This is a genomic window from Paracoccus shanxieyensis (assembly GCF_009711265.1).
GTDB classification, from domain to species: Bacteria; Pseudomonadota; Alphaproteobacteria; order Rhodobacterales; family Rhodobacteraceae; genus Paracoccus; species Paracoccus shanxieyensis.
On record NZ_WMII01000003.1, the window covers coordinates 111,347 to 293,683 of the forward strand.

Here is a 182,337-nt window from a genome sequence, read left to right on the forward strand (position 1 = left end):
ACGGAAAGCTATGTCCGCCGCGCCATGCAGCCCGAGCGTGAGGAAGATGTCTGGGCGATCGACGGCTCGACGAACAAGCTGGCCGAGCTTCTGGGCGTGGTCTCGCTGACCCGGCTGGAGCGTGACCAGTCCGAACTGGGCTTCTGGGTCGGTGCGGGTTTCTGGAATACCGGCTTTGCGACCGAGGCGGTGGCGGCTTTGGCTGCGGCCAATCCGCATGGCTCGCGCACATTGTTTGCCGAGGCGTTTCAGGACAATCCCGGCTCGGCCCGTGTGCTGACGAATTGCGGCTTTGAATATCTGGGCGATGCGGAAAGCTGGTCCGTTGCCCGCAATTCGCGCGTGCCGACCTGGACCTATCTGCGCAAGATGGGCTGAGACGAAGACGCTGGCTGGCGGGGAGGCTGGCCTGAAAAATGCCAAAGGGCGCCGCAGTGGCGCCCTTTTTCGTCATGATCCCGGCGCGTCAGGGGCGCAGGGTCACCGAATTTCCCGCGCCGGTGATGACCACCTGCGTCAGGCCCGCCATCGCCTCATGCGACAGGGTCAGCGCGGTCGTGATGGTGTCGCTGGCGGGATTGACCGCGCTGCGCGCCGCGGCGCTTTGCGGGGCAGGCGGGTTGCCGACAAGGCGCAGGCGCAGGACGCCATTCTGATCGGGACGGATGCGCCCGCTGGGCATCGCCATTTCGGTTACAAGCGCCACATCCCACCAGCCCTTGCTGTTGCCAAGCCCGGTTACGACCAGCATCCGGCCCTCGTAAAGCGGCTCCCACCGGGCGCCGGTGATCTGGGCCAGCGGCTGGCGCAGATCCTGCGTGACGGTGACATAGCCGCCTTCCGGCTCCAGCGTCTGGGGTTGCGAATTGCCACCGAACCAGCCCAGCGGGTTCAGGCCGCTGTCGCTGCCGAACCGACCGCACCCGGTCAGCACCAGCCCCGCGACGCACAGATAGCCCAATGTTCTGAAGCGCATGTCCGCAATTCCCGTCCCAGTCGTCCGGGCCCGTTGATGTCCCAGAGGTTCTGCGCCCGTTGATAAGGCAAAGCGGGCAGGGACGAAAGCCTCTTTGACCTTGCAGCGGCTGCGCGCTATGCCAAAGCGCCCGCACGCGAAAGGATGCCAGATGGCCACGCCCGCCTTTGAAGAAATCGCCGAGACCTTCGATTTTCTGGAGGATTGGGAAGAGCGTTATCGCCACGTCATCGAACTGGGTAAGGCCATGCCGCCGATGGATCCCGCCTTGCAGGTGCCCGCCACCAAGGTCGAAGGCTGTGCCAGTCAGGTCTGGATCATGCCCCGGATCGAGGCCGGGACATTCGATTTTCAGGGCGACAGCGACGCGCTGATCGTGCGCGGACTGATCGCCATCCTGCACGCGATGTATTCCGGCGTTCCGGTCGGGCAGGTCGCCGCCATCGACGCCCCCGCCGAATTGCGGCGGCTGGGGCTGGAGGAACATCTGTCGGCGCAACGCTCGAACGGGCTGCGCGCAATGGTCGAGCGGGTGCGCCTGCTAGCCGCCGCGGCGGTGTGAGATCCAGCCGCCGCCCAGCACGCGCGTGCCTTCGGTGGCATAAAACACGCAGGCCTGCCCGGGGCTGACGCCTTCCTCGGGGGCCAGCAGCTCGATCTCGGCGCGGTTCGGGCCGGTCGGGCGAAGGATGGCCGGGCGCGGCGGCCGGGTCGAACGAATGCGGGCATTGATGGCGATTTCGCCCTGAAACGGGACATCGCCCAGCCAGTTCACCTCGGTCACCGGCACGACTTTCGTGGCCAGCGCCTGTTTTGGGCCGACAACGACGCGGCGGCTGTCAGGCTCCAGCCGGACGACGTAAAGCGGATCGCCCAGCCCGCCGATGCCAAGGCCGCGGCGCTGACCGATGGTATAGTGGATCACGCCGCGATGCTGGCCCAGTACATTGCCGTCCAGATCGACAATCTCGCCGGGATCGGCTGCACCGGGGCGCAGCTTTTCGATCACGCTGGCATAATTGCCATCCGGCACGAAGCAGATGTCCTGACTGTCGGGCTTGTCGGCGACCGCCAGCCCGAATTTCGAAGCCAGCGCCCGGGTCTCGGCCTTGCTTTGCAGCCCGCCCAGCGGAAAGCGCAGGAATTCCAGCTGGTCATCCGTGGTCGAGAACAGGAAATAGCTCTGGTCGCGATTGGAATCGGCGGCCATGTGCAGCTCGGCCCCCTGCGCGCCATCGAAACGGCGGATATAGTGGCCCGTCGCCATGCAATCGGCGTCCAGCTCGCGCGCGGTCTGCAGAAGGTCGCGGAATTTCACCCGTTCATTGCAGCGGATGCAGGGAACCGGGGTCGCGCCGGCCAGATAGGCATCGGCAAATTCCTCGATCACCGATTCGCGAAACTTGTTTTCGTAATCAAGCACATAATGCGGAAAGCCGATGCGTTCCGCGACGCGCCGCGCATCATGAATATCCTGCCCGGCACAGCAGGCGCCCTTTTTCGCCAGCGCCGCGCCATGATCGTAAAGCTGCAGGGTCACGCCGATCACGTCATAGCCTTCCTCGGCCAGCATCGCCGCCACGACCGAGCTGTCGACGCCGCCCGACATGGCCACGACCACGCGTGTCTGCGCCGGAGGCTTCGCAAAACCCAGCGAGTTCAATGGCATGTCGCGCGCGTCATCGCGCAGGGTGGCATTCGGGGCTGTCATGATCGTCCTTATGCGGCAGGCCTTGGGCAGGCGCGCGGCGTGTTTCGTTACATTTATAGGAAAATTCTGCGGATTCTCAAGGTCGGGCGCCTTGGAAATCCTGTCACATTTCACGGCGGCTTAAGAAGTTTCTGCCAGAACAGGGGCAAGACAGACAGGATCAAGCCAATGTTTCTGAAGAAGACACCGGGGCCGCGCACGGCGGTGCTGCCCGACGGAACCATTCTTACCCTTGCCGATCTTCCTCCGGCCGAAACACGCTGGGTTGCACGCCGCAAGGCCATCGTCGTTGCAGCGGTGCAACATGGGCTTTTGATGCGCGAAGATGCGATCGAACGCTACGGCCTGACCGGCGAGGAATTCGACGCCTGGACGCGCGCTTTCGCCCGTCATGGCCGCAATGCGTTGAAAATCACGCAACTGCAAAAGTTCAGACAGCTTTAGATTGTTTTGTTCAAGGCGAATGCACGGTAACGTGATATTAACCATTTCATGCAAGGAATGATGAGTAACCGGTATTAACCAGGGGCAATGACATGCGAATCCTTCTGGTCGAGGATGACCCGACCACGGCGCGCAGCATCGAATTGATGCTGACCCACGCGAATTACAACGTCTATCGCACCGATATGGGCGAAGAGGGCATCGACCTCGCCAAGCTCTATGATTACGACCTGATCCTGCTGGATCTGGACTTGCCCGACATGCACGGGATGGAGGTTCTGCGCCAGATCCGCATGTCGCGTGTCGACACGCCCATCCTGATCCTGACCGGCTCGGACGATACGGAAAGCAAGCTGAAGGGCTTCGGCTTCGGGGCCGATGACTATATGACCAAACCCTTCAACCGGGACGAGCTGGTGGCGCGCATTCAGGCGATCATCCGCCGCTCGAAAGGGCACAGCCAGTCGGTGATCCGCACCGGCGAAATGGTGGTGAACCTTGACGCCCGCTCGGTCGAGGTGGCGGGGCGCACGATCAATCTGACGGGCAAGGAATATCAGATCCTTGAACTGCTCAGCCTGCGCAAGGGCACGACGCTGACCAAAGAGATGTTCCTGAACCATCTTTACGGCGGCATGGACGAACCGGAACTGAAGATCATCGACGTGTTCGTCTGCAAGCTGCGCAAGAAGCTGGCGGCGGCGCTTGGCGGGGAAAGCCATATCGAAACGGTCTGGGGGCGCGGCTATGTGCTGCGTGATCCGGTCATCGACGGCCAGACCGCCGAACGTATGGCACTGCGCGCATAGGATGCCTCTGTGCCGATGCCGTCCGGCCATCTTGCGCTGAACGGCATCGGCGATCTGCCTGCTCGCGACTGGACAAGACCCCGCCCGGCCCGCTATCAATCCGGCCCGAAAGATCGACCCGCCCGGGTCCAGTTGGCGGAGGGGATGATGGCCCGCGAAGACATGGATCAATCCACCACCGGCCCCGCCGATCTGCGCCCCCCGGTCGAGGATCTGGATACCTCGGCCGCCGCAGATGAGATCGCGGCGCTTTCCGATGAGCTTGCCCGCGCCAATAGGTCCTATCACGGCGATGATGCGCCGTTCCTGTCGGATGCGAATTATGACGCCAAGAAGCAGCGCCTTGCCGCGATCGAGACGCGTTTTCCCGATCTTGCGCTTCAGGACAGCCCGACGACGCAGGTCGGCGCCGCGCCCGATGGACGCTTCGCCAAGGTGGCCCATCGCCTGCCCATGCTGTCGCTGGAAAACGCCTTTGACGATGCGGATATCGCGGCGTTCCTTCAGCGCATCCGCAGTTTCCTCAGCCTTGGATCCGCGCCGCTGGAAATTACGGCGGAACCCAAGATCGACGGGCTGTCGCTGTCGCTGCGCTATGAAGAGGGCAAGCTGGTTCTGGCATCGACGCGCGGCGACGGGGCGGTCGGCGAAAATGTCACCGCGAATGCCCGCACCATCGCGGATGTGCCGCATGAACTGCAGGGCAAGGACATTCCCCGGATCGTCGAGATTCGCGGCGAATGCTACATGTCGCACGAAGATTTCAAGACGCTGAACCAGTCCGACAGCGGACGGGTCTTTGCCAATCCCCGAAACGCCGCCGCCGGTTCGTTGCGCCAGCTGGATGCGGCGGTGACGGCCGCGCGGCCCTTGCGCTTTTTTGCCTATGCCTGGGGTGAGGTCAGCGAACCGCTGGCCACCACGCAGATGCAGGCCGTGGCCCGCATGGCCCAGATGGGGTTTCGCACCAATCCGCTGATGCGGCTTTGCTCCTCGGCCGATGAGATGATCGCGACATGGACCGGGATCGAACAGCAGCGCGCGACCTTGGGCTATGACATCGACGGCGTCGTCTACAAGGTCAACGATCTGGGCTATCAGGCGCGTCTTGGCATGCGCTCGACCACGCCGCGATGGGCGCTGGCGCATAAGTTTCCGGCCGAACGCGCCTGGACCCGGCTTGAGGCAATCGACATTCAGGTCGGACGCACCGGCGCGCTGAGCCCCGTCGCGCGGCTGACGCCGGTGACGGTGGGTGGGGTCGTGGTCTCGAACGCGACGCTGCACAATGAAGATTATATCGCCGGGCGTGGCGCCGATGGGCGTCAGATCCGGGGCGGCAAGGACATCCGTGTCGGCGACTGGGTCGAGGTCTATCGCGCGGGCGATGTGATCCCCAAGGTCGCGGATGTCGACCTTGCGCGCCGCCCGCAAGGCAGCGCGCGTTGGGAATTTCCGCAGGTCTGCCCGGAATGCGGCTCGCCCGCGATCCGGGAAGAGGGCGACTCGGTCCGGCGCTGCACGGGGGGGCTGATCTGTCCGGCGCAGGCGGTGGAGAAGCTGCGCCATTTCGTGTCCCGCGCTGCCTTTGACATCGAGGGTCTGGGCGCCAAACAGGTCGAGCTGTTCTATCGTCTGGGCTGGATTGCCGAGCCTGCGGATATCTTCAGCCTCAATGACCGCGATGCGAAAAAGATCCTGCCCGGCGGCGCGCCGGTCCTGAACCGCGACGACGATACCGAGGCGCGCGATCTGATGACATCTTTGGGCATGGACGCGCTGCATCTTGCCTCGGGCGGCATGGCGGGCGCGCTGGACCGGCTGTCGGCCACGCCGCTGGCCCAGATCAAGGGCTGGGGAGAGACCAGCGCCCGCAACCTGTTTCAGGCCATCGACGACAAGCGCCGCATCGACCTGTCGCGCCTGATCTTTGCGCTTGGCATCCGCCATGTCGGCGAGGTGGCGGCCAGCGATCTGGCGCGCCACTATGGCGACTGGGACGCCATGGCGCAGGCGCTGGATCTGTCGCGCCCCGCCGCACTGGCCCATCGCGAGGCCGATCTGGCCGCGCTGGCCGAACGAGAGGCCGCGACGCAGCAAGGCCGCCGCGCCCGCATCAGCGAGGCGCGCAATGCGGCGATCGCCCGTGCCGAGGTTGCGCCGGATGCCGATGCGGCGTGGTCGGGGCTGACCTCGGCCAATGGCATCGGCCCGGTTCTGGCCATGTCGCTGTCGGATGCCTTTGCAAACGAACGCGAACGCGCGGCCATCGACCGGCTGCGCGCTTCGCTTCGGACCATCGTGCTGCCGGAGCAGCGCGCGACCGACAGCGCGATCACCGGCAAGACGCTGGTCTTTACCGGCACGCTGGAAAAGATGACCCGCGCCGAGGCGAAAGCACGGGCCGAGGCGCTTGGCGCGCATGTGGCGGGCTCGGTCTCGGCCAAGACGGATCTGCTGATCGCGGGGCCGGGGGCGGGGTCCAAGGCGAAGAAAGCGGCCGATCTGGGCATTAAGGTGATTTCCGAGGACGAATGGCTGGCGATCGCGCAATAGGCCGGCCTCCGGCGCTGTTTCCGCTGTTCGCGGGGCTGGAGACGCTGCCCGGCGTCGGTCCGAAAGTGGCCGAGGCCTTTGCCCAGATGGGCGTCACCCGCCCGCGCGATCTGATCCTGACCCTGCCGCATTCGGGGATCCGCCGTCGCCCGATTGCCCGCCTGTCCGACGCGCATCCGCCGGAAATGGTCACGCTGACGGTCACGGTCGAACGGCACAGCCCGCCTTCGGGGAAGGGGCGGCCATGGCGGGTCCTGTGCTGCGATGGCGCATCCGACCTGCAACTGGTGTTCTTTCACGCCCGCAAGGACTGGATCGATGCACAGCTTCCTGTCGGCGCGCGGCGTGTGATCTCGGGCAAGATCGAGCTGTTCGACGGCATCGCCCAGATGGTGCATCCCGACCATATCGGCACCGAAACCGCGCCGCCTTTGCCCGAGTTCGAGCCGGTCTATCCGCTGTCCGGCCGGCTGACGCAGGGCGTCGTGCAGAAGGCCGCGCGCGCGGCGATGATGCGGCTGCCCGAGGTGGCCGAATGGATTGATCCCGGCGTCATGCAGCGCGAAGGCTGGCCCGGCTGGTCCGAGGCGATCGCGCGCGCCCATGCGCCGCGCGGGATGCAGGATCTGTCGCCGACCGACCCGGCGCGGGCGCGGCTGGCCTATGACGAGTTGTTTGCGCATCAGATGACGCTGGCGCTGCTGCGCCGCGACCGGCGCCGGCAGTCGGGCATCGCGACACGCGGCGACGCAGGGCTGCGCGACAGGGTGCTGGCCGGTCTGCCATGGCCGCCGACCGGCGCGCAGACCCGCGCCGTCGCCGAGATCGCCGAGGATATGGCCGCGCCGCGCCGGATGAACCGGCTGCTGCAGGGCGATGTGGGGGCGGGCAAGACGCTGGTCGCGTTTCTGGCGCTGCTGGTCGCGGTCGAGGCGGGCGGGCAGGGCGTGCTGATGGCCCCGACCGAGATCCTTGCGCGCCAGCATTTCCGCGCCTTGCAGCCCTTGGCGGCGCTGGCGGGCATCCGGCTGGAGGCTTTGACCGGGCGCGACAAGGGCGATGCGCGGGCCAACATCCTGACCGATCTGGCCGAAGGCCGCATCGACATTCTGGTGGGCACCCATGCCGTCATCCAGAAGGCGGTCAATTTTCACGATCTGCGTCTGGCGATCATTGACGAACAACACCGCTTCGGCGTCAATCAACGCATGGAGCTGGGCACCAAGGGCGCGCATCTGCCGCCGGACATGCTGGTGATGACCGCGACGCCGATCCCGCGCTCATTGGCGCTGGCGCAGTTCGGGGATATGGATCTGTCGGTGCTGGACGAAAAGCCGCCGGGGCGGCAGCCGATCCGCACGACGGTGATGTCGGACCAGCGCATGTCCGAGGTGATCGACGGGCTGGCGCGTGCGCTGGACGGGGGGGCGCGGGCCTATTGGGTCTGCCCGCTGGTCGAGGAAAGCGAAGCAGTCGATCTGATCGCCGCCGAGGAGCGGTTCAAGGCCCTGCGTGCGCGGTTCGGGGCGCGGGTCCGCATGGTGCATGGCCAGATGTCCGCCGAGGAACGCGATGCCGCCATGGCGGCCTTTGTCAGCGGCGAAGCGGCGTTGCTGGTGGCGACCACGGTGATCGAGGTCGGGGTCGATGTGCCCGAGGCCACGATCATGGTGATCGAGCGTGCCGAAAGCTTCGGGCTTGCGCAGCTGCATCAGTTGCGCGGTCGCGTGGGTCGCGGCAGCGGCGCGTCAAGCTGTCTGCTGCTGTATCAGGAGCCTTTGTCGGAAACCGGGCGGCGCCGCCTTGGTATCCTGCGCGAGACCGAGGACGGTTTCCGCATCGCGCAGGAGGATCTGGAGATGCGCGGTGCGGGCGATGTGATCGGTACCGCGCAATCGGGCCTGCCACGCTTTCGCATTGCCGATCTGGAACGTCAGGCGGGCCTGATGGCGCTGGCACGCAAGGATGCGCAGGCCTTTCTGGAGCGGGACGCGGCGATGGAGACCGAGCGGGGCCGCGCCATCCGCACGCTGCTATGGCTGATGGAACAGGACCGGGCCATTCGTCTGATCTCGGCCGGGTAGCTGCGCCGCTGAGGGTCTGAAGTTTTCCACAGATGTTCTTAAAAAGTTCTTTACTTTGTTCCGCTGCAATGAGAACAAAGTATAAACAAACCGTGGAGAGACTGATATGACTCGCGAAACTCTGGCCGATCTGGTGGGCGTCGTTGCGATTTCGGTGACGGCCATCATCCTGTTTTCCATGCCCTCGGTCACGCCGATCCTGACTGCGGCCTGACCTGCGGCCTGACCTGCGATTTTTTCCTGCCCCGCGCTTTTCGGCTGTCCCGTTGCCTGTGGACAAGCCGCGACCGTCCCCCGGTCAAGACATGCGCGCACCTGCCGGTCCCGTCACGGGGCCGGCTTTTTCATGGGCGGATGTCGTTCATGGGGGGAACGTCGGATGTTCCGGCTGCGCCGGGAGTATTTGGGGAACAGAGAAACCTCAGGACGCGTCGATGGCGGCCAGAGTTGCCTCCCATGCCAGCAGGATCGAGGCGTGGCGGTTGGGGAATTCGCGCGCGGGCAGCAGGGTTTCCAGCGCGGCAAAGGGGGGCTGCGGGGCCGCGCCGCCGGATTTCAGCATGGCGGTCAGTTCGTCGCGGGCGGTCAGGATGTCGTCGCGGGTGCGTCCGATGACGGCGCCACCCAGCACGCCCGCCGAGGCCTGGCCCAAGGCGCAGGCGCGCACCTCTTGCGCGAAATCGGCGATGCGGCCCTGATCCATCCGCACATGCGCCGTGACCGACGAGCCGCATTGCGGCGACCGGCGATGCGCGCTGCCCGTGGCATCGTCCAGCTTGCCCAGATGCGGGATATCGGTCGCCAGCGCCAGGATCCGGCGGGAATAAAGCTGCATCAGATCGCTGTCGGACATGGGCCTTGGGCTTCCCCTGGGAGTGCGTCCCGATTAGATAGGTGCCGCATTGCCGAAAGGAAAGCCGATGTTCGATCCCGCCAGCCTGAAATATGATGCCCATGGTCTTGTGCCTGTCGTGGCGCAGGATCATGCCAGCCATGAGGTACTGATGGTGGCTTGGATGAATGCCGAGGCTGTGGCGCGGACCGTGGCGACGGGCAAGGTGACCTATTGGTCGCGCTCGCGGCAGGCATTCTGGGTCAAGGGCGAAAGCTCGGGTCATGTGCAGAAGCTGGTCGAGTTGCGGGTGGATTGCGACCGCGACTGTCTGCTGGTGCTGGTCGATCAGACCGGACCGGCCTGCCACACCAACCGGCGCAGTTGTTTTTACACCGCCGTGCGTGATGGGGCCGAGGTTGTGATCATGGAGCCGTCAGAGTAGGCCGAGCATCGCCCGGATCTGGCCGGGCGTCATGCTCTGTTCGCGGTAAAGGCACAGCGCGCGGGCATCGTCACGCTTGGCCAGCCGCTTGCCCGCATCGTCGCGGATCAGCCGGTGATGGTGATATCGCGGCGTGGGCAGGTCCAGCAACTGTTGCAGCAGGATGTGGATATGGGTGCTGTCCAGCAGATCGCGCCCCCGCGTGACCAGCGTGATGCCTTGGGCGGCGTCATCGACCACCACCGACAGGTGATAGCTGGTCCCCATGCCGCGCCGGGCCAGTACGACATCGCCGATCTGTGTCAGGAAACCCGCGGGCGACAGCGGCATGTCCTGCGCCAGACCCTCATCGTGAAAGCCCAGCGTGCCGAGGCGCAGGTGCTGAACCGCGCGGGCTGCGTTCAGACGGATCGCGTCGCCTTCGTCCGCGTCATCCATGCTGCGATGGCGGCAGGTGCCGGGATAGACTGGACCGTCCGGACCGATGCGCGGCGCCCCTTCCTGAGGGGCCGACAGGGCCGCGCGGATATCGGCGCGGTTGCAGCGGCAGGGATAGGTCAGGCCCAGTTCCGCCAGCCGGTCCAGCGCTGCGCGATAGGCGGGCAGGCGGTCCGACTGCCGCAGGACGGGCTGCGGCCATGTCAGGCCCAGCCAATGCAGATCCTCGGCGATCAGCGCCTCGTATTCCGGGCAGCAGCGGGATCGGTCGATATCCTCGATCCGCAGCAGGAACCGGCCCGCATCCGCCAGCCGGTCGGCGGTCAGGGCCGCGAAGGCGTGGCCCAGATGCAGCGGGCCGGTGGGCGAGGGCGCAAAGCGCGTTACTGTGCCGCCAGCCATGCCCGGAAATCCGCCTTGGCACGGTCGGTATAGGCCGGATAGCGGTCCTTGCGCCCCTTGCGACCGCCGCGCATCTCATCCAGCGGCGGATAAAGCCCGAAATTCACGTTCATCGGCTGAAAGGTCTTCGCATCCGCGCCGCCGGTGATGTGGTTGACCAGCGCGCCCATGGAGGTCGCGGGCGAGGGCGGCGGCAGGTCGCGTCCCAGCGCCTCGGCGGCGGCCATGCGGCCCGCCAGCAGGCCCATGGCGGCGGATTCGACATAGCCCTCGACCCCGGTCACCTGACCGGCGAAGCGCAGGTTCGGGCGCGTGCGCAGGCGCAGCCGGTCGTCGATCAGCAAGGGCGAATTCAGGAAGGTGTTGCGATGGATACCGCCCAGACGCGCGAAACTGGCATGTTGCAGACCGGGGATGCGGCGGAACACCTCGGTCTGGGCGCCGTATTTCATCTTGGTCTGGAAGCCCACGATATTGTAAAGCGTTCCCAATGCGTTATCGCGGCGCAACTGCACCACGGCATAGGCTTTTTCCGTGGGATTATGGGCGTTGGTCAGACCCACGGGCTTCATCGGGCCATGGCGCAGGGTCTCGCGTCCGCGTTCGGCCATCACCTCGATCGGCAGGCAGCCGTCGAAATACCCCGCCGTTTCGCCTTCGTAAAACTCGGTCTTGTCGGCGGCCAGCAGCGCGTCGATGAAGGCCTCGTAATCAGCCTTGGTCATCGGGCAGTTGATATAGGCGGTGCGCTCGGCCTCGGTCTCGCCCTTGTCATAGCGGCTTTGCAGCCAGCATATCGACATATCGATGCTGTCGGCATGGACGATGGGGGCGATGGCGTCGAAAAAGGCCAGCGCGCCTTCGCCGGTCGCCTGCAGGATCGACTGCCCCAGCGCCGCCGAGGTCAGCGGGCCGGTCGCGACGATCCAGCGGCCTTCGGTCGGCAGTTCGGTGATTTCACCCGGCGCGAAGCTGACCAGCGGGTGATCGGTCAGCGCCGCGGTGACCGCCGCCGAAAACGCATCGCGGTCCACGGCCAGCGCCCCGCCCGCGGGCAGGCGATGTTTGTCTGCCATCGCCATGATCAGCCCGCCCGCCGCGCGCATTTCCCAATGCAACTGACCGACGGCGTTCATCTGGTCATCGTCCGAGCGGAAGCTGTTCGAGCAGACGATCTCGGCGCAATCGCCGGTGCGGTGGGCAAAGGTTTCGACCTTGGGGCGCATCTCATGCAGCACCACCTGCACGCCCGCCTGCGCGATCTGCCACGCGGCTTCGGATCCGGCCAGACCTGCGCCGATGATATGGACCTGTTCCATCGCAATTCCCTTCACGTCAGGCGCGGGTCATAGCATCCCGGCGCGGCATGAGAAAGGGCGGCATCCGCAAGGATACCGCCCGATACTGTCAGCGCGAGGCCTGAAATCAGGCTTCGGCAGCCTCGTCCTCGGCCGCTTCGGCATTGTCTTCCGAACGCAGGCCCGAGGGCGCCGCGATGTTGGCGATGACGAAGTTGCGGTCGATGGTCGGCTTCACGCCTTTCGGCAGAACCACGTCTTCGATGTGGATCGTGTCGCCGATCTGCTTGCCGGTCAGGTCCACGGTGATGTGGTCCGGAATGTCCGAGGCGGTGACCATCAGTTCGACTTCGTTGCGCACCACGACCAGCGTGCCGCCACGCTTCAGGCCGGGGGCCTCGTCGTGATTGATGAAGTCGACATGGATGAACAGGTTCACGCGGGTGTTGCGGTGCAGGCGCATGAAGTCGATATGCGTCGGCAGGTCTTTCACCACGTCCCGCTGAACGCCGCGGCAGACGACGCGCACGTCATCCTGGCCGTCCACTTTCAGGTTCCACAGCGTGGACAGGAAGCGGCCAGCACGCAGCTTGGTCAGCAGATAGTTGAAGTCGAGGGCGATGGGGGACGGGTCTTTGCCGTCGCCATAAACGATGCCGGGCACCTTGCCTTCGCGGCGAGCTTGGCGGGCGGCCCCCTTGCCTGTCCCCGCGCGTGCCTCGGCCACCAGATCCGGGATCTCTTTGGCCATGATGGTATTCCTTTTCATAGGTTGCTCGGCCATCCTCCAAGGGTGCGTGGCCGAAGGCGCGCCTATAGCGTGTTGCGGGAAGGTTGTGAAGTTAAAATTACGTGTTTTCGGCGATAAATCGCTTGCCAGAATCTTCTGATCGGCGCAAATCCGTCTAAATGGTCGGAGTTAAAGATTTGCGCCGTATTCATTCCCTTGATTATCTGAAGACCTTTCTGGCGCTGTTTGTTGTTCTGGCGCATACGAACTGGCTGCAAAACAACATGTCGGTCGGCGTGTTCGTGTTCGGCAACGGGCTGCTGCGGATGCTTGTGCCGCTGTTCTGCATCATTGCGGGCTATTTCCTGCAGGTTTCGATCGCGCGGGGCAAGGCCGGAAAATGGCTGACCCGCGTCATGGGGCTGTATCTGTTCTGGATGCTGGCCTATCTGCCGATCTGGCACGGGCAGGTCACCGGCTTTCGGTCGCTGGCAACGACCCTGCTGTGGGGCTTTTTCCACCTGTGGTTCCTGATCGGTATGTTCTTCGGCGGGCTGGCGGTGATTGCGCTGCATTGGCTGGGGGCCCGCATCGCGCCGAAACATGCGCTTTGGTTTGTCGTTTTTCCGGCGGCGGTCTGCGGCATCATCGGGGTGTTGCTGCAATATGCCGACTTGACTGGCATCGCAGATATCCCGGTGCAGCGCTATCGCAACGGGATCTTCATGTGCTTCCCCTTCATGGCGCTTGGTTTCCTGCTGCGCAGCCGGATCGAGACCGAGGGGCTGGCCGCCGTGCCGCCGCGGCCTCAGGCTCTGGCGCTGTCGGCATTGGGCATCTTTCTGATGGCGGCCGAGGCGTGGTTCGTGCAGGCCCATCTTGGCACCGGCGTGATGATCGAGGTGCCGTTGGCCAGCTATCTTGCGGTTCCGGCGATCTTTCTGCTGGCCTTGCAGGTGCAGATGCCGCCGCAGCCGGTCGATCTGGGGCTGGTTTCGGCCTCGATCTATTTCCTGCACATCTGGGCGTTCCGTCTGGCCGAGTTTCTGGACGTGCATCACATGCTGGGGCTGATGGCCTTTGGCATCGGTCTGCCGACGCTGATCGCGATGATTTACGGGGTTACCGTGACGCGGCGGTCCCGGCGTGACGGCCTTGCCATGCCCGCGCCGGGCGGCATGGGGCAGGCCGCGCCGGTCGCGGCCGCCGTTGCCGCCGCCGTCACCATGGTCGAGCCCTGATCCTGCGGCCCGAAAGGCCGCAGGCCGGATGGTCCGTCACAGGTAGGGTTCAAGAAAGTCCTTTGGGATCATCAGATTGTGGCGGCCCAGATTTTTCACATCGCGTTCGCCGCACAGCGCCATGGTGATGTCCAGTTCCTTGCGGATCACCTCCAGCGCCTTGGTCACGCCCGCCTCGCCCATGGCGCCAAGGCCATAGATGAAGGCGCGGCCGATATAGGTCGCATGTGCGCCCATCGCCAGCGCTTTCAGCACGTCCTGACCCGAGCGGATGCCGCTGTCCAGATGCACCTCGATCCGGTCGCCCACCGCCTCGACAATATCGGGCAGCATCCGGATCGAGCTTGCCGCGCCATCCAGCTGCCTGCCGCCGTGATTGCTGACGACGATGGCATCCGCGCCGAAATCGGCGGCGATGCGGGCGTCTTCGGGATCGTTGATGCCTTTCAGGATCAGCTTGCCGCCCCACAGATCGCGGATGCGGGCGATCTTGGTCCAGTCAAGCTGCGGGTCGAACTGCTCGGCGGTCCAGCTCATCAGCGACGAGGTGTCGCCGACGCCCTTGGCATGGCCCACGATATTGCCGAAGAACCGCCGCTTGGTCTGCAGCATCTCCAGCCCCCAGCGCCATTTCGTCGCCAGATCCAGCATCACCGGCAGCGTCATCTTGGGCGGGGCCGACAGGCCGTTTTTCAGATCCTTGTGGCGCTGGCCCAGAATCTGCAGATCCAGCGTCAGCACAAGCGCCGAGCAATTGGCCCGCTTGGCGCGTTCGATGATCGCCTCAAGGAAATCCTGATCGCGCATGACGTAAAGCTGGAACCAGAACGGCGCCTGCGTCGCCGCCGCCACATCCTCGATCGAGCAGATGGACATGGTCGACAGCGTGAAGGGCACGCCGAATTTCTTTGCGGCCAGCGCGGCCTTGATCTCGCCATCGGCGGATTGCATCCCGGTCAGCCCGACGGGGGCCAGTCCCACGGGCATCGCGACCTTTTCGCCGACCATGGTGGTTTCGGTGGTGCGGCCCGTCATGTCCACCGCGACCTTCTGGCGCAGCTTCAGCCGGGCGAAATCGGTGGTGTTCTCGCGGAAGGTGCTTTCGGTGTAGCTGCCGCTTTCGGCATAGTCATAAAACATCTTCGGCACCCGGCGGCGATAGATGGCTTTCAGGTCTTCGATGTTGGTAATCACGGGCATATGCGGTCCCTCTCCCTTGGTCGTCTCGGTCATTCGTCGGCGGGTTGCGGCATGGCGCAGGCCGGGTCGTCTGCCGGGCAGGCATCCAGACTTTGGCGCGACAGCGCGTCGGCGCGCGCGCGCAGGGCATCGGCCCGCCGCGCCAGATCGCCAGCACCCGCAGCCGTGCCCGCCGCACCGCCTGCCACACCGCCCGCCAGCCCCGCGGCGCGGCCCTGCAGGGCCGCATCGGTCGCTGCGGGATCGTTGGCCGCGTCGCGTGCATGGGCAGGCAGCGCCGGATCGGCCAGCAGCTGATCGGTCGGCATCAGGCTGGGGTAATCGCCCATCGGGTCACCGCAGGCAGCAAGGGCCAGAACTGCCGCGCATCCGATCCAACCTGCCTTCATGCCGTCCGCCTTCCCGTGAAATCGCGGGAACAATAGGCCCTTGGTCAAGGCCGGGGCAAGATGCGGTCTTTCCCTGAGCGGGCGCGCGGCCTAGAAAAACCGGATGGCGCGAACACATGGCTCCAAGGCAGAGATCACCGGCCCGCTGATCCGCGATGCGGCGCGGCGGCTTTTTGCGCGCCATGGCTATGCGGCGGTGTCAATGCGCCAGATCTCGGCCGAGGTCGGCCTGCAGGTCGGCGCGCTTTACGCCTATACTCCCGACAAGCAGACGCTGCTGGCCGATCTGCTGCGCGGGCATATGCAGGATCTGCTGGCCGAATGGCCCGACGATCCCGGCCAACCGGCGCTGGCGCGGCTGGACGGGTTCTTGCGCTTTCACATCGCCACCAGCCTGGAACGCCCCGAAGCGGTGTTTCTGGCCTATATGGAGTTGCGCAGCCTGACGCCCGAAAACCGGCGCGAGATCGCGGCCCTGCGCCGCCGCTATGAGGACGGGCTTGAAGCCATCCTGACCGCGGGCGAGGCCGAAGGCAGCATGACCGTGCCCGACCGCCGCCTGACCGCGATGGCGCTGATCGCCATGCTGACCGGCGTGACCAACTGGTATCGCGAAGGCGGGCGGCTGGACCGCGATCATGTGACCGCGATCTATCGCGATCTGGTTTTCGGCGCGGTGGGCGCGTAAATCCGTTTTCCTTGCCCCGCCGGACCGCGATATAAGACAGCATGAGCCTGCCACCCCAGTTCCTTGATGAGATCCGCGCCCGCGTGCCTTTGTCGCGCGTCATCGGGCGCAAGGTGGTGTGGGATCAGCGCCGCTCGAATCAGGCCAAGGGGGATTGGTGGGCGCCATGCCCGTTTCATGGCGAAAAGACCGCCTCGTTCCATGTCGATGACCAGAAGGGATTTTATTACTGCTTCGGCTGTCATGCCAAAGGCGACGCGCTGACCTTCCTGCGCGAGGCCGAGGGCATGAGCTTCATGGAAGCGGTGGAACTGATGGCCTCGGAAGCCGGGCTGCAGATGCCCGAGCGCGACCCCCGCGCCGCCGAACGCGCCGACCGCCGCACCGAACTGGTCGAGGTGATGGAGCAGGCGGTGCGCTGGTTCCGGATGCAGCTTGGCATGGGCGTGGCCGAGGAGGCGCGCGCCTATCTGAAACGGCGTGGGCTTGACGGCGCGGCGGCCGAGCAATTCGGCATCGGCTATGCGCCCGACCAGCGGCAGGGCCTATATAACGCGCTGCGCAGCAAGGGCATCGCCGAGGCGCTGATCGTCGAGGCGGGGCTGTGCGCCAAGCCCGATGACGGCGGCGCGCCCTTTGACCGCTTCCGGGGGCGCATCATCTTTCCGATCCGGGACGCGCGCGGGCGCTGCATCGCCTTTGGTGGCCGGGCGATGGATCCCAATGCGCGGGCGAAATACCTGAACTCTCCCGAGACGCCTTTGTTCGACAAGGGGCGCAATCTGTACAATGTCGGCCCGGCGCGGGCGGCGGTGGCCAAGGGCAAGCCGCTGATCGTCGCCGAGGGCTATATGGACGTGATCGCGCTGGTGCGTGCGGGCTTTGAAGGCGCGGTCGCGCCTTTGGGCACGGCGATCACCGAGGATCAGCTGCGCCTGATGTGGCGCATCTCGCCCGAGCCGGTGATCGCGCTGGATGGCGATACGGCGGGTCTGCGGGCGGCGATGCGGCTGATCGATCTGGGCCTGCCTTTGACCGCGCCGGGGCAGGCGCTGCGCTTTGCCTTTCTGCCCGAGGGGCAGGACCCCGATGACCTGATCCGCGCCAAGGGCGCTCCGGCCATGTCCGAGGTGTTGGAGCAGTCGCGGCCTCTGGTCGATCTGCTGTGGAAGCGCGAAACCGAAGGCCGGGTCTTCGACAGCCCCGAACGCAAGGCGGCGCTGGACAAGGCGCTGGGGGACGCGATTGCCAAGATCGCCGACAAGGACACGCGGGACCACTATTTCCAGACGCTGAAAAACCTGAAATGGGAACTGTTCAGCCCGCGCAGGCGCGATCCGCAGCCCCGCGCCGCGCAACCGTCGCAGCAGGCATGGCAGCCCAAGGGGATGCGCGGCGTGGTGCTGCCAGTGGCGCCGGTGGCCTCGACCCGCGCCTCGCGGCTGTCGTCGCCGGGGGCGGATGAGTATTCCGCCGAGGATATGATCGAGGCGATGATCCTTGCGATCTGCGCCACGCATCCCCATCTGATCGGTCCGGTCGAACCGCGTCTGGAACGGCTTGAACCGCAGGACAGCGACCGCGCGCAGCTGGTCCATGACTTGCTGGCGGGCACGCAGTCGCAGGCCGGGCAGCGCGCCCTTGAAAGCATTATGGCCGAGCCCCATGTGAAAGCGGCTCCGGCAATCCTGCGGCCGCAGGACGAAAATTCCGCAGGCGGCATCCTGATGAATGCGCTGGACCGCATCGAGGCCCGCCGCATCGCGCGTGAGGAAATCGCCCGCGCCGAGGCCGAGATCGAAGGGCTGGCCGATGAGGGGCTGACATGGCGCATCGCGCAATCCGCCCGCGCCCGGCAGCAGGCCGACAGCCCGTCCTTGTCCGATATCTCGGATCTGGGCGAGAATCGCGAAGCCCTGTCGCGTGGTCTGAAAGCCGCGCTGGAGAACGAGATCTGGCGCAAGCCGCGCCGTTAAATCAGGGCTGTGCCGCGCGACAAGGCATCCCAGCCCGAATCACTTGGGCCATTCCCGGCGTGGGCTTTGAAACTGCCCGCGATCTCGGATAGAAACGCCCGATAGCCGATCCCGATTCGCTGATTCGCGAATCACCGCTTCAAGGGAGCCAGCATGGCCAACGACGACGACCAGAAGCCCGACACCAAGGACGACGATCATTCGCTGGACATGAGCCAGGCCGCCGTGAAACGCATGATCGCCGAAGGGCGTGAACGCGGCTTCATCACCTATGACCAGCTGAATGCCGTTCTGCCCCCCGAACAGGTCAGTTCCGACCAGATCGAGGATGTGATGTCGATGCTGTCCGAAATGGACATCCGCGTCGTCGAGACCGATGAAGAATCCGATGAGGGCGAAAGCGTGGGCGAGGTCGCGACGACCAGCTCGGGCTCGCGCGAGGTGGCCGTGGCCACCACCGAAACCGAAAAGCTGGACCGCACCGACGACCCCGTGCGCATGTATCTGCGCGAGATGGGTTCGGTCGAACTGCTGTCGCGCGAGGGTGAGATCGCCATCGCCAAGCGGATCGAGGCGGGCCGCAACACGATGATCGCGGGGCTGTGCGAAAGCCCGCTGACCTTCAAGGCCATCACCATGTGGCGGCAGGAGCTTCTGGACGAAGACATTCTGCTGCGCGACGTGATCGATCTGGAAACCACCTTCGGCCGCTCGATGGAGGATGACAGCGAGGACGAAGAAGTCCTGCCCGACGATTCCGCGCGTCCCGCCTCGGCCGGGTCTTCGGAACAGCAAGAGGAACTGGATGCCGACGGCAACCCGATGGGCCGGGGCGACGATGAGGATGAGGACGATGACGGGCAGAACCTGTCGCTGTCGGCCATGGAAGCCTCGTTGAAGCCGCAGGTTCTGGAAACGCTGGAATCCATCGCGCAGGGCTATGAAGAACTGTCGCACATGCAGGACAACCGCATGTCGGCCACGCTGAACGAGGATGGCACCTTCTCGGCGGCGCAGGAAATCGCCTATCAGCATCTGCGCTCGCGCATTGTGGCGCTGGTCAACGAATTGCACCTGCACAACAACCGGATCGAGGCGCTGGTCGACCAGATCTATGGCATCAACCGCCGCATCGTGACCATCGATTCCGGCATGGTGAAGCTGGCCGATGCCGCCCGCATCAATCGCCGCGAATTCATCGACGCCTATCGCGGCGCCGAACTGGACCCGACCTGGGTTGACCGCATGTCGGCCAACAAGGGCCGTGGCTGGCAGAGCCTGTTCGAGAAGTCGCGCCCGCAGGTCGAAAACCTGCGCAGCGACATGGCGATGATCTCGCAGCGCGTCGGCGTCGATATCGAGGAATTCCGCCGCATCGTGAACCAGGTTCAGCGCGGCGAAAAGGAAGCGCGTCAGGCCAAGAAGGAAATGGTCGAGGCGAACCTGCGTCTGGTGATCTCGATTGCTAAAAAATACACGAACAGGGGCCTGCAATTCCTTGATCTTATTCAGGAAGGCAATATCGGCCTGATGAAGGCCGTCGACAAGTTCGAGTATCGGCGCGGCTACAAGTTCTCGACCTATGCGACCTGGTGGATCCGGCAGGCGATCACGCGTTCGATCGCCGATCAGGCCCGCACGATCCGTATCCCGGTCCATATGATCGAGACGATCAACAAGCTGGTGCGCACTGGCCGCCAGATGCTGCACGAGATCGGCCGCGAGCCCACGCCCGAGGAACTGGCCGAAAAGCTGCAGATGCCGCTGGAAAAGGTCCGCAAGGTGATGAAGATCGCCAAGGAGCCGATTTCGCTGGAAACCCCGATCGGGGACGAGGAAGACAGCCAGCTTGGCGATTTCATCGAGGACAAGAATGCCGTGCTGCCTCTGGACAGCGCCATTCAGGAAAACCTCAAGGAAACCACGACGCGGGTGCTGGCCAGCCTGACCCCGCGCGAGGAACGTGTGCTACGGATGCGGTTTGGTATCGGCATGAACACCGACCACACGCTTGAGGAAGTCGGCCAGCAGTTCAGCGTCACCCGCGAACGCATCCGCCAGATCGAGGCGAAGGCGCTGCGCAAGCTGAAGCACCCGTCGCGGTCGCGCAAGCTGCGGTCGTTCCTTGATCAATGAGCGTCGATCTGACACCTGCTGCGGGCGTCAAGGATGGCGCCCGCGCTGCTTGGGATTGGCTGGGGACTGTGAGCTTGCCGCCGGAGTGGCGGCGCGAGTTGACGGAAAACGGCTTCATCCAGCAGGATCTGCGGTTCTATCGCGGCGATGACTGGATGTTCTCGGCGGTGCTGAATCAGGGCTGGGTGCTGTGGTATGCCCGCCGTCCCGCGATCCGGGCCGGGCTGGTCGAGGCGCAGGACATTCTGTCGGCATTCCCGACCGCGCGCGAGGATCGGGGCGAGGTCAAGCTGCGCCTTCACGACGAAGACGCTGCCCGCGCGCTGTGGAACTGGACGATGGGCGCGTAGCCCACCGTCCCGCCGGCATCAGCCGTGCTTTTCGATGAAAGCGGCAAAGGCATCGACATAGGCTTGCAGGAATTTGCGGATGCCCTCGTCGGTGATGCTGCCGTCATCGGCAAAGGCATCGGCCTTCCAGTGGATATAGGCCTCGGGCTGGTGCATCACGACCATGTTCTGGTTCAGCATTTCGGCCTTCAGATGGCCTTGGGCCACCGCCGCGCCGATTACGCCGGGCGAGGTGCCGGTGACGGCCGCCGGTTTGCCCGACCATGAATTCTTGCCATAGGGACGGCTGGCCCAGTCCAGCGCGTTCTTGATGACGCCGGGGAAGCTGCGGTTGTATTCCGGGGTCACAGCCAGCACGGCATCGGCGGCTTCGACCTTGGCTTTCAGATCGGACACCTCGGCGGGCACGGTTTCCCACAGATCCTCGTTGTAATGCGGCAGGGCGCCGATGTTCAGCTCGACGAAGCTCAGCTTGCCCTCGGCCAGCTTTTCCAGCGCGCGGGTCAGCTTGCGGTTGATCGAATCTTCCCGCAACGAGCCGATGATGACGGCGACGGTCTTGGTCATGGTGGTCTCCTGATTGGCAATTCCTGTTGAAAGTTAGTCAGACAAAGCGAGGCTTCAAAGGGGGCTTTTCCTTGCAATTCCAGATCAAAAGGTGAACAGTCTTGCGCAATATCGAAACACCCGCAGATCGGAAGACAGCCTGATGCAGCAAGGTCTTGGCCAGAAAATCCAGATATGGCTTGCAGATACGGGTAATCTGCAGCTTGTGGCCGGGCTGCTGGCGTTGGCTTTGCTGATGCTGGCCGTTTCGCTGTGGCGAACACGGCGTTCGCAAAAGGCGGCGGCGGCGGATTTTCTGGGCCGCGAAACCGAACTGCGCGCGCGGCTGGACAGCGAATCGCAGAACCTGCGCGACCAGCTTCTGGCCGTCAGCCGGCTGGAGACGCGGGCCGAGTCGATTTCGCAGCGGATGCAGGAACTGCTGGAAGAGCGTGACGGCCTGACCGATGTGCTGCACCGCGAACGCCAGTCCCTGTCCACCGCCCATCGCCAGCTTGCCGAAACCCGGCTTGCCGCCGAAAAGGACCGCGAGTCGGCGGAACGCGACATCGCCACCCTGCGCGAACTGCGCGAGGAGATGACCGGCCATTTCCGCCTGATGGCGAATGAGACGCTGAAATCGCAGGGCGCGGAAATGCAAAAGGCGCATGGCGAACAGTTGCACGCGCTGCTGAACCCGTTTCGCGAACAGGTGAACCGGTTCCAGACCGAGCTGCAGACCCGCAACAAGGCCACCGACGAAGAACGCGCGCGGCTGAAGGAACAGATCGAATATCTGCACAAACGTTCGGAGCAGATCTCGCAGGAGGCTGTGGCGCTGACCCGCGCGCTGAAAGGCGACAGCCAGAAGCGTGGCGCATGGGGCGAGATGATTCTTGAGCGCATTCTTGAGGATTCCGGCCTGATCGCGGGCACGCATTACGATGTGCAGACCAGCCATACCGATGCCGATGGCAAGCGCTGGCGGCCCGATGTCATCGTGCGCATGCCGCAGAAAAAGCTGCTGGTGATCGACAGCAAGGTGTCGCTGAACGCCTATGAAGAGGCGGTGAACACCGAAGACCCCGCCTTGCGCGACGCGGCCCTGCGCCGCCATGTCGCGGCCGTGCGCACCCATGTCCAGCAACTTGCCGCCAAGGGCTATCAGGCGCTGGACGACCGGAGCGAGACCGGCGGCTCGGTCGATTATGTGCTGATGTTCATTCCCGTCGAAGGCGCGTTTTCCGAGGCGCTGCGCGTCGATCCCGATCTGGCGCGCTTTGCCATGGAAAACCGCGTCGGCCTGTCCACGCCGACCACGCTGATGCTGACGCTGCGCACCGTCGATCACATCTGGACCGTCGAGCGGCGCGAGACGAACGCCATGCAAATCGCCGCGCGGGCAGGCGCGCTTTACGACAAGCTGCACGGCTTCGTGTCCTCGATCGAGGATGTCGGACAGCATCTGGAGCGGGCGCAGAAAAGCCATGCGACCGCGATGGACCGGCTGACGCGCGGCTCGGGCAATGTCATCCGTCAAGCCGAGATGCTGCGCGAACTGGGCGCGCGCACGCAAAAGGCCATCGCGCTGGACCATGACGGCGACGCCCTGCCACCCGCGGGCGAGGCGGCGGAATAGCGCAGCCGCGCCTTTGGGCAGAATTGGCGGCAATGCAGGCGGCGCGCGGAAAACCGCTTCCCCTTCGCGGGTGTTTGTGGAAACTAAGATAGGGACAGACAGGGGCTTACGGCCCTGAACGCAACGCGGCAAGGAGTGCGGCATGGCATCAGGGGACCGATCGCAGGCAAGGCAGGGCTTGGGTCTGATCGCGCCGCCGCTTGGCTATGCCGTGCTGGTGATGGCCGCGCCGCTGCTGACAATCGTCGCCTATTCCTTTCTGACCGACGGCTATCTGACGGTGATCCGCGAATTCACGCTGGAGAACTATCGCGCCGTCTGGTCCGACCCGATCTTTCACAAGATCATGCTGCGCTCGCTGGGGGTGGCGGCGCTGGTGACGCTGGTCACGGTGGCGCTGGCCTTCCCGATTGCCTATTTCCTAAGCTTCGTGGTGGATCCGCGCAAGAAATCCATGTGGCTGTTTCTGATCACCATCCCGTTCTGGACCAGCTATCTGATCCGGGTTTTCCTGTGGAAGGTGATCCTTGGCTATAATGGCGTGGTGAATTCGGGGCTGAAATCCATCGGCATCATCGACCAGCCGCTGTCCTTTCTGCTGTATAACGTGAATTCGATGGTGATGACGCTGGCCCATGCCTATGCGCCCTTTGCGATCCTGCCGATCTTCATCGCGCTGGAAAAGATCGACCGCTCGCTGCTGGAGGCCGGACGGGATCTTGGCGAAAGCCGCCTGATGACCTTCTGGCGGGTGACGCTGCCCTTGGCGATGCCCGGTGTCGTCGCGGCCTCGCTGATCGTCTTTATCCCGACCATCGGCGATTACGTCACCCCGGCCCTGATCGGCGGCGGCAAGATCCCGATGATCGCCAACATGATCCAGGCACAGATGCTGGATCTGGACAACCGCCCCATGGGCTCGGCGCTGGCGGTGACGGCGATGCTGATCGTGGCGATCCTGTCGCTGATCTTCGTGGCGCTGAACCGCCGTTTCCTGAAGGTGAAGCAATGAGGGGCGGCGGTCTGCGCGTCTACGCGATCTTCTATCTGCTGTTTCTGTATGCGCCGATCCTGCTGCTGCCGATCTTTGCCTTCAATTCCGGGACGATCATCGCCTTCCCGCTGCAAGGCTTCACGACTGACTGGTTCGGGCAGATGTGGGGCAATGCCTCGTTGCGGCGGGCGCTGTTCAATTCGCTGACGATTGCCGTGTCCTCGGCGGTGTTTGCGACCTGCCTTGGCATCTTTGCCGCCCGCGCCTCGACCCGGTTTCAGTTTCCCGGCAAGGGGCCGATCATGGGGCTGATCATGCTGCCCTTGGTGCTGCCCGAGATCATCGTCTCGATCTCGCTTCTGGTGGTGCTGCTGTCGATCGGGGTGCAGCTGAACATCCTGACGGTGATCGTCGGCCACACGCTGATCTGCATGCCCTATGCCACGGTGATCCTGTCGACGGCGTTCAATTCACTGGACCGCTCGCTTGAGGAAGCCGCCTATGATCTGGGCGAGACAAAGCTCAGCGCGTTCCGGCTGGTGATCCTGCCGCTGGTGATGCCGGGGATCATCTCGTCGCTGCTGATGAGCTTCACGATCAGTCTGGACGAATTCATCATCGCCTTCTTTCTGGCCGGGAACGAGCCGACGCTGCCGACCTATATCTTCAGCCAGCTGCGATTCCCCAAGCAGATCCCGATGATCATGGCGCTGGGGACGGTGCTGGTGGTCATGTCGATCATTCTGCTGACCATTGCCGAATATTTCCGCCGTCGCGGCATCGCGAAGACCGGCGCCAAGGATACCGGAGGCTTCCTGTGACGACGACCAGCACCGCAGAACATCGCGCCCGCACGGCCGCCGCAAAGCCCATGATCGAATGCCGGGCGGTGCAGAAATATTACGGCGACTATCACGCGCTGCGCGGCATCGACCTGACCATTCGCGAAGGAGAGTTCTTTTCGCTGCTGGGACCGTCTGGCTGTGGCAAGACCACGCTTCTGCGCACCATTGCCGGGTTCGAAGACATCACCGATGGCGTGGTGCTGATCGACGGGCAGAACATGGAGAACGTGCCGGCGAACCGCCGCCCCACGAATATGGTGTTTCAGTCCTATGCGATCTTTCCGCATCTGACCGTGGCCGAAAACGTGGCTTTCGGCCTGCGCCGCGATCCGCGATCCAAGGCCGAAAAGGCCGCGGCCGTCGAGGAAGCCTTGGCCATGGTCGGGCTGAAAGGCTATGGCACGCGCGCCAGCCACGCCCTGTCCGGCGGTCAGCGCCAGCGCGTCGCGCTGGCCCGCGCGCTGATCCTGAAGCCCAAGGTGCTGCTGCTGGATGAGCCGCTATCGGCGCTGGACCGCAAGATGCGCGAACAGATGCAGGTGGAACTGATCAAGCTGCAACGTCAGGTCGGCATCACCTTCGTTCTGGTCACCCACGATCAGGAAGAGGCGCTGGTCATGTCCGACCGCATCGCCGTCATGTTCGAGGGCAAGATCGCCCAGCTTGACGGCCCCGAGGCGCTTTATGCCCGTCCCGCCAGCCGCCGCGTGGCGAATTTCATCGGCGTGATGAACTTCCTGCCCGCGCGCATCCTTGGCGAAACCGCCACCGGGGTCGAGGTCGACGTGCCCGGTCTGGGCCGCGTCGAGGTGCCGCTGGCCAATGTCAGCAAATCCGACGCGGGCGACGAAGGCCCGATGGTCGGCTTCCGCCCCGAAGCCGTCACGCTGATCGGGCCGAACCAGCCCGCGCAAAGCCGCGAGACGCCGGGCGTCATCGACGAGGTCGTGTATTATGGCGACATGACCTATTACGACGTGCGGCTGGATGGCTCGGCCAGCGGCGACGGTCGCGCCCGCCCGGTGCGGATCGCCATGCGCAATGTCTTTGGCCGCGATGTGCAGGATGTCGGCACGCGCACGAATGTGAGTTGGTCGCCCGGCTCGTTGGTACTTTTCCGCTGATTTTAGGGTCTGCCAGCAAATTCCTGCCGGGGGTGGATTTGCAGGCCCCGCATTGACGTGCCAGATTCACCGCACATGAAACAGACGGAGATCTAAGATGATCGCACGTTCCGCCATTCTTCCCGCGCTTTGCGTGGCAGCCTCGACCCTGACCGCAGGCGTGGCCTTCGCGCAGGAAGCAGCCCCCGCCGCACCGGCGGCGACCGAGGCGCCTGCCGAGGCCGCGCCCGCCGTTCAGGACAGCGGTGCCGCCTATGAAAGCGCGCGCAACCAGCTGGGCGTTCTGGCCTATTGCCAGGACAAGGGCTTCATCGACGGCAAGGCGGTCGAAACCCAGACCCGGCTTCTGACCATGATCCCGGCAGGCGACACCGCCAAGGGCGATGCGGCCGAAGCCAAGGGCAAGGAAGGCACCGTTTCGGCCATGGGCGTCGAACGCTCGCTGGCCGATGCCGCGACCGAACAGCAGACCAGCGAAGACGCGCTGTGCAAGCAGATGGACGCGCTGCTGCAGCAGCTGGCGACGCAGGTTCCTGCCTGATTTCAGGTTCCATGGGGCAGGGTGGCGTGATGCCACCCTTTTCCGGAAACCGGCTCCGCCTGACACGGGGCCGGTTTTTTCGTGGCGGGTCTGCGGATGGGCGACGGCGCTTGGCCAAGCCGCGCTAAAGCGGTGGCAGCGCGGCCTGAGCCTTGCGCGTCAGGCCCGCGCGGACCAGCCGATAGCTGTGGCGGATGCGATGGGCGATTTCATCAGGCGCGGCATCCAGCGGCAGCGCCACCCAGCTGCGATGCAGATAGCGCGCGCGCTCTGCCACGCCGGTTTCTATCAGCAGCGTGGCCATCTCGATGCTGTCGGTCTTGACGGACAGATGCGTGCCGACCGTGCCCACCATCGCAAAGATCTTGCCGCCGACTTTCCAGCAATCATGCCCGCCGCCCCACGGGTCAGACCATTCGGCCCCCGGCTGCGCGGCACAGATTTCATTGACCAGTTCGCGGCTCATGTCAGCACTGTTGCAGCGTCTCTTGGCAGAGGCAAGGCGATGGTTTATGGCAATGCCATGAAGTTCGCCGCCGCCACCATCCGCTGCATCATTACCGGCTGAAAAAGTCAGGCGGGCGTTCCTTCGTGACCAATGCGCCCGCGTCAGGGGCATAGTCCGAGGGAAGTTATGGTCGAGATCAGACTGACAAATACCAAGACGCGCGGGAAGCAGGCCTTCCAGCCCATCGACCCCCGGAACATCCGCATCTATCTGTGCGGCCCGACGGTCTATGACCGCGCGCATCTGGGCAACGCGCGGCCCGTGGTGGTGATCGACATGCTGGTGCGCCTGCTGCATCACGTCTTTGGCGCGGATCATGTGACCTATGTGCGCAACTTCACCGATGTCGATGACAAGATCAACGCGACCGCCCTGCAACGTCAGCAGATGGGCGCGCCCGGCTCGCTTGAAGAGCTGATCCGCGAACGCACCGCCGAGACGATCGAATGGTATCACGCCGATATGGACGCGCTGGCAGCCCTGCGCCCCGACCATGAGCCGCGCGCCACCGATTTCATCCCGCAGATGATCGCAATGATCCAGCAATTGATCGAGGGCGGCCATGCCTATGCCCGCGACGGCCACGCGCTGTTCCGCGTGCGCAGCTACAAGGATTATGGCCAGCTTTCGGGCCGGTCGGTCGATGACATGATCGCGGGCGCGCGGGTCGAGGTGGCACCCTTCAAGGAAGACCCGATGGATTTCGTGCTGTGGAAGCCCTCGGATGACGGGCTGCCCGGCTGGGACAGCCCCTGGGGCCGCGGGCGTCCGGGCTGGCATATCGAATGCTCGGCCATGGCGCATGAATTGCTGGGCGAAAGCTTCGACATCCATGCAGGCGGCATCGACCTGCAATTCCCGCATCATGAGAATGAGATCGCGCAAAGCTGCTGCGCCCATCCGCATGGCGAATTTGCCCGCATCTGGCTGCACAATGAGATGCTGCAGGTCGAAGGCAAGAAGATGTCCAAGTCGCTGGGCAATTTCTTCACCGTCCGCGATCTGTTGGAAAAGCGCGTTCCGGGCGAGGTGATCCGCTTCGTGCTGCTGTCGACGCATTACCGCAAGCCGATGGACTGGACCGCTGAAAAGGCGCAGGCGGCCGAGGATACGCTGTGGCAATGGCGCGTGCTGACCAAGGGCGTGACGCCCTCGGCCCCCGATCCGCGCGTGATCGAGGCGCTGGCCGATGACCTGAACACGGCGGGGGCGATTTCGGTGCTGTATACGCTGAAGGACGACCCGGCGGCGCTGCTGGCCTCGGCCCGGTTCATGGGGCTGCTGCAGGAAGATATGGGCGACTGGATGCAGCATGACCTTGCCAGCATTGCCAATGTCACCTTTTCGGTTCCCGAAGCGCTGGCGAAGCTGACGCAGAAGCTGGGCGATCTGCGCAGCGCGGCGATGGACAGCAAGGACTTTTCCGGCGTGGACGCGCTGAAAGCCGCACTGACCGGCGCCGGGGTCGAGGTGCGCATGTCCAAGGCCGGGGTCGAGCTGATCGCGGGTCCGCGTCTGGACGTGGTGGCGCTTGGGGCGCTGCTGTGACCCAGCGGCTGTATCTTTACGACACCACCCTGCGCGACGGGCAGCAGACGCAGGGCGTGCAGTTCTCGGCCGATGAAAAGGCCGAGATCGCGCAGATGCTGGATGCGCTTGGCGTCGATTACATCGAAGGCGGCTGGCCAGGGGCGAACCCGACGGACAGTGATTTCTTCGCCTCGGCGCCCGCCACCCGCGCCATGATGACCGCCTTTGGCATGACCAAGCGGGCAGGCCGCTCGGCGCAGAATGACGATGTGCTGGCGGCGGTGCTGGATGCCGGGACGGGCGCGGTCTGTCTGGTCGGCAAGACGCATCCGTTCCATGTCCATGAGGCGCTGGGGATTTCGCTGCAGGATAATCTGGAGAATATCCGCGCCTCGGTCGCGCATGTGGTGGCGGCGGGCCGCGAGGCGATCTTTGATGCCGAGCATTTCTTCGATGGCTATGCCGATGATGCCGATTATGCGCTGTCCTGTCTGCACGCGGCGCTGGATGCGGGCGCGCGCTGGGTGGTGCTGTGCGACACCAATGGCGGCACGCTGCCGGGGCAGGTGGGCCAGATCACGCAGCAGGTCATCGCGGCGGGCGTGCCCGGCGACCGTCTGGGGATCCATTGCCATGACGATACCGGCAATGCCGTTGCCTGCACGCTGGCCGCCATCGATGCGCGCGCGCGCCAGATCCAAGGCACGCTGAACGGTCTGGGCGAACGCTGCGGCAATGCCAGCCTGACGACGCTGATCCCGACGCTGCTGTTGAAACAGCCCTATGCCTCGGCCTTCACCACCGGCTTGCAGGGGCTGGCCGGGCTGACCCGAATCTCTCGCAGGCTGGATGAGATCCTGAACCGCGCGCCCAGCCGCGCCGCGCCCTATGCCGGAACCTCGGCCTTTGCGCACAAGGCCGGGCTGCATGCCAGCGCGATCGTCAAAAACCCCGCGACCTATGAACATATCGACCCAAGCCTTGTCGGCAATGAGCGCGTCATTCCGATGTCCAATCAGGCGGGCCAGTCGAACCTGCGCGCCCGTCTGGCCGAGGCGGGCATCATCGTCAGCCGCGACGATCCGGCCCTGCCGCGCATCCTTGATCTGGTCAAGACGCGCGAGGATGCCGGCTATGCCTATGACGGCGCGCAGGCCAGTTTCGAGCTGCTGGCTTTGACCGAGCTGGGCCGGATGCAGCATTTCTTCGATGTCGAGCGTTACCGCGTCACCATCGAACGACGCAAGAATGCCTTGGGCAAACGCATCTCGGTATCGGAAGCCGTGGTCGTGGTGCAGATCGGCGGGCAGCGGATGCTGTCGGTCAGCGAAAGCATCGGCCCCGAAGGCGACGATCTGGGCCCGGTCAACGCGCTGTGGCGGGCGCTGGCCAAGGATCTTGGTCCCTATCAGGCGGCGATCAGCGACATGCACCTGACCGATTTCCGCGTCCGCATCACCGGCGCGGGGGTCGAGGCGACGACGCGCGTCAATATCGAAAGCGCCGATCATCAGGGCCGCCGCTGGTCCACCGTGGGCGTGTCGCCCAACATCGTCGATGCCAGTTTCGAGGCGCTGGTCGAGGCGATCCGCTGGAAGCTGATCCGCGACGGGATCGGCGCGGCATGAGCCTTGATCTGTGCGCCGACACGCTGCGCGAGCATGACCCGGACCGCTTCGGCATCTGTCTGCTGGCCCCCGCCGAGGCGCGGGCGAAGCTGCTGACGTTGTTTGCGCTGAATCTGGAACTGGCCCGCGCGCCCCTTGCCTCGAATGAGCCGCTGATCGCCGAGATGCGCCTGCAATGGTGGGTCGAACGGCTTGAGGATATCGGCGCGGGCAAGTCGCAATCGCATGAATTACTGACGCCCCTGGCCGAAGCCTGGGGGCCGCGCGCCGCCGGTTTTGCCGTGCTTGCCGACCCCCGCCGCCGCGACACCCTGCGCGAGCCGCATGACGGGCCGCAGGCGGTCGGCGATTATGTCCGCGCGACTGCCGTGCCGCTGGCCGAATTCGCCGCCGAGGCCCTTGATGGGCCGAAGGCGGCGATGCCCGTCCTTGCCGCGCAGGCCGAAGGGGTGGGCATCGCCAACTGGCTGGCCGCCTTGCCCGCCTTGCAGGGCATCGGGCTTGGCCTTTGGGATCCCGCGCCGGAGGTGCTGGCGGATCTGGCCGCCCGCGCCACCGCGCGGCTGGATCATGCGCGCGGGCAGCGCCGTCTTGTGCCGCGCCGTCTGGCGCCGGTGCTGTTTGCCGGGGCGGGCGTCCGGCCGGTGCTGCGCGCCGCGCCGCAGGGGATCGAGGCCCTGGCCCAGACCAGCCCGTCGGAATTCCGCAAGCGGCTGGCCTTGGGGGCCTTTGCGCTGACCCATCGCTGGTGGATATGACAAAGGGCGGCCCGAAGGCCGCCCTTTTCAACATGTCCCGAAAGATCAGCCGCGCAGGATCGAACGGCCCGCATATTCGGCCGAGGCACCCAGCGCCTCTTCGATGCGGATCAGCTGGTTGTATTTCGCCAGCCGGTCCGACCGCGCCAGCGAACCGGTCTTGATCTGGCCGCAATTGGTCGCCACCGCCAGATCGGCGATGGTCGCGTCCTCGGTTTCGCCCGAACGGTGCGACATGACCGAGGTATAACCGGCACGGTCGGCCATGCGCACGGCGTCCAGCGTCTCGGTCAGGGTGCCGATCTGGTTGACCTTGACCAGCAGCGAGTTGCCGCAGCCCTTGGCGATGCCTTCGGCCAGACGGGCGGGGTTCGTCACGAACAGATCGTCGCCCACCAGTTGCACGCGGTCGCCCAGCGTGTCGGTCAGAAGCTTCCAGCCTTCCCAGTCGTCTTCCGAACAGCCGTCCTCGATCGACAGGATCGGATAGGCATCGCACAGCGCCTTCAGATAATCGACGTTTTCGGCGGGGGTCAGGGATTTCCCTTCGCCCTTCATCTCATACTTGCCGCCCTTGAAATATTCGGTCGAGGCGCAGTCAAGCGCCAGCATGATATCGTCGCCGGGGCGGTAGCCGGCCTTTTCGATGGCCTTCAGCACGAAATCCAGCGCGTCGCGGGTGCTGGAAAGGTTCGGCGCAAAGCCGCCCTCATCGCCGATGCCGGTGGACAGGCCCGCCGCCGACAGTTCCTTTTTCAGCGTGTGGAACACTTCCGAACCCATGCGCACGGCGTCGCGGATGTTTTCCGCCGAAACCGGCATGATCATGAATTCCTGAATGTCGATCGGGTTGTCGGCATGTTCGCCGCCATTGATGATGTTCATCATCGGCACCGGCAGGATGCGCGCGCCCGTGCCGCCGACATAGCGGTAAAGCGGCTGCGCGCTGGCTTCGGCTGCGGCTTTCGCCACGGCCAGCGACACACCTAGAATGGCGTTCGCGCCCAGACGGCCCTTGTTGTGGGTGCCGTCCAGATCGATCATGGCGCGGTCGATGCCGATCTGGTCGGTCACATCTTCGCCGATCAGGTTCTCGGCGATTTCACCGTTCACGGCGCTGACGGCTTCCAGCACGCCCTTGCCCATATAGCGCGATTTGTCGCCGTCGCGCTTTTCCACCGCTTCATGCGCGCCGGTCGAGGCGCCCGAGGGCACGGCGGCGCGGCCCATGGTGCCGTCTTCCAGCGTGACATCGACCTCGACGGTCGGGTTGCCGCGGCTGTCCAGGATCTCGCGTGCGAAAATGTCGATGATGGCGGTCATGTCCGTCCCTCTCGTGACAATGGTTGAGGGTTGTTTAGCGACCTTCGCAGGTGCGGAAAAGCGTCATTCCGGGCCGTTATCGCTGACAGGCCGCAAATTTCCGGCGCCGCTGGCCGCGCTGCGCGGCTGAAGCCGGATATCGGCCCAGATCGGCAGGTGATCCGAGGCAAGGCGCGCGATCTGGCTGTTCCAGACGCCATGGCCGGTGACTTCGATGCCATGCGACACCGCGATGCGGTCATAGCGCAGGCGGGGGAAGGGCGCGGGCCAGCTGGGGCCGGGGGCGATGACCTGCATCGGCTCTAGCGCCTCGAGCCCGCGATTGTCGTGCCATTCGTTGAAATCGCCGGTCAGCACCAGCCGGTCGTCGCGGCCCATGCGGCGGGCCTGTTCGATGATCCGCTTCAACTGCGCCCGCCGCGACGACCGCACCAGTCCCAGATGCACCGCAACGATGGTGATGCCGGGCAGATGCAGCGCCAGCGCGCCGCGCGGCTCGATCCCCGGCAGGGGCAGGCGGCGGACCTGCGCGCCCTGCATCAGTTCGGGACGCATCAGGATGGTCTGCCCGTGCCAGCCCAGCGAATTTTCGCCCGTGCCATAGAAGGCGGCGGGGACCATGCCCGTCGCCTCCTGGATCTGGGCGCGGGGCAGGGCTTCGGGGCGGGTGCCCATGCGGAAATCGACCTCTTGCAGGGCGATCACATCGGCGCCCAGATCGGCGATGACCTTGAAGTTGCGTTCAGGCGCATAGGGCCCGGTCATGCCGCGGCATTTGTGCAGGTTATAGCTGGCCAGTCGCAGGCTGTCGTGTCGCATAAGCCCTCAGGTGCCACAGAAGGTGCGCTGGACGATTTCATCGGCCAATGGCGCCTGCGCCAGATCATCCCATTCTGCGCGGTCGGTAAAGGGGTCGCGCAAGGCGGCATCCAGCCGGTGAAACAGCGTGAAATCCCCATCGTCGCGGGCGGCGGCAATCGCCTGCTCGATCCGGTGATTGCGCGGAATGCGGCGCGGATTGGCCCGCGCCATGACGGCAGGTGCATCGGCCAGACCCTGAATGCGGGCCTGCCAGTCGCGCGCCCACAGATCATAGCCGTCACGGTCGGTGAATTCGTCGCGCGCCGTGCCGTCCGACAGCCCGGCAAAGACGCGGGTGAAATCCGCCCGCCCGGCCGCCATCAGGTCCAGAAGCCGGTCGATCAGCGCCTGATCCTCGGGGCGCGGTGTGCTGATGCCCAGCTTGGCGGCAAAGCGGCGATGCCCCTCGGCCTTGTAGATCTCGGGGAAACTGTGAACGATGCGCGTGGCCTCGGCCACCGCCGCGTCGTCATTGCCCATCAGCGGCACAAGGCAACTGGCAAGCTGCGCCAGATTCCACACCGCGATATTGGGCTGTTCGTTCCACGCATAGCGCCCGCCCGCGTCGATCGAGGAAAACACCTGCGCGGGCTTGTAGCCGTCCATGAAGGCGCAGGGGCCATAATCGATCGTCTCGCCCGAGACGGACATGTTGTCGGTGTTCATGACGCCATGAATGAACCCCAGCCCCATCCACCCGGCAATCGTCGCGGCCTGCGCATCGACCACGGCCTGCAAAAGCTGGGCCGGGGTCTTGGCGTCGGGATAATGCCGCGCCATCACATGCTGGGCCAGAAGCCGCAGCCGGTCCAGATCGCCCCGCGCGGCATAGAATTCAAACGTGCCCACCCGGATATGGCTGGAGGCCACGCGGGTCAGCACCGCGCCGGGCAGCAACTGTTCGCGGATGACCTGTTCGCCCGTGCTCACGGCGGCCAGAGCGCGGGTGGTCGGGATGCCGAAGGCGGCCATGAATTCGCTGACCAGATATTCGCGCAGAACCGGCCCAAGCCATGCCCGGCCATCGCCGCGCCGCGAAAACGGCGTAGGCCCCGCACCCTTCAACTGGATGTCGAACCGTATGCCATCCGGCGCCACGATTTCGCCCAGCAGAACCGCGCGCCCGTCCCCAAGTTGCGGGGAAAACCCGCCGAACTGATGGCCGGCATAGGCCTGCGCTATCGGCTCGGCCCCGTCGGGCAGGGCGTTTCCGGCCAGCATCTGCAAGCCCTCGGGCCCGGCCAGCCAGTCCGCATCCAGCCCAAGCCGTTCGGCCAGGGGCCGGTTCAGCGCCACCAGCCTGGCATCGCGCACCGGCGTCGGCGCGGTGCGGGTGAAGAAGCCTTCGGGAAGCCGGGCATAACTGTTGTCGAACTGGATCATCGCGCCTCTCCTTTCGACCTTATCTAGCCTTGATTGCCGAAAAGTTAAGGGCAGGGCCTAATGCGTGACGCTGTCGGACAGCAGGTTGATGACCACGACCCCCGCGACGATCAGGCCGATCCCGACGATGGCGGCCAGATCCAGCTTCTGCCCGAAAGCGACGAATCCGATCATCGACACCAGAACGATGCCCAGCCCGCTCCAGATCGCATAAGCCACGCCCAGCGGCATGGTGCGCAAGACCAGCGACAGGAAATAGAACGAGGCCGCATAGCACAGCCCCATCGCCAGCGTCGGCGCCAGCTTGGTGAATTGCTGGCTGCGCTGCAGGAAATTGGTGCCGATGACCTCCAGCGTGATGGCGATCAGCAAGGTGGCATAGGTGATGGCAGGCATGGCGGCTCCTTGGGATTCCGGGCCATCTAAATTGCCTCTCACGTGAAAGTCACGTTAGACTTGAAAGTGACGGGCGGGGCGCGTATCCCACGGCTTTGCTTTCAGGGCCCAAGGATAGCGCACGTGAAGTTTCTCGATCTCGCAAAAGTCTATGTCCGCTCGGGCGGCGGAGGCGCGGGATGCGTGTCGTTCCGTCGCGAAAAATTCATCGAATATGGCGGTCCCGATGGCGGTGACGGCGGGCGCGGCGGCGATGTCTGGGCCGAGGCCGTGGGCGGGCTGAACACGCTGATCGACTTCCGCTTTCAGCAGCATTTCTTTGCGAAATCCGGCCAGCACGGCATGGGCTCGCAGCGCACCGGCGCCTCGGGCGACGATATCGTTCTCAGCATCCCGGTCGGGACCGAGATCCTGGACGAGGATCAGGAAACCGTCATCGCCGATGTGACGCAGCCGGGCCAGCGCGTGCTGCTGGCCAAGGGCGGCAATGGCGGCTTTGGCAACCTGCATTTCAAAAGCTCGACCAACCGCTCGCCGCGCAATGCCAATCCGGGGCTGCCGGGGGTGGAACGCACGCTGTGGCTGCGCCTGAAACTGATCGCCGATGCCGGGCTGTTGGGGCTGCCCAATGCCGGGAAATCGACCTTCCTGTCCGCGGTGTCGAATGCGCGGCCGAAGATCGCGGATTACCCCTTCACCACGCTGCATCCCAATCTGGGCGTGGTGGGTGTCGATACCTATGAATTCGTCATGGCCGACATTCCCGGCCTGATCGAAGGCGCGTCCGAAGGGCGTGGCCTTGGCGATCAGTTTCTGGGCCATGTCGAGCGCTCGCGCGTGCTTCTGCATCTGATCGACGGCACCTCGGACGATGTGGCGGGCGATGCGCGCACCATCCTGAACGAACTTGCGGCCTATTCCCCGGCCTTGGCAGAAAAGCCGCGCATTACCGCGCTGAACAAGATCGACGCGATGGAGCCCGATGAGATCGCCGAAAAGCAGGCCGCGCTGCAGGCCGAACTGGGCGGCAAGATCCATCTGATGTCCGGCGTCTCGCGCGAGGGGGTGACCGATGTGCTGCGTGCGCTGTGGTCGGAAATCGCGCCGTCGCGCCAGCCGGTCGAGGAAAAGGACAGCGGATCGTGGCAACCGTGACGCCCGATCTGGCGCGCGCCCAGCGGCTTGTTGTCAAGATCGGCTCGGCCCTGCTGGTCGATGCGCAGGGGCTGCGGGCCGAATGGCTGCGCGCGCTGTGTGACGACGTGGCGGCGGCGCGGGCGCGGGGGACGGATGTGGTGCTCGTCTCCTCGGGCGCGATCGCGCTGGGGCGCAAGGTGCTGGATCTGCCCGCCGGTCCGCTGCGCGTCGAGCAATCGCAGGCCGCAGCGGCGGTGGGCCAGATCCGTCTGGCCCGCGCCTATGAAGAGGCGCTGGCTCCGCACGGCGTCAAGACCGCGCAGCTTCTGCTGACACTGGATGACAGCACCGACCGCCGCCGCTATCTGAACAGCCGCGCCACCATGCAAACGCTGCTGGCCTTGGGCACGGTGCCCATCGTCAACGAAAACGACACCGTGGCCACGGATGAAATCCGCTTTGGCGACAATGACCGGCTGGCAGCGCAGATCGCGGTGACCTGCGGGGCCGATCAGCTTTTGCTGCTGTCGGATGTGGACGGGCTTTATACCGCCAATCCCAAGACCGATCCGGCCGCCCGCCACCTGCCGGTAATCCAGCAGATCACCCCGGATATCGAGGCCATGGGCGGCGATCCCATCTCGGGTCTCAGCAAGGGCGGCATGAAGACCAAACTGATGGCCGCGCGCACCGCGGTCGCAGGCGGCTGCGCCATGGCCATCGCCGAAGGCTCGGTCCTCAACCCTCTGACAGCGGTGGCGAGCGGGTCGCGCGTCAGCTGGTTCCTGCCCGATACAGACCCGCAGGCCGCCCGCAAACGCTGGATCGCGGCGATGAAACCCAAGGGCGAAATCAGCGTCGATGCCGGCGCCGCCGATGCCCTGCGTCACGGAAAATCGCTGCTGCCCGCCGGGATCACATCCGTGGCTGGCCGTTTCGGACGTGGCGATCCGGTCGCCGTTCTTGACGCGAAAGGTGCGCGCCTGGCCGCAGGTCTGGTCCGCTATTCCGCGACCGAGGCTCGGGCCATAGCCGGGCATCGCAGCGATGAGATCGAGACCATCCTTGGCTATCCCGGCCGTGCGGCGTTGATTCACCGCGACGATATGGTGATGTGATCTCTGGCGGCGGATGCTGTGATTTGGGTATTTGAAAAACAAGGAATGCCCGAGCGTGGCGCTTCTGATCTTCCTTGTTTTTCAAATACCCATGTTGCGAGATGTCCACCGGGCGCGGCGGTCGCGCATCATTCGATGGTGCTGGGTTTCGCCAAGGCTCTGCGGCCCTGAGAAAGGCGGCGGATCTGGGACAATTTCACGGCGTTTTCGCCCGGTGCGGGCAGGGAAAGCGCGGTGTCGCGCATCATGTTGATGCCGTCTTCGCTGCGCGCGGGCAGGGTGGCGGGCAGGATGGCGGGGCCTACGGTGACGCGGAAGGGTTGTGAGGATTTGTTCAGGACTTCGTTGAACAATGTCACGTCGCGCACCGTGGGATGGATTGCGTCCAGCAAATAGAACAGGGATGAATTGCGGGCGCGGATGTTCAGCGGGATCACTGGCACGTCGAATTTCTTGGCGATCATTGCGGCACTTGCCATCCAGGGACGTTCATGCAGCGTCAGGCCATGGCGTTTCGCCAGCCGTCCCGAGGGGAAGATCAGACCGATGCGTCCGCGTTCCATCGCTTCGCGGGTATAGTCCATCGTGGCGCGTGTCTTGGCGTGGCTGCGCTTTTCGGCGCGCCATTCGACTGGCGCGATCAAATTGGCGAATTGCGGCAGCACCCGCATGATATCGTGATTGGCATAGATGAACATGTCATCGCGCACCGCCGACACGACGGCATTCAGTACGATGCCGTCGGCGATGCCGGTCGGGTGGTTCGACACGATCAGCGCCGGGCCGGTTGCCGGGATATGTTCCAGCCCCTCGACCGTCAGATCGCGCACGATCAGCTGGCTCATGCGGCGCATGATTTCATCGCTGGGCAAGTCGCGGAATTCCGCGCCAAGTTCGACCGTGCGGGGATAGCGCAGCAACCACATCAGCGCGCGGCGTGCCAGATTATGATGCCAGCGTCCGGAAAAGAGCCACGGCGCCCGCTCATGTATCAGCGGATCAAGACGGTGTTGCATGTCTTCGCGGGCTTCCATGCCGGCAGTATTGCCGCGCATGGAAGCGGGCTGCAAGGGCGCTTCGTGCAGGCTCATGCAGGACCGGCAAGGATGCGCGTAACCATTTCCGCGGTGTTGCGCGAAAGTCCCGGCAGATCGGCGATGCGTTGCAAGGCGGCCCGCGCCTTGGCCTGACGGGCTGTGTCATAGCGGGCGAAGGTCTCGAATGCCGAGGACATGCGCGCGGTCGTCTGCGCATTCACCGGATCCAGCTTCATCAGCCATTCCGCAACAAAATCGTAGCCCGAGCCATCTGCGGCGTGGAACGCTGCGTGATTCGCCGTCAGGCCCGCAATCAGCGCGCGGAAGCGGTTGGGGTTCTTCCAGTCGAAATCAGGCCGTGCCGCCAGCTCGCGTGCCCGCGCCACGGCATCGCCCGGCGCGGCGCGCAGGGGTTGGACCATGAACCATTTGTCCATCACCAGTCGGTTGTCGCGGAACTGCGCCTCGAATTCCGCCAGCGGCTGCGCGGCCCGGCCGGTGGCGATCAGTTGCTCAAGCGCGCCCTGACGTTCGGTCATATTGTCCGCGCTGGCAAAGAGGTGCTGAGCCCGGTCGCCGCCATCAAGGCGCGACAGATAGGCAAGGCAGGCCAGCCGCAGGCTGCGGCGGCCCGCGCCCTTTGCATCGGGGTGATAGGTCTCTGTGGCCATCGCATCGTACAGCCCCGCGAACTGCGCCTCATAGGCGGTCGCGATCTCTGTCATCATCGCGCGGCGCGCGGCGTGGATGGCATCGGGGTCGGGGACCGCGCCACGGGTGGCGATGGTGGTGGCGATTTCCTCATCGCCGGGCAGGGCAAGGCACAGCGCGGCGAAAGCCGGATCGGCCGGGGCATCGTCCAGCACGCCCGCCAGCGCGCGGATGAATTCCGCACCGCCCGTCGCGCCGGTCGCCCGTGCGATCAGCCCGTCCAGCGCCAGATCGTGGCCCGCCTGCCAGCGGGCAAAAGGATCGGTGTCATGGGCCAGCAGCAGCGCCTGATCGGCCGGGCTCATCTGGCGCGTCACCGTCACCGGGGCCGAGAAGCCGCGCAGCAGCGACACGACCGGACGTGCGCCAAGACCGTCGAAGCGGAAGCTTTGCGTGGCGTCGGTCATTTCCAGAACCGTGGTGTCCAGCACCTGATCGCCATTCGGGCCGATCAGGCCAAGCGCGATGGGAATGACGCGGGCGGGTTTTTCCGGCTGCCCGGGCGTGGGCGCTGTGGTCTGGGCAAAGTCCAGAACCAGCGTGCCATCGGTAAAGGTCTCGGTCATGGTCAGGCGCGGCGTGCCGGCATCGGTATACCAGAGCTTGAACTGCGTCAGGTCGCGCCCGGTCGCGTCCTGGAACACGGCGATCCAGTCCTCGATCGTGCAGGCCTGACCGTCGTGGCGGCTGAAATACAGATCCAGCGCGGCGCGATAGGCGTCGTCGCCCACCAGCCGCTTCAGCATTCCAATGACCTCGGCGCCCTTTTCATAGACGGTCGCGGTATAGAAATTGTTGATTTCCTGATAGTGATCGGGGCGCGGCGGATGGGCCAGCGGGCCTGCGTCCTCGCGGAACTGGCGGGCGCGCAGGGTCTGGACATCGGCGATGCGCTTGACCGCGGCCGAGCGCATGTCGGAGGTGAACTGCTGGTCGCGAAAGACCGTCAGCCCCTCTTTCAGGCAAAGCTGGAACCAGTCGCGGCAGGTGATGCGGTTGCCGGTCCAGTTGTGGAAATATTCGTGCCCGATCACGCCTTCGATGCGTTCATAATCGCCATCGGTGGCGGTTTCCGCCGTGGCCAGCACCAGCTTCGAGTTGAAGATGTTCAGCCCCTTGTTCTCCATCGCGCCCATGTTGAAGTCATCGACGGCGACGATGTTGAAGACCGACAGATCGTATTCCCGGCCATAGGCCCGTTCGTCCCACTGCATCGAGCGGATCAGGCTTTCCAGCGCATAGCCCGCGCGGGGTTCATCGCCCGGGCGCACCCAGACATTCAGCGCGACATCCGCGCCCGACATGGTGGTGAAGCTGTCCGACACCGCCCGCAGATCGCCCGCCACCAGCGCGAACAGATAGGCCGGTTTCGGCCAGGGATCGTGCCATTCTGCCATGCCCGCCGACTGGCTGACCGGGTTGCCGTTCGACAGCAGCACCGGCATGTCGGAATGGATGGTGACGTGAAACGGCGCCATCACATCGGGGCGGTCGGGATACCATGTGATGTGGCGAAAGCCCTGCGCCTCGCATTGGGTGCAGAACATGCCGCCCGAGAGATACAGCCCCTCCAGCGCGGTATTGGCCTGCGGGTCGATCTGCACCTCGGCCTGAAAGGTGAAGGCGTCGGGCAGATCGCGGATGACCAGCCGTTCGCCTTCCGGCGTAGCCGTGACGGGCTTGCCGTCGATGGCCAGATGCAAGGTCGTCAGGCCCACGCCGTCCAGGACCAGATCACCCGGCGCGATGCGGCGGAATTCGATCTGCGACAGCACGCGGGTCGCGCGCGGATCCAGATGAAAGGTCAGCCGGGTCTGGTCGATCTGGAAGGGATAGGCTTGCCAGTCGGCAAGATATTGGGTGGCGGCCATGGCGACTGCTCCAATCTGAAAAAAAACTTGCAAGGCGCGGAACTCACGCGGAAACTCGATTGTTAACTGCCGGATAGCCGGGTCGCAAGTCGTGCTGTAGGATGGGCTGCGGATCATCCGGCTTCACGACTTTCCCGCGCTGAACATGAGCCTGAGGAGAGCCGTGATGGCCAATTACGACCCGAACGACCCGAACCGGACTGATCCCGTCGATCCCAATCGTCCCGGTCAGGTCAACCAGACCTATGTTGAACCCGTTGAACGGCGCGCTTCGCCGCTGCCGCTGATCATCGGCATTCTGCTGGCACTGGCGATCGCCTATTTCGTGCTGCAATACTTCATGAGCCGCAACGAAGTGACGACCGGCGACGAACCCGCCGTCACCACGACCGAGCCTGCTGCGGATGCGACCACGACCGCCCCGGCCGCGACGACCACCGCCCCGGTGGAACCGGCCACGCCTGCTGCCGATGCGGCTGACAGCGCGGCGGATGCGGCCAATGACGCGGCAACCGCGGCCGGTAACGCTGCCGACGCGGCAGGCGAAGCCGCCAGCGACGCCGCGAGTGCCGCCGGTGAAGCGGCCAGCGACGCGGGCAATGCCGCCGCCGATGCGGCCAGCGATGCCGCCACTGCCGCGGGTGACGCTGCCAACAACGCCGCCGATGCGGCGGGCGAAGCTGCCGGTGCCGCGCAAGACGCAGCCAGCGACGCAGCGAACGCTGCGGGCGAGGCGATGGACAATGCAGCCGACGCGGCGGATGACGCGATCTCGGTCGAACCGGCCGCTCCGGCGACCACGACGCCCGCACCCACGACCCCCGCACCCGAGGCTGGCACGACCACCCCGGCTCCAACCAGCAACTGATCGGCTGAGCCTTCGACATCGCCGCCATCCGGTCTGACCGGGTGGCGGTTTTTTCGTTTTTGTAAACTGTCATTATCCGCTGGCTATAAAGTTGCCACGGTTGAAACACCCCCGGGTTTGGCATACCACCGTGTACAAACCGGGATTTGGGAAGGAGATAACGGCAGATGGCACGGGTCGAGAAGGCAGGTCTGCGCGTCGATGAGACGCTGGCGAATTTCATCAATCAGCGTGCCTTGCCCGGCAGCGGCATCCAGCCCGAACGCTTCTGGGACGGGCTGTCGCGCTTGCTGCATGAATTCGGCCCGCGCAACAAGGCGCTGCTGGCGCGCCGCGATGAGCTGCAATCGGCCATCGACGCATGGCATCTGGGCCAGCGCGGCGCGTCATGGGATGCGGGCGCATACCGCGATTTCCTGTCCGAGATCGGCTATCTGGTCCCCGAGGGCGAGGCGTTTCAGATTGAAACCCCGGCCACCGATCCCGAATTCGCCGATCTTGCCGGGCCGCAGCTTGTCGTGCCGATCACCAATGCACGCTATGCGCTGAACGCCGCGAATGCCCGCTGGGGCAGCCTTTACGATGCGCTTTACGGCACCGATGCCATGGGCGATCTGCCGCAGGGCAAGGGCTATGACGCCCAGCGTGGCGCGCGGGTCATCGCGTGGGGCCGCGATTTTCTGGATGGCGCGGTGGCTTTGGCCTCGGGCAGCTGGGCGGAGATCGACGCGGTATCGGTCGCGGATGGCGCGCTGGTCCCGGCGCTGCGCGACGGCGCGAAATTCGCGGGCCATATCGGGGCAGCCGAGGCGCCGACCGACATTTTCCTGCGCAACAACGGGCTGCTGATCCGTCTGGTCATCGACCGCTCGACCCCGGTGGGCGGGCAGGACAAGGCGGGCATTTCCGATATCGTGCTGGAATCGGCGCTGTCGGCCATCATCGACTGCGAGGATTCGGTGGCCTGCGTCGATGGCGAGGACAAGGCGCTGGCCTATTCCAACTGGCTGGGCCTGATGGATGGCACGCTGTCGGAAAGCGTCGAAAAGGGCGGCAAGACCTTTACCCGCCGCCTGAACCCGGACGTGACTTTTACCGGGCCGGACGGGGGTCAGGTGACGGTCAAGGGCCGCTCGCTGATGCTGGTGCGCAATGTGGGCCACCTGATGACCACGCCCGCCATTCTGGATCGCGACGGTGCCGAGGTCTATGAAGGGCTGATGGACGCGATGGTGACCACGCTGTGTTCGCTGCGCGATCTGGCCAGGGGCGACAGCGGCAACTCGGTTACCGGCTCGATCTATGTGGTCAAGCCCAAGATGCACGGCCCGGAAGAGGTGGCCTTCGCCAGCGAGATCTTCGATTTCGTCGAGGAGGTGCTGGGCCTGCCGCGCAACACCGTCAAGCTGGGCATCATGGACGAAGAGCGCCGCACCAGCGCCAATCTGGCCGAATGCATCCGTGCCGCGAAACATCGCGTGGCCTTCATCAACACGGGCTTTCTGGACCGCACCGGGGATGAATACCACACCTCGATGGAGGCGGGCGCGATGCTGGCCAAGGGCGAGATGAAGGCGCAGCCGTGGATTTCCGCCTATGAGGATCGCAACGTCGATATCGGACTGGCCTGCGGGCTGGCGGGCCGCGCGCAGATCGGCAAGGGCATGTGGGCGATGCCCGACCGCATGGCCGACATGCTGGCGCAAAAGATCGGCCATCCGCAATCGGGCGCGAATACCGCATGGGTGCCCAGCCCGACCGCCGCGACCCTGCATGCGACGCATTATCACAAGGTCGATGTGCATGCCCGTCAGGCCGAAATCGAGGCGCTGAAACGTCCCGCCCGTCTGGACGATCTGCTGACCATCCCGGTCACCGCCGGGCGCAACTACTCGGACGCGGAAATCACGCGCGAGTTGGAAAACAACTGTCAGGGCATCCTTGGCTATGTGGTGCGCTGGATCGATCAGGGCGTCGGCTGCTCGAAAGTGCCCGATATCAATGATGTCGGCCTGATGGAGGACCGGGCCACGCTGCGCATCTCGGCGCAGTCGCTGGCGAACTGGCTGCACCACGGTGTCGTCAGCCAGCAGCAGGTCATGGATGCGATGCGCAAGATGGCCGATGTGGTGGACCGCCAGAATGCGGGCGATGCCGCCTATCGTCCGATGGCGCCGGGCTTTGACGGCGTGGCATTTCAGGCCGCCTGCGATCTGGTGTTTCTGGGCCGCGTGCAGCCCTCGGGCTATACCGAGCCGGTGCTGCATGCCCGCCGCCTTCAGGCCAAGGCCGAAGCGCGCGGCTGATCCGCCGGTCTGCATGGAAAACGAACCCGGTCGGCCATCGCGCCGACCGGGTTTTTCGTTCGGCGGACCGCTTGCGTCGATCCGTCGCATGACGCGGCGTCGCATTTACGGATGATGTTACGCCGTCACGGTCTTGTGAAAGATTGTTGCGCAATGCTATGCAGCCCCTGTTAAGACGCTAACAGGGGAGGTGCCTTCGTGAAGATCGGCGCTTTGAAAGAGAGTTTCGAGGGTGAGGCGCGGGTCGCCATCACTCCGTCCTCGGCAGCCCATCTGAAGAAGCTGGGTCACGAGGTTTTCGTGCAATCCGGCGCCGGCATCCGTGCCGGCTTTTCGGACGGCGCTTATCAGGCGGCAGGCATCACGGTCGAACCGACTGCCAGCGCCCTGATCAATGACGTGGATGTCGTGGTCAAGGTGCGCCCGCCCGAAAGCGATGAGATCGGCCAGATGCGCCGGGGTCAGACGCTGATTTCGCATTTCTGGCCCGCCCAGAATGCCGATCTGCTGGAGGCCGCGCGCGAACAGGGCGTCACCGCCATCGCCATGGACATGGTGCCGCGCATCTCGCGCGCGCAAAAGATGGACGCGCTGTCCTCGATGGCGAATATCGCGGGCTATCGCGCGGTGATCGAGGCTGCGAACAATTTTGGCCGCTTCTTCACGGGTCAGGTGACGGCTGCGGGCAAGGTGCCGCCGGCCAAGGTGCTGATCGTCGGTGCGGGCGTGGCAGGCCTTGCCGCCATCGGTGCGGCGACCAGTCTGGGCGCGCAGGTCTATGCCTTCGACGTGCGGCCGGAAGTGGCCGAGCAGATCGAGTCGATGGGCGCGGAATTCGTCTATCTGGACTTTTCCGAAGCCCAGACCGACGGCGCGACCACGGGCGGCTATGCGGCGCCGTCCTCGCCCGAGTTCCGCGAAGCGCAGCTGAAGAAATTCCGCGAACTCGCGCCCCAGATGGATATCGTCATCACCACGGCGCTGATCCCCGGCCGCCCGGCACCGAAGCTGTGGACCGAGGACATGGTTCAGGCGATGAAGACCGGCAGCGTCATCGTGGACCTTGCCGCAGAACGCGGCGGCAACTGCGATCTGACCATCCCGGATGAGCGTTTCGTCACCGAAAACGGCGTCGTCATCATCGGCTATACCGATTTCCCTTCGCGGATGGGCGCACAGGCCTCCGAGCTTTATGGCAACAACATCCGCCATATGCTGGCCGACCTGACCCCCGCCAAGGATGGCGTCATCGTCCAGAACATGGAAGATGACGTGATCCGCGGCGCGACCGTTACCCATGACGGCGATGTGACATGGCCGCCGCCGCCGCCCAAGGTCGCGGCTATCGCGGCACAGAAGCCCAAGGAAAAGGCCCGCGAACTGACGCCCGAGGAAAAGCGGGCGAATGAAGTCGCGGCCTTCAAGGCGCAGACCAAGTCGCAGGTGACGCTGCTTGCGGCAGGCGCGCTGGTGATGCTGCTGGTGGGCTGGGTTGCACCGCCCAGCTTTCTTGCGCATTTCATCGTTTTCGTTCTGGCCTGTTTCGTGGGCTTTCAGGTCATCTGGAATGTCAGCCATTCGCTGCACACGCCGCTGATGGCGATCACCAACGCCATTTCCTCGATCATCATCGTCGGCGCGCTGCTGCAGATCGGTTCGGGGTCGTGGCTGGTCGTGGTGCTGGGCGCGCTGTCGGTGCTGATGGCCGGGGTCAATATCTTTGGCGGCTTCCTGGTCACGCGCCGGATGCTGGCCATGTTCCAGAAGTCGTAAGGAGGGCATGATGGAATTCGGAGTAAGCACCGCCGCCTATGTGGTCGCGGCCGTCCTGTTCATCCTGTCGCTGGGTGGACTTTCGGGGCAGGAAAGCGCCAAGCGCGCGGTCTGGTACGGCATTGCCGCCATGGCGCTGGCCGTGGTCGCCACGCTCTTCGGGCCGGGCGCGGGCAACTGGTTCTTGTCGCTGGTCATGCTGGCCATTGGCGGCGGCATTGGCTGGATCGTCGCCAAACGCGTGCAGATGACGGAAATGCCGCAGCTTGTCGCGGCGATGCACAGCCTTGTCGGCCTTGCCGCCGTGCTGATCGGCTTCAACGCGCAGTTTGAACTGGGCCGCGTGCTGCGGGCCAAGGCCGCTGATGCCACCGCGCATTTCGAGGGCTTCGCCGCCGTTCTGGCCCACAAAACCCCTGCCGAGATCGCCATGCTGAAGGTCGAGGTCGCGCTGGGGATCTTCATCGGTGCGGTGACCTTCACCGGCTCGATCGTGGCCTTCGGGAAACTGGCGGGCAAGATCGACGGCAAGCCGAAGAAGCTGCCCGGCGGTCACGCGCTGAATGCGGGCGCGGCGATCCTGTCGCTGCTGGCGGTGATCCTGTATTGCTCGGTCGGTGCGCCCGTGCTGTGGCTGCTGGTCATCACGCTGCTGGCGATGTTCATCGGCTATCACCTGATCATGGGCATCGGCGGCGCGGACATGCCGGTCGTGGTGTCGATGCTGAACAGCTATTCCGGCTGGGCGGCCGCGGCCATCGGCTTTACGCTGGGCAATGACCTCTTGATCGTGGTCGGGGCGCTGGTCGGCTCGTCCGGGGCGATCCTGTCCTATATCATGTGCAAGGCGATGAACCGCAATTTCGTCAGCGTCATCCTTGGCGGCTTCGGCGGCGAAGCGGGACCGGCCATGGAGATCGAGGGAGAGCAGATCGCCATCGACGCGGATGGCGTGGCCTCGGCGCTGAACGATGCCGATGAGATCATCATCGTGCCGGGCTATGGCATGGCGGTGGCACAGGCGCAGCAATCGGTCAGCGAACTGACCCGCAAGCTGCGCGCGCGCGGCAAGAATGTGCGTTTCGCCATTCACCCCGTCGCGGGCCGTCTGCCGGGCCACATGAACGTGCTCTTGGCCGAGGCAAAGGTGCCTTACGACATCGTGCTGGAAATGGATGAGATCAACGACGATTTCCCCAATACCGACGTGGTGATCGTCATCGGCTCGAACGACATCGTGAACCCGGCCGCTCAGGAAGACCCGAACAGCCCCATCGCCGGCATGCCGGTGCTGGAGGTCTGGAAGGCCAAGCAGGTCTTTGTCAGCAAACGCGGGCAGGGCACGGGCTATTCGGGCATCGAAAATCCGCTGTTCTACAAGGAGAATACGCGGATGTTCTATGGCGATGCCAAGAAGTCCATCGACCAGCTTCTGCCGATGATCGAGTGATCAGGGGGGCGGGGCTGACAAAGCCCCGCCCGTTCCGTCCCGGCATGAGCCATGAAAAAGGCGGGCATCGAGCCCGCCTTTTTCATATGCGCCCAACCGATGCGCCCAACCGATGCGCCCAACCGATGCGCCCAACCGATGCGCCCAACCGATGCGCCCAACCGATGCGCCCAACCGATGCGCCCAACCGATGCGCCCAACCGATGCGCCCAACCGATGCGCCCGGCGTATTTATTCCGACCCACACGCCTCGACCGGCATACCCCAAACCCATATCCACATGTTAGCGCAGATCAGAAAATGATTAAGGCGGGCCTTCAGCGGGCCCGCCTTCGTCGTTTCGCCGATCCGTGTGGTGGTGGGATCAAAGAGCCTTAAGCATGGATTTGATGACATCGGCGGGCAACGCAGGGTGCAGCGCCAGCTTGCGCGTGCGCTTTCCCCTGCGCGGGATCAGCAGGGCGCAGCGGGTGGCTACGGCCTGCGAACGCTCGGACGAGCTTTCGACGATGGCGCCGGCACGCCATCTCGATTTGGGTCCGAAGCGCATGACGGATTCGATCTGGCCGGGGACATAGCCCTCGGTTTCGATCGAATCGATCAGTTCTTCATTGATGACTGGAGGCAGGTACATGGGGCTCAGTCGGTGGTGGTGCATTTACCACGTTGTTAATCCGACCGGCCCGCAATTTCTATCTGACCTTTTGAACAGGTCTGCCATACTGGAAAACCCAGCAGGATCAGCATACTTTGCTACTTATGGTTGCAAAACGCCCGATTCAGGGGGCGATGATGATCGGGGTTCCGTCGCGCAGCATGGCGTAGATGTCCTCGACCTCGTCATCGGTCACCGCAATGCAGCCGACGGTCCAGTCGCGGCGCTGCTTTGAAAGCACCTTCCCCTCGGGGCCCTGGCCATGGATGAAGATGTCGCCGCCGGGACTTTGCCCCTGCGACAGCGCGAAGGCGGTATCCTGCGGATTGGGATAGGACACGCCGACGGACAGGTGATAGCGGCTGTTCGGGTTGCGGCGGTCGATGTAATAGACGCCCTCGGGGGTCTTGCCATCGCCTTCAAAATTCTTGTGGCCGATGGGCTGCGTGCCCAGCCCGATGTCATAGACCTTCACGGCGCGGTTGCCGCTGACCATGTACATCTTGCGTTCGCCCTTTTTGACGATGACCTGCGTGATCGGCGGTCCGTCATAGGTCTTGAACTTGCTGGGCGCACAGGCGGCCAGTCCCAGGATCAGTCCCAATGCCAGAACCCTGACAACCCAGTTTTTCATTTGCCTGCCCCTCAGCATATGTTTTGCGCGGTATTTTGCCTGCATCCACGCCATGCGGCAATGCGCGGGCGATCACGAAAACCTGATCCTGCGGCATTTTGCCGTGCGGCGCTGCGGCGCCCGCTTTCCGGCTTGCCGCAATACGGCCTGCTGATATTCATGCGATCATGATGGACGATGCCGATCACCCGCTGCGCTATGAACTGGTCAATGAGCTGCATGCCCGGCCCTCGCCGCGGCTCGAAGCGCCATGCACGGCGGTGTTTCTGGCCATCAAGGAACCGCTGGACGCCGCCAATCGTGACCGGGGCCGCGATGTCGAACATCTGGCACAGCTTTGCGCCCGGCACGGTGCGCCGCGTCCTGACCCGCAGGCGGGGCATTACAAGGCCAATCTGGGCCGCTACAAGCTGCGCTGGGAAAGCCATACCGAATTCGTGACCTATGCAGCCTTCGCGCGCGGCTTGCCGCCCCGGCCCTTCGATCCGGTGGCGGGCGAGGTGTTTCCCGCCGATTGGCAGGCCGCCGCACCGGGCAAACGCGCCGCAGCCGTCATGGTGCATGTCGATGTTCTGCCCGAAGATCCCCGCGATCTTCTGCCCCGGCTCGAGGACTGGTTCGCCGCGGACAGTCTTGCCTCGGTCTGGGTGCTGGACCAATCGGCGGTGGTGGCGGGCGATTTCCGCATCGACCCGGCGGGCTGGATGCGCTTTGCGGTCTTCGTGCGCCCCGATACCGGCAGCGGACGGATCGGGCGGCTGGTCCAGCGCCTGCTGGATCTGGAGACCTATCGCGCCATGTCGATGCTGGGCCTTGGCCGGGCGCGGCAATTGACCCAGCGCATGAACGCGCTGGACCCGCAGCTCAGCGCCATCGTGCAGGGCATGGCCGATGATGCGCGCCCGGCCGATCTGGTCTTGCAGGATCTGCTGTCGGTCTCGACGCAACTGGAAAGCGCCGCGACCCAGAACAGCTTCCGCTTCGGCGCGACCTCTGCCTATGAAGCGATCGTCATGGACCGGGTCGAGGCGTTGCGCGAAACCCGGTTCATGGGCGGGCAGATGCTGACCGAATTCATGCAGCGCCGCTATCAGCCCGCGATGCGCACGGTGAAATCCGCCGAACGCCGGCTGACGGCGATGCTGGAACGGGCCGAGCGCGCCGGCGAATTGCTGCGCACCCGCGTCGATGTCTGGCGCAGCGCCCAGAACCAGGAAATCATGGAGCGGATGGACCGCCGCGCCGATCTGCAACTGCGGCTGCAGCATACGGTCGAAGGGCTGTCCGTCGTCGCCATCAGCTATTACGCGGTCGGACTTCTGGGCTATGCGCTGTATCCGCTGGCCCATGCGCTGCATATCGACAAGGCGGTGCTGATCGCCGGGCTGACGCCTCTGGTCGTGTTCGGCGTCTGGTGGTCCTTGCGCCGCATCAAGGCCCGGCTGCATGACGGGCATTGAGCCCGGCCGCGTTCCCGGCAATACTGACACCATGGCATGACGGAGACCTTCATGCGCCTGATCCTGACCCTTGCCGCGACGCTGGCCCTTTCGGGCTGCGGCCGCATCCCCCTTATCCCGTTCGTGTGACCATGAAAAAGCTTCAAATGTTCGGCCTAGGCCATTGTTCCACCTGCCAGAAAGCCCGCGCCGATCTGGAAACCGAAGGCTGGAGCGTCGATTTCCGCGATGTGAAAGACGCGCCGCTTTCCAAAGACGAATGGCAGCCGATGATCGCGGCTTTCGGCGACAAGCTGGTCAATCGCGCCAGCCTGACATGGCGTGGCATGTCCGAAGACGAACGGGCGCAGACCCCGCTGGCCATGCTGAAAGCCAAGCCCTCGCTGATGAAACGCCCGGCGATCATTCAGGGCGATCAGCATCTGCTGGGCTGGACGGCGAATGTCAAACGCGCGCTGGGTGTTCCGGCCTAGGCGATGTAACGGTCGCGCCGGTGATTGATGGCGATGACCAGGTTCAGCACCAGCGCGCCAAGGGCAGACCATGCCACGGTCTGCCAGTCGCGCAGCGCCAAGGCCACGGCAAACAGGCAGGCGTCAAAGATCAGCTGCGTCCAGCCAGCCCGGAACCCCGTCGCATCCTGCAGATACAGCGCCACGATCCCGATCCCGCCCAGCGACGCGCCATGCCGGAACAGCGCCAGCAGCGCCGATCCGGTGATGCAGCCAAACAGCAGCGCGCCGACCAGCGGATGCACCGCGCCGAATTGCAGCAGGCCCGGCAGCACTGTCACCAGCACCGACAGCAAGGTGACGGCGGCCAGACTTTTCAGCACGAAGCGCAGCCCCAGTCGGCGGTAACCCAGCCAGTAAAACGGCAGGTTCACCACGAAGAACACCAGCCCGAAGCTCCAGCCCGTCGCATAGCTGATCAGGATGGCCAGCCCCGCCGTCTGCCCGGTCACAAAGCCCAGATGCGTCAGCAGCACCACCCCGACCGAGGCCATGAACCCGCCATAGGCAATGCCCTGCGCGTCATCCAGCAGCCCGTGACGGTTCGATTTCTGCGGCGTGGTTTCCATGCTGCCTGATGCCCCGTCACCACGCCCCATGCAAGGGCGCGAACGCCCCCGCTTCTTCGTTCCCGAAATACTCCCGCCGGAGGCGTCCTGCCGTCAGTCGAAAGCGCGATCGGTGATCATAGTGACATAGGCCCCCTCAGGCGCCTTGGTGATCACCGGATCCGAGCCGCCCGACAGCAGCGTGTCCACCGTGCGCTGATAATCCGCCGGATCCAGAACCCCGGTCGAGCCCTCGGTCAGCTTCGCCACTTCCTCGGCCATGCGCAGCTGATGCGCTTCGGTCTGGGCGCCGGTCTCGTCGTTTTCCAGCACGATATCGGCGGCTTCCTTGGGGTTCGCCGCGGCATATTCAAAGCCCTTCATCGTGGCGCGCACGAAGCGCACCAGCGCGGTGACCTTGTCCTTGTCCTGCAAGGTCGGCTCCAGCACATAAAGCCCGTCCTCCAGCGTCGAAACACCTTGTTCGTCATATTTGAACGTCACCAGATCCTCGGGCGACAGGCCGGCATCCAGAACCTGCCCATATTCGTTATAGGTCATGGTGCTGATGCAATCGGCCTGTTTCTGCAGCAAGGGATCGACGTTGAAGCCCTGTTTCAGCACCGTCACACCCTCGGGACCGCCATCGGTCTTCAGCCCCAGCGTGTTCATCCAGGACAGGAACGGATATTCATTGCCGGAAAACCAGACGCCCAGCGTCTTGCCCTTGAAATCGGCGGGCGAGGTGATGCCGGTTTCCTTGCGGCAGGTCAGCATCATGCCGGATTTCTTGAAGGGCTGGGCGATATTGACGATGGCCAAACCCTTTTCGCGGGCGGCCAGCGCGGCGGGCATCCATTCGACGACGACATCCGCGCCGCCGCCCGCCAGAACCTGCACCGGCGCAATATCGGGACCGCCGGGCTTGATGGTGACATTCAGCCCTTCCTCTTCGTAAAAGCCCTTGTCCTGCGCGACGTAATAGCCGTCGAACTGGGCCTGCGTGACCCATTTAAGCTGCACGGTCAAAGGCAGCGCATCCTGCGCCTGCGCCATGCCCGACATCAGCGCCAAAGCGCCCGCGAACCCCAGAATGGCCTTCATCTCTCTCTCCACTGTTGCCGGGGTCTTTGCCCCTTACCTGCGCGCCGAGGGGTGCCAGAATGTCACCCGCCGTTCGATCAGCGCCACGATGCCATAGAATGCCGTTCCGGCCAAAGCCGCCACCAGAATCTCGGCCCAGACCAGCGCCATGTTCAGCTGTCCCACCGCGGTCGAGATGCGAAACCCCATGCCCCGTGTCGGGCTGCCGAAGAACTCGGCCACGATGGCGCCGATCAGCGCCAGCGTCGTGGTAATCTTCAAGCCGTTGAACAGGAACGGCATCGCATGCGGCAGGCGCAGCTTGACCAAAGCCTGCCCATAGCTTGCCCCCCATGCGGCGATCTGGTCGCGAGCCAGCGCATCGGTGGCCTTCAGCCCCTCGACCATGTTCACAAGGATCGGAAAGAACACCATGACCACGACGACTGCGGCCTTGGATTGCCAGTCGAACCCGAACCACATGACCAGAATGGGCGCGATGCCGACGATGGGCAAAGCCGCGACGAAATTGCCGATGGGCAGCAAGCCACGTTGCAGAAATGGGCTGCGATCGATCAGCACCGCCACCGCCACCGCCAGCGTGGCCCCGATCAGCCAGCCCGAGAGTGCGCCCTTCAAGATGGTCTGCACGAAATCGCCCCACAGCAGCGGAATATTCGCGGCAAAGCTTGCGCCGATGGCGCTGGGGGCGGGCAGGATCACGGCAGGGATGCCGAAGGCCCCCACCGCATATTCCCACACTGCCAGAAGCGTCGCGCCAAAGATCACCGGGATCAGCACCCGCGCCACAGGTGACGGGCTGCGCGCCAGCCAGATATTCAAGGCCAGGGGCGGCAGCAGGATCATGGCCAGGGGCAACAGCATCATCGCGCCAGCCCCATGCGGTGCAGGGTCAGGCGCTCGATTGCGCCGATCGCCGCCACCAGCACCGCGGCCAGCCCCGCGGCGGCAAACAGCGCCGCCCAGATCTGCACCGTCTGCCCGTAATAGCTGCCCGACAGCAACCGCGCGCCAAGCCCCGCCGTCGCGCCTGCAGGCAGTTCGCCGACGATGGTGCCGACCAGCGCGGCAGCAACGGCGACCTTCAGGCTGGCGAACAGATAGGGCAGGGCCGAGGGCAGCCGCAGCCGCCAGAATGTCTGCGCGCGGGACGCGCTCCAGGACCGCATCAGGTCCATCTGCATTGCATCGGGCGTGCGCAGCCCCTTGACCATGCCGACCAGCACCGGAAAGAACGACAGCCATGCCGAAATCATCGCCTTTGGGATCAGCCCGGTCACACCCGCGCTGGCAAAGACCACGATGACCATGGGCGCGATGGCAAGGATCGGCACGGTCTGGCTGGCAATCGCCCATGGCATCATCGACAGCTCCATCACCCGGCTGTGCACGATGGCGGTGGCCAGCGCGATCCCGGCCAGCGCGCCGATGGCAAAGCCCGCCAGCGTCGCCGACAGCGTGACCCAGCCATGCCAGACCAGCGACCGTTTCGAGGTGATCTTCTGCCCGGCGATCCCGTCCCACAGGCCTTTTGCCACCTGATGCGGCGCGGGCAGGACGGGGCGGTCCTGCACCATGGTTGCGGCGATCAGCGCGGGCAGCGGCAGATCCTGCCCGGCCCGCGCCGCCTGATCGCGCGCCCATGGCGCATTCATCAGCACCGCCGCCGCATACCAGACCAGCACGATGGCCAAAAGCACGCTGAGGACCGGCAGAACGCGCCTCATGTCGGGATCCTTTGGGGCAGGGCCTCAGTCATCGCCGTGCCCCTCGCGCAGGGCATCGCGGACCTCATGGCTCAGCCGGATGAAATCTTCGCTGTCGCGGATGTCCAGCGGCCTTTCGCGCGGCAGGCTGCTGTCGATGACCCGGGTGATCCGGCCCGGACGCGGGCTCATCACCACGATCTTGGTCGACAGATACACCGCCTCGGGGATCGAATGGGTGACAAAGGCGATCGTCTTGCCGGTCTTCTGCCACAGCTCCAGCAGCGCCTCGTTCAGACGGTCGCGCACGATTTCATCCAGCGCACCGAAAGGTTCGTCCATCAGCAGGATATCGGCATCGAAGGCCAGCGCGCGGGCGATGCTGGCGCGCTGCTGCATCCCGCCCGACAATTGCCAGGGAAACTTGCCGCCAAAGGCCGAAAGCTCGACCAGATCCAGAACGCGGGCCACGCGCTGCTGACGGTCGGCCTTGGAAAACCCCATGATTTCCAAGGGAAGCGCGATGTTTCTGGAAATCGTGCGCCACGGGTAAAGCCCCGGCGCCTGAAAGACATAGCCATAGGCCCGCCGCTGCCGCGCCTGATCGGGTGTCATGCCATTGACGCTCAGCACGCCGGAACTGGGGGTTTCCAGCGCCGCCATCGTCCGCAGGAAGGTGGTCTTGCCACAGCCGGAGGGGCCGATGAAACTGACGAAATCGCCCTTTTCGATGCTGAGATTGACATCTTTCAGCGCATGAACCGGACCATCGCGGGTCTGAAAGGTCAGGTTGACGCCCTTGGCCTCGATCACGCTCAATTCAGACCCCGCTGACCGGAATGCCGCTGCGCTGGACGGGGCGGGGCGCGGTCAGATCCTTCCATGATGACAGCGCGCGATTGACCGCCGGACGCGGCGCGCGGGCGACGAATTCGCCATGCCCCTCGCGGCTGTCCACGCGGCCTTCGGTGACGGCGACCACGCCGCGCGTCAGGGTAAAGCGCGGCAGACCCTTGACCTTGATGCCCTCAAAGACATTGTAATCAATGGCCGATTGCTGGTCCGACGCGTGAATGGTCTTTTCCGCCTCGGGATCCCAGACCACCAGATCGGCATCGCTGCCGACCAGAACCGCGCCCTTCTTGGGATACATGTTCAGGATCTTCGCGATATTGGTCGAGGTGACGGCGACAAACTCGTTCGGCGTCAGACGGCCCGTGCCGACGCCCTGCGTCCAAAGCACGGGCATGCGGTCCTCAAGCCCGCCGGTGCCGTTCGGGATCTTGGTGAAATCGCCGATGCCGGTGCGTTTCTGCGCCGTGGTGAAGGCGCAGTGATCGGTCGCCACGCAGGACAGGCTGCCCGATTGCAGCCCGGCCCACAGGCTGTCCTGATGCAGCTTGTTGCGGAACGGAGGAGACATGACGCGCCGCGCGGCATGATCCCAATCGGCATTGAAGTACTCGCTCTCGTCCAGCACCAGATGCTGGATCAGCGGCTCGCCCCAGACGCGCTTGCCCTGCTGGCGGGCGCGGCGGATCGCCTCGTGGCTGTCCTCGCACGAGGTATGGACGACATATAGCGGCACGCCCGCCATATCGGCGATCATGATGGCACGGTTGGTGGCCTCGCCCTCGACCTGCGGCGGGCGGGAATAGGCGTGACCCTCGGGGCCGGTATTGCCCTCGGCCAGAAGACGGGCGGAAAGCTCGGCCACGACATCGCCGTTTTCGGCATGAACCAGGGCGACGCCGCCCAGATCGCCAACCCTGCGGAATGACGAAAACATCTCGTCGTCATTGACCATCAGGGCGCCCTTATAGGCCATGAAATGCTTGAAGCTGGTAATGCCGCGATCGACCACCTCGGCCATCTCGTCCCAGACCTGCTGCCCCCACCAGGTCACGGCCATATGATAGGAAAAATCGCAATGCGCCCGCGCGACCTTGTTGTCCCAGACTTTCAGCGCATCCAGCAGACCCTGACCCGGTGCAGGCAAGGCAAAATCCACCACCATCGTCGTGCCGCCCGCCAGCGCCGCCCGCGTGCCGCTTTCGAAATCATCGGCGGAATGCGTGCCCATGAAGGGCATCTCCAGATGCGTATGCGGGTCGATGCCGCCGGGCATGATCACACAGCCCGAGGCATCAAGAACCGTGTCGCCCGAAAGCCCCGGCCCGATGGCTGCGATGCGCCCATCCTCGATCAGCACATCCGCTTCATAGCTCAGATCCGCCGTGACGATGGTGCCGCCCTTGATGACCGTGCTCATCGCGTAATCCTTCTCTGTTCCGAAAATACTCCGGGGGACGCCATGGCTGCCCCCATCAAGGGGGCGGCCATGGCGCGGGGGCAGCGCCCCCGGCCAAGGCCAGCCGTCATGCCTGAACCCCGGCGGTCTCAAGCACCGCGTTCAGCAGCACATCCGCCCCGGCGGCCGCCCATTCCGGGCTGATCTCCTCGGCCTCGTTATGCGACAGCCCGTCGACACAGGGGCACATGATCATCACCGTCGGCGCGACCTTGTTGATCCAGCAGGCATCATGCCCCGCCCCCGAAACGATATCCATATGCCGGTATCCCAGCCGTTCGGCCGCCGCGCGCACGGTCTTGACCAACGCGGGATCGAAGGCGGGCGGGTCGAACTGACCAACGATCTGACTGTCGAATTCGCAGCCCAGATCGGCGCAGATCGCAGGCGCGCGCGCCATGAATTCCTCGGTCATCGCCAACAGAACCGGCAGCAGATGGCTGCGGAAATCGACGGTGAACACCGCTTTTTCGACGATGATGTTGCGGCTGTTGGGGAAGATGTCGATATGGCCGATGGCCCCCACCGCATTGGGCTGATGCCTCATCGCGATCTCATGCGCCAGCTCGGTCAGCTGCGCCAGCCCGCGCCCGGCATTCCGGCGCATCCGCATCGGGGTCGAGCCGGTATGCTGCCCCTTGCCCGTCACCGTGCATTCGATCCAGCGCAGTCCCTGCCCATGTGTTACCACGCCGATCTGCTGGCCCTCGGCCTCAAGGATCGGACCCTGTTCGATGTGATATTCGAACATGGCATGGATGCGGCGATCCCCCGGCACCTCATCGCCGCGCCAGCCGGTCCGGGCCAGCTCGTCGCCAAAGCTTGCCCCCTTCGCATCCTTGCGCGCATAGGCGAAGTCCTGATCGATCACCCCGGCAAACACGCCCGAGGCCAGCATGGCAGGCGCAAACCGCGTGCCTTCCTCATTGGTCCAGTTGGTCACCACGATCGGGCGGCGGGTGCGTAGCCCCATGTCGCGGATGGCGCGGATCACCTCCAGCCCGGCCAGCACGCCCAGAACGCCGTCATAGCGCCCTCCGGTCGGCTGAGTATCCAGATGGCTGCCGATATAGACCGGATCCAGATCCGGCTCGGTGCCCTCGTGGCGAAAAAACATGTTCCCCATCTGATCGACGCGCATCGTCATGCCCGCGTCCTCGCACCAGCCCTGAAACAGGCGCCGCCCCTCGGTATCCGCATCGGTCAGCGCCTGCCGGTTGTTGCCGCCCGCAATGCCGGGGCCAATCTGGGCCATCTGTTCCAGGCTGTCCCACAGACGGTCGCTGTCGATCCGCATATTGGCTGCTGGCATACCGGAAATGTCCGGCGCACCGGGGGCTGTGGTCATCGGGTCGTCCTTCCTGTCTTGCCGCCAGCTTCTGCGAGCGGTCGGCGGAATCGGTGAGCTGGCCTTGCCAATCCACGAATATTGACCAGTTGGTCAGGATCAGGCTAGCACGGGTCCAGTGCCAGTCAAGCGCCTGAACGCGCGCATCGCTCAGACCGCAGGAATTCCGATGACCGAAAAGCCGCGCCGCGAAAGCCGCATCCAAAGAAAGAACCGCGAGCTGATCCTTTCCGCAGCATTGCAGGAATTTTCGGCACGCGGCTTTGCCGGAACCACCATCGACCAGATCGCCGATGCAGCGGGGCTCTCAAAGCCGAACGTGCTGTATTATTTCGCCTCGAAAGACACGATCCATGTCGCATTGCTGCAAGCGGCGCTTGAAATGTGGCTGGCACCTCTGCGCGAAATTCAGGCAGAGGGCGACGCGGCCGACCAGCTTCTTGCCTATGCACGCCGCAAGCTGGAAATGTCGCGCGACTATCCGCAGGAAAGCCGGCTTTTCGCCAATGAGATCCTGCAAGGCGCCCCCCGCCTTGCCCCGATCCTGGGCGGAGAACTGCGCGCATTGGTCGAGGAAAAATCCGCCCTCATCGCGCAATGGTCGGCCCAAGGCCGCATCGCCCCGGTCGAGCCACGCCACCTGCTGTTCTCGATCTGGGCGCTGACCCAGCATTATGCCGATTTCGAGGTGCAGGTCCGCGCCGTCCTTGGCGAAGGGCACGACCCCTTTGCCGAGGCGCAGGTGTTTCTGGATCAGCTCTACCGCCGCCTGCTCGCACCATAAGCGCTGCACCATAAGCGCCTCACAGTCAGTCCTTCACCGCAAGCGTTTCTCTGTTCTGCAAATACTCCGGGGGGAACGCCGCAGGCGTGGGGGGCAGCGCCCCCCGCCATGCCCTCAGCTGCGCGAATAGACATCCTCATAGCGCACGATGTCATCTTCCCCCAGATACACCCCGGTCTGCACCTCGATCAGCACCATCGGCACCTTGCCGGGATTTTCCATGCGATGCACCGCGCCCAGCGGCACATAGATCGACTGATTCTCGGTCACCAGCGTGACGGTATCGTCCACCGTGACCCGCGCCGTGCCCGACACCACGATCCAGTGTTCCGAGCGGTGGAAATGCGATTGCAGCGACAAGGCCGCACCCGGATTGACGACGATCCGTTTGACCTGAAAGCGGTCGGCCAGCGCCAGCGTCTCATACCAGCCCCATGGGCGGTTGTCGCGCAGGAAGCTTTCGGCCTGCCGCGCGCCCTTGGATTTCAGCGCAGCGACCGCTTTCTTTACGTCCTGCGCCCGGTTCATGTCGGCGACCAGCACGGCATCCTTGGTCGACACGACCATGATGTCCTGCAAGCCGATGCCCACGACCTCGATGCCCTCATCCTGCGACCGCAGCAGCACATTGTCGCAGTCGATGGCGGTCGAGCGGTCGTCGGTGACCGCGCCGCGCTCGGCGGGGTGATCGTCCTGCACCTCGCGCCAGATCGCGTCCCAGCCGCCCAGATCCGACCAATGCCCGGAAAAACGCACCACCGACAGGTTGTCGGCCTTTTCCAGCACGGCATAATCGATCGACAGGTCGGGCAGCCGATCCCATGGCTCGGGCGCAAGGCGCAGGAAACCAAGATCGCGCTTGGCCTCGGTCAGCGCCGCGCGCACGGGCGCCATGAATTCCGGTGCATGGGTTTCAAACGCGGCAATCAGCGTGCGGGCCGAGAACAGGAAGATCCCGGCATTCCACAGGAAATTGCCCTGCGCCAGCATCGCCTCGGCATTGGCCAGATCCGGCTTTTCCACGAAACGCTTCAGCACCAGCGGCCCTTCGCCCGCGCCCTCGGCCTCCATATAGCCATAGCCGGTCTCGGGCCGGGTGGGGGCGATGCCGAAGGTCACGATGCGCCCGGCCTGCGCCGCAGGCACGCCCAGATCGACCCCATGGCCAAAGGCCTCGGTATCGGGGACGACGTGATCCGAGGGCGCGACCAGCAGCAGCCCGTCGGGATCGGTCTGCGCCACGGTCAGCGCGGCTGCAAGAATGGCGGGGGCGGTATTGCGGCCCGCAGGCTCGATCAGGATCCCCGAGGGGATGATGCCGATCTTGCCCAGTTGTTCGCCGACGATGAAGCGGAAATCGGCATTGGTCATCACCAGCGGCGCGCCATAGCGGTCGCCCGACAGCCGCTTGGCCGAGGCCTGAAACAGCGTGTCTTCGCCCACCAGCGGCACGAATTGCTTGGGAAAGCTTTTGCGCGACACGGGCCACAGCCGCGTGCCCGAGCCGCCAGCCAGAAGAACCGGGGTTATCACCATGCCATCACTCCATCGGCGCGGGGCCGTTTCGATACGCTTTGCGGTGTCGCAACCATGGATTGCACGACCGCCTTGATCCGCCCGATACCATGCTGCCGCATCAAGCGTAAACAAGCGGTTTCAATAGCCGCGATTTCTGTCGACCAGATGCAGAAGCGGCGCACCCGTCATGGCGCGGCGCAGGTTTTCGGCGGCAATCGGCGCTGCGGTTTCGGGCCGGGTGTCGGCGGCGACATGCGGCGTCACCGTGACATGCGGATTGGCCCAGAAGGGATGCGTCGCGGGCAGCGGCTCGGTGCGAAAGACATCCAGCACGGCATGGCCCAGATGGCCGCTGTCCAGCGCGGCCAGAAGTGCGGCCTCGTCGATCAGCGTGCCGCGCCCGGCATTGATTATCGTGGCCCCCTTGGGCAGCATGGCCAGCCGCGCGGCATCCAGCAGATCGCGGGTGCCTGCGGTGTCGGGCAACAGGCAGATCAGGATCTGCGCCGAAGCCAGCGCCTGCGGCAGTTCATCGCCGCCCAGCACCCGCACGCCCGGCACGGGCTGCCCGGATTGCGACCAGCCGGTGACCGGAAAGCCCAGACCCAGCAGCGATTTCGCCACGGCGCGGCCAAGTTCGCCCATGCCCAGAATGGTGATGTCGCGCGCGCCGGCCAGCGGCGGCACGATGCCGTTGCGCCATTCGCCGTCCTGCCGGTAATGATGCATCCCCAGATGCGCGCGCATGGCCCAGCCGGTGCAATATTCCGCCATGCCGCGCGCCAGCCCCGGATCGACCATGCGGCACAAAGGCTGGGTCAGCGTGGCATTGGTCACGATCCGCTCGACCCCGGCCCACAGGCTTTGCACGACCCGCGCGCGGGTGAAGGGGGTGAAATCCAGGACCGAGCCATCCTCGGGATAGCCGGGGGCATAGATCAGCGCATCGAAGCTGGCCGGATCGCCGTCGCGGCACAGCGTCATTTCGGGACAGGCGGCGCGCAGGGCCGGGGCCCATTCGTCCCATTGACGCGCGGGGGCGGCAAACAGCACCCGCATCAGCGCGGCCTGTGGACATGTGCGGATTGCACGATGCCGAATCCCATCAGCAGGATCATCAGCGAAGTCCCTCCATAGCTGACCAGCGGCAGGGGTGAGCCCTTGGCGGGCAGCATCCCCATCACCGTGGCCATATTGATGGCGAAATACAGAAAGAACGTCCCCGCGATGCCGATGGTCATCAGGCTGGCGAAGCGGTCCCGGTTGGTCAGGGCGGAATGCAGGCAAAAGCCAAGGATCAGCACATAAAGCGCCAACAGCGACATGGCGCCGATAAAGCCGAACTCCTCGGCCAGCGAGGTGAAGATGAAGTCGGTATGTTTCTCGGGCAGAAAGTTCAGCCGCGACTGCGTGCCCTGCATGAAGCCGCGCCCCGACCAGCCGCCCGATCCCAGCGCGATCTGCGCCTGCATGATGTTATAGCCTGCGCCAAGCGGGTCCGAGCCGGGATCCAGAAATGTGTCGATGCGGCGGAACTGATAATCGTGCAGCAACTGCCAGTCCGTGCCGCGGCTTTCCATCACCGCCGTGACCAGCCCGACGACGATGGCGATGACCGCGCCGAAATACCAAAGGCTGACCCCCGCCGCGAACATGACGATGCCGCCCCCGGCGATCAGCATGACCGAAGTGCCAAGGTCGGGCTGCATCAGCACCAGCGCCGTCGGCGTCAGGATCAGCAGCACCGGGATCAGCACCCAAAGCGGGCGCGAGACCTTTTCCACCGGCAGCCAGTCGTAATAGGCCGCCAGCGTCATCACGAAGGCGATTTTCGTCAGCTCCGATGGCTGGATGCGGATCGGCCCCAGCACCAGCCAGCGCTGCGCGCCCATGCCGACATGGCCCATCAGCTCGACCAGCACCAGCAGCAGCAGGCAGGCGGCATAGGCAAAGACCGAAATCGAGCGCCAGAACCAGATCGGCACGAAGGCCAGCGCGATCATGATGACCATGCCCGCGACGAACCGCTCCATCTGCGGGCCGGCCCATTGGTCGATATCGCCGCCCGAGACAGAGTACAGCATCAGAAAACCGATGCAACTGACGGCGGTGACAAGGAAAATCAGCGGAAAGTTCAGGTGCAGCACCTTGCGCCAGCCGGTCGGCACCCGTTCGACGGTGTAATCCAGATAGCTCATGTCAGGCTCTTGCGCGCACGGTCTTGGTCGTGGGCTGGGGCATCAGGTTCATGCGCGACCAGATTTCCTGCACCTTCTCGCGTTCGCCGTCCGGATAGGCGGTGATGGGCGGCAGCCCGCCCGCCAGCGCGAACAGCAGGATGTCGCGGGCAATGGGTGCCGCAACCGCCGAGCCGCCGCCGCCATGTTCCACCACGCAGGACACCGCATAGCGCGGCGCGTCAAAGGGCGCGTAGCAGACGAACAGCGCGTGGTCGCGGCGGTTCCACGGCAGTTGTTCGTTGCGGATCACGCCGCGCGCGCGTTCGGCGGCGGTGATGTTGCGCACCTGACTTGTGCCGGTCTTGCCCGCCATCAGCCATTCCGGCGCGACGGTGCGCGACCGCCGCGCCGTGCCGCGTTCGGCATTCATCACCGCATCCATGCCGCCGCGCGCCGTGCGCAGGTTCAGCGGGTTCAGCCCCAGATCGGCAAATTCCGGCACCGGCTCGGGCACGCCGTCGATCGAGCGCACCAGCCGCGGGATGACCTCGCGCCCGGTCGCCACGCGCGCCGTCATCACCGCCAGTTGCAGCGGCGAGGCCAGCACATAGCCCTGACCGATCGAGGCGTTGACGGAATCGCCGACCTGCCATTCCTGATTATAGCGCGCGCGTTTCCACGCCCGGTCGGGCGCGATGCCTTCGGTGATGGCCGACATCGGCAGATCGTGACGCACGCCGATGCCCAGCTTGCGGGCCATGGCGGCGATGCGGTCGATGCCGACGCGCTGTGCCAGTTCGTAATAATAGACATCGCAGGAATGTTCCAAACTGCCGATCGCATCGACCGAGCCATGCCCGCCCCGGCTCCAGCAATGGAAGCGCCGCCCGGCCAGTTGTAGATAGCCGGGGCAGTAAAACCGCGTGCCTGCGTTGATGACGCCCGCCTCGAGGCCCGCCAGAAGCGTCACCATCTTGAAGGTCGATCCGGGCGGATAGGCGCCCTGCACCGTCTTGTCGGCCAGCGGGCGGTGGTCGTGGTTCATCAACTCGCGGTAATCCGGCCCCGAGATGCCACGCACGAATTTGTTCGGATCGAACACGGGCGAGGACGAAATGGCCACGATATCGCCATTCGTCACGTCGATGACCACAGCGGCGGCGCTTTCGCTGCCCAGCCTTTGCGTGGCGAAATTCTGCAACCGTGCATCCAGCGTCGTCTGCACGGTCGCGCCCTGCTGGCCTTCGACGCGCGACAGCTCGCGCATCTCGCGGCCTGCGCTGTTCACCTCAACCCGGCGGTTTCCGGCCTTGCCGCGCAGCGGGGCCTCCAGCCGCGCCTCCATGCCGACCTTGCCCAGCTGAAACTCGGGCAGGCGCAGCACGGGATCGGGGTTGTCGATCTTGGACAGGTCGTAATCCGACACCGGCCCGACATAGCCCAGCACATGTGAGAAATCGCCCGCGCGCGGATAGCTGCGCGACAGGCCCGATTCCGGGGTGACGCCGGGCAGGGTGGGCGCGTTCAGCGCGACCGAGGAAAACTCCTGCCATGTCAGCCGGTCGGCCACCATGATGGGCGTGACGGCGCTGCGGCGCCGGATCTCGGCCATCAGGTCCGAAACCTGCCGGTCGCTCATCGGGATGATCTTGCGCAGCCGGGCAATGACCGTCGACACGTCGCCCGCATCGGCGCGGGTCAGCGTCACGCGGTAATTCTGTTCGTTGCCCGCGATGATCGTGCCGTTGCGGTCAAGGATCAGCCCGCGCGCGGGCGGCAGCAGGCGGATCTTGATCGAGTTGCCATCCGACAGCAGCCGGAATTCCTCGGCATGTTCCAGCTGCATCGAGCGCAGGCGCAAGCCCAGCACGCTGATGACCGAGGCCTGAATGACCCCCAGCATCAGCACCCGACGCGAGATGCCCCGGCTGCTTTCCGCGATTTCCTTTTGCGACTTGCGCATGTGTCAGCGATGCCTCGTGTCAGGGTCGCCGGGAATGCGGCGCAGCCCAAATGGCCAGTGAAGCAGCCCCGCCACCAGCGGATAGGCCGCAGCCGTGGCGATGAATTGCAAGATCACCTGTCCCAAGGGTGGCAGGGGCAGGAAGAACAGCGCAAGGGCAAAGCGATTGGCCAGCATCATCAGGGCAAGCAGGATTGCAACACGCAGCCATTCAACCATGAATGGCAGCTCGCGCCAATGCTGCTCGCGCCTGCGGGCGGCTTCGGTGCCGATGATGACGATGGCGGCCCACAATCCCAGCGGGCGCAACAGCAGGATGTCCTCCAGAAGAAACAGCGCCGCGATCAGCAGGACGGGCAGGGTGTCGGGGCGGCGCAGGATCCAGACCAGCGCCAGACAGATGCTGAGATCGGGGCCCGGCCAGCCGATCCTGCCGGGGTTCAGGGGCAAAAGCCGCGCCGCCAGAATGGCGATGAACAGCACCACGAACAGGGCCTGCCCGGCCAGCCGCCCGCGCCGGGCCGCCTCAATCATTGCCATCCTCGGGCGCGGCGGGGGGCAGGGCTGCGGGATCTGTGTTGATCTGCAAGGGCATCGGCGGGCCGATGAATTCGGCGGGCGGCGGCGGGATCAGCAGCCCGGTATCGGCCAGCCGTTCCGAGGGGTGGCTGCGCAGCACGCGCAGGAATTCCAGCCGCCCGTAATCGGCGGCCAGCCGCACGCGCAACCGCCCGTCGCTGGCCTGCGCCAACTGTCCGACCAGCAGGCCCGGAGGGAACACGCCGCCATCGCCGGAACTGACAACGCGGTCGCCGGGACGCAGATCCTCGGGGCTTTCGATGAAATCCAGCGCCGGCACGGCGGTATTGTCGCCCGAAAGCAGCGCATGATGCCCCGAGGGCAGGATCGTCACCGGGATCCGGCTGCTGGGATCGGTCAGCAGCATCACCCGGCTGGTGGTCTGGCCCACGCCCGAGATGCGCCCGACCAGTCCCAGACCGTCCATGGTGGCCCAGCCGTCCAGAATGCCGTCCCGCGCGCCGACATTCAGCAGCACCGACTGCCGAAAGGCGCTGCCGCTATCGGTCAGCACCACGCCCGACACGCTGGTCAGCGCCGGGTCGATGCGGACATTGTTTTGCGACAAGAGCTTGGCGTTTTCCTGCTCCAGCTGGACGGCGGCCTCTTTCCAGGCCGACATCTTCTGCAACTCGCGCCGCAATTCCTGGTTCTGCTCATAGAGCCGGGCATAGGATTCGAACCCCGCCACCATGCGGCTGAGCCGGGTGACGGGGGCCAGCACCCATTCAAAGCTGGGCACGAAACGGTCGATGACGGCCGAACGCATCCGTTCGGCGCGCGGGCTGTCGATCTGCCAGAACAGAAAGACGCCCAGCAGCAACAGGACCAGCAGCGACACCAGAATGCGCCGGACCGGAGCCGCATAGTCAGGGCCCTTGCGTGCCACGGCCTGAACCTTAGCTGTCGTAGTCGATGACGTGGCGCAGCTGCTTTTCGTATTCCAGCGCCTTGCCGGTTCCCAGCGCCACGCAGCTCATCGGCTGGTCAGCCAGACTGATCGACAGGCCGGTCTGCTCGCGCAGCGCCAGATCCAGCTCGCCCAGCATGGCCCCGCCGCCGGTCAGCATGACGCCCCGGTCGACGATATCGGCGGCCAGATCGGGCGGCGTGGCTTCCAGCGCCACCATGACGGCCTCGCAGATCTGCTGCACGGGTTCGGCCAGCGCCTCGGCGACCATGGCCTGCGTGATCTCCATTTCCTTGGGAATGCCGTTCAGCAGATCGCGGCCGCGCACCATGATCGTGGCGCCGCGCCCGTCATCGGGCATCCGCGCGGTGCCGATCTGGGTCTTGACCCGCTCGGCCGTCGATTCGCCGACCAGCAGGTTGTGATTGCGGCGCAGATAATTGATCAGCGCATCGTCCATCCGGTCGCCCCCGATCCGGACCGAGCGGGCATAGACCACATCGCCCAAGGACAGCACGGCGACTTCCGTGGTGCCGCCGCCGATATCGACGACCATGCTGCCGGTCGGCTCGGTGATGGGCATGCCCGCACCGATGGCCGCGGCGATCGGTTCCGCGATCAGCCCCGCCTTGCGCGCGCCTGCCGACAGCACCGACTGGCGGATCGCCCGCTTTTCCACCGGCGTCGCGCCATGCGGCACGCAGACGATGATCTTGGGCTTGGAAAAGGTCGTGCGGCGGAACACCTTCTTGATGAAATGCTTGATCATTTCTTCGGCGCTGTCGAAATCGGCGATGACGCCTTCGCGCATCGGGCGGATGGCCTCGATGCTGCCGGGCGTGCGGCCCAGCATCAGCTTGGCGTCCTCGCCCACGGCCAGAACCTGTTTCTTGCCGTCCTTGACGTGATAGGCCACGACCGAGGGCTCATTCAGGATGATGCCCTTGCCCTTGACATAGATCAGCGTGTTCGCAGTCCCGAGGTCGATTGCGATGTCGGTGGAAAACAATCCGCCAAATGCCATGTCATTGTCCCTTCTGCCACCCCTGCCAAGGCGGCGGTTTCGCCATCGTTCATCGACGGCTATTGCCCGATTGCCCCGGCCCGAGTCGCGCTCTGTCAGGGTGCTGGACATATAGGACGCGATTTGCGTGCCGGGAACCCGAAATTTTCAGCCTCTGCGCGTTCCGGCGCACGCTGACATCGTCGTGAACGCGACAGGGGCGGCCTTGCGACCGCCCCCGTTTTGTCTGAAAGGCAAGGCCGTCAGTGCGAATACATACTGACCTGTTTGGTGTCCGAGCCTTCGCCCACCATCTCGCGCCGCACTTTCAGCCGGTTCAGCGCGCCGACATAGGCGCGAACACTCGCCAGGATTGTATCGGTATCGGCGGCCTGACCCGTGGCGATGCGGCCTTCTTCCTCCATGCGCACGGAAACAGTGGCCTGCGCGTCGGTGCCTTCGGTCACGGCATGGACCTGATACAGTTGCAGCACGGCCTGATGCGGCCAGATCGCCTTGACGGCGTTGAAGCAGGCATCGACCGGGCCATCGCCCGTGGCATGGACGGTCTTTTCCTCGCCGCCGACCACCATGGTCAGATCGGCCGATTGTCCGTCGCTGCCGCAGATCACGCGCAAATGCTTGACCTGCAGATAATCGGCCTCGGTATTGGCGGCGCTGTCCTGCATCAGCGCGACCAGATCGTCGTCATAGATTTCCTTCTTGCGATCGGCCAGCGCCTTGAACCGCACGAAGACATCCTTCAACTGGTTGTCGCCGACCTCATAGCCCAGATCGCGCAGCTTGCTGCGCAGCGCGGCCCGGCCCGAATGCTTGCCCATGGCGATATTGGCCTCGTTCAGCCCGATATCAGCGGGGCGCATGATCTCGAAGGTCTCGACGTTTTTCAGCACGCCGTCCTGATGGATGCCGGATTCGTGCAGGAAGGCGTTCTTGCCGACGATGGCCTTGTTCGGCTGCACCGCAAAGCCCGAGGCCTGCGCCACGCGCCGCGACAGGCCCATGATCTTGGTGGTGTCGATGCCGGTGGTAAAGGGCATGATGTCATGGCGCACCTTCAGCGCCATCACGACCTCCTCCAGCGCGGTATTGCCCGCGCGTTCGCCCAGACCGTTGATGGTGCATTCGATCTGGCGCGCGCCCGCCTCGACCGCGGCCAGACTGTTCGCGGTCGCCATGCCCAGATCGTTGTGGCAATGCGTGGCGAAGATGATCCCGTCGGCGCCCGGCACGCGCTCCAGCAGCATGGCGATCAGCGCGGCGCTTTCGCGCGGGGCGGTATAGCCCACGGTGTCGGGAATGTTGATCGTGGTGGCGCCCGCCTTGATGGCGATCTCGACCACGCGGCACAGATAGTCATGCTCGGTCCGGGTGGCGTCCATCGGCGACCATTGCACATTGTCGCACAGGTTGCGGGCATGGGTCACGGTCTGGTGGATACGCTCGGCCATCTGATCCATGTCCAGATTGGGAATGGCCCGGTGCAGCGGCGAGGTGCCGATGAAGGTATGGATGCGCGGGCGACGCGCATGTTTCACCGCCTCCCAGCAGCGGTCGATATCGGGCAGCTGCGCGCGGGCCAGCCCGCAGATCACGCTGTTCTGCGCACGCTTGGCAATCTCGCTCACGGCTGCGAAATCGCCCTCCGAGGCGATGGGGAAACCGGCCTCGATCACATCGACGCCCATCTCGTCCAGCATCCCGGCGATTTCCAGCTTTTCGGCATGGGTCATGGTCGCGCCGGGCGATTGCTCGCCATCGCGCAGCGTGGTGTCAAAGATCAGAACGTGGTTCTTGTCGGTCATTTTCGGAAAGTCCTTCTTACGCTTTTTGCAGGGTCCGGGCTCGAACCAAGCTGAGCGGCGGCCCGGAAGACCCGCTCAGCGCAGCGTAAGAAGCAGCAGACCGCGGAGGCTCACGGCGAAACGCGCGCCGACAGGCGCGTTCCGGGCAGTGGCGATGTGTCGCATCCGAGTCATGGCCGGACTATAGGCCCGCCCCGTGCAGCTTGAAAAGACCGAAAAATCCGCCACCGGCATTTCGCGGCCGCAAAGGCAAAGGACGGTGCAATCCCTCGCGCCGCCCTGCTGGTTTCTCTGTTCCCCAAATACTCATGCGGCGCTGCCGCCGGGCCAAAGGCCTCAGAATGCGCGCCAGCCGATATCGCGGCGGTAAAACCCCTCGGGCCAGTCGATGGCATCGGCCAGAGCATAGGCGCGGGCATGGGCCTCGGTCAGCAGCGCGCCACGCCCGGTCGCGGTCAGAACCCGTCCCCCGACCGCGACGATCCTGCCATCCTTTTCCGCGGTGCCGGCGTGAAACACCATATGGGCCGAATCTGCCGGCAAGCCCTCAAGACCACGGATCTCGGAGCCTTTCACATAGCTGCCCGGATAGCCGTCGGCGGCCAGCACCACGGTCAGCGCATGGTCATCGGCCCAGATGACCTCTGCATCGGCCAGCCGCCCTTCGGCACAGGCCAGGATCAGATCCAGCGCCTGCGCGCCCAGACGCATCATCAGAACCTGACATTCCGGGTCGCCGAAGCGGACATTGTATTCGACCAGCCGCGCCTCGCCGTTCTGGATCATCAGACCGGCATAAAGCACCCCCTGAAACGGCGTGCCACGCGCGGCCATTTCGGCGACGGTCGGGCGCACGATGCGGGCCATCACCTGTTCCTGAATGGCCTCCGTCAGCACCGGCGCGGGGGAATAGGCCCCCATGCCGCCGGTATTCGGCCCGGTATCGCCTTCGCCGACGCGCTTGTGGTCCTGCGCCGTGCCGATGGGCAGGCAGTCCACACCGTCGCACAGGATGAAGAAGCTGGCTTCCTCGCCGGACATGAATTCCTCGATGACCACCTCGGCCCCGGCATCGCCGAACGCGCCGCCAAAGGCCTCGTCGATGGCGGCGATCGCCTCCTCTTCGGTCATCGCAACGGTCACGCCCTTGCCGGCGGCCAGCCCGTCGGCCTTGATGACGATCGGCGCGCCGGTTTTGCCGATATGCGCCCGCGCGGGCTCGGCGGCATCGAAGCGCGCCCATGCGGCGGTGGGGGCCCCGCAGGCATCGCAGATCTCTTTGGTAAAGCTTTTCGATGCCTCCAGCCGCGCCGCCGCAGCCGAGGGGCCAAAGACCAGAATCCCCGCCTCGCGCAGATCGTCGGCGACACCGGCGGCCAGCGGCGCCTCGGGTCCGATCACCACCAGATCGATGGCATTCTCGGCGCAGAATTCGACGACGGCAGCGCCCGACAGGATGTCCAGCGCGGCAAGCTCGGCCAGGGGGGCCATGCCGATATTGCCCGGCGCCACGAACAGCCGGTCGCATTTCGGGTTCTGGCGAATGGCCCATGCCAGCGCATGTTCGCGCCCGCCACTGCCAAGGATCAGGATGTTCATTGCAATGGCTCCCTTCGCGCTGCCTGAGGCCTTCTAGGAAAGCACCCGGCCCGGATCAATCCCCTTGATCCCGGCGCCCCGTCGCGCCAGAACCGCAGGCATGGACCTTTTTGAAGACAGCGCCCCCGGCAACAACGCCCCGGAATTCACCGTCTCGGAAATCTCGGGCGCGGTCAAACGCGTGCTGGAAGGCGAATTCGGCCGCGTCCGCGTGCGGGGCGAAATCGGCCGCGTGTCGCGCCCCTCGTCGGGGCATCTCTATTTCGACCTCAAGGACGACCGCTCGATCATCGCGGCCGTGACGTGGAAAGGGCAGGCCGCGAAACTCTCGACCCGCCCCGAGGAAGGCATCGAGGTCATCGCCACCGGCCGGCTGACCACCTTCCCCGGCCAGTCGAAATACCAGCTGATCGTCGATGAGATCGAACCGGCAGGCGCGGGCGCGCTGATGATGATGCTGGAGAAACGCCGCAAGGCGCTGGCCGCCGAAGGGTTGTTCGACGATGCCCGCAAACGCCCGCTGCCCTATCTGCCGCGCGTGATCGGCGTCGTGACCTCGCCCTCGGGCGCGGTGATCCGCGACATCCTGCACCGGCTGCGCGACCGCTTTCCGACCCGCGTGCTGATCTGGCCCGTCGCCGTTCAGGGCGAGGCCTGCGCCCCGCAGGTCTGCGCCGCCATTCGCGGCTTCAACGCGCTGACCCCCGATGGCCCGGTGCCGCGCCCCGATCTGATCATCGTCGCCCGCGGTGGCGGCAGCCTCGAGGATCTGTGGGGCTTTAACGAAGAAGCGGTGGTGCGCGCCGCAGCCGACAGCGCCATCCCGCTGATCTCGGCGGTGGGGCATGAAACCGACACGACGCTGATCGACTTCGCCTCCGACCGCCGCGCGCCCACGCCCACCGCCGCCGCCGAAATCGCCGTGCCGGTGCGCGCCGAACTGGCCGCGCGGCTGACGGAAAACGCCGCACGGATGATCCGCGCCAGCCAGATCCGGCACCAGCGCCAGCGCCAGCGGCTGACCGATCTGGGCCGGGCGCTGGGACGTCCGCAGGCGCTGACCGATCCGGCAAGACAGCGGTTCGACCTGTTCTCGGACCGGCTGGAACCGGCGCTGAAAACCTTCATGCGCGGGCGCCGCGACCGGCTGGCGGCATTGCCGCTGTCGCTGTCGGTGCTGCGCGCCAATCTGCGCAACCGCCGCGAAAGACTGGCCGATCTGACCCATCGCCTGCCGCAGGGTGCCACACGCGGACACGCCCGCCAGCGCGAGCGGCTGACCCAGATGGCCCAGCGGCTGACCCGCGCGCGCATGCGCACGCTGACGGATGCCGCCCGCCAGATCGCGCGCGACCGCGACCGGATCACAGGGCTGACGCACAGGCTTCTGGCGACGGCCAGCCGGATGCTGCCGCCGCGCCGCGACCAGTTGGACCGCATCGACCGCCTGCGCCAGACCTTGGGCTACCGCGAGACCCTGCGCCGGGGCTATGCCGTGGTCCACGGCCCCGAAGGTCTGCTGACGACCGCAGAAAAGGCCGCGCAGATCCCGCGCTTCGATCTGGAATTCCTCGACGGTCGCCTGACGGTGCGCCCGGACACGGCCCCGGCCAAGCCCGCGCGCAAATCGAAAAGCCCCAAGGATCAGAAATCGCTGTTCTGACGTCTCTGTTCCGAAAATACTCCGGGGGACGCCGCTGCGGCCCCCGTTAAGGGGGCGGCAGCGGCGGGGGGCAGAGCCCCCGGCAGCGCCTCAGCCTTGCGCGGTGCCGCGACGCATCAGCCACAACAAGGCAACTGCCGCCAGCGCCAGAAATGGCAGCATGGCGATATTGACCGCATCCCACCCGGCTTCCGCCGATCCGCCCATACAGTTCATCAGCCCACCCGAGGACAGCGAGGCCACGAACACGCCGCCAAAGACGATGGCATCGTTCAGGCCTTGCACCCGCTCACGCTCCTCGGGGCGATAGGCGCGGGTCAGCATGGCCGTCGCGCCGATGAAGCCGAAATTCCAGCCCAGCCCCAGCAGCAGCAGCGCCACATAAAACTGCCCCAGCGCCACGCCCGACAATGCGACTCCCCCTGCGGCGGCAAGGATCACCAGCCCCAGCATGACGATCCGCGTGGCCCCGAAACGCGCGATCAGATGGCCGGTAAAGAACGAGGGCGCAAACATCGCCAGCACATGCAGCGACACGATGCTGGCCGCGTCCGAGGTCTGAAAGCCACAGCCCACCACCGCCAGCGGCGTCGAGGTCATGACCAGGTTCATCAGCGCATAGCTGACCATGGCGCAGATCACCGACACGGCAATCGCAGGCGTGCGCATCAATTCCCGCAAAGGCCGCCCGGTGCCCGCCGTGCTGCTGACCGGCGCGGGTTTCGGGATGTCCAGAAAGGCAAAGATCAGCGGCCCCAGCAGGTTCAGCCCGATGATCGCGCCATAGGTGGCCAGAAACGGCACCGCCGTCATCTCGGCGGTCAGGCGGACCAGAAACGGTCCGGTCAGCGCCGATAACAGCCCGCCCGCCAGCACCCATGAAATCGCCCGCGACTGAAACTCGGGCGGGGCGCAATCGGTCGCGGCAAAGCGGTAAAACGCCTGCGCCGCCTGATAGATGCCGGTCAGGAACCCGGCCAGTGTGAACAGCCAGAAATTCCCGATCACCAGCGCATATGAGGCAATCATCGCGCCGATCGCGGCCAGCGCGCAGGCCAGCGTAAAGCCCGCGCGCCGCCCGTGCCGCCGCATGAAACCCGCCAGCGGACGCGCCGACAACGCCGTGCCCAAGACCAGCATGGACAGGGGCAGGGTGGCGATGCAGGGGTTCGGGCTCAGCATCTTGCCCGCCAGCCCGCCGACGATGAAGATCATCGACAGCTGCGCGCCCAGCAGACCCTGCGCCACCAGCAGCACCACGACATTCCGCCGCGCCCGGCGCATATCGCCATCGCGCCCCGCCGGGCGCATATCACCGTCGCGCCCCGCCGGGCGCAGGTCGGCGCGCATCAGCCGTGTTTCAGAGAGGCGGCCTCGCGCGCGCGGGCCTCGATCTGGTCCCAGTTGCCCGACAGCACATCGGTATCGGGCGCAACCCAGCTGCCGCCGACGCAGATGACATTGGGCAGCGCCAGATATTCGGGCGCGTTCGTCGGGGTCACGCCGCCTGTCGGGCAGAAACTGACCTGCGGCAGCGGACCTGCCAAGGATTTCAGAGACTTGACACCGCCTGCGGCCTCGGCGGGAAAGAATTTCAGCATGGAATAGCCGAACTCCATCGCCCGCATCACCTCGGAGGCGGTGACGGCACCGGGCAGCAGCGGCAGGCCGATCTCCTGACAGGCGCGCACCAGACGTTCGGTCGCGCCGGGGGCCACGGCAAAGCTTGCGCCCGCATCCTTGGCGCGGCGCGCATCATCGGGGCTAAGCACCGTGCCCGCACCGACATGACCGCCTTCGACCTTGGACATCTCGCGGATGACATCCAGTGCTGCGGGGGTGCGCAGCGTCACCTCAAGGACCGGCAGGCCACCGGCAACCAGCGCGGTGGCCAGCCCCTCGGCCCGGGCGGCGTCGCCGACGACCAGAACCGGGATCACCGGGGCAAGCGCGCACAGGGCGCGGCTGTTCTGGGACTGGATCTCGGGCGTCATGGCGTTTCCTCCGGCAATGGGTCGGGGGCAAGTTGCGCCTTTCGCGCGGGATGCGCAAGGTCAGCCGCGTTAGCGATAACTCAGCCGCCGTAAGACCGCGTCCCCGACGATCCGCTGCCCACCGCCCGCGCGGTGTTCGACGCACCGAAGCCGCCGCGCTGGTTCACCTGACTGGCGGTCATCGGTGGCTTGCCCACGGTCGAGGGGGCGCGCTGGAAGGCATTGGGTGACACCTGACCCGCGCCGCGATTGGTCGCGAAGCTCTGGTTTCCGGCGGGGGTCGAATAGCGCCCGTCCGCCGTGCGCACCAGCGGCTGCGAATTGACCCCGCGCCCGCCCGACAGCATCGAGCCCATCATATAGCCCATCAGCAGCGGCATGAACATCGACCCCATGCCGCCCCCCGACTGCTGCGCCTGATCGCCGCCGCAATTGCCGACGCCATGTTCCTGTTCGCACAATTCCTTGGATTCGTAGCGCGGCGCGGTTTCGGCATAATCGGCCTGCGCCGCGGCGAAATTCGTGCGGCAGTCCTCCTCGGTGAACCACAGGCTGTTTTCCCTGGCGGCGGCGACGCAGCTTTCCAGATCGGGAAAGGATTGCGCATCGACCTGTTCATCGCGGCAGCCGGCAAGGGCCAGTGTGGCGGTGCCAGCCAGAACCAGCGCGACGTGACGGGATCTTTTCCGGGGTTTCATGTCTCAGCCCTCGATGAAATGCGGCTTGAAGCGCGACAGGTTATGGGTGATGCGGGCGCGATCCTCGCGCAGGCCGATGCCCGCGCAGGTCTCGCCGACGATCCACGCGCCGATGACCGGGTGGAAGCCCTGAAAATCGGGCAGGGCCGCCAGCGCCTGCACGATCATCGGGTGATGGGAATAGCTGGCATCGCCGGTTTCGGCCACGGCCGCGCCGTTCTCATAGATGGTGACGCCCGCCCCCTCGCGCGAGAAGATGGGCTTCGTGACATGGCCCGCCCGCAGCATATCGCCTGCCGCCGCAAAGGCATCGGCAATGGCCGGCGCGGGGCTGCCGCCTGACAGCGCATCCTGCATATCGGCATGGAAAAACGCTGGCAGCAGGTTCGGGTGATCGGGGAACATCTGCCACAGCACCGGCAGGATGGCCTTGTTCGACAGCAGCGCCTTCCACGGCGGCTCGATGAAGCGCGTCCCCGAGGATTGCAGATGCGCGGCGAATTCATCGCGCAGCATGTCCTCCCACGGGTAAAGCTTGAACAGCGTGCCGATGACGCGGGACTGGTCGTCGGCGAACTGGCCTTCCTCGGTCAGGCCGATCTGCGCCAGATCGGTGAAATGCGCGCCCAGACCCGCCTCGCGCGCGGCCCATGCCAGCGCCTCGACGGTGGCGTAATCTTCGGGGTTCTGCGCGTCGGCCGCAAAATGCACCTCTTCGGCAGGGGTGCAGATCTGGCCGAAGCGGTCCACCAGCGCCTCGTGCAGGCCGTTGAACTGGTCGCAATCCGCACCCAGCACGCCCGCCGCCTGCTGCTGTTCAAACCACAGCCACTGGAACGAGGCGGATTCGTAAAGCGAGGTCGGGGTGTCGGCGTTGTATTCCAGCAGCTTGGCCGGACCCTTGCCGTCATAGGACAGGTCCATGCGGCCATAAAGCTCGGGCTCGCCCCGGCTCCAGCTTGCGGCGACGAAATCCCAATGCGTGCGGGGGATGTCCATCCGCTGCATCAGCTCTTCGTCGCGGGTGATGCGGTCCACGGCCTCGCGGCACATGGCATGCAGCTCGGCGGCCGGGTCTTCCAGATCCTCCTCGATCTGGCGCAGGGTGAAGGCATAGGCGCTGGTTTCGTCCCAATAGGGTTCTCCGCCCATGTCCGCGAAGGTGAAGCCCAGTTCCTCGGCCTCGGCGCGCCAGTTGGGGCGTTCGGGCAGGGTGCGTTTTTCCATGATCTCTCCTTGCCCCCCGAGATGGACGACCGGGCGGCCCGGTGCAAGTCCGAAGCGCGCTTTTTGCCGTCCGACGGTCCCGGAAGGGTCAGGTGCGGATCACGACAGCGGGGGGCAAGGCGCCGTCAGACCGCGATGCCGAACAGGCTGCCGATGCCCGCCGTGATCGCCAGCGCGACGCTGCCGCCGCCCACGACACGCAGCACGGCGCGCGCGGGATGCGCGCCACCCGCCCATGCCCCCAGCGCCCCCAGCAGCGCCAGCGCGATCAGCACGGCGACCAGCACCGTGGCGATGACCGCGTTTTCCGGGGCCAGCACGGCGGCGGTCAAGGGCACGGCGGCGGCGATGCTGAAGGTCGCGGCCGAGGCCAGCGCCGCCTGCACCGGATTGGCGCTCGAGGCGTCCGACAGGCCAAGTTCGTCGCGGATATGCGCGCCAAGAGCGTCGCGTTCGCTGACCTCGCGCGCCGCCTGCAAGGCCGTGCCGGGCGACATGCCGCGCGATTCATAGATCGCGGCCAGCTCGTGCAGTTCCTGATCCGGCATGTCCTGCAGGGCCGCACGTTCGCGGGCAATGTCGGCGCGTTCGGTATCGGATTGCGAACTGACCGAGACATATTCGCCCATGGCCATGGACAGCGCGCCCGCCACAAGGCCCGCCGCGCCCGCGATCAGGATCGGGTCCGGTCCGGGATTGGCGGCGGCGACGCCGACGATCAGCGCGCCGACCGAAACGATGCCGTCATTCGCGCCCAGCACCGAGGCGCGCAGCCAGCCCATCCGATTGACATAATGCGGGTCATCGGGATGGGCAGTTGGATCGTGACTAATGCTCTGGCTCATGCGACCGCCTTTGCAAACTCTGAACAATAATGAAAAGTTTACAGTGCACCTTTCATATTTGGCCAGTCGCAGGGCGTCGTTCAACCGGCGACATTCCGCCGCGTGGCAATGTTTCGCCACAAGAAGGCCAGAATGAACTGCGCCGTCAGCACCAGAACGATGGTCGGGGCCGGGGCGCTGTCCAGCCAGAAGGCGGACCAGACGCCGATCAGCGTGCTGACCGCCGCCACAGCGACCGCGACCGCCAGCATTGCCGACAGCCGACGCGTCATCAGAAACGCGACCGCCCCCGGCGCGATCAGCAGCGCCACCGCCAGAATGATCCCGACCGAACTGAGCATGGCCACCACCGTGGCCGAGATCATCGCCAGCATGCCGTAATCCAGCCAGCGCGTCCGCAGGCCGGACACCCGGGCCTGCACCGGATCAAAGGCCACCAGCGCAAGATCGCGCCATTTCAGCAGCACCAGCGCACCCACCACGGCCGAGATCAGACCGGCCAGCCGCAGATCCTCGGGTCCGATGCCCAGCATGTTGCCAAACAGGATGTGGTCCAGATGCAGGTCGGAAGGAATGGCCGTGTAAAGCACGACCCCCAGCCCGAACATGCCCGACATCACCACGCCCAGCACCGTGTCGCGCTTGACGCGGCTGTTTTCCTGCAACCATCCCGCCATCAGCGCCGAGCCAAGCCCCGCCGCAAAAGCGCCGATGATCAGCGGCAGCCCCGCGACATAGGCCAGCACGACGCCCGGCAGGATGGCATGGCTGATGGCATCGCCCATCAGCGACCAGCCGCGCAGCACCAGAAAGCAGGACAACAACCCCGCCGGGACCGAGATCGCCAAGCCGATCAGCGCCGCATCACGCATGAAGGGAAAGCTGAAGGGCAGGGTCAGCCATTCCATCATTGCGCCTCCTGCAAGACCGCGCGGCTGCGGCGGCGGGCGGCCAGCAGCCCATGCTTGGGGGCAAAGACAAAGGCGCTCAGAAAGATCAGCGTTTGCAGGCAGACGATCACGCCGCCCGTCGCCCCGTCCAGAAAGAACGAGATATAGGCCCCCAGCGCCGATGTCCCCGCGCCGATCGCCACGGACAGCACGATCAGTCGCGGAAAGCGGTCGGTCAGCAGATAGGCCGTGGCCCCCGGTGTCACCACCAGCGCCACGACCAGAAACGCGCCCACCGTCTGCATCGCCGCCACCGTCGAGGCCGACAGCAGCGTGAAGAACAAGACCCGCAGCGCCTGCGGACGCAGACCGATGGTGCGGGCGTGGTTTTCGTCAAAGAACACCACCATCAGGTCACGCCATTTCAGCGACAGGATCAGCAGCGAGACGCCGCCGATCAGCGCCAGTTGCAGCGTGTCTGCGGGCGTGATGGCAAGGATGTTGCCCATGGTGATCGTCTGCACGCTGACAGCCATCGGGTTCAGCGACACCATGAACAGACCCAGCCCGAAAAAGCCGGTGAAGATCAGCCCGATGATCGCATCTTCCTTGAGACCGCTGCGCTGGTTCAGAAACAGCATGGTCAGCGCCGCCAGGCCGCCCGACAGAAACGCCCCCAGCGCGAAGGGCAGCCCCAGCATATAGGCTCCGGCCACCCCCGGCACGATGGAATGCGACAGCGCATCGCCGATCAGCGACCAGCCCTTCAGCATCAGATAGGCCGACAGAAAGGCGCAGACCGCGCCGACCAGCGCCGAGACCCAGATCGCATTGAACATGTAGCTGTATTGAAAAGGCACAAGCAGCGCGTCGATCATTTGGGCGAAACTTCCGTATTGCGCTGCTTGCCGTCGTAAAAGACCAGCGGCCGTTCATCATCAGACAGCACCGTCAGCCCGCGCGGGTCGTCATCGTCATGCAGGTTCGGTCCGCCCAGCGTGAAATGGCGCAAGACGCCGCCAAAGGCCTCGCGCAGGTTTTCGGGGGTAAAGACTTCGGGCGTGGGGCCCGACGCCAGCACCGTGCCCTTGACCAGCACCACCCGGTCGCAAAATTCCGGGACCGAGCCCAGGTCGTGGGTCGAAACCAGCATCACCCGGCCCTCGGCCCGCATCTGGCGCAGCAATTCGATGATCGCGGCCTCGGTCTTTACATCGACGCCGGTAAAGGGTTCGTCCAGCAGGATGACCGAGGCGCCCTGCGCCAGCGCGCGCGCCAGAAAGACGCGCTTTTTCTGGCCGCCCGACAACTCGCCGATCTGGCGGTGGCGAAACTCCTGCATGTTGACGCGGGCCAGGGCCTCATCGACGGCGCGGCGGTCGGCATCGCGGGCGCGGCGCAGAAAGCCCATATGGCCGTAACGGCCCATCATCACCACATCCTGCACCAGCACCGGAAAGGTCCAGTCCACCTCCTCGGATTGCGGCACATAGGCGATCAGGTTCTGCCGCAGCGCCTGCGCGACCGACATGCCCAGAACCTGAACCGTCCCGCGCGAGGCCGGGACAAAGCCCATCAGCGCCTTGAACAATGTGGATTTCCCGGCCCCGTTCACGCCGACAAGCGCGGTGACGCTGCCTTGCGGCACGGTGAAGCTGGCATCGCGCAAGGCGGTGAAGCCGTTGCGATAGGTGACGGTCAGGCCCTGTGCCGCGATGCCCTCAGCCATTCGACAGCCCGTCGACGATGGTTTCGGATGTCACCCGCAGCAGGTCCAGATAGGTCGGCACCGGCCCATCCGTTTCCGACAGGCTGTCGACATACAGCACGCCCCCATAGGCCGCGCCGGTTTCTGCAGCGATCTGCCGGGCCGGGCGGTCCGAGACGGTGCTTTCGGAAAACACCACCGGGATCTGATGCTGCTTGATGGCATCGACCACGCGGCGCACCTGCTGCGGCGTGCCCTGCGCATCGGCATTAATCGGCCACAGATAAAGCTCATTCAGGCCGAAATCCCGCGCGAGATAGGAAAACGCCCCCTCGGATGTCACCAGCCAGCGCCGCGCTTCGGGCAGGGCGCGGGCGCGGTCGCGGATGGGCGCGATGGTCTGGGCGATCTGGCCCTTGTAGCGTCCGGCATTGGCCCGGTAATCGCCGCTGCCCGCCGGATCAAGCTGCGACAGCGCGGCGGCGATATTGTCGACATAGATCATCGCCGAATCCAGCGACATCCATGCATGGGGATTGGGCTTGCCCTGATAGCTGCCCCCCGAAATCGGCATCGGCTGGATGCCTTCGGCCAGCGTGGCCGAGGGGATGTCGCCCAGATTGCGCAGGAATTGTTCGAACCACAGTTCAAGGTTCAGACCATTGCGCAGGATCAGCTGCGCATCGCGCACGCCGATCAGGTCGCTGGGGGTGGGTTCGTAATTGTGGATCTCGGCCCCCGGCTTGGTGATCGACACCACCTCGGCGCGGTCGCCTGCGACATTGCGGGCCATATCGGCCAGAATGGTGAAGGTCGTGGCGATCTTCGGGCGGCTGCCCTGTGCCAGCGCGGGGGTGGCCAAGCTGGCAACTGCGGCGGCTAGAAAACTTCTGCGATCCATCATGCTCTCCTGCTTGCCTCTATTATCTGCGAGTGGTTCGCAACTGTCAAGCCAGTTGTAAATCATTCGCAACTGACCGGCGTTGTGTTTTTCGCAAAACCGCGCCAAACAGAGGCATGGAACGTGCGGAAGAATTCGAGCAGGCGCTGCGCCGTGCAGGCGTCAGGATCACCCGGCAACGGGCGGCCCTGCTGCGCGTGCTGGCGGCGGCCGACGATCATCCCGATGCGAACCAGCTTTATCAGCGCGCCACGGAGGCCGGGGCGGGCGTGTCGCTGGCGACCGTCTATCGCACGCTGTCGGCGCTTGAGGCGCAGGGCGTGATCCTGAAGCTGGAATTTGAAGGCGAGGCCGCGCGGTTCGAGCCTGCGGACGGCACGCATCACGATCACATGATCGACGTGGAAACCGGCGAGGTCACCGAATTCGTCAACGAGCGGATCGAGAAGCTGCAAGCCGAGATCGCCGCCGAACTGGGCTATGAAATCGTCCGCCACCGGCTGGAGCTTTACGTCCGCCGCAAGACATGAGCCTGACCGTCTTTGACAAGATCATTTCAGATCGCGGGTCGAAATACGCGGTCTCGGGCGGTCCCGCCACCACCCGCGCCGAGGCCGGGGCGCTGCTGGATGACCTGAAGCGCAGCAAACGCTTCGCCAAGGCCACCCATAACACATGGGCCGGGATCCTGTCGGGCGAGCCGGTCAAGGAGGATGACGGCGAAAGCGGGGCCGCGCAGATCATCCTGCAAATGCTGGAGCGTGCCGGGCTGACCGATCATGTGGTGATCGTGACGCGCTGGTATGGCGGCAAGCATCTGGGCGGCGACCGCTTTCGCCATGTCGTCGATGCGGTGCGTCACTATCTGGCCGAAACCGGGCGCTAGCCCGGCACGGCATGGCTGCGCAGCAGTTCCATCGGCACGATGTCCAGCGTGCGTTGATGCGTGGCCTCCAGCACCACCTGCGGCGCGGCGAATTCCTGCGCGGCCTGCAGAAAACGCGCGGCGCACAGGCACCAGCGGTCGCCGGGCTTCAATCCGGCAAAGCGGTATTCCGGCCGCGGCGTGCTGAGATCGTTGCCCAGATATTTCGACAGCGCCAGAAACTCTGCCGTCACCACGACGCAGACGGTATGTCGCCCGCTGTCCTCGGGGCCGGTATTGCAGCAGCCGTCGCGGAAAAACCCTGTCAGCGGCTGGTTGGAACAGGGGGCAAGCGTCCCGCCCAGCACGTTCAAAGATGCGTCCATGATCGGATCTCCTTTCGCTGACCTTTCGTCACCGGAAACGCTCGCTGAGCGCGCGCAGGCGGTCTGTCAGGGTCTGCGGGGCGTCAGATTCGGGCGGGCGTTCCGGGGCTGGCCGGGTGGCGGGCTGGGCTGTGGCGCGCGGCTCATTGCGCGCAGGGCTGGACTTTGCGGCTGCGGCTGCGGTTTGCGGCGCGGTGCCGCTGTTTCGTGGGGGCGACATGCGCATTGCGACCGCATTCAGAAACCGCGCATCCTCGCCCGCAGCCAAAGCCCCGGCCCCGTCCGAGATGCCGCGCAGCAGGTCGTCCAGCATTCCCGCCTCAGTCTTGGCGAAATCGTCCAGCACATATCCCGCCACGCGATCCTTGTGGCCGGGATGCCCGATGCCGATGCGCATGCGCCCGTAAGCCTCGCCGATATGCTGGTGGATCGAGCGCAACCCGTTATGCCCGGCATGGCCGCCGCCCAGTTTCAGCCGCACCTTGCCCGGCGCCAGATCCAGCTCGTCATGCAGGACGATGACATCGCCGGGCTCAAGCTTCAGATAGCGCATCGCCTCACCGACCGACTGGCCCGACAGGTTCATGAAGGTGGCGGGTTTCAGCAGCGTGACGCGTTCGCCGCCCAGCCGGCCTTCGGAAATCTCGCCCTGAAACCGCGCGCGCCAGGGCGAGAAACCGTGATCGGCGGCAATCCGGTCCAAGGCCATGAAGCCGATATTGTGGCGGTTGCCTTGGTATTTCGCGCCGGGATTGCCCAGCCCCACGATCAGTTTCATCGCATTCTCCGTCATTCGCGCGCAGGTTAGACGGCGGGGCGGAAAGGGGCAAATTTTATCGCTCTCTTGTCCTCGCCGCCCGGCGTTACTAAGACTCTGTCAAGGTTTCGTCTTTATGGGTTTGCCGACGCGGTCTGTCCGTGCGGGCGAATCAAGATGTAGGCCAAAGCAGGCAGGGACAAAGGCAAGGAAGCACATGCAAGATCCGGCAGAATTCTATATGAACACCCTTGTCCCGATGGTCGTGGAACAGACCAGCCGGGGTGAACGGGCCTATGACATTTTCTCGCGCCTGCTGAAGGAACGCATCATTTTCCTGTCGGGGCCGGTGCATGACGGCATGGCCACGCTGATTTCGGCGCAATTGCTGTTTCTTGAGGCGGAAAACCCGACCAAGGACATCAGCATGTATATCAACAGCCCCGGCGGTGTCGTGACCGCGGGCCTGTCGATCTATGACACGATGCAATATATCAAGCCGCGCATCTCGACGCTGGTGGTGGGGCAGGCGGCCTCGATGGGCTCGCTGCTGCTCTGTGCAGGCCAGCCCGGCTCGCGGTTCTCGCTGCCCAATTCGCGCGTCATGGTCCACCAGCCCTCGGGCGGGTTCCAGGGCCAGGCCACCGACATCCTGATCCACGCGCGCGAAACCGAAAAGCTGAAGCGCCGCCTGAATGAGATCTATGTCAAACATACCGGCCGCACGCTGGATGAGGTCGAGCAGGCGCTGGAGCGCGACCGGTTCATGTCCCCGCAAGAAGCCAAGGACTGGGGCCTGATCGACGAGATTCTGGAAGCCCGCGGCAAGGCCGAACCGGGAAGCTGACCCGTTCGGCGGTCCCTGCGAAACAGGGGCGTTTTGGGGATTGTGACGGGCCGGGGTGGCCCGTAACATGTCCGGTAATCCTGCGCGGCGGACGCCGTGCGTGATGACAGGCGGTCGTCCGGCGATTTTGCCGGACCTCCGACAAAGACAGGGAACGATCAGATGGCCAATTCGACCGGCGGCGACAGCAAGAACACGCTTTACTGCAGCTTCTGCGGCAAGAGCCAGCATGAGGTGCGCAAGCTGATTGCCGGTCCCACCGTATTCATCTGCGATGAATGCGTCGAACTGTGCATGGACATCATCCGCGAAGAGACGAAGACCTCGGCGCTGAAATCCGGCGATGGCGTGCCGTCCCCGCGCGAGATCTGCAATGTGCTGGACGATTATGTCATCGGTCAGGAACATGCCAAGCGCGTGCTGTCCGTCGCCGTGCACAACCACTACAAGCGGCTGAACCACAGCTCGAAGACCGATATCGAGCTGGCGAAGTCGAACATCCTGCTGATCGGCCCCACCGGCTGCGGCAAGACGCTGCTGGCGCAGACGCTGGCGCGCATTCTGGACGTGCCCTTCACCATGGCCGATGCGACCACGCTGACCGAAGCCGGCTATGTCGGCGAGGATGTGGAAAACATCATCCTGAAGTTGTTGCAGGCGTCGGAATACAATGTCGAACGTGCGCAGCGCGGCATCGTCTATATCGACGAGGTCGACAAGATCACCCGCAAATCCGACAACCCCTCGATCACCCGCGACGTGTCGGGCGAAGGCGTGCAGCAGGCACTGCTGAAGATCATGGAGGGCACGGTTGCCTCGGTGCCGCCGCAGGGCGGGCGCAAGCATCCGCAGCAGGAATTCCTGCAGGTGGACACCACGAACATCCTGTTCATCTGCGGCGGCGCGTTCGCCGGTCTGGACCGCATCATCGCGCAGCGCAACAAGGGCACCGCGATGGGCTTCGGCGCGGCGGTCAAGGAAAACGACGACAAGGGCGTGGGCGAGTTGTTCAAGCAGCTCGAGCCCGAGGATCTGCTGAAATTCGGTCTGATCCCGGAATTCGTCGGCCGTCTGCCGGTCATTGCGACGCTGGGCGATCTGGACGAAGGCGCGCTGATCTCGATTCTGACCGCGCCGAAGAATGCGCTGGTCAAGCAGTATCAGCGGCTGTTCGATCTGGAAGACGTGAAGCTGACCTTTACCGATGACGCCTTGGTCGCGATCGCGCGTCGCGCGATCAAACGCAAGACCGGCGCGCGCGGTCTGCGCTCGATCATGGAAGACATCCTGCTGGACAGCATGTTCGATCTGCCGGGCATGGACAGCGTGTCCGAGGTGGTCGTGAACGAAGAGTCGGTCGACAATCCGCAGGCCAAGCCCTTGCTGATCCATGCGGATGCGAAAAAGGAAACCGCCTCTGCCGGCTGAGCCTTTGATGCGATGACATCGAAAAGCCGGGCCTTGCGCCCGGCTTTTTTGATCCCGATGCAATGCGATCAGCCGCAATGTCGCCGGGGACCCGACTGATTGCCAATGGCGGGGCGCGCAGCATCTGGACCTTTGCCCGGCTTTGCGCCATATCTTCCTGAACTCCGATCGAAGAGGTTCTGACCCATGTCGTTTCTCCTGCGCGCGCTGACCTGGTGGAACAGCCAGACCATCAACACTCAGGTCTGGACCCGTCTTTACGGCGAAAAGGTCGGGCAGGACGATCAGGGCAACGTCTATTACCAATCGGGCGGCGGCAAGCGGCGCTGGGTCATCTATAACGGCGAATCCGAGGCAAGCCGGGTGTCGCCGGAATGGCATGGCTGGCTGCATCACACCTATAAGCAGCCCCCCACGACCGAACCGCTGGCGCATCAGACCTGGGAAAAGCCGCATCAGGCCAACCAGACCGGCACCGCGGGCGCCTATCGTCCGGCAGGTTCGCTGTATCAGGCCGAGCCTGCCGCGCGGCGCGATTACGACGCATGGCAGCCCGAGTAAGCGATGCAAACTCCGGCTGAACGCGCCGAATTCTGGGTGGGCGCTGCTGTGCTGACCGTGGCGGCCGGGTTTCTGGTCTGGTCCACGCAGGGCGGCGCGGCGCGGCATCTGGGCAGCGGAACCTATGAGCTGCGGGCCGCCTTTCCGAATGTCGACGGGATCGAGACCGGCACCGATATCCGGGTCGCGGGCGTCAAGGTCGGGCGGGTCAGCGGCATCGATCTGGATCCGCAGACCTATCTGGCCGAGGCACGGCTGCGCATCCCCAATGACATTCAGCTGCCGACCGACAGCGCCGCGCTGATCCAGTCGGACGGTCTGCTGGGCGGCGCCTATATCGAATTGCAGCCGGGCGGCGCTCCGGATCTGCTGCAGGCCGGGGATGAGATCGAGGATGTTCAGGGCGCGGTCAGCCTGATTTCCCTGATGATGAAATTCGTGGATTCGCAAGCTTCGGGAGGGGGCGAATGATCCGCACCTTGCGCTATTGCCTTGTCTGCGCCGCCTTGACGGCGACTTCGCTTCACGCGCAAGAGATGCTGTCGGACGAAGATCTGCTGGTCGATCCGGCGCTGGATCCGGACGCGCAGGCCCCCGCCGAGCCCTCGGCGGCCGAGCGTGAGGCGGCGGTCGCCGCCGCCCGTGGTCCTGAAACCGCGCGCGGCATGGGTGCCGAATTGCGCGGTCTGGACAAGGTGACCGGCCAGACCCAGACCTTCACGCTGGCGGCGGGGCAGGCCATGGAATTCGGCCGTCTTCAGGTCAGTCTGGCCGAGTGTCGCTATCCGGCCTCGGACCCGGCCTCGGATGCGTTTGCCGAACTCACCGTGCAGGACCGCCGCCTGAACAAGACCATCTTTGCCGGCTGGATGATCGCCTCATCCCCGGCGCTGTCGGCAATGGACGATCCGCGTTACGATGTCTGGGTGGTGTCCTGCAGCAGAAGCTGAGCGTCGGGCAGGGCGGCTGCGGTGAAATCCGCCGCCCGCTGCAAGGCCGCGTCCAGCCTGCGCCGGTAATCGCCCCGGCTGATTGTCAGCCCGCCCATGCTGGCAAGATGCGGCGTCGGATATTGCGTATCCCACAGCGTGAAGCCGCAGCGCTGCAAATGCGCCGACATCCAGATCAGCGCCGCTTTCGAGGCATTGGGCTGGCGTGAGAACATGCTTTCCGCGAAAAACGCGCCGCCCAGCGACAGCCCATAGATCCCGCCGATCAGGCGGCGGTCGTCCCAGATTTCCAGCGAATGCGCTTGGCCCATCGCGAACAGCCGGTCATACAGCGCCACAAGCCTGCCGTTGATCCAGGTCTCGGGGCGGTCGGCACAACCGGCGATCACCCCGGAAAAATCGCGGTCGATGCTGACCTGCCACGGGCAATCCCGCAAAAAGCGCCGCATCGAGCGCGAGACATGCACCCCGCCGACCGGCAGGATGCCGCGTTCCGGCGGATCGAACCAGTAAAGCTGGTCGTCATCCGCCGCCTCGGCCATGGGAAAGATGCCCTGCGCATAAGCCAGCAGCATCTTTTCCGCAGTCAGGCCAGGGGACATGGCGCCTCAGTTGCCCGCCGCCATCTGCGCCAGCCATTTTTCCAGCCAATGGATGGAATAGTCGCCGCTTTGGATGTCGGGATTTTCCAGCAGGGCACGGAACAGCGGCACGGTGGTGTCCACACCGTCCACGATCAGTTCGCCCAGGGCACGGTCCAGACGGGCCAGCGCCTCGGGCCGGTCGCGGCCATGCACGATCAGCTTGCCGATCAGGCTGTCGTAATAGGGCGGGATCTTGTAGCCGTCATAGATCGCCGAATCCATCCGAACGCCAAGGCCGCCGGGGGCGTGATACTGGGTGATCTTGCCCGGCGAGGGTGTGAAGTTCGGCAGCTTTTCCGCGTTGATCCGCACCTCGATAGCGTGGCCACGGATCTTCAGGTCTTCCTGCCGGAACTCCATGTCCTGACCTGCCGCGACAAGGATCTGCTGGCGCACCAGATCGACATCGAAGATCGCCTCGGTCACCGGATGTTCCACCTGCAGGCGGGTGTTCATCTCGATGAAGTAGAACTCGCCATCCTCGAACAGGAATTCGATCGTGCCCGCCCCGCGATAGCCCAGATTGGCCATGGCATCGGCGCAGATCTTGCCGATATGCGCACGTTGCTCGGCGGTGATGACGGGGCCGGGGGCCTCTTCCAGCACTTTCTGGTGGCGACGTTGCAGCGAACAGTCGCGCTCGCCCAGATGCACGGCGCGGCCACGTCCGTCGCCAAAGACCTGGATTTCGATATGCCGCGGACGTTGCAGATATTTCTCGATATAGACTTCGTCATTGCCGAAGGCTGCTTTCGATTCCGAACGCGCGGTGCGGAAGGCGGTCTCCAGCGAGGCCTCGTCCAGCGCCACCTTCATGCCGCGACCGCCGCCGCCCGCCGTGGCTTTGATGATGACCGGATAGCCGATTTCGGCCGCCACGCGACGGGCGGCCTCGACATCCGGCACGCCCCCGTCCGAGCCGGGCACGACCGGGATGCCCAGCGATTTGGCGGTGTCCTTGGCGGTGATCTTGTCGCCCATGATGCGGATATGTTCCGCCGAGGGGCCGATGAAGGCGATGCCGTGGTCTTCGACCATCTGCACGAAGCCCGCATTTTCCGACAGGAACCCATAGCCCGGATGGATCGCCTGCGCGCCGGTGATTTCGCAGGCCGAGATGATGGCGGGTTGCGACAGATAGCTGTCCATGGACGAAGGCGGGCCGATGCAGACCGATTCGTCGGCCATGCGCACATGCATGGCATCGGTGTCGGCGGTGGAATGCACCGCGACCGAGGCGATGCCCATCTCGCGGCAGGCGCGGATCACGCGAAGCGCAATCTCGCCGCGATTGGCAATCAGGATCTTGTCGAACATGCCCGCCTCACTCGACGACCATCAGGGGGGCGCCGAATTCGACCGGGTTGCCGTCATCGACCAGAATGCGCTTGACGGTGCCGCTGCGGGGCGAGGGGATGTGGTTCATCGTCTTCATCGCCTCGACGATCATCAGCGTCTCGCCTTCCTTGACCTGTTTGCCGACGGTCACGAAGGGCGCAGCACCCGGCTCGGCGGCAAGATAGGCGGTGCCGACCATGGGCGAGGTCACGATGCCCGGCAGGCTGGCCGGATCGTCGCTGACCGCAGCGGCGGCTGCAGGGGCCGCTGCCGCCGAGGCCGCGGCCTGAGCCGGGGCCGCAGCAGGCGCTGCCGCGACGGTCTGGATGATCTGTTTGCCCTGCTTGGACAGCGCCACAGTCAGGCGGTCATTTTCGCCGTATTCGCGCTTGACCGAAATTTCGGTCAGCTCGTTTCGGTTCAAAAGCTCGGCCAGCGCCTGAATGAAAGCCACGTCACCTTCGTGCTGACGCTCGTGCCCGTCGTGTTTGTTGTCGTCGCTCATGCCGTCCTCTGGCTGTTTTCGTTGCTGCCGGGCCTGATGGCCTGCGGTTGTTTGCGCCGCTTATAGCCTGTCATACAACCCGAGGAAAAGGGTTTCGGACCCGATCATCTGCCGCTAGTCGGTGTTTCCGCGCTGCTTCCAGCGCCGATGCACCCAGAACCACTGATCCATATGGTCGCGGACCTGCGCCTCGAGGTGGTCGTTCAGCGCCTGCATCATCTGCGCAGGCTCGCCATGCGGGATCGGCGCGCCCACCTCGACACGGAAGCTCAGCCCGTCGGGCTGGCGGATGCCCGCGATGGGCAGGATCAGGGCCTCATAGCGGATCGCAAGCTCTGCCGGGGTCAGCACGGTGCGGGTGGGCAGTCCGAAGAACCGCAACAGCGCGCCGTGATCGTCGAACTGGTCATAGCCCAAAGACAGCCAGCCGCCGCCTTTCAGAAAGCGCAGCATCGCCGCCAGACCGGACCGGCCGCGCGGAAACATCGGCTCGGCGATGGCCTGCATGGCGGGGATGTAATGGCGGTTGAAGGCTTCGTTGTTCATCGGCCGATACAGCGCGCCGACCGGCCAGCCGCGCCCGGTCAGCGCCGCGCGCATGGCGTCGTAATTGCCGAAATGCGCCACCGCCAGAATCACCGGGCGGTGCGCGGCGAATGCCTGTTCCAGCGCCGGAAGTCCCGGCCCGCACAGCGGATCGGCATCATGGATGCGGCCGGTGAATTCCTCGCCCGAATAGATCTCGGCCAGGGATCGCCCGGCATTGTTGGGCACGGCGCGCGTCAGATGCGCCACCTGCGCCGGGGTCAGATCTGGCCGGGCCTTGGCCAGATTGTCCCGGATGCGCGCCCGCCAGCCCGCCAGCGGCCCCAGCACATGCGCAAAGAACCAGCCCATCACCGTCACGCGGCGGTTATAGGGCAGGATGCGGGCCAGCCCCATCAGCGTCAGAAATGCGCCATTCGCCACGCGGTCGCGCAGAGGAGGTGTCGTGTCGGTCTGGCTCATGTCCGGGCCTTCTGCATGGCGCGTGCTTCGCGAAACCAGACATAAAGGCCAGCCGCCACAATGATCAACGCCCCGATGACGGTCCACAGATCCGGCAACTGCCCCCAGATCAGCCAGCCCCACAGCCCTGCCCAGATCAAGCCGGTATAGCCGAAGGGCGCGATGGCCGAGGCCTCGGCCATCGCGAAGGCGCGGATCAGCAGAGCGTGGGCGATGGTGCCCAGCACCCCCAGCAGCACGAAGGCCCAGATGTCGCCCACAGCAATCGGCTGCCAGAAGAACGGCACGGCCAGCGAGGTAACGGCAGTGCCGATCAGCGCCGACCATAGCATCGAGGTGGCGGTCGTATCTTCGCGGGCCAGCCGGGTCAGGATCGCGCCGGTGGCATAGGTGAAGGCCGCGATCAGCGGCAGGACCGCAGCAGGCTGAAACACGCCGGCACCGGGGCGGATGATGATCAGCGCGCCGATCAGGGCGACGGCGATGCCGATGATCCGGCGCATGCCGATGGCTTCGCCCAGAAAGATCGCTGCGGCCAGCGTGATCAGCACCGGGTTGATATCCATGATCGCCGTGGCCTCGGCCAGCCCGATATGCTGCAGCGCCGTGAAGAACAGCCCGATGGAACACAGCTGCATCACCGCCCGCATGATCTGCACCTTGGGCCGCTTGGTGCGCAGCGTTCGGGGTAACGCGCCCCGCACGACCAGAAGCACCAGCGCCAGATTGGACACAAAGCGCACCCAGACCAGTTGCGCCGGGTGATAGCTTTCGGTCAGGTGCTTGGCGGTGGCATCCATCAACGTGAAGGTAAAGATTGCCGCCAGCAGCAGCGCGATGCCCCGCATCTGTGTCCGGCGCGCGGGATCGCCCGGCGCGGCAAGGATCGGCGGAAGGGTGGCGCTGTCTGGATGGCTCATCTTGACCTCTCTGCGGCTGCTTATGCCCGCGCAGATCGGCCGGGTCCATGGCCCGGAAACGAAAAACGGCTGCGAGATGACGCGGCCGTTTCGCGGAATGTCCAGCGCGGATCAGTCCAGCAGGCGCCGGGCTTCGGCCACGGTCGCCTCGGCGGTGATGCCGAATTCCTTGTAAAGCACCGGCGCGGGGGCCGACGCGCCAAAGCCGGTCATGCCGATGAAGCCCGCCTTCTTCTCGCGCCCGCGTTCGCCCAGCAGCAGCCAGTCCCACGGCTGACGGATCGCGGCTTCGATGGCGATGCGCACCGGGCCCTTGGGCAGGACCTCTTTGCGGTAATCGCCGGGCTGGTCGCGGAACAGTTCCATCGACGGCACCGACACGACGCGGGTCGGCACGCCCTGCGCCTCAAGCATGTCGCGCGCGGCGACGGCGATTTCGACCTCGGAGCCGGTCGCCATCAGGATCACCTGCGCCTCGGCCGAGGCTTCGCGCAGCACATAGGCCCCCTTGGCGGTCAGGTTCTCGCCCGCGTCTTCGCGCAGCGTCGGCAGGTTCTGCCGCGACAGTGCCAAGACCGAGGGCGTGGTTTCCGACGACAGCGCGATTTCCCACGCCTCGGCGGTCTCGATCACGTCGCAGGGGCGGAAGGTCATGGTGTTGGGCGTGGCGCGCAGCATGGCCAGATGCTCGACCGGCTGGTGGGTCGGGCCGTCCTCGCCCAGACCGATGCTGTCATGGGTCATGACATAGACGACCGGCAGACCCATCAGCGCCGACAGACGCATCGCGCCGCGGGCATAGTCGGTGAAGCACATGAACGTGCCGCCATAGGGGCGGAAGCCGCCATGCAGCCAGATGCCGTTCATCGCCGCAGCCATGCCATGTTCGCGGATGCCATAGTTGATATAGCGGCCCTTGCGGTTTTCCGCAGAAAACACGCCCAGATCCTTGGTCTTGGTGTTGTTCGAGCCGGTCAGGTCCGCGCTGCCGCCGATGGTTTCGGGCAGTTCGGGGTTCACGACTTCCAGCACCATCTCGCTGGCCTTGCGGGTTGCGACCTTGGGCTTGGAGGCAACCGCCTGATCCTTCAGCGCGGCGATGGTCGGCGCCAGCTTGTCGCTGACCGCGCCGGAAATGCGGCGGGCGAATTCGTCACGCTCGGCCGAGGCATCGACGCGGGCATTCCACGCCTCGCGCGCGGCGCGGCCCTTGGCGCCGATGGCACGCCATTCGTCAAGAATGTCGGCGGGAATGACGAATGAGCCATAGTCCCAGCCATAGGCCGCGCGGGTCGCGGCGATTTCCTCGGCCCCAAGCGGCGAGCCATGCGCGCCCGAGGTGTCCTGCTTCTTCGGCGCGCCATAGCCGATGATCGTCTTGCACGACACGAAGACCGGGCGGTCGTCCTTGCCCGAGGCGGCATCGCTCAGCGCGCGGTCGATATCGGCGGCGTCATGGCCGTCGCAGGCCAGCACGCGCCAGCCCGAGGCCTCGAACCGCTTCAACTGATCGGTGCTGTCGGACAGCGACACGCGCCCGTCGATGGTGATGTCGTTATTGTCCCAAAGAACGATCAGGTTCTTCAGCTTCTGCATCCCGGCCAAGCCGATGGCTTCCTGGCTGATGCCCTCCATCAGACAGCCGTCGCCGGCGATGACCCAGGTCTTGTGGCTGCACAGATCGGCGCCGTATTGCGCGCGCATCGCCTCTTCGGCGATGGCAAAGCCCACGGCGGTGGCGATGCCCTGACCCAAGGGGCCGGTCGTCGTCTCGACGCCTTCGGCATGGCCGTATTCGGGATGGCCCGCGGTGATCGCGCCCCATTGGCGGAAGTTCTTGATCTGCTCAAGGCTCATCTGCTCATACCCGGTCAGGTGCAGCAGCGAATAGACCAGCATCGAGCCATGACCCGCCGACAGCACAAAGCGGTCGCGGTCGAACCAGTTCGGGGCCGAGGCGTCGAATTTCAGGTGCTTGGAAAACAGCACGGTGGCGACATCGGCCATGCCCATCGGCATGCCGGGATGGCCCGAATTGGCGGCCTCGACGGCGTCCATCGAAAGCGCGCGGATGGCGGCGGCAAGGCGCCAGTGGGCGGGGTCGGCCTTGCGGCGATCAGCGATATCCATGACTCATTTCCGTGCTGGAGGATGCGGCACTTCCTGATATGCAGGCAGCCATCAGGTTGCAACCCGCGACCGCAGCGGCAAAGATGCGTCATGACACAGGAATACCCGATCTGGGGCTTTCGACAGGATCGTATCGGCGCCCGGCTGATCTGCCTTCTGGACATGCTGCGCATCTCTGAAAGGTTTGGCGGATCATCGCGTTATCTGTGGCTGTCCCAACCGGACGGCCCCTATCCCGAACTGTCGGACCCGGCGGTTTTTCTGGGTCCCACGGCCCTTGCGGCGCATGTGACGGTCGTCGACCATATTCCCGACCGCAGCGGCCGCGAGGTGCTGCGCAGCACCGCGCGCAACATGAATTCCCAGCGTTTCGCCCAGCGTCTGGCCGGGGGTGAGCGGTTCCTGTGCGACTCGATGGCCGAGCTGATCCGCTTCATGGACGAACCCGCGGCGGCGGCCGCCCAGCAGGTGCGCCGCATCTTCGAGGGGCTGGAGCTTGCGCCGCAGATCCGCGACGCCATGGCCCATGCCCGCGAAAAGCTGGCCGAGGCCGGGGGTGGCCAGCCCATCGCCATCCATGTCCGGCGCGGCGACATTCTGGACAGCAATCCGTGGAGCTATTCCTGCTGGCCCAGTAAATATGTGCCGGACGAATTCTTCCGCGCCTTTGCCGCACAGACGACCGGGCCGGTCATCGCCTTTTCCGACACGCCCGCCGCCGTCACCCATCTGGCGCAGGGCGACCCGCGCATCGTGCCTGTGGCGGGGCTGTTTGACGACCCCAGCCTTAGCGCGGCGCAGCGAGATCTGCTGGAACTGCTGCTGATGGGCGGCTGCGACAGTGTGGGCGCGCCGGTGCAAAGCGCGTTTTCGCAGGCGGCCTCGATCATCGGCGGGGCGCGGATCATCGGCCTGCCGCATATGCTGGCGCCCGGCGCGAAACAGGCCGCCAGCGATGCGCTGCTGGACCGCGTGATCGGCCAGCCCGACAGCTTTTTCGCACCGGGCGATCTGGCCCAGTCGGTGACCTATGCCAGCGCCCATGCCATCGCCACGGGCCGCGCCGCCGAACTGGTCGGCGCGCTGGCCGACCGCAGCGATTTCATGGAGCGTTTCCCCTTTGTCTATCGTGAACTGGCCGTGGCTGCGATGGCGGCGGGCTTGAAGAACCGGGCAAGGCGGCTGGCGCGGCACGGTCTGACCTCGGATCTGATGCGCAGCCGCGACAAGCCGGGCTGTCAGCAGGTGCTGATGGTTCTGGGCGACGACGATATCGGCCCGCATCCGAAAGATCCCAGCCTTGAGGCGCAATTCGTGTCGCTGTGTTTCAGCGGGCGTGCCGCGCAGGGGCTGATCGTGCCGGCGCTGGCGCATCGGCTGTTGTCGGATGGCGGGCCTGCGGCGCAGGCGCTGATGCTCGATCCGCGCCTTGTCGCCGATCACCAGCGCGAGGGGCTGGACCTGCTGGCGCAGGATGACAGCGCCCGGCAGGGGATGACCCTGCCGCTTTGGGTGCTGCGCAGCGACTGGCTGGAACTGGTGACCGACCAGAATATCCGCCGCACGCTGCTTGTGGACATCGACCTTGGCCAGAAGCTGGCCCCCGCGCGCGATCTTCTGGCCGCGACCGAGGCGGCGCTGGCGGCGGGCGAGACGCCGCAGGCCGATGATCTGGCGCAGCGCCGCCTTGGCTTTTGCGCCGCGCAACTGCGTCTGCATGGCCGCCTGAAACGCGCATTCGCCCTGCTGCACTGGCTGGACGGGCTGCATCCCGGCGATGCGCTGACGCATAAGCGGCTGGCGGATGCTTGTTTCACGGCGGGAAATGCCAAGGCGGGCTGGCGCTGGCTGGACAGCGCCGAGGCGCTGATGCCGGAAAATGCGCTGCTCAGGCTTTCGGCAGCCATGCGTGCCTCGGAAACCGGCGATGCTGACGGCGCTTTGACCCGGCTGCAGCAGGCGCGACAGCTTTGGTCGGATCTGGAACTGACCGGAAAAATCACGCGTCGGATCAGGAAACTGGCCGATCCACAGCCGGATTTGCCGAAAAAACGGGCTTGATTTGCCGCTGCCGCAGGCGGTGTCGCAAAAAAATTGCCATTCAGGTTGTCAGCCGCCTAGCTCGTGGAAAACTGTCCGCAAGACGAGGGGAAACATGGCAAAACCAGATCCGGTCGATGAAATCCTGCCGCCGCTGCGCATGACCACGCTGGGGTTGCAGCATGTGCTGGTGATGTATGCCGGCGCGGTCGCCGTGCCGCTGATCGTGGGCCGCGCGCTGAAACTGCCGCCCGAGGATGTGGCCTTCCTGATCTCGGCCGATCTGTTCTGCTGCGGCATCGCCACGATCATTCAATCGCTGGGCGTGACGCGCTGGTTCGGCATCCAGCTGCCGGTGATGATGGGGGTGACCTTCGCCTCGGTCGGGCCGATGGTGGCGATGGCGGGGGCCTATCCGGGCCCCAAGGGCGCGCGGATGATCTTTGGGGCGATCATCGGCGCGGGTCTGATCGCCATGCTGATCGCGCCGTTCATCGGGCGGATGCTGCGGTTTTTCCCGCCGCTGGTCACCGGCACGATCATTCTGGTCATCGGCATCACGCTGATGCGCGTGGGCATCAACTGGATCTTTGGCAACCCGGTCGGGCCGACCGCGCCAAAGATCGTCGATCCGGTCGCGGCGGGCTGGCTGAACCAGCTTCGCGAGATGTCGGGAACCGGCGCCGTGCCTGCGCTGCCGCAAGGCTTTGCCCCGGCGGCCAGCGTGCAGAACCCGCTTTACGCTCGTCCCGTCAACATCATGATCTCGGCCGTGGTGCTGGCCGCCATCCTGCTGATCGCCCGGTTCGGCAAGGGCTTCGTCGCCAATATCGCCGTGCTGCTGGGCATGCTGGTCGGCGCGTTGCTGACGATCCTTCTGGGGCAGATGACCTTTGAGAAGGTGGCCGAGGCGCATTGGTTCGGGCTGGTGACGCCGTTCCATTTCGGCACGCCGATCTTTGATCCGGTGCTGATCCTGACCATGGTGCTGGTGATGATCGTCGTGATGATCGAATCCACCGGCATGTTCCTGGCGCTTGGCGACATGACCGGGCGCGAGGTGACGCCGCAGCGCCTGACCGCCGGTCTGCGCACCGACGGCCTGGGCACGGTGATCGGCGGTATCTTCAACACCTTCCCCTATACCTCGTTCAGCCAGAATGTCGGGCTGGTCGGCGTCACGGGCATCCGGTCGCGCTTCATCTGCGTGACGGGCGGGGTGATCCTGATCCTGTTCGGGCTGGTGCCGAAAATGGGCGCTGCGGTGGAATCGCTGCCCACGGCGGTTCTGGGCGGTGCGGGGCTGGTGATGTTCGGCATGGTCGCAGCCACCGGCATCCGCATCCTGTCGACGGTGGATTTCGCCAGCAACCGCAACAACCTGTTCGTCGTGGCCGTCGCCTTGGGCTTCGGGATGATCCCGCTGATCGCCCCCGATTTCAAACAATGGATGCCGCACGCCATTCACCCGCTGATCGAGTCGGGCATCCTGCTGGCCACCATCGCCGCGGTCGTGCTGAACGCGTTCTTCAACGGCGCGGGCGCCAGCGCCGAGGACGCCAAGCGCGCCGCCAGCATGGCCGATCACTGATCGTCGGACAGGCTCGGGTCGGGCGCTTTTCCTGCGCCCGCCTTGGCCAGCGGGTGATGGTTCAGAACCAGATCCCGCATCCGTGCATCCAGCACATGGGTATAGATCTCGGTCGTGCCCAGATCGGAATGGCCCAGCAGGCTTTGAATGGCCCGCAGATCCGCGCCGCCCTCCAGCAGATGCGTGGCAAAGGCGTGGCGGATCACATGAGGTGACACGCGGGCAGGGTCGATCCCCGCCGCCACCGCAAGCTGGTTCAAAAGCCCGTTCATCGCCTGCCGCGTCATATGGCCCTGTGCGCTGGTGGCCGGAAACAGCCAGCGCGCGCCCTTGCCCGCGACCAGACGGCCAAGCGCGGTCTTGGGATCGGCGGTGTCGCGCAGCGTCACCCATGCCGTCAGCGCTGCGCGCGCCGGGCCGTTCAGCGGCACCATGCGTTCCTTGCCGCCCTTGCCGCGGATCAGCAGCACTTGCGGATTGCCCCGGCAGCTGCCGATGGGCAGGCTGACAAGTTCGCTGACGCGCATGCCGGTGGCATAGATCAGCTCCAGCAGCACCAGATTGCGGGCGCGTTCCTGTTTGTTGCGGCCAAGGCGGGGCAGCGCATCCAGCAGCGCCTGCACCTCGGCCCGCGCCAGCGTCTTGGGCAGGCGCTGCGGGCGGCCCGGTCCGGGGATGCGGCCTGCGGGGTCATCCTCGCGCCAGTTTTCGTCCAGCGCGAACCGCGTCATCTGCCGGATCGAGGCCAGACGCCGCGCGCGTGTGGCGCGGGACAGGCCCTGCGCGTCGCAATGGGCAAGGTAATCCTCGATCATGTCGCGGGTCACGCTCAGCAGATCGGCCTGACGCAGCGCCACCCAAGCCGCGAAATCGGCAAGGTCGCGGCCATAGGCCAGCAGCGTGTTGCGCGCCGCGCCATGTTCGGCGGCCTGCGCATCCAGAAAGGCCGAGATCCGGCGCTTGTCGCCAACGGGAACAGCGGCGGCGGGCACGGCTCAGGGCTCGGCCGGGATGGCGCCCGGCGCGACGGTGATGACCGGGGCCAGCACCAGCTCGACCGCGGCCTGCCGGGCGACATCGCGCTGATCCAGCGCGCGCAGCACCCGCAGACCCTGCGCCGCGCGGGGCAGATCGCCGTCCAGCCCGGCATCGACATCGGCGATGGCGGACAGCAGCGCCTCGCCCCGGCGGTTCGCGGCCAGAAGCTCGGCATAGCGCTGCGACAGGGCGCTGTCGGCGGCAAAGGCGCCGATCAGCGTCGCCGCCCGGTCCGAGCCGGTGCCGCGTGGCGGTGTCGCCTCGGCCAGACCGCTGGCGAAATCCAGAAGCCATGTGTCGAAGGGCTGGGCATCCGGCGCGGGCTGGGCCACGACCTGCCATTGCCCGGCCTGCAATGCCAGCCAGACCGCGATCTGGCCCGCGCGTCCCGTCAGCCCCATGGCCCCGGCCTGCGCGCCCGCCATATCGGCCAGCGCCGGACCCAGCCCGGCTGCGACCATGCGATCGAATGCCGCGGGCAGGGCGGTTGCCACGGCATCGGCGTCCCGCGCGCTCAGCGCCGCGTCCAGTGTCTGGATCGCGGCGGCCCGGTCCCATGCGCCGCCGGATGCGGCGGGCTTTTGTTCGACATAGATCTCGCGCAGGCGCGAGGCGGGGATTGCGCCCGCGCGCGCCAGCCGCTCGGCCGCGTCCAGACGGGCCTTCCAGCCGCCGTTTTCATCCAGATCCGCCAGCGCAAAGGCCAGCGGCAGGTTCGATGAGGGCAGCGGCTGGCCGATGGCCTCGTGCAGGCGCAGATCCAGCGGCGTCACGACCTGCGGCGGCGGCAGGATGTCGCCCTGTTCGGAATATCCGTCATCCAGATAATGCGCGAGCAGCGTTGCCACCTGCGGCTGCAACTGGCCCAGCCCATCGGCGCCCTGATAGACCAGCGCCGCCGCTGCCCAGTCGCCACCCAGCGCCAGACAGAAGATCCGCGCCGGGAAACTGGGCGCGACACCGGGCGTGCGGTCCATGATCTGGCAGGCCTGCGACTGATCGCCCGACAGCAGCGCAATGTCGAACAGCCTGCGGAACCGCTGCGGATCGGCGGGGCCTGCGGTCTGCAAAAGCTCTTTCGCGGCGCGCGTCGCGCCCATGTCCAGCAGCTTGTCGACGCGGGCCAGAAACAGCGCGCCCTCAGTGCCGGGGGCGGCCTTTGGCGGCTGCAACTGCGCGGCAAGCAACCGCCGCTCCAGCCGCCGCAAGGCGGGCAGCCGCGGGTCCGAGGCCAGCACCTGCTGGGCCAGCACCGTGCCGTCGCTGTCGCCCCACAGACCCGCGGGCAGACCTGCCGCACGCGGCGACACGGTGCCCTTGCTGTCGGGATTGCCTTCGCCCAGACGGGTGACGCCCACCGGCTCGACCGCGCCGCTGCGCACGACCTCGCGCCGGGATTTCTGTTGCAGTTCGGGCGGCAGCGGTGTGCCGGGACGCCATGCGGAAATTGTGTCGGGCTGCTGGATGCTGCCCGAAAGCCAGTCGCTGGCCGAAAGCGGCGGGCGCGCGCCTGCGGCATCCGGCGCGATGGCCAGAGCCGCGCACAGCGCCATGCTGCCGATTGCGGACTGCGATATGGGCTTAATCCAGCGCATCTTGCCCCTGAGCGGCAGGTGCAGGTGCAGGTGCGGCGGGCGCAGGCGTGGCGGCGGGGGTTTCGGGTGCTGCGGCGGGCACGGGCGCGCCAAGGTTCAGCTCGACCGGCAACCGCGTCTGGGTGGGATCCGCATCCATATCGCCGAAATAGGCATAGCCGGTCAGCCCCGCCAGACCCAGAATCACCAGCACGAGCGCCACTCGCAAAAGCCTCATCGACTGTCCCTTTCCGCCTCAAATGCGTTCGTCATGACCGGTCTGACGCCGGTTCGCGCGAAATATATATGGCATTTCCCGAAAGATCACGCCATTCAGTGCCACCAATATCCCGTGCGCCCCTTCAGCGATAGAGGCGGCGCGGGACGCGCAGAAGGATTGACGGGGGGCTGATGCGGCGGAACATCGTGCTGATCGGAATGATGGGGGCGGGCAAGACCGCGATCGGGGCCGAACTCGCGCGCCGTCTGGGTCGGCCGTTCTGGGATACCGATTCCGAGATCGAGCGGGCCGCCGCCATGACCATCCCGGAAATCTTCGCCCGCGACGGTGAGGATTTCTTCCGCGCCCGCGAATCAGAGGTGCTGTCGCGGGTGCTGGCGTCGGGTTCCAGCATCGTCTCGACCGGCGGCGGATCGTGGATCCGCGAACAGAACCGCCAACGCATCGCGCAGCATGGCGTGTCGGTCTGGCTGGATTGCGATGCGGAAACGCTGTGGCATCGGGTCCGCGCGCGCCCGACGCGGCCGCTGTTGCAGACCGTCGATCCGCGCGGCACGCTGGAGCGGCTGCTGGCCGAACGCAGCCCGATCTACGCCTCAGCCGATCTGCGCGTGACGGCCACCCGCGCCGACAGCATCGAAGACACCACGAACCGGGTTCTGGACAGCATCGCCGCGCTTGAACCGATGATTCTGGAGCCGAAATGAGCATCGAGACCGTCCGCGTTGATCTGGGCACGCGGTCCTATGACGTGCGCATCGGGCAGGGGCTGCTGGACCGCGCGGGCGCCGAGATCGTGGCCTTGGCGGGCAAGCGTCGCGTGGCGATCGTCACGGATACGACGGTCGCAGCCGCGCACCTGCCGCGCCTGATCGCATCGCTGAACACCGCAGGTCTGCAGGCCGAGGCGCTGGCCCTGCCCGCGGGCGAGGCGACGAAATCCTGGGACCGGCTGGGGCAGGCGGTCGAATGGCTGATCGCGCAGCGGATCGAACGCAAGGATCTGGTCATCGCGCTTGGTGGCGGGGTCATTGGTGATCTGGCCGGGTTTGCCAGTGCCATCCTGCGCCGTGGCGTGCGTTTCGTGCAGATCCCGACGACGTTGCTGGCGCAGGTCGACAGTTCCGTCGGCGGCAAGACCGGCATCAACAGCCCGCAGGGCAAGAACCTGATCGGGGCCTTTCACCAGCCCTCGCTGGTGCTGGCCGATATCGACGTGCTGGGCACGCTGGCGCCGCGCGATTTCCGCGCCGGCTATGGCGAGGTCGCGAAATACGGTCTGCTGGGGGACGAGGGCTTCTTTGAATGGCTGGAAACCGCCGGGCCGGTATTGGCGACCGATCCTGAGGCCCTGCAGCGCGCGGTGCGCCATTCGGTGGCGATGAAGGCCGGGATCGTGCAGCGCGACGAAACCGAACAGGGTGAGCGCGCGCTGCTGAACCTTGGCCATACCTTCGGTCATGCGCTGGAATCGGCCACCGGCTACAGCGACAGGCTGCTGCATGGCGAAGGCGTGGCGATCGGCTGCACGCTGGCCTTCGAGCTTTCGGCCCGGCTGGGCCTGTGCAGTCAGGAAGCGCCGTCGCGTGTGGCCGCGCATTTCGCCGCCATGGGCATGCCCGCGCGCATCGCCGACATTCCCGGCGATCTGCCGGGTGACGAGGCGCTGATTGCGCTGATGGGGCAGGACAAGAAGGTGATGGACGGCAAGCTGCGCTTCATCCTTGCGCGGGGCATCGGGCAGTCCTTCGTGACCGACGATGTAGACCCGGCAGCCTTGCGTGCCGTTCTGGCGGCCTCGCGCCGGGGTTAATCGGTCGGATCGTGCAGATCGTCCGGGTCGCGCAGCTCGCGCGTCTCGGACTTGCTGTCGGGCAACACGCTGCGATCCAGAATCCCTTCGCCATAGCCCGACATGTCCCGCGCGCCCTTGCCCAGACGCTGGCCCGCAGGAACGCGCGGCGGCACGATTTCGTCATGGCCCAGCTTGGTGTCGCGGTCACGCCGCAGCGCCGCCCGGCCCAGCATCAGCAGGGTGATGGGCGGTGTGATCAGCATGAAGGCCCCGATCACCAGCTCATGCAGGACGGGCCGCTTTTCCAGCAGCGAAAACATCGCCATCGAGCCCACGACGATCAGCAGCGTGCCATAGCTATAGGCCATGGTCGGCGCGTGCAGCCGCTGATAAAAGCTTTTCAGCCGGAAAAGCCCGACGCTGCCCAGCAGCGCCAGCGTCGATCCCAGCACCACGAAAATCGCGATGATGATGGCGGCGACGGGGGGAAGCTGTTCAAACGGTCTCATTCGATCACCTCGCCACGCATCAGGAACTTGGCGGCGCAGACCGTGGTGACGAAGCCCAGGACGCCGATGACCAGCGCGGATTCGAAAAAGAACACATTGCCGCTGCCCATGCCGATCAGCAGGAACAGCAGCATGCACTGGATATACATCGTGTCCATCGCCAGCACGCGGTCCTGCGCGCGCGGGCCGCGCAGCATCCGCCAGCACGACAGGCCAAGCGCGATGATCATGGCGATCTGCGCATAGGTCAGGGCGAATTGAAGGATGGTCGCGCTCATTCGAAGATCTCCATCAGCAGGGCCTCGTAGCGGTCGCGGATCAGGTTCTGCCAGTCATCCTCGCTGCGCAGGTCAAGGACGTGCAGCAGCAGATAGCCGTCCTCGGCCTCGTATTCCAGCCAGGCCGTGCCGGGCGTGGCGCTGAGGATGATGGCCAGCAGCGCCAGCGCGTTCTGGTCGCGCAGCCGCAACTGCAACTCGACAAAGCCCGAGTGATATTTCGGGTGGTTCGGCCCCAGCAGCAGCACGCGCGCGACCGAGATGTTCGATTTCAGGATGTCCCAGACCACGATGCCCATCAGCTTGGGGATCAGGCCCCAGCGCCGGATGCGCGGCTTTTGCGGATGCAGGCGCTGCACCACCCATCCGGCGGCCAAGGCGATCAGCGTGCCAAGGACAAGGTTTCCAAGGCTGAATTGCGTCAGCAACAGCCACATCAGGACCAGCGCGGCCGAAATCAGCGGATGCGGGATAAGGCCGGTCATTCCTGATCCTCCGGCATGTCGTCGGGCGTTTCGGTCGGCGCAAGGCTGGTCGGCGGGGCGGCATCGACGCGCTCGGCGTCATGCAGCACGCTTTCGCGGTAGATGGCGGGATGCAGCAGCGCCTGTGCGGTGGCGCGTGCATAGCCCAGCACGGCATCCGCGCGCACCGTCAGCAGCAGGATCATCGCCAGCAGCATCAGCACCGGCGTGATCTCCAGCGCAAGGATGCGCGGCGAGGGGCCTTGCTGCGCCCAGAACCGCCGGATGCCAAAGCGCACAAGCGCAATCAGCGCCGCCAGCCCCGACAGGATCAGCATGGCGGCAAACACCCACAGCATCGCCGGAACATGGCCCGCGACGGACATGTTTTCCTGAATGGCGCCGCGCAGCATGGCGAATTTGCCGATGAAGCCCGGCATGGGCGGCAGGCCCGACAGCATGGCCGCGATCAGCGCAAAACAGATGGCCATGGTCAGCCATGACACGGTGCGGGCGCTGGCGGGGTCGGTCGTGTCCTCGACCGTATCCAGCCCCATCGGCGTCCAAGCCCAAAGCTGGGCTTCGCCTTCGGTGGCGGGCTCCTCGGGGGCGGGGTCGTCGTCCTGCCCTTCATCGTCGCGGGTCACCGGCTCGGCGATCAGGAAGAAGGCCGAGACCGCCGCCGTCGAGCCGATCAGATAGTAAAGCGCGCCCGCCAGCAGTTCGGGCCCACCGCCCGCCTGCGCAAAGCCCACCGCCGCCAGCACCGTCCCCGACGAGATGATCGCCAGATAGCCGCCCTTGCGCGCCAGTTCCGGCGATCCCATGATGCCGATCATGCCAAAGCCCATGGTCAGCACACCGCCAATCATCAGGACCGGCGCGCCGAAACCCGCAGATTCGCCGGCATCCGGGCCAAGGATCAGCAGCGTCAGGCGCAAGATGACGTAGATGCCCACCTTGGTCATGATCGCCATGATGGCCGCCGCCGGAGGTGCCGCCGCAGCATAGGTCGTGGGCAGCCAGAAACACAGCGGCCAGACCGCTGCCTTGGTCAGGAAGGCGATGCCCAGAAACGCCACCGCCGCATGGAACAGCAGGCGCTGCGCATCGTCCAGCACCGCCAGCTCACGCCCGATATCGGCAAAGTTCAGCGTGCCGGTGGTGCCATAGACCAGCGCCACACCGATCAGGAAGAACAGCGAGGCCGCAAGGTTGATCGCGATGTAATGCAGCCCGGCCTTGATCCGGTCCGGACCCGAGCCATGCAGCATCAGGCCATAGGACGCCGCCAGCATCACTTCGAAGAAGACGAACAGGTTGAACAGATCGCCGGTCAGAAACGCGCCGTTGACGCCTGCCAGCAGAAACTGGAACATGCTGTGGTAATGCTGTCCCTTGCCGTGCCAGCCGGCGGCGGCATAGATCAGCGCCGGAGCAGCCAGCAGCGCGGTCAGCATGACCATCATGGCCGACAGCCGGTCCAGCACCAAGACGATGCCGACCGGAACCGGCCAGTCACCCAGCCGGTAAAGCTGCACGACCTGCTGGCCCTGATCGCCCAGCGTCTTGGCATCCGACATCAGCTCGGTCGAGCTGAGAAACATCAGCGCGACGGCCACCAGCCCCATGACCAGCTTGGTCTGGCGGTTGCGGTCGTTGTAAAACAGCATGATCGCGCCCGCGACCAGCGGGATCAGGATCGGCGCGATGATCATGTGATTGGGAACAAGATCGGGGTTCACTGGCCGCGCTCCTTCCCGTCAACATGGTCGGTGCCGGTAATCCCGCGCGAGGCGATCATCACCACCAGAAACAGCGCCGTCGTGGCAAAGCTGATGACGATGGCGGTCAGCACCAGCGCCTGCGGCAGCGGATCGGCATAGGCGGTCGGATCGACGAAGCCGCCCTTCGGCATGATCGGCGCCGCGCCGACATAAAGCCGCCCCATCGCAAAGATGAACAGGTTGACGCCGTAAGCCAGCAGACACAGCCCGACGATCACCTGATAGGACCGGGGCCGCAGCAGCAGCCAGACGCCCGATCCGGTCAACACGCCGATGGCAAGGGCAAGGATCAGTTCCATCAGCTTTTCTCCGTCTCGGCGTCATCGGGTCGGGTGCGGGGGGCGACGCGCAGCGACTGGTGGGCAATGGCGATCAGCATGATGACGATCGCGCCCACCACCAGCGAGAACACCCCCAGATCGAACAGCATCGCCGTCGAGGCCGGAACGTTCCCGATCAGGGGGATGTCGACATATTGGTAATGCGTGGTCAGGAAGGGCATGCCGAAGATCCACGATCCCGCGCCGGTCGCTGCCGCGATGCAGATGCCCGCGCCCATCCAGCGGATGGGCAGGATGGTCAGCCGCGCCTCGACCCAGCGCACATTGGCCGCGACATATTGCAGCAACAGACCGATGGCGAAGGTCACGCCCGCCGCGAAGCCGCCGCCGGGCAGGTCATGGCCGCGGAAGAACAGATAGGCGGCCAGCGTGATGATCGGCGCAAACATCCACTGCATGATGACGGCGGGCACGAACAGATAGGATTCCAGCGCCTGCTCCTCGGCCTCGACCTGCGGGCGCGGACGCTCGACGCTTTCGGGGGCGGGGCGGAAGCGGCGCAGCAGCGCATAGACGGTCAGGCCGACGATGCACAGCACCGCGATTTCTCCGAACGTGTCGAAGGCGCGGAAATCGACCAGAATGACGTTGACGACATTGGTGCCACCGCCCTCGGTATAGGAATGGCGCAGGAACCAGTCGCCGACCGAAGTGCCGGGCCGGGTCAGCAGCACGGCCAGCGAAATCGCCGTCATGCCGATGCCGCAGAACACGGCGATCAGCAGGTCGCGGAAGCGGCGGCTGCGCTGCAGCAGCGTCGAGTCGCCCGGGATTTCCTGATCGCGCTTGGGCAGCCAGCGCATCCCCAGCAAAAGCAGCGTGGTCGTCGCCACCTCGACCAGCAATTGCGTCACGGCAAGGTCGGGCGCGGACAGCCAGACGAAGGTGGCGCAGGTCACCATGCCCGCCCCGCCCAGCAGCACCAGCGCGGCGAAGCGGTGATATTTCGCCTGCCATGCCGCACCGATGGCGCAGCCCGCCCCGACGATCCACAACAGCGCAAAGACCAGCTCGCGCGTCGTCACCTCGGGGATGGGGATGTTCCAGTCCAGCGGGCCCAGCGCGAAATAGGCACCCGCCATGCCCATCAGCACCATGGCGCGCAGTTGCGCCTGCAGGCCATTGGCCGACAAGCGGCGCAGGCCGATCTGCGGCAGGCGCTTGGTGAACAGGTTCAGGCCACGTTCAAACATCACCCCGAAATTGATCGCCCGCATGGCGCGGAAACCCTCTTCGCCGGCATCGATCCAGCGGCGGGGCAGAAGATAGATCAGGATGCCCAGGCTCATGGCGATCAGGCTCATGATCAGGGGGGCGTTGACGCCGTGCCAGATCTTCAGGCTGTAATAGGGCAGGTCGGGGCCGATCACCGCGATGCTGGCGCTTTCCAGCCAGCTGCCCAGCGTGTCCTGCGGGAAGATGCCGACGGCCAGACAGATCACCACCAGCAGCATGACCGGCAGCCGCATCAGGGCATGCGGTTCGTGCGGTTCATGCGGCAGGTTCTCGGCCTTGGGGCCAAAGAACACCGTCAGGATGAAGCGCAGCGAATAGGCGGCGCTGAACGCGCCTGCCAGCACCGCGATATAGGGCGCGGCATTGTCCAGAACCGAGCCATTGTTCCATTCGTAGGTGGCGTCGAAGAACATCTCCTTGGACAGGAAACCGTTCAGCAGCGGCACCCCCGCCATCGCGGCCGAGGCGATGATCGCCAGCGTCGCCGTGATCGGCATGAATTTCGCAAGGCCCGACAGGTGGCGCATGTCGCGCGTCCCGGTCTCGTGGTCGATGATGCCCGCCGCCATGAACAGCGAGGCCTTGAAGACCGCGTGGTTCACGATGTGGAAGATCGCGGCGATCAGCGCCAGCGGCGTGCCGATGCCCACCAGCGCGGTAATCAGGCCCAGATGGCTGATCGTCGAATAGGCCAGAAGCCCTTTCAGATCGTGTTTGAACAGCGCCACCACTGCACCCAGCAGCAGCGTGATCAGACCCGTTCCGGTGACGATCTGAAACCACGCATCCGTGCCGCCCAAAGCCGGGTGAAAGCGCAGCAGCAGGAAGACCCCGGCCTTCACCATGGTCGCCGAATGCAGATAGGACGACACCGGCGTCGGCGCGGCCATGGCATTGGGCAGCCAGAAATGGAACGGGAACTGCGCGGATTTGGTAAAGGCGCCCAGCAGGAACAGGATCAGCACCACGGGATACAGCGGATGCGAGGTGATCTTCTGGCCCGCCGCAAGCACGTCGTCCAGCTGGTAGCTGCCGACGATCTGCCCGATCAGGATCATCGCGACCAGCAGGCACAGCCCGCCCGATGCCGTGATGACCAGCGCCATGCGCGCGCCGTCGCGGGCATCCTGACGCTGATACCAATAGCCGATCAGCAGGAACGACACGAGGCTGGTCAGTTCCCAGAACACCACCAGCATGATGATGTTGCCCGACAGGATCAGCCCCGCCATCGAGCCTGCAAAGGCCAGCAGGCAGGCATAAAGCCGTGGCACCGGGTCTTCGTCGGCCATGTAATAGCGCGCATAGATCAGCACCAGAAGGCCGATCCCGGCGACCAGCACCATGAAGAGCCATGCAAAGCCGTCGATGCGGAAGGTCAGGGCCAGACCGATGCTGTTGGCCCATTCAAACTCGCCAATGATGCGCCCGCCATCGGCAACCGCCGGGTATAGCACCGCCAGAATGGCCAGCGCGACCAGCATGGTCAGACCCGCCAGCCAGGTTTCGGCGTTTCGCGAGCCGACGGGCAGCGTGGCCGCCAGAATAGCAGAGATGAATGGCGTCAGAACAAGCAGCAGTAACAGGTTCTGTTCGACCATTCGGCATCCTTCACAGGCTCAGGGATTTTGCCCGCATCATAGCCCTTGCGCTTCGGGAAGCACAACCTGAACCACAGGAAAAAATTGTGATTTATTCATGGCGATGACAGGCATTTTATCGCGTTTGCAACGGGATCGGCCAAGCTGTTCAGCCGGTTTCCCCGAGCAAACGGGTGATATCCTGCAACTGTCCGCCAAGAACCATCACCTCGACCGGCAGGGGATGGCTGATGAAGTGAAGCGGGCTTGCGGTCGGACCATAGGCTCCGGCGGCGTGGATGGCCAGCAGATCGCCTTCGTCCAGTCGCGGCAGCGCCACCGCTCCGCCCAGCTTGTCGATCGAGGTGCAGAGCGGACCCGAGATGTCGTGCGGCAGGGTCTCGCACGCGTCCGAGGGATCGCGGTCGACACGGTGCATGACATAGTTGCGGCGCAGCACCATGCCGAAATTGCCCGAGGCGGCCAGATTGTTGTTCAGACCGCCGTCACAAATGGCGATGCGGCTGCCGCGCGATTGCTTGACCGAAACGACCTGCGTCACGAAATAGCCCGCCGGGCCGACCAGATAGCGGCCCAGCTCCAGCACCAGCCGGGCATCGGGAAAGCGCGCCTTGAAGGCGTCAAGCTCGGCTCCGATGGTCTGGGCGATGGCGGCAAGGTCCAGCGCCTGTTCGCCGGGATGATAGGGGATGCCCAGCCCCGAGCCGAAGATCAGCTTTTCCGGATGCAGATCCAGCGCGGCGCAGGTGTCGGAAAACACCTGCATGAAGATGCGCCAGTTGTCGCAGATCGCGTCGGCTTTCAGGCTTTGCGTGCCCGAATAGATATGCAGCCCGATGATGCGCAGATGGGGCAGCGCCGCGATCTGCGGCAGAATATCGGCCGCATCCTCGACATCGACGCCAAAGGCGCTGGGGCGGCCCGCCATCTGGTCGCCGAACCCTTTCGGCACGCGGTCGGGCGCAAGGCGGATCAGCACGGGCTGCACGCGGCCCAGCTCGGCCGCGATGGCGTCGGCCAGCCGCGCCTCGCGCAGGCTTTCCAGAACCAGTTCCCCCACATTTGCAGTGATGGCCCTGCGCAGTTCCACCTCGCGCTTGGCGGGGCCGGTGAAGCTGATCCATGCCGGATCCCAGCCCGCCTGCTGCGACAGCGCGAATTCCCCGCCCGAAGACACGTCCAGATAATCCAGATGCGCCCGCATCCAGCCCAGCAAGGCCGGGTTGGGATTGCTTTTCACCGCATAGCTGACGGCGAACCAGCGCCCGAAGGCCTGCCGCAGCCCGTCAAGCCGGGCGGCGATCTCATCGGCGAAATAGACATAGGCGGGCGTCCCGAACCGCTGGGCCGCCGCAGCCAGATGGTGATCCAAAGCCAGATGATTATCCAAGCGTGGCGACATAGGCCGAGATCCGATCCACCGTGTCGAAATTCTCAAGCGTCACATCGCCCGGCTGGATGACGGCGCCGGTCTTTTCCTCGATGAAGGTAATCAGGCTGACCATCGAGACCGAATCCAGAATGCCGCCCGAAAACAGCTCGGTGCCCGCGTCGATATCCTCATCGACATTCAGATCGTCGCGCAGATAGGCGAGGATGTCTTGCTGGCTCAGGCTCATGGGTCTTCCTTATGCTTCGATCTTGTCGGTTGCAGCCTTGGCGGCCCTGATGATCGCCGGACGGTCCAGCTTGCCGCTTGCCGTCCGGGGCATCGCACCTTCCCAGGCATGAAACTGCAAGGGACGCATATAATGCGGCATGGTGCGGGCGCAATGCTGGGACAGCGCGGCCAGCCCAGCATCGGGCAAAAAAGTTACCGCGACGTGAACGGCTTGGCCAAAATCGGCGTGATCGACGCCGTAGGCCACGACATCGCTGACCAGACCGCTTTGCGACAGCGCATCCTCGACCTCGGTCGGCGACAGGCGGAAGCCCAGCGTCTTGATCATTTCATCCATGCGGCTGACGAACCACAGATCGCCATCCTCATCGACGCGGACCAGATCGCCGGAATAGACCACCGGATCATCGCCGATCAGATGCGCCAGTTCCGGGCAGGGGCGGATCTTCAGCGCGGTGACCTCGGGCTTTTCCCAATAACCCATGCTGACCAGCGGCCCGGCATGGACCAGTTCGCCCTGTTCGCCCGGTCCGGCAATGCCTTCGCCATGCTTGATGGCGAAGACCTGCGCATTGGGGATCTGCCGCCCGATCGAGCCCATCTTCTCCGCGAACTTCGCCGGCGGCAGATAGGTCGAGCGAAACGCCTCGGTCAGGCCATACATCAGGAAGATCTCGACGCCCGGAAAGACCTTGGGCATCAGTTCCAGAATGTTCGGGGGGATCTTGCCGCCGGTATTCGTCACCCGTTTCAGCGCGGGCAGGGGCGTGGGGCTGGCATCCAGCAGCCGCACGATCTGGTTCCACAAGGGCGGCACGCCCGCAATCGTCGTCACCTGCTGGTCGCGCGCCATGCGCACGATCTCGGCGGGCATGGTCAGCGGCTGATGCACGATGGTGCCGCCCAGCAGCATCATTGTCGTCAACTGGTTCAGCCCGGCATCGAAGCTGTAGGGCAGCACGGACAGCAGCCGGTCCTCGGCGGTCAGGCCCAGATATTCGGCGACCGAGATCGCGCCCACGCGGATATTGCGATGGCTCAGCATCACACCCTTGGGCGCGCCGGTCGAGCCCGAGGTATAGATGATCATCGCAAGCGCCGCCGGATCGGTTTCGTCGGGCGCGGAGCCACTGTCGGCGGCAAGCGCCGTCCAGAGGTCCGCGCCCTGGGCAAGACCCTCGGCCTTGCCGTGAACCAGAAATGCCGTGTCCGGGGACAGGGCGTTGTCGCCCTCCAGCGCCTTCAGGGCGGGCTTTGTCAGGATCACCGCGCGGGCGCGGCTGTCCCTGGCGACATAGGCCAGCTGCGTCGGGGTCCAGTGACTGTTGACGTTGACCACCACCCCCCCGGCCTTCCAGATGCCGAACATCGCCGTCACCTCGTCGATGCCCTTGCGCAGATGCACGATCACGCGGTCGCCGGGCCGGATGCCGCGCGCGCGCAGCCAGTCGCAGACGCGTCCGGCCTCGGCCGCCAGATCGCCGTAGCGTGCGCTGCGGCTGGCATCGATTGCAGCGATCTTTTCGGCGCTGTCGGGCAGGTTGTCGGCCAGCATGTGCCACATGGCGCGGTCGAACATGTTACGGCCAAACAAGGCAGGGTCGAAATCTTCACGCATCGACAGGCTCCTGAGCGGGCTTCTTCTTGGCGAAAATCGGCAGGCTGGGATAGATCTTGGCCGGAGATCCGATGACCACGCTGTCGGATGGCACATTGGTCGAAACGGCGGTATTCGCGCCGATCCGCACCCGGTCGCCGATCTTGATCGGGCCAAGGATCGTCGAATTCACCCCGATGAATACGTCATCCCCAAGGATGGGCGCGCGCCCGCGCATGTTCGTGCCGATGGTCACGTTGTGCATGACCCCGCATCGGTCGCCGATCACCACATCGGGATGGATCGACAGCGAGCCCTCGGCATGGATGATGTGGAAATCTTCGCCCAGCTTGACCTGCGGCGGGATCCAGACCTTGGTCACGTTCAGGATGAAGATCTTCATCAGAGCATAGAATTTCTGCGCCACCCAGCGCGCAGCCGGATTGTTCAGCCCGATCGCCCAGCGACCATAACGATAGACAGCCAGAGACACGAAGGCGGCTTCGGTCAATGAGCGGCCATGGCGGATATAGTCTCCGCGGATGACTTCAAACAGACTCATGCGAGTAACTCAATAAATTCTTGGAATTCAGTTATGGCTAGCATCCGGTGTGATGTGGCGAAACTCAACCTGCCGTTTAGGACGAGTTTTCCGAAACTTTGCTCTCCACAAGGTCGAGCGTTCTGGCGATGTCATCCCAGTCGGCGGTAAAGGCCTGCGCGCTGCCTTGTGCCACGACCATCGCGAAGCGCTGCTGCCAGCGGTCGGTCATCAGCTTCATCGCGGTGGTGGCGCGGTCCGGCGGCTGGATCGTCAGCAAGGTGCCGCCGGGCGGCATCGCTGCGACACCGTGGTTCAGCTGGCTGCCCTCGACCCCGGCGATCACGCGGGCATCGCAGCACGCGGTCATCAGTTCCTCGACGCTGTGATCTTCGGGAAACATGACGCGAAAGCCGAAGTCGCGGGCCATGCGCTCGGCGATCTGGGTTTCATTCGTCAGGTGGCGCAGATCGCCCGAATTGCCGCGCAGCAAAAAGACGCCGGGCTTTTCCAGCCCCGCCGCGCGCGGGATAAGCCGGTCGCGCATGTCCTGCGCCCGCTTCAGGCGGTGGCTGTTATTGGCGTGATCTTCAAAGATCAGCAATTCGTCGAAATGCGCATCGGCCAGCCGGGTCGGCGCGACGCCCAGCAGATCTTCATAGCGCGGCATGTGACCGCCGCGTTTGGGCATCGTCGTCACCGGCTGGCCAGCGGTTTCGGCCAGACGATAGCTGAGGCAGTCATCCAGCAGCCAGTTGCCGAACCAGCGGTTGCCCACCCATGTTTCATAAAGCGCGCCGCGCCCCATGTCCTGCATCTGGCCAAAGGCCAGCTTGTGGCGTCGGCTGCGCAGATGCAGCGACAGCCCGTGCGAATAGAGCACGCCATCGACGATATCGACATCCGTCAGCAGATAGGCGCGCGTGGCCCCGACCGCTTCGGCCGGGTCGCCCTCCAGCGATTTCACCAGCAGGGGCAGCGTGGTGAATTCGGTCTGCCGGATCCGGTCGATCTGATCGGGCAGCAGGATGGCGGGTGGCACGGGCCGGGTCTCGGCGGGCGCAACCTCCCATGTCTCGGCCGAGGCGGCGGCCAGATCGCCCGCGCCAAGTCCAAGCAGCAATCCCAGCCGATAGGTCAAAGGACGAAGAGACTTCATGCGCCTGCTCCCTCGATGGCATGGATGATGTCGCGGGCGATCATGCGGTGATCCTGCGCTGAAGGGTGCCAAAGACAGGCACTGCGCTGCAATTTTGGCAGCACCACCAGCACGACGCGCGCGCCATCGGATTTCAACGCGGCCTCGGCCTGACGATAGGGCCCGACCAAGGCGTCGCCATATTCGCCAAAGGCCAGCAGCACCTGCAACGCCTGCGGATTTTCCCGGACGCGGGCGCGCAGGAATTCCGTCAGCGCCGGGGCGAAATCGCGGCTGAGCGCGGCCTGATCGCGCCAGACCTCGCCCGGCGCGAAGTCCGAGCCGAAATCGTTCGAGCCCAGCCCCGTCACGACGATATCGGCAGGGCGCTGTGGCTGGCCCGCCGCATGCGGGTCGCTTGGCAGCGCCAAGGGATAGCGGCTGGGCATCGTGGTCTCGGGCGAGGCGCCGCCGTAATTGCGCAAAAGCCCGATGCCCGAACGCGCGATCACCCGGTAATCCGCCCCCAGCGCCGCCGCGACCTGCGGGCCGAAGCTTGCCGAGGTATCGGTGGCGGCGAAGATCTCTTCCTCGGTGCAGTCGCGGCTGGTCGCGCCATTGGCAAAGCCCACCGTATCCGAATCGCCGATGAACTCGATCAGCCGCGCCGCAGGTTCCGGCGCGGGCAGGGGGCTGGCGCTGTCGTCGATGAAGACGCCGCCGAAACTTGCGGGCATCGAGGATTCGCTGATCTTTTCGACCCGGATCAGATGTTCGCCGGGGACCAGCCCGTCAATCCGCACATCGGTCGCGCCGGGGCGCGCCAGGTCGATCCGACCACCATCGCCGCCATCCAGCGTCACGCGCCAGCGGTTCGACATGTCCTGAAAGCGCAGATAAACGCCTGTGCCGGTGAAGCGGCCTTCCGCATGAAAGCCAGGCCATTCCTGAAGATAGCCCTTTTTATCGGGCGTGCTGGCCGTTCGTCCAAGAATATTCCAGGGCAGCGGACGCAGCCCCTCGCGCGGCGCGATCAGGGCCACCCGAGGCATTGCCGCCGTGCCTTTTTCAATCACGACCGGCGGGACGGGCGTATGCGGCCGCGCCGTATCGTGCCAAAGAAACGTAATCACCAAAACAAGCGCCGCCGCCACAGCAGACAGCATCGCCACACCACGCAAATTCGTCCGCATCGTTCCTCGCCATGCGATTGGCCGGATGATGCCGCAGCGCGGCTGCGCTGTCCACATCGCCAAAATGGCAGGTTGTCGCAGGTGGCAGGTGGCGGTCAGGGCCGCTGGCTCAGCCGCGAAACCCCGCAACAAGGTCGATTGCATCGCCGATGTCGTAATGATGATTGCCGATGAAAAAGCCCTGCCGGTCGATCTGCGCCGCATTCACCATCTGGCCGTGCAGGCTGTGATCCATCAGCGACAGCACCGGATTGCGGGTGAAATCGCCGCTGACGATGGGGCGCGTCTCGAAGCCCATCTGCGCAAAGCGCGCCAGCACCTGCTTGCGCGTCAGACCGCTTTCAGGACGCAGGACCAGCGAAAAGCCGAACCAGCTGCTGCTGCCGGTTTCGGTCTGGATCCGCAGCACCGGATGATCCGCCATCGCCTGCTGCCAGCGCGCGCCATTGGCACGTCGCCCAAGGGTCAACGCGGGCAGCTTTTGCAACTGCGCCCGCCCCAGCGCGCCCGACATCTCCAGCGGGCGCAGGTTATAGCCCGGCAGCACAAAGCGGAAACTCTCCTCGAACGGATCGTCGCTTTTCGTGCCGGTCAGGCGATTTTGTTGCGGCAGGTTGCGCGTCCAACCATGGGCGCGCAGCGCCAGCATGATGTGATACAGCTCCTCGTCATCGGTGACGACCAGACCGCCCTCCATGGTCGAGATATGATGCGAGAAAAAGCACGAAAACGTGCCCATCACCCCGAAGGTGCCCGCCTGCCTGCCGTTCAGGCTTGCCCCCATGGATTCGCAGTTATCCTCGATCAGCACGATGCGGCGATTGCCGATCAGGTCACGGATGGCGTCGAAATCATTGGGATTGCCCAGCAGGTTCACCGCCATGATGGCGCGGGTCCGGCTGCCGATCGCACCCGCCAGCGCCGTCAGGTCGTAATTCAGCGTCTCGGCGTCGATATCGACGAATTTCAGATGCAGCCCGTATTGATGCAGCGGAAAGAAGGTGGTGGACCAGCTGACGGCGGGGACGATCACCTCATCGCCGGGCATCAGGCGCAGATCGGGGTTCTGCGTATAGCGCAGGGCGGCCACCATGATCAGATTGGCCGAGGATCCCGAATTCACCATCACCGCGAAACGGCTGCCGGTGAAGCGGGCGAAATCCCGCTCGAACGCCTCGACCTCGGGGCCCATGGAATAGCGGTCCGAGGCGATGACGCGCGACAGCGCCGCCTGTTCGGCATCGTCCCAGCTTGAGGTGGCCAGCGGAAAGCGGATCATGCTGTCACCTTCAGATAATGCGCATAGGTCGCGGCGATGCCGTCCTCCAGCGCCGTCCGGGGCGACCAGCCCCATTGCGTCTGGCGCGCGACGGACAGCAGCTTCTGGCGCATGCCCACGGGCTTGGTCAGATCATGGCTGAAATCGCCCTGCCAGCCGATCACCCCGGCGGCGATGCGGTAATAATCGTTGATCGCGTGATCCTGCCCCACGCCGATATTCATCAGCGCAGGCGCGCCCGGATCGGCCAGCGCGCGCAGGATGGCATCGGCCAGATCGGGCGCATACATGAACTCGCGCCGGGCTTCGCCATCGCCCCAGATCTGGACCTGCGCGGCGCGGGTCCGCTTGGCATGATGCAGCTTGTGGATGATAGCGGGCAGCAGATGCGAGCGCGCGGGGTCGAAGCTGTCAAAGGGCCCGTAAAGATTGCAGGGGATCAGCGTGCGCCAATTCAGAGCGGGATCCTCGCGGCGGGCAAACTCGATCAGCCGCATGGCCATGATCTTGGCCAGCGCATAGCCTTCATTCGTCGGCTCCAGCGCGCCGGTCAGGATCTGCTCCTCGGACAGATCGCGGCCAAGCGCGGCGGGATAGACGCAGCTCGAGCTCAGATTGATCAGCGTGCCGATGCCTGCCGCGCGGCAGGCCAGCACCAGATTCAGACCGATGCGCGCATTCTCGGCCAGAAATCGCACGGGCTGGGCGATATTGGCCTGAATGCCGCCGACCAGCCCCGCGGCATGGACGACGCCATCCGGACGGTGCCGCGCCAGATAGCTGCGCAAGGCGGCATCGTCCTGCAGGTCCAGCTCGGCGCGGGTGGGGGCCAGAACCTCCCAGCGGGCGATCTGCGGATGGGCGCGCAGATTGCGCCCCACCATGCCATGCGCGCCGGTGATCAGCAGCCGCATCACGCGCCCCCGGCGGCGACCGGCAGATCCAGCCCGTGATCCTTCAGCAGCGCATGGCGGCGCGCGGTCCACAAATCGGCCGCCACCATTTCCGCGATCATGTCGCGCAGCCCGGTCTGCGGCACCCATCCCAGCTTCTCGCGCGCCTTGGCGGCATCCCCCAGAAGCGTGGCGACCTCGGCGGGGCGGAAATATTGCGGATCGACCCGCATGACCACATCGCCGGGCTTCAGCGCAGGCGCATCCTCGCCGCTGACCGAGGCGACGACGGCAATCTCCTCCGGCCCCGAGCCACGGAATTCCAGCGAAATGCCCAGCTCTCCGGCGGTCCAGATCAGGAACTGACGCACCGAATGCTGCTCGCCGCTGGCAATGACGAAATCCTCGGGCGTATCGCATTGCAGCATCAGCCACTGCATCTGCACGTAATCGCGCGCATGGCCCCAGTCGCGCAGCGCATCCAGATTGCCCATATACAGACACCGCTCCAGCCCCTGCGCAATATTGGCCATGCCGCGGGTGATCTTGCGGGTGACGAAGGTCTCGCCGCGCCGGGGGCTTTCATGATTGAACAGGATGCCGTTGCAGGCAAACAGCCCATAGGCCTCGCGATAGTTCACGGTGATCCAATAGGCGTAAAGCTTCGCCACCGCATAGGGGCTGCGCGGATGAAACGGCGTGGCCTCGGTCTGCGGCGTCTCGCGCACCAGCCCGTAAAGCTCCGAGGTCGAGGCCTGATAGAATCGGCTGTGCCCCTCCAGCCCCAGAAACCGGATGGCTTCCAGCAGCCGCAGCGCGCCCAGCCCATCCACATCGGCGGTATATTCCGGCGCCTCGAAACTGACGGCGACATGCGACTGCGCGCCCAGATTGTACACCTCATCCGGCCGCACCTCGGCCATGATGCGGGTCAGGTTGGAACTGTCGGTCAGATCGCCATAATGCAGAAAGAAGCGCGGCGCCTCTTCATGCGGATCCTGAAAGATGTGATCGACGCGCTGCGTGTTGAAACTCGACGCGCGCCGCTTAATGCCGTGAACCTCATAGCCCTTCTCCAGCAGAAACTCCGCCAGATAGGATCCGTCCTGCCCGGTGACGCCGGTAATCAGGGCTTTCTTGGTCACGCAGGGCCTCCGGTCTTGCGGCAGATCAACCGGGCCGCCGGTGCCGCATGATCGCGGCGGCCGGCGTCCTTGTTTTCCAAATACCCATGCCGCCTTATCAACCGCAAGGCGTCATCGCCGGTTAAAGCGCAGCATCCTGCACGGGCTTGTAGATCTCGTGCAGACGCGCCACGGCCTCCTGCGGCGACATCTCGACCGACTGGCCGGTCCTGCGCGAGGTCAGCTCGACCTTGTTCGCGGCCAGACCGCGCGGGCCGACGGTGATGCGCCAGGGCAGGCCGATCAGATCCATGGTGGCGAATTTCGCCCCCGCCCGTTCGTCGCGGTCATCATAAAGCGGATCCAGCCCAAGCGCCTTGACCTCGCGATACAGCGCCTCGCAGGCGCTGTCGGTCGAGGCGTCGCCCTGCTTCAGATTGACGATGCCGACATGGAACGGCGTCACGCCCTCGGGCCAGATGATGCCCTTGTCGTCATGGCTGGCCTCGATGATCGCGCCCAGAAGGCGGCTGACGCCGATGCCATGGCTGCCCATCTCGACTGGCGTGCGGCTGCCATCGGGGCCGACGACGGTCGCGCCCATGGCCTCGGAATATTTGGTGCCGAAATAGAAGATCTGCCCGACCTCGATGCCGCGCGCGGTGCGGCGGCGTTCTTCGGGAATGGCCTCGAACAGCGCCGCGTCATGGGTCTCGTCGGTGCGGGCATAGCGGCTGGTGAATTCCTCCAGCACGGCCTGACACTGTTCCACGCTGTCATAGTCGATCTGCCGGTCGCCGAATTTCAGATCGGTGATCTCGCTGTCATAGAACACTTCGGATTCGCCGGTTTCGGCCAGCACCAGGAATTCATGCGTATAATCGCCGCCGATCGGGCCGCCATCGGCGCGCATCGGAATGGCCTGCAGGCCCATGCGCTCATAGCTGCGCAGATAGCTGACCAGATGCCGGTTATAGGCATGCAGCGCATCCGCGCGCGTCAGGTCGAAATTATAGCCGTCCTTCATCAGGAATTCGCGGCCGCGCATCACGCCGAAACGCGGGCGGATCTCGTCGCGGAACTTCCACTGGATGTGATACAGCGTCAGCGGCAGATCCTTGTAGCTGTTCACATGCGACCGGAAGATGTCGGTGACCATCTCCTCGTTCGTGGGGCCATACAGCAGGTCGCGCTTGTGGCGGTCCTTGATGCGCAGCATCTCTTCGCCGTAATCGTCATAGCGGCCGCTTTCGCGCCACAGATCGGCCGATTGCAGCGTCGGCATCAGCATGGCGATATGGCCCGCGCGCGCCTGTTCCTCATGCACGATGCGCTGGATGTTGTTCAGCACCTTGAAGCCCAGCGGCAACCACGAATAGATGCCCGCGGCCTGCTGCTTGATCATGCCCGCACGCAGCATCAGCCGGTGGCTGACGATCTGCGCCTCTTTCGGGTCTTCCTTCAGCACGGGCATGAAATAGCGCGTCAGACGCATGGCGAATTCCTCATCAAAGACCGCAACGGGTTAGCGCACGACGCGCAGCGGGGCAACGCCCTTCCTTGCAAGCGGACGCAGGACCGTCCAAATAGGTCGCGACGCCCATCCCATGACAGGAGAGATGCCATGCGGCTTCCGGCACAGAAACAAGTCTGGTACTGGGGCGGCGCGCTGATCGCGCTGCTTTTGGTGCTTTGGTCGCTGGGCAATGCCATCATGCCGTTCCTGCTGGGGGCGGCCATGGCCTATCTGCTGGACCCGCTGGCCGACCGGTTCGAGCGTTACGGGCTGTCGCGCACCGCATCGGTGGTCGTCATCACGGCCATCGTCATCCTGCTGGTCGTGGCGGTCTTTCTGATGCTGGTGCCGGTTCTGGTGCGCCAGACCACGCAGCTGATCAACACCGCGCCGCAGATGGCCGAGGAGTTGCAGGGCTTCCTGATGAACCGTTTCCCGCAGCTTTTCACCGAAGGCAGCACGGTCAATACGGCCCTGACCGATATCGGCAAGAACATCAGCGCCCGCGGCGGGCAGCTTGTCTCGACGGTGCTGGGCTCGGTTATGGGGGTGTTCAGCGTGCTGGCGCTGATCGTCATCGTGCCGGTGGTGGCCTTCTATCTGCTGCTGGACTGGGACAATATGGTCACGCGGCTGGATGAGCTGCTGCCGCGCGAACATGCCAGCACCATCCGCAAACTGGCCTCCGAGATCGACAACGCGCTGTCGGGCTTCGTGCGCGGGCAGGGGCTGGTGATCCTGATCCTTGGCACCTTCTATTCGGTCGGGCTGGGCCTCGTCGGGCTGCCCTTTGGCGTGGCCATCGGCGTCCTGGCGGCATCGCTGTCCTTCATCCCCTATGTCGGCGTGGTGATCGGCGGCGCCACCGCCATCGGGGTGGCGCTGTTCAGCTTCTGGGGCGAGCCCTTCTGGATCGCCGCCGTCATCAGCATCTTCGCCATCGGCCAGATGGTCGAGGGCAATTACCTGCAACCCAAGATCGTCGGCGGCAGCATCGGCCTGCACCCGGTCTGGCTGATGCTGGCCCTGACGGTCTTCGGCACGATCTTCGGCTTTGTCGGTCTGCTGGTCGCCGTGCCCATCGCCGCCGCTCTGGGGGTGATCGTGCGCTATATGGTGGGCCGCTACAAGGAAAGCGCCATCTATACCGGGCGCGAGGTTCCGGCCCCGCCGCCGCCGCCGCAACTGATCGAACTGGTGCCGCGCGGCACCGTCTCGAAAGAGCGCCGTCTGGCGCAGATGTCGCATGACGTGCGCGTGGCCGAGATCCACCGGCAAGAGGAACTGGCCGAACTGCTGGAAGATCGCCAGACCCGGCTGCGCCGCCAGAAGCACGACATCGATCCCCCCGCAGGCCCGCCATCGCCCGCCGAACTGCATCGCGATGCACGTCTGGCGCAGCAGCAGGACCGCGACGGCAAGAAGGACGGATGATCCTTGGCGCATCAGCTTGCCCTGGATCTGACGATCCCGCCCGCGCTGTCGCGGGACGATTTTCTGACGACCTCGGCCAATCGTGACGCGCTGGCGATGCTGGATGCGCCCGCGCGCTGGCCGGGCGGGCGGCTGTTGCTGATCGGCGGACCGGGGGCGGGCAAGTCGCATCTGACCCGGTTCTGGGCCGAGGAAAACGGCGCGCAGGTGATCCGTGCCTCCAGCATCTCGCCCGCGGGGGTCGATGCGCTGCTGGTGCCGGGCGGCGCGCTTGCGGTGGAAAACGCCCATCAGATCGCGGGTCTGTCCGAGGCCGAGGATGCGCTGTTTCACCTGTGGAACCTTGCCGGGGCGCGTCAGGTGCTGCTGTTGATGACGGCGCGGGCTGCGCCGCGCGACTGGGGCATCCGGCTGCCGGATCTGCTGTCGCGCATCGAAAGTGCCGCGCAGGCCGTGCTGGGTCCGCCCGACGATGCGCTGCTGCCTGCCGTGCTGGTCAAGCTGTTCGCGGACCGCCAGATCCAGGTCGCGCCCGACGTGATCGGCTGGCTGGCCGCGCGGATGGAACGTGACCTTGGCATGGCGCGGCATCTTGTCGCGGCGATGGATCGCCAGTCTTTGGCCGACCGGCGGCCCGTGACGCGCAGACTGGCTGCGGAACTGCTGGACAAACTCTCGCCACGGGACGCAATATCGTCCCCCGCTTCACCCACCGAGACATCATGACACAAGCCGACTATCTGCGCACGCCGTTCCCGACCCCGCGTGAATTGCCCGATGGCACGCCGGAAGGTCCGGCACGTTTTTTCAACCGCGAGATCAGCTGGCTCAGCTTCAACTGGCGCGTTCTGGACGAGGCGCGCAACCCCCGCGTGCCCTTGCTGGAACGGCTGCGCTTCCTGTCGATCTCGGCCACGAACCTTGACGAATTCTATACCGTGCGCGTCGCGGGTCTGCGCGAATGGGTGCGCGAGGGCAATGCCACCATCTCGGATGACGGGCTGACCGCCGGGGAACAGCTGGCGCTGGTCAATGCCGATGCCCGCCGCCTGATGGGCGCGCAGCAAGCCGTGTGGAACGGTCTGCGCCGCGAGATGGAGGCCGACGACATCACCATCCTGTCGCGGTCGCGCGTCACCCGCGCCGAAGAGGAATATCTGCGCCGCTATTTCACCGAACAGGTGTTTCCGGTGCTGTCTCCGCTGGCGATCGACCCGGCGCACCCGTTTCCCTTCATCCCGAACCTTGGCTTCTGCCTTGCGGTCGAACTGGCGCATGAAGGCGACGGCCGCCAGATGCAGGCTCTGCTGCCGATCCCGCAGCAGACGGCGCGCTTCATCCCGCTGCCGGGCGGCAAGCGGTTCCTGCGGCTGGAAGATCTGCTGCTGATGAACCTGCCCAAGCTGTTTCCCGGCTATCGCGACAATGGTCATTGCGCCTTCCGCGTGCTGCGCGACAGCGATCTGGAGGTCGAGGAAGAGGCCGAGGATCTGGTGCGCGAGTTTGAAACCGCGCTGAAACGCCGCCGCCGGGGCAGTGTCATCCGGCTGAAGATCACGGCGGGCGCGCCCGCCCGGATGCGCCGCCTGATCATGCAGGAATTGCAGGTCGCCCCCGAGGAGATGGTCGAGGTCGAGGGCCTGCTGGGCATGGCCGATCTGCGCGAACTGGTGCTGGATTCGCGCCGCGATCTGCAATGGCCCGGCTTCACACCCCGCGTGCCCGAACGGGTGCAGGACCATGACGGCGACATGTTCGCGGCCATCCGGCAAAAGGACATGCTGCTGCATCACCCCTATGAGACCTTCGAGATGGTGACGCGCTTTCTGGCGCAGGCTGCCGCCGATCCGAATGTCGTGGCGATCAAGCAGACGCTTTACCGCACCTCGCGCGACAGCCCCATCGTGGACGCGCTGTGCGAGGCCGCCGAAGCTGGCAAATCCGTCACCGCGCTGGTCGAATTGAAGGCCCGCTTCGACGAGGCCGCCAACATCCGCCAGTCGCGCAGGCTGGAGCGGTCCGGCGCGCATGTCGTCTATGGCCTGATGCAATACAAGACCCATGCCAAGATCAGCACCGTGGTCCGGCGCGAGGGCGAACAGCTTGTGACCTATACCCATTGGGGAACCGGCAACTATCACCCGATCACCGCGCGGATCTATACCGACCTGTCGCTGTTCACCTGCGATGCGGCGCTGGGGCGCGATGCCAGCAAGGTCTTCAACTATCTCTCGGGCTATGTGCAGCCCGAGGGGCTGGAAAACCTGGCCATCTCGCCCTTCGATCTGAAATCCAAACTGATCGACATGATCGCGCGCGAGGCCGAGTTTGCTCGCCGTGGCCGCCCGGCCGAGATCTGGGCCAAGATGAACAGCCTGATCGACAAGGAGGTGATCGAGGCGCTGTACGATGCCAGTCAGGCGGGCGTGAAGATCAGCCTTGTGCTGCGCGGCATCTGCGGGCTGCGTCCGGGCATCAAGGGTCTGTCCGAAAATATCCGCGTCAAGTCGATCGTCGGCCGCTTTCTGGAACATTCGCGCATCGTCTGCTTCGGCAATGGCCATGGCCTGCCGTCCAAGCGCTCGCGCGTGTTCTTCAGTTCCGCCGACTGGATGGGCCGCAACCTGAACCGCCGGGTCGAGGCGCTGGTCGAATGCAACAACGAAACGGTCAAGGCGCAGATCACCAGCCAGATCATGGCCGCCAACATGGCCGATGAGGCGCAAAGCTGGCTGTTGCAACCCGATGGGCGCTATCTGCGCTATCTTCCCGCCGGGCGCGACGATCTGTTTTCCTGCCATAAATTCTTCATGGAAAACCCGTCCTTGTCGGGCCGGGGCACCAAGGGCGCGCGTGACGTTCCGGCCCTGACCCATTCGACTGATTGACGCCAAAATGTTAATGCCGCATCCAGTCCGTGGCGTGTCTACGCCCTGACGACACATGAGGAGAGCCATGAACGGTGTGATGACGACCAGCGGGCAGACCGTGGAACCCTTTGGCCGTTCGCTTTTCGAGCGGGCCTCGGAACGCGCGCTCAGCCGCGTGGGCGTGGTCGATGTCGGCTCGAACTCGATCCGGATGGTGGTGTTCGATGGGGCTGCGCGCTCTCCGGCCTATTTCTACAACGAAAAGGTCATGGCGGGGCTGGGGCAGGGGCTGGCCACGACCGGCAGGCTGAACCCGGAAGGCGTCAGGCGCGGCATGGTGGCGCTGAAACGCTTTGCCGCGCTGGCCGAAGGCATGGGCATCAAGCCGCTGACCTGCGTGGCCACCGCTGCCGTGCGCGAGGCCGAGGATGGCCCGGCGTTCCGCAAGGCGGTGGAAAAGGAAACCGGCCTGAAGCTTTGGGTGATCGACGGCGAAGAGGAAGCCCGGCTTTCCGCGCAGGGCGTCCTGCTGGGCTGGCCCGACGCCAAGGGGCTGGTCTGCGATATCGGCGGCAACTCGATGGAGCTGGCCGAGCTGGAAAACGGCAAGGTGGGCCGGCGCATTTCGACGCCGCTGGGGCCGTTCCGCCTGCAACAGGTCAAGGGTGGCCAGTCCGGCCTGCGCGACCATATCCGCGAGATCCTTGAGGATGCCGCCGAGACGCTGGGCCGGGAACATGACCAGATCTATCTGGTCGGCGGGTCGTGGCGGGCCATCGCGCGGCTGGACATGGAGCGGTCGAACTATCCGATGACGGTGCTGCATGAATACCGCATGTCGTCGCAGGATATCGTGCAGACGGTCAAATGGATCGGTGCGCAGAACCTGTCGGACCTGCGCGGCAGGCTGGACATCTCGGCCAGCCGGATGGATCTGGTGCCGCTGGCCAGTCAGGTGCTGCGCCAGCTTGCGCTGAGCTTCCGCCCGAAATCGCTGGCCGTGTCGTCCTATGGTATCCGCGAGGGGCTGCTTTACGAACAGATGCCCGCCAGCCTGCGGTCGCGCGATCCGCTGCTGGAGGCGGCGCGGTTTTCCGAACGCCAGATGGCGCGCATCCCCGGTTTCGGCAAGCGGCTATATCAGTTCCTTGAGCCGATCTTCAAGAATGTCGGCCCGGAACGCGACCGGCTGATCAAGGCGGCCTGCCTTCTGCATGACACGACATGGCGCACGCATCCCGATTATCGCGCCGATGCCTGTTTCGACAATGTCACGCGCGCCAATATGGCGGCGCTGGAACACCCCGAGCGGGTGTTTCTGGGCCTTGCGCTGCTGCATCGCTACAAGAATAGCCGCGCCGGGTCGCCCATGGCGCCGTTGTTTGCACTGCTGAACGAAAAGCAGATCGCCGATGCCGAGATCCTTGGCAAAGCCATGCGCTTTGGCGCGATGCTGTCGGTCAAAGACCCGACCGAGGCGGGCGAGCTGCAATTCCACCCCAAGAAAAAGATCCTGAAGCTGCACCTGACCAAACTGGGTGAGGCGTTGATGGGCGAGGTTGCGGAATCGCGCTTCAAAACCCTTGCGGCAGCGCTGGATTCACAACCTGTGATAATATCACATTAGGGCTTTTTGCCCCTATGCGCGAAACACCCTGACAATTCCGACAGGTCTGCCTGCGAGCCCTTCAAAGCTGCGGGCGGGTCTGCGACACTTCCCCCAAGCGGCGCCGAAGGGCAGCCGCTTCAGGGACCGGCGATCACCGTTCTTCAGTAGTCTGGTCAAGCCTCCCCGATCTGCCGGTCCCTGCGCTGTCTTCATGCCCCCCTTCAGATCAAGCCCCCCAGGTCCGTTCCAGCACATTGATCCAGTTGCGGAAGGCGATCTTTTCGACCAGTTCTCGGCCATAGCCGTGGCTTAGCATGGCTTGGATCAGGTTCTGCAGCTTCGAGGCGTCCGAGATATCCTCGGGCATCTGCGCGCCGTCGTAATCCGAACCCAGCGCCACGCCATCCTCGCCCAGATGGGCCAGCAGATGGTCCAGATGGCGCAGCATGATATCGAAGCCCTGCATCGGCTCGCGCCGCCCTTCGGGATGCAGAAAGCCCACGGCATAGTTCAGCCCGACAAGGCCCCGGCTTTCGGCGATCACGCGAAGCTGCCGGTCGGTCAGGTTGCGCGAACTGGGCGCGACGGCATGGGCGCAGCTATGGCTGGCCACCAGCGGTGCGTCGGACAGGGCGGCAATGTCGTCAAAGCCCTTTTCATTCAGATGCGACAGATCCAGCAGGATGCGCAGAGTGTTGCATTCGCGGACCAGATCCTTGCCCTCAGGCGTCAGCCCCGGCCCGGTATCGGGCGACGACGGAAAGGCAAAGGGCACGCCATGGCCGTAGGCCGTCGGTCGCGACCAGACCGGCCCCAGCGACCGCAGCCCCATCGCGTGCCAGACATGCAGCGCGTCCATGTCGGCGATGGGCTCGGCGCCCTCGATATGCAGGATGGCGGCGATGCGGCCTTCGGCGATGGTCTGGCGGATCTGGGCGGCGGTCTTGCAGATGGTCAGCTGGCCCATGCGCTGCATCGCCATCAGTTGCCCGGCCTGAACCAGCGCATGGGGCAGGGCGTCGGCGCTGGCGACTTCCTCGGGCAGGGGCAGCGCGAACGGAGGGTTCGCTTTCAGCACGCTGGCCAGCGCATCGTCCGGCCCCGGCGCGTCCGGCGTCCAGATCGCGAAGAAGCCGCCGACCATGCCGCCCGCCTGCATCCGCGGCAGGTCCAGATGCCCGGTGCCATCGCCTTGCAGCCACAGCCGGTCGCGCGCAGCCCCGGCAGCCACCATGCGTTGCAGGAAATCGTTATGCCCGTCGAAAACCGGAATCATGCCTTGCGTCCCCTTGTTCATGCCGGGCGCACCATGCGCCGGTTGCAAAGCACCTTCAACACTGGCCCGCAACGCCCTATCCTGATCGTGAGCCAAGCAAGGGAGGGGAGCCCAAGCCATGACACGCATCGCCAAGGATTTCAGCGGCCAGACCGTCATCTGCACCTTCGAGGTGACGCCTGGATCGGCCCATGACGTGCTGGATGCGCTGAGCGACGCCTATGATCAGGTGATCCGGCATCAGCCCGGCTATATCTCGGGGGCGATGCATCTGAACGACGCGCAGACGCGCATCGCCACCTATTCGCAATGGCAGGACCGCCGCGATTATCAGGCCATGCTGCGCAGCGCGGAAATGCGCGAACGCAACCGCGCCATCCACGCCATGTGCCGCCATTTCGAGCCGGTGATGTATGAGGTCATCGACACCTGGAAGGTGTGACGGCACGGTGCGAAAAGCGCGGGGCGATCTTGTGCTTTGATGATGCATTGCGCCCGCCTTGCCCCTAGTCTTGTCCCAAGGGCGTGACAAAGGGACGGATATGGCGGGACGGATCATCACGGTGGCGCAGCAAAAGGGCGGCTCGGGCAAAACGACGCTGGCCGTCAATCTGGCGGTTTCGCTGCTGCATCAGGGACATAGCGTGGCGCTGCTGGACACGGACTCGCAGGGCAGTCTGGGCCGCTGGTTCATGGAGCGGCTGGACCGTCTGGGCGAGAATGAGGCGCTGGAATTCGGCACCTCCTCGGCCTGGGGGGCAAGCTACGAATCCGAAAAGCTGAAGAAGCGCTTCGATTTCGTCATCATCGACACGCCGCCCAAGATCGACAGCGATCTGCGGCCTGCGCTGCGGGTGGCCGATCTGGTCGTCGTGCCGGTCGCCAGCAGTCAGGTCGATCTTTGGGCGACCGAGGGCGTGCTGGATCTGGCGCAGCGCGAGAAATGCGACACGCTGATCGTGCTGAACCGCACCCGCCCCAATACCCGCCTTGCCGCCGAGATTGCGGGAAAGGCCAGCGATCTTGGGGCCGAGGTGGCCGCCGCGCAGATCGCCAATCGCGTGGCCTATGCCGAAACGCTGGGGACTGGCCTTGCAGCCGCCGATCTGGCCAAAAGCAGCACCGCCAAATCCGAAATGGACACGCTGACGCGCGAGGTACTGACATGGCTGCCGTAAATCCCGGCAGATAGCTGCCGCGTTCTGCAAAAACCTGCCAGAGGGGCGAAACTTTTCCATCCCCCTCGTGTTCCCGTTCCGAGGTCCGCAGGGAGTTGCCACATGAAGCCCATGCTATCTGCCGCGATATTCGTGCCGCTTCTGGCCGCAGCCTGCGTGCCGGAATCGCCCACGCCCGACGCGGTTGCCGAACCGCCGCCGGTGGCGAACGACACCTGCGGCGCGAATGGCTATCTGCCGCTGATCGGCCAGACGACGCCGAATATCTCGGTCCCGGCCAACAAGGCCTATCGCAGCTATCGCACGGGCGATCCCGTGACCATGGACTACAACCCCGAGCGGCTGAATTTTGAACATGCCAAGACCGGCAAGCTGGTCCGCGTCAGCTGCGGTTGACGGCTGCCTCTAACGGCTTCTGCGGGACCGCTTGTTGCCGCCGCGCTGGCCGGCGCGCCCGGCGGTGGAACGGCCCGAGGATTTGACCGCAGCCTCGGTCGCGTCATCAATCGCCGATTGTCGGGCCAGCGGATCGTCCGCCACGGCAAGCTCGACCGCCTCAAGACGCTTCACCTCATCGCGCAGGCGGGCGGCTTCCTCGAATTCCAGATTTTCGGCCGCCTTGCGCATCTGCGCCCGCATCGCATCCAGATGCGCCGCCAGATTGGCGCCGACCATGGGCTTGCCGACTTTGGTGGTGATCCGCGACTGGTCGGTATCGCCTTGCCACAGGCCCGCCAGCACATCCTCGACATTCTTGCGCACGGTCTGCGGCGTGATGCCATGTTCGACGTTATAGGCCATCTGCTTTTGTCGCCGCCGCTCGGTTTCGGCCATGGCACGTTCCATGCTGCCGGTGATGCGGTCGGCATACATGATGACGCGGCCATCGGCATTGCGCGCCGCCCGGCCGATGGTCTGGATCAGCGAGGTTTCGCTGCGCAGAAAGCCCTCTTTGTCGGCATCCAGAATGGCCACCAGACCACATTCAGGAATATCAAGACCTTCGCGCAACAAGTTAATGCCGACCAGAACGTCGAACGCGCCCAACCGCAGGTCGCGCAGGATCTCGATCCGCTCGATCGTGTCGATGTCGCTGTGCATATAGCGGATGCGGATGCCCTGTTCATGCAGATATTCGGTCAGATCCTCGGCCATGCGCTTGGTCAGGGTGGTGACCAGCGTGCGCATCCCGGCAGCGGTGACGCGGCGCACTTCGTCCAGCAGGTCATCGACCTGCATTTCGACCGGGCGGATCTCGATCTGCGGGTCAAGAAGGCCGGTGGGGCGGATCACCTGTTCCGTAAAGACGCCGCCGGTCTGGTCCATTTCCCAATCGGCGGGCGTCGCGCTGACAAAGACCGATTGCGGGCGCATGGCGTCCCATTCCTCGAATTTCAGCGGGCGGTTGTCCATGCAGGATGGCAGGCGGAAGCCATGTTCGGCCAGGGTAAACTTGCGCCGGAAGTCGCCGCGATACATGCCGCCGATCTGCGGCACGCTGACATGGGATTCATCGGCAAAAACAATGGCGTTATCCGGGATAAACTCGAAAAGTGTCGGCGGCGGCTCTCCCGGAGCGCGGCCGGTCAGATAGCGGGAATAGTTCTCGATCCCGTTGCAGATGCCGGTGGCCTCCAGCATCTCCAGATCGAAATTCGTGCGCTGTTCCAGCCGCTGGGCTTCCAGCAGCTTGCCTTCTTCGGTCAGTTGCTTCAGCCGCGCCTGAAGTTCGGCGCGTATCCCCTTGGTAGCCTGCTGCAAAGTCGGGCGCGGGGTGACATAGTGGCTGTTGGCATAGATGCGGATCTGCTTGAAGCTGTCGGTCTTGGCCCCGGTCAGCGGGTCGAATTCGGTGATCGCCTCAAGCTCATTGCCGAAAAAGTCGAAGCGCCATGCCCGATCCTCAAGGTGGGCGGGCCAGACCTCGACCAGATCGCCGCGCACGCGGAAACCCCCGCGCTGGAAAGCAGCGTCCAGCCGCCGATATTGCTGGGCGACAAGCTGGGCCAGAAATTCGCGCTGGTCGTATTGCTGGCCGACGATCATGTCCTGCGTCATCGCCGAATAGGTCTCGACCGAGCCGATGCCATAGATGCAGGACACCGAGGCCACGATGATCACATCGTCCCGCTCCAGCAGCGCCCGCGTGGCCGAGTGGCGCATGCGGTCGATGGCCTCGTTGATCTGGGATTCCTTCTCGATATAGGTGTCCGAGCGCGGGACATAGGCCTCGGGCTGGTAATAGTCGTAATAGCTGACGAAATATTCGACCGCATTATCGGGAAAGAAGCCCTTGAACTCGCCATATAATTGCGCGGCCAGCGTCTTGTTCGGCGCAAGGATGATGGCCGGGCGCTGCGTCGCCTCGATGACCTTGGCCATGGTATAGGTCTTGCCGGTGCCGGTCGCGCCCAGCAGCACCTGATCGCGTTCGCCGGCGGCGACGCCCTGCGACAGTTCGGCAATGGCGGTGGGCTGGTCGCCTGCCGGCTGGAACTCGGACTGCATCACGAAGCTCTTGCCGCCCTCAAGCTTGGGGCGGGTGACTTCGGGGACGCGCATCATCGGGAAATTGGTATTGTTATGGCCCATGGTTTCACCTTTGTTCCGACCCCAAATCTGGGGCTTTTGCCGCGTGATGCAAGCCCCTTTCGCGTTCTGGCTTGCACCTTGGCGCGGCTTGGATGATAACGCAGGCAAGCAAGAACAGAGGGTTCCCGCCATGCGAGTCCGTATCTATCAGCCTGCCCGCAATGCCATGCAGTCCGGCACGGCCCGCATGAAAAACTGGGTGCTGGATTTTCCCGCCGCCGATGCCCGCGAGATCGATCCGCTGATGGGCTGGACCAGCAGCGACGACACCCAAAGTCAGGTGCGCCTGCGCTTTGAAACCCGCAAAGAGGCCGAGGATTACGCCAAGGCCAAGGGGCTGGATTACGAAGTGATCGAGCCGCGCGCGCGGGCCGCCAATATCCGCGCCCGTGGCTATGGCGAAAACTTCGCGACCGACCGTCGCGCACCCTGGACGCATTGACGCGCCAGCACCATTGCAGACGCTGATCCCGGCCACCTTGCAAAAGGTGGCCTTTTGCTTTTTGCGCCGCGCTTGTTCTGGGGATGTCAAAAATTTACAAAATCACGCATCCAGCAGTGAATTTATTTACAAAATTATCATGTCAAGAAAAGGGTTTGTCAGCTTGCGGCTGTAGTATTAACTTGATCGCAAGCGATATGGGTGAATCGTTCCGCCATCTGGGGAGAGATCCGGACACGGTCCATATCGACCAGCGCGTTGAGGAGGCCGCCATGTCCGTTGAAAGCACAGCCAAACATCCGATTCCGGCAGGGTTCGAGGATGCCTTGGCCAAACCTGCCGATTATACCCGGCTTTATGACGAATCGATCCGCGATCCGCAGGGGTTCTGGGGGCGCGAAGCCAAGCGCATCGACTGGATCACCCCCTTTACCAAGGTGAAGGACACCGATTTCACCATGGGGCAGGTGTCCATCAAATGGTTCGAGGACGGCGCGCTGAATGCCTCGGTCAACTGCATCGACCGGCATCTGGCCGACCGCGCCGACCAGACCGCGATCATCTTTGAACCCGACGATCCGAAATCGCCCGCGCGCCACATCACCTATGCCGAGCTGTCGGACAAGGTGAACCGCTTCGCCAATGTGCTGCTGAGCCAGGGCGTCATGCGCGGCGACCGCGTGGTCATCTATCTGCCGATGATCCCCGAAGCTGCCTATGCCATGCTGGCCTGCGCCCGGATCGGCGCGGTGCATTCCGTGGTGTTTGCGGGCTTTTCGCCCGACGCGCTGTCCAACCGCGTCAATGATTGCGGCGCCAAGCTGGTCATCACCGCCGATACCGCGCCGCGCGGCGGCCGCCGCACCAACCTGAAATCCAATGCCGATGCCGCCTTGCTGCATTGTTCGGAAAAGGTCCGCTGCCTTGTCGTCAAGCATACCGGCGACCAGACCACATGGATCGACGGCCGCGACGTGGATGTGCTGAAGCTGATGGAGGAGGTCAGCCCGGAATGCCCGCCGCGTCCGATGGGGGCCGAGGATCCGCTGTTCATCCTGTATACCTCGGGCTCAACTGGGCGGCCCAAGGGCGTGGTGCATACGACAGGCGGCTATCTGGTCTATGCCGCGATGACCCATGAATATGTCTTTGATTACAAGGACGGCGACATCTTCTGGTGCACCGCCGATGTCGGCTGGGTGACGGGGCACAGCTATATCGTCTATGGCCCCTTGGCCAATGGCGCCACCACGCTGATGTTTGAAGGCGTGCCGACCTATCCCGATGCCGGGCGCTTCTGGGATGTCTGCGACAAGCACAAGGTCACGCAGTTCTATACCGCGCCCACCGCGATCAGGGCGCTGATGGGGCAGGGTCCGGAATGGGTCGACAAGCACGACCTGTCCAGCCTGCGCATCCTTGGCACCGTGGGCGAACCGATCAACCCCGAGGCATGGGTCTGGTATGACCAGCATGTCGGCAAGGGCCGCTGCCCCATCGTCGACACATGGTGGCAGACCGAAACCGGCGGCCACATGATCACCTCGCTGCCCGGCGCGATCGAGGCAAAGCCCGGCTCGGCCACGCTGCCCTTCTTCGGCGTCAAGCCCGAGGTGCTGGATGCCGCCTCGGGCCAGATCATCGAAGGCAACGGCGTCGAGGGCGTTCTGGCCATCGCCGACAGCTGGCCCGGCCAGATGCGCACGTTGTGGGGCGATCATGACCGCTTCATGGAGGCCTATTTCCAGCAATATCCCGGCTATTACTTCACCGGCGATGGCTGCCGCCGCGATCAGGACGGCTATTACTGGATCACCGGCCGCGTTGATGATGTCATCAACGTCTCGGGTCACCGCATGGGCACGGCCGAGGTGGAATCGGCACTGGTCGCACATGAGAAGGTCGCCGAGGCGGCGGTGGTCGGCTATCCGCATCAGATCAAGGGGCAAGGCATCTATGCCTATGTCACGCTGATGAATGGCATCCAGCCCTCGGACGATCTGCGCCGCGAGCTGGAAGGCTGGGTCCGCAACGAGATCGGCCCCATCGCCAAGCCCGACCTGATCCAATGGGCGCCGGGCCTGCCCAAGACCCGTTCCGGCAAGATCATGCGCCGCATCCTGCGCAAGATCGCCGAGGACGATTTCGGCAGTCTGGGCGATACCTCGACGCTGGCCGATCCCGGCGTCGTCGATGAATTGATCGAGAACCGGATGAACCGGGCCTCTTGATCGACCGCGCGGCGGATGCGTCTGCCGCGCCAAAACGGGGAGGCTGCGTCCGGCTGGGGAGATCCGGGCGCAGAACGGGAAAGCCGCTCATAAGGGCGGATCAAGCGCATCAGCATGACCGACCCGTGCCCGGCAACCCGCCGGACCGGCCGGAGGCATGATGCCGGTCAATGGCCAGTGCAGGCTGGCTTTCAGGGGAGGAAACCCATGGCTTACAATACCGCAGAAGTCGGAGAGGTGCGGTCGCGCCCGATGACCGCTGAGGAGAAAAAGGTCATCATCGCCTCATCGGCGGGGACGATCTTTGAATGGTATGATTTTTACCTTTACGGCTCGCTGGCGGCGATCATCGGCGCGCAGTTCTTTACCGCGTTTCCCGAAGCCACCCGCAACGTCTTCGCGCTGCTGGCCTTTGCTGCGGGCTTCATCGTGCGGCCCTTCGGCGCGCTGGTCTTTGGCTCGCTGGGCGATCTGGTCGGGCGGAAATACACTTTCCTTGTCACCATCCTGATCATGGGCATCTCGACCTTTCTGGTCGGCCTGCTGCCGGGATATGCCAGCTGGGGCGTCGCCGCGCCGATCATCCTGATCGCGCTGCGGATGCTTCAGGGTCTGGCGCTGGGGGGCGAATATGGCGGCGCCGCGGTCTATGTGGCCGAACACGCGCCTGCCAACCGCCGCGGCTTCTACACCGCCTTCATCCAGACCACGGCCACGCTGGGTCTGCTGTTGTCGCTGATCGTCATCCTGATCGTGCAGGGTTATGTGAACGGCAATTACCCGATGGTCGGCGTCGTCGATCTGCAGGGCAATCCGGTCCTTGGCGCAGATGGCCAGCAGACCATGATCTCGGCTTTCAACAGCTGGGGCTGGCGTATCCCGTTCCTGGGCTCGATCTTCCTGCTGCTGATTTCGCTGTATATCCGCCTGCAGATGGAAGAATCCCCCGCCTTCAAGAAGATGAAGGAAGAGGGCCGCACCTCGAAAGCCCCCATGCGCGAGGCGTTCGGCAACTGGAAGAACGGCAAGATCGCGCTGATCGCGCTGTTCGGCCTGACCGCAGGTCAAGCCGTGGTCTGGTATTCGGGCCAGTTCTACGCGCTGTTCTTCGTGCAGAACGTGGTCAAGGTCGACAGCTTCAGCGCCAACGTCTTCGTGGCATGGTCGCTGATCCTTGGAACGGGCGGGTTCCTGTTCTTCGGCTCGCTGTCGGACCGCATCGGCCGCAAGCCGATCATTCTGGCGGGCTGCCTGATCGCCGCGCTGACCTATTTCCCGGTCTTTGAACACCTGACCCGCACGGCGAACCCGATGCTGTATCAGGCGCAGCAGACGCCGGTTACGGTCAGCCATGCGCCGGGCGATTGTTCGTTCCAGTTCAACCCGACGGGCACGGCCAAGTTCACCTCAAGCTGTGACATCGCCAAGGCCTCGCTGGCCAAGGCCTCGGTGAACTATGAATCGGTCGAGGCCACGGGCGTCACCACCGTCACCATCGGCGACACGGTGATCCCGTCCTATGACGCCTCGGCGCTGTCGGGCGAGGCACTGGCGGCCGAGAAAGCACGCTTCGACGGCGCGGTCAGCGCGGCGCTGGGGCAGGCGGGGTATCCGCTGGCGGCCACGGACAATACCACCGTCGCCAAGGCCAACCACTTCTTCGACATCTTCACCGGCCAGAAGCTGATGATCGTCATCACGCTGACCTATCTGATCCTGCTGGTGACGATGGTTTACGGCCCCATCGCTGCGGCGCTGGTCGAACTGTTCCCGACCCGCATCCGCTATTCCGGCCTGTCCTTGCCCTATCACATCGGCAATGGCTGGTTTGGGGGTCTGCTGCCCGCGACCGCCTTCGCGATCTCGGCCCAGACCGGCAATATCTATGCGGGCCTGTGGTATGCGATCGTCGTCGCGCTGATGACGGTGGTGATCGGCACGCTGTTCGTCCCGAACGGCACGCATAAGAAAGACATCTTCGCGGATTGATCCCCGCGCCCGCCGGGCCCTGTCACGGGGCCCGGCATCACCTACGGAGGCCGACATGGCGCATATCCTGATCGTCGAGGACGAGGACAATATCGCCACGGCGCTTGAGTTTCTTCTGGCCCGCGCGGGCCACAGCCATACCCGCCTTGCCACCGGCACCGGCACGCTGGACGAAATCCGCAACCGCCGGCCCGATCTGGTGCTGCTGGACATCATGCTGCCCGACATCTCGGGATATGAGATCATGGGGGCCATGCGCGCCGATCCGCAGATGCGCGGCGTGCGCGTTCTGATGATGACGGCGCGCGGCTCTGTCGTCGAACGCAAGAAGGGGCTGGAGCTGGGCGCGGACGGCTTTATCGCCAAACCCTTCGAGCTGGCCGAATTGCGGGCCGAGATGGCCCGCCTGCTGGGCGCGGCGTAAGGCCGCCGCCGGATCAGCCCGCTTGCGCCAGTTCCTCGGGACGCAAGGCGCCGGGGAAATGGCAGGCCACCTGATGCGGCTGCCCCGACAATGCCGGACGCTGGGCCGCGCAAAGGTCTTGCGCGCGCGGACAGCGGGTGCGGAACACACAGCCCGAGGGCGGGTTCATCGGCGACGGCAATTCGCCCCGCAGTGGGATGATCCGCTTTTGCCGCTCAAGCTGCGGATAGGGGATCGGCACCGCCGACAGCAGCGCCTGCGTATAGGGGTGCCGGGGGTCGGCATACAGCGCCTCGGCCTGCGCCAGTTCCATGACACGGCCCAGATACATCACCAGCACGCGGTGGCTGATATGTTTCACCACCGACAGATCATGCGCGATGAAGATCAGCGCCAGCCCCAGATCGCGCTGCAGATCGGCCAGCAGGTTGATGACCTGCGCCTGAATAGACACATCCAGCGCCGAGACCGGCTCATCGCAGATCACCAGTTTTGGCTGGACGATCAGCGCACGGGCGATGCCGATGCGCTGGCACTGGCCGCCGCTGAATTCATGCGGATAGCGGTTGATCTGGTTGGGCAGCAGGCCCACGCGGTCCATCATGTCCTTGACGCGGGTGCGGACCTGATCGCGCGGCAGACGGTGATGCGTCAGCAGCGGTTCCGCGATGATCTGACCCACGGTCATGCGCGGGTCCAGACTGGCCAGAGGATCCTGAAACACCATCTGGATTTCGCTGCGATATTTCAGCATCCGGCGCGGCGACAGGCCGATCAGATTGGTGCCATCCTGCCAGACGGCCTCTCCGGTCGCCGGGACCAGCCCGATCAGCGCGCGGGCCAGCGTGGATTTGCCGCTGCCGCTTTCGCCGACGATGCCCAGCGTCTCGCCGGGCATCAGGGTGAAATCGACACCGCCCACGGCATGAAGCTGGCGCGGTTTCTGAAACAGGCCCTGCGCGGGCAGATCGAAGCTGACCCGCAGATCGCGGGCGGTGATCAGGGGCGTCATGGCTGAGCCTCCTCGATGGCGGCGGGTTCGGGCAGATCTGGCTGCGGCGGCGGGCCTGCGCGCAGCGCGCTGAAAGGCGCATGGCAGGCGCGTTCGCGGCCCGGCGCGGTTTCGACCAGCGCGGGCATCGTCTGGCACGCCGGCAGGACATAGGCGCAGCGCGGCGCGAAGGGACAGCCGGGCGGCGGGTTCGTCATATTGGGCGGACTGCCGGGAATGGCCGACAGCTGGTCGCCCTTTTGATCGATGCGCGGGATCGCGGCCAGCAGGCCCTGCGTATAGGGATGGGCGGGGGCCTGAAAGATCGGATCGACCGGCGCGCGTTCCATGATGCGGCCGCCATACATCACCATCACCCGTTCGCACGATCCGGCCACGACGCCCAGATCATGGGTGATCAGCACCATCGCCATGCCGAAATCGCGTTGCAGGTCGGCCAGCAGATCCATGATCTGCGCCTGCACCGTCACGTCCAGCGCGGTCGTCGGCTCATCGGCGATCAGCAGATCGGGGCGGCACAGCAGCGACATGGCGATCATCACCCGCTGGCGCATCCCGCCGGAAAATTCGTGCGGATAAAGCCCGATCCGCCCGCGCGCATCGGGGATCTTCACCGCGTCCAGCATCTGCGCGGCCTCGGCCACGGCCTGCCGGTGCGACATGCCCTTGTGCAGGGTCAGCACCTCGGCCATCTGGTCGGCCACGCGCATATAGGGGTTCAGGCTGGTCATCGGATCCTGAAACACCATGGCGATCTTTTCGGCCCGGATGCGGTTCAGCGCCCTGGGCGGCGCGTTCAGGATTTCGGTCCCGTCAAAGCGCACGCTGCCGCTGGCCCGGCCGTTCCGGGCCAGAAGCCCCATGATGGAAAAGGCCAGTTGCGATTTGCCGCTGCCGCTTTCGCCGACAATGCCCAGCGTCTGGCCGCGCTGCACATCCAGATTGATGCCGTTGACGGCCGAGACCTGGCCATCGGTGGTGGCGAAACGCACGTTCAGATCGCGGATTTCAAGCAGGGCCATTTCAGCGATCCTTCGGGTCCAGCGCGTCGCGCAGCCCGTCGCCGACAAAGAAGAAGGCAAACAGCGTGACGCAGAAGAAGGCCAGCGGAAAGGCAAGCTGCCACAGCGTGCCGTAATTCATCGTCCCGGCGCCTTCGGAAATCAGCGCGCCCCATGAGGTCAGGGGCTCTTGCACGCCAAGCCCCAGAAAGCTGATGAAGCTTTCAGACAGGATCATCAGCGGCACCAAGAGCGTGGCATAGACTGCGACGACCCCCAGCAGGTTCGGCACGATATGGCGCAGGATGATCTTCCATGCGGGGACGCCGGTGGCGCGCGCGGCCTCGATGAATTCCCGGTTCTTCAGGCTAAGTGTCTGACCGCGCACGATCCTGCTCATGTCCAGCCATGAGATCAGGCCGATGCCCAGAAACAGCATCGTCATGCTGCGCCCGAACATCACCAGCAGCAGGATCAGGACGAACATATAGGGGATCGACATCAGGATATCGACGACGCGCATCATCACCGCATCGGTGCGCCCGCCGATATAGCCCGCGGTCGCGCCGTAAAGCGTGCCGACGATGACGGCGATGCCTGCGCCGATCAGCCCGACCATCAGCGACACCTGCGTGCCCTGCACGGTGCGCGAATACAGATCGCGCCCCAGATCGTCGGTGCCGAAGTAATGGCCGTTCGACAGGCTGGGCGCGCCAAGCTGGGCTGCCTGACCCATGACGTTGAAGTCCATCTCATCATTCGACCATGCGGCGAACTGGCTGCCGAAGATGGCAAACAACGCGACGGCGACCAGCACGATCAGGCTGACCATGGCGGCCTTGTTGCGGCGGAACCGGCGGCGGGCATCGGCCCATGGGCTGCGGCCCTTGACCTCGGGTTCCGACAGGCGCGCGGCCAGCGATTGCATCTGTTGTGCGTCGATCATGGCTTAGTACCTGATCTTCGGGTCGATCCATGCGTAAAGCACGTCCACCACAAGGTTGAAGAAAATCGTCAGCGCGCCGACAAGGATGGTGATCCCCATCATCACCGCGTAATCGCGGTTCAGCGCCGAATCGACGAAGCTGCGCCCGATCCCGCCGGTCGAGAAATACATGTCCACCACGACCGAGCCGGTGATCATCGTGACGAAAGCCGGACCCAGATAGCTGATGACCGGCAGCAGCGCGGGTTTCAGCCCGTGGCGCAGGATCACCTTGCGCTCGGGCAGGCCCTTGGCGCGGGCGGTGCGGATGTGGTTGCTGCCCAGCACCTCCAGCATCGAGGACCGGGTGATCCGCGCGATCGAGGCCATGAAGCTGGTCGACAGCGCCACAACCGGCATGATCCAGAAGATTGGGCCGCCCCAGCCCCAGGCCCAGCCGCCGCCCGGCAGCCAGCCCAGCCACAGCGTGAAGATCAGCACAAGGATCGGCGCCATGACGAAATTCGGCAGCACCTGCGCGCCGATGGACAAGCCCACCGCGCAATAGTCCAGCCACGAATTCTGCCGGATCGCCGCCGTCACCCCCAGCGAGACGCCGACGATCACCGCGACCAGAAACGAGATCGCGCCATAGGTCAGCGTCACCGGAAAGCCCGCCGCGATGATCTGGTTCACGCTGCGGTCGGGATAGACGAAGCTGGGCCCGAAATCGAAATGCGCGACGATGCCCCAGACATAGTTCAGCATCTGTCGCCACAGCGGGTCATCCAGCCCGTATTTGGCGTTCAGGTTCGCCAGCACCTGCGGCGGCAGGGCGCGTTCCTGCGTGAAGGGCCCTCCGGGCGCGGCCTGCATCAGCAGGAAAGAAACGACGATCAGCAAAAGCAGCGTCGGAATGGCGACTGCCAATCGCCGAAGGATATAGCCGAACATGCACAGGTTCCCGAAAGGTGCCGGACGTGTTCAGGGGCGGCGCGGGGCCGCCCCCACAAGGTTACTTCTGGATGCGATACAGGTCTTTCGCATACCAGTCGTTCATCACGTTTTCCGTGGGCAAGCCTTTGATATCATCGCGGATCATGTCGACCTTGGCATATTGATAGATCGGCACCAGCGGCATGTCGGCGGCCAGGATCTTTTCGGCAGCCGTATATTCCACATTCGGATCGGCGGCGGTCTTCGAGGCGTCCATCAGCTTGTCGAATTCGGGGTTGGAATACTTGCCGTAATTCATGCCCGTGGTGCGGAAGTAATCCAGAAAGGTCGAGGCCTCGTTATAGTCGGCGCACCATGCGTAACGCGCCATCTCGAAATCCTGCGACTGCATGCGGTCGGTATGCACCTTCCATTCGACATTGTTCAGCGTCAGCTGCACGCCAAGCGCCTTGTAGAACTGCTGCGCCGCCACCGCGATCTTCTTGTGGTTTTCGTCGGTATTATAGGTCAGCGTCAGTTTCAGCGGATTGTCGGGGCCATAGCCCGCCTCGGCCAGCAGCGCCTTGGCCTTTTCCATCCGCTCGGCCTGCGACCATGCCGCATAGTCGATCTCGGGCATCTTGAAGCCCTCGATGGCCCAATGCGTCCAGTTATAGGACGGTTTCTGGCCGCCCTGCAGGATCTGGTTCACCACGATGTCGCGCTGCATGGCATAGGACAGCGCCTGCCGCACGCGCACATCCTTCAGTGCCTCGGGGCCTTTTTCGGACAGGTTGAACAGATAGGCATAGCTGCACGAATAGGGGATCGAGATCGCCTGATCGGGGAATTCCTGCTTCAGCCGCGGATATTGCCCGGCGGGGATCTGCACCCGGTCCAGCTCGCCCGCCTGATAGCGGGTCAGGGCGACATTGTTGTCGTTCACCGTCAGACCCTTGACATGCTCCATGACGACATTGGCCGCATCCCAGTAATTCGGGTTCTTCTCCATGCTGATCTGCACGCCCAGATCGTGGCTGGTCAGGACATAGGCGCCGTTGCCGACCAGCTTGCCGGGTTGGGTCCATGCGTCGCCCTCGGCCTCGACCACCTTTTGATTGACCGGGAAGGTCGAGGCGTGGGTCACCATCTTCGGGAAATAGGGCGTGGGCGTGGTCAGCGTCACCGTCAGCGTGTGGTCATCGACGGCCTTGACGCCCAGTTCGGCAGGCGGCTTTTCGCCTTTGACGACGGCGGTGGCGTTCTGCACGTTCATCAGCTCCATGAACCACGCATATTCCGAAGCGGTTTCGGGATTGGCCAGACGCTGCCAGCTATAGACGAAATCCTGCGCGGTCAGCGGATCTCCATTGGACCATTTCGCCTCGGGGCGCAGATGGAAGGTATAGGTCAGCTTGTCATCCGACAGATCGAAGCTGGTGGCCACGCCGGGGATCGGCGCGCCGGTCGCATCCTCGTTCAGCAGGCCCTCGAACAGCTGGCGGATGATGTCCGAGCCTTCGACATCCGAGTTCTTGTGCGGATCGCTGGTCTTGATCGCATCCAGAAGCCAGAAGGTATAGCTTTGATTTTCGGCCAGTTTCTCGCCCTCGGCGGGCTGGACGGCAAAGGCGGGCGCGGCAATGCCAAGGCACAGCGCCGTGGTCAGAAGCAAACGGGACATGTCGAACCTCTCTGTTTTTATCGGGCGGGACTGGTATGGAACCCCGCGCGTGTTGCGCAAGGCTGACGCGAAATCTGTCAGGCAGCAAGCCCGGATTGGCGCTTTCTTAGCCGGGCCGCTTGTGAAACAAGTCGGTCATGAACAGTGAACCACGCATCGTCATGGTGACCGGAGGCGCGCGGTCGGGCAAGTCTTCCTTGGCGGAATCAATCCTTTGCCGCCATGCGGGCCCGCGCATCTATGTCGCGACGGCGCAGGCATGGGACGATGAAATGACGCAGCGTATCAAACTGCATCGTGATCGTCGCGATGCGGACTGGACCACCGTCGAAGAGCCGCTGGATCTGCCGGGCGTTTTGCAGCGGACGGACGGGCAGGGCGCGCGGCTGGTCGATTGCCTGACGCTATGGCTGGCCAATCTGGGCGAGGCGCCGGGGCCTGCGATCGACGCGCTGTGCGCGGTGCTGGAACGTCAGCAAAGCCCGGTGGTGCTAGTCACGAACGAGCTTGGGCAGGGGATCGTGCCGGAAAACGCCCTTGCGCGCCGCTTCCGCGATCAGCATGGCTTGATGAATCAGGCCGTCGCCCGGATCGCGGATGAGGTCTGGATGGCGGTCAGCGGTTTGCCCCTGCGTCTGAAACCACAGAAAGAGACAGCGTGAAAGAATTCGACGACGCCGCCGCGACCAAGGCCCGCAACCGTCAGGCAGAACTGACCAAGCCCCCCGGCTCGCTGGGCAGGCTTGAGACTCTGGCCGAATTCATGGCCGGTTGGCAGGGCAATGCCCGCCCGCGCATCGACCGGGCGCAGGCGCTGGTCTTTGCCGGAAATCACGGCATCACCGCGCAGGGCGTCAACCCGTTCCCGCCCGAGGTGACGGCGCAGATGGTGGCGAATTTTGAAGCGGGCGGTGCGGCAATCAACCAGCTGTGCCGCGTGGCGGGCGCTGATCTGTCGGTCGTGGCGATGGATCTGGACCGGCCCACGGCGGATTTCACCCAAGGCATGGCGCTGGAGGTGCCTGACCTGGTCGCCTCGATCCAGACCGGCAAGGATGCCGTCGATCCCGATGCCGATATCCTGTTGCTGGGCGAGATGGGCATCGGCAATTCGACCGTGGCCGCGGCGCTGGCGGCGGCGACCTTTGGCGGCACGGCTGCCGATTGGGTCGGCCCCGGCACCGGCGCGGATGAAGCGATCATGCAGCGCAAGATCGCGGCCGTCGATGCCGGGTTGAAGCGGCACAAGGGCGCGGCCTCGGCGGCCTCGATCCTTGGCAGCTATGGCGGGCGCGAACAGGCCGCGATCTGCGGCGCGGTGATCCGCGCGCGCGAATTGGGCATTCCGGTGATTCTGGACGGCTTCATCTGCTGCGCGGCGGCGGGCGTGCTGATGGTCAATGACCGCAATGCGCTGGATCATTGCCTGATCGGCCATGCCAGCGCCGAACCGGGCCATCGCCGGCTGATCGCGGTGCTGAAAAAGGAACCCGTGGTCGGGCTGGACATGCGGCTGGGCGAAGGCACGGGCGCAGCGGTGGCGCTGCTGATCCTGCGCGCGGCGCTGGAATGTCACAACGGCATGGCGACCTTTGCCGAGGCCGGCATTGGCTGAACCGTTGCGCGATGTCGCGACGGCGCTGATCTGGCTGACGCGCCTGCCGCTGCGCGCTGTCGTCCCCGTGCCGCTGGCGCGGGCGGTCTGGGCCTTTCCCGTGGTCGGACTGGTCGTGGGCATGTGCGGCGCGGCAGTGCTTTGGGCCGCGCAGGCCGTGGCCCTGCCGCCGCTGACCGCCGCATTTCTGGCGCTTGCCGCCATGGCCATGGTCACGGGCGCGCTGCATGAGGACGGTCTGGCCGATTACGCTGATGGCTGCGGCGGCACCACCCGAGCCCGCGCGCTGGAGATCATGCGCGACGCCCGCATCGGCAGTTACGGTGTCCTGGCATTGCTGCTGGTCGTCGCCATCAAGGCCTCGGCGCTGTCGGGGCTGGGGATCGCGGCGCTGATCGGTGCGGCGGCGGTCTCTCGGGCGGGGATGGCTGCGGGGCTGCGCTGGTTGCCGCCCGCGCGTGCCGATGGGCTGGGACGACAGGCCGGACGACCCGATGCGGGGCGGGTCTGGCTTGCGCTGGGGCTGGGGGCGGCGCTGCTGCTGCCCTGCGGGTTTGCTCCCGCGCTGGCGGGCATTGCGGCCTGCGGCGTCGCGCAGCTTATGATCGCCCGCCATGCCCTGCGGCGTCTGGGCGGCCAGACCGGCGACGTGCTGGGGGCCATGCAGCAACTGGGCGAAGCGGCCACCATACTGGCGCTTTCAGCGGCCATGGGCGGCGGCGCTGCTTGACGGAATCAACCGAACCTTCATAAATTTCTTCTATGAGAATGACCGGGTGAACCGGCGGGCCGTTTGGAAGAGGGCGGCCTAGGAAAGGGAGGAGATCACTATGGGTGCCCTGCTGGGCCTGTCGCGCGGCATCGACCGCGTCAATTCCGCTGTGGGTCGGGCCGTGACATGGCTGATCCTGCTTGCCGTTCTGGTCAGCGCCGGGAATGCGGTGATCCGCAAGGTGATGAACACCTCATCCAACGCCTGGCTTGAGATGCAATGGTATCTTTACGGGGCGGCTTTCCTTGGCGCTGCGGCCTATACGCTGAAGGAAAACGAACATATCCGCATCGACATCATCTATGGCATGTGGAGCCGCAGGCGGCAGCACTGGATCGACCTGATCGGCCATGTGCTGTTCCTGATGCCCTTTGTCACGCTGATGATCTGGTTCCTGTGGCCATGGGTCATGCGCAGCTATTACAGCGGCGAGGTGTCGAACAATGCGGGCGGGCTGAAGCTCTGGCCCGCCAAGGCCATGCTGCTGGTCGGCTTCATCATGCTGTTCTTTCAGGGCATTTCCGAGATCGTGAAGAAGATCGCGGTGATGCGCGGCATCATCCCGGATCCCAATCCCTTCGTCTCGGCCCATGCCGCCGCCGCGCTGGAAGGGGAAGCGATGGCCAAGAACATGGAAGCCGCGATGGCCGACGACACCCATGCGGAGACGCGCAAATGATGGTCTTCCTTGCCGAGAACATGGCGCCGATCATGTTCGCATCCCTGGTGATGTTTCTGCTGTTTGGCTATCCCGTGGCCTTTGCGCTGGCCGCGAACGGGCTTTTGTTCTTTGTCATCGGGGTCGAGCTTGCGCCGCTGTCGGGTGGCAATATCAACCTGTCATGGCCCTTGCTGAACGCCATGCCCGAACGGTTATGGGGGGTGATGTCGAATGAGACATTGCTGGCCATTCCCTTCTTTACCTTCATGGGCATCGTGCTGGAGAAATCCGGCATGGCCGAGGATCTGCTGGACACGATCGGCCAGTTGTTCGGCCCGATCCGCGGCGGTCTGGCCTATGCGGTCATCATCGTCGGCGCATTGCTGGCCGCGACCACCGGCGTCGTGGCGGCCTCGGTCATTGCGATGGGGCTGATCTCGCTGCCGATCATGCTGCGCTATGGCTATGACCGGCGCATCGCGTCGGGGACCATCGCGGCCTCGGGGACGCTGGCGCAGATCATTCCGCCTTCGCTGGTGCTGATCGTGCTGGCCGACCAGCTGGGCCGTTCGGTCGGCGACATGTACAAGGGCGCGCTGATCCCCGGCCTGATCCTGACCGGGCTGTATATCGCCTATATCTTCCTGACCTCGATCTTTCGTCCGCATCTGGTCCCGGCCTTGCCGAAAGAGGCGCGGACGCTGGGATCCGGCGTCACATCGCTGTTCGTGGCGCTGGCGGCGACGGGGGTGCTGGGCTGGCTGGCATTCCGCTGGCTGTATCCGACGCATGGCAAGGATGCCGACATCCTTGCGCCCGCGCTGGCCGTGATCGTGATCTATGTCGTGGCGCTGCTGGATCGGGGGATGAAGACCAACGTCATGTCACGGCTGGCGCAGCAGGTCATCATCGTGCTGATCCCGCCGCTGGCGCTGATCTTTCTGGTGCTGGGCACGATCTTTCTGGGCATCGCCACCCCGACCGAAGGCGGCGCCATGGGCGCGGTCGGCGCGCTGCTGCTGGCAGCCATCAAGGGGCGGCTGAATTACAACGTGATCCGTCAGGCGCTTCTGGCCACCACGCGGCTGTCGGCCTTCGTGATGTTCATCCTGATCGGCGCGCGGGTGTTTTCGCTGACCTTCTATGGCGTGAACGGGCATATCTGGGTCGAACATCTGCTGACCTCGTTGCCGGGCGGCGAATATGGCTTCCTGATCGCAGTGTCGGTGCTGGTCTTCCTGCTGGCCTTCTTTCTGGACTTCTTTGAGCTGGCCTTCATCATCGTGCCGCTTCTGGCCCCTGCGGCCGAGGCGATGGGCATCGACCTGATCTGGTTCGGCGTGCTGCTGGGCGTGAACATGCAGACCAGTTTCATGCACCCGCCTTTCGGCTTTTCGCTGTTCTTCCTGCGATCGGTGGCGCCGCGGTCGCCCTATCAGGACAAGGTGACGGGACTGACAATGCAGCCCGTGACGACGGGGCAGATCTATTGGGGCGCGGTGCCCTATGTCTGCATCCAGCTTGTCATGGTGGGCATCGTCATGGCGTTTCCGGGGCTGGTCATGCATTACAAGGGACCGGCTATCGATACGACCAACATGACGTTCGAGATCCCGGCCACCGGCGGTCTGGGCGGTCTTGGCGGGCTTGGCGATCCCTTCGGGGCCGCGCCTGCGGGCGATGGCGGTCTGGGGGGGCTGGGCGGTCTGGGTGGTGTGCCGGATTTCGGCGGCACCGCACCGGCCAGCCTCGCGACCCCTGACGCCACGACCCCTGACGCAGCCCCTGCGGCTCCGGCGGCAGGTGGGTTCGACCCGCTCTCCGGCCCGCCGCCGGGGCTTGAGGCACCGCCCGCCAATCCGTAACGAAAAAGGCCGCCGCGAGGGTTCTCGCGGCGGCCATATCCTGATCCGGGCAGCTTACAGCGTCTTGTTGCGCTGCTGGATCATCATGAAGGTGTCAAAGGTATATTCGCTGGTCTGGTTATACAGATACCAGTTGGCCCGCGCTTCCTTGATCGAGGTCCAGATCTTCTTGAACGGCTCGTTCGAGGCTTCCAGCTCGGCATAGACCTCATTGGCGGCCTTGTAGCAGGCATCCATGATTTCGGGGCTGAACGGGCGAAGCTGCGCGCCAGACGCCACAAGCTCTTTCAGTGCGATCGGGTTCAGATGGTCATACATCTGCAGCATGTTGGCATCGGCAGCCTGCGCTGCGGTGTGCAGCAGCGATTTGTAATTCTCGGGCAGCTCTTCGTATTTCGCCTTGTTGAAGAAGAAATGCACCGTCGGGCCGCCTTCCCACCAGCCGGGATAATAGTAATAGGGCGCGACCTTGAAGAAGCCCAGCTTCTGGTCGTCATAGGGCCCGACCCATTCCGAAGCGTCGATCGTGCCCTTTTCCAGCGCCGGATAGATGTCGCCGCCCGCGATCTGCTGCGGCACCGCGCCAAGACGGCTCAGCACCGCGCCCGCAAAACCGCCGACGCGGATTTTCAGGCCCTGAAGATCGGCGACGGTCTTGATTTCCTTGCGGAACCAGCCGCCCATCTGGGCGCCGGTATTGCCGCCCGGCAGGCCAAAGATATTGTAGCCAGCCAGAAACTCGTTGAAGAGGTCGATGCCGCCGCCGTGATATTGCCACGCGTTCTGGGCCCGCGCCGACAGCGCAAAGGGCACGGCCGCCCCCAGCGCGAAGGTCGGATCCTTGCCCCAGCTGTAATAGGACACGGTGTGGCAGGCCTCGACCGTGCCATCGGTCACGGCGTCCTGCGCCTGAAGGCCGGGCACGATCTCTCCGGCAGCAAAGACCTGAATGCTGAACTTGCCGTCCGTCGCCTCGGACAGGTATTTCGACAGCACCTCGGCCCCGCCATAGATCGTGTCCAGCGACTTCGGAAAAGCCGAGGTCAGGCGCCAGCGCACCTCGGGCATTTCCTGCGCGATGGCGGGGGCCGCCAAAGCCGCGCCCGCAGCCGCCGCAGCCCCGCCCAAGGATGCTCGCGTCAGGAAGCCGCGGCGGTCGAGTGCCTTGTATTTCGTCATTGATTCCTCCCATTGGACGACCATTCCCGTGGCCGTTCTGGGCCGAGTTTTGCACGCGCCTTGCCACCTGTCGAGCGCCCTGACGCGGCTTTTCGGACACGCGCCGCACGGCTTATCTTGTGGTGGCATCTGCGCACTACCCAAGCTTTCCGCTGTTGCCTATACTGGCTGCGGTTCGGACCTAACGGGGGACAAGGGATGCGCTGTCCATTCTGCGGAAATGTGGACACCCAGGTGAAGGATTCGCGTCCTGCCGAAGATAACGTCGCCATCCGGCGCAGGCGGTTCTGCCCGGCCTGCGGCGGCCGGTTCACCACCTATGAGCGCGTGCAGCTGCGCGATCTGGTCGTGGTCAAAAGCTCGGGCCGGCGCGAGGATTTCGACCGGGCCAAGCTGGAACGCTCGATCCGCATCGCCATGCAGAAGCGTCCGCTTGAACCCGAGCGTGTGGATCAGATGATTTCGGGCATCGTGCGGCGGCTGGAAAGCATGGGCGATACCGATGTGCCCTCGAAGGTGATCGGCGAGATCGTGATGGAGACGCTGGCGCGGATCGACACGGTGTCCTATGTGCGTTTTGCCAGCGTTTACAAGAACTTCCAGGCGGCGGACGATTTCGACAAATTCGTCTCGGAGCTGCGCCCCGGCACCGTGGGCGAGTGAGCGATCTGCGGCACATGGATCACGCGCTGGGTCTGGCCCGGCGCGGGCTGGGCAATACCTGGCCCAATCCCGCCGTGGGTTGCGTGATCGTCAAGGACGGCCGCGTCGTCGGGCGCGGCTGGACCCAGCCCGGCGGTCGCCCCCATGCCGAGGTCCGGGCCTTGGCACAGGCCGGGCCGGCCGCACGCGGGGCCACGGCCTATGTCACGCTGGAGCCCTGTTCGCATCATGGCAAGACCCCGCCCTGCGCCGAGGCGCTGATTGCGGCGGGCATTGCCACGGTCGTCAGCGCGATGACCGATCCCGACCCGCGCGTGTCGGGCCGCGGCCACGCCATGCTGCGCGCCGCCGGGATCACGGTGATCGAAGGCATCCGCGAGACGCAGGCCCGCGCCCAGCAGCAGGGTTTTCTGATGCGCGAGGCGCAAGGCCGCCCGATGCTGACGCTGAAGCTGGCGACCAGTTTCGACGGGCGCATTGCCACGGCCAGCGGCGAAAGCCGGTGGATCACCGGCCCCGAGGCGCGCCACCATGTCCACGCGCTGCGGCTTGCGCATGATGCCGTCATGGTGGGCGGCGGCACGGCGCGCGCCGACCGTCCGGGGCTGAATGTCCGTGGCTTTGGCGTGGTTCGCCAGCCGGTGCGGGTGGTCGTATCGGGCCAGCCCCTGCCTGATCTGCCGGTGGAAAGCGCCACGCACGGCCCCTTGTGGCAGGTTTCGGGCGATGTCGCCGATGTCATGGCACAACTGGGCGCGCGGGGGCTGACGCGCGTTTTTTGCGAAGGCGGCGGCATTCTGGCCGCCAGCCTTTTGCGCGCAGGGCTGGTCGATCAACTGGTCGGATATACGGCGGGGGTGGCGATCGGCGGTGACGGCCGCGCGGCCATTGGTCCCATCGGCTTGCAACATCTGGCAGATGCCGGGCGTTTTCACTTGCTGGAAACGCGACGCATCGGCGGCGATCTGTTTCATCGCTGGCAGCGCGCCTAGCGCCGCCACAGCCATGAATGCCCCGACAGCAGCCCCTGCGCCTTGGCCAGCAGACGGTTGGGCAGCCCGCCCCGCGCCGTAAAGGCCGGATCGGCCAGCCGCTCCAGCGCAACTTCCGGCGGGCAGGGCAGACGGCTGACCGGATCGAAATAGCGGGGATAGTCGATCAGGGCCGCATGGATCAGCCGGGCCAGATCCGCCTGCACCCGGCGCCGTTCGGGCACGCGGCCAAGATCACGCGTCAACCCCCAGCCCGCATAGAACGGCGCGCCCAGCACGGTGACCGGCACCCCGCGCATCAGGGCCTCGAACCCCATGGTCGAGGTCATGGTCCACAGCGCATCGACCTGCGCCATCAGCGCGGCGGCGCTGGTATGCCGCGCCACGATATCGGCCAGTTCGCGCAGATCCGCATCCGCGATCTGGCCGGGACGCAGGCCCGCCTCGACATCCGGATGGGGCTTGTAGATCAGCACGGCGCCGGGGTTTTCGGCACGGACACGGCGCAGCAGGGCAAGGTTCGTGCGCTCGGCCCCCGCGCCAAGCCGGATCGAGGCATCGTCTTCGACCTGCCCCGGCACAAGGATCCGGTGGCCTTGCGGCAGGTCCGGCGCATTGCCCGAAAGGTTGTATTTGGTGACACCGGCGGCGATCAGCGAGGCGGATAAGGCCTGCGCGCGGCTGGCCCCGCCCGGCGGCAAGGGCTGCGCCATGATCCGCTCAAAGCGGCTTTCGCGGGTCGGGTCGTAATAGATGCCCAGATCATCGGCCACCAGCGACAGGGGCGGTACCAGCGCTGCACCCAGACCGCGCGAGCGGATGAAGCCGTCCTCGACCCGCAAGGCGCCGGGGGCCTCGGTCGCGCGATTGGCCCAGGCCAGCGTGGCCCCCGCAGGCGCGTCGGTGAACCGCACGCCGCGACCATTGCCGAAGGCGCGGCTGATAAAGGGACGTTTCCACAGCCGCATGCCATAGGCCAGATGCCCGGCATGGTCCTGCCGCCATGCCCGGGCCTCGGCCTCGATCTGGCGCAGGGCACCTTCGAAATCGGTCAGGCGGTCGCGGCAAGGATCATACCAAGTGGGGGCAAGCAGGTGGCTGGCGGCAAACAGCGCATGGATGCTGCGCGGCTGCCTGCACGCAAACCCGTGCTGATCGTCCGACAGGCCCCAGCCCGCATAGAAGGGCTGGCCAAAGATGCGCGGGCAGTGACCTGTCAGCATCGCCTCATATCCCAGTTGCGACGACATGACATAGACGCGGCTGGCCCTGCGAAGCAGGGCCCATGGCGAGACCGGCGTGTCGCAGAACTGGTCCTGAGGGCGCAGGTCGGCGGCGGTGAAATGACCGCCGCGCAGGCCGGCCGTGGTTTCGGGATGGGTGCGGATGACGATGCGCGCACCGGGGTTTTCGTCCCGCGCGGCCTGCAGCATCGCCAGAAAATCACCCCGCGTCGCCCCCAGCAGCGAGGCGTCGCCGCGCGTCTGGTCGATGACCAGCACGAAGCCGGGTTCCGGCGGCGCGACCTTGGGCAGATGGGCGCTGTATTTTGAGATATCCGCCGCGATCAGCCGTGCCATTGCCTGCCGCGCATCGTCCTGCAGCGCGGCGGCCTTGGGTGAGGCGATCAGTTGCTCCAGCAGCGACGGGTGGTCGGGACGAAAATGCAGGCCATGCGGATCAAGGATCAGACCGATCGGCCCCCTGCGGCCAAGTCCTGCGGCGCGACCGGGCAGGACCGAGCGCATGAAGCCATCCTCGACCCGCAGGATGCTGGCACCGCTGCGTCTGGCCATCGCCTCGCCGCGATGGGCGGTGGGGCTTGCGCCCCAGATGCCGATCCAGTCATCCGCGCCGGGACGGCCGATGACGGGCTGCCAGCCCGCAAGCGTCATGATGCGGCGGATGCGCGGGCGGGTGAAAAAACCGCCGTTGAAAACGAAAAGCCGCCGGGATGTTCCGGCGGCTTTGGTCGTGTGATCCATGCGCTTAATCGAAGGTGCGCGAGGTCGAGCCGACATCCGAGGCGGTGCCAAGGATCGACTGCAGGGTTTTCTGCCACTGCACGAAGGGCGCTTCGGTGACATAGACCGTGTCGCTGTCGCGGATGATGAAGTCGCGGGCCAGGAACATGCCATCGGGCTTGGTCAGATCAAGGATATAGGCCATGCGCTGATTGCCATAGACATCGTTGCGGCCCAGCACGGCGCGGGCGACCGATTGCGGCTCATCGCGCAGCACGAAGACGCCCTTGGGATCGGCCAGCGTGGTCGACAGACCGCCGACCATGGCCACGGCCTCGATCGCGTTGATGCTTTCATTGCCCAGCGGCACCTTGGTCTGGCCACCAAGCGCACCCAGAGCGGTGAAGCTGCGCTGGTCTTCCTCGACCAGAATGATGTCGCCCGGACGCAGCGCGATGTCATTGCGCGAGTTGGAATACAGGTCGCGCAGCCAGACCTTGCCGCTGGCGCTGCCGCGCTTGACGGTCACCACCGAGATCTCGGGCTCGATGCTGACACCGCCGGCTTTCGACAGCATGGCCGACAGGGTGCGGGTCGGACGTTCGATCGGATAGACGCCTTGCGCGTTGACCTTGCCCATGACCGACACCGTGGCACCGTCGCCCGCAACGCGGGTGACCATGACCTGCGGGTCGGGGGTCTGGGTTTCCAGTTTCTGGGTGATGATGCGGCGCAGCTCATCGGGGCTGTTGCCCGCGGCCATCACGCGCCCGGCATAGGGCACGAAGATATAGCCCTGGCTGTCCACCTGCAGTTCCTGCAGCTGGGTCGAGCTGGAGCCCATCGAGGCCAGCAGGCCGTCATCGACGTTTTCCCAGATCGACAGGCCCAGCACGTCGCCGGGGCGGACCTCATCGGCGCCGACCTGACCGGCGCGCTGGAAATCGGCGCCAAAGCCATAGGCGGGCGAGAAATTCGCCGCGCGGTTCACGCGGTCGTCGACATCGATGATGTGGCTGGTGCCACCGCGTTCGACCGAACCCTTGAAAATCTCATTCTTGCTGGGGCCTGAACGCGGCAAGCCGCAGGCCGAAACCAATACCACAACACCTAGCATTGCAACCTGAACCGCACGGCGGGCCCAGGATCGGCGAGGATGCGCAGCGAGATCCATGCTCGCGCGCGGAAAACTCAATGTGGTCAAATTGTTACTCCTGTCTCTCTCGTCCGAATCCGGCTTTGCCGTATATTTTTGTGGCAAGCTAGCCCAGCATGGATGAAATTTCCATGCATTTGCCAGTTGTCATTCTGTATAAGTTTCGAGCTGTTGCCGATATTTCCCACGCCCCGCGACCAGCGCCTGATAGGGATCCTCGGTCGCAAGCATCATATCGACGACCAGCCGCAGCGCATGATCCCGCGACCGCTTGGAATAAAAGCCGCCCGGAACCTGACTGCTTTCCAGCAGGAAATCGCGATAGCGGCGATAGGCATAGGCATGGGGCGGATGAGGATCTGCAAGGAAATCAGCAAGTTCCTGATCCGAGACCAGCCCCGGCTTGTCAAAGACCGCCCGCCCCAGCGCCTTGACCGGCAAGCCCCGCCACAGCGCCTGCTGCGCCGCGGTCGAATTCACCGTGACCGTGGCGCGGGCCTGATTGAGCAGTTGCGCAAGCTTGCCGCCGCGCACGAAATGCACGCGCCCCACGATGCCCAATTCCTGCGACTTGCGCAGAATGGCTTGACGAATGCCGCCGCGCCCGTCCTCAAGCGGATGGGCCTTGAAGACGATGCGGTGATGGCGCGGCGCGGATTTCGCGAATTCCTCAAGCACCTTGTCGGTGAATTCGGACATGCGCGAAAAGGGCGAATGCGCGACGAAGTTCGAATCGTGCTCCAGCTGCATCAGCACCAGCACATAGGGAAAGCCGCCGCCGCGCACCGCCGCCGCCTCGCGTTGCTGGGCCAGCATGTCGATGGGCGTCATCAGCAGGCGGCGGAAATTCAGCCGGAACTCTTTGAAGACGCCGATCTGGCGATGCGTGCGATAGCCCTTGTAGCGGCCATTCGCGATCAGCACGAAGAAATGGTATAGCGCGCCATAGAACTTGTGCTGCCGCATATCGCCCCAGCGGGCGGGCGGGCGGTTCACCGGCTCGCCCTCGCGGCCACGCAGGGCATTGCGCATGTCGCGCAACTCGATGTCCATCAGGGCCGAATGTCCGTTCGAGCCGCCGCGTTCATAGGTGATCCAGAAGGGCCGCAGATAGCCTTCCTCGAACACATGCAGCACCAGACCGTAGCGCAGCGCGGCCTCGCGTGCGGCGGCGTGGATCGGGCGGACATCTCCATAAAGCACGATGTCGGTCACGCCCTTTTCCTGGATCAGCGCGTCCAGACGTGGCGGCCATTCCTCGGGCGTGCCGGTATGGCGGATGAAATGCGCGGGATCGGTCCAGAAATGTTCGTCCCCGGCGTTGAACCCGGCGCGCCAGACCGTGCTGCCCGCATCGCGCAAGAGCTTCGCTAAGCGGTCGAAGAACGGACCATGCGGCCCCTGCAACATCAGAAACACCCGCTGTTCGGCCGGGCTATGCGCGATTTCGGCCTGCCTTACAGGAAACCGGGTGGGGGGCTGGATCGTCACGTCGTCTTTCCATTTCAGCCCCAAGGGCCCGGGGGTTCAATTCATGATTGATAACTGTAACGGAAAATCATTTATCGGCAGTGAACATCTCTGCCGTTCTGTGCGAGGGAATGCACGAATTATGACACTCTGTCACGGGCTTTCCGTCAACTGCATAAGTGATGGGCGCGGCTTCGCTTGAAGATCGCCGGTCAAAGCTCTAGGTCTCGGCGCAGGATTGCTTATCGGAGGCGCCATGTTCACCGGGATCATCACGGATATCGGGATCGTCGATCAGGTCCAGATGCGCGGCGACATGCGGGCGCGCATCCGCTGCGGCTATGACATGGCGGGCGTCGATATGGGCGCGTCGATCGCCTGCGACGGGGTTTGCCTGACGGTCGTGCAGAAGGGCGCGGACTGGTTCGATGTCGATATCTCGGCCGAAACCCTGTCCAAGACCAATATCGGCGCGAATGGCTGGGCCGCCGGTCGCCGCCTGAACCTTGAGCGCGCGCTGCGCGTCGGCGACGAACTTGGTGGGCATATCGTGTCGGGCCATGTCGATGGCGTGGCGCGGATCGAAAAGATGCACGACGAAGGCGACAGCACGCGCGTGACCTTTGCCGCCCCCGATGCGCTGGCGCGGTTCATCGCCGAAAAGGGCTCGGTCGCGCTGAACGGCACCTCGCTGACGGTGAACGAGGTCGTGGGCAACCGCTTCGGCGTCAACCTGATCCCGCATACGCAGGCCGTCACCACATGGGGCGATGCGCGCGAAGGCGATGCGGTCAATCTGGAGATCGACACCATGGCGCGCTATGTCGCCCGGCTGGCCGAGTTCGCCTGATGGCCGGGATCGGGCATAATCGCGGGCCGGGCGCGGCCAGCAGCTATCACGCCCATTGCTGGAGCGTCGCGCGCCGCGAGTTGCTGGGCGCGCGGCTGCCCATCGAGGTGGTGCGGATGCAGGTGCGCCGTGCCCGCGATCTGGGGCTGGATTACAAGACCTATGCCGGGGTGCGGGCGACGACCGGGCGCGATCTGGTGGCGTTCCTCTATTCCTCGAACGCGCTGGGGGTGTTTCGCAAGGGCCAGCCGGTCGCGGCCCCCGTGGCCATGCGGATCGCGGTCAGCGCCGCGCAGCCGCATCTGGGTTGTGCCACGGGGCTTGCGCCCGATGTTCTGGCGCGGCAGATCGGTGCGGTCTCGGTGCGGGATCTGCCGCCCTTTGGCGCCAGCTGGTCGGCGATGCGCAATGAGATGAAGGCATGGCTGCGTCTGCAGGGGCTGCCGGGCGATGCCGTTCTGATGATCGGCGAGACAGCGCATGAGCGCGAGATGATGGCGGCAGGCGGCTTGGCGGGTTTCGTCAGCGGCCAGACGCATTTTGCAGGAGTTGCGGATGCAATATGACAAACCCGGCGCGGTCGAGCGCGACTGGTCCGATGTGATTTCACGAACCGAAGACATCATCAATGAGGCCCGCAACGGCCGCATGTTCATCCTTGTCGATCACGAGGACCGCGAAAACGAAGGCGATCTGGTCATTCCCGCCCAGATGGCCACGCCGGAAGCCATCAACTTCATGGTCACGCATGGTCGCGGGCTGGTGTGCCTGTCGATGCCGGGCGAACGTCTGGACGCGCTTGGCCTGCCCTTGATGAGCCCCAAGAACTCCAGCCGTCACGAAACCGCCTTCACCATGTCCATCGAGGCACGCGAGGGCGTGACGACCGGGATTTCCGCGCATGACCGCGCCCATACCATCGCGGTCGCCATCGACCCGACCAAGGGGGCTGCCGATATCGCGACGCCCGGCCATGTCTTTCCGCTGCGCGCCCGCGAAGGCGGCGTGCTGGTCCGCGCCGGACATACCGAGGCCGCCGTCGACATCTCGCGCCTTGCCGGGCTGAACCCGGCGGGCGTCATCTGCGAGATCATGAATGACGATGGCACCATGGCGCGTCTGCCCGATCTGGTGGCCTTTGCGCAAAAGCACGGGCTGAAGATCGGCACGATCAGCGACCTGATTGCCTATCGCCGCCGCCACGACAACCTGATCGCCGAACGCGCGCAGCGGGCCGTCCGCTCGGTCCATGGCGGCGACTGGATGATGCGGGTCTTTGCCGATGAGACCTCGGGCGCGGAACATGTCGTGCTGACCAAGGGCGATCTGACCGACAAGCAGCCGGTGCTGGTGCGGATGCATGCGCTGGACCCGCTGCACGACGTGCTGGGCATCGGGCGCGAGGATGCGGGCGATCTGTCCGCCGCGATGGAGCTGATCGCCGCCGAGGGCCGGGGCGTCGTCGTGCTGTTCCGCGATGTCGAAACCAAGCTGCCCGTTCAGGGCGAAGTCTCGCCGCATACGCTGCGGCAATACGGGCTGGGGGCGCAGATCCTGTCGACGCTGGGCCTGTCGGAACTGGTGCTGCTGACCAATTCCGCGCCGGTCAAGATCGTCGGGCTTGACGCCTACGGGCTTTCGATCCATTCCACGCGCTCGATTCCGAAAGAGTAAGTCATGGCCGCCAGCATCGAACATTATCAATTGCCGCTGCCGAAGATCGCGGGGGCCGTGCGCCTGCTGATCGTCGTCGCGCCCTATTACCGCCAGATCGCCGAGGCGCAGATCGCGGGGGCGCGGGCAATTGCTGCCGAGGCTGGCGCCACCGTCGATCTGGTCGAGGTGCCGGGCGCGCTGGAGGTTCCGACCGCCATCGCCATGGCCGCCGCGCGCGGGCTTTACGACGGCTATGTCGCGCTTGGCTGTGTCATCCGCGGCGAGACGACGCATTACGACACCGTGTGCAACGACAGTTCGCGCGGGATCACGCTGCTGGGCCTGCAAGGCCATTGCATCGGCAACGGCATCCTGACGGTCGAGAATTACGATCAGGCCGAGGTGCGCGCCAATCCCGATGGCCAGAACAAGGGCGGCGGCGCGGCCGCTGCGGCGTTGCACCTGATCGCACTGAAGCGCGGATGGGAAACCCGGCCCGCCAGCGATGCGGGCAAGACCGACATCATTCGCCTTGCCGGCGAACTTGACGGGCCGCGTGGCGCATGAGCGGGCAGGGCGAAAACCGGCGTAGCCCGGAAGAGCGTGCAGAACGTCAGGCGCGGACCTCGGCCGCACGGGTCTATGCCGTGCAGGCGCTGTTCCAGATGGAAGCCGCCAGCCAGACCGCCGACCGCGTCATGGCCGAATTCCGTAACTGGCGCATTGGCCGGGTCGATGAGGACCCGGATATGGTCTCGGTCGAGGCCGATGAAAAGCTGTTCACCCGCATCATCAACGGCGTGGTGAACTGGCAATCCAGGATCGACCAGATGACCGACCGTGCGCTGGTGGCAAAATGGCCCATCGACCGGATCGACCCGGTGCTGCGGGCGCTGTTCCGTGCCGCAGGGGCGGAACTTGTCGAAAAGGGCGCGCCGCCCCGCGTGGTCATCACCGAATATGTGCGCATCTGTCAGGCCTTCTTCCCGGACGGGCGCGAGTCGAAATTCGTGAATGCGGTTCTGGATCATATGGCGCATGAGGCGCGACCCGAAGACTTCTGAAACCAAGGCCCGGCAGCGATGCCGGGCCTTTTTTCTTTGCGCCGCTAACGACATACGCCAAAAATTGCCGTATTTCGGTTCATAGCCAGCAGCGATTTGCCAAAAATCTGTAGTTCTTTCGCAACAGTCGCTGTTGCAACGCGCCATTTCAATCATGCCGCGAAATTGGGCAGTGCCAGATTTGGGCTGCGATTATTACCGACCATTCACGTTTTGTGAGGTATGCAACCTCTGGCAGTGGGCTGAATACATGACATAAAACCTGCCATGTTGCGAAATCCGGTTTGGTTTCATCACAATTTTTCGTCGGTCTGAACCCGCCGATGCAGAAAAACCACGGTGATCTCACGTTTTTGCGAGAAGGCCAGTGAAACACCGCGACCTTTATACGGGCAGGGGGCGGGGCTAATTTTCACCCAGCAGAGATGCTCGTGACCGCTCAGAGGTGGTTGCGGACATGAAGGTTCAGAAAAAGGACTGACAAAAATGAAAGCACTTGCCTATCTTGCTGGCGCCACCGCCCTCGCCGCAGCGTTCTCGTCGCCGGCCTTCGCGCAGTCGGAAACCATGGCTGGCGCCAATGCCGCCGGGATCACCGATGTGTCGGAAGCGCAGCGCGATCTGGAGCGTGACATTCAGGACGATTTCGCCCGTTCGGAAGACAGCTATCGCTTCGGCAATCCCGAACAGCGTCAAGGCACCTTCGGTTCGGTCGCCCTGTCCTATACCGGTGCAACCGGCAACAGCGAAAACCAGGACTTCAACCTGTCGGGTCGTCTGTCGAACAACCAGGGCGCCTTCTCGCAGTCGGTCGGCATCTTGCTGGAATACGGCGAAAACAACGCCGGCGACAAAGACACCGAGAAGACCTACGTGATCTACGAAGGTATGTATAACATCAACGACAAGTTCTATGCCTTCGGTCTGGGCCGTCTTGCCACCGACTCGCTGGCAGATGATCCGATCAGCTTGTCGAACGGTGAAACCTTCGGTTCGCTGGATGGCCGTCTGAAGCGTGACGCCTATCTGGGCTTCGGTCCGGGTTACCGCGTCATCAACAACGACACCACCGCATGGCGCGTTCAGGCGGCTGTCGGTGTGCGCTACACCAAGGCCGTTGATGCGATCGAGGATCCGCTGGACCCGTCGACCGGCACGCTGTCGACCGACTCGAACACCGATGTCGGCTATCTGGTGTCGTCGCGCTTCTATCACCGCTTCACGGATACGGTTTTCGTCACGAACGACACCGACTATCTGACCTCGGATGCGAACGACACGATCACGAACGAACTGGGCGTGAACTTCAAGATGTCCGACGCTTTCGCGACCCGCGTGTCCTACAAGACCGAATACGTCTCGGACCGCAACATCCGCACCGACAACACGCTGGGCGTGTCGCTGGTGTACGGGTTCTAAGACGTCCCGAACTCTCTCTCGGGATGGGGCGGCCTTCGGGTCGCCCTTTTCTCTTTCGGCAAAGGGCGGCGTATCAAGGCGACTTGTCGAAAAGGCGGCGGGAACCGCAGCAACCGTGGCAGCGCAAGTTTCCCCGAAAGCCTGGATGTCCAGGTGGGGACCGGGTAACGAGGCCAGGGCCCCGACAGAGCCAGCCCCCTCGGTGAAATTATAGGCCAGTGGAAAAAGTGGCCGCGCACGCGAAGAGCAGAAACCCGCCAGCCCTGATAGTTAGAGAGCACCCCGCGCCGGTGCAAGGGGGGCGGGCACATGACTTGCAAGATGTTCGCCTTTGGTTCATGTTGCCCGGATGGACAATCCCGCAGCGGTTCAACCGATCCTGACCGAAAAGCCCAGCAGCGAGAAGCCCAGTAGCGAAAAGCCGGGCCAGCGGCTGGCGCGTGGCGTGGCGCGGATGCTGGCCGGGCTGGGCCATGCGCCGCTGGCCGAGTTCGTGCCCAGCGGCGGGCTGCGCGTCGATGTGATCTCGGTATCGCCGAAAGGCGAAATCTGGGTGGTCGAATGCAAAAGCTGCCGCGCCGATTTCATCGCGGACCGCAAGTGGCAGGGATATCTGGATTATTGCGACCGCTTCTTCTGGGCGGTCGATTGCGACTTTCCCGAAGACTTGCTGCCCGAGGGGTCGGGGCTGATCCGCGCCGATGACTGGGGGGCCGAGCTGCTGCGGATGCCACCCGAAACGCGGCTGGCGGCTGCACGTCGCAACCGCCTGCTGCGCGATATTGCCCGGGTCTCGACCGCGCGGCTTTTGTCGCTGACCGATCCGATGGGGATCAGCGGCGCGGCTTCTTGGTAGGCTTGCCCTGCGGCGCGCCGCCGCCCGACTGGCTGCGTGCGGCCTCGGCTGCGGCCAGCAGTTCTTCGGCGATTTCCTCGGCCTCGTCGGGATCGAAATCCAGCGGCAGGTCCACGCCATCGCCTTCGACATAGATTCGCACCATGCCCTGATCCGTCGGTCCGATCTGCAGATTTGCCGCGATATCGCTTTGGGTATTGATGCTCATGTGGCTTGTTCCGTCCGCTTGAAATGGCTGATGTGAAATTCTGATTACATTGGGTGTGAAAAAGCAGCAAGTCGGGCTTGCATCCCCCCGGCGCTGGCGGTAATTACCCCGCCAACGCCGCCTTAGCTCAGCTGGTTAGAGCGCTAGATTGTGGATCTAGAGGTCCCCCGTTCGAGCCGGGGAGGCGGTACCATAAAACTTCCGAACATCATAGGCTTATGAAAATCGTCCCTGCCCCCCGGCGGGTTTCGGATCGTGTCGCGGCTGACTTGGATCGCGGTCCGGCGGCTTGCGGCCGCGGCCTGACAGCCGCCACGGCGACGATCCGAAACCCGCCGGGGGCAGGGGGGGCGCACCCGGCACCGCAGGTTCAGCGCGTGCGCATCGAATGCGTCCGGCCCATCACCTTGGCCACCGCGTCTTCGTCCATCCGGGCGCCCAGAAAATCGAACAATCCGCGCAGGACCAAGGGGTCCGCCGTGAAATCGTCATAATGCGTATGATAGGCGTGATCGGGAAACTCTGCCGCGTAATCGCGGAAGTTCTGGTCGGCATGGCGCAGCTCGGCTTCGCCGATCATATGCTTGGCGCGCGCGTTACTGGCGATCACCTCATCAAGGTTGCGGGTGTTCATGATGAAGGCCGTGCGGGGAAAGTATTGGCGCAGGAATGCCAGATAGTCCCAAAGCTGATCGCGCGTCATCGTCTGATAGCGGATTTCCTTGAAGCCACGCAGCAGATTGTGTTCGCTGCCCGCCATGACATTGCCCTTGAACGCGGCGACCAGCTCGGCCTCGAACATCTCGTGGTCGATCAGATGCGCGCCATACCAGGGATGCGTGGGGTCATTGGCTTTCTTGCCATGCGGGCTGGTGATGCGCAGGTGCCGGGCGGCCTGAAACAGCACGAACAGGGCATTGCCGTTCTCGCCGCGAATCTCGGCACCCGGGATGGTGTTCAGCACGCCCTGCAGCAGGGTGGAACCGGATCGCCCATAGGTGACGATGAAGGCGTGGTCGAAATTCAGCATTCGTCTGTCCAATTCATTCAGATCCGGCTGGTATACAGCAGCCGCACCCGATGCGGCAGTGCTGGTTTGGGCGCAATATCGTGATGCGTTATTTTCAGCCGATGCGCGGAACAATAATCCGGCTCAAAGGTTTCTGTCTGGAATGAAATGACGTCCCGAAAGGATCGCATCATGGCACATAACACCGACGCCGAAGACCTGAAGAACGAAGCCCGCAAAGCCGCCGATGACGTTGGCCGCGAGGCCCGCAAAGCCGCCGATGATGTTGGCCGCCATGCCCGCCGTGCCGTCGATGATGCCAGCGAAGCTGCCGAGAATGCCCTCCAGCGGGGCGCTGAATTTGTCGATACCGCGCGCGAGCGTGGGGCCGAGTTCATCGACAATGCCCGCCGCAAGGGGCAGGAATATGCCGATGACCTGCGTCACCGCGGCCATGACTATGCCGAACAGGCCCGTGACGAAGCCCGCCGCCTGTATCGCGAAGGCGAACGCCGCGCCGGTGAGGCCGTCGCCTATGCCGAGGATTACTATGACGACGTGTCTGGCATGGTGCGCCGCAATCCCGGTCAGGCACTTGGTATCGCGGCCGGTGTCGGCTTCCTGCTTGGCCTGATCATCGCCCGCCGCTGAGCGTCCGATGTTCGCCTATGCTCGCAACATGCAGCTTGCCCTGTCGGACAAGCTGCGCCGCGCGGGGCTTGCGTCGGCAGCAGGAATTTTCCTGCTGGTCGGCGCGGGCTTCCTTTTGGCGGCGCTGTGGACCTTTCTGGCCCGCAATATGGGATGGGGTCCGCTTCACGCCTCATTGGCGATCGGCGGCGGCTCTGTCGTCATCGCGCTGATCCTTGTGCTGATGGCGCGCCGGGAACGCCACGCCGCACCGACCCCCGACGAATTGCGCGATGAGGTGCAGCAGCAATTGAACCTGCTGGCGGACACCGCGATAACACGCGCCTCGGATGCGGCAGATGCGGCCATGGGCCGTGCCTCGGCCAAGGCATCCGAGTTGATGGGGCTGGCCGAGAACCGCGCACATTCCTTTGCCGACGATCTGAGCTACCGTGCCACGCGCATGGTCGACCGGACCGAGGCGAAGGTGCAGGGCGCGGCCATGCGCATGGGCGAAGATGCGGCACGCCGTTTCGGCATCAGCCCGGCTATCCTGCAGGTCGGCCGCCGCCGTGACGCGGGCGAGGGCGGGCCTGTCTCGACCTTCGCGCCGCTTCTGGGGGCCTTTGCTGTAGGGATCACCTTGGCATCGCGCGTGCAGGACTGGCGGCATCGCGATGATGATCTGATCGACGATCACGACGACTGGGACGATGACTGGATCGACGACGATCCGGACGATTGGCCCGGTCACCGCTAAGCGCGTCGCAGAAAGAACAAAGGCCCGCCGGATGGCGGGCCTTTTTCATGCGGTGACGCAAAGTGCTGGATCAGGCGTTGGCTTCGCGGATCTTGTTGGCAGCGTCCTTGTCATAGGTCACGCCCGCCTTGTCGAACAACTGGTCCAGTTCGCCCGACAGCGTCATCTCGGTGATGATATCGCAGCCGCCAACGAATTCGCCCTTGATATAAAGCTGGGGAATGGTCGGCCAGTCCGAGAAATCCTTGATGCCCTGACGCACATCGGCGTCTTTCAGCACGTCGATATCGCGATACTCGACATTCATGTAATTCAGCACACCGGCCACGCGGCTGGAGAACCCGCATTGCGGCATTTCCTTGCTGCCCTTCATGAACAGCACGACATCGGTGCTGTCGATCGTGTCCTGAATCTTCTGACGCACATCCGTCATCTGGTCTTCCTTTCCTGTGGTCGCGCGCGTCCCGCCGCGACTTATTCCGGCGCCTTGGTGGTCAGCGCCAGCGCATGCAATTCGCCATTGGGACCATCCATCCGGCCACGCAGCGCGGCATAGACGGCGCGTTGCTGCTGCACACGGTTCATGCCGCGAAAGCTTTCGTCGATCACCTCGGCCGCGTAATGGTTGCCGTCTCCGGCCAGGTCCGTGATCGAGATGCTGGCCTTGGGGAAGGCAGCGCGGATCAGCGCTTCGATATCATGAGCTTCCATGGCCATGGCAGGTCCTTTCCGGTTTCTTTCATGATTTAGGGGATGGGTCGCCGCGCCGCAAGATCGGCAGCGGGGGATCGCAAGAAATGCTGCCGCTTGCGGGCGGCAAAGGAACAACTTCCACGCGATGACGTTACGGATTGAAGTGTCAGCCAGTGGCGTCTGCGGCCAGCGAGGATCTTATGGAACCAGTCACCTTCATGATCGGGGATGCCGGTCCCTTCGATGGCAATGCCAGACCTCAGGGCGTTGAACGCCATGGCTCGGTCGAATTCGGTGGGCTTGATCTGAACGATCAGGCCCTTTTTCTTGGCAAGATGAGCGTGCTTTACCGCGACGGCACGCAGGTATCGGGCAATATCCACGCGCTCAGCTTTTCCGAAGCCGCAGGGCTGAAAACCGGCAAGATCGACTTTTCGCGCATCGTGGCAGAGATCGCGGGAAAGGGCTGATTTTCCGGGATTACGCGCCAAGCTCAGGCAGATCGGCGTGGAACCGGGCAACCAGACCCGAAGGCGCGAAATCCACTTCGGAACCGCCATTCCCGGCCAGCCCCATTTCGATGATGCGTGAACCAAACCCGTGATTTTCCGGCGCGATCACGGCAGGCCCACCGCTTTCCGTCCAGACCAGTCGCAGGGCAGGGTGCGGGCCATCCTGCCGCAGCTGCCAGCGGATCGAGACCTGACCCTCCAGCGTGCTCAGCGCGCCGTATTTCATCGAGTTCGTCAGCAATTCGTGAAACAGCATCGTCGCCGAGATTGCCGCCTGCGACCCCAGACGCTGTTCGGGACCGTCCAGCACGATGCGCTGCGCGTCGCCCGAAATCGCGATGGCGCGGGTGATGACCGCGTGCAGGTTGCTGGCTTCCCAGTTTTCCTGCGTCAGCAGCTCATTGGCGACGGCGACCGCTTGCAACCGCTGCAGAAAGGCGTCGACGCGCCCGCTTTCATCCGTGCCGCGGAATGTCTGCCGCGCGACGGCGCCGACAAGTGCCAGCGTGTTCTTGACCCGGTGGATCAGCTCGCGGTTCAGCAGGTTGCGTTCTTCCTGCATGCGCTTGTGCTGGATCGCGGCCTGCATCCGGTCGGCCAGCGTGCGGATGAACGAGGCGTCCTCATCGGAAAGCTCGGCCCGGCGGTCGCTATGCACAAAGCCCACGGCAGAGAAGCGACCGGCCTGTATGACGGGCACATTGATCAGCAGGCGGATGCCGATCGCCAGCAGGGCATCGGCGCTGTCAGCAGTGCGCGGATCGGTTTCCACATCGGGAATGATGACGACCTCGCCGCGCTTCAGATCCTCAAGATAGCTGCCGTAATCGCGAAAATGGTGCATACCCGCGACCGAAGGCACGCCATCCGCGCGCCATTCCGGCTGCATCTCGACCGTTTCGCGGGTCACATCGACGATGCCGAATCCCGCGCGGGTCGAGGGGATCACCGATGCCAGAATCCCCGAGCCTCGGCGCAGCAATTCCGGCAGCTCATCGGTTTCCTCGATGGCATCGACCAGTTGCGCCAAAGCCGCCGAGCGCCGCAAGGCCTGATTGAGCGAGGCGTTTTCCTGTTCGGCCTTGTCCAGCAAGCCACGTTCGCGCTGACGCGAGGCAATCTGCGCCGAAACCTGAGCCGCCAGCGCCGTCAGCCCGGTGGCCTGCGCCTCGGTAATGCCTTCGGGGCGCGGCTGCAGGTCGATCACGCAAAGCGAGCCGATGGCCGTGCCGTCCACGATGATGGGGGCACCGGCATAGAAGCGGATGCCGGGCGCGTCCATGACCAGCGGGTTGTCGCGGCTGCGCGGATCAAGCTGCAGATCGGGAATGACCAGCAATTCGGTTTCCTGCAGCGCATGGGCACAGATCGACTGATTGATCGGCGTCTCTGTCGGGTCAAAGCCGATGCGGGCCTTGAACCATTGGCGATTGCGATGGACCAGGCTGATCAACGCGACAGGCGCATCAAGCAGCGACTTGGCGACCAGCGCGATATTGTCGAATTCCGGCTCGGGCGCGGTGTCCATGATCTGCAGCGCGTCGAGTTTCGCGATCCGGTCTTTCATCTGTCGTCAACCAAGTTGTTCAGAGGCCGAGATTGCCCGAGTTGGATTGCGCCCACAAGCGCTGTAACGCATCTGGCCATCCGACAGGCGGATGCTTTTTGTTAGCTGAAAACCGCAGGCTAACCAATTGGTTCGTGCAGGATCGTGGCTTTGGGCAGGCTGTGACGCAGCGATCCTTGGCAGAAGGCCGGGCATTACGTGGTGCCCGGCATGCCATGCATTACGGTGATAACCCGGATTATGTAACCATATCGCTGTATGCGGAGGATATTGCAGTTGCTCCGATCATACTTTGGGCCAAAAACAGCAGCCAAGGCATCGGCGAATGCCAAAGAACACGCTAAGGACGTTTTCAGCAAGCAAAGGAAGATCTCATGGCGGTCAGCCCTCCGGTCTGCGATTTCGGCGTCAAGGCGCCAGAGTTCATCTTGCCGGACCCGGATGGCCGCACGTTCGGTCTGCGCGACATTGCGGGTGCACGCGGAACGCTGGTGATGTTCATCTGCAATCACTGTCCCTATGTTCAGGCTGTCATCGACCGCATCAGCCGCGACGCGGACCAGCTGCGCGCCCATGGCATCGGCTCGGTCGCGATCTCATCGAATGACGTGGCGCATTACCCGCAGGACGCGCCCGACCTGATGAAGCTTGAAGCGCAGAAACATGGCTTTACCTTTCCTTATCTTTTTGATGAGACACAGGCGGTCGCGCGTCAGTTCGGTGCGCAATGCACGCCGGATTTTTTCGGCTACAACGCCGATCTGGAATTGCAATATCGCGGACGGCTGGACAGTTCGGGCCGCAGCGCCGGTGCCCCTGATGCCCGGCGCGAATTGTTCGAGGCGATGGTCCGCATCGCAGAAACCGGGCAGGGTCCGCGGGAACAGATCCCGTCCATGGGCTGCTCGATCAAATGGAAGGCGTGAATGAATACCTGTCTTGCCCCCTGCCCTGTGGTCTTTGATCTTGACGGCACGCTGATCGACAGCGCGCCCGACATCCACGCGACGGTCAACGCCGTGCTGCGGCTGCATCGGGTGCCGCCCCTGACGCTGGATCAGGTGCGCAGCTTCATCGGCGGCGGCGTGGACCTGCTGTGGCGGCGCGTGATCGCCGCCACCGGCATGTCGGTCGATGCGCATCGCGATCTGGTGGCGTCCTTCATGACACGCTATCACGATGCCAGCGCGCTGACGCGCCTTTATCCCAATGTGACCGAGGCTTTGGGCGTGTTGGCGGATCGCGGGCATCCTCTGGCGATCTGCACCAACAAGCCCCTGGGTCCGACCAAAGCGATCCTTGGCCATTTCGGCATCGTCGGCATGTTTGCCACCATCATCGGCGGCGACAGCCTGCCGCAGAAGAAGCCCGATCCCGCGCCCTTGCGTGCGGCATTCGCGGGTCTGGGGTCGGATCCTCAGGCGGGGCTTTATGTCGGCGACAGCGAATTTGACGCCGAATGCGCGGTCAATACCGATGTGCCGTTCCTTTTGTATACCCGCGGCTATCGCAAGACCCCGATCGAGCAGATGCGGCACAGCGCGAATTTCGACGATTATGCGCATCTGCCCGCGCTGATCGACCAGCGCGCGCCGGTTGGCTGACTTGACAGGCGCGCCAAAGGCGGGGATGCCATCGGGTAGCAATCCGAAGGAGTCCCCCATCATGGACCTGCGCGAACTCTCTCCTGAACTGTCGGTCTCTGGCCAGATCCTGCCCGAGGACATCGCGGCCCTTGCAGATGCGGGCTTCCGCGTCATCATCAACAACCGCCCCGATGCCGAGGTCGGCCCCGATATGGACAGCCACGCGATGCGCGCTGCCGCCGAAGCCGCCGGTCTGGACTATCGCGAAATTCCCTTTACGCCCGGTCAGGTCACGCCCGAGATGGTCGAGGCACAAGCCGATGCGCTGGCCCTGCCCGGTCGCAAGCTGGCCTATTGTCGGTCCGGCAACCGCTCGACGGTGCTTTGGGCGCTCAGCGAGGCGGGCCATCAACCGACCGATGATCTGCTGGGGACGGCTGCGCAGGCGGGATATGATCTTTCCGGCATCCGCCCGATGATCGAATCGCTGGCGGCCTCGCGCGGTTGACTGGCGGGCCGATTGGCGGGAACCCGACCCGAGATCGCGGGTTAAGCTTCTGACTGCAAACACTTGACGGGCTTGACAATGCCCGCCGCTAAGGAGCCTGCCATGAATTCGATCATCTATCTTGTCGGCCTTGTCGTCGTGGTGCTTTTCATCCTCAGTATGCTGGGCCTTCGCTAGTCCCGGATCAGATTGATGCTGGCCTTTCGGCCCCCCTTGCGGTAGGGGGGCCGCAACTTTAGCTAAAGGCCAGCCTCCCATGGACATCCGCAATATTGCGATCATCGCCCACGTCGACCACGGCAAGACGACGCTGGTGGACCAGCTTCTGAAACAATCCGGTTCCTTCCGCGAAAATCAGGCCGTCGCCGAACGCGCGATGGACAGCAACGACATCGAACGCGAACGCGGCATCACCATTCTTGCCAAGGCCACCTCGGTCGAATGGAAAGGCACCCGCATCAATATCGTCGACACCCCCGGCCACGCCGATTTCGGCGGTGAGGTCGAGCGCATCCTGTCGATGGTCGATGGCGTCTGCCTGCTGGTCGATGCCGCCGAAGGCCCGATGCCGCAGACGAAATTCGTGACCTCGAAGGCGCTGGCACTGGGTCTGAAACCCATCGTCGTCCTGAACAAGGTCGACAAACCGGCAGCCGAACCCGATCAGGCGCTGGATCAGGTCTTTGATCTTTTCGCCAACCTTGGCGCCAATGACGAACAGCTGGACTTCCCGCATCTCTACGCCTCGGGGATCGGCGGTTGGGCCGACGAAACGCTGGACGGCGACCGCAAGGACATGTCCGCCCTGTTCGATCTGGTCCTGCGCCATGTCGAGCAGCCGAAGCAGGTCGCCAAGCAGGACGAGCCGTTCCAGATGCTGGCCACCACGCTGGGCTCGGACAACTTCCTGGGCCGCCTGCTGACCGGCCGGGTCGAGGCAGGCCGCGCCAAGGCGGGCGATACCGTAAAGGCGCTGTCGCGCGACGGCGAGCGGATCGAACAGTTCCGCATCTCGAAAGTGCTGGCCTTCCGCGGCCTGACCCAGACCCCGATCGACGAAGCCGTGGCCGGTGACATCGTGACGCTGGCCGGCATGGCGAAGGCCACCGTGGCAGACACTCTGGCCGCGCCCGAGGTCGAAACCGCCCTGCCCGCGCAGCCCATCGACCCGCCGACCATCAGCGTCACGTTCGGGATCAACGACAGCCCGCTGGCGGGCCGCGATGGCAACAAGGTGCAATCCCGCGTCATCCGTGAACGCCTGATGCGCGAAGCCGAGGTCAATGTCGCGATCAAGGTCGAAGACACCCCCGGCGGAGATGCCTTCGTCGTCTCGGGCCGTGGCGAATTGCAGATGGGCGTGCTGATCGAAAACATGCGCCGCGAAGGCTTCGAGCTGTCGATCTCGCGTCCGCGCGTGATCTTCAAGGACGAAGACGGCGTCCGCATGGAGCCGATCGAGGAAGCCATCATCGACGTGGATGACGAATATACCGGCGCCGTCGTCGAAAAGCTGACCGGCCATCGCAAGGGCGATCTGGTCGAGATGAAGCCCGCAGGCGTCGGCAAGACCCGCATCGTCGCGCATGTGCCGTCGCGTGGCCTGATCGGCTATCAGGGCGAATTCATGACCGATACGCGCGGCAACGGCGTCTTGAACCGCATCTTCCACAGCTGGGCCCCCTATAAGGGCGCGATCCAGGGGCGTCGTCAGGGCGTGCTGATCTCAATGGAGAACGGCGTCTCGGTGGCCTATGCGCTGTGGAACCTGGAAGAGCGCGGCAAAATGTTCATCGGCGCGCAGGAACAGATCTACGAAGGCATGATCATCGGCGAACATTCGCGCGACAACGATCTGGAAGTGAACCCGCTGAAGGGCAAGAAGCTGACCAACGTCCGCGCCTCGGGGACCGACGAAGCGGTGCGCCTGACGCCGCCGGTCCGCATGTCGCTGGAAGAAGCCATCGCCTATATCGACGATGACGAACTGGTCGAGGTGACGCCCAAGAACATCCGCCTGCGCAAGCGCTACCTTGATCCCCACGAACGCAAGCGCCAGTCGCGCAGCGAAGGATAAGACCATATCGGGCGGGGGGCGAAAGCTCCCCGTTCGACTTTGAAGATAAACGGTTCCGAAATGGCACGAATGTGTTAGCCTAGCTGACTGGAACGGTTGCGTTTTCAGGGGCCTCCCATGGCGGACCAAGGTAATCTGTATCAAAAACTGATCATGGCAGCGCAGGACCGGCTTGATCGGGCCCAGCCACTTCCCGACACGCTCGAAGATCTGGCCCGTCAGGCCGATCTGGACCCGGCCGAAGCGATCCGCTGCTTTGCCAATATGGAAGAACTTCGCGAAGGACTGCTCTATCACAGCGTCGTGCTGCTGAACGACGCGCTGCGGCGGGGCATGGTCGGCGCCGCATCCCGCCGACCGGACCGGCAGCTGCGCTCACTGGCGCATAGCTACAGCGAATGGGCCAGCGCCAACCCGACGCTGTTTCGCCTGCTGAACGAAGGGCTGAACGCCCCGATGACCGAAGACAGCGCGCTCTATCGCTTCACCATATCGATGCGGGATCTGTTCGAGCGCAAGTTTCAGGAAATGTGCGATCTGCAGATTCTGGATCCGAAAACCGATCTGCGCCGCCTGATCCTGATGCTGCATTGCCTTGTGCGCGGCGGCAACAGCGTCATCGTCGAACAGGCGACCGATCCGTGGCTGGGCGAACGGGAGCGCCTGTCCCCGACCATCGCCGCCGAGATCTTCGATGACTTTCTGGATTGCGTCATCGCGACACATGCGCCGCGCGCCAGGCTGGCGATCTCGGAAACGCTGAACTAGGTGCCGAATGCGTCAGATCTGGCGCTCGGGCAGGTTCACGACCAGACCGTCAAGCTCGGGCGTGACCTTCAGCTGACAGGTCAGCCGCGAACGCACCGCATCGGGCTGATAGGCGAAATCCAGCATGTCCTCCTCCATCGGATCCTTGGCGGGAAGACGATCCACCCATTCCGGCGCGACATAGACATGGCAGGTGGAACAGGCGCAGGCGCCGCCGCAATCCGCGTCGATGCCGGGCACGCCATTGTCGCGCGCACCCTCCATGACGGTCATGCCGGGCTTCACATCGATTTCATGGGCGGTGCCGTTGTGCTCGATATAGGTGATCTTTGCCATGGGTGCCTTCCTCGGGTTCTGATCCGCAGATAGGCCATCGCGCCGCGGCTGAAAACCCCGCCGCCCGCGGTTTTCTTCGTTCCCGAAAATACTCCGGGGGTGGGCGCGGCCACGCGCCAAGGGGGCAGCGCCCCCTTGCGGCATCAGACCTTGCGCAGCGCGATCACCGCGTTCAGCCCGCCAAAGGCAAAGGCGTTCGACAGGACCGCATCGACCTTGGCCTCACGCGCCTCATTCGGCACGATGTCCAGCGCGCATTCCGGATCTGGCTCCTCATAGCCGATGGTGGGCGCGATCACGCCCTCGCGCAGCGCCATGATGCAGGCCAGCAGCTCGACCGCACCCGTGCCGCCGATCAGATGGCCATGCATGGATTTCGTCGACGACATCATCAGCCGGTCGGCATGATGGCCAAAGGCATGGGCCACGGCGGCACATTCGGTCTTGTCATTGGCGGCGGTGCCGGTGCCGTGGGCATTGATATAGCCGACCTCCTCGGGCCGCATATGCGCGTCCAGCATGGCGCCGGTGATGGTGCGTTCCGCCCCGATGGCCGAGGGCATGACGATATCCTGCGCATCCGCCGACATGGAAAAGCCCACGACTTCGGCCAGAATATCCGCACCGCGCGCCACGGCATGTTCCCAATCCTCAAAGACAAAGACGCCCGCGCCCTCGCCCTGAACCATGCCATTTCGGGTGGCCGAAAACGGCCGGCAACCGTCCTTGGACATCACGCGCAGGCCCTCCCACGCCTTGACACCGCCAAAGCACAGCATCGCCTCGGATCCGCCGGTCAGCATCACCACGGCCGCGCCGGACCGGACCATGTTGAAGGCCATGCCCATGGCGTGATTGGAACTGGCACAGGCGGTGGCGACGGTGAAGCTTGGCCCCATCAGCCCGTATTCAAGGCTCAGATGCGAGGCAGCGGCGTTGTTCATCAGCTTCGGCACGACGAAGGGGTGAACGCGGTTCTTGCCTTCCTCATAGACCGTCCGGTAATTTTCGTCCCATGTGTTCATGCCGCCCGCGGCAGTGCCCAGAACCACCCCCGAGCGCAGGCCCAACTCACCCTCAAAGACCAGCCCCGACTGCTCGACAGCTTCGCGCGCCGACAGCAGGGTGAACTGGGTGAACTTGTCGTAAAGAACGATCTGCTGGCGGTTGAAATACTGTTCGGCATCCCAATCGCGGACCTGCCCGCCGATCTTGACGGCCAGCCGGTCCACGTCGCGAAACTCCAGCGGGCCGATGCCGCAGCGTCCTTCGCGCATCGCCTCCATGGTCGAGCGTACATCGCGTCCCAGCGCGTTGATCGTGCCCATGCCGGTAATGGCCACGCGGCGCATGCCATTGGCATGTCGCCCCATGATGACACGGCCCAGCATGGTGCGGGCGGCGCGGGTCGCGGTCTTGACCTTGCCCGGCTTCTTGCCGGATTTTTCCGATTTCTTCTTCGCGCTCATGCCTTTTCAGCGACCAGCTTTTCCACCGCCGCAATGATCGCCCCCAGCGAGGAGATGTCGAAATCCGATTTTTCCGGCTCATTGGCGTTGAAGGGCACCGAGATGTCGAATTCTTCCTCGATGGCAAAGATCGATTCCACAAGGCCAAGACTGTCGATGCCGATCTGTTCGATGGTCATCTCGGGCTTCAGTTCTGCCGGATCCTGCATGGCCTGTTCGGCGATGATCTGGATGATGCGGTCACGGACGTCTGTCATGTTTCTCTCCATTCGGCCCCGATGATCGGTGCGTTACGCCCGATCGGGGTCGTCACCAGCGCGCTTTTCCATCAGTTTCTTAACAGTTTCACGAAGCTCTGCCACCTGCGCATAAAGCCGGGGCAACCTGCGGATGTTCTTCTGCGCCTCGACCTGCGTTTCCATCTTCACCGCCGGGCTGCCCAGCAGCACACGCCCCGCCGGAGCGTTGGTAAAGATCTTGGTCGCGCCGCCCGCGATCACGTCATCGCCGACGAAGATATTGTCCGACACGCCGACCTGCCCCCCCAGAACGACACGATTGCCGATCCGGGCCGAGCCGGCGATGCCGACAAGGCCGCACAGCATCACATCCTCGCCGATGGTGCAGTTATGGCCGACCTGCACCTGATTGTCGATCTTGGTGCCGCGTCCGACGCGGGTGGCGCGGATCGTGCCGCGGTCGATGGTGCTGTTCGCCCCCAGCTCGACATCATCGCCGATCTCGACTCCGCCCAGCGAATGGATGCGGGTCCAGTGCTGTTCGCGAATGCCCTGTCGTTCGCCCAGCGTGTGACGGATTTCCTCGACGCCGGACGGCTCGGGGGTGACAAAGGAAAACCCGTCGGCGCCGATCGAACTGCCGGGATGCAGGATCACGCGGTCGCCGATCGTCACCTCATGGGCGATGCGCGCGCCGGGATGGATCGTCGCGTCGCGTCCGATCACCGTGTCCCGCCCGATCGACACATGCGAGGCGATGCGCGCGCCCTGCCCGATCCGCACCCGCGCCCCGATGGCCACGAAGGGGCCGATGGCCGCATCCGAAGGGATTTCCGCGCTGGGGTCGATGACGGCGCTGGGATGGATGCCGGGCGCAAGCTCGGGCCCGCGATCAAAGGCGCGGGTCAGCCCCGCCATGGCGACACGCGGACGCGGCACAAGGATCGCGGCCTTCAGCCCCAGCGCCTCGGGATCCATGCCTTCGGCCAGAATGGCGATACTGCCCGAGGTCAGCTTTTCAGCATAGGCCGGGGCCATCGCCAGCGAGATCTGGCCCGCACCCGCCTGCCCGGCCTCGGCCGCGCCATGCACCTCTTGCGCGCCATCGCCCCAAAGCCGCGCCTCCAGCGCCTGTGCCAGTTCAGCCATGGTCAAGGTCATGTCACGCTCCCCTTTATTCTGGGGACTGATCTAGTGGTCCAAGGCGGCAGAATCCAGCCCGGTCTGAATCCCTGCGGCGACAAGTGCCTGATAGACCTTGGCATCCCGGCCATAGATATCCGGGAAGCGCTGGATGCGCCCGTTGGCATCCGGAAAGGCGGTGAAATAGACCAGATGCACCGGCACGGGGGCCGAGAAATTCAGATAGGTCTCACGGCCCGACTCAAGCGCCTTCTGGAACCGCGCCTCGGGATTGGCGAACTGACCTTGCAGCAGTTCATTGGCCAGATCCAGCGGACGGCCGACGCGGATGCAGCCATGCGAATAGGCGCGCTGGGTCTGGTTGAACAGGTGCTTGGTCGGCGTGTCGTGCAGATAGATGTTCCACGGGTTCGGGAACATGAATTTCACCGCCCCCAGCGCATTGTCATCGCTGGGTTTCTGCCGCATCCGATAGGGGAAGTTGGCGGAGGTATACTTGCGGAAATCGATCCGGTCGCGCGCGATGACATTGCCCGCCCGGTCCACTACGTCGATATGGCTGACCGCGTTGCGATTGGCCTGCAGACGCGGCAGATATTCCTTGACCGTGATCGAGCGCGGCACGTTCCAGCGCGGGTTCGCCACCAGATATTTCATCGTCTCGCTGAACTCGGGCGTTTCGAATTCCGGATCGGCCTTGCCGATGACGACGCGGGTTTCAAAGACCTGCTGCCCGCCATCCAGAATGCGCGCGGTATATTCGGGCAGGTTCACCCAGACCTGCCGCGCCATCGGATCGCGGCCATGCATCCAGCGCATCCGCTCCAGCGCGACAAGGATCGCGGCGCTGCCCTCGGTCGGGCCGCCATTCAGCCGGGCGACGGTGCGCGGACCGGCCACGCCGTCCGGGGTCAGCCCGGTCTGGGACTGAAACCGCGCGACGGCAGATGTCAAAGGCGCGTCGAACAGGTCATCCGCCGAGGCCGAGGCCGGCATCAGCCCCATGGCGGCCAGCCGGCCGCGCAGCAGCCCGACCTCGGGACCGGCCATGCCTTCGCGCCATGTGCCCGTCGGCACCAAGGGCGTGCCCGCAGGCGCGGCCAGCGCGGTCTTGCCGCGCAGCGCGTCGCGCAAGATCTGATATTCCGGATCCTGCGGGGCCTGCGCCTCAAGCCATGCCAAGGGGTTGGCGGCCTGATCAAAGGCGCGCAGCATTTCGCCGGTCGTCGGTCGGGCCACCTTGCGCTTGATGCCGGGATCGACACGTTCGGGGTTCAGCACGCCCCCCGTCAGGTCGTGGGTCCAGCGCTGAAAGCTGACCGCGAAAGCCAGTTCGGCCTGAAGCGAATCGACACCGCCCTGCCCCATGTCGCGGTCGATTCGCGCCAGATGCGGCTGGTCATAGCGCGCGGGCGGCAGGCCATGACTGGCCGCCTGCCCGGTTGCCGCGATCAGCGCCGCGCGGCGACTGGCGCCCTCGGGCCCGGTAAAGATCGGCTGCAACCCGTTCGTGCCATAGAAATCGGCCAGCCCGGGATATGCCGCAACCTCTTGAGCCAGCGCCATTTCCTGTGCAGAAAACACCAGTCGCGGTGCTGGCAGCGCGGCGACCGGGCTCAGCTCCAGCGCCTGCGCCTGCACAACTGCCGGCTGCATCGCGGGCATCAGCCCCAAGGCGCTGCCAACAACCAATGCGCGAATCGACTTCAAGCGGAGCACTGCGGAAAACCCTGTCTGACCACCAAATATCTTTGGCATCCGCCGATTTTGCGGTCGAGAGATGGTGACAGAATTGTTGCAACGGTGATGCTTGATGGGCACGGCATCCTCAAAAACCGGGATCGGGTTCCGAATCGCCCTAGAGATGAGCGAATTCTTGCCGATTATGGCGGATGTCCGCCGTCGAGGGAATGATTTGCTTTCCCGATCTCGCGTGCTGGTGACATATTGTTAAGCAGTTCCGGCTAAACCGGAGCCTGCCGGAGAATGGGCCGGTAAAACAAACGAAGCAGGACAGGCGATCTGACATGACGTTTGAAACTATCTCGCGTCGCGGCATCCTTGGTGTGTTCGCGGCGACGACGGTGGCAGCAGCGCCGGTTATGGCCAATGCCTTCGGTCTGGTCCGCGGCGCAGGCGATATTCGCCGCATCCGCATGTATTCGGGACGTACCGGCGAAAGCATCGACACGGTTTACTGGGTCGATGGCAAATATATCCGCGACGCTCTGAATGAAATCAATGTGTTCATGCGCGACTGGCGCACGGGCCAGGTGATCGGGATCGACCCGCGCACCGTCGATATCGCAGCGGCGTCGCAACGTCTGCTGCAGACGAACGAACCCTATATGATGCTGTCGGGATATCGTTCGCCCAAAACCAATGCCATGTTGCGCTCGCAATCGTCGGGTGTGGCACGGAACTCTCTGCACATGACCGGAAAGGCTGCGGATCTGCGGCTGAAATCCCGCTCGGTGGCGCAGATGTACAAGGCCGCAGCTGCCTGCCAGGCAGGTGGTGTCGGCAAATATTCGCGCTCGAATTTCGTTCACATGGATTGCGGTCCGGTGCGCCACTGGGGCGCCTGATCTCACACAGGTTCAAGATTGCGCGATCGCTAAGACCCGCCCACGATTGGGCGGGTCTTCGCGTTTGCAGGGCTCAGCGCAGGCGCGGCGGTGCGTTCGGATCGCGCTGCGGCGCGGGCGGTTCGGGAGCGACGGGCGGCGCGATGATCGGCAGAGCCTGCGCGGGCAGATCCTGATCCGAAAAGGCGATGTCGGTCCCGCCCGGCGCTTCGGGCAGAAAGGCCAGCAGTTCGGCAAAGGCCTTGGCCACGGCATCCCGGCGATCCTGCGGCACATCGCGCAGCACCAGAAGATGGTTCTTGCGCCCATCCGCCCATTCACAGGCCATCAGCCCGGCCGCGCGCACCAGATCGCGCATATCGCCCAGACGCTGCCCCAAAGGGGCCGCCAGACGCTGGGCTGCATCGGCATCGGGCGGGGTAATGGCGCGCGGGGCTTCGTCCGGGGCAAGGCTGGGCTGGGCCTGAAGCGTCTGAACCAGCCATGCCAGCAGCGCGCTGTCCAGCAGCATCTCGGACGGGTGGCCGGGATTGATCAGCAGGCCGCGGCCTTCGGCGGCCAGCGCACCGGCCAGAATGCGGCCGGGCAGCGCCAGATACGCAACCGGACCGCCCAGAAAACCGGCCAGCCGCTCCTCGGCATCGCAGGCCAGCGCGACGGGGCCGTCGGGCAGCGCGAAGATCTGCAATTCCGCCTGATCGCCTGCGGGTTCATGGGTCAGGGCCGCGAAGAATTCGGTATCGGCGATGCGCGACAGGATCCGTGCGCGGGCAGCCGCGGGGGCATCATGAAAGGGGATCTGGCAAAGCTGGTCCAGCGGGGTCATGGGCATCCTTCAGCACTTGGGCAATCCGGTCGCGCAGCGCGGGCAGCAGCTCGGCCTGAAACCACGGATTGCGTTTCAGCCAGCCGGTATTGCGCCACGACGGATGAGGCAAGGGAAAGATCGCGGGCGCATGGCCACGCCAGCCCGTCACCGTCGCCGTCACTCCCGCCTTCGTGTTCAGATGCCAGCGCTGCGCATGGCCGCCCACAAGCAACGTCAGCGCCGGGTTCAACGTCGCCATCACCTGATCGCGCCATGTCCGGGCGCAGATCGCCGGCGGCGGCAGGTCCGACCCCTGCCCGTCATAGCCGGGAAAGCAGAAGGCCATCGGCACAATGGCGATTCTGGAGCGGTCATAGAACGTCGCCGCATCCAGCCCCATCCAGTCCCGCAGCCGATCACCCGAGCGATCAGCAAAGGGCCGCCCCGCCAGATGCACCCGCATCCCCGGCGCCTGCCCCACGATCAGGATGCGCGCGCCGGGCTGAAACCAGACTACGGGGCGCGGCATGTGATGCGTGGCGGTGGCTGCGAAACGCGGCGCACAGATCCGGCAGGCAAGTATGCGGTCATGCAGTTTCATCTGCCGCAGATAAGAGCACGAAGGGCCGTGCAAAAGGCCGGATGTTCACGATATTTCAACCATGACTTGCCTAAGGTAGACAGTGACGCGCGGCGCGCCTATTGTCCGTCGGCATCATCCGACCGGGCGTGGTCGTGCGTTGAAGTGATCGTAACTCGCCGGCAGCGCCCTGATGCGCCGGGTTCTGGGGCCGCCTGATGATAGAATTCGACAACGTGTCCAAATCGTTCTGGACCGGCACGCAGCGCAAGGTGATTCTTGACCGCGCCTCGTTCCGGGTCGAACTTGGCCGTTCTGTCGGGATCCTTGCGCCGAACGGCACCGGCAAGACCACGCTGATCAACATGATGTGCGGGCTGGAAAAGCCTGATGAGGGCACGATCCGGTCGAACTGCCGCGTGTCGTTTCCGCTGGGCTTCATGGGCGGCATCACCGCAAAGCTCAGCGCCAATGAAAATGCCCGCTATATCGCCCGGATCTATGGGCTCGATCCCGATTATGTCGAGGCGTTCTGCCGCTGGCTGACCGATATCAACGAATATTTCGACATGCCCGTCGGCACCTACAGCGCCGGGATGCGGGCGCGGTTTACCTTTTCTCTGATGCTGGCGCTGGAATTCGATGTCTATCTGATCGATGAGGGCATGCCCACCACCACGGATGTCGAATTCAACCGCAAGGCGGGCACGGTGCTGTATGACCGGCTGAAATCGGCGACGGTGGTCGTCGTGTCGCATCAGGCCCGCACCATCGAAAAATTCTGCAATTCCGCTGCCGTGCTGCGTGACGGCAAGCTTTATCAGTTTGAAACCCTCGAAGAGGCAAAGCAGTATTATGACTACACCGCCTAAGGCGCGCGTCTATCGCAAGAGCCGCGAGGAATCGATTCTGGCCTCGGGTCGCAATGCAGGTGCCGCCGCGCCCCGGCCGGTCGAGGTCGAGATGCGCAAACGCCCGGATGCGCAGCAGAAAATGGCAGCGGATCCCGCCAGCCTGTTCACCCCGGACGAAGATGATGACGGCTTTGCGGGGATGCAGTTTCCCGGTGCCGCGCCGCAGGCCAGCCCCAGCCAGACGCCCGATCCGGATATGGAGCAGCGCATCGCCGCCGTGAAGGCCGAGAACCTGACAGGCCGGCAGTTGCGCATGGCGGGCCGGATCGCCGCCATGCATGAAATCCAGGTCAGTTCGGATCACGAAGCGGTTGTCCTGCTGCGCGATCGCGGCATCGACCCGTTTCACCGCGCCTCGGTCGGCCAGATCCTGTCGGATGAGGCCAAGAACCAGCGCACGCGCGAAACCATGCCCGTGCCGACCCAGCGCCCGAACACCCCGAAGCGGCGCGGAACCGAGATCGTGCCCGTCGCGCCCGGTCAGACGCGCCTGCCCTCGCGCGAGGCACTGACCGAGGATCGCCGCGCCAGCGAGATCATGAAGATCCAGCGCGACATCGCCCGGCGGCGTCGGCGCAAGCTGATGATGCTGGCCGCGCGTCTGCTGGTCTTTGTGGGCATTCCGACGATTGTCGCGGGGTATTACTATTTCCGGGTGGCCACGCCGCTTTATGCCACGGAAAGCCAGTTCCAGATCCAGCAGGCCGAACAGGCCAGCGCGGGCGGCCTGGGCGGTTTGTTTTCGGGCACGCAACTGGCGACCAACCCGGATTCGGTCTCGGTGCAAAGCTATCTGACATCGCGCGATGCGATGATGCGCCTTGATAGCGAACTGGGCTTCAAAAGCGCGTTTCAGGCCGACACGATCGACCCGATCCTGCGTCTGGCCCCGGATGCCACCAATGAACAGGCCTACAAGCTGTATCGGAATTCGGTCAAGATCGGCTATGACCCGACAGAAGGCGTTCTGAACATGGAAGTGATCGCGCCGAACCCGGAACTCAGCCAGAAATTCTCGAACGCGCTGATCAAATATGCCGAAGGTCAGGTGGACCAGCTGACCTCGCGCATGCGCGGCGACCAGATGCAGGGCGCCGTCGAAAGCTATAACGACGCCGAAGCCAAGGTGCTGAGCGCGCAAATGCGCGTGCAGGAAGCACAGCAGAAGCTGGGCGTGCTGGATCCGGTGGCCGAAGGCAGCGTCATCATGGGCCATATCGCCGAACTGGAAAGCCAGCTTGCCGCCAAGCGGCTGGAACTGGGCCAGCTTCAGGCCAACGCCGTCCCGAACCGCAGCCGCGTTCTGGGCGTGCAGGGGGATATCCAGCGTCTTGAGGAAATGCTGACAGAAACCCGGTCGCAACTGACCGAAGGCAATTCCGCGCGCGGCTCGCTGGCGGCCATTTCCGGTGAGATCCGGATCGCGGAATCCGATCTGGTCACCCGCCAAGAGCTGCTGGCCGCCGCCGCCGCCCAGATGGAAAGCGCCCGGATCGAGGCCAACAAACAGGTCCGCTATCTGGCCGTGTCGATCGCGCCGGTCCCCCCGGATGAGGCGACATATCCCAAGGCGTTCCAGAACACGATCGTCGCCTTCCTGATTTTCTCGGGCATCTATCTGATGATGTCGCTGACCGCATCGATCCTTCGCGAACAGGTATCCTCATGAAGCATGTCAAGCTGCGCAACGTCACCTTCGGCAACGATCTGCCTCTGGTCCTGATCGCCGGCCCGTGCCAGCTCGAGACGCTGGATCACGCGCTGATGATCGCCGACAGCCTTGCCGAGGCCTGCGCGGCCTCGGGGGCCGGCTTCATCTTCAAGGCCAGCTATGACAAGGCGAACCGCACCTCGCTGTCGGGCCGTCGCGGTATCGGCATGGAGGAAGGACTGCGCATGCTGGAGGATGTGCGCGCGCGGATCGGCTGCCCGGTTCTGACCGATGTGCATGACATCCCGCAGACCAAGGCGGCGGGATCGGTTGTCGACGTGATCCAGATCCCGGCCTTCCTGTCGCGCCAAACCGATCTGCTGCTGGCGGCGGGCGAAACCGGCGCGGTGGTCAATATCAAGAAGGGCCAGTTTCTGGCCCCCTGGGACATGCCGAACGTGGCGCAGAAGGTCGCCTCGACCGGGAATGACCGCATCCTGCTGACCGAGCGCGGCGCGAGCTTCGGCTATAACACCTTGGTTGCCGACATGCGCAGCCTGCCGATCATGGCGCGCACCGGCTATCCGGTCATCATGGATGCCACCCATTCGGTGCAGCAACCCGGCGGTCAGGGCGGATCATCCGGCGGTCAGCGCGAATTTGCCCCGGTCATGGCGCGCGCCGCCGTGTCGCTGGGCGTGGCGGGTGTATTCATCGAGACGCATCAGGATCCCGACAACGCGCCCTCGGACGGGCCGAACATGATCTGGCTGGACCAGATGCCGAAGCTGATCGACTCGTTGATGCGGTTCGATCAGCTGGCGAAATCCGATCCGGTCATGGGCTGACGCGGGCTGCGGCGGCGATCCCCATGGCCGCCGCATGACCCGAGGCCCAGGCCCATTGGAAGTTATATCCGCCCAGCCAGCCTGTGACATCGACGACCTCACCGATGAAATAAAGCCCCGAAACGGCGCGCGCCTGCATATGCTTCGCCTCGAGGTCGCGGCAATCCACGCCGCCGACAGTGACCTCGGCCGTGCGCCAGCCTTCCGATCCGACAGGCCGCAGCTGCCAGCGATGGACCCTGTGGGCCAGCCGGTCCAGCACGGCATTCGGCTGATCGGCCAAGCGGGTGCCGTCCAGCCGCAACTCGGCGATGATTGCTTCGGCCAGCCGCGCCGGAAGCAGCCGCGCCAGCGCTGTGTTCAGCGCCATGCGCCCCGCCTTGCCGCGCTGTTCGCGCAGATCTGCCGCCAGATCAAGGCTTGGTGCCAGATCGACGCTGATCTCTTCGCCCGGGCGCCAGAAGCTTGAGATCTGCAGGATCGCCGGTCCCGACAGCCCGCGATGCGTGAACAGCAATCCGTCGCGGAACCGGGTCGCACGCTTGCCGCTGCCATGGCTGACCTCGGCCTCGACCGACAGGCCTGCCAGCGGGCGGCAAAGGTCCAGATCCTGCTCGGCAAAGGTCAGCGGCACCAGCCCTGCCCGTGGCTCGACCAGCCGCAGGCCGAACTGCCGCGCCAGATCATAGCCAAAGCCGGTGGCGCCCATTTTCGGGATCGATTTGCCGCCCGTCGCAACGACACAGTTCTTCGCCAGAACCGGCCCGCGCGCCGTCTCGATCCGGAAGGCATCGCCCTGCTGCGTCACGCCGCCGATCGCGGTCTCCAGCCACAGCTCGGCCTGGCGCATCCGGTGCAGCAGCATGTCGACCAGCTGCCGCGCGCTGCCGTCGCAGAAAAGCTGCCCCAAGGTCTTTTCATGCCAGGCAATGCCCGCCGCATCGACCAGCGCCACGAAATCCCCGGGCCGGTAGCCCGCCAGAGCCGAGGCGCAAAACCGCGGATTGTCCGACAGAAACCTGCCGCGTTCGGTCGCGAGATTGGTGAAATTGCTGCGCCCGCCGCCCGAGATCCGGATCTTTTCCCCCGGCGCGCGGGCGTGATCGATCACCAGCACGCGATGCGCCGGATCCGCGCGCAGGACCGAGCCCGCGCAGAACATGCCAGCCGCGCCAGCCCCCAGAATGACCGTATCGAAATGCTTCATGGGGCGCGATTAACGCTGCTTTCATCCACCCACAAGATTTTTCAGTTTAGCCCCTTGCACCCCCCTGCCAGCTTGGCTAGATACGCCTCCACAGAGTTGGGGCGTGGCCAAGTGGTAAGGCAACGGTTTTTGGTACCGTGTACCGTAGGTTCGAATCCTACCGCCCCAGCCAGTTATCTTTCAGATTGAAATTGCGGATATTTTGCAAAGCCGATGGTTTGCCTGCGGTGCAAAACATGTTGCTTTGCGTTGCATGATCCCGAAGTGCCTGCGGAGCTCACGGGTGGGGGGCCCGGCGCGATGGGCGGCTTTCATATGGTTCCCCGGCACCTTGATCCGCCGCACCACGTCATCCAAGGATCTGCATCAGCACTTGCTGCGCCTGACAGGCATCGGTCAGCCTTCTTCCCGCGCATTTGATTCAATATCAGATGTCCTGAAAGACAGCCATTCCGAATGCTGGCAGGTTTTCCAAGTGTAAATAACCTAACAGGCTGACAACGCTTGGAACCTGCTCCGCATGGCCTGACAAACAATGCCGGATGCTGATCCGGCAAGATCGCGCAGCCCTCCAGTAAAACCTAAAAAGGTTTACATATCGTTAAATTCACCGGGCTGTTTGGATGATTATAATTCTGAAAACGCTAGGTTTTTATATATTTTTATCAGGATATGAAGTGCAAGATGTGCTAGGACATCCAGATCTTATACGGGTGTTTCCAGCTTCAGACCACAAGGTCCATCATGCGGCAATTGCAATATTTATTTCAGTCATTCGCTCGCGTGATTTTCGTCGCGGTCCTGTATGCTGCCGTGGCATCCATTTTTACAGCGCATGCCGTCAATGCACAAGACATTGTCAGCTATACAAATAGAACCGCATTCGACAACGATTTGCCGGCGATAAACAGCGTTCAGACGCTGGAAAACTTTTCCTCGGTCAGCGATTCGAACATGTCTGGCGTCGGAGATACCTTCAACGGTTTCAGTGTTCGTCGAACGCCCGCGGGAACCAATCGTGGCTCAGCCTTTGGTTACTCCCGGTATTGCACCTTGCTCAGCGCGCCCTCGACAAACGCGACGACGGAAGGATGCTTAGACTACAATAACCAAAGTCCCAGCCGTCCGGGAATGGTGTTGTCTGTCGCAGGCAGCAGTGGAACCAATTCCAATCCTATTCCTCCCATAAACTACGGACCTGGCACGGTCGTTTTTACATTTTCTAACAAGCCATATGCATTCTTCTTCGATTTTGTGGATTGGAATGACATTGCCGTCCGGTCGGAATTTGTATTTCAGCTGAGCAACGGAACCTCGCGACTGGTGACCGGGCCGATCCACTCATGGAATGCACCGCCCGATTTTTATGGGGCGGTTGTCGGTCGTTCGCTGCGCGAACAAGGCGTCTATATCCAGTCAGTTGTCTGGCGCGGTGTGCCCAGCTATCCCGAAGGTGAAATGATCGGCATCTGGGAGGTCGGAACCTACAGCGCGGTATCCGCGATCGAGTTGCAAAAGGAATTCGGCACGGCCGTTCTAAATTCAGACGGCAGCTATGATCTGCCGGTGACGCTGACCGTGACCAATACCGGGGATCTGAATATCACGGCTTTGTCCGGGTTGCAGCTTGAGGATTTTCTGTCGGGCCCCAGCGGATTTGGCACCAGCTTTCAGGGAATTGTGTCACCGCCGACGGCGATGGTTTTGGATGATGGCGCGGGAATTGCGCCGGTGGCACCGAACATTAATCCGCTGTTTGACGGCACCGCCGCGAATAGCGATCTGCTGGACGGGAGCTCGGGGCAACTTGGAACCGGCGATCGGCTGATCGTGTCATTCGTGGCCCGGGCTTTCGTCGATCCAAGTTCGGGACCGGTCACGCTGTCGAACACCGCCAATGTCAGCGCGGTGGATGTCTATACCTCGGGGCAGCCAAATCTCTCGGATCAGTCGACCGATACCGTGACCCTTGGCCTGCCCGCGGCCTCGCTTGTGGTGCGCAAGAACGCGGCGTCCGTGCCCTCTCCGGCCGCCGAAGGCCAGACTGTCACCTATCGCTATGAGGTCGAGAATACCGGCGATGTCGATCTGGCCAATATTTCGCTGAATGACGCACATGCCGGGGCGAATACGCTGGGTCCTTTGACCGTTGTCAGCGGAACTCCTACCCTGCTTTCGCCCGGCGGGACCCTGGTGTTTCAGGCCGATTATGCGCTGGCTCAGGCAGATATTGACGGAAACAATCTCAGCAATACTGTGACTGCCACGGGGTCGGATCCCTATGGAAATGCCGTTACCGACACCGACAGCGTGACCTTGCAGCTGGCCGCGCCCGGCCTCAGCATCGCCAAATTCGCCGATACCGCCTCGGTCAGCGGGCTGCAGCGCATCGGCTATACCATCACTGTCAGCAACAGCGGCAATACCAGCTTTGCCGGCGCCGATCTGGTGGTCAGCGATGCGCTGAGCACATCCTCGGGCAGCGTGGCGCTGAGCCCGGTGCTGGAAAGCCCGAATGCGGGCGACAGCGATGCCGACGGCGCGCTGGATCCCGGTGAGACCTGGCGCTACACCGCCTTTTACGACGTGACCCAGGCCGATCTGGATGCCGGCACCGATCTGGTGAACGTCGCCCGCGTCGCCGTGCCCACCGGCCCGAACCCGCTGCCTGCGACCGACAGCCCCGACGTGCCGGTGACGGTGGCGGCAGCGCCCGGCCTCAGCATCGCCAAATCCGCCGATACCGCCTCGGTCAGCGGGCTGCAGCGCATCGGCTATACCATCACCGTCAGCAACAGCGGCAATACCAGCTTTGCCGGCGCCGATCTGGTGGTCAGCGATGCGCTGAGCACATCCTCGGGCAGCGTGGCGCTCAGCCCGGTGCTGGAAAGCCCCAATGCGGGCGACAGCGATGCCGACGGCGCGCTGGATCCCGGTGAGACCTGGCGCTACACCGCCTTTTACGACGTGACCCAGGCCGATCTGGATGCCGGCACCGATCTGGTGAACGTCGCCCGCGTCGCCGTGCCCACCGGCCCGAACCCGCTGCCTGCGACCGACAGCCCCGACGTGCCGGTGACGGTGGCGGCAGCGCCCG

The 182,337-nt window shown here is 64.6% G+C and carries 174 protein-coding genes and 2 tRNA genes (1 of these 176 running past the window's edge); 82 read left to right on the forward strand and 94 right to left on the reverse strand.

Features of this window, described 5'->3' with window-relative positions:
• On the forward strand, positions 1-378 hold the 3' portion of the coding sequence (locus GL284_RS04120; protein ID WP_155043383.1) for a GNAT family N-acetyltransferase. 171 nt of this gene lie to the left of the window's left edge; only the last 378 of its 549 coding nucleotides appear in the window; its start codon lies off the left edge, out of view; it ends in the stop codon at positions 376-378.
• Positions 379-466: 88 nt separating this feature from the next.
• Here GL284_RS04120 and GL284_RS04125 read toward each other — a convergent pair whose 3' ends face one another.
• Complete coding sequence (locus GL284_RS04125; protein ID WP_155043384.1) at positions 467-976, reverse strand: hypothetical protein; 510 nt, start codon at positions 974-976, stop codon at positions 467-469.
• A 151-nt stretch (positions 977-1,127) separates the two neighbouring features.
• Between GL284_RS04125 and GL284_RS04130 the strand changes: the two genes are divergently transcribed.
• On the forward strand, positions 1,128-1,538 hold the full coding sequence (locus tag GL284_RS04130; RefSeq protein WP_155043385.1) for a SufE family protein: 411 nt from the start codon (positions 1,128-1,130) through the stop codon (positions 1,536-1,538).
• On the opposite strand, the gene mnmA is transcribed toward GL284_RS04130, so the two are convergent.
• Positions 1,518-2,687 carry a tRNA 2-thiouridine(34) synthase MnmA gene (mnmA, locus tag GL284_RS04135; RefSeq protein ID WP_425274164.1) on the reverse strand — a complete coding sequence of 390 codons (1,170 nt, stop codon included), beginning with the start codon at positions 2,685-2,687 and terminating at the stop codon, positions 1,518-1,520. The two genes, GL284_RS04130 and mnmA, sit on opposite strands and share 21 nt — an antisense overlap.
• Positions 2,688-2,855: 168 nt before the next feature.
• Between mnmA and sciP the strand changes: the two genes are divergently transcribed.
• The 4 genes from sciP to recG all read left to right on the forward strand — a co-directional run bounded on the left by sciP (position 2,856) and on the right by recG (position 8,580).
• Complete coding sequence (sciP, locus tag GL284_RS04140; RefSeq protein WP_155043386.1) at positions 2,856-3,131, forward strand: CtrA inhibitor SciP; 276 nt, start codon at positions 2,856-2,858, stop codon at positions 3,129-3,131.
• A 92-nt stretch (positions 3,132-3,223) separates the two neighbouring features.
• Positions 3,224-3,940 (forward strand): response regulator transcription factor CtrA, encoded by a 717-nt coding sequence (gene ctrA, locus GL284_RS04145; RefSeq protein ID WP_155043387.1) that lies wholly within the window; start codon positions 3,224-3,226, stop codon positions 3,938-3,940.
• A gap of 147 nt (positions 3,941-4,087) precedes the next feature.
• Complete coding sequence (ligA, locus tag GL284_RS04150) at positions 4,088-6,496, forward strand: NAD-dependent DNA ligase LigA (protein ID WP_425274165.1); 2,409 nt, start codon at positions 4,088-4,090, stop codon at positions 6,494-6,496.
• Positions 6,475-8,580: an ATP-dependent DNA helicase RecG gene (gene recG / locus GL284_RS04155; RefSeq protein WP_155043388.1), complete on the forward strand. Its 2,106-nt coding sequence runs from the start codon at positions 6,475-6,477 to the stop codon at positions 8,578-8,580. Before ligA ends, recG begins: the two co-directional genes overlap by 22 nt.
• 421 nt (positions 8,581-9,001) lie before the next feature.
• Here the strand turns inward: recG and GL284_RS04160 are convergent, their stop codons facing one another.
• A complete protein-coding gene (locus GL284_RS04160) occupies positions 9,002-9,433 on the reverse strand; it encodes an iron-sulfur cluster assembly scaffold protein (protein ID WP_155043389.1) in 432 nt (143 codons plus the stop codon).
• Positions 9,434-9,500: 67 nt separating this feature from the next.
• On the opposite strand from GL284_RS04160, the gene hisI reads away from it, so the two are divergent.
• The gene (hisI, locus tag GL284_RS04165; RefSeq protein ID WP_155043390.1) at positions 9,501-9,857 is read left to right on the forward strand and encodes a phosphoribosyl-AMP cyclohydrolase; all 357 of its coding nucleotides are present in this window, start codon (positions 9,501-9,503) and stop codon (positions 9,855-9,857) included.
• Here the strand turns inward: hisI and gluQRS are convergent.
• From gluQRS to GL284_RS04180, 3 genes are all read right to left on the reverse strand, one after another.
• Positions 9,849-10,697 (reverse strand): tRNA glutamyl-Q(34) synthetase GluQRS, encoded by an 849-nt coding sequence (gene gluQRS, locus GL284_RS04170; protein WP_155043391.1) that lies wholly within the window; start codon positions 10,695-10,697, stop codon positions 9,849-9,851. The two genes, hisI and gluQRS, sit on opposite strands and share 9 nt — an antisense overlap.
• Positions 10,679-12,016, reverse strand: coding sequence for a methylenetetrahydrofolate--tRNA-(uracil(54)-C(5))-methyltransferase (FADH(2)-oxidizing) TrmFO (gene trmFO, locus GL284_RS04175; RefSeq protein ID WP_155043392.1), 1,338 nt, complete (start codon positions 12,014-12,016; stop codon positions 10,679-10,681). The genes gluQRS and trmFO overlap by 19 nt, the downstream gene beginning before the upstream one ends.
• Before the next feature lie 106 nt (positions 12,017-12,122).
• Positions 12,123-12,746: a 50S ribosomal protein L25/general stress protein Ctc gene (locus tag GL284_RS04180; protein ID WP_155043393.1), complete on the reverse strand. Its 624-nt coding sequence runs from the start codon at positions 12,744-12,746 to the stop codon at positions 12,123-12,125.
• Positions 12,747-12,922: 176 nt separating this feature from the next.
• Here GL284_RS04180 and GL284_RS04185 point away from each other — a divergent pair, with 176 nt between their 5' ends.
• On the forward strand, positions 12,923-13,966 hold the full coding sequence (locus tag GL284_RS04185; RefSeq protein WP_196216705.1) for an acyltransferase family protein: 1,044 nt from the start codon (positions 12,923-12,925) through the stop codon (positions 13,964-13,966).
• Positions 13,967-14,002: 36 nt separating this feature from the next.
• Here GL284_RS04185 and GL284_RS04190 read toward each other — a convergent pair whose 3' ends face one another.
• Complete coding sequence (locus GL284_RS04190) at positions 14,003-15,166, reverse strand: alpha-hydroxy acid oxidase (protein ID WP_155043395.1); 1,164 nt, start codon at positions 15,164-15,166, stop codon at positions 14,003-14,005.
• Positions 15,167-15,195: 29 nt separating this feature from the next.
• Positions 15,196-15,555 carry a hypothetical protein gene (locus GL284_RS04195; protein WP_155043396.1) on the reverse strand — a complete coding sequence of 120 codons (360 nt, stop codon included), beginning with the start codon at positions 15,553-15,555 and terminating at the stop codon, positions 15,196-15,198.
• Between the two features lie 103 nt (positions 15,556-15,658).
• On the opposite strand from GL284_RS04195, the gene GL284_RS04200 reads away from it, so the two are divergent.
• From GL284_RS04200 to GL284_RS04215, 4 genes are all read left to right on the forward strand, one after another.
• Entirely contained in the window at positions 15,659-16,243 is a 585-nt protein-coding gene (locus GL284_RS04200; RefSeq protein WP_155043397.1) for a TetR/AcrR family transcriptional regulator, read from the forward strand.
• 41 nt (positions 16,244-16,284) lie between these two features.
• Entirely contained in the window at positions 16,285-18,219 is a 1,935-nt protein-coding gene (dnaG, locus tag GL284_RS04205; RefSeq protein WP_155043398.1) for a DNA primase, read from the forward strand.
• A gap of 153 nt (positions 18,220-18,372) precedes the next feature.
• Positions 18,373-20,355 (forward strand): RNA polymerase sigma factor RpoD, encoded by a 1,983-nt coding sequence (rpoD, locus tag GL284_RS04210; RefSeq protein WP_155043399.1) that lies wholly within the window; start codon positions 18,373-18,375, stop codon positions 20,353-20,355.
• On the forward strand, positions 20,352-20,705 hold the full coding sequence (locus tag GL284_RS04215; RefSeq protein WP_155043400.1) for a hypothetical protein: 354 nt from the start codon (positions 20,352-20,354) through the stop codon (positions 20,703-20,705). The genes rpoD and GL284_RS04215 overlap by 4 nt, the downstream gene beginning before the upstream one ends.
• 18 nt (positions 20,706-20,723) lie before the next feature.
• On the opposite strand, the gene GL284_RS04220 is transcribed toward GL284_RS04215, so the two are convergent.
• Positions 20,724-21,272: an NADPH-dependent FMN reductase gene (locus GL284_RS04220; protein WP_155043401.1), complete on the reverse strand. Its 549-nt coding sequence runs from the start codon at positions 21,270-21,272 to the stop codon at positions 20,724-20,726.
• Between the two features lie 142 nt (positions 21,273-21,414).
• Here GL284_RS04220 and GL284_RS04225 point away from each other — a divergent pair, with 142 nt between their 5' ends.
• The 5 genes from GL284_RS04225 to GL284_RS04245 all read left to right on the forward strand — a co-directional run bounded on the left by GL284_RS04225 (position 21,415) and on the right by GL284_RS04245 (position 26,394).
• On the forward strand, positions 21,415-22,890 hold the full coding sequence (locus GL284_RS04225; RefSeq protein WP_155043402.1) for a DNA recombination protein RmuC: 1,476 nt from the start codon (positions 21,415-21,417) through the stop codon (positions 22,888-22,890).
• 142 nt (positions 22,891-23,032) lie between these two features.
• On the forward strand, positions 23,033-23,902 hold the full coding sequence (locus tag GL284_RS04230) for an ABC transporter permease (RefSeq protein WP_155043403.1): 870 nt from the start codon (positions 23,033-23,035) through the stop codon (positions 23,900-23,902).
• The gene (locus GL284_RS04235) at positions 23,899-24,705 is read left to right on the forward strand and encodes an ABC transporter permease (protein ID WP_155043404.1); all 807 of its coding nucleotides are present in this window, start codon (positions 23,899-23,901) and stop codon (positions 24,703-24,705) included. The genes GL284_RS04230 and GL284_RS04235 overlap by 4 nt, the downstream gene beginning before the upstream one ends.
• A 50-nt stretch (positions 24,706-24,755) precedes the next feature.
• Positions 24,756-25,853: an ABC transporter ATP-binding protein gene (locus tag GL284_RS04240; protein WP_155043572.1), complete on the forward strand. Its 1,098-nt coding sequence runs from the start codon at positions 24,756-24,758 to the stop codon at positions 25,851-25,853.
• A gap of 97 nt (positions 25,854-25,950) precedes the next feature.
• Complete coding sequence (locus GL284_RS04245; RefSeq protein WP_155043405.1) at positions 25,951-26,394, forward strand: pore-forming ESAT-6 family protein; 444 nt, start codon at positions 25,951-25,953, stop codon at positions 26,392-26,394.
• A 124-nt stretch (positions 26,395-26,518) separates the two neighbouring features.
• On the opposite strand, the gene GL284_RS04250 is transcribed toward GL284_RS04245, so the two are convergent.
• The gene (locus tag GL284_RS04250) at positions 26,519-26,860 is read right to left on the reverse strand and encodes an MmcQ/YjbR family DNA-binding protein (protein WP_155043406.1); all 342 of its coding nucleotides are present in this window, start codon (positions 26,858-26,860) and stop codon (positions 26,519-26,521) included.
• Positions 26,861-27,028: 168 nt separating this feature from the next.
• Here GL284_RS04250 and cysS point away from each other — a divergent pair, with 168 nt between their 5' ends.
• The 3 genes from cysS to GL284_RS04265 are packed head-to-tail and all read left to right on the forward strand — an operon-like array spanning position 27,029 to position 30,818.
• Positions 27,029-28,450, forward strand: a complete 1,422-nt coding sequence (gene cysS, locus GL284_RS04255) for a cysteine--tRNA ligase (RefSeq protein ID WP_155043407.1) — start codon at positions 27,029-27,031, stop codon at positions 28,448-28,450.
• On the forward strand, positions 28,447-30,060 hold the full coding sequence (cimA, locus tag GL284_RS04260; protein ID WP_341870275.1) for a citramalate synthase: 1,614 nt from the start codon (positions 28,447-28,449) through the stop codon (positions 30,058-30,060). Before cysS ends, cimA begins: the two co-directional genes overlap by 4 nt.
• A complete protein-coding gene (locus GL284_RS04265; protein WP_155043408.1) occupies positions 30,057-30,818 on the forward strand; it encodes a squalene/phytoene synthase family protein in 762 nt (253 codons plus the stop codon). Before cimA ends, GL284_RS04265 begins: the two co-directional genes overlap by 4 nt.
• A gap of 45 nt (positions 30,819-30,863) precedes the next feature.
• Here GL284_RS04265 and eno read toward each other — a convergent pair whose 3' ends face one another.
• From eno to GL284_RS04285, 4 genes are all read right to left on the reverse strand, one after another.
• Positions 30,864-32,141, reverse strand: a complete 1,278-nt coding sequence (eno, locus tag GL284_RS04270; RefSeq protein ID WP_155043409.1) for a phosphopyruvate hydratase — start codon at positions 32,139-32,141, stop codon at positions 30,864-30,866.
• A gap of 63 nt (positions 32,142-32,204) precedes the next feature.
• Entirely contained in the window at positions 32,205-32,960 is a 756-nt protein-coding gene (locus tag GL284_RS04275) for an endonuclease/exonuclease/phosphatase family protein (protein WP_230382900.1), read from the reverse strand.
• A 6-nt stretch (positions 32,961-32,966) separates the two neighbouring features.
• On the reverse strand, positions 32,967-34,385 hold the full coding sequence (locus tag GL284_RS04280; RefSeq protein ID WP_155043410.1) for a protein adenylyltransferase SelO: 1,419 nt from the start codon (positions 34,383-34,385) through the stop codon (positions 32,967-32,969).
• Positions 34,386-34,442: 57 nt separating this feature from the next.
• A complete protein-coding gene (locus GL284_RS04285) occupies positions 34,443-34,781 on the reverse strand; it encodes a DMT family transporter (RefSeq protein WP_155043411.1) in 339 nt (112 codons plus the stop codon).
• 123 nt (positions 34,782-34,904) lie between these two features.
• Between GL284_RS04285 and obgE the strand changes: the two genes are divergently transcribed.
• Positions 34,905-35,936, forward strand: a complete 1,032-nt coding sequence (obgE, locus tag GL284_RS04290) for a GTPase ObgE (protein ID WP_341870276.1) — start codon at positions 34,905-34,907, stop codon at positions 35,934-35,936.
• Positions 35,933-37,036, forward strand: a complete 1,104-nt coding sequence (proB, locus tag GL284_RS04295; protein ID WP_425274166.1) for a glutamate 5-kinase — start codon at positions 35,933-35,935, stop codon at positions 37,034-37,036. Before obgE ends, proB begins: the two co-directional genes overlap by 4 nt.
• Before the next feature lie 128 nt (positions 37,037-37,164).
• Here the strand turns inward: proB and GL284_RS04300 are convergent, their stop codons facing one another.
• Positions 37,165-38,052 carry a 1-acyl-sn-glycerol-3-phosphate acyltransferase gene (locus GL284_RS04300; RefSeq protein WP_230382901.1) on the reverse strand — a complete coding sequence of 296 codons (888 nt, stop codon included), beginning with the start codon at positions 38,050-38,052 and terminating at the stop codon, positions 37,165-37,167.
• A 71-nt stretch (positions 38,053-38,123) separates the two neighbouring features.
• Entirely contained in the window at positions 38,124-40,655 is a 2,532-nt protein-coding gene (pepN, locus tag GL284_RS04305; protein WP_155043413.1) for an aminopeptidase N, read from the reverse strand.
• A 166-nt stretch (positions 40,656-40,821) separates the two neighbouring features.
• Here pepN and GL284_RS04310 point away from each other — a divergent pair, with 166 nt between their 5' ends.
• From GL284_RS04310 to GL284_RS04325, 4 genes are all read left to right on the forward strand, one after another.
• Positions 40,822-41,523 carry a hypothetical protein gene (locus GL284_RS04310; RefSeq protein ID WP_155043414.1) on the forward strand — a complete coding sequence of 234 codons (702 nt, stop codon included), beginning with the start codon at positions 40,822-40,824 and terminating at the stop codon, positions 41,521-41,523.
• Between the two features lie 167 nt (positions 41,524-41,690).
• Complete coding sequence (locus tag GL284_RS04315) at positions 41,691-43,829, forward strand: malate synthase G (protein ID WP_155043415.1); 2,139 nt, start codon at positions 41,691-41,693, stop codon at positions 43,827-43,829.
• Positions 43,830-44,027: 198 nt separating this feature from the next.
• Positions 44,028-45,602, forward strand: a complete 1,575-nt coding sequence (locus GL284_RS04320; protein WP_341870278.1) for a Re/Si-specific NAD(P)(+) transhydrogenase subunit alpha — start codon at positions 44,028-44,030, stop codon at positions 45,600-45,602.
• A 10-nt stretch (positions 45,603-45,612) separates the two neighbouring features.
• On the forward strand, positions 45,613-47,052 hold the full coding sequence (locus GL284_RS04325; protein WP_155043416.1) for an NAD(P)(+) transhydrogenase (Re/Si-specific) subunit beta: 1,440 nt from the start codon (positions 45,613-45,615) through the stop codon (positions 47,050-47,052).
• A gap of 364 nt (positions 47,053-47,416) precedes the next feature.
• On the opposite strand, the gene GL284_RS04330 is transcribed toward GL284_RS04325, so the two are convergent.
• Both GL284_RS04330 and GL284_RS04335 read right to left on the reverse strand, forming a co-directional pair.
• Positions 47,417-47,686, reverse strand: coding sequence for a hypothetical protein (locus tag GL284_RS04330; RefSeq protein ID WP_155043578.1), 270 nt, complete (start codon positions 47,684-47,686; stop codon positions 47,417-47,419).
• A gap of 145 nt (positions 47,687-47,831) precedes the next feature.
• On the reverse strand, positions 47,832-48,341 hold the full coding sequence (locus GL284_RS04335) for a L,D-transpeptidase family protein (RefSeq protein ID WP_155043417.1): 510 nt from the start codon (positions 48,339-48,341) through the stop codon (positions 47,832-47,834).
• 167 nt (positions 48,342-48,508) lie between these two features.
• Here GL284_RS04335 and GL284_RS04340 point away from each other — a divergent pair, with 167 nt between their 5' ends.
• Together GL284_RS04340 and GL284_RS04345 are read left to right on the forward strand one after the other, a co-directional pair.
• Entirely contained in the window at positions 48,509-49,801 is a 1,293-nt protein-coding gene (locus GL284_RS04340) for a DUF3422 family protein (protein WP_155043418.1), read from the forward strand.
• Between the two features lie 131 nt (positions 49,802-49,932).
• Positions 49,933-50,274 carry an arsenate reductase family protein gene (locus GL284_RS04345; protein ID WP_230382902.1) on the forward strand — a complete coding sequence of 114 codons (342 nt, stop codon included), beginning with the start codon at positions 49,933-49,935 and terminating at the stop codon, positions 50,272-50,274.
• Here the strand turns inward: GL284_RS04345 and GL284_RS04350 are convergent.
• From GL284_RS04350 to GL284_RS04380, 7 genes are all read right to left on the reverse strand, one after another.
• On the reverse strand, positions 50,271-50,882 hold the full coding sequence (locus tag GL284_RS04350) for a YitT family protein (RefSeq protein ID WP_155043419.1): 612 nt from the start codon (positions 50,880-50,882) through the stop codon (positions 50,271-50,273). The two genes, GL284_RS04345 and GL284_RS04350, sit on opposite strands and share 4 nt — an antisense overlap.
• Before the next feature lie 93 nt (positions 50,883-50,975).
• Positions 50,976-51,965: an ABC transporter substrate-binding protein gene (locus GL284_RS04355; protein WP_155043420.1), complete on the reverse strand. Its 990-nt coding sequence runs from the start codon at positions 51,963-51,965 to the stop codon at positions 50,976-50,978.
• Between the two features lie 33 nt (positions 51,966-51,998).
• Positions 51,999-52,832: an ABC transporter permease gene (locus GL284_RS04360; protein ID WP_155043421.1), complete on the reverse strand. Its 834-nt coding sequence runs from the start codon at positions 52,830-52,832 to the stop codon at positions 51,999-52,001.
• Positions 52,829-53,692 (reverse strand): ABC transporter permease, encoded by an 864-nt coding sequence (locus tag GL284_RS04365; RefSeq protein ID WP_155043422.1) that lies wholly within the window; start codon positions 53,690-53,692, stop codon positions 52,829-52,831. The genes GL284_RS04360 and GL284_RS04365 overlap by 4 nt, the downstream gene beginning before the upstream one ends.
• A gap of 24 nt (positions 53,693-53,716) precedes the next feature.
• Positions 53,717-54,490 carry an ABC transporter ATP-binding protein gene (locus GL284_RS04370; protein ID WP_155043423.1) on the reverse strand — a complete coding sequence of 258 codons (774 nt, stop codon included), beginning with the start codon at positions 54,488-54,490 and terminating at the stop codon, positions 53,717-53,719.
• Position 54,491: 1 nt separating this feature from the next.
• Complete coding sequence (gene hydA / locus GL284_RS04375) at positions 54,492-55,943, reverse strand: dihydropyrimidinase (RefSeq protein WP_155043424.1); 1,452 nt, start codon at positions 55,941-55,943, stop codon at positions 54,492-54,494.
• Between the two features lie 106 nt (positions 55,944-56,049).
• On the reverse strand, positions 56,050-57,330 hold the full coding sequence (locus tag GL284_RS04380; RefSeq protein WP_230382903.1) for a Zn-dependent hydrolase: 1,281 nt from the start codon (positions 57,328-57,330) through the stop codon (positions 56,050-56,052).
• Between the two features lie 169 nt (positions 57,331-57,499).
• On the opposite strand from GL284_RS04380, the gene GL284_RS04385 reads away from it, so the two are divergent.
• Entirely contained in the window at positions 57,500-58,114 is a 615-nt protein-coding gene (locus GL284_RS04385; protein ID WP_155043425.1) for a TetR family transcriptional regulator C-terminal domain-containing protein, read from the forward strand.
• Positions 58,115-58,228: 114 nt separating this feature from the next.
• On the opposite strand, the gene GL284_RS04390 is transcribed toward GL284_RS04385, so the two are convergent.
• The 9 genes from GL284_RS04390 to purD all read right to left on the reverse strand — a co-directional run bounded on the left by GL284_RS04390 (position 58,229) and on the right by purD (position 69,692).
• Positions 58,229-59,650, reverse strand: coding sequence for a mannose-1-phosphate guanylyltransferase/mannose-6-phosphate isomerase (locus tag GL284_RS04390; protein ID WP_155043426.1), 1,422 nt, complete (start codon positions 59,648-59,650; stop codon positions 58,229-58,231).
• Positions 59,651-59,770: 120 nt separating this feature from the next.
• Positions 59,771-60,691: a 2-hydroxyacid dehydrogenase gene (locus GL284_RS04395; RefSeq protein WP_155043427.1), complete on the reverse strand. Its 921-nt coding sequence runs from the start codon at positions 60,689-60,691 to the stop codon at positions 59,771-59,773.
• Positions 60,691-61,830 carry a rod shape-determining protein RodA gene (rodA, locus tag GL284_RS04400; RefSeq protein WP_155043428.1) on the reverse strand — a complete coding sequence of 380 codons (1,140 nt, stop codon included), beginning with the start codon at positions 61,828-61,830 and terminating at the stop codon, positions 60,691-60,693. The genes GL284_RS04395 and rodA overlap by 1 nt, the downstream gene beginning before the upstream one ends.
• Before the next feature lies 1 nt (position 61,831).
• The gene (mrdA, locus tag GL284_RS04405) at positions 61,832-63,775 is read right to left on the reverse strand and encodes a penicillin-binding protein 2 (protein ID WP_155043429.1); all 1,944 of its coding nucleotides are present in this window, start codon (positions 63,773-63,775) and stop codon (positions 61,832-61,834) included.
• A gap of 3 nt (positions 63,776-63,778) precedes the next feature.
• Positions 63,779-64,309: a rod shape-determining protein MreD gene (locus tag GL284_RS04410; protein ID WP_155043430.1), complete on the reverse strand. Its 531-nt coding sequence runs from the start codon at positions 64,307-64,309 to the stop codon at positions 63,779-63,781.
• Positions 64,302-65,243, reverse strand: coding sequence for a rod shape-determining protein MreC (gene mreC / locus GL284_RS04415; RefSeq protein WP_341870279.1), 942 nt, complete (start codon positions 65,241-65,243; stop codon positions 64,302-64,304). Before mreC ends, GL284_RS04410 begins: the two co-directional genes overlap by 8 nt.
• A 10-nt stretch (positions 65,244-65,253) precedes the next feature.
• Entirely contained in the window at positions 65,254-66,288 is a 1,035-nt protein-coding gene (locus GL284_RS04420) for a rod shape-determining protein (RefSeq protein WP_155043431.1), read from the reverse strand.
• Between the two features lie 242 nt (positions 66,289-66,530).
• The gene (locus tag GL284_RS04425) at positions 66,531-68,093 is read right to left on the reverse strand and encodes a 2-isopropylmalate synthase (RefSeq protein ID WP_155043432.1); all 1,563 of its coding nucleotides are present in this window, start codon (positions 68,091-68,093) and stop codon (positions 66,531-66,533) included.
• Between the two features lie 336 nt (positions 68,094-68,429).
• Positions 68,430-69,692: a phosphoribosylamine--glycine ligase gene (gene purD / locus GL284_RS04430; protein ID WP_155043433.1), complete on the reverse strand. Its 1,263-nt coding sequence runs from the start codon at positions 69,690-69,692 to the stop codon at positions 68,430-68,432.
• A gap of 100 nt (positions 69,693-69,792) precedes the next feature.
• Between purD and xseA the strand changes: the two genes are divergently transcribed.
• Positions 69,793-71,355, forward strand: coding sequence for an exodeoxyribonuclease VII large subunit (gene xseA / locus GL284_RS04435; RefSeq protein ID WP_155043434.1), 1,563 nt, complete (start codon positions 69,793-69,795; stop codon positions 71,353-71,355).
• A 90-nt stretch (positions 71,356-71,445) separates the two neighbouring features.
• On the opposite strand, the gene GL284_RS04440 is transcribed toward xseA, so the two are convergent.
• From GL284_RS04440 to GL284_RS04480, 9 genes are all read right to left on the reverse strand, one after another.
• Entirely contained in the window at positions 71,446-72,666 is a 1,221-nt protein-coding gene (locus tag GL284_RS04440; protein WP_155043582.1) for an MFS transporter, read from the reverse strand.
• Positions 72,667-72,704: 38 nt separating this feature from the next.
• Positions 72,705-73,349: a bifunctional 4-hydroxy-2-oxoglutarate aldolase/2-dehydro-3-deoxy-phosphogluconate aldolase gene (gene eda, locus GL284_RS04445; RefSeq protein WP_155043435.1), complete on the reverse strand. Its 645-nt coding sequence runs from the start codon at positions 73,347-73,349 to the stop codon at positions 72,705-72,707.
• 80 nt (positions 73,350-73,429) lie between these two features.
• Positions 73,430-74,047, reverse strand: coding sequence for a DUF1190 domain-containing protein (locus GL284_RS04450; protein WP_155043436.1), 618 nt, complete (start codon positions 74,045-74,047; stop codon positions 73,430-73,432).
• A 3-nt stretch (positions 74,048-74,050) separates the two neighbouring features.
• Complete coding sequence (locus tag GL284_RS04455) at positions 74,051-75,274, reverse strand: glutathionylspermidine synthase family protein (RefSeq protein ID WP_155043437.1); 1,224 nt, start codon at positions 75,272-75,274, stop codon at positions 74,051-74,053.
• A 125-nt stretch (positions 75,275-75,399) separates the two neighbouring features.
• On the reverse strand, positions 75,400-76,119 hold the full coding sequence (locus GL284_RS04460) for a VIT1/CCC1 transporter family protein (protein ID WP_155043438.1): 720 nt from the start codon (positions 76,117-76,119) through the stop codon (positions 75,400-75,402).
• 80 nt (positions 76,120-76,199) lie between these two features.
• The gene (locus GL284_RS04465; protein WP_230382904.1) at positions 76,200-77,030 is read right to left on the reverse strand and encodes a metal ABC transporter permease; all 831 of its coding nucleotides are present in this window, start codon (positions 77,028-77,030) and stop codon (positions 76,200-76,202) included.
• Positions 77,027-77,887 carry a metal ABC transporter permease gene (locus GL284_RS04470; RefSeq protein WP_155043440.1) on the reverse strand — a complete coding sequence of 287 codons (861 nt, stop codon included), beginning with the start codon at positions 77,885-77,887 and terminating at the stop codon, positions 77,027-77,029. The genes GL284_RS04465 and GL284_RS04470 overlap by 4 nt, the downstream gene beginning before the upstream one ends.
• The gene (locus GL284_RS04475; RefSeq protein ID WP_155043441.1) at positions 77,884-78,738 is read right to left on the reverse strand and encodes a manganese/iron ABC transporter ATP-binding protein; all 855 of its coding nucleotides are present in this window, start codon (positions 78,736-78,738) and stop codon (positions 77,884-77,886) included. Before GL284_RS04475 ends, GL284_RS04470 begins: the two co-directional genes overlap by 4 nt.
• Positions 78,731-79,621, reverse strand: coding sequence for a metal ABC transporter substrate-binding protein (locus tag GL284_RS04480; RefSeq protein WP_196216706.1), 891 nt, complete (start codon positions 79,619-79,621; stop codon positions 78,731-78,733). The genes GL284_RS04475 and GL284_RS04480 overlap by 8 nt, the downstream gene beginning before the upstream one ends.
• A 113-nt stretch (positions 79,622-79,734) precedes the next feature.
• Here GL284_RS04480 and GL284_RS04485 point away from each other — a divergent pair, with 113 nt between their 5' ends.
• Together GL284_RS04485 and GL284_RS04490 are read left to right on the forward strand one after the other, a co-directional pair.
• Positions 79,735-80,148, forward strand: a complete 414-nt coding sequence (locus tag GL284_RS04485; protein ID WP_155043443.1) for a Fur family transcriptional regulator — start codon at positions 79,735-79,737, stop codon at positions 80,146-80,148.
• Positions 80,145-80,504 carry a YigZ family protein gene (locus GL284_RS04490; protein ID WP_155043444.1) on the forward strand — a complete coding sequence of 120 codons (360 nt, stop codon included), beginning with the start codon at positions 80,145-80,147 and terminating at the stop codon, positions 80,502-80,504. Before GL284_RS04485 ends, GL284_RS04490 begins: the two co-directional genes overlap by 4 nt.
• On the opposite strand, the gene GL284_RS04495 is transcribed toward GL284_RS04490, so the two are convergent.
• Together GL284_RS04495 and pth are read right to left on the reverse strand one after the other, a co-directional pair.
• Positions 80,501-80,869: a DUF2237 family protein gene (locus tag GL284_RS04495; protein ID WP_155043445.1), complete on the reverse strand. Its 369-nt coding sequence runs from the start codon at positions 80,867-80,869 to the stop codon at positions 80,501-80,503. The genes GL284_RS04490 and GL284_RS04495 overlap by 4 nt on opposite strands.
• Before the next feature lie 28 nt (positions 80,870-80,897).
• Positions 80,898-81,647 (reverse strand): aminoacyl-tRNA hydrolase, encoded by a 750-nt coding sequence (gene pth, locus GL284_RS04500; protein WP_155043446.1) that lies wholly within the window; start codon positions 81,645-81,647, stop codon positions 80,898-80,900.
• Between the two features lie 196 nt (positions 81,648-81,843).
• Here pth and GL284_RS04505 point away from each other — a divergent pair, with 196 nt between their 5' ends.
• The 5 genes from GL284_RS04505 (at position 81,844) to GL284_RS04525 (ending at position 85,412) form a co-directional block, all read left to right on the forward strand.
• A complete protein-coding gene (locus GL284_RS04505) occupies positions 81,844-82,473 on the forward strand; it encodes an ATP-dependent Clp protease proteolytic subunit (protein WP_155043447.1) in 630 nt (209 codons plus the stop codon).
• A gap of 162 nt (positions 82,474-82,635) precedes the next feature.
• Positions 82,636-83,901, forward strand: a complete 1,266-nt coding sequence (gene clpX, locus GL284_RS04510) for an ATP-dependent Clp protease ATP-binding subunit ClpX (protein WP_155043448.1) — start codon at positions 82,636-82,638, stop codon at positions 83,899-83,901.
• Between the two features lie 186 nt (positions 83,902-84,087).
• Positions 84,088-84,462, forward strand: a complete 375-nt coding sequence (locus tag GL284_RS04515) for an NADH:ubiquinone oxidoreductase subunit NDUFA12 (RefSeq protein WP_155043449.1) — start codon at positions 84,088-84,090, stop codon at positions 84,460-84,462.
• 3 nt (positions 84,463-84,465) lie between these two features.
• Positions 84,466-84,933 carry an outer membrane lipid asymmetry maintenance protein MlaD gene (gene mlaD, locus GL284_RS04520; RefSeq protein ID WP_155043450.1) on the forward strand — a complete coding sequence of 156 codons (468 nt, stop codon included), beginning with the start codon at positions 84,466-84,468 and terminating at the stop codon, positions 84,931-84,933.
• Positions 84,930-85,412, forward strand: coding sequence for a DUF2155 domain-containing protein (locus GL284_RS04525; protein WP_155043451.1), 483 nt, complete (start codon positions 84,930-84,932; stop codon positions 85,410-85,412). The genes mlaD and GL284_RS04525 overlap by 4 nt, the downstream gene beginning before the upstream one ends.
• Here the strand turns inward: GL284_RS04525 and aat are convergent.
• The 6 genes from aat to tkt form a co-directional block, all read right to left on the reverse strand.
• Positions 85,376-86,014, reverse strand: a complete 639-nt coding sequence (gene aat / locus GL284_RS04530) for a leucyl/phenylalanyl-tRNA--protein transferase (protein WP_155043452.1) — start codon at positions 86,012-86,014, stop codon at positions 85,376-85,378. The genes GL284_RS04525 and aat overlap by 37 nt on opposite strands.
• Before the next feature lie 6 nt (positions 86,015-86,020).
• On the reverse strand, positions 86,021-87,373 hold the full coding sequence (gene accC / locus GL284_RS04535; protein ID WP_155043453.1) for an acetyl-CoA carboxylase biotin carboxylase subunit: 1,353 nt from the start codon (positions 87,371-87,373) through the stop codon (positions 86,021-86,023).
• A gap of 7 nt (positions 87,374-87,380) precedes the next feature.
• Complete coding sequence (gene accB / locus GL284_RS04540) at positions 87,381-87,899, reverse strand: acetyl-CoA carboxylase biotin carboxyl carrier protein (RefSeq protein WP_155043454.1); 519 nt, start codon at positions 87,897-87,899, stop codon at positions 87,381-87,383.
• 114 nt (positions 87,900-88,013) lie between these two features.
• Positions 88,014-88,907 (reverse strand): lysophospholipid acyltransferase family protein, encoded by an 894-nt coding sequence (locus GL284_RS04545; RefSeq protein ID WP_155043455.1) that lies wholly within the window; start codon positions 88,905-88,907, stop codon positions 88,014-88,016.
• Positions 88,904-89,827: a DMT family transporter gene (locus GL284_RS04550; RefSeq protein ID WP_155043456.1), complete on the reverse strand. Its 924-nt coding sequence runs from the start codon at positions 89,825-89,827 to the stop codon at positions 88,904-88,906. Before GL284_RS04550 ends, GL284_RS04545 begins: the two co-directional genes overlap by 4 nt.
• Before the next feature lie 111 nt (positions 89,828-89,938).
• Complete coding sequence (tkt, locus tag GL284_RS04555) at positions 89,939-91,957, reverse strand: transketolase (RefSeq protein ID WP_155043457.1); 2,019 nt, start codon at positions 91,955-91,957, stop codon at positions 89,939-89,941.
• Between the two features lie 90 nt (positions 91,958-92,047).
• On the opposite strand from tkt, the gene GL284_RS04560 reads away from it, so the two are divergent.
• Both GL284_RS04560 and GL284_RS04565 read left to right on the forward strand, forming a co-directional pair.
• Positions 92,048-94,018, forward strand: a complete 1,971-nt coding sequence (locus tag GL284_RS04560) for a hypothetical protein (RefSeq protein WP_155043458.1) — start codon at positions 92,048-92,050, stop codon at positions 94,016-94,018.
• Between the two features lie 94 nt (positions 94,019-94,112).
• Complete coding sequence (locus GL284_RS04565; RefSeq protein ID WP_155043459.1) at positions 94,113-95,588, forward strand: nucleobase:cation symporter-2 family protein; 1,476 nt, start codon at positions 94,113-94,115, stop codon at positions 95,586-95,588.
• On the opposite strand, the gene GL284_RS04570 is transcribed toward GL284_RS04565, so the two are convergent.
• From GL284_RS04570 to GL284_RS21255, 3 genes are read right to left on the reverse strand one after another with little or no spacing between them, the layout of a single operon-like run.
• On the reverse strand, positions 95,582-96,580 hold the full coding sequence (locus tag GL284_RS04570) for a site-specific tyrosine recombinase XerD (RefSeq protein ID WP_341870280.1): 999 nt from the start codon (positions 96,578-96,580) through the stop codon (positions 95,582-95,584). The two genes, GL284_RS04565 and GL284_RS04570, sit on opposite strands and share 7 nt — an antisense overlap.
• 3 nt (positions 96,581-96,583) lie before the next feature.
• Positions 96,584-98,221, reverse strand: coding sequence for a hypothetical protein (locus tag GL284_RS04575; protein WP_155043460.1), 1,638 nt, complete (start codon positions 98,219-98,221; stop codon positions 96,584-96,586).
• Positions 98,208-98,438 (reverse strand): hypothetical protein, encoded by a 231-nt coding sequence (locus GL284_RS21255; RefSeq protein ID WP_196216711.1) that lies wholly within the window; start codon positions 98,436-98,438, stop codon positions 98,208-98,210. Before GL284_RS21255 ends, GL284_RS04575 begins: the two co-directional genes overlap by 14 nt.
• Before the next feature lie 173 nt (positions 98,439-98,611).
• Here GL284_RS21255 and GL284_RS04585 point away from each other — a divergent pair, with 173 nt between their 5' ends.
• On the forward strand, positions 98,612-99,148 hold the full coding sequence (locus GL284_RS04585; protein WP_155043461.1) for a shikimate kinase: 537 nt from the start codon (positions 98,612-98,614) through the stop codon (positions 99,146-99,148).
• On the forward strand, positions 99,145-100,254 hold the full coding sequence (gene aroB / locus GL284_RS04590; RefSeq protein WP_155043462.1) for a 3-dehydroquinate synthase: 1,110 nt from the start codon (positions 99,145-99,147) through the stop codon (positions 100,252-100,254). Before GL284_RS04585 ends, aroB begins: the two co-directional genes overlap by 4 nt.
• Here aroB and mnhG read toward each other — a convergent pair.
• The 16 genes from mnhG to proS form a co-directional block, all read right to left on the reverse strand.
• The gene (gene mnhG / locus GL284_RS04595) at positions 100,251-100,745 is read right to left on the reverse strand and encodes a monovalent cation/H(+) antiporter subunit G (RefSeq protein WP_155043463.1); all 495 of its coding nucleotides are present in this window, start codon (positions 100,743-100,745) and stop codon (positions 100,251-100,253) included. The genes aroB and mnhG overlap by 4 nt on opposite strands.
• Positions 100,742-101,023: a K+/H+ antiporter subunit F gene (locus tag GL284_RS04600; protein ID WP_155043464.1), complete on the reverse strand. Its 282-nt coding sequence runs from the start codon at positions 101,021-101,023 to the stop codon at positions 100,742-100,744. The genes mnhG and GL284_RS04600 overlap by 4 nt, the downstream gene beginning before the upstream one ends.
• Positions 101,020-101,508 carry a Na+/H+ antiporter subunit E gene (locus GL284_RS04605; protein WP_155043465.1) on the reverse strand — a complete coding sequence of 163 codons (489 nt, stop codon included), beginning with the start codon at positions 101,506-101,508 and terminating at the stop codon, positions 101,020-101,022. Before GL284_RS04605 ends, GL284_RS04600 begins: the two co-directional genes overlap by 4 nt.
• On the reverse strand, positions 101,505-103,205 hold the full coding sequence (locus tag GL284_RS04610) for a monovalent cation/H+ antiporter subunit D (RefSeq protein WP_155043584.1): 1,701 nt from the start codon (positions 103,203-103,205) through the stop codon (positions 101,505-101,507). The genes GL284_RS04605 and GL284_RS04610 overlap by 4 nt, the downstream gene beginning before the upstream one ends.
• Positions 103,206-103,228: 23 nt before the next feature.
• Positions 103,229-103,573 (reverse strand): Na+/H+ antiporter subunit C, encoded by a 345-nt coding sequence (locus tag GL284_RS04615; RefSeq protein WP_155043466.1) that lies wholly within the window; start codon positions 103,571-103,573, stop codon positions 103,229-103,231.
• Entirely contained in the window at positions 103,573-106,452 is a 2,880-nt protein-coding gene (locus GL284_RS04620) for a monovalent cation/H+ antiporter subunit A (RefSeq protein ID WP_155043467.1), read from the reverse strand. The genes GL284_RS04615 and GL284_RS04620 overlap by 1 nt, the downstream gene beginning before the upstream one ends.
• Before the next feature lie 148 nt (positions 106,453-106,600).
• Positions 106,601-107,854, reverse strand: coding sequence for a type III PLP-dependent enzyme (locus GL284_RS04625; RefSeq protein ID WP_155043468.1), 1,254 nt, complete (start codon positions 107,852-107,854; stop codon positions 106,601-106,603).
• Complete coding sequence (locus tag GL284_RS04630) at positions 107,835-108,071, reverse strand: acyl carrier protein (RefSeq protein WP_155043469.1); 237 nt, start codon at positions 108,069-108,071, stop codon at positions 107,835-107,837. Before GL284_RS04630 ends, GL284_RS04625 begins: the two co-directional genes overlap by 20 nt.
• 9 nt (positions 108,072-108,080) lie before the next feature.
• Positions 108,081-109,691 (reverse strand): AMP-binding protein, encoded by a 1,611-nt coding sequence (locus tag GL284_RS04635; RefSeq protein WP_155043470.1) that lies wholly within the window; start codon positions 109,689-109,691, stop codon positions 108,081-108,083.
• Positions 109,684-110,232 carry a serine acetyltransferase gene (locus GL284_RS04640; protein WP_155043471.1) on the reverse strand — a complete coding sequence of 183 codons (549 nt, stop codon included), beginning with the start codon at positions 110,230-110,232 and terminating at the stop codon, positions 109,684-109,686. The genes GL284_RS04635 and GL284_RS04640 overlap by 8 nt, the downstream gene beginning before the upstream one ends.
• A gap of 76 nt (positions 110,233-110,308) precedes the next feature.
• On the reverse strand, positions 110,309-111,370 hold the full coding sequence (locus tag GL284_RS04645; RefSeq protein ID WP_155043472.1) for a glycosyltransferase family 61 protein: 1,062 nt from the start codon (positions 111,368-111,370) through the stop codon (positions 110,309-110,311).
• Positions 111,367-112,542: an SGNH/GDSL hydrolase family protein gene (locus GL284_RS04650; protein ID WP_155043473.1), complete on the reverse strand. Its 1,176-nt coding sequence runs from the start codon at positions 112,540-112,542 to the stop codon at positions 111,367-111,369. The genes GL284_RS04645 and GL284_RS04650 overlap by 4 nt, the downstream gene beginning before the upstream one ends.
• A 109-nt stretch (positions 112,543-112,651) precedes the next feature.
• A complete protein-coding gene (locus tag GL284_RS04655; protein ID WP_155043474.1) occupies positions 112,652-113,821 on the reverse strand; it encodes a DegT/DnrJ/EryC1/StrS family aminotransferase in 1,170 nt (389 codons plus the stop codon).
• The gene (locus GL284_RS04660; RefSeq protein WP_155043475.1) at positions 113,818-114,735 is read right to left on the reverse strand and encodes a GDP-L-fucose synthase family protein; all 918 of its coding nucleotides are present in this window, start codon (positions 114,733-114,735) and stop codon (positions 113,818-113,820) included. Before GL284_RS04660 ends, GL284_RS04655 begins: the two co-directional genes overlap by 4 nt.
• Positions 114,735-115,859, reverse strand: coding sequence for a GDP-mannose 4,6-dehydratase (gene gmd, locus GL284_RS04665; RefSeq protein WP_341870281.1), 1,125 nt, complete (start codon positions 115,857-115,859; stop codon positions 114,735-114,737). The genes GL284_RS04660 and gmd overlap by 1 nt, the downstream gene beginning before the upstream one ends.
• 121 nt (positions 115,860-115,980) lie before the next feature.
• The gene (proS, locus tag GL284_RS04670) at positions 115,981-117,333 is read right to left on the reverse strand and encodes a proline--tRNA ligase (protein WP_155043477.1); all 1,353 of its coding nucleotides are present in this window, start codon (positions 117,331-117,333) and stop codon (positions 115,981-115,983) included.
• 129 nt (positions 117,334-117,462) lie between these two features.
• Here proS and GL284_RS04675 point away from each other — a divergent pair, with 129 nt between their 5' ends.
• From GL284_RS04675 to GL284_RS04690, 4 genes are all read left to right on the forward strand, one after another.
• A complete protein-coding gene (locus GL284_RS04675; RefSeq protein WP_155043478.1) occupies positions 117,463-118,788 on the forward strand; it encodes an AI-2E family transporter in 1,326 nt (441 codons plus the stop codon).
• Positions 118,789-118,791: 3 nt separating this feature from the next.
• Complete coding sequence (locus GL284_RS04680) at positions 118,792-119,514, forward strand: P-loop NTPase family protein (RefSeq protein ID WP_155043479.1); 723 nt, start codon at positions 118,792-118,794, stop codon at positions 119,512-119,514.
• Positions 119,511-121,676, forward strand: a complete 2,166-nt coding sequence (locus GL284_RS04685) for an RNA degradosome polyphosphate kinase (RefSeq protein ID WP_155043480.1) — start codon at positions 119,511-119,513, stop codon at positions 121,674-121,676. The genes GL284_RS04680 and GL284_RS04685 overlap by 4 nt, the downstream gene beginning before the upstream one ends.
• 67 nt (positions 121,677-121,743) lie before the next feature.
• Positions 121,744-123,285, forward strand: coding sequence for a Ppx/GppA family phosphatase (locus GL284_RS04690; protein ID WP_155043481.1), 1,542 nt, complete (start codon positions 121,744-121,746; stop codon positions 123,283-123,285).
• A gap of 208 nt (positions 123,286-123,493) precedes the next feature.
• On the opposite strand, the gene GL284_RS04695 is transcribed toward GL284_RS04690, so the two are convergent.
• Positions 123,494-124,543 carry a dipeptidase gene (locus GL284_RS04695; RefSeq protein WP_155043482.1) on the reverse strand — a complete coding sequence of 350 codons (1,050 nt, stop codon included), beginning with the start codon at positions 124,541-124,543 and terminating at the stop codon, positions 123,494-123,496.
• 118 nt (positions 124,544-124,661) lie between these two features.
• Here GL284_RS04695 and GL284_RS04700 point away from each other — a divergent pair, with 118 nt between their 5' ends.
• The 3 genes from GL284_RS04700 to GL284_RS04710 all read left to right on the forward strand — a co-directional run bounded on the left by GL284_RS04700 (position 124,662) and on the right by GL284_RS04710 (position 126,117).
• On the forward strand, positions 124,662-124,985 hold the full coding sequence (locus tag GL284_RS04700) for an antibiotic biosynthesis monooxygenase family protein (RefSeq protein WP_155043483.1): 324 nt from the start codon (positions 124,662-124,664) through the stop codon (positions 124,983-124,985).
• Between the two features lie 100 nt (positions 124,986-125,085).
• Complete coding sequence (gene parA, locus GL284_RS04705) at positions 125,086-125,721, forward strand: ParA family partition ATPase (protein WP_155043484.1); 636 nt, start codon at positions 125,086-125,088, stop codon at positions 125,719-125,721.
• A 102-nt stretch (positions 125,722-125,823) separates the two neighbouring features.
• Positions 125,824-126,117 (forward strand): I78 family peptidase inhibitor, encoded by a 294-nt coding sequence (locus GL284_RS04710; RefSeq protein WP_155043485.1) that lies wholly within the window; start codon positions 125,824-125,826, stop codon positions 126,115-126,117.
• Between the two features lie 9 nt (positions 126,118-126,126).
• Here the strand turns inward: GL284_RS04710 and uvrB are convergent, their stop codons facing one another.
• Positions 126,127-128,313 (reverse strand): excinuclease ABC subunit UvrB, encoded by a 2,187-nt coding sequence (gene uvrB / locus GL284_RS04715; protein WP_155043486.1) that lies wholly within the window; start codon positions 128,311-128,313, stop codon positions 126,127-126,129.
• A gap of 130 nt (positions 128,314-128,443) precedes the next feature.
• On the opposite strand from uvrB, the gene GL284_RS04720 reads away from it, so the two are divergent.
• The 4 genes from GL284_RS04720 (at position 128,444) to GL284_RS04735 (ending at position 133,399) form a co-directional block, all read left to right on the forward strand.
• Positions 128,444-128,755, forward strand: coding sequence for an ETC complex I subunit (locus GL284_RS04720; protein ID WP_155043487.1), 312 nt, complete (start codon positions 128,444-128,446; stop codon positions 128,753-128,755).
• Positions 128,756-129,027: 272 nt separating this feature from the next.
• Positions 129,028-130,986 (forward strand): acetate--CoA ligase, encoded by a 1,959-nt coding sequence (acs, locus tag GL284_RS04725; protein ID WP_155043488.1) that lies wholly within the window; start codon positions 129,028-129,030, stop codon positions 130,984-130,986.
• A gap of 207 nt (positions 130,987-131,193) precedes the next feature.
• The gene (locus GL284_RS04730; protein ID WP_230382905.1) at positions 131,194-132,975 is read left to right on the forward strand and encodes an MFS transporter; all 1,782 of its coding nucleotides are present in this window, start codon (positions 131,194-131,196) and stop codon (positions 132,973-132,975) included.
• Positions 132,976-133,030: 55 nt separating this feature from the next.
• Positions 133,031-133,399 carry a response regulator transcription factor gene (locus GL284_RS04735; protein WP_155043489.1) on the forward strand — a complete coding sequence of 123 codons (369 nt, stop codon included), beginning with the start codon at positions 133,031-133,033 and terminating at the stop codon, positions 133,397-133,399.
• A 13-nt stretch (positions 133,400-133,412) separates the two neighbouring features.
• On the opposite strand, the gene GL284_RS04740 is transcribed toward GL284_RS04735, so the two are convergent.
• The 5 genes from GL284_RS04740 to GL284_RS04760 form a co-directional block, all read right to left on the reverse strand.
• Positions 133,413-134,411, reverse strand: coding sequence for an ABC transporter ATP-binding protein (locus GL284_RS04740; RefSeq protein ID WP_155043490.1), 999 nt, complete (start codon positions 134,409-134,411; stop codon positions 133,413-133,415).
• On the reverse strand, positions 134,408-135,433 hold the full coding sequence (locus tag GL284_RS04745; RefSeq protein ID WP_155043491.1) for an oligopeptide/dipeptide ABC transporter ATP-binding protein: 1,026 nt from the start codon (positions 135,431-135,433) through the stop codon (positions 134,408-134,410). Before GL284_RS04745 ends, GL284_RS04740 begins: the two co-directional genes overlap by 4 nt.
• Position 135,434: 1 nt before the next feature.
• On the reverse strand, positions 135,435-136,358 hold the full coding sequence (locus tag GL284_RS04750; RefSeq protein ID WP_155043492.1) for an ABC transporter permease subunit: 924 nt from the start codon (positions 136,356-136,358) through the stop codon (positions 135,435-135,437).
• 3 nt (positions 136,359-136,361) lie between these two features.
• The gene (oppB, locus tag GL284_RS04755) at positions 136,362-137,291 is read right to left on the reverse strand and encodes an oligopeptide ABC transporter permease OppB (RefSeq protein ID WP_155043493.1); all 930 of its coding nucleotides are present in this window, start codon (positions 137,289-137,291) and stop codon (positions 136,362-136,364) included.
• A gap of 61 nt (positions 137,292-137,352) precedes the next feature.
• Positions 137,353-138,957 carry a peptide ABC transporter substrate-binding protein gene (locus GL284_RS04760; RefSeq protein ID WP_155043494.1) on the reverse strand — a complete coding sequence of 535 codons (1,605 nt, stop codon included), beginning with the start codon at positions 138,955-138,957 and terminating at the stop codon, positions 137,353-137,355.
• Between the two features lie 137 nt (positions 138,958-139,094).
• On the opposite strand from GL284_RS04760, the gene cobU reads away from it, so the two are divergent.
• The 5 genes from cobU to GL284_RS04785 all read left to right on the forward strand — a co-directional run bounded on the left by cobU (position 139,095) and on the right by GL284_RS04785 (position 143,870).
• Positions 139,095-139,619 (forward strand): bifunctional adenosylcobinamide kinase/adenosylcobinamide-phosphate guanylyltransferase, encoded by a 525-nt coding sequence (gene cobU, locus GL284_RS04765; protein ID WP_155043495.1) that lies wholly within the window; start codon positions 139,095-139,097, stop codon positions 139,617-139,619.
• On the forward strand, positions 139,616-140,572 hold the full coding sequence (gene cobT / locus GL284_RS04770; RefSeq protein WP_341870282.1) for a nicotinate-nucleotide--dimethylbenzimidazole phosphoribosyltransferase: 957 nt from the start codon (positions 139,616-139,618) through the stop codon (positions 140,570-140,572). The genes cobU and cobT overlap by 4 nt, the downstream gene beginning before the upstream one ends.
• Positions 140,565-141,302, forward strand: a complete 738-nt coding sequence (gene cobS, locus GL284_RS04775; protein ID WP_155043497.1) for an adenosylcobinamide-GDP ribazoletransferase — start codon at positions 140,565-140,567, stop codon at positions 141,300-141,302. Before cobT ends, cobS begins: the two co-directional genes overlap by 8 nt.
• Positions 141,303-141,402: 100 nt before the next feature.
• The gene (locus GL284_RS04780) at positions 141,403-142,023 is read left to right on the forward strand and encodes a TRAP transporter small permease subunit (protein ID WP_155043498.1); all 621 of its coding nucleotides are present in this window, start codon (positions 141,403-141,405) and stop codon (positions 142,021-142,023) included.
• Complete coding sequence (locus tag GL284_RS04785) at positions 142,020-143,870, forward strand: TRAP transporter large permease (protein ID WP_155043499.1); 1,851 nt, start codon at positions 142,020-142,022, stop codon at positions 143,868-143,870. Before GL284_RS04780 ends, GL284_RS04785 begins: the two co-directional genes overlap by 4 nt.
• Positions 143,871-143,924: 54 nt before the next feature.
• Here the strand turns inward: GL284_RS04785 and GL284_RS04790 are convergent, their stop codons facing one another.
• Positions 143,925-145,049 (reverse strand): TRAP transporter substrate-binding protein, encoded by a 1,125-nt coding sequence (locus GL284_RS04790; RefSeq protein ID WP_155043500.1) that lies wholly within the window; start codon positions 145,047-145,049, stop codon positions 143,925-143,927.
• Between the two features lie 198 nt (positions 145,050-145,247).
• Between GL284_RS04790 and nrdR the strand changes: the two genes are divergently transcribed.
• Both nrdR and ribD read left to right on the forward strand, forming a co-directional pair.
• Complete coding sequence (gene nrdR / locus GL284_RS04795) at positions 145,248-145,712, forward strand: transcriptional regulator NrdR (protein WP_155043501.1); 465 nt, start codon at positions 145,248-145,250, stop codon at positions 145,710-145,712.
• Between the two features lie 14 nt (positions 145,713-145,726).
• A complete protein-coding gene (ribD, locus tag GL284_RS04800; RefSeq protein WP_155043586.1) occupies positions 145,727-146,704 on the forward strand; it encodes a bifunctional diaminohydroxyphosphoribosylaminopyrimidine deaminase/5-amino-6-(5-phosphoribosylamino)uracil reductase RibD in 978 nt (325 codons plus the stop codon).
• Here the strand turns inward: ribD and GL284_RS04805 are convergent.
• The 3 genes from GL284_RS04805 to GL284_RS04815 all read right to left on the reverse strand — a co-directional run bounded on the left by GL284_RS04805 (position 146,701) and on the right by GL284_RS04815 (position 151,234).
• Complete coding sequence (locus GL284_RS04805) at positions 146,701-148,689, reverse strand: capsular polysaccharide biosynthesis protein (protein ID WP_155043502.1); 1,989 nt, start codon at positions 148,687-148,689, stop codon at positions 146,701-146,703. The two genes, ribD and GL284_RS04805, sit on opposite strands and share 4 nt — an antisense overlap.
• Positions 148,690-148,693: 4 nt before the next feature.
• Positions 148,694-149,749: a polysaccharide biosynthesis/export family protein gene (locus GL284_RS04810; protein WP_341870283.1), complete on the reverse strand. Its 1,056-nt coding sequence runs from the start codon at positions 149,747-149,749 to the stop codon at positions 148,694-148,696.
• Between the two features lie 222 nt (positions 149,750-149,971).
• Entirely contained in the window at positions 149,972-151,234 is a 1,263-nt protein-coding gene (locus tag GL284_RS04815) for a capsule biosynthesis protein (protein WP_155043587.1), read from the reverse strand.
• A 316-nt stretch (positions 151,235-151,550) separates the two neighbouring features.
• On the opposite strand from GL284_RS04815, the gene GL284_RS04820 reads away from it, so the two are divergent.
• The 7 genes from GL284_RS04820 to GL284_RS04850 all read left to right on the forward strand — a co-directional run bounded on the left by GL284_RS04820 (position 151,551) and on the right by GL284_RS04850 (position 157,139).
• On the forward strand, positions 151,551-152,144 hold the full coding sequence (locus tag GL284_RS04820; protein ID WP_155043504.1) for a riboflavin synthase: 594 nt from the start codon (positions 151,551-151,553) through the stop codon (positions 152,142-152,144).
• Complete coding sequence (locus GL284_RS04825; RefSeq protein WP_155043505.1) at positions 152,144-152,710, forward strand: hypothetical protein; 567 nt, start codon at positions 152,144-152,146, stop codon at positions 152,708-152,710. Before GL284_RS04820 ends, GL284_RS04825 begins: the two co-directional genes overlap by 1 nt.
• On the forward strand, positions 152,700-153,818 hold the full coding sequence (gene ribB / locus GL284_RS04830; RefSeq protein WP_155043506.1) for a 3,4-dihydroxy-2-butanone-4-phosphate synthase: 1,119 nt from the start codon (positions 152,700-152,702) through the stop codon (positions 153,816-153,818). The genes GL284_RS04825 and ribB overlap by 11 nt, the downstream gene beginning before the upstream one ends.
• Before the next feature lie 3 nt (positions 153,819-153,821).
• Positions 153,822-154,367 carry a 6,7-dimethyl-8-ribityllumazine synthase gene (locus tag GL284_RS04835; protein ID WP_155043507.1) on the forward strand — a complete coding sequence of 182 codons (546 nt, stop codon included), beginning with the start codon at positions 153,822-153,824 and terminating at the stop codon, positions 154,365-154,367.
• Complete coding sequence (gene nusB, locus GL284_RS04840) at positions 154,364-154,864, forward strand: transcription antitermination factor NusB (RefSeq protein WP_155043508.1); 501 nt, start codon at positions 154,364-154,366, stop codon at positions 154,862-154,864. The genes GL284_RS04835 and nusB overlap by 4 nt, the downstream gene beginning before the upstream one ends.
• Before the next feature lie 486 nt (positions 154,865-155,350).
• Positions 155,351-156,283, forward strand: a complete 933-nt coding sequence (locus GL284_RS04845; protein WP_155043509.1) for a DUF481 domain-containing protein — start codon at positions 155,351-155,353, stop codon at positions 156,281-156,283.
• Between the two features lie 349 nt (positions 156,284-156,632).
• Positions 156,633-157,139: an MmcB family DNA repair protein gene (locus tag GL284_RS04850; protein ID WP_155043510.1), complete on the forward strand. Its 507-nt coding sequence runs from the start codon at positions 156,633-156,635 to the stop codon at positions 157,137-157,139.
• On the opposite strand, the gene GL284_RS04855 is transcribed toward GL284_RS04850, so the two are convergent.
• Positions 157,117-157,347 (reverse strand): DUF6324 family protein, encoded by a 231-nt coding sequence (locus tag GL284_RS04855; RefSeq protein WP_155043511.1) that lies wholly within the window; start codon positions 157,345-157,347, stop codon positions 157,117-157,119. The genes GL284_RS04850 and GL284_RS04855 overlap by 23 nt on opposite strands.
• A 116-nt stretch (positions 157,348-157,463) precedes the next feature.
• Here GL284_RS04855 and GL284_RS04860 point away from each other — a divergent pair.
• Positions 157,464-157,540 (forward strand) — tRNA-His (locus GL284_RS04860).
• A 177-nt stretch (positions 157,541-157,717) separates the two neighbouring features.
• On the opposite strand, the gene GL284_RS04865 is transcribed toward GL284_RS04860, so the two are convergent.
• Positions 157,718-158,377 carry a sulfotransferase gene (locus tag GL284_RS04865; RefSeq protein ID WP_155043512.1) on the reverse strand — a complete coding sequence of 220 codons (660 nt, stop codon included), beginning with the start codon at positions 158,375-158,377 and terminating at the stop codon, positions 157,718-157,720.
• Between the two features lie 171 nt (positions 158,378-158,548).
• Between GL284_RS04865 and GL284_RS04870 the strand changes: the two genes are divergently transcribed.
• The gene (locus tag GL284_RS04870) at positions 158,549-159,007 is read left to right on the forward strand and encodes an ElaB/YgaM/YqjD family protein (RefSeq protein ID WP_155043513.1); all 459 of its coding nucleotides are present in this window, start codon (positions 158,549-158,551) and stop codon (positions 159,005-159,007) included.
• A gap of 7 nt (positions 159,008-159,014) precedes the next feature.
• Positions 159,015-159,746, forward strand: coding sequence for a phage holin family protein (locus GL284_RS04875; RefSeq protein ID WP_155043514.1), 732 nt, complete (start codon positions 159,015-159,017; stop codon positions 159,744-159,746).
• A 70-nt stretch (positions 159,747-159,816) separates the two neighbouring features.
• Here the strand turns inward: GL284_RS04875 and grxD are convergent, their stop codons facing one another.
• Entirely contained in the window at positions 159,817-160,179 is a 363-nt protein-coding gene (gene grxD, locus GL284_RS04880) for a Grx4 family monothiol glutaredoxin (RefSeq protein WP_155043515.1), read from the reverse strand.
• Positions 160,180-160,220: 41 nt separating this feature from the next.
• The gene (locus GL284_RS04885; protein WP_155043516.1) at positions 160,221-160,463 is read right to left on the reverse strand and encodes a BolA/IbaG family iron-sulfur metabolism protein; all 243 of its coding nucleotides are present in this window, start codon (positions 160,461-160,463) and stop codon (positions 160,221-160,223) included.
• Positions 160,464-160,639: 176 nt separating this feature from the next.
• Between GL284_RS04885 and GL284_RS04890 the strand changes: the two genes are divergently transcribed.
• Positions 160,640-160,909 (forward strand): hypothetical protein, encoded by a 270-nt coding sequence (locus GL284_RS04890; protein WP_155043517.1) that lies wholly within the window; start codon positions 160,640-160,642, stop codon positions 160,907-160,909.
• A gap of 10 nt (positions 160,910-160,919) precedes the next feature.
• Here GL284_RS04890 and GL284_RS04895 read toward each other — a convergent pair whose 3' ends face one another.
• Entirely contained in the window at positions 160,920-162,518 is a 1,599-nt protein-coding gene (locus GL284_RS04895) for a sensor histidine kinase (RefSeq protein WP_155043518.1), read from the reverse strand.
• 32 nt (positions 162,519-162,550) lie between these two features.
• On the opposite strand from GL284_RS04895, the gene GL284_RS04900 reads away from it, so the two are divergent.
• The 6 genes from GL284_RS04900 (at position 162,551) to GL284_RS04925 (ending at position 167,457) form a co-directional block, all read left to right on the forward strand.
• On the forward strand, positions 162,551-162,862 hold the full coding sequence (locus GL284_RS04900) for a hypothetical protein (protein WP_155043519.1): 312 nt from the start codon (positions 162,551-162,553) through the stop codon (positions 162,860-162,862).
• A gap of 30 nt (positions 162,863-162,892) precedes the next feature.
• Positions 162,893-163,444, forward strand: coding sequence for a thioredoxin family protein (locus GL284_RS04905; RefSeq protein WP_155043520.1), 552 nt, complete (start codon positions 162,893-162,895; stop codon positions 163,442-163,444).
• Complete coding sequence (gene gph, locus GL284_RS04910) at positions 163,445-164,122, forward strand: phosphoglycolate phosphatase (RefSeq protein WP_155043521.1); 678 nt, start codon at positions 163,445-163,447, stop codon at positions 164,120-164,122. It begins immediately after the preceding gene.
• Positions 164,123-164,183: 61 nt separating this feature from the next.
• On the forward strand, positions 164,184-164,612 hold the full coding sequence (locus GL284_RS04915; protein ID WP_155043522.1) for a protein tyrosine phosphatase family protein: 429 nt from the start codon (positions 164,184-164,186) through the stop codon (positions 164,610-164,612).
• A gap of 256 nt (positions 164,613-164,868) precedes the next feature.
• The gene (typA, locus tag GL284_RS04920; RefSeq protein WP_155043523.1) at positions 164,869-166,689 is read left to right on the forward strand and encodes a translational GTPase TypA; all 1,821 of its coding nucleotides are present in this window, start codon (positions 164,869-164,871) and stop codon (positions 166,687-166,689) included.
• Between the two features lie 117 nt (positions 166,690-166,806).
• The gene (locus GL284_RS04925; protein WP_155043524.1) at positions 166,807-167,457 is read left to right on the forward strand and encodes a TetR/AcrR family transcriptional regulator; all 651 of its coding nucleotides are present in this window, start codon (positions 166,807-166,809) and stop codon (positions 167,455-167,457) included.
• Between the two features lie 12 nt (positions 167,458-167,469).
• On the opposite strand, the gene GL284_RS04930 is transcribed toward GL284_RS04925, so the two are convergent.
• The 5 genes from GL284_RS04930 to GL284_RS04950 all read right to left on the reverse strand — a co-directional run bounded on the left by GL284_RS04930 (position 167,470) and on the right by GL284_RS04950 (position 172,300).
• Complete coding sequence (locus GL284_RS04930) at positions 167,470-167,793, reverse strand: 2Fe-2S iron-sulfur cluster-binding protein (protein ID WP_155043525.1); 324 nt, start codon at positions 167,791-167,793, stop codon at positions 167,470-167,472.
• A 143-nt stretch (positions 167,794-167,936) separates the two neighbouring features.
• On the reverse strand, positions 167,937-169,145 hold the full coding sequence (locus GL284_RS04935; protein WP_155043588.1) for a beta-ketoacyl-[acyl-carrier-protein] synthase family protein: 1,209 nt from the start codon (positions 169,143-169,145) through the stop codon (positions 167,937-167,939).
• A 113-nt stretch (positions 169,146-169,258) separates the two neighbouring features.
• Positions 169,259-169,519, reverse strand: a complete 261-nt coding sequence (locus GL284_RS04940) for an acyl carrier protein (RefSeq protein ID WP_155043526.1) — start codon at positions 169,517-169,519, stop codon at positions 169,259-169,261.
• Between the two features lie 33 nt (positions 169,520-169,552).
• Positions 169,553-170,662, reverse strand: coding sequence for a UDP-3-O-(3-hydroxymyristoyl)glucosamine N-acyltransferase (locus GL284_RS04945; protein WP_155043527.1), 1,110 nt, complete (start codon positions 170,660-170,662; stop codon positions 169,553-169,555).
• A gap of 30 nt (positions 170,663-170,692) precedes the next feature.
• Positions 170,693-172,300 carry a L,D-transpeptidase family protein gene (locus GL284_RS04950; RefSeq protein ID WP_230382906.1) on the reverse strand — a complete coding sequence of 536 codons (1,608 nt, stop codon included), beginning with the start codon at positions 172,298-172,300 and terminating at the stop codon, positions 170,693-170,695.
• Positions 172,301-172,671: 371 nt separating this feature from the next.
• Here GL284_RS04950 and mepK point away from each other — a divergent pair, with 371 nt between their 5' ends.
• On the forward strand, positions 172,672-173,232 hold the full coding sequence (mepK, locus tag GL284_RS04955) for a peptidoglycan L,D-endopeptidase MepK (protein ID WP_155043529.1): 561 nt from the start codon (positions 172,672-172,674) through the stop codon (positions 173,230-173,232).
• A 73-nt stretch (positions 173,233-173,305) separates the two neighbouring features.
• Here mepK and GL284_RS04960 read toward each other — a convergent pair whose 3' ends face one another.
• Complete coding sequence (locus tag GL284_RS04960; protein WP_155043530.1) at positions 173,306-174,058, reverse strand: SseB family protein; 753 nt, start codon at positions 174,056-174,058, stop codon at positions 173,306-173,308.
• Entirely contained in the window at positions 174,018-174,641 is a 624-nt protein-coding gene (locus GL284_RS04965) for a uracil-DNA glycosylase family protein (protein ID WP_155043531.1), read from the reverse strand. The genes GL284_RS04960 and GL284_RS04965 overlap by 41 nt, the downstream gene beginning before the upstream one ends.
• Positions 174,642-174,838: 197 nt before the next feature.
• Between GL284_RS04965 and GL284_RS04970 the strand changes: the two genes are divergently transcribed.
• Genes GL284_RS04970 through kdsA form a run of 3 tightly spaced genes read left to right on the forward strand, consistent with a single transcriptional unit; the run spans position 174,839 to position 178,033 of the window.
• Positions 174,839-175,492: an ABC transporter ATP-binding protein gene (locus GL284_RS04970; protein WP_155043532.1), complete on the forward strand. Its 654-nt coding sequence runs from the start codon at positions 174,839-174,841 to the stop codon at positions 175,490-175,492.
• Entirely contained in the window at positions 175,476-177,203 is a 1,728-nt protein-coding gene (locus GL284_RS04975) for a KpsE/RkpR family capsule polysaccharide export protein (RefSeq protein WP_155043533.1), read from the forward strand. Before GL284_RS04970 ends, GL284_RS04975 begins: the two co-directional genes overlap by 17 nt.
• Entirely contained in the window at positions 177,200-178,033 is an 834-nt protein-coding gene (gene kdsA, locus GL284_RS04980; RefSeq protein WP_155043534.1) for a 3-deoxy-8-phosphooctulonate synthase, read from the forward strand. The genes GL284_RS04975 and kdsA overlap by 4 nt, the downstream gene beginning before the upstream one ends.
• On the opposite strand, the gene GL284_RS04985 is transcribed toward kdsA, so the two are convergent.
• Complete coding sequence (locus GL284_RS04985) at positions 178,023-179,240, reverse strand: BaiN/RdsA family NAD(P)/FAD-dependent oxidoreductase (protein WP_155043535.1); 1,218 nt, start codon at positions 179,238-179,240, stop codon at positions 178,023-178,025. The genes kdsA and GL284_RS04985 overlap by 11 nt on opposite strands.
• A gap of 97 nt (positions 179,241-179,337) precedes the next feature.
• Here GL284_RS04985 and GL284_RS04990 point away from each other — a divergent pair.
• Positions 179,338-179,412: transfer RNA gene (locus tag GL284_RS04990), tRNA-Gln, on the forward strand.
• A 1,151-nt stretch (positions 179,413-180,563) separates the two neighbouring features.
• Positions 180,564-182,337, forward strand: a 1,774-nt coding sequence (locus GL284_RS21260) for a DUF7507 domain-containing protein (protein ID WP_341870530.1), incomplete at its 3' end; no start/stop codon positions are given.

Bases quoted from the DNA above. Each gene is read 5' to 3' on its own strand.
- parA (WP_155043484.1), top strand. From the start codon at position 125,086: ATGGCGGGACGGATCATCACGGTGGCGCAGCAAAAGGGCGGCTCGGGC.
- GL284_RS04660 (WP_155043475.1), bottom strand. From the start codon at position 114,735: ATGCGGCTGCTGATCACCGGCGCGCATGGCATGGTGGGGCGCAATCTG.
- mrdA (WP_155043429.1), bottom strand. From the start codon at position 63,775: ATGCGCAAGTCGCAAAAGGAAATCGCGGAAAGCAGCCGGGGCATCTCG.
- sciP (WP_155043386.1), top strand. From the start codon at position 2,856: ATGTTTCTGAAGAAGACACCGGGGCCGCGCACGGCGGTGCTGCCCGAC.
- ligA (WP_425274165.1), top strand. From the start codon at position 4,088: ATGGCCCGCGAAGACATGGATCAATCCACCACCGGCCCCGCCGATCTG.
- GL284_RS04330 (WP_155043578.1), bottom strand. From the start codon at position 47,686: ATGTACCTGCCTCCAGTCATCAATGAAGAACTGATCGATTCGATCGAA.
- GL284_RS04420 (WP_155043431.1), bottom strand. From the start codon at position 66,288: ATGGCATTTGGCGGATTGTTTTCCACCGACATCGCAATCGACCTCGGG.
- GL284_RS04740 (WP_155043490.1), bottom strand. From the start codon at position 134,411: ATGACGCCCCTGATCACCGCCCGCGATCTGCGGGTCAGCTTCGATCTG.
- GL284_RS04505 (WP_155043447.1), top strand. From the start codon at position 81,844: ATGCAAGATCCGGCAGAATTCTATATGAACACCCTTGTCCCGATGGTC.
- GL284_RS04935 (WP_155043588.1), bottom strand. From the start codon at position 169,145: ATGCGCCGCGTGGCCATTACCGGCATGGGCACGATCAACGCGCTGGGA.
- GL284_RS04275 (WP_230382900.1), bottom strand. From the start codon at position 32,960: ATGCGACACGACAGCCTGCGACTGGCCAGCTATAACCTGCACAAATGC.
- GL284_RS04625 (WP_155043468.1), bottom strand. From the start codon at position 107,854: ATGTCGCCACGCTTGGATAATCATCTGGCTTTGGATCACCATCTGGCT.
- mnmA (WP_425274164.1), bottom strand. From the start codon at position 2,687: ATGACAGCCCCGAATGCCACCCTGCGCGATGACGCGCGCGACATGCCA.
- dnaG (WP_155043398.1), top strand. From the start codon at position 16,285: ATGAGCCTGCCACCCCAGTTCCTTGATGAGATCCGCGCCCGCGTGCCT.
- GL284_RS04265 (WP_155043408.1), top strand. From the start codon at position 30,057: ATGAGCCTTGATCTGTGCGCCGACACGCTGCGCGAGCATGACCCGGAC.
- GL284_RS04390 (WP_155043426.1), bottom strand. From the start codon at position 59,650: ATGGTGATAACCCCGGTTCTTCTGGCTGGCGGCTCGGGCACGCGGCTG.
- eno (WP_155043409.1), bottom strand. From the start codon at position 32,141: ATGACCGCCATCATCGACATTTTCGCACGCGAGATCCTGGACAGCCGC.
- GL284_RS04640 (WP_155043471.1), bottom strand. From the start codon at position 110,232: ATGAGTCTGTTTGAAGTCATCCGCGGAGACTATATCCGCCATGGCCGC.
- GL284_RS04695 (WP_155043482.1), bottom strand. From the start codon at position 124,543: ATGATTCCGGTTTTCGACGGGCATAACGATTTCCTGCAACGCATGGTG.
- GL284_RS04380 (WP_230382903.1), bottom strand. From the start codon at position 57,330: ATGACCACAGCCCCCGGTGCGCCGGACATTTCCGGTATGCCAGCAGCC.
- GL284_RS04585 (WP_155043461.1), top strand. From the start codon at position 98,612: ATGCGGCGGAACATCGTGCTGATCGGAATGATGGGGGCGGGCAAGACC.
- GL284_RS04940 (WP_155043526.1), bottom strand. From the start codon at position 169,519: ATGACAGACGTCCGTGACCGCATCATCCAGATCATCGCCGAACAGGCC.
- GL284_RS04635 (WP_155043470.1), bottom strand. From the start codon at position 109,691: ATGCGTGAAGATTTCGACCCTGCCTTGTTTGGCCGTAACATGTTCGAC.
- GL284_RS04550 (WP_155043456.1), bottom strand. From the start codon at position 89,827: ATGAGCCATCCAGACAGCGCCACCCTTCCGCCGATCCTTGCCGCGCCG.
- GL284_RS04825 (WP_155043505.1), top strand. From the start codon at position 152,144: ATGGCCGGGATCGGGCATAATCGCGGGCCGGGCGCGGCCAGCAGCTAT.
- GL284_RS04440 (WP_155043582.1), bottom strand. From the start codon at position 72,666: ATGCGCCCGGCGGGGCGCGATGGCGATATGCGCCGGGCGCGGCGGAAT.
- GL284_RS04890 (WP_155043517.1), top strand. From the start codon at position 160,640: ATGGAACCAGTCACCTTCATGATCGGGGATGCCGGTCCCTTCGATGGC.
- GL284_RS04350 (WP_155043419.1), bottom strand. From the start codon at position 50,882: ATGGAAACCACGCCGCAGAAATCGAACCGTCACGGGCTGCTGGATGAC.
- GL284_RS04950 (WP_230382906.1), bottom strand. From the start codon at position 172,300: ATGCAGCCGGCAGTTGTGCAGGCGCAGGCGCTGGAGCTGAGCCCGGTC.
- GL284_RS04975 (WP_155043533.1), top strand. From the start codon at position 175,476: ATGACTACACCGCCTAAGGCGCGCGTCTATCGCAAGAGCCGCGAGGAA.
- nusB (WP_155043508.1), top strand. From the start codon at position 154,364: ATGAGCGGGCAGGGCGAAAACCGGCGTAGCCCGGAAGAGCGTGCAGAA.
- GL284_RS04425 (WP_155043432.1), bottom strand. From the start codon at position 68,093: ATGACCGACAAGAACCACGTTCTGATCTTTGACACCACGCTGCGCGAT.
- aat (WP_155043452.1), bottom strand. From the start codon at position 86,014: ATGTCCCCTGGCCTGACTGCGGAAAAGATGCTGCTGGCTTATGCGCAG.
- pth (WP_155043446.1), bottom strand. From the start codon at position 81,647: ATGAAACTGATCGTGGGGCTGGGCAATCCCGGCGCGAAATACCAAGGC.
- GL284_RS04340 (WP_155043418.1), top strand. From the start codon at position 48,509: ATGATGGACGATGCCGATCACCCGCTGCGCTATGAACTGGTCAATGAG.
- GL284_RS04490 (WP_155043444.1), top strand. From the start codon at position 80,145: ATGAGCCTGACCGTCTTTGACAAGATCATTTCAGATCGCGGGTCGAAA.
- GL284_RS04235 (WP_155043404.1), top strand. From the start codon at position 23,899: ATGAGGGGCGGCGGTCTGCGCGTCTACGCGATCTTCTATCTGCTGTTT.
- tkt (WP_155043457.1), bottom strand. From the start codon at position 91,957: ATGGATATCGCTGATCGCCGCAAGGCCGACCCCGCCCACTGGCGCCTT.
- nrdR (WP_155043501.1), top strand. From the start codon at position 145,248: ATGCGCTGTCCATTCTGCGGAAATGTGGACACCCAGGTGAAGGATTCG.
- GL284_RS04525 (WP_155043451.1), top strand. From the start codon at position 84,930: ATGATCCGCACCTTGCGCTATTGCCTTGTCTGCGCCGCCTTGACGGCG.
- GL284_RS04780 (WP_155043498.1), top strand. From the start codon at position 141,403: ATGGGTGCCCTGCTGGGCCTGTCGCGCGGCATCGACCGCGTCAATTCC.
- GL284_RS04960 (WP_155043530.1), bottom strand. From the start codon at position 174,058: ATGACCCCGCTGGACCAGCTTTGCCAGATCCCCTTTCATGATGCCCCC.
- GL284_RS04245 (WP_155043405.1), top strand. From the start codon at position 25,951: ATGATCGCACGTTCCGCCATTCTTCCCGCGCTTTGCGTGGCAGCCTCG.
- GL284_RS04730 (WP_230382905.1), top strand. From the start codon at position 131,194: ATGGCTTACAATACCGCAGAAGTCGGAGAGGTGCGGTCGCGCCCGATG.
- GL284_RS04495 (WP_155043445.1), bottom strand. From the start codon at position 80,869: ATGGACGCATCTTTGAACGTGCTGGGCGGGACGCTTGCCCCCTGTTCC.
- GL284_RS04610 (WP_155043584.1), bottom strand. From the start codon at position 103,205: ATGATCATCGCGCCGATCCTGATCCCGCTGGTCGCGGGCGCGATCATG.
- accB (WP_155043454.1), bottom strand. From the start codon at position 87,899: ATGAGCGACGACAACAAACACGACGGGCACGAGCGTCAGCACGAAGGT.
- recG (WP_155043388.1), top strand. From the start codon at position 6,475: ATGGCTGGCGATCGCGCAATAGGCCGGCCTCCGGCGCTGTTTCCGCTG.
- GL284_RS04130 (WP_155043385.1), top strand. From the start codon at position 1,128: ATGGCCACGCCCGCCTTTGAAGAAATCGCCGAGACCTTCGATTTTCTG.
- GL284_RS04720 (WP_155043487.1), top strand. From the start codon at position 128,444: ATGCGAGTCCGTATCTATCAGCCTGCCCGCAATGCCATGCAGTCCGGC.
- GL284_RS04675 (WP_155043478.1), top strand. From the start codon at position 117,463: ATGCGGCTTCCGGCACAGAAACAAGTCTGGTACTGGGGCGGCGCGCTG.
- eda (WP_155043435.1), bottom strand. From the start codon at position 73,349: ATGACGCCCGAGATCCAGTCCCAGAACAGCCGCGCCCTGTGCGCGCTT.
- GL284_RS04515 (WP_155043449.1), top strand. From the start codon at position 84,088: ATGTCGTTTCTCCTGCGCGCGCTGACCTGGTGGAACAGCCAGACCATC.
- GL284_RS04685 (WP_155043480.1), top strand. From the start codon at position 119,511: ATGACACAAGCCGACTATCTGCGCACGCCGTTCCCGACCCCGCGTGAA.
- GL284_RS04885 (WP_155043516.1), bottom strand. From the start codon at position 160,463: ATGGCCATGGAAGCTCATGATATCGAAGCGCTGATCCGCGCTGCCTTC.
- rodA (WP_155043428.1), bottom strand. From the start codon at position 61,830: ATGAGCTATCTGGATTACACCGTCGAACGGGTGCCGACCGGCTGGCGC.
- gph (WP_155043521.1), top strand. From the start codon at position 163,445: ATGAATACCTGTCTTGCCCCCTGCCCTGTGGTCTTTGATCTTGACGGC.
- GL284_RS04360 (WP_155043421.1), bottom strand. From the start codon at position 52,832: ATGATGCTGTTGCCCCTGGCCATGATCCTGCTGCCGCCCCTGGCCTTG.
- pepN (WP_155043413.1), bottom strand. From the start codon at position 40,655: ATGGCCGCCACCCAATATCTTGCCGACTGGCAAGCCTATCCCTTCCAG.
- kdsA (WP_155043534.1), top strand. From the start codon at position 177,200: ATGAAGCATGTCAAGCTGCGCAACGTCACCTTCGGCAACGATCTGCCT.
- GL284_RS04310 (WP_155043414.1), top strand. From the start codon at position 40,822: ATGGCCAATTACGACCCGAACGACCCGAACCGGACTGATCCCGTCGAT.
- GL284_RS04710 (WP_155043485.1), top strand. From the start codon at position 125,824: ATGAAGCCCATGCTATCTGCCGCGATATTCGTGCCGCTTCTGGCCGCA.
- GL284_RS04970 (WP_155043532.1), top strand. From the start codon at position 174,839: ATGATAGAATTCGACAACGTGTCCAAATCGTTCTGGACCGGCACGCAG.
- GL284_RS04315 (WP_155043415.1), top strand. From the start codon at position 41,691: ATGGCACGGGTCGAGAAGGCAGGTCTGCGCGTCGATGAGACGCTGGCG.
- GL284_RS04325 (WP_155043416.1), top strand. From the start codon at position 45,613: ATGGAATTCGGAGTAAGCACCGCCGCCTATGTGGTCGCGGCCGTCCTG.
- GL284_RS04820 (WP_155043504.1), top strand. From the start codon at position 151,551: ATGTTCACCGGGATCATCACGGATATCGGGATCGTCGATCAGGTCCAG.
- GL284_RS04345 (WP_230382902.1), top strand. From the start codon at position 49,933: ATGAAAAAGCTTCAAATGTTCGGCCTAGGCCATTGTTCCACCTGCCAG.
- GL284_RS04605 (WP_155043465.1), bottom strand. From the start codon at position 101,508: ATGACCGGCCTTATCCCGCATCCGCTGATTTCGGCCGCGCTGGTCCTG.
- GL284_RS04220 (WP_155043401.1), bottom strand. From the start codon at position 21,272: ATGACCAAGACCGTCGCCGTCATCATCGGCTCGTTGCGGGAAGATTCG.
- GL284_RS04335 (WP_155043417.1), bottom strand. From the start codon at position 48,341: ATGAAAAACTGGGTTGTCAGGGTTCTGGCATTGGGACTGATCCTGGGA.
- GL284_RS04750 (WP_155043492.1), bottom strand. From the start codon at position 136,358: ATGATCGACGCACAACAGATGCAATCGCTGGCCGCGCGCCTGTCGGAA.
- GL284_RS04615 (WP_155043466.1), bottom strand. From the start codon at position 103,573: ATGGAACTGATCCTTGCCCTTGCCATCGGCGTGTTGACCGGATCGGGC.
- uvrB (WP_155043486.1), bottom strand. From the start codon at position 128,313: ATGGGCCATAACAATACCAATTTCCCGATGATGCGCGTCCCCGAAGTC.
- GL284_RS04385 (WP_155043425.1), top strand. From the start codon at position 57,500: ATGACCGAAAAGCCGCGCCGCGAAAGCCGCATCCAAAGAAAGAACCGC.
- ribD (WP_155043586.1), top strand. From the start codon at position 145,727: ATGGATCACGCGCTGGGTCTGGCCCGGCGCGGGCTGGGCAATACCTGG.
- GL284_RS04460 (WP_155043438.1), bottom strand. From the start codon at position 76,119: ATGAGCCAGAGCATTAGTCACGATCCAACTGCCCATCCCGATGACCCG.
- trmFO (WP_155043392.1), bottom strand. From the start codon at position 12,016: ATGGAACAGGTCCATATCATCGGCGCAGGTCTGGCCGGATCCGAAGCC.
- cysS (WP_155043407.1), top strand. From the start codon at position 27,029: ATGGTCGAGATCAGACTGACAAATACCAAGACGCGCGGGAAGCAGGCC.
- clpX (WP_155043448.1), top strand. From the start codon at position 82,636: ATGGCCAATTCGACCGGCGGCGACAGCAAGAACACGCTTTACTGCAGC.
- GL284_RS04545 (WP_155043455.1), bottom strand. From the start codon at position 88,907: ATGAGCCAGACCGACACGACACCTCCTCTGCGCGACCGCGTGGCGAAT.
- GL284_RS04630 (WP_155043469.1), bottom strand. From the start codon at position 108,071: ATGAGCCTGAGCCAGCAAGACATCCTCGCCTATCTGCGCGACGATCTG.
- accC (WP_155043453.1), bottom strand. From the start codon at position 87,373: ATGTTCGACAAGATCCTGATTGCCAATCGCGGCGAGATTGCGCTTCGC.
- GL284_RS04470 (WP_155043440.1), bottom strand. From the start codon at position 77,887: ATGATCGACGCGCTGCTTGTGCCTTTTCAATACAGCTACATGTTCAAT.
- GL284_RS04645 (WP_155043472.1), bottom strand. From the start codon at position 111,370: ATGAAGTCTCTTCGTCCTTTGACCTATCGGCTGGGATTGCTGCTTGGA.
- GL284_RS04180 (WP_155043393.1), bottom strand. From the start codon at position 12,746: ATGGCCAAAGAGATCCCGGATCTGGTGGCCGAGGCACGCGCGGGGACA.
- GL284_RS04985 (WP_155043535.1), bottom strand. From the start codon at position 179,240: ATGAAGCATTTCGATACGGTCATTCTGGGGGCTGGCGCGGCTGGCATG.
- GL284_RS04125 (WP_155043384.1), bottom strand. From the start codon at position 976: ATGCGCTTCAGAACATTGGGCTATCTGTGCGTCGCGGGGCTGGTGCTG.
- GL284_RS04945 (WP_155043527.1), bottom strand. From the start codon at position 170,662: ATGACCTTGACCATGGCTGAACTGGCACAGGCGCTGGAGGCGCGGCTT.
- GL284_RS04355 (WP_155043420.1), bottom strand. From the start codon at position 51,965: ATGAAGGCCATTCTGGGGTTCGCGGGCGCTTTGGCGCTGATGTCGGGC.
- GL284_RS04215 (WP_155043400.1), top strand. From the start codon at position 20,352: ATGAGCGTCGATCTGACACCTGCTGCGGGCGTCAAGGATGGCGCCCGC.
- GL284_RS04735 (WP_155043489.1), top strand. From the start codon at position 133,031: ATGGCGCATATCCTGATCGTCGAGGACGAGGACAATATCGCCACGGCG.
- GL284_RS04805 (WP_155043502.1), bottom strand. From the start codon at position 148,689: ATGGATCACACGACCAAAGCCGCCGGAACATCCCGGCGGCTTTTCGTT.
- GL284_RS04895 (WP_155043518.1), bottom strand. From the start codon at position 162,518: ATGAAAGACCGGATCGCGAAACTCGACGCGCTGCAGATCATGGACACC.
- GL284_RS04855 (WP_155043511.1), bottom strand. From the start codon at position 157,347: ATGAGCATCAATACCCAAAGCGATATCGCGGCAAATCTGCAGATCGGA.
- GL284_RS04790 (WP_155043500.1), bottom strand. From the start codon at position 145,049: ATGACGAAATACAAGGCACTCGACCGCCGCGGCTTCCTGACGCGAGCA.
- GL284_RS04870 (WP_155043513.1), top strand. From the start codon at position 158,549: ATGGCACATAACACCGACGCCGAAGACCTGAAGAACGAAGCCCGCAAA.
- GL284_RS04620 (WP_155043467.1), bottom strand. From the start codon at position 106,452: ATGGTCGAACAGAACCTGTTACTGCTGCTTGTTCTGACGCCATTCATC.
- GL284_RS04450 (WP_155043436.1), bottom strand. From the start codon at position 74,047: ATGAAACCCCGGAAAAGATCCCGTCACGTCGCGCTGGTTCTGGCTGGC.
- GL284_RS04650 (WP_155043473.1), bottom strand. From the start codon at position 112,542: ATGCGGACGAATTTGCGTGGTGTGGCGATGCTGTCTGCTGTGGCGGCG.
- GL284_RS04700 (WP_155043483.1), top strand. From the start codon at position 124,662: ATGACACGCATCGCCAAGGATTTCAGCGGCCAGACCGTCATCTGCACC.
- typA (WP_155043523.1), top strand. From the start codon at position 164,869: ATGGACATCCGCAATATTGCGATCATCGCCCACGTCGACCACGGCAAG.
- cobU (WP_155043495.1), top strand. From the start codon at position 139,095: ATGAACAGTGAACCACGCATCGTCATGGTGACCGGAGGCGCGCGGTCG.
- GL284_RS04225 (WP_155043402.1), top strand. From the start codon at position 21,415: ATGCAGCAAGGTCTTGGCCAGAAAATCCAGATATGGCTTGCAGATACG.
- hydA (WP_155043424.1), bottom strand. From the start codon at position 55,943: ATGAGCACGGTCATCAAGGGCGGCACCATCGTCACGGCGGATCTGAGC.
- GL284_RS04300 (WP_230382901.1), bottom strand. From the start codon at position 38,052: ATGCAACACCGTCTTGATCCGCTGATACATGAGCGGGCGCCGTGGCTC.
- GL284_RS04195 (WP_155043396.1), bottom strand. From the start codon at position 15,555: ATGAAGGCAGGTTGGATCGGATGCGCGGCAGTTCTGGCCCTTGCTGCC.
- grxD (WP_155043515.1), bottom strand. From the start codon at position 160,179: ATGACGGATGTGCGTCAGAAGATTCAGGACACGATCGACAGCACCGAT.
- GL284_RS04575 (WP_155043460.1), bottom strand. From the start codon at position 98,221: ATGCGCTGGATTAAGCCCATATCGCAGTCCGCAATCGGCAGCATGGCG.
- GL284_RS04200 (WP_155043397.1), top strand. From the start codon at position 15,659: ATGGCGCGAACACATGGCTCCAAGGCAGAGATCACCGGCCCGCTGATC.
- GL284_RS04845 (WP_155043509.1), top strand. From the start codon at position 155,351: ATGAAAGCACTTGCCTATCTTGCTGGCGCCACCGCCCTCGCCGCAGCG.
- proS (WP_155043477.1), bottom strand. From the start codon at position 117,333: ATGCGTCTGACGCGCTATTTCATGCCCGTGCTGAAGGAAGACCCGAAA.
- GL284_RS04230 (WP_155043403.1), top strand. From the start codon at position 23,033: ATGGCATCAGGGGACCGATCGCAGGCAAGGCAGGGCTTGGGTCTGATC.
- ribB (WP_155043506.1), top strand. From the start codon at position 152,700: ATGCAATATGACAAACCCGGCGCGGTCGAGCGCGACTGGTCCGATGTG.
- purD (WP_155043433.1), bottom strand. From the start codon at position 69,692: ATGAACATCCTGATCCTTGGCAGTGGCGGGCGCGAACATGCGCTGGCA.
- GL284_RS04240 (WP_155043572.1), top strand. From the start codon at position 24,756: ATGATCGAATGCCGGGCGGTGCAGAAATATTACGGCGACTATCACGCG.
- GL284_RS04835 (WP_155043507.1), top strand. From the start codon at position 153,822: ATGGCCGCCAGCATCGAACATTATCAATTGCCGCTGCCGAAGATCGCG.
- aroB (WP_155043462.1), top strand. From the start codon at position 99,145: ATGAGCATCGAGACCGTCCGCGTTGATCTGGGCACGCGGTCCTATGAC.
- mepK (WP_155043529.1), top strand. From the start codon at position 172,672: ATGACGTTTGAAACTATCTCGCGTCGCGGCATCCTTGGTGTGTTCGCG.
- GL284_RS04865 (WP_155043512.1), bottom strand. From the start codon at position 158,377: ATGCTGAATTTCGACCACGCCTTCATCGTCACCTATGGGCGATCCGGT.
- GL284_RS04565 (WP_155043459.1), top strand. From the start codon at position 94,113: ATGGCAAAACCAGATCCGGTCGATGAAATCCTGCCGCCGCTGCGCATG.
- GL284_RS04410 (WP_155043430.1), bottom strand. From the start codon at position 64,309: ATGATTGAGGCGGCCCGGCGCGGGCGGCTGGCCGGGCAGGCCCTGTTC.
- GL284_RS04690 (WP_155043481.1), top strand. From the start codon at position 121,744: ATGAACGGTGTGATGACGACCAGCGGGCAGACCGTGGAACCCTTTGGC.
- oppB (WP_155043493.1), bottom strand. From the start codon at position 137,291: ATGTTCGGCTATATCCTTCGGCGATTGGCAGTCGCCATTCCGACGCTG.
- GL284_RS04785 (WP_155043499.1), top strand. From the start codon at position 142,020: ATGATGGTCTTCCTTGCCGAGAACATGGCGCCGATCATGTTCGCATCC.
- GL284_RS04760 (WP_155043494.1), bottom strand. From the start codon at position 138,957: ATGTCCCGTTTGCTTCTGACCACGGCGCTGTGCCTTGGCATTGCCGCG.
- GL284_RS04160 (WP_155043389.1), bottom strand. From the start codon at position 9,433: ATGTCCGACAGCGATCTGATGCAGCTTTATTCCCGCCGGATCCTGGCG.
- GL284_RS04395 (WP_155043427.1), bottom strand. From the start codon at position 60,691: ATGCGGGTGCTGTTTGCCGCCCCCGCGCGTCAATGGGACGAATGGGCC.
- GL284_RS04815 (WP_155043587.1), bottom strand. From the start codon at position 151,234: ATGTTGCAGGGGCCGCATGGTCCGTTCTTCGACCGCTTAGCGAAGCTC.
- GL284_RS04480 (WP_196216706.1), bottom strand. From the start codon at position 79,621: ATGATGGATCGCAGAAGTTTTCTAGCCGCCGCAGTTGCCAGCTTGGCC.
- GL284_RS04280 (WP_155043410.1), bottom strand. From the start codon at position 34,385: ATGATCCAGTTCGACAACAGTTATGCCCGGCTTCCCGAAGGCTTCTTC.
- GL284_RS04655 (WP_155043474.1), bottom strand. From the start codon at position 113,821: ATGATCCGCTTTCCGCTGGCCACCTCAAGCTGGGACGATGCCGAACAG.
- GL284_RS21255 (WP_196216711.1), bottom strand. From the start codon at position 98,438: ATGAGGCTTTTGCGAGTGGCGCTCGTGCTGGTGATTCTGGGTCTGGCG.
- xseA (WP_155043434.1), top strand. From the start codon at position 69,793: ATGGACCTTTTTGAAGACAGCGCCCCCGGCAACAACGCCCCGGAATTC.
- ctrA (WP_155043387.1), top strand. From the start codon at position 3,224: ATGCGAATCCTTCTGGTCGAGGATGACCCGACCACGGCGCGCAGCATC.
- GL284_RS04285 (WP_155043411.1), bottom strand. From the start codon at position 34,781: ATGCCTGCCATCACCTATGCCACCTTGCTGATCGCCATCACGCTGGAG.
- GL284_RS04930 (WP_155043525.1), bottom strand. From the start codon at position 167,793: ATGGCAAAGATCACCTATATCGAGCACAACGGCACCGCCCATGAAATC.
- GL284_RS04465 (WP_230382904.1), bottom strand. From the start codon at position 77,030: ATGATGGAATGGCTGACCCTGCCCTTCAGCTTTCCCTTCATGCGTGAT.
- hisI (WP_155043390.1), top strand. From the start codon at position 9,501: ATGTTCGATCCCGCCAGCCTGAAATATGATGCCCATGGTCTTGTGCCT.
- gluQRS (WP_155043391.1), bottom strand. From the start codon at position 10,697: ATGGCTGGCGGCACAGTAACGCGCTTTGCGCCCTCGCCCACCGGCCCG.
- GL284_RS04905 (WP_155043520.1), top strand. From the start codon at position 162,893: ATGGCGGTCAGCCCTCCGGTCTGCGATTTCGGCGTCAAGGCGCCAGAG.
- GL284_RS04875 (WP_155043514.1), top strand. From the start codon at position 159,015: ATGTTCGCCTATGCTCGCAACATGCAGCTTGCCCTGTCGGACAAGCTG.
- GL284_RS04925 (WP_155043524.1), top strand. From the start codon at position 166,807: ATGGCGGACCAAGGTAATCTGTATCAAAAACTGATCATGGCAGCGCAG.
- GL284_RS04455 (WP_155043437.1), bottom strand. From the start codon at position 75,274: ATGGAAAAACGCACCCTGCCCGAACGCCCCAACTGGCGCGCCGAGGCC.
- GL284_RS04850 (WP_155043510.1), top strand. From the start codon at position 156,633: ATGGACAATCCCGCAGCGGTTCAACCGATCCTGACCGAAAAGCCCAGC.
- GL284_RS04475 (WP_155043441.1), bottom strand. From the start codon at position 78,738: ATGGCTGAGGGCATCGCGGCACAGGGCCTGACCGTCACCTATCGCAAC.
- GL284_RS04915 (WP_155043522.1), top strand. From the start codon at position 164,184: ATGGACCTGCGCGAACTCTCTCCTGAACTGTCGGTCTCTGGCCAGATC.
- GL284_RS04560 (WP_155043458.1), top strand. From the start codon at position 92,048: ATGACACAGGAATACCCGATCTGGGGCTTTCGACAGGATCGTATCGGC.
- acs (WP_155043488.1), top strand. From the start codon at position 129,028: ATGTCCGTTGAAAGCACAGCCAAACATCCGATTCCGGCAGGGTTCGAG.
- mnhG (WP_155043463.1), bottom strand. From the start codon at position 100,745: ATGAGACCGTTTGAACAGCTTCCCCCCGTCGCCGCCATCATCATCGCG.
- GL284_RS04250 (WP_155043406.1), bottom strand. From the start codon at position 26,860: ATGAGCCGCGAACTGGTCAATGAAATCTGTGCCGCGCAGCCGGGGGCC.
- GL284_RS04365 (WP_155043422.1), bottom strand. From the start codon at position 53,692: ATGAGGCGCGTTCTGCCGGTCCTCAGCGTGCTTTTGGCCATCGTGCTG.
- GL284_RS04485 (WP_155043443.1), top strand. From the start codon at position 79,735: ATGGAACGTGCGGAAGAATTCGAGCAGGCGCTGCGCCGTGCAGGCGTC.
- GL284_RS04965 (WP_155043531.1), bottom strand. From the start codon at position 174,641: ATGAAACTGCATGACCGCATACTTGCCTGCCGGATCTGTGCGCCGCGT.
- mlaD (WP_155043450.1), top strand. From the start codon at position 84,466: ATGCAAACTCCGGCTGAACGCGCCGAATTCTGGGTGGGCGCTGCTGTG.
- GL284_RS04190 (WP_155043395.1), bottom strand. From the start codon at position 15,166: ATGCCCGTGATTACCAACATCGAAGACCTGAAAGCCATCTATCGCCGC.
- GL284_RS04745 (WP_155043491.1), bottom strand. From the start codon at position 135,433: ATGGCCCTGCTTGAAATCCGCGATCTGAACGTGCGTTTCGCCACCACC.
- rpoD (WP_155043399.1), top strand. From the start codon at position 18,373: ATGGCCAACGACGACGACCAGAAGCCCGACACCAAGGACGACGATCAT.
- GL284_RS04600 (WP_155043464.1), bottom strand. From the start codon at position 101,023: ATGAGCGCGACCATCCTTCAATTCGCCCTGACCTATGCGCAGATCGCC.